The following is a 230686-nucleotide window of genomic DNA, read 5'->3' as shown; positions in this document are numbered from 1 at the left end:
TCAAAGTTTATTCGTATTCACCGCAGCTTCGTGGTAGCGCGTGATCAGATCAGGTCTATCCACAACCGCAAGGTAAAACTAACCGATGTGGAGCTTCCTGTAGGTACAAACTATACCGATTTTATCAAATACTGGCACAAATAATCAATTCATCGGCACATTAAAGGCGTTGAACGACACATTATTTTACAACCCCTTAAATAGCCTCAACTTTATATTGTTAAAATTGACACTAATCCTTAAAGTCATGAAAACAGCAGGCGATAAAAAAACCATCTTAGTACTTGATAAAAACAGCCGGATGTTATCCGTCATTGATGACATTATGTACTATGGCGATTTTAATGTGCATTTAACTTTTGACCCTAATGCTATATATGATAAAGCTAAAATGATTAATCCGGATTTGATCATTCTGGATTATTTGTTGGTAGATAACGATTGTGAACTGGTTTGCCGGGACTTTAAGGATGATAAGCAGCTATGCAATGTACCTATCATTATTGTAACCGCTTTTAAAACAAAAAAAGCACAGGCCGATTCTTATAAATGCGATGCCTTGTTTGTAAAACCGCTGGATATGGAAGTGCTTGCATCAAGGATAGAATACCTGATGGCATCCTGAAGCTGGTTTTGTAAACTCATATAAACCTGCTAAGTTTAGCTTTTATTAATTAAACAACCCTGCACTTATAAAATGAAACTCAAGAGCAACATAGCCACCAGCGAAAACGGGTTTATTTTTAACCCTGCCACCGGCGATTCATTTTCCGGTAACGGTATGGCGGCAAAACTGCTTGAGGCTATGAAAAGCGGCAAAACCGAAGATGATATCAAGCAGGATATTCTGAGCAGGTATGAAGTGAGCGAAAGCCAGCTTAACAGGGATTGGGATAATTGGATGCTGCAGCTAAAAGAAGCAAACCTGCTCGAAATTTAAGGATGATGCCAAACAAGTACGCTGATTTATGTATTGCTGTTACCGGGCTCAATGCCAATGACAATCCGGGGCCGGGGATGGCGGTCATCCGTTCTTTAAAAGAGTATTTTGGAGATGGTTTGCGCATAATTGGACTGTCGTACGAGTCGCTGGAGCCCGGGATTTACCTACGGGATCAGGTAAATAAAACTTACCAGGTCCCCTATCCCACCGAAGGTACGGCAGCCCTCGCTGAACGTTTGGCATATATCAACCGGCAGGAAAAGCTTCATCTCATTATCCCCAATTTTGATTCGGAGCTGTTCAATTTTATAAAGATAGCGCCGCAATTGCAGCAAATGGGTATTGCGACCTATCTTCCGACATACCAGCAACTGGCGTTGAGAGATAAGGTGAACCTAAAAAATTTCGGCACAAAAAATGGTTTTTACGTGCCCGCCGACCATAAGCTTTACACAACCGATGATATTAAAAAAGCGGCTGCTGAGTTCAACTTTCCTATGGTAATAAAAGGCAAGTTTTATGAGGCTTATGTTGTATACACGATGGATCAGGCATTGAAAGCCTTTCATCAATTGTATGCAGCCTGGGGCGTGCCGGTAATAGCCCAGCAATACATCAAGGGCAACGAAATCAACATCGCGGCACTTGGCGATGGTAATGGCAACAACATCAGCTTGGTGGCTATGCGCAAGCTTTATATTACCGATAAAGGGAAGGCCTGGGCGGGCGTTACCATTAAAGATGATAAGCTTACCCAACTGGCCGACAACTTTGCCCGCGTAAGCAACTGGAAAGGCGGTTACGAAATGGAGGTCATGAGCAATGCCGACGGACATTTATACATATTGGAAATTAATCCCCGATTTCCGGCATGGGTTTATTTAACTGCCGCCGCCGGCCAAAACCAGCCTGCGGCATTGGCCAAAATAGCGATGGGTGAAACCGTTGAGCCCTATGCCGATTACCAGGCCGGCAAACTGTTTGTCCGCTATTCGTGGGACCATATTGCCGACATCGCCGATTTTCAGCAGATCTCGGCGTTTGGCGAATTATAATTTATAACGATGGAAAAGCTGCCATACGAGAAACCATATATAAAAAAACTACAGGCCGGTGCCCTTAATAAATTCGGCTCCCGCACCGGTGTGCAGCCCGTTAAAAGCATCGATGGCGTTTCGGTTAAAAGCCTGATCGAAAACTACGGTTCGCCGGTGTTTGTATTGTCCGAAAAACAAATCCGCAAAAACTACCGGGCAGCATACCGCGCTTTTAGCACCCGCTACCCAAAGGTACAATTTGCATGGAGCTATAAAACCAATTACCTCAATGCTGTTTGTCAGATTTTTCACCAGGAAGGCAGTTGGGCGGAGGTTGTTTCGGGCTTTGAATACCGTAAAGCATTGGGCAATGGCGTACCGGGCAACAAGATCATTTTTAACGGACCGGGCAAATCTCTCAACGATCTGCAGTTGGCCATCGAGCATGATTCGCTGATCCATATTGATCATTTTGATGAGCTTAACCTGCTGCTTACCTTAAGTAAAAACATGGCCAATAAGCCACGTGTGGCCATCCGTATAAATATGGATACCGGCGTTTACCCACTTTGGGACCGCTTTGGTTTTAACTATGAAAATGGAGAAGCCTGGTCGGCGGTTACAAAGATCACAGGCTCGGGAAGTCTGCAATTGGTGGGCCTGCATTGCCATATCGGTACCTATATGCTCTCTGCCGATGCTTATGGTATAGCAGCTAATAAACTGGCCGAACTGGCTGTTCGCTGCCAGACCGAACTTAATCATAAAATAGAATATCTTGACCTGGGAGGCGGTTTCCCCTCAACTAATACACTAAAAGGTGCTTACCTGCCGGGGAATGATACCGTGCCGACGGTTGACGACTTTGCTGAAGTCATAACTTCGGCTTTGCTCAATTTTGGCTTTGCCAATGATGACCTGCCGCTGCTGATATTGGAAAGCGGGCGCGTTTTAATAGATGATGCCGGTTACCTGCTGGGCACTGTTATTGCCAACAAACGTTTAGCCAATGGCAAAAGCGCTGTCATAGTTGATTTTGGGGTCAATATCCTGTTTACATCTTTTTGGTATGAACACCAGGTAAGCCCTGCTAATGATTTTGCAGCACATACCGAAAACACAGTGATATACGGGCCGCTTTGCATGAACATTGATGTGATCAGGGAAAGCATTAACCTGCCCCTGCTAAATCCCGGCGACCAGGTTGTTGTGCACAAGGTTGGCGCTTACAACATGACCCAATGGATGCAATTCATCACTTTAAGGCCTGCTGTTGTGTTGATAGACGAGAAGTTGCGTACGCATCTCATCCGCAAAAACGAAACATTGGAATATACTGCCGAACCAGAGTTAGTACCCGCTCATTTAAATAACAACAAGTGAAGCAAATTCCAGCATTCATAAAAACCGTCATCAATTCCTATTCGGTTCTGTTTTTTTCTCAAAACCGGGTATTGGGGGTTATTTTGCTGCTGGTATCATTTTTCAACCCGGTATCCGGCTTTGCAGGGTTGAGTTGCGTCATTTTCTCTTTGCTGATAACAAAATCAGCAAAACAGGATAACGAAGATTACCGGGCAGGAATTTACAGCTTTAACTGTTTATTATCAGGGATAGCATTTGGTGCTTTTTTCCAGGTTAACGTCATGTTTGTGACCTGGCTGGCGGTTGCCTGTTGCCTGGTAGTGCTTGCTACCATCATTATGTCAAAGCGCATGAGTAAACCGGGTTTACCTATACTTTCACTGCCATTTATCCTGGTTTTCTGGCTTGTACTGCTGGCATCCAACAGCATCTTCAACACTGGATTATCACAAAAAAGCAGCTCCCTGCTCGAAGAAATTTACACTGGCCCGGGTAACCTGGCCGGCGCCGAAGGTTATCTTGCCACAACGTTACCAAAACTGATGAGCTTATTTTTCCGTTCATTGAGCGCAATTCTATTTCAGCATAATATCATAACCGGAATGCTTATTGCTATAGGGATACTTGTGCATTCGCGCATTGCATTCAGCCTGCTTATCATTAGCTTTTTAACGGCCTGCGGGTTTAACAACATCACAAATACCTACCCAGAGGGTATCAGCTATTACCACCTTGGTGCCAATTTAATGATGGCTTCAATGGCCATCAGCAGCTTTTTCACCATCCCATCGTTACGCTCTTACCTGCTGGCAATTCTTTGCATCCCCTTGGGTTTCATACTCATTAATGCCCTTACCACACTCATGGCCTTGCATGCGCTGCCTGTTTTTTCATTACCGTTTTGCGTGCTTAATATCAGCCTGCTTTATTTTTTAAAGTTAACCGGTCATCACCCCAAATTGCAGTTAACCATAGCACAGCATTACTCGCCCGAAAAAAATCTTTATCATATTTTAAACCTGCAAAACAGGCTGAACGATCTGAAATACATGAGGCTCAATTTGCCGTTTATGGGCTATTGGACGGTTTCGCAGGGTTATAATGGTAGCATTACCCACAAAGGCGAATGGGGCCAGGCGCTTGATTTTGTGATTACGGATGATGAACAAAAAACATTTCAGCATCCCGGTACCCTTCCTGAACATTTTTATTGTTTCAATAAGCCGGTACTGGCCTGCGGCGACGGCATTGTAGAACAGGTTGTAAACCATGTAGAAGATAACGACATAGGCGAGGAAAACCTGAAGGAAAACTGGGGGAACACCGTAGTGATACGCCACGCCGAAGGGCTTTATTCCAAACTCTCGCACCTCAAAAAAAACTCTGTAAAAGTTAAACCCGGCGATATCGTAAAACAAGGTGATCTGCTGGGTTTCTGCGGTAATTCGGGTCGGTCGCCCGAGCCGCATTTGCATTTCCAGTTGCAGGCTACGCCTTATATAGGATCTAAAACACTGCCTTATCCGCTCGCCTATTATTTTACCAAAAAAGCTGATCAAACCATCTTTGTAAGCTACAATATCCCAAATGAAAACGAATTAATAAGCAACCCCGAAATCAATACGCCACTCAAAAAAGCATTCGACCTGCAACCGGGCTTCGTATCTAAATTAGTTAACGGAAACGGCTCAACCGAAGAATGGGAAGTTTTTAAAGATGAATTAGGACAGTCATACATCTACTGCAAAACAACAGGTGCCGTTGCTTATTTTATTAACAATGGAACTATGTTTTACTTCACCAGCTTTTATGGCGATAAAACGTCGCTCCTCCACTATTTTTACCTTGCCGCATATAAAGTTATTTTTAACGATGCCGGGTATAGCCCGGCTAATGATGAGTTCCCGGTACCGCTTACCCATAACAAAACATTGCTTTGGCTGCAGGATTTTATTGCGCCTTTTTACCGGTTCATCAGCATAAAATATAAAAGCGGGATACAGTTAAAAAAAACAGGGTTAAACATTGTATCCAAACAATACCAGGAAATTGCAGGTAGAACATTGTCCCTTACAGAGGCAACCATTTTTGTAGATCATAGCAGCCTGCAAGCCCTCATTATAAATACAAACGGTCAGCATATTGAAGCACAATGGAGTACAGAAAATTAACCATACTTTTTGCCTTGCTATTTGCTGCTCTTGTAACCCGTGCACAAGATAATAAACTTGCCACGGCCGATAGTACCGCCGAACAATTGTACAATGCCGGCAACTGGAAACAACTTATCAGGTTTGTAAATCAATCGGTTGCTAAAAGTGTAGACTCTCCTACCTTGCGCTTTAAGGCCGGGTATGCTTATATGCTTACCGGTAACTATAAAGCGGCCATCTATCAGTTTAACCGGGTTTTACTTAAAGAGCCCCAAAATGTCACTGCATATTTGTATGCTTACTACTGCAACACCTATATCAACAACAATAACACCGCGTTTTACAATGCATCGCATTTAGACACAGCAACCCTGCGTGCTATCAAGTTATCACCCTTTGGTTTAACTGATGCGGTTTTAGAAAGCGGCATAAAATTGCCGAATAACCACGAACGCGACAACGGCTTTTTTGAACGCGCGGGTATCGGTTTAAGATTATCGTGGCGTTTGCAGTTGGATCAATCATTTATGTTTTTCAAACAGAATATATTCAGATCGGGCTATATTGATTACATTAACCAAACAGGCAAAACCGACCGCCAGTTTGAATATTATGCTAAAGCGAAATATTCTTTGACTAAAAACATCAATTTACTTGGCGCGTACCATTATTTACACACCAGCTACCGGAGCAATATTTACCAAAGTAACCTTGGGCTGTTAGGAATAAAATATGATACCCGCTACATTGATTTGCAGGGCGATGTTAATTTGGGCAAACTCATTAATAAAACCTTAAAACAATATGATGCCAAAGTGGATTTTTATCCACTGGGAAACTTGAATTTATACACCACAAGCAGGGCATCGGTACTGAATTTAAGCGGAGTAACGCATTTCATTTATAGCCAGTCGGTGGGATTTAAAGTGTTAAACAAAACGTGGCTGGAAACAGCCGCTACTTTTGGCAACCAGGATGATTACCTGGATGCAGACGGGCTTTATGTGTATAACGCCATCGATCCTACAAAATTTAAATGCGGTGAAAGCGTTTTTTATCAGTTAGGTAACCATGCCTTATTGAATTTAAATTACTTTTATGAAAAGAAAACAGACATTTACCGTGCTGTTAACTATAACCAAAACTCTGTTACGTTAGGTATAACATGGAAATTTTAAAGAAGACCTTTATTCCCATTTTTTTATTTGTATTTGCAGCACAATTGCAGGCACAGACAAATGTGGTGCTTCAAAAAGCTTTTCACAACAGTTATACCAATGAATTAAACAAAAACTACGTTGCTGCCATTGCCGATATTTACCCCTACTATTCGGAAAATAATTATGAGATAGCCATCAGGCTGGGTTGGCTTCATTACCTCAATAAAAACTACACTGCTTCGCAAACCTATTATCAAAAAGCAGTTAACCTGAAGCCCGGCGCTATTGAGGCTAAGTTTGGCTATATAAAGCCGCTCTCCTTTTTGCAAAACTGGGATAAAGTGCTGGAACAATATCTTGCTATCCTGAAAATAGACCCTCAAAACACACAGGCCAATTATTGGGCCGGCGTAATTTATTATAACCGTAAGCAATACGAACCCGCTATTAAGCTTTTCAGGGTAGTAGTAACGCTTTATCCTTTTGATTATGACGGCAACCATATGCTGGCCTGGTCGATGCTTATGGCTGGAAAAAAATCGGAAGCAAAACCTTTTTTTGAAAAAGCGCTGATCATCAAACCTGCTGATGCTTCCAGCACCGATGGCTTAGCCAGATGTAATTAGCCCGGTTTAAATTTTTCGTAGAGACGCATCACATGCGTCTCCGACAGCAAATTTGCGCATTAAATACCTTCATGCGCAAGACGCATGTGATGCGTCTCTACAACAAAAAACATATTCTTCATACGTCGATTTAAATCACTCATTTGTCGACACATTTCCCGACGGCCCGATTTTCCAAATTAATTTTAATTAAACCTGTCCGAAAAAAGGCAGCGCTAATTATCAATTTAAATTAATTCTATGAAAATGAAATCATTTTACGCCTCACTATTGATGGTCGGCACAATAATCGGCCTGGCATCATGTAAAAAGGAAAACGCTTCAAAATCAGCTTCGGCCGGCAGCGTTTCGTCATCAGCCGTCACATCAACCGGCGCCATCGCTATTAGCCTTGCGTCGTCCGGAACTACTACCGACAGCGTTTATATGGTTGGCTGCTATGGCAAGCATGATACCAAAGACTCCGTTGCTTTTAGCACATTACCTACAGCTATCGGCACTTACCTTACAGCTAATTACAGCGGTTATACATTCAAAAAAGCATACTCCATTACTGATAGTACTAAAACAGTTATCAACTACATTGTAGTTATCAAATATAACAGCGCTTTGGTTGGCCTCAAATTCACTGCTGCTGGTACGTTTGTAAGCATCCTTGAGCAACGCGAAGGTGTTGACCTTAAAGGACCAGGATGGCACTTAGGCGGATTCTTTGATAATCGTGACAGTAAACACCGCGATACCATTGCTATTTCGGCCCTTCCTGCTGCTGTAAGCAGCTATTTTTCAACAACCTATCCAACAGATACTTTGTTGCATGCCTCTATCGCACCTGATAACGTATACATTTTGATAAGCCAGAACGGGGTACTTTACTCAACAACGGTAACCGCGGCAGGCAAACTTGTAAAACGTATTCAGATAGAAAAACACGATTTAAAACATGCTGTAGTAGCTGAAGCTAACTTACCGGCTGCTATTACCACTTATCTTACTGCTACTTATCCGGGCTACGTATTTGATAAAGCATTTTCTGAAAGCCCCGGCGGAACCCTGCAAGGTTACGTTGTGTTGATTACATCAAACAATACCAAATACGCTTTAATTTTTAATGCGTCTGGTACATTTGTCAGAGTCCTGCCTATCCACTAAACAATCAAGATTATAGCGCTGTTGGTAAGCCATGTTTTTAATTAAACATGGCTTACTTGCTTAGTTTCAGAGCTCCAAACAGTGGATCACATATTTATTTCCTGCTGATGAGCTTAAAATTAGAGAATTTAACATATGAACGGTATGGCCCGTAGGTGCTATGGTAAAGGCCGATTTGCAGATCAGCACCGTTTAAATCAGGCCTTAATACCGGACTTCCGGGCAGATCAGTCCAATGTATGCCGTCACTACTGCTCCTGATGTAAAACACATCACCCGATTTTTGGATCTGCAGATAACGGTTATAATTCCAGCCGGTTTGGGTATTGGTTTGCATCCGGTCGCCGGTTTTAAAATTGGTGAGCATGTTGCCACAATTCCAGGCCGGAAAAATACTGTTCTGGATCAGGTTTTCGCTGCCTTCAGTACCGGGTCGTTTTGCTTTGCGTACCATCAAGCCCATATCACTGTTACCGGCCACCTTTTTGTCCTTAAGGCCACTTACGTCAGCTACTTCTACCTCGGCCACAAAATCGCCCAAAACATTACGGTATAAAAATGGCCCATAAGGCAAGTTACCGTCCCAGTTTGAACCTTTTGATTCCAGAGTTAGCACGCCGTCTCCTATAAATACCTTATCATCCGGCTTATCTCCACCTGTCAAACCATTCCATATAGTGCCGGTTGTGCCATTGATTACAAAATCTTTATTAACCGTAAACCCATCTGCAATAACATTAAATAATGCTGATGATGTGCTCACCGGCAATGCGGCAGTTTTTGAACTTACATTACCATAGTTGTCTTTAACTTTAAAAGAGTAGCTATAATTTTTATCGGCCGCAAGCCCATAACTGATATAATGCGGATCAGCCTGCCAGCCGCTTGATTTGCGGTTATCTGTCTCGTTAATAAAATCATATTGCAGGTTTGATTTTACAGAAGCATATTCGGGCGCCTCCATTTCAACCATGCCGGGTGTTACAGCCGTCGGAGCAGCTTTAAATGCAAACGAACCTGCTATAGGCGGATGATAGTTCTGTTTCCAACCCAGGCTCAATTGTTTAATTTCTGCTGATGATAAGCTATGTTTATAGACCACAAGATTAGATACCGCACCATTAAAACCATCGCCCAGTAAAAGCTTGCCGGTGAGCTTGTCTGTATTTGATGTTGTTGCAACCAGAGCACCATCTACATATAATTTAGCGACATTTCCGCTAACAGCTTTTATAACATAGTGCCATTTGCCCGTACCTAAATATTCACCGGCATTGATGAAAGGCTCTTTCAACGATTGTGCTCTCAGTATCGAACCGTTTTGCGTTGATGCACTTTGATAAACGCTTAATGCTACGCTGTAACCTTCTTCGCTATTAACAGCAACATCGTTATTAAACATAAGCGGGCTTTTGCCATTAAAACTAACAGCTATTTTTCCTTTAATATCCCTTACTTCTGCTACCCGCCCATTAGCAGATTGAAACGCCCCGCCTGCACCTCCGTTGTTTATCCATTTTTGAAGCGGACCATAGTTAAGTTTCGCGGCATCGAGGTAAAGGGAGATATCTGATTTGGCAGGGTGTAAAGCCCATTGCTTTATCACACTATCGGCCAGCGGTTGATTATAAATTTTAAGCGAGGAAATAGCACCTGAAAAATAAGCCGAACGGTTTGTTTTTGCACCGATGATAAATTTATCTGCAAGCTGTAAAAACAGCATCTTGTTTTCTGCATTATTCAGCTCGCCATCTACAAATAGTTTTTCGAACGATCCATCAAACGTAACTACAACCTGGTGCCATTTCCCGGCAGCGGGCATTGTTTTGTATTGAAAGTCGGAAACACCAAAATGCTGAACAGCGCCGGCAGTTCGGTTGCTTCCATAGCCGAAAGTAGCGCTGCGATGATCTGATTCGCCGTTTGTCCAGCTTAATACTGGGTTTTCATCTTTGATCAGATCGGCGTAAACCTCATACGATACAGTATAACTGTTGTTGCCGGCAAGCGACCGGGGTACGGCTACAGTTGATTCAAGCGATTGCGTACCGTTAAACAACAATGCCTTTTTACCAGCGATGATATCAATAACAGGAGGTTTACCATTCGCAGTAAAACTACCGCTCAAGGCACCTTTGTTAACCCATTGGGTTACCGCTTCGCCGGCCTGAAAATTATCGGCGTTTAGGTTTACCAATAAACCTTCTTTCTCGTTTGAAACTACAGCCGTTGATGTTTCTTTTTTATTGACAGGATCAACGTTGCCAGTTACTACCCTCTCGCCGTAAACTTTTACGTTCCAAATCGCTTTGTATAAACCCGGATATTCTGTGCCGGTAATTGTTAAGCGTATAAACCGGGCCTGCGCATTTCCTGAATCTACCATCGGCGAGCCATGTTGCTTATTCTCTGTTCTATCAGCAAAAGGCTTCCAGTTTTTGCCATCTACCGATGATTCTACAAGGTATTGGTAGTACCACGTTGCATATTCAAATTGCGTTAATACCTGCTGCACGGTCTTTATCGCACCTAAATCGATGGTGATCCAAGCCGTCTTGCGACTGTTATCGGCAGGTTTCCATAAGGTGCCGTTATTGTTATCAAGTGCAAATGATGGCTTATAATTTTCGTTGTAAAAAGATGAGGCTGTCACCTTTTTTTGATAAGCTTCGTCGGGAGCATTAATAGTACTTTTTCCTAATAGCCCAACTCCAAGATGGGTAGGAACAATCTTTTCAATATTGCCTTCGGCATCAAACAGGATCTTATCTGCGCAAACCTGCCGGTGATAGCCCCCGTTGGAGTGCGGGTTATTATGGCGGTGATACACCATATAAAAATCATCTCCCACCTGCACAACCGACTCGTGGCCCGGCCCGTGGATAGTTCCATCAGCATTGGTACTTAGCACCGGGTTGTTTTTGCCGAACTCAAATGGCCCCATTGGCCCGGTCTTACTGATGGCGTATTGAACCCTGTAGGTGGAGTCTTCGCATAGGCCGGATGAGTAGGTGAAATAATAGATGCCCTTGCGCTTAAACATGAAGGGCGCTTCAAAAAAATCTTTCGCAATAGTATTGGGAATCTTTGCCGTTTTGGCAAAGGTGTGCATATCCGGGTTTAACAAACCTACGCCGCAACCATGATCAGGATAGATGCCCCAGGTACCCCAAAACATATAGATCTTTCCGTCATCATCTTTAAAGGTTTGTCCATCCAGCGTAATCACCCCGGGGATAAAGTAATTGGGGATCATTGATTTGCCATCGGGCAGTAAGGGCGTCCACGGCCCGGTAGGGCTTGCTGACGATGCGCCATAAATGTCAACCGGCTGGCAGTAGTACATGTAATACTTGCCATCGTTACCATTGATAACATCCGGGGCCCAATAGTAATTGGAGGTTGGCCAGTTCATATCATGCATGGTCCAGTTCACAAAATCTTTGGATGTCCAAACCTGTGATGGGCCGTGCCCGCCGCCGTTGCCATCGGTGGTAGCATAAATGTAGTAGGTATCGCCAAACTTGCGAACGGTTGGGTCGGCAAAGTAGCCGGGAATAATGGGATTGCCATTACCCGGCTCTGTTGCCGATTGTTGCTGTGCAGAACTGTTTAAAACAGCCAGACACAAGGAAAAGAAAACTATCAACTGAAATTTTCGCATTGTGTTACCTACCCAGCAAAATTAATTATGTGCTAACTCATCGGTGTTTCTTGCAGGCGGCTCTGTATTAAGCAGGTGCTTTACAAAAAAGTCGCGTTTCTTTTTACGGCCGTAAGGGCCGCCATCGCTATGACCCATGCCCGGCACCACCAGCAGGTCGAACATTTTATTGTTTTTGATCAACGCATCCGCAAAACGGAAGGTTGACTCAGGCGGAACATTATTATCAGCTTCACCTACTATCAGCATCAAATCGCCCTGCAATTTACCGGCGTTAGTGATGTTTGATTGCTGCTCATAATGCGGCCCAACAGGGTAGCCCATCCACTGCTCGTTCCACCATTGTTTATCTATTCGATTATCATGACAGCCACAGGCAGATACCGCAGCTTTATAAAATTCAGGGTGGAACAGCAATGCCCCTGCCGAATTTTGCCCGCCTGCAGATGTGCCGTAAACGCCTATCCTGCTGATATCAACCTGCGGATATTTAGCAGCAAGCGCCTGCATCCATAAAATACGGTCGGCGAAACCGGCATCAGCGAGGTTATGCCAGCATACATCATGAAAAGCCTTTGAGCGGTTGGCCGTACCCATGCCATCCATTTGTACCACAATAAAACCCAGTTGGGCTATGCTTTGCATCTCATTCACAGCGGAAAAACTTTTAGGCACAAATGAGTCCTGCGGGCCGGCATAAATATTTTCAATTACCGGGTAGCTTTTATTGGGATCCATATTGGCCGGACGATATACCACGCCCCAGATATCGGTTTTGCCATCCCTCGCCTTGGCGACAAACACTTCAGGAAGTTTAACACCTGTGGCCAAAAGACCGGTCAAATCGGCATGTTCAAGCTCCATAACCGTTTTCAGGTCGGCTGTGTTTTTTATTACAATGCGGGGAGCTATATTAACTTCCGAATACGTATCGATGTAATATTTTCTATCGGGCGAAAAGCTTAGGCTATGGTTGCCTTTTTCGGGCGTAAGGTCAACAAGATTTTTACCATCAAAGTCAATACGGTAATAGTGCATGAAGTAAGGGTCTTCACCGGTATTTTTACCGCTTCCTTTAAACCAGATCTGCCTTTTCTTAACATCAACGCTATCAATATCGCGTATTACCCAATCGCCTTTGGTCACCAATTTTTCTTTACCACTCAATTCATCAACCAGGTAAATATGACGCCATCCATCTTTCTCGGTGATCCACACTATCTCATGCGTTTTGGAGGCGTAATAAGTAAAGATTCTTTGCTCGTAAATAAAAGTGTTTGTTTTTTCATCAATGATGTTTCGGGTTTTATCGGTGGTAACATCTACCTCAATAACCCTGAAACGCTGGTGGCCCCGATCTGCTTTTTCATAGGTAAAATAACGGCTGTCGCCATCGTGCCAATGCAATCGCGGCGCACCAAAAAAGTCGATCTTTTCAGCATCGGTTTTTATCGCGCTTTTATCAGCGATGTTAAATATATATTGCTGATACGAGGTAAATTCATCGCCCGGCTGATCATACTCATGTGATTTCAATACCGCCCGCGTGGTACCGGGTACCGAACTAAGCAAGTAATAAACTTCTTTTGTTTTCTTAGGGTCAATGCGATAACCAACAATGTGCTTACTATCCGGCGACCATGTAAGCTCGCCGTAAGGTTTATCTAAATTACCATCGGTGGTTAACTTGATCTCCGTTGAGTTTTTTAACGATTTAATGATGATGTTTCCGCCTTTTACAAAAGCAGCCCATTGTTTGTCGGGCGATACAGAATCGGCGCTAACACCTTCCCAACGGTAATGGCGTTCCTGTAGTGGTTTCTCGTTATCATAACTTTGATGTACCGTATCGATAGTTTTAATGCATTGCAATGTGCCCAAATCACACTTGAGCCAGGTACCGCCTGTTTTAAATGTTGCCTGCTTTTTATCGGCACTAAAAAACATATCTTCAATACGGAAGCCGCCATCTTTCACAGGTTTGCCTGTTGCTTTGCTTACCTCATTACTTAACTGACTGCTTTCAAAAATGGTTTTCTTTGTTCCCTTTTCAGGATCAACCAAAATATAAGCTGTTTGGTTGTTAGCAGTTTTTTTACCGTACCAGAATTCATTCCCCCCAGCCTGCCAGTTGGGCCTGACGCCGGTGATAATCGGAATCTTCTTTAAGGCTGAATCAAGCGCATCGGCCGCTTTGTAGTTTTGCAGCACTTCTGCGTGGGTGGGGTAATATGGAGTAGCTTTATGTTGAGCTTCGGCTGATTGACCTGCAGCCCCTAAAAAAATGGTTAACAGTAAATATTGGTGGTACCTTGTCATAAGTTATAGTGTTAGGTAAAGTTACTCAACACCACCCGTTTAAATTTACATAAATTAACACATCATAGCAGGCATTTAACAAATCGGCCCGCGGCTTTTGGATGCGGGCCGATTTGTTTGGTTAATCCCTTTTGCAAGTTCAAGCGCCCTTCGCTTAAATTATAAAATAACTAAGTGTTCACGGCAAAGCCGGCAAGGGAGTCGAGGGGGTTAACAGGGTTAACAGAAATTCAATTTTTAATATATAAACAACTAAGAATCAATTAATTAAACAAGATACAGGGTTACGTATGAATCCACTATTCAGTTAAAGCTAAGTGGCCGTTAGCTCAAGAAATTAAACGAACAAAGGATTTAAAAAATCATCTCTTTAGAACAATAACCCATGATTGGACGCGAGTAAAGAATTAAACGCCGTATCGACTCACCCTGACTTCGCTGCGCTCGTCACCCCTCTCTACGCAAGCGTAAAGAGGGGGTTTTACTCTTCTTTCCTTTACCCTCTTTCCGCCAAAGGCGAAGAGAGGGTTGGTCCAGCATAGCGCAGACCGGGTGAGTCAACTATGCGCCATATCACTCTTATTTATCCGCTATCCTCTCAAAGCCTCAATCTCCTGACGAGTTTTAGGCAAATATTTACCTAATAACTGGCTACCTGTATCGGTTATTAAAAAGTTATCCTCGATACGGATGCCGCCGAAATCACGATAGGTATTCAACACATCGTAATTAATAAACTCAGCGAATTTCTTTTCGGCCTGCCAACGATCTATCAATTCGGGGATGATATAGATACCCGGCTCTACGGTAAGCACATACCCGGCTTCCAGTTCGCGGCCTAACCTCAATGATTTTAGACCGAAAACAGCAGTTTCCTTTTTCAAAGTATCGGTATAGCCAACGTATTGCTCGCCTAAATCTTCCATATCGTGGGTATCCATGCCCAGCATGTGGCCTAAGCCGCATTGAAAAAACATGGCATGCGCTCCGGCTGCAACAGCCTCGGCCGGGTCACCTTTCATCAGGTTTACCGCTTTCAGGCCTTCGGCCAGTTTCTGGCAGGCTTGCAGGTGTACATCTTTGTAGCGTACGCCGGGTTTCAGCATACTAATAGCATGATCCATCGAGTTCAAAACCACATCATACAACTCCCTTTGACGGGTGCTAAACTGCTTGCCTACCGGGAAGGTACGGGTCAAATCACCGCCGTAGTGCATGGCGTTTTCGGCACCGATATCGCTCAGTACCATATCGCCCTCTTCCAGGATATTGCCGTAATAGTGCGTGTGCAGTGTTTGACCGTGTTTGGTGATGATTACCGGATAACCTAAGCGCGAATCATTGGCAATGGCCACTTCATGCGCTTTGGCTACCAGTTCGTATTCCCTGATACCCGGACGGGCATATTTCATTACTGCCAGTTCCATATCAACGCTTATGGATACGGCTTTTTCTATCTCGGCAACTTCAAGCGGAGTTTTGATCACCCTTTGAGCTATTACCGCTTTTACCAATTGCAATGAAACGCGACCGGCCACATCTTCCAGACTGGTGTTTAACCAATCGGCCAGCTTGATTTTATTTTCCGGGCGATAAGGCGGCAGGATATGAACCGGGCGACTGCCGGTAACCGCCTTATGAATATAATGCTTTACATCGGCATAAGGCCTTGTTTGCGAAACGCCAACCAGTGCAGCCATCTCACTTACAGATGGTAAGGTGCCTGTCCAGACGATATCATCGATAGTAAGGTCGTTTCCAAATATCACTTCCTCACCGGTGTCTGTATCAATAATGGCTGCCAAACCTGCTACATCAAGTCCGAAATAATATAAAAAACTGCTATCCTGCCTAAACAGGTAGGTATTGTCTTTATAGTTCATGCTGCTATCCTCGTTCCCTAACAAAACGATGATACCGTTGGCGCCCATACTCTGTTTTAAAACATTGCGGCGCTGTACGTAAACCTGCTGATCAAAACGTTGAAGTTTCATAATGCAAAATTAAACATGCCGGCTCTGTTGAGGAACCGGCATGTGCAAGTATAATTTATATTTGATTATCTGATGATGATTAACGGCTCACTATTTCTTCCATTCGCCGTCAAACAAACGCCAAATATTTGCTGGATTGGCCTGTTGCAAAGCTAAAGGCAACAAAGCATCCGGGCAGTTTTGGTAGCAAACCGGGCGTACCCAGCGTTTAGCTGCATTAACACCTACCGCTGTAAAACGACTATCGGTAGTGGCCGGAAACGGGCCGCCATGCACCATACTGGCACAAACCTCAACACCAGTCGGCACACCGTTGAACAATACCCTGCCTGCTATGGTCGGCAATAATTGCAACAGGTTGGAATGGCCCGCAAAATCCTCGTCGGTACCCATTACTGTAGTAGTGAGTTGTCCCGATACCGATTTTAAAACTTTGATTAGTTCCTGCTCGTCTTTACAGCTTACCATTAATGAGTATGGGCCAAACACCTCTTCACGTAACAGGTGGTTTTCAAGGAAAGTTTCGGCGCTTACCAGTGCGATGGTTGGCTGAGCTTCGATATCAACAGCCTCTGTGGCTGATTTAACAACGCTGCTTACGCCACTTTGCTCTAAAGCTGCATGGCTCTTTTTCTCATAAGCCGAATGGATACCAGCATGCAGCATCTTGGCTGGTTTAATAGCTTCAATACCATTACCCAAAAGTTTATAGAAATTATCAAGGCCTTCGCCTTCAATAGCAAGCATTAAGCCCGGATTGGTACAAAACTGACCAACACCTAAAGTAATAGAACCTGCATATTGCGCAGCCAGGTCGGCGGCGTTTTTGCTCAAAGTATCTGGTAAAAATATAACCGGGTTGATGCTACCCATTTCTGAAAATACGGGGATAGGCTTTTTGCGTTCTGATGAATATTGCAGCAATGCCAGTCCGCCAACAGTTGAGCCTGTAAAGCCAACGGCAGCGGTATCATCTGCCTGAACCAGTGCTTTACCGCTTTCAAACGATGTGCCATGTACATGCTGAAAAATATGCTCAGGCATATTGCTGCGCACTATCGCTTTTTTGATTGCCTGGTAAACCATTTCAGAAGTTTCGGCATGGGCAGGGTGTGCTTTTACTACTACCGAACAGCCTGCACCCAAAGCACTTGCAGTATCGCCACCTGCGGTTGAATACGCAAATGGGAAATTGCTTGCGCCAAAAACAACAACCGGTCCCAGTGGGACAAGCATTTTGCGGAGATCCGGGCGAGGTAATGGTTTCCTGTCGGGCAAAGCGGTATCGATACTGGCCTCAACCCAGCTTCCTTCGCGCAGCATCCCGGCAAACATGCGCAACTGACCAGTAGTACGTGCGCGCTCGCCGGTTAAACGTGGCAACGGAAGATTAGTTTCTTCGGATGCTTTTTGCAGCAGGGCATCGCCCAGTGCTTCTATTTCATCAGCAATAGCTTCTATAAACAGGGCCTTTTGTTCGGCACTTGTTTTTTGGTAAGCCTCAAACGCGCTTTGCGATTGCTGCATAATGATATTTATTTCTTTGGTGCTTTCTTCTTTAAAGTTGTTAGCCATGGCAGATATTTTAGTAAAAAACGAGGGCTTACGCCATTATTTTGCGCAAGCAAATATATTTAACCTTTTATGATATGTACTGAAGATTCCTAACCAGTTATAGCAGGATTTTATCTTATTTATACAACACAATCTCAAAACAGATTAAAAAACGGTCAAGCGATACAGTACTCAACGCGAGGGCAACGGTCTTGTTTACATCAATTTATAAAACCTTACCCCATGCGGCGGGATGTTGCAGGAAACAGCGACAACATTTTTAGCGAGATCTTTTTGCTGCCAGAGATCCCGCACTGTTTTGGCCTTACCCTGTTTTATACTTTTAAACTGCAGATCATACTTTGCGTATTTTTCACCAAGATTAAAGATGCCTATGGCTTTGCTGCCATCTGCCAGCTGTTTAACCCAAACCTGGATTTGCTTATCATTGATCATCCTCTCGGCCTGCTTGCCTGCTACATCCTGATCAATGGCAATTACTTCACGGTTTTTTAACAGGTTGAGAGTAAAATCATCAAGCTTATCCATATCACAACCAATAAGCAGTGGTGCCGATAAAAGGCTCCACAGACTCATATGGGTATATTGTTCATAAGGTGTCAGATTGGTTTGGTGAAGATTTTCGCCCCAACCCACCCTGCCTAAAATAAGCATATCCGGGTCGTTCCATCCTCCCGGTCCGGCATAGGCTGCATTATTGGTTTGACTGAAGCCAATGCCATACAAACTTTCCCAGGTATCGGTGATATCCTCCGTGGTACGCCACAGGTTGCCATTCATTTTTGCGCCCCATTTCCAAACATCTTTGATACCGTACTGGCAAATGCTGTAAATAATATCCCGTGGTTGCTTTGCCAATTCATCGCGCATGACCATGTATGGCTTTTGCTGTGCGAATAATGTGGTATCACCTGCCGTTTGGTCTGAGTAGCTGCACAGATCGTATTTTAAATAGTCAACGCCCCAGTTAAAGTAAGTGCTGGCATCTTGCCCTTCATGCCCTAACGAGCCGAGGTATCCGCCACAGGTCTTTATTCCCGGCGATGAATAAATGCCAAACTTTAATCCCTGCTGATGCAGGTGCACACCAAGGGCTTTCATATCCGGAAACTTTTCGTTTGCGGCTATTTCTCCATCCTGTTGCCTTGCGGGTGCCTGCCAGCCATCATCCACGTTAATAGAGTTCCAACCGTAATCGGTAAGGCCTTTATCAACCATAGCTTTAGCCGAAAGCCTTACCTTTTCATCGCTTACATTTAATCCCCAGCAATTCCAGCTGTTCCAGCCCATGGGTGGGGTAAGCGCTAATAACTTACCCGATTTAATAGTTAGCGTTCGTTCGCTTTTTCCTAAAGTATTGCTTACGGAAACTGATACATTGTAATCACCTGCTTCAGGTGCAGTTCCTGTTATAATGCCTGTTTTATTATCAAGTACTAAACCTTGAGGCAAATTCTTAACCATATATTTCAAGGGCTGTTGTCCGCTTGCAGCAATTTTATAAAGTACCGGTGAGCCGGGATGAACGCCTAAAACTGAAGCGCCATTAATCATTGGCTTTAAAGATGCTTTAGGAGTAAGCAAATACGGCGCTATTTCGGCAAAGGTTTTGGTCTTGTCGGATGCCGCTTCGGTAAACTCGTAAAACAGTTTAATGCCCTCGCGGTGCGGGAAGGTAAGCGTATAGGTTTCCTTACCCAACGGTGGCAGATTTGCGTTTACAGTTTTTTCGGCGATTGTTTTTTCAGTAACCTCATCGATTATCTTATAGTGAAACTTGCCTGTGATACTGGTTCTAAAGCTATTACCTACAGTTAATTTCCTAACAGATTGTGCATTGGGTAAAAAGCTAATGTCGGTTTGAGTGAAAACAATACCGTCAAATTTCTCCAGCATATCAATAAAAGGAGCGCCCATAAAAATCCCCCCTGAGCCTCCGCCATCGTATACCTTGATGGCTATGATATTTTCTCCATCCCATTTAATAGCTGGATCATCTGCCGCAATACAGTAATTACGCACGGCAGGCCATTTACTTATGTAACCGCCTTTATCTTCAGGGAATGCCCCGGTTTTACCTATCAGCTTACCGTTAAAATACGTTTCGTCAACGTCATTAACATGGGCGAGGAATACCCGCAAACTATCGGCCCACACCGCCTGCTTTTTCAACGATGATGGAATTACCACATGAATCCGGTACCAAGCAAAGCCGTGGTAATCGGGATAGCCCTGCTCCTGCCAAACGTCACCAACTTTGATGTTTTTCCATTGGGTATCGTTGAAAGCAGCTTCTTTCCAGGCGGCATCATTCCCGGTAGAGAACTTTGCAGTGCCCAGCTTAATAAAATTTCCGTTTTGAGCATGAACTGCTATGGCAATAGTTAAAAGCCATAGCAGCGATAAGATCTTTTTCATGAATTGATATAATGAATGTCCCCGGTCTACAAACTTTCAACCGGGAGTTCGGCGCTTTTGCGTTGTTTACTGCCACCTATCAGGTAATAAACCGGGATGCCTGTTAAAGTGATGATCAAGCCAGGATAAGTATAAGCAGGTTTGTATTTGATGAGCAACAGACAAAAGGCAATGCCCATAATGATATAAATAACCGGCAATACTGGGTAGCCGAAAGCTTTGTAAGGCCGCTCCGCATTGGGCATTTTTTTGCGGAGTATAAAAATCCCGATGATAGTAAGCACATAAAAAACCACCACCACAAAGGAGATCATATCCAGCAGATCGCCGTATTTACCGCTCAGGCTCCACAAACAGGCAAACACACATTGCAACCACAAACCAAAACCCGGTACCGAGTTTTTATTCAGCGTTCCTACTTTTTTAAAGAAGAGCCTGTCTTTAGCCATCGAATAATAAACCCTCGCTCCCGACATGATGAGTCCGTTATTACAGCCAAAGGTTGATACCATGATAAGCAGCGCAATGATCACCGTACCCGAGCTGCCAAAAATATGCTGCGAAGCAACCACGCCTACCCTATCTTTATCGGCGCTGGCAATATCATGCAGGGAAAGCACACCAGTATACATTACATTGGTTAAAATGTAAATCACCGTCACGATCAGTGTACCCAGCGCCAGGCTTAAACCGATATTCCTTTTCGGATTTTTGATCTCGCCGGCAATAAAAGTTACGTTATTCCATGAGTCGCTGCTGAATATGGAGCCAACCATGGCCGAGGCTATTGCGCCCAGGGCTGCAATGGTAGTATAAGAAGCAATGGAACCATTAGCGCTGAGGCTATGCATGCTCCAGGCATTTTTCCAGTTCTCATTCCATACCGAAGCTTTTAAAGCAAATAAGCCAAACACAATTAAACCCAGCAAGCTCAGCAGCTTAGCCATGGTGAAAATAGTTTGCACAATTTTTCCGCTGTTAACGCCGCGGGTATTGATATAGGTTAAAAATACGATCACCAGGATTGAAAGCAGTTGCGCCGGTGATATGGTAACGAAGCCCAGATCAATAGCAACAAGACTTTCACTCAATTGGGGGATGAGGTAAGCTGTAAATTTGGCAAAGGCCACGCCCACGGCCGCAATAGTAGCCGTCTGGATTACCGTGAAAAAACTCCATCCGTATAAAAAGCCCACCAAAGGACTGTAAGCTTCCTTCAGATAAACATACTGCCCCCCTGCTCTTGGGAACATGGCGCTCAGTTCACCGTAACTTAAGGCCGCAGTTAGGGTCATAAAACCGGTGATGAGCCACACAAATAGCAGCCAGCCTGCGCTGCCCACATTGCGGGTAATATCCGCGCTCACAATAAAAATACCGGAGCCAATCATACTGCCCGCCACCAGCATGGTGGCATCCATCAACCGCAACGAAGGCTTAAAAGAAGTGCTGTTCTCCATAAAAAAGTTTTTTTGAAAGCTTAAAGCTGATAGCTTTCGATGCTGTTTAATTATTTAGTCTCAAAGTCGTAAAACTTCCAGCTTGTTGTAAAGTCTTTAGTTAATGCCTGGTTGGTTAACGTGGCGCGCAACATTTCAACCGGGATCAGGTTTTCTTTAATGGCGGCATCGTGGAATTGCTTGTAGGTCATTTTACCGCTGTCAACCAGTTCTTTCCTCAATTCTGTCAACTGCAAACCACCTAACAGGTATGCCACCTGGTAAAGCGGACTATAGCCTCCCTCAAATGAGCGTCTAACTTCACCCTCGGCGTTGGCTTTTTCATGACCTACACGGTCAACCAAAAAGTCGATACATTGCTGTGGAGTCCAGTTACCTAAATGATAGTTAAGTGAAAATATGATGCGGGCGCAACGGTGCATACGCCAGAACAGCATACCTACACGTTCTTCAGGTGTTTTGGCAAACCCTTTATCGTAGAGTAAAAGTTCCCAGTACAAAGCCCAGCCTTCAACCGCGAATGGGGTACCGAAATCCTGACGATAAGCTTTGTAACGGCTGTTCATAAAATATTGCAGGTTATGACCGGGAATCAATTCGTGCTGCACCGTCCCCTTTGAAAAGTAAGGGTTGTTGCCGCGCATGCTCATCAGTCGGTCTTCATACTGCATGGTATTGGTTGGGTACGAGATGCTGATTTCCTTGCCACCGGTAAAAAATGGGTTAACCAATTGCCTTTGCGGCGACATCATTACCATGCCCCAGGTTTCCTCGGCCAGTGGCGGTATTGTGATCAGGTCGCGCTCTTTGATAAAGCTTAGCGCATCGTTATATAATTTAACAATCAGTTCGGGCTGATGACCTACCGGCACGTAGCTGTTTTTTACTTTCTCCAACGCTTTTTTCCAGTCGCTGCCAAAACCCATTTCCTGCGATGCCTTCAGCATTTCCTTATCGCACCAGGCAAACTCTTTGTTGGCAAGCTTGATAAGCTCTTCGGGCGTGTAAGGGATCATTTCGGCTTGCAGCTGATTGATCAACTCTTCCCTGCCGATGGGCACACCTTTTATACCGCTGCTATCGCTTTTCTGGCTGGTGTTCAACTTTCCTTTGCTTATAGCCAGCTCACTGTACCTGTTCAGCGCATTATCAAGGGCTTTATAAGGTTCAGGTACCCACCAGGTAAATGAAGGGTCGTATTTATTATAGAACCCAAAAAAGTCCTTTAAACGACCTTTTAAACCAACTAATGCAGCTTTGGTAACTTTTGCTACAGGCATATCTACCGACGGAAGCTTACGATATGCCGTCGTATCTGCTTTAAGTTCTTTCAGGATCTTGTTCAGGTCGCCAGCAACTTTTTCGCCATCAACAAACGTTCCGCGGCGGCGCTTTTGTTCAAGCGCGTAAATCTCATCGGCAAATGAAATGTATTTAGCAGCCTGACTATACAGGCCTTCTTCTTTCTTCAGATCTTTCAGATCAAAGTTGATGCGTTTCTTCAACAGGATATAATCAACCTTGCCGTAAATACTCAGGGCATTAAAGTCGGTTTGCTCCAGCTGTTTCAGATAATCATTGTCAACCTCAATTAATCTTTTACGTTGTTCTGGCGAGTTAATGACATCCTGTTTGTATTGTTCTTCGGCACGATCATTAACGTTATACGGCGAATAAAAGTCATGAATAGCGTTCATATCCTGCCCGTATCTGATAATGGTACCCGCTACTTCGCTGCTTTGCTCATACAAATTGCCGGCAGGAGCGGTCTGCGCTTTAACGGTTAGGGTACCAATAGTAAGGGCGTAAAGAGCCAAACCTTTTATGGTTGTTTTAGTATTAATTAGCACGATATATTTTGGTTTGAGGTAAGAAAATTAAAGTAGCTATTAGCTTGCAGCCCTGTTCAGGCTTATCAGATTGTTGTTGTATGAGTCGAGATAGCCACGTGGCGAATTACCTATTACGCATTTGAATACCCGGTTAAAGTTAGTAATACTCTTGAAACCGCACTTGTAAGCTACGGTGTTAATACTTTCAAATTTATGGGCAATCAATTTTTTGCAGGCCTCGTTGATCCTGATCTCGTTCAGGAACGAAATAAAAGTATGACCAGTATGCTTTTTGAAATATCTGCAAAACGACTCCGGCGTCATATAGGCCACCTTAGCAACGTCCTCAAGCGTAATAGGCTCACTGTAGTGCTGCATAATGTAATTATAGATATTACCAATCCTGATCCCTTCATTTTCGGTTATCCCCGGCAGGTTGCCATAGGTTGATAAAGGATCCAATTTGCTTTTGATATTGGTAAGCCCTTTAAGCAGATGAAAAAACTGGATCAACTGGTCAGGGCCGGAAGCTTTTTGCAATGCGATCATGATCTGCGATATTTTGTCAACAACAGAATGCGGTAATTTAAAACCCTGTTGATGCTGCTGCATAAATATGAGGCTCGGTTTAAGCTCAGGTAAATTAAACAGCGGTGCCAAAGCCCCTTCCGGGTTAAAAAATATTGTAAGCGCCTCTATCTGCTTGTTGGCATTGGGCGCAAAATATTCGGGGTTACTTTTAAACACATGCGGCAGGTTGGCGCCTATTAAAAACAAATCGCCTGCAGAGTAATCATGCATATTATTTCCTGCAATCAAAGTCCCCTCACCCTGCTGGATCCAGGTAAGCTGAATTTCTTTATGACGATGCAGGTATGGGTAATGATAAGGCAAACAAACCTTTTCTGCAATCACACTTTTATCGTGCGGAACCGGGATAGTAAATTGTAAAACTTTCATCTGCTACTTGATTATCACTTGTTGAATTTACAATTACTTAACTTAATTTGCCAACAATTGAAGTTAAAAGGATAAAATACGGGCAATATTTGATAATTTATGGTTGATACAGGTGCCTAAATTGACCGAAAAACCCTTCTTTATCCAACAAACATGAAGTAAATTAAATGTTATATAAACAATTAAAATCAAAATTATAGGCACCACAGCCACTATTTGGCCGAATAAAATATTTTTAATTGTACAGAATACAACTATTGTATATTTTACACTTACCATGCATTTTACGCAGAAAACCCATTTTCAACCTGTTTTTTATGATGCAGGTAATAAAACAAACTCCTGTTAACGCAAAAAAACCGTTCATCAGGGGTGAATGAGCGGTTCCGTTTTCCGGCATGCCGGAAGGGTAATCAATTGTTTAAATTAAGATCTTTCAGGAGCAAATTCTTTAATATCAATAGAGGTTGGTTTGCCCGATATAATTTCACTTGCCAACAAACCGGTTGCTGCGCCCAGACTAAGCCCCATCATACCATGACCGGTAGCCACGGTAAGGTTGCTATATTGTTTGCTCCTGCCGATGTATGGCAATCCGTCTGCAGATGAAGGCCGGAAGCCGAACCAGATATCCTTTTGTTCAGGAACAGCAGGTTTTAAACCCGGGAAGTATTTTGGCACGGATTCTACAATACCTTTTACACGGTTCATGTTGATACGATCGTTGATCTTGTCAAGCTCCATAGTACCACCATAGCGTAAACCACCATTCATTGGCGTAATGGCAACCCTTGCTTCGGCCAGCAATGCAGGGATGTGCATGGTGTCGCTATCATCTTTTACATTGAATGAATATCCTTTACCCGGCATCAGCAAGATTTTTAAACCTAACAATCTGCCAATAGCCGGCGACCATGAACCACCAGCAATAATGTATTCATCAGCGGTAAACTCTTCATTGCCTGCCAATACCCTGCTCACTTTACCGCCTTTAGTTTCAATTTTTGTAACCTCTTTATTGGTAAGCAATTTTACACCGGCAGCTTTCAGGTACCTGATCAATGCGGCCATCAGCTTATTTGGCGAAAGGTGTGCATCGCAACGGTAATGTACCGCGCCCAACACGTCAAGCTCAAGCTTTGGCTGTAGCCTTTTACAATCATCAACACTAAGCACCGCCATATCCAAACCTAATTCCCTGCCTTTTTCGGCCATGTGCGCCTCTTCTTCGCCTGCCTTTTCGGTTTTGTAAAACATCAGGATACCTTTTTCAACCAGGTCAAAATCAAAGCCTGGCTCTTTGCTCAGATCTTCATAAAGCTTTTTACTGAGCAGGGAAAGCTCCGTTAAAGGAACAGCCGATTTTTCAACGTGCGCGGCATTCGCTTTCTTTAAAAATTTTAATCCCCATGATATCAGTTCAGGGTTTAAAGATGGCTTTACGTAGAACGGACTTTTGCTGTTAAACATCCACTTAATGCCCTGCGAAACCATACCCGGCGTTGCCAGCGGGATAAAATGGCTTGGCACTATCATACCGGCGTTTCCATATGAACAGCTATCGGTCATATCGCCCTTATCCAGCACAGTAACTTCATGCCCGGCCTTTTGTAAATAATAAGCCGAACTAAGTCCTACTATCCCACCTCCTATTATCAGCACCTTTGCCATTTTTATTTTAAGCTGAAAGCTTAAGGCGGAAAGCCGAAAGCTTGTTAATATTTTTAAATCTGTTAAATGAGAACGTCATTGCGAGGAACGAAGCAACCCCAATTAGCAGGTTCGCCCTGTATTGTTTGGGGTTGCTTCGTTCCTCGCAATGACGTTTGGTGATATATTAGATCACCTGAAAACCGTGAGCATAGGGATCGTCATCATCTATTTTGATGGTGTTGTAACCGTAAACTTTAGCCCAACCCTCAACGCTTGGAATAATGGCGTCGATATCATTGATCTTAACCACATCCTCAACCCTGCCGGTAAACTTACTGCCTATGATGCTTTCATGAATAAAAGACTCACCTACTTTCAATTTACCTTTGGCAAACCACTGCGCCATACGGGCCGAAGTACCGGTTCCGCAAGGCGACCTGTCGATAGCTTTATCACCGTAAAACACGGCGTTACGTGCAGTAGCATCTTCAGATAGTGTAGCACCCGCCCAAAGGATATGTGTACAGGTATTAATTGTAGGATCCTGTGGGTGTACAAACTGGTACTTTTCGTTAATCCGTTTGCGCAACATCTGGCTCCAGGCAATCAGCTGACCTGCTGTATAATGCTCGATACCTTTAAAGTTAGGCTGAGGATCAACAATGGCGTAATAGTTACCACCATACGAAACGTCGATAGTAAGTGTACCAAGGTCAGGGCATTCAACTTCTAAATCAGTTGCAGCAAGATATGCGGCCACATTTCTGAGTTTCACCGAGGTTACCTTTTTGCCCTCCTGCTTATACTCGATCAATACAAGGCCAGCGGGCGCCTCCATGCGCACAATACCCGGAGTTTTAGGCTGGATCAACCCTTCCTCAATGGCTATGGTGATTGTGCCGATGGTTCCATGACCGCACATGGGTAAACAACCGCTGGTTTCGATAAACAAAACAGCAACATCGTTTTCCGGGTCATGTGGTGGATACAGGATACTTCCCGACATCATATCATGACCGCGGGGTTCAAACATCAGGCCGGTCCTGATCCAATCATACTCTTTTAAAAAGTGCTGACGTTTCTGGCTCATGTTGTCGCCTTTAAGCGCAGGACCACCGCCTGCAACCAGCCTTACCGGATTGCCGCAGGTATGGGCATCAACACAAAAGAAAGTTTTACTTGCCATATGTTATTATAACGCTACCTCAGTCAATTTACCCCAGCTGCCTACAGGCAATTCTGGCCTTGCAACAAGCGCGTCGTTTATGATTTTCTGAACTTTTTCGCGCTCAGCACCAATTAATGGTAAGCGTGGCGCACGTACATTTTCGGTACCTATACCGGTTGCAACCTCAGCCAGTTTAATGTACTGTACCAATTTAGGATGGATATCCAGCTCAAGTACCGGCAAAAACCAACGGTAAATAGCCAAAGCCTCGTCGTAACGTTTTGCTTTAACCAAACGGTAAATAGCCACGGTTTCTTTAGGGAAGGCATCAACCAAACCGGCAACCCAGCCATCTGCACCCATCACAAGGCTTTCCATAGCCAGCGGATCAACACCGGTAAAGATCTTGAACCTTTCACCAAAACGGTTGATCATGCGGGTAACGTTTGATATATCACGGGTTGATTCTTTTACTGCCTGGATATTATCATAAGCAGCAAGCTGTTCAAACATATCTAAAGTAACCTCAACCTTATAATCAACAGGGTTATTGTAGATCATGATTGGCAATTCGGTACTTTTCGCAATAGTAGTAAGGTAAGCCACCGTTTCGCGGGCTTCACTATTATAACGCATTGGCGGCAATAACATCAGGCCATCCGCACCTTTATCAAACGCTTTTTGTGCATATGCAACAGCAGCTTTGGTAGTTTGCTCGGCAATGTTCAGTACAACAGGTACTTTTCCTTTTACAAACTCAACAGTATGGGTAAGCAGCGCGAATTTTTCATCATCGCTTAAAACGCTTGCTTCGCCTAATGAGCCACCTAATATAAATCCGTCAACACCGGCCTCAAGCTGGGCATTCAGGTTTATATCAAAAGCTTCAAAATCAAGTTCGTCATTATCTGTAAATTTAGTAGTTACTGCAGGGAGTACGCCTTTCCAATCAAAAGTTATCATTGTATATTATTTTTCACAAAATTAAGATAGTACTTATTATCGTTTATTTAACAATTTAGCAGACACTAACCGTATTTTAACCTATAATGTTACTTACCGGCAATGCGCCTGCTAAATAACGCCTATTGCGCATCCCACCAAACCCTGTCGGTAAGCTTGGCGCTTTGCTGCGGCTGCGGGTTTGCAGTCATTTCTGTTTGCGGATATAACACCCTGCGCGGAATATCCGACAAGGCATTTTTCACCTTGGTTAATGCAGGGAAGCCTGTACGCCTCCAATCAGTATAGTTCTCCATCGACAGGAAGTTAGCAACAACCTTTTCTTCAATAATAAGCTTCATGGCGTTGGCACTCGTAAGCGTTCCCCTTGAAGTTAAATAATTATCCGCAACGGCATCAGCAATACCCAATTTTGACATATGCGATTTAACAGCCAGCATATATACCGGCTGCGCAGCAGTAGCCCCGGATATTATAAACGTAGCTTCGGCTTTTAAAAATAGCGCTTCTGAATAAGTAACAATATAGTTATTTGAGCTTGTACTTGCATAAAAAGAACCACCTAATGAATACGATTCCAAACTACCAATATCGTCCGAGCCGATTACCCTACCAGTATACAAACCCGTTTCAATTGCCGGGGCTACCATTTTTGATACGCGGGGATCTTTCCTGGCTGCAAAACCATCAACAAACGTTGAAGCTAATACCAGTGTTGAGCCCGGTAAAAAGTTTTGCTGCCACGGGTTTTCTGCCCCAGCACTACCGGCGAAAGGCATTTTCATATCATCATCATTACTTGTCATGCCGTTTTCAAGAGCGGTTAGGGCCAGTTGTGCCTGGGCGGCAGCTGTATGTCCCGGAGCTTTAGTGAGGTGCATATAATAACGCGCCTTTAATGTATAAGCCGCCTTTTTCCATTTGCTCATATCACCGGTGTAGTAAAAATCATCGCCAGCCGGCACCGTGGCGCTGCTTTTGGCAATATCGGCAACAGCGTTATCAAGCAGAGTTTGTATCTGCGTATAAACAGCTTCCTGGCTGTCATAAGTTGGGGTACGATTATCTATACCTTGAAAAGCCTTTGAATACGGCACATCGCCCCAAACATCAGTAGCTGAGCCAAGTGTATAAGCCAGCAAAATCTTTGATATGGCAGCGTAGTTGGCATTGCCATCGGCTTCCGCTTTTTTGTTTAACAGCACAAGGTTATTCATCACCTGCGTGTAAAAATTATACCAATCACTATCCATATCCTGATGGTACATGAGGTAGGTGCCAAAGTTAGGTGGCACCTGGTTTAAAGCGATCACCTGCAGGTATTGTTGTAGTACTATGGCCAGATTAGCACCACCAGCTGCATTGATATTTTGTGATATGGCAGCCTCAACTGGTGCAAGGATCTGAGCTTCTTTAACATCTATAGGCCTGTTGGGGTCCTGGTTTACATCAATGTATTTTTTACAGCCCGTAAAACTTACCAACGCGCATGTTATTAACGTGATATATTTATTTTTCATGACAATTTCTTATTAATGATTTAAATTATAGGGTAACTTTCAGGCTAAAATCAACTGATCTTGAAGTTGGGGTTGAAAATGAATAGATCCCCTGTGATCCGTTTGAAGAGCCAAACGAGCTAACTTCGGGGTCACCGCCTGTAAAGTGCGGAGCGTGGATCCAAAGATTGCGGCCGGTTACGCTAAATGTTGCCGATTTGAAAGGGCTTTTGCTTAACCATGATGGTTTTAAAGTATAGCCTAAACTAACGTTGCGTAGTTTTACATAGCTGCCATCCTGTATAACCGATTCCAAAACACCGTTTGCACGCTGATAATAAGCCTGACCGTTAACCGCTACGGTGTTTGGCTGTCCGGTAGTAGCATTTACGCCATCAACCACCCTTAAACCACGGTTTTCGGTAACTTTTGGTGTTCCGTAAAAATAGCCGTAGCCATCAACATTGTTTTGGATATCACCGCCGCGTTTGATATCAAAAAAGAAACTGAAATTAAATTGTTTATACCTGAAGTTGTTGTTGATACCGCCAAGCCAGTTAGGGTTAATATTACCTACTATACCTTGTGTATCATCGGCATACGGAAGGCCGGTATCATCAATCAATAACTTACCAGCTGCGTTACGGGCGTAGCGGGTACCGTATATTACGCCGTAAGGCTGCCCAACTACAACATTGGTGAAGGTATTGTTAATTAAAGACAGGTCTTTATCAAGATAAAGTACTTTGTTTCGGTTACGAGTAAAATTCAAGGTAAGGTCCCAGTTAAAATCACGGCTCTTAACTGGCGTAACATTTAATAATACTTCGATACCCCTATTACGCATTATAGCCGAATTTACACTTGTATAAGCATAACCTGTTGATGGCGCAAGGGCCACTGTGGGGATAATACCATCAATTGTTTTTTTGCTGTAAAATGAGGCTTCAAGGCTGATTCGATTATTAAAAAAGCCCGCTTCAAAGCCTGCTTCAAACTCGTTAATGCGTTCGTTTTTCAGATTTGGGTTACCGAGTACATCACTTTTCAAAAAGCCTGCCTGCCCTGCATAAGGGAATATAAGATTACGTATAGTTGCGCTATTATATGGTGTTAATAAACTATAAGGACCTATGCCGCCGTCATTACCAACAGTACCATATGAAACCCTTACCTTACCAAGGTTCATTACTTTAGAAAATTCCGGGCTGAAAAATTCTGAGAAGATGAAGCTACCGGCGGCAGAGCCATAAGGATAAAAGCTATGGTCTTTTGACAATACCGAGTTGCCATCATACCTTCCAGTTAATGATAATAGCAGGAAGCGCTTATACTCAATGTTTGATTGCAGGTAAAAACCAACCTTTCGTTGCAGATACGAAGCCTCTTTATAAGTAACTGTTGAGGCAGATGACATATTGTACAAGCCAGGTACGGTTAAACCTACACCATTTGCATATGTATTTTCTGTATAGTTTGAGATCAGGTTATTACCCAAAACAACGTCTACATTAAAATCACCAAATTGCTTATTGGCACTAATCAATAAATCGTTATTGTATTGGCGGTAATTGATATTCTGGTCAACGAGCCTGCCGTTAGGATTTGATACTGACTGGGTCGACTCATGGTACCTGTCCATCTCGGTATAAACATCGGCACCAAACCTTTCAGTAATAGTTAGCCATGAAAAGGGCTTATAGTCAGCAGTAAAGGTTGGCAAAAACCTGTTAACACCCGAATGGTTTTTGATGTTATCCAATACCCAATAAGGATTATTTCTGGAGAAACGATACAACCGCTGTGTCCCATCCGGGTTTAAATAAGGCTGCAAATCGTATGAAACCGGTGCTGTAAAAATTGTCCAAACCGGGCTTTCAAGGGCATATCCCTCAGGCAGCCTGTCATTTTGCGAGTTTGAATAATTTAATTGGAACGTTGTATTCAGATTTTTTAGCACCTGTGCACTATACTTTGCAAAAAATGTATTGCGCAAAAATTTGGTTGTAGGAACTGTTCCCTGCTGATTAAAATTAGAGTATGAAACCAGGTAAGTAGAATTGTCACCGCCGCCGCCAATGTTTACCGTATTGTTATAAGTATGGCCGGTTTTAAAAAACAGATCGGACTGGTTATAAACTTTAGCGGGCTGCCCGTTAATTTTCAGGGTATCCATCTCTGCTCCCCATGATGTACTTGTTTTTTGATTTACACCGTCGTAATAAATACCGTTTGTACCTTGCGAGTACTTATTTTGAATTTGCGGCAATAATGGGTTTTCAAAAGAAAAATCCGAAGAAAAAGTGATAAGTGGTTTTTTATTTATGCCACCGCTTTTAGTTGTAATGATAACCACTCCGTTTGCGCCCTTTGAACCATACAGGGCCGTTGCCGCCGCACCCTTTAAAACGTTCATGCTGGCAATAATCGACGGATCTATATCGGCAATACGGTTAGTTCCCGGCCCTGAATTAAGGTTGCCTGTTTCAGTATTATCGACAGGAACGCCATCAATCACCATTAAAGGCTCGTTAGTACCATAAATTGAAGATCCACCTCTGATCACAATCCTCGCCGAACTACCCGGCGTACCTGATGAGCTTGTAACCTGCACACCTGCAACCTTACCGGCAATAGCATTTACAAGGTTGGGCTCTTTTGACTGCGCAATGGATTCTGCCTTTACCTCCTGCGAACTGTAAGTTAAGATCCTTTTGTCACGCTTGATGCCCAAAGCGGTCACAACAACCTCATTCAGCGTTTTGTTATCCTCAGCCAGGGCTACGTTAATTTGCACCTGACCGTTTAATTTAACTTCCTGTGCGGTAAAACCAATAGCGCTTACAATAAGTGTCCCCTGCCCTGTATAGTTGAGGCTAAACACACCACTGCCATTGGTAACAGAGCCGGCGCTTGTATTTTTTATTCTAACGGAAGCGCCAACTATGGGCTCGCCCTTCTCGTCGGTTACCTTTCCTTTTAATGTTACTGTTTGCGCGTAGGTGCTGTAACAAAACACAAACACACTTAGTAAAGGCAAAATGAACCTCTTTAGTAATTGTTTAAACTTCATAAATTAAATTTTGGGGTTAAAAACTATATATTACATGCTGTATTTCAGACACGTAAAACTATCCGCGAGCCGCCCCTTGTTTTTTTATGAAATTTGCCAATACTGCCCGTATCTTAACATTACTGTTACAATAGCATTAATTTGATATTATATTTATATAAAAACCCATTAAAACGTTAATATATTGATAGTTAATTCGCAGTATCATTAATAAACTTACTGTAAATAATTCGCACGTTAAAAAAACGGATAAAATCCTGCTATCAACTGCAAAATATTATTCAAAACAACTGTGCAAAGCACACTAATTTAGTTGAAAGTTATTCTTACCGTTACACAAACATATCATGCTAATAAAAAAGTGGTTTAAATTGAACTTATGCCTCGTAGCCTGCTTAGCAGGGGCACAAACTATCCAGGCACAATCCTACGTACCCGAATTGAACGATACCCGGGTAAAGATAAAACCGGTAGTTCCGGTTAAAGCCTATTCTTTTAATTTAAAGGACGTTCAATTATTGGAGAGCCCTTTTAAAACGGCAATGGATGCTGATGTTAAATACCTGCTATCTATAGAGCCCGACAGATTACTTTCGGCTTTCCGTTCACACTCGGGCCTTAAACCTAAAGGTAAGATGTACGAAGGCTGGGAGTCATCAGGTTTGGCAGGGCATACATTAGGACATTACCTGTCGGCCATTTCCATGCACTACGCATCAACCCGCGATCCTGAATTTTTGAAACGCGCAAACTATATAGTTAAAGAACTTGACGAATGCCAGGTAGCCCGTAAAACAGGTTACGTGGGCGCAATCCCCAAAGAAGACACCATCTGGGCCGAGGTTGCCAAAGGCGAGATCCGCTCCCGTGGCTTCGATTTGAACGGTGGCTGGTCGCCATGGTATACTGTGCATAAAATTATGGCCGGTTTACTTGATGCCTATTTATATTGCAATAATGCCGAAGCCTTAAAAGTATGCAAAGGTATGGCCAACTGGACAGGGGAAACCATCAAAAACCTTGATGACGAGAAACTGCAAAAAATGCTGCTGTGTGAATATGGAGGTATGGCAGAAACATTAACTAACCTCTATGCTATTAATGGAGATAAAAAATACCTGGAGCTATCCTATAAATTCTATGATAAAAAGATTCTCGATCCGCTATCACAAAAACAGGATATACTGCCGGGCAAGCATTCTAACACCCAGATCCCTAAGATAATAGCCAGTGCACGCAGGTACGAGCTTACCGGCGATAAAAAAGACAAAGCCATTGCCGATTTCTTTTGGGAAACCATTGTTAACCACCATTCCTACGCAACAGGAGGTAACAGCAATTATGAATACCTGAGCGATGCAGACAAACTGAACGATAAGCTAACAGAAAACACTACCGAAACCTGCAATACCTACAACATGCTGAAATTAACCCGGCATTTGTTTGCGGTTGAGCCTTCGGCCATGCTGATGGATTACTACGAGAAAGCGCTGTATAACCATATCCTTGCATCGCAAAACCACACTGACGGGATGATGTGCTACTTTGTACCATTGCGTATGGGCGGCACCAAGCATTATAGTACGCCATTTGATGATTTTACCTGCTGTGTTGGTTCGGGCATGGAAAACCATGTTAAATACAACGAAAGCATTTACTTTAAAGGTGCCGATGGCAGCTTATATGTAAACCTGTTTATCCCCTCAGTACTTAACTGGGCATCAAAAGGTTTATCGGTGAAGCAGCAAAGCAGTTTCCCTAATGACGATCACATCACATTTACGGTGAACACCAAAAAGCCGCTTACCATGGCTATCCGCATCCGTAAACCAAAATGGACTGGCGCTGCTACCATCAGCATTAACGGGAAAACTCAAAATGCTGCCACTGATGACCAGGGATATATTGTGCTAAACCGCAAATGGAGCAACAACGATAAAATTGAATTTACAACACCCGAAAAGCTTTATACCGAAGCCATGCCCGACAATGCCAACAGGCGCGCGGTATTTTACGGCCCGGTATTATTGGCTGGTGTTTTAGGCAATACAGAGCCCGATCCGTTGAAAGGTGTTCCGGTTTTTGTAACCAGCGAAACTGACCCTAACCAATGGCTGCAAATGGTTGACAAGAAACAATTGAGCTTCCGTACGGTGAATATTTCAAAACCTGAAGAAGTTACACTAATCCCTTTTAATCAAACCCAAAATCAATACTATTCTGTTTACTGGGACGTATTTACACCACAGGCCTGGATTGTGCAGCAAAAAGCGTATGACGAGCAAAGGAAAAAACAACAGGAGTTAGAAGCCCGCACCATGGACATTTTACGTGTAGGCGAAATGCAGCCCGAGCGCGATCATAACTTCAGCAGTGAAAACGCCACTACAGGCGAAGATCACCAAAAGAAATGGCGGTCAACAGAGAACGGAGGCTACCTGCAATATGAAATGAAGGTTGATGCCAATGCGCAAAATACGCTGATTAACAGCTACTGGGGCATGGACAACCGCGGCAGAAAATTTGATATTTTGATTGATGGCGTTAAATTGGCTTCTGAAGATTTGAACCAATATAAAGAGAGCCGTTTTTACGATATCAGCTACACCTTGCCTATTGAACTGACAAAAGGCAAACAAAAAGTAACCGTAAAACTGCTGCCGCAAAAAGAGAACAGCGCAGGCCCGGTTTACGGCAGCCGGATGGTTAAAAACTAATTTTAAAAGTAAAAGAACTTGAATATCATGATCAATAAACAAAAAGCTGTCGTTGTGCTTGCCCTTTCATGGGCTGCACTTACAAGCCCGGTATTGGCACAGCAAAAAGATTACCCCATCCAACCTGTTGCCTTCACAAGCGTACATGTAAATGACAACTTCTGGCAGCCCAAAATGGAAGTAAATGCCACCGTTACCATTCCGTATGTACTGGCGCAATGTAAAGCCAATGGGCGTATGGATAACTTTTTACGTGCGGCAAAAAAACTGGATGGTGATAAGTTAAGTGAATTTCCATTTGATGATACCGACGTATATAAGGCCATTGAAGGTGCATCCTATTCCATGCAGAATAAAAGGAACCCGCAGCTTGATAAATCCATTGATAGCCTCATCTCCATTATCGGCGCGGCCCAGGAGCCGGATGGCTATTTATACACTTTCAGGACTGTTAACGCTAAAAAGCCTCATGAGTGGATAGGTTCCAAACGCTGGGAAAAGGAAGAAGACCTTAGCCACGAACTATATAACGCAGGCCACCTTTATGAAGCAGCTGTGGCACATTACCAGGCAACCGGTAAACGCACACTGCTCAACATTGCCATAAAAAATGCTGACCTGCTGGTTAAAACTTTTGGACCGGGCAAAATTGAGGAGTATCCGGGCCATCAGATAGTGGAGATCGGATTGTCAAAAATGTACCGTGTAACCGGCAACAAGCAATACCTCGACCTCGCCAAATTCTTTTTAGATGTGCGCGGCCCTAAGGGAGATGCTTACAACCAGGCCGATAAAAAAGTGGTTGACCAGCATGAAGCCGAAGGCCACGCGGTAAGGGCTGCTTATATGTACACCGGTATGGCCGATATAGCCGCACTAACAGGTAATACCAAATATCTGGCGGCCATTGACGATATCTGGAGTGATGTTGTAACCAAAAAATTATACATCACCGGCGGCATCGGTGCAACCGGGGCAGGTGAAGCTTTTGGCGAAGCGTATCAATTGCCTAATATGTCGGCCTATGCAGAAACCTGCGCGGCTATTGGCAACGTTTACTGGAACAACAGGATGTTCCTGCTGCACGGCGATTCGAAATATATTGACGTGCTTGAACGTACGCTTTACAATGGCCTGTTATCGGGCGTATCGTTGAGTGGTAACAGATTTTTCTATCCAAATCCGCTGGCTTCCATGTTCCAGCATCAGCGCAGCGCATGGATCAGTTGCGCCTGCTGTATCAGCAACATGACCCGCTTTTTACCTTCATTACCGGGTTATGTGTATGCCAAAAACAAAAACGACCTGTACGTTAACCTGTTTATGAGCAACTCAAGTAATATCAAACTTACTTCGGGTAACGTAAACATTGTACAACAAACCGACTACCCCTGGAAAGGCAGGGTTGACATTACCGTTAACCCCGATAAAACCGGCGAATTTACTTTAAGGGTACGCATCCCGGGCTGGGCAAAACAACAACCTGTACCAGGCGACCTGTACACCTTCATGGATAAGAAGTCTTTCCCGCTTACATTGATGATCAACGGGCAGGCAAAATCATTTGAAACTGAAAAAGGCTATGCCATATTAAAACGCACCTGGAAAAAAGGCGATAAGGTTTCACTTTTATTACCGATGGAAACCGAAAAGGTATTGGCCAATCAACAGGTTAAAGACGACCGTGGCAGATTTGCTTTTGAGCGCGGCCCAATTGTTTATTGTCTTGAAGGCCCTGATAACAAGGACAGCCTGGCACAAAACATATTGATTGATAAAAATGCCATTGCCGATGCCAACTATCATGCCGACCTGCTCAATGGCGTCGATGTAATCAGTGCCGAAGGAAAAAGCGCCAAACGCCAACTAAAAACCGACAGCATTTTACAAACCGACCAAATGGTGAAGGCTATCCCCTACTATGCCTGGGCCAATCGCGGTCCGAGCGAAATGACCGTTTGGATCCCTTATGAAACTTCGGCAGTGCGGCCAAAACCGGCACCTACCATTGCCAGCACCAGCAAAGTAAGCGCGTCGTTAAAAAACGTAAGGATGTTTGCTGCAATAAAAGACCAGTATGAACCCGCCGATTCCAAAGATACCAACTACCCATACCTGCACTGGTGGCCTGCAAAAAACACCAATGAGTTTGTGCAGTATGATTTTGATACTGAACACACCGTTAGTGAATCAAAAGTTTACTGGTATGATGACGGCCCATGGGGTGGCTGCCGCATCCCGGTATCATACAAGATCCTGTATAAAAAAGACGGGCAGTGGGTTCCTGTTAAAAATACTACATCCTACGCCATAAGTAAAGATAGCTTTAACGTAGTTACTTTTGAGCCGGTTGCTACTACAGCCTTGCGGATGGAAATTCAGTTACCGGTTGATAATTCTTCCGGGATCCACGAATGGGCGGTTAAATAACCTCCTATTATCCATAATAACAGTAAAGCCTTTCCGTTTATCCGAAAGGCTTTATTATTTTAATTACACCGCAACGGAATACTTTAAGTATGAAAAAGCCCATTTTACCTATAAACTTATATTCCCTACATTTGCGGCCTTAAAAAATAAAAAAATGATAAATTTCGAAAAAGTGAAAGAAGTAATCGCAGCAGCTGAAGCTGATGCAGCAAGCTTTTATGAAAAAGGCAACAAAGCTGCCGGTACAAGGTTGCGTAACGCTATGCAACAGTTAAAAGTATTAGCTACGGATATCCGTAAAGAAGTTACTGAAAAGAAAAACGCAGCAGCTTAATCATTGTTAAAAATGTTTTTAGATAAAGCGGGGCTGGTTTTCCATGTACCCGCTTTATTTTTTTTCGATGCCACTGCCATTTCAATCATTCGCTTGGGTTTTTCCACGCCGGCGAACTGCCTAAAGCACAACAAGGCATAGCAAGTACAACCTACTACCCGACACAAAGGTTTAAAATGTAACGAACAAGAAAGTATTTGTAACAAACTCAAAAGTATTTTCACTCCCGCTGATCTTTCTTTGTAAACCTTCTGAAAAAACATTCATAATCAAAACAACCCGATATGAAACGGAATACATTTGTACGCGCTTTGATGGGCGCTGCCACATTTTTAGCCATTCCATTTGATGGAGTTGCCAATAACCTCTTCAAAACCAGGGAAAAGAAAGGCTGTAAAACCGATGCAGGAGCAGATCGCGCTCAAAATCCAATGCACTTATTTGATGGCGATACTTTCTATACCAAAGTTTCAACCAGGGATACTGATGGTGATATGTATGTTTATGAATCAAACCGGGTTAAAAAAGGCGGGCCTAACCTGCATGTACATTATGAGCAGGACGAATGGTGGTATATTTTGGAAGGCGAATTTCAAATTAAAGTAGGCGACCAGCTATTCCATGCCAAACCGGGCGACAGCGTATTTGGCCCAAGGGGCGTTTCGCACACTTTTACTAAAATAGGCGATGGCGCACCGGCTAAAATGCTGATTACCTTTCAGCCGGCCGGTATAATGGAAGCTTGTTTCCAGGCATTGAGCGATGGTTTGATGAAAGGTAAATCCGAAGCCGAGCTTGATGCATTCAGAAAGCAACATGGCTTTGAACGTGTAGGCCCCCCGCTTGATTACTATAAAAAGTTTTAGCCGGCCCAACCATCATTTTTACCAAATAATTTATTTCTGATGTTAATTTACATACCTTTTTACTTATCATGAAGTGGCTTGCTTTTAAACAAAAACTGAGCCTGGTTTACTTACGCCTTATACCTTTAGCAGTTGTAGCTATAGGATTTGGGATAGGCCATGTGAGTTATAAAATTTATTTGCCAATCTGGGTTGTTAACGCCTGTTTAATGGTAGCAGCAACGTGGCATTTAGGTGGTTATCAACTCCGAAACAATAACCAGGAGATAAAGAAGCAGGTAATCACAGCTTTATTACTATTTGCACCCTGGCTATTATTTTCCATTTTCGCGGGGATGGGGCCCCCTCCTGCAACCTTGCAAGGCTGGGTTAATTCAGCTGCCGAGCAGCAGATCCGGTATACTATACTCATAGCAGGCGGTATTTTATTCGCGCTGGGTTCGGCATTGTTGAAAGTAAAATTACAGGCGGCAGGCGAAAATCTATATTCGGTAATGGCTTCAGCAGCGATCAATCTTGCAGTGCCGCTATTTATTATTAATATGGCATTTTGGGGATATTACTTCACAGACGCATTCAGGGTTTTCATAAAATTAGGCGGCACAAAACGTCCTGACTTGCATGGACCGATAAAAAGTTTATTTTATGTGATCAGTATAGCCGAAGTATTACTGATGTACCTTGGCACCGTATTTTTTGCCGTTTCACTTAAAGTCGCCGGGCTTTTTAATCCGGTTGCCTGCCGGTATTATATCATCTTCGGTTTAATCGGCATGGTGCTGGTTTTATTACCATCCTACTGGCCCGAGCCATTCGGCACCGCCGGTTTTCTTGTTGCTATACCCGCCATTCCTTTTATAATGCCATACCTCATTGGTATACACCTGTTAAAGCATGCTAAAGCTGATTAGCTAAATTGTAATATAAAAAAAGGGAGCTGCTACTTTTTCTCTAAAGTAACAGCCCCTTCTTTTTAATTGACTACCCCGACCCTATTTCCCTAAAACATCCAGAATAGGGTGATCAATAGCATTCAATGTATTTTCTGATGGTTTTATCAGTTCAAGTACGGTAATTTCATTGTTACCTTTTTTGAGCCATTCAACCGGCACATACAGGGTTTGCTGAGGACCGCAATTCCAATAGCGGCCTAAGTTGTGTCCGTTGAGCCAAACAATACCCTTACCCCATGTACTCATATCAAGATAGGTATCAGCCAATTTATCAACCTTGAAAACTGTTTTTTTCAATTGCGGTGTGTTGTTAGCTGCAACCTTTTTAATTGCCGGATTTGTTTTCACTTTATTGATATCATCAAAAGGCAGTGAATACATTTTCCAGTTTTTCAGCTCAGTACCGGCAAAAAGTACTTTTTCGGTAATACCCTTTTTGTTTTTAAGCAGATAAGGCCCAAAATTGATGCGGCCAAGGTTTTCAACCAAAATATCCAGTGTCACCTTACCTTTTGGTAAGCTGATCATCAAGCTGTCCTGGTACTTGCGCCTGTCAAGTATTCCTACACGTTTACCGTTTACGAAGACCACGCCATAATCACGCAAGTCTTTCAGTTTAAGCAGACCAGATTTGCCGCCGTTAATGGTTGTACGATACAACACAAAACCGTAAGCCTGGTTCAGGTCTTCAAAGGTAAGCGGAGTATTGTTGGCCTTTGCGAGCGGCAACACATCAAACAAACTGGTTGATTTGGTAAATTTAATTGCAGGCAAACCCATAGCAGGTTTAGCAGCCGGAACTTCGGGCAGGGTTACGCCTGCCGGAAGGTGTTTACTAATCACCTCTCTAAACTTCATGAACTTGTCGGTAGCGTTACCTGCCTCATCAAGCGGGGCATCATAATCATAACTACTGATTTGCGGTTCATATGGATTTTGATCATTATAGTTTGCACCGTTCATGAAGCCGCGTGTTGTACCGCCATGAAACATATACATGTTAATGGAAATACCTGCTGCCAATACCGAATCAAGCTTTGGTATAAATTTAGCCGCCGGTACAGTATGATGCGCAGTTCCCCACCAGTCGAACCAGGCTGGGTACCATTCGGCAATAAAATAAGGGCCTTTGCCATTATAATTTTCGCCGATCAATTTTTTAACTTTTGTTACATCATCAACACCGTTTATAGCAGGCAGCAAGCCCGGTAAATGACCATCCTTTATAGCTGGTTCAGGGTCGCAGGTGTAAAGTTGGCCATCAAAACCGGCGTCTATAAACATTTTGCGGTTAAGGGCCAGATAATCTTTATCGCTGCCGTACGACCCGTATTCATTCTCTATCTGTACCATCAAAATATTGCCGCCGTGGTTCACCAGCAGGGGTGACAGCTGCTTACCTACCTTGGTAAGATATTTTTTATAAGCTTCCAGGTATTTAGGCTCCTTGCTGCGCACCACTAAGCCCTGCTCTTTTTCAAGCCAGTATGGGTAGCCGCCAAACTCCCATTCGGCGCAAACGTACGGGCTTGGGCGCAGTATCACCCAAAGGCCTTCCTCCTTTGCTATTTTAACAAACTCAGCTATATCATGATTGCCTGTAAAATCATAATGCCCTTTTTGTGGCTCGTGAACATTCCAGAAAACATAGGTGCCAATAGTATTTAAACCCATTGCTTTGGCCATTTTCATACGCTGGCGCCAGGCCTCGCGCGGAACGCGGGTATAGTGCATTTCGCCTGAAATGATCTGCAGCGGTTTACCATCAAGCAGAAATGTGGTATCGCCAAGAGCAAAAGTATGCTTGGCATTTTGCGCCTGCAGCTTTGCGGATGCAAACAGGATAACAAAGAGGAACAGTAGTTTTATAAGTTTCATAAATGGAAAAAATGCAGGGTTTTAGTTTTTATTTGTATAAGGGGTTGACTATTTTACTGTTAATGTTATAGTTGATGATTTAAGATTACCGGCACTAAACTGAACCTGTACCACGCCAGGTTTACCTGTAGTTTGTACATAGGCCAATAAGCGCCCATGCAATGCTTTACGTTTGTTTGATTGGTAGCTTTCATGACTGCTGTTGCTGCCGCTTTCAAGGCCTAATAGTTTAGCCGCGCCGTTAATTGTTACTGTTATCTCATCGGTAGCAGTAAATACAGGGTTCCCGTTTTTATCGGTGATGTAAACCTCAATCTGGCTCAAGCCTTTTGTGTTATGGTTAAACAGGGTATTATCAGCTACCGTTTTAAGTTGATAAGCATCGCCGGCTGTTTTGATATTGTTAGTGCATACTTCAATACCGTTGTTGTAACCTTTAACAACCAGCTCGCTCGGCTCATAGTCAACCTGCCATGATGGAACCTGCCCTCTTGCGGCGCCGCTTATTTGTCTACCAAGAGATTTGCCGTTCAGGAACAATTCTGTTTCCTGGCAATTGGTAAAGCAATCAACTTTTACTTTACTACCGGATTGCCAATTCCAAACAGCCTCGGCAGTACGGTGGCTCCAGATCCCTCTGTCATCAGTTCCGGTAATAAGGCGTACACCTATATAAGCCATGGGCTTGTCCGACCAAAGACTTTGCCTGAAGAAATATTCCGGCTTTTTAAAACCGGCCAGGTCAATAAGTCCTGCTCCATTGCTACGCTGCGGCCATTTACCGGCCTCACCCAGGTAATCTATACCAGTCCACAGGTATTGGGCCGAAATATATTCGTTACTGTCAACAGCGTTCCAGGCTTGTTTTTGCATGCCGTTCTCACTGCCGTAAATGATTCGGTTGGGATATTTTTTATGATCTTCAGGATACCTGTATTCCTGGTAATTATAGCCCACAACATCCAATACATCAGGGTAGCCAACTTCGTTCGACATCACCACACCGGCCAGCGCGGCCGTTACCGGGCGGGTTTGATCAACGGCTTTTACAGCTTTAACTAATTGTTTGGCTATCGGTGTTAGCCCGCTTGCCGCTGGATGATCAGGCAGGTAGCCCTTACCATAGATCTGCGGGTTGCGGCCCGTGTTTAACACCTCATGGGTATATGGGTCGTTGGGGTAATCTATTTCGTTACCAATGCTCCACATAATGATAGATGGATGGTTACGCGCTCGCAGTACCATATCAGCTACATCCCGGTCTGCCCATTCTTTAAAATATTCGTGGTATCCGTTTTTGGATGGCGTACCAACATTCCAGCCTGCTACCCATTTGTTTTTTCCTACCTCCCATTCATCAAAAGCTTCGTCCATTACTAAAAAGCCCATCTTATCGCACAAATCGTATAAATAATCTGCATGAGGGTTATGGCTTAACCTGAGTGAGTTTACTCCCGCATCCTTTAATAATTTCAACCTGCGTACCCAAACCTCCTGTGGAACAGCTACACCCAGGGCACCGGCATCATCATGGATACATACGCCTTTGAGCTTGGTGCTTTTATCATTCAAAAAGAAACCTTTATCCTTGTCAAAACGGATACTGCGGATCCCTACAGATTGCGTTACCTCGTCAAATGCTTTACCATTGCGGCTAAGTGAAACCTGTAATTTATAGAGCTCGGGCTTTTCGGTATCCCATAGTTTGGGGGACGATAATTCTTTCTCAAACTCAACCTCGTGTACTCCCGGTTTTGCTTTTATTTGTTTTTGGAGGGCAATAGCCGCTTTTCCTTTCCCATCAAGCAGGTTTACTTTCACTAATACAGAAGCATCAACTTTGTCGCTGTTGGTAACACTCACCTTAATTTTTGCTGTAGCTTTAGCTGCCGAAACATCGGGCGTGGAAAAGGCCACATCCCAGGGGGCTATGTGTACCTGGTCTTTAACGATGAGGTATACATTACGATAGATACCAGAACCGGTATACCACCTCGAATCAGCAAATTCGCTATGATCTGCCCTTACAGCTATCGTATTTTTTCCAGTTAAATTTAGATACTTGGTCAGCTCATACTGAAACGAAATAAAACCGTTTGGACGTTTACCTAAATAATGTCCGTTGACCCATACCTCGCTATTTTTATATACGCCATCAAAGTAAATATAAACCTGCTTCCCCTTCCATGCATTATTACCGGCGAAGCTCTTTTTGTACCAGCCAATCCCCCCGGGCAAATAACCGGTAGCACTTGCCCATTCGTCGCTAAAAGGACCTTCAATACTCCAGTCATGCGGCAGATCGACAGTTCTCCATTGCGTTTCGGTAGCGATCCCGCTGATCCCCGTACTGATGTCGCCCTTGTGGAAAGACCATCCCGTATTAAATAAAACCGGTTTGCCAACGCCCTGGGCCTTAAGTAAGCCAGGCAGCATTAACATGCCAAGTACAAAAAGAAGCAGATGTTTTTTATTTTTCATTTTGATGACAGAGAGATAAAATGCTATTTGATGACACCTGTAAACGTGACAATAGAACGTGCCGGAACAACATTCTTATCACCGGTTATTTTACCGGCTTTAAGCTCGGCAACCTGCGATGTTAAATAGGATGATGTAAACTGAACTTTAGCATTATCCATATGAAATACTGCGCTTACATCATTAGTACCCTGGTTAACTACAACCACGGTTAAGTTTTTTCCATTTTTAAACGCCGACACCAGCAAGGGCTTTCCTTCTGCTACTGACGAAACTTCGGCCTCAACCCTTACAGCTCCGGGTTTAACAAACCTGCTGTAGTTACCCATGGCCCAAAGCATTTTACTGCCGTAAAAATTGCCGTCGGTTTTATTTTTGTCGATGTAAATGAGGCCATCCTTATAGTCATAGGCCGAAATGGCTGTCCACCATTGCCAGGCCGACGCGTTGGCCGCTGTAAGATCGGTGTGGATCACCGATGCTAAATATAGCGCGGCATCAATACCCAGATCACGCTTGTTACCGTCTATCTCACCCGCATTATCGCCTAAGATGCAATACTCCGATTGCCAGAAATCAAGACCATTAATAGTCGCAACACTATCGGCCAATGCCCTGCGAGCTTTTACTGACGATGCCATTGGCGACGTAGTGAAATAGCTGTGCGCCGCGATAGTTTTGGCTACCGAAGGCAGGTCGCCTACGTAATTGGCCGATCCCGGTTTAAAAAAATCGGTTATCTGACTGCCTTTACCCGGCTTATCACCTTTAGTAAATAAATAGTTGATACTCCCGGCCTCGCCAACCAAAATCTTTGAGCTAATCTTATTACTTACGAATTCTTTATTGATGGCCCGTATCAATCCTGCTACCTCGGCATTATTATATGGGGCACCTTCCTGACCGCCATCGCTCCAATCCCACTGGGGTTCGTTTACCGGGCTTATGTAATCAAATTTTACTTTACTTACCTGCTCAACTCCCTTTACAACTTTAGCCAGGAACACGGCATAAACATCATATTTATCGGGTGCTATATTAACTTTGCCTCCACTGGCGTACGCTTTTCCATTAATGGTAAACTGCACCGGCGGACTATTATTAAAACCTAAAAATTGTTTAACTCCGCGTTGTTTGGCGGCTTTCAGGAACCAAACCTGCCCGACCTGGTTTTGCCAGTTATAGCTGCCATCGCCGTTTAAAAACGATTCAGCACGGCGCCACTCGTCTTTAATGCCACTTTCGTTTCCCTGCTGGGCACTGCCCGCACCAATGTTAAACCTCCATAACGACAAGCCTATGCCTTTAGGCGAGCCATCGGCATAAGTATCCCGGCTAAAAAGCAGGTCGGCAATTTTATTGCGCTTATCATCAGGCCAGTTACCCACAAACTGGCAAGCCCACGCATCCGAAGCACCAAAATTGCTAATGGTTTGGTGCGTTTTTGAAAAATTGATATCAATAGTTACCTCTTTGCCCTGGCCGCTTACAAAAGGAATATTAATCCCCAAAACGGCCGCAGCCAGCAGTATTTTTTTTATAGTAGTTTTTATTATCATCGTGTTTAAATCAACAAATAAAACAGCACTGTTTAGCGCTGTTTTATTGCAATATTATTGTTGCACTATTTGCCATTGCTGGTTAGTAGCGCCGCCATAAGGCCACTGAATGATGCCTGCACCATTTGTGGTTGATGCGCCGTTAACATCAAGCGCAAGCCCGCTGTTACGGTTAAGTACTTTATAAATGCCATCGCTGGTAGCAGTAAGCTGCCATTGCTGGTTGTTGCCGCCGTTCCACGGCCATTGTATAATGCCCGCGCCATTGGCTGTTGAACTCATATTAACATCAAGCGCCTGCGTGCTGTTGCGGTTAGTTATTTTGTAATAGCCACCGCCATTGGCAGCAATAACCCATTGCTGGTTATTGCCCCCGTTTTGAGGCCATTGTATGATGCCGGCGCCGTTGGTGGTTGAGCCGCCATTAACATCAAGCGCCTGGCCGCTGTTAACATTTAAAAACCTGTAGTATGCACCGGTATAAAATGTATCGGTACCACCGGCACCTACGCCCCAGGCATATTTAATGCGACTTAACCCCGATGCATTTGTGGTTGATACAGTAAGGCCGGTGCCAGTCCCGTTTAGTTGTTGAATAGCATAGCTATCGCCCGTACGTACGCCTGGCCAGTAAACCGCGCCCATGCCGTAGGCACGTGCCTGGTTGGTTAATCCCTGCAGGTACGCAATTTCCTGGTCACCGCCAATAGCGCCGGTGTAATTTTTACCACCTGTCATCGGGATACCGAACTCGGTAAGTACCGCGCGGCTACTATAGGCACCGATATTGCCTTTTAAGCGATTTTCCCATTGCAAAGCGGTTGTCAGTGTGCCGTTGCTAAAAAAAGTATAATCATGTATCGACAATAAACAACCCGAAAAACGGCTGTCGGCACCTACCCCGGTTATATCCTGCGAATAGGACGTACCGCTGATCAAAATTCTTCCCTGCGGAACAGAAGGATAGTTACTTAACCACTGGGCACAGATGGTTGTCCAGTCGGTTAAAGTATACCCATGTGGCTCGTTAAAAATTTCAAAGTACACGTGGGCATTGCTGCCATATTTGGTAACAATGGTTTGCCACATCGACCAAAATTCGGTGGTATTATCTATCTTCCCATCTTCGGATGATTTGGCTTCCCAATAACCCAGTATCACATTCATCCCCTTGCTCAATGCTTTATCAATAACACCTGTGTAAGAGTTCCACCAGGTTTGCGATACGGTTGAATAGTTTACAGGCAGCCTAACCGTATTTGCTCCTGTATTTGTTTGGATTCCTGTTAATACGGCATCAGCTTTAGCAGAAACTGTAGCATAACTATCAGCAGATGTTAAACCGCTTAACACCAGTATCCCGTCGCTAAAGTTATCACCATCGGCAGCCCAGTTCACGCCTTTCAGCGCGCTTGCCGGTGTTGAATCTGTAGTTATTGTTTTATCTCCTGTTTTTATTTCATCCGGAGTTGATGATTTTTTTACTGATACGATATCCTTTTTACACCCGGCCGCCAAACAACACATCGCTAATAATGCAATACTTAAGTTCTTCATAATTTGTTATAGGTTAGAATTGGGAGAAAAAAGGGGGAAGAAAGAAGCTCTTCCCCCGGAATATTTTATTAGTAACCAGCGTTTTGTTGCAATTGGCCACCAGACGCCTGGATCTCGGCCCTTGGTATCGGCAACCAGTAATGTTTGGTTGCAAAAGAACGGCCATCCAAGGCTACTTTTGGTGTATAAGCAAAGCTGCCATCAGCGTTTTTGGTGATGATCACCCCACCCGCCGGTTTATTTTCGGTAACGTCAGCAATTTTCCAGCGGCGTACATCGTAAAAACGGTGTTCTTCAAATGCCAGCTCAACACGACGCTCGTAACGTACGGCATCACGCATCTGTGATTGCGACATACCTGAAGCCAAAGCCGGCATATTAACACTTGGACGAGAACGGATCAGATTAATCGCTGTACGTGCAGATAAGGTTGAACCCGAAGGGATCACATCCGGTCCGTAAGCTTCGTTAGCCGCTTCAGCAAAGTTCAACAGGATCTCAGCATAACGGAAATAGATCCATGGCTGGAAGCCCGCGTTACCCCACGGATTTTGAAGCGGATATGCATCATTCATATATTTTTTGAGGTAATAACCTGTTTTGGTAGTATTCCAGTTATCTGCTCCGTCTTTGCTATCCTTACCACCTGGAATAAAAGATTCAATAGCCCGGCCCCTGTACATCGCGCCGTTGTATAACACAGTGGCTGCAAACCTTGGGTCGCGGTGATCATAAGGGTGTGTCGGATCATAACCTGATGTTGGATCGGTAATAGCTTTACCATTATCCATTTCGTAATCATCAACCAAATTTTGCAGCGGTGTATTACCTGCCCAGCCGCCATAGCCGTTCGGCCCGTTGGCTATTTCAAGGTGCGTATGGTTTGCATTTTTAGTATATAAACGTTCAAAAATGGTTTCGTTGGTTTCGTTAACTAAAAACAGATTATTATAGCCACCAGTGTAGATACCATATTTATTCAAACTGATAACTGCCTGTGCGGCGGTAACCGCATCGGCCCAGGTACCTGCAGCATATAATGGGCTTGCAGCATATAATTTTAGTCTTGACTTTAAAGCCAGCGCCGCACCTTTTGTAGCACGGCCTAACAGCCAGCTACCATCGTTGTTTAGCGGCAACTTAGCAGCGGCATCATCAAGCTGAGCAGATACGTAATCGATACACTCTTTAATGGAGGCACGCTTGAATAGTGAAGGGTCCTGTAGGTTATCATTAAGGTTGGTTACCTTATCGCCCACTAAAACAACTCCGCCGTAATTACGGATCAGATCCTGATAACGGAAAGCCCTGATAAATTTCAGCTCGCCTTCAAGATGCATTTTGTGCCCGGCACTGAACGGCATGTTTGGCAAAAGCGCTAATGCCGAATTAACCTCGCGGATGCTGCGATAACTACGTCCCCAAAGCACACCTGCGCCACCTAAATTTTCGGGAGCAAGCTGGCCCCTTTGTATCAGCCAGGTAGCATCATCATTGTTATAGATCGATTCGTCTGTAAGTGAGCTCCACATGCTATATTCGAAGCCACGGCCGAAGCCTGGGTTTGAGCCATCGCCCTCTTTATCTTGCAATTTAGCACCGATATAACGGTTGGTAACATAAGCTTCATACACCGCGGTATCCGAAGCAATGGCCGATGATGCGATCCTATCCGTAGGGGTTACATCAAGTAAATTCTTTTTACATGCTGTGATGCCCAGCATACCGCCCATCATTAAAAATAAAAGCGGAGTTTTATATTGTAGTTTCATTATCGTCTTCTTGATTAAAATTTCACGTTAGCACCTAAGTTTATAATTCGCTGTTGCGGATAAAACTGACCGCTGCCACTGGTTCCTTCAGGATCGTAATCCTTCACTTTGGTAATGGTGAATAAGTTGAACGCACTTGCGTAAACCCTTAAACCACCTATTTTAAGTTTTGATAGGAACGGCGCATTGAAATTATAGCCTAATTGCACATTCTTTAACCGAAGGAAAGAAGCATCATTAAGCCAAAAAGTATTGTTATATAAACCACCACTGATAGCGTTCGATGCTCGGTCTGTTACACGTGGATAAGTTCCATTGGTGTTTGAGGGGCTAAACCTGTTATCGGCCCAGCTGCTGTAAAAGTTACCTACACTACCTGCTTCGGGCAATACATACTGGCTAACCTGCGCCTGGCCTGCAAATAGTACCGAAAGATCGAAGTTTTTGTATGCTGCGTTTAAACTAAAGCCATAAGTAATTTGCGGGATATTGCCGTATTTGCTACGGGTTTGGTCATCGGCATTTATTTGCTTGTCATTATTAACATCACGGTATATCAAGTCGCCAACTTTAGCGCCGGTTACGTGCGGCGTTGCATCAAGCTCGGCCTGGGTACGGAATATACCTATCGCGTTGTAAAGTAATGACGTACCTATCGGTAAACCTGTTTGGCGCTGATAAGATAAAGCACCGGGTGCCTCATCAATGAAAACAATTTTGCTTTTGGCATAAGTAATATTACCGCTTACACCCCACGTAAATTCATGGCCGGTATGGTTATAACCTAAAGTTGCCTCAAAACCATCACTGTTAAACTTACCTATATTTTCAAGTGGCACCAGAGGATCTGAGCCATAAGGGTTAACTATACCTGATGATCCGGGAATCGACGCATTCCTGGCTGTAAGTACATTACGCCTTCTTTGCTGGAAATAGATGGCCTCCACTGTAAAATTATGCAAAAAAGTGGCATTGATACCAATATCGAGCTTTTTAGAGGATTCCCATGTAATGCCGGGGTTTGCCAATTTAACAAGATTAACGTTTGGCTGAATAACGTTCGAGCCGCTACCCGGATTGCTTGCCACAAAACCATTGGGAACTAAAGTATAGTTATTAAAATACTGGAACGGGCCAACAGCGTCATTACCTAACGAACCATAAGAAGCCCTGATTTTCAGATCATCAAAAAATCCTACACTGTTTTTAAACCAATCTTCTTTAGTAATTCTCCAACCTACCGAAGCAGAAGGAAAATAGCCCCATTGTTTTGCGCCCGGAAAAATTGATGTACCATCAGCGCGTAACTGGCCTTCAAACAAATACTTTTCATCATAAGCGTATGTTAAACGGCTGATATAGCTGGCTCGATTGTAATTTGAGCTCCAGCCCGAATTAAGGTAATCGGTAGCTGCGCTTCCGCCTTGCGACAGATCAGGCAATTGCGATGACAGGTAGTTAAAACGTGTAGCATCAAAGTACTCGATGTGGTTTTTGCTTTGTTCATAACCAACAAAAGCGCTCACATCATGCAAACCAAACTTATGCGCGTAGTTTAATTTAATATTCGAGGTAAGCAAAATATCGTTCCTTTGCGACTCGAATAAAGTTGCCGCATTGTTATTGCCGCCTACTGTAACCTTATTATAAGTATTTGAACTCTGAACATAGCTATACAGAACATACGGCTTACTGAAGTTTTTATTCAAGTTATACGATTTATCAACAGAAAAGAAACCATCAACTGATAAACCTTCAATACCAGGGATAGCGTAGCTACCTTTTAAAATACCGTTAAAAACCTGTTTAGGATTGTTGGCATTACCACCAAGACTCGTTACCTGTACTGCCGGGTTATTATTTTCGATACCTGTAGTTGGCAAGCCATTTGGATAATAAGCGGCTACAATAGGTTTAGCACGGTAAACAGAACGGAACAGATCGCCCGCACCGGTTATCGGAAATTGCCTGTCTTCTTCACGGCCCGAAAGTGATAAACCTACTTTTAAGCGTTTAGTAACGTTAGCATCAATATTTGACCGGAAATTATATTGGTGATATTTGGTAGCACCATTTTTATAAATACCATCCTGGTAAAGCGTACCTAATGATACAAAGTATTTGATATCATCACTACCACCGGCAATAGAAAGGCTATGCTGGTTTTGCAAAGCCGAACCTTTAAGCGTTTGCTTTTCCCAATCGGTATTTGGATAATTTAACGGGTCAGAACCATCCCTAAACTTTTGGATCTGCTCGGCAGTATACGATTGGTTTAAGCCGCCGGCCGGGTTCGAGTCGTAATTAATCTCGTTCATGATCTGGGCATAAGTTGCCGCGTCGGCCATTTTTGGCAAGCGGGTTGGCGAACTGAAGCCCTGGTTGAAACTATAGTTGATAGTTGGTTTACCGGTTTTACCGCGTTTTGTAGTAATGAGGATAACACCGTTAGCAGCACGGTTACCATAAATTGCAGCTGAAGCGTCTTTTAGTACCGACATGCTTTCAATGTCATTAGGATCAAGCCTTTCCAAACCGCCTATCTGAGCCGGAATACCGTCAACAACAATTAATACATCGTTGCTGCCGCTGGTGGCCAAACCACGTACAGTAATACCTGAACCATCATAACCAGGTTCACCGCTGCGGTTATTAACCACTACCCCCGAAAAACGACCGGCAATACCGTTTGAAAGATTTGGCTGAGGGCTTTTTACCAGCTCAGAGCCTTTAACCTGCGAAATTGAACCCGTTAAAGTGGCTTTTTTCTGTGTACCGTAACCTACAACCACAACCTCGTTCAATGATTTAGAATCGGCCTGTAATTGAATGTTAAGAGTAGCTTGCCCGTTAAGGATAATTTCCTGCGTGTTGTAGCCAATATAGCTAAACACTAAAATGCCTGATGAAGCACTGGGCACGTTAAGGCTGAACTTACCGTTAACATCGGTAACAACCCCGGTTGATGTGCCTTTTAAGGCAACGCTTACACCTGGCAGGGTCTGGCCTTTTTCGTCGGTAACCTGGCCCGTTATTCTGGCATCAGGTAAGCGCTGTTCATTAATGGTACCCGCAAAAGCCATTACCGGCATTTGGACTGTAGCGAAACAAGCAACGGCCATGCCGGCCGCAACTACGAAAAAGCGGGGTGATCTTTTCCGATGGGGAGAATCCTTTACATGTAAATTTAGTTTCATATGGTTTTAAAAAATTGGTTTTTTAATCGGCTCAAACCTTGCAAAGCGAGGTGCATAAAAACAAGAAAGTGGATTCGGCATCGATAAACTACCGCCCCATTTTGACCTTATTATTTATACACGGTACAAAAGTTTGGTTTAAACCTTGGTTATTGGTAGGGCTAAATTGCGTTTTAAAGCAAAAATGAGTGAGGGGTAAATTCTGAATAAGACAGGGGGTATTTCATAAAAAAGCGCTTAAAAACAGCATTTTGGGCGCTTTTTAAAGAGGGGGTAAATCAATACTGGCAGGGGGACAAAAATAAGTTGTAGTATTTAGCCCCCCAACATTGCTGCGCTTGTCGTCCGCTCATCACTTTGTAAAGAAGGGCCACAAAAACAACTCTTAGCTTAGCTGTGAAACTGAAGCCGAAGGGAAGTTGGTCCGGCGAGGTATGAACCAGGTGAATCAACCAACCGATAAACACGATTAATTCTCCTTAATCACATCCCGGTTCACGTTGTAATTGTTGTGAAATGGCTTACGATATTTCTTAATGTAATCGGACGGATTTATACCGAACAGCTTGTTGAATTGTTCTCTAAAGTATTTGAGGTCATTTAAGCCCACTTTATAGGCCGTTTCGTAAACTGTGCTATCGGTTGTCAGCAAGATCTCGGCCGCCTTACGCAAGCGGATAAAACGGATAAAACTATTTGCAGATTGCCCGGAAATAGATTTGATCCGCTTGTATAAGTTAGAGTGGCTCATGCCTATTTCGGCAGCCAGTGTTTTGATGCTGAAATCCGGGTCGGTTAAGTGCTGCTCAACTATCTGCAAACATTTTTCTAAAAATTCCTTGTACTCCTGCGAAATCTTGAGATCATTTGATTTGTTAAGGGTTATTTCATTATAGAAATACTTCTGCAGGTTGTTCCTGCTTTTCAGGATCCCGTTAACACGGGCCACCAGGATCTCTTTTTCAAAAGGCTTGCTGATATAATCATCCGCCCCTCCTTCAATACCTTTAAGCTTTATTTCGGGCGAGGAACTGGCGGTAAGCAATATCACGGGGATGTGGTTCAGCACAGGATCTTCCTTAATACGGCTACATACCTCAATACCGCTTAACCCCTGCATCATTACGTCGCTTATTACAATATCGGGCACCAGGTGATAAGCAAGTTCAAGTCCATCTGTACCATTATCGGCTTCAAAAACCTCAAATTCGCCTGTAAAAATTTGTTTAAGGTACGTACGGATCTGTTGATTGTCATCAATCAGCAGCATGGTTTTGGTATCGGAGCTTAAAGCCTCAGAATTTTTGGCTGCGACGGCGTTTTCAGCCTCAACGGCGGCTAATTCACCCTTATTCTCCATTAGCTCATCCAGGAACACCGAAGTTTCGGCAACGTCTTCAAACACAAACTGCTGCCCAAAATGCTCCCTGCCTTTTAACAACGATACATGAAACACCGTGCCCTGCCCCTGCTGGCTGGTATAACCGATGCTGCCTTTATGGTTTTCAATAAACGCTTTAACCAGGTATAGCCCAATGCCAAACCCGCCTGCCATTGGCGCCGAATTTTGCAACTGGTAAAACTTGCCGAATAACTGATCGCCGGTACCCTCGGCTATTCCACAGCCGCTATCCTTTATCTCGATGGTAATTTTATCGTTAAAATCGGCTATTGTACAAGTTACTATGCCATACTCCGGTGTAAACTTCAACGCATTCGAGATGAGGTTAAACAGGGCTATTTCCATTTTTTCCCTGTCGGCATAAATCTCTATCGCATCCCTTTGACTTACAAAATCAAACTGAATATGCTTGGTACGTGCCTGGTGATTAAAACATAAAAACACCTCATGACAAAGCGATACGATATTAAGCCTTACTATTTTAAGCTTATCAGTGTCGCTTTCGGCTTTCCTGAATAGTAAAAGCTGATCAACCAAACTCAAAAGACGCCGTGCGTTGCGGTAAATGATATGCAAATTACCGGCGTCATCAGTAACCTCGCCCTTCCCGAACAACATATCCTTTACCGGGTTGATGATGAGCGTTAACGGTGTGCGGAATTCATGCGAGATATTGGTAAAAAAGGAAAGTTTACGCTCATTAAGTTCCTTATCTTTTTCGGCCGAAAGCTGGGCTACTTTAACCTCGTATTTAAGCCTGGTTTGGCGGTTTCTGTAAAGTATATAGTAATAAGTTACAACCCCTGCTGCCGCTATATAAATTAAATAAGCCCACCAGGTTTTATACCAGGGCGGCAGGATCTTAACCTGTAAGGTGGCATAATTATCAAACCACAAGCCATCCTGGTTGGATGCTTTTACCCTGAACGTATATTCCCCGGGTTCAAGGTAGCGGTAAGTTGCAAGCCGCTGATCGCCAACATAGTTCCAGGTTTTATCAAGACCATCCAGTTTATAAGCAAAGCCCCCCTTATCCGGGTAAGTATAATTCAACGAGGCGTACTGGATAGAAAACACCGACTGATCAGGCTGTAACGTGATCTGCCTTGCCTGGTTAATGGCTTCGGGCAATACGGTGCGGTCCTTGTCAAGCCCGCCAACTTCAACCTGCTTACCAAAAATCTGCAAACCTGTTATAATAACTTTTGGTTTATAATCGCTTTGATTTACTTTTTCAGGGTCAAAAAAGTTAAGCCCTTCTGTTCCCCCAAAATACATTAATCCATTAGCAGAATCAAACAAAACAGACCCTGCGTTAAACTGCCCGGCCTGTAACCCATCCGACTGATCATAATTTAAGATCTTATTATTCCGTACATCAAGGTTTGATAAGCCTTTATTGGTACTTAGCCACAATGAACCATCAGATGATTCCTTAATGGCCGATACTGTATTATTAGCCAGGCCATTAGTTTCATTAAACTTTTTAAAAACCCGGTTTTGAAGATCGTATGAAATTAATCCATCGCCCTCGGTTCCTATCCATAACCTGTGTTGTTTGTCGGGATGAAGTGAAAATATCACCTGGCCGGGTAAATTGTTTTTTTCATCAACAGGTTTAAAATACCTGCTGAATTTCTTTTGTCCGGCGTTATAAAAATCAAGTCCCCCACCATAAGTACCAACCCATAAATTACCATTACCGTCTTCGGCAATTGATCTTACATCGTATGAAGTAAGGCCGCTATTGGCTGGTGTATAGTTGGTGAAAGACTTTGTAACGGCATTAAACAGGCACAAGCCGCCGCCATTGGTGCCAATCCATAAATTTTTATGCTTGTCCTGGTAGATAACCCGTACGTCGTTACCACCCAGGCTTTTGTTATCTGCCTGGGTGTGTAGGTAGTTGACAAACGAATCCGTTTTCTTGTTATATTGCAAAAGTCCCTTTGCATAAGTACCAAACCATAAATCACCATCCTGATCGGTATAGCCGAATAAAATGGCATTGTCGGTAATGCTGCCGGGCTGCCCATCTGCTTTGTATTGCTTTATAAGGGTGCCATTGTGGCTGGTTTTGTAAATCCCCTCGCCATCAGTGCCCAGCCATAAAAAGCCGTCGCGATCCTGGCACAGGCCATAAAACCTTACCAAACTTTCGCCGCTGGCCCCATATCGCTTTTTAGCAATCTTTGAAAATTTCTCCTTAATGCTGCTCACCATGTAAATGCCATCGCCATAGGTACCTACCCAAACATTTTTATCCTTATCTATATAAAGCGTTTGAACAGAGCGCTGTGTAAGGTAATACCCGTCATCGCCGGTTACCGGCTGAAGAAAAAAGTTATTAATGTTGTAGTTGGAGCTTGTACCAATGTTAACTTTAAACAGCCCCCCATCCTGCAGACCTACAAGCAATTGCTTATCGCTATCTTCAATAACTGATATGTATCGTTTACTTTTAATACCCTGCTGACCGGTTTGCAGTAAGGTAAATTTATTTGATTGCCTGTTGTAGTAGCCGAGCCCGCTTCCGGTTGCTATCCACATGTTGTGAAAATGATCTTCAAAAATATCATTGATCCGGGTACCCGGCAGGTTGGCTATTGGAGGGCCTATGCCCGCAAGGTTGGCTATTACACCATCCTTATGACTAAAAACATTGATGCTGCCTTCCTGTGTACCCACCCATACCAGGCCCCTTGAATCTTCGTACAAACAGAGCACCCTGTTACTTGACAGCCGGGACAAATTGGCTTGGGTGTAATTAACAACTTTTACTGACTTGGTATTGAAATAAGAAAATCCCTGCCCATAAGATGTGATCCATAAATTACCATCATGGCTTTGGATGATATTACTGATATCGTTTTTGACGGCCTTGTTAGAGGTGAATTTATAATGGATAAACTTTTCTGTACGGCTATCAAATTTGCTGAGGCCGTTTCTTGACGACACCCAGATACTGCCATGAACATCGCACAAAACCTTTTGTACATAGTTACTGGCCAGCGCAGTTGAATCGCCCAGGCGCGATTTAAAAATCTTAAAAGTTGTACCGTCAAAACGATTGAGCCCATCATTGGTGGCAAACCACATAAAACCCTTATCATCCTGTGTAATGCTATTTACAATACCAAAAGAAAGACCATTTTTTAAAGAATAATTGAGGATCTTATTTTTGATGGGCGACTGCGCATGGGCCGAAGAAATGATCAAAAAAAGAACAAAACAGACAAAGGATCCCTTTTTCATTAACAAGTTGCAGGCTGTGAATTACACAAATAATTGGAAGATTAAAGCTACCTAATTAATTGTAAAGTAAACAATAATATTACAAAAATGTAAAATACCCGTTACAATAAGGGAAGATTTGCTTATTCGGGCTACATAGCAAATTATCAGTCCGGCGTTATTTACGACGACGATCACAGCCCATCAGCGATCTGTAATTGCTGATAATGATTCATTACCTCGTCGAAGCATATGGCGAGCCACCTGGTATAATCGCCCGGGTTTTCTTTCAGGTCGACTGCCAGCCGGGCCATCGTTATGTATTTAAATGAGGAGACCTCGTCATGGTCAGGGATCGGCAAAGCATCAGTGATGCCAAAAAACACATGATCGTATTCATTTTCAACCAGGTCGTCCTGGATAGCTGCACAGTAAACAAAAGAAAATACAAAGTTAAGTTCGGCGGCCATTCCCATCTCCTCCTTTAGCCTGCGATGGGCTGCTGTAAATGTGAGTTCGCCGGGCCTTGGATGGCTGCAGCAGGTGTTTGTCCATTTACCACCCGAGTGGTATTTGCCTTCGGCGCGTTGCTGTAATAGCAGCTCTCCTTTTTTATTAAAAATAAAAACTGAAAAGGCACGGTGCAGGCTCCCCTGAAGATGCGCCTCCATTTTTTCCATAGTGCCAATTTCCTGATCATCGCGATCAACCAAAATCACGGTTTCTTCTATCTTCACTCGCTATAATTTGTTGTTACCTTCCTGATGAGAAACGCTGATCTCCGGAATTTCTTGTTTTTTTGTTAATCTTAAAAACAGGGCCAAAGCCATGTCGCAAATTTCAGCTTTATTTTCAATAAAAAAACGGATTTCCTTTTGGATAAACCCGTTTTATTTTACGAAGTGACACTTGTTTAGTTTACATCAAACCAAAGCTTGGTAGTAAGCGCATCAGCTCCCTGTGCTGCCACCGCCGATTGGTAATTAGTTTTGTTGAGCGATTGCTCTGTACCTGGATAAATAAACCTTACCGGTATTTTACCATTCAGTGTACCTGCAACGGCGGGTTGCAGTTGAGGATAATCAAGCCTGCGCCATTCGGTCCAGCCTTCCAATCCCTGGCCAAACAAGGCTAGCCATTTTTGCTCGCCAATTGATTTTTTATAATTAGAGGCATCATATTGCACTGCCGGTTGCGCCAAATAGGTAGTAATATCCGCCGAAGCAATACCGTATTGCGCCAATGCAGCGGTAACGGCCTGACCGTATAGCGAGGCAGCATCTTCGGTAGTAAAACCGCGAGCGGCAGCTTCAGCCCTATCAAACAAGCTTTCGGTATAGCTTAATATTACAGCAGGGGCATGTGGTGCACGAAAATAAGTGCCTGGTTTAGAAGTTTTGGTGAAGCCGTAATTGCTGGCATCGCCCACCAACAAACCGTTTGGCAAGCCAACATAAGTTTGAGGTGTGGGGTCCTGCGTTTTGGCTGCGTATATAGATAAGCGTGGGTCATTGAGTGCAAACAGCTTATCAACTATAGTTTTACTGATACGGTAATCGTCACGGGTATCAAACAGATTGCTTACCGGATTTTGGTTAGGCGAATCTAAATAAACCAACTGCGCGGTTTCGGCATTCGAACCGATGTATGAGCCGCCTTCGGCCTGGATATCTGCAAGCACCTGTTTAGCCTTGGCTGGTTCCCTATCGGCAATGCGCAGGGCGATGCGAAGCCTTAACGAGTTGGCAAACTTTTTCCAGGAAGCAATATTATTGCTGTAGATCACATCTCCTGCTATAGCTTTGCCTGATGGATCAAGCGCGGCTTGAGCCGTTTTCAAATCATCTAACAAAGCAAAATAAACATCCTTTTGTGTATCATAAGCCGGGGTAAGATATTGATCAATATTGGTGGCCTGTTTGTAAGGAACGTTACCGTATGCCTCGGTCAACAAACTAAATGTCCATGAACGTAACACCAATGCGACACCTTTATAGTTGGCATTACCCTGAGCATCGCCAATTTTAATGATCTCATTCAGATTTACAATGCTTTTTGAATAGCCCGTACTCCAGAGTTCTTCAAAGGCGGTACTGGCATAAATATACCGGTCCGGGTCACTATACTGAATTTTAGACCAGTATTGAACAAAAAGCAAGCTGGCGTCCATGTTATTGGCTACTCCCCAATAAGTATCAGAAGTGGCTTTAGTAGCTGCTGTCAACAAGTAATCTGGCTGCGCCGTTTGCGAGCCGTTAGGGTTTTGATTGATCCTGGCAAGTTCCTTTTTGCACGATGTTACCGATAATAAAACCGCGGCGGATAATATGCTGATATATTTAAGTTTCATGATGTTTTAGAATTTAAGGTTTACATTAAAACCGATGTTACGCACGGTAGGCAAGGTAAGGTCTTCAAGGCCCTGTCCGTTGCCGGCATTAAAGGCTGTTTCCGGATCAATGTTCGGCGCGTTTTTATGGATGATCCACAGATTACGGCCAACTACCGAAAATGTAGCTCCCTGGAAGCCTATTTTATTCACCCATTTAGCAGGTAAAGAATAGCCCAGCTTTACTTCGCGAAGCTTAATGTATGAGGCATCGTAAACAAATGCTTCATCAATATTGGTAAAGCCTTTGTAGTATGATTGCGCAGGGATGATAGTGGTGTTTGGTGAACCATCAGCCTTAACGCCTTTAAATATCATCCCATCATTATATACCGTCACCCCGACAGGAGCAGCGCCGGTTACCTGCACCGCTGGATTTGTTGTTTTATTATCCGGATAGTAATAGCTTAAACCACCGTTAGCAGCACCGCGCCCCGGTAAGGTAGAAGCCAGTACGCCGGTATAGGTACCAGTACGGTTGGTGTTTGAGTAGATAGATCCACCGAAACGCGCGTCAACCAGGAAACTCAGGTTAATGCCTTTGTAGGTGAAGCTGTTATTGATGCTTCCTAACCAATTTGGAGTGAATTTGCCAAGGTAACGTTTGGTTGTGTTGAATACAGGTGTACCGTTAGCATCGATAACGATTTGCCCGGAAGCGTTACGCGTATAAGCGGTACCATAAAGTGCGCCGTAAGGCTGGCCAAGTGCCGCTGTTACCTGTACAGTTCGGTCAGACCCAATTGGCAGACTTTGCAAACGGCCTTCGGCATCAAGCGAAGCAACCATGCTGCGGTTCAACGAATAGTTAGTAGTGATATCCCAGGTAAACTCCTTTGATTTAATTGGCGTTATCCCCAATTGTATCTCAAGACCTTTATTATTAAGGCGCCCCCCATTGATGATTTTTTGACCAAAACCCGTGGCCGAACTAACCTGAACCGCAAGTATTTGATTGGTACTATTGGTATTGTATGCACTTACATCCAGATGTAACCTGTCCTGAAAAAAGCCTAATTCAAAGCCAGCCTCTGCCGATGTTGTACTTTCTGGTTTCAGTGTGTTATTGGCATCTGTAGCCGGTAAACTTTGCTGTGGATTAGCATTGAAAAGGATTGATGAGGCAAATACATTCCTTAACTGGTAAGGATCGGTAGCCTTACCCACTTTAGACCAGCCACCTCTTAATTTAGCATAGGTAAGCACATCGCTTTTAATGCCCAACGCTTCGGATAGTATTAAGCTTCCGTTTACTGAGGGATAAAAGTATGACATGTTATCAATTGGCAATGATGAAGACCAATCATTACGTGCCGTTACGTTAACGAAGGCATAATTCCTGAACCCAACCTGTGCCGATCCGAACACACTGTTAGTTTTAAGTTTAGAATAAAAGTTTGTTGAAACCAGTGGATCACGCGAATTACCCATGTTATATAGTCCCGGAATTGCAAGTTTAGGTGCTAACTGATCATTTTGTTCGAGTGTTTTTACCGAGATATTACCACCAACAAATGCATCAAGCGAAAAATCATTGTTTAGTTTTTTGGTATACTGCAACCTGCCTTCCGTATTATTTTCATTTACGCTGTAAGCATCTTCCTCATATGAGCCAAACGGTGTTCCATTAGTGCCATAAGCAACCTTGATTTTACGGCGGTCATTATAATAATCGGTACCGGTACGGAAGTTTGCCGATAGGCCATCGATGATCTTATAATTCAATTCAACGCTTCCGATCAGGTGATTTTTGTGCTGACCAACCGTGTTTTCATAAGCCAGCCAGTATGGGTTGCTATAGTAACTGTTATTCCAGTTAAAAGTGTTTCCATTGGCATCCTTGTAGTTTTTAAGCTTGTTGATATCAACCTGGCGCCCAAACCAGGTAAACTGCAGCATGGTACTGGTTGCGCGTTTTCCATAAGCGCCCGGCAGGTTATCAGCATCATCTTTAATATAATTAACAGTGGTATTTACTGTTAATTTAGGATTGAAACGGTAGCTTGAATTTAAAGCGAATGAGTTGCGCCCCTGCGATGTATTTGGGACAATGCCAGTTTGATGCAGGTTATTGTAAGATACCCGGAAATCACTCTTTTCGTTACTGCCCGCAAACGCAATACCATTATTAAGCGTCACGCCAGTCCTAAAAAAGTCTTTTACGTTATCGGGATGGGCGATAAATGGCACAGCCTGTCCATTGGAATAAAACTGCGGGATCAATGAGCCATCCAATGCAGGCCCCCAGCTTTCGTCAACACCATCGTTAACGCCACCGCCCTTACCGTCAACATAACTGAATTTACCATTTGAACCCTGGCCGTATTCATTTTGATATTTGGGTAATACCTGCACATTTGAAAAGCTGGTATTAGAGTTAATGGTAACCCCAAGCCCTTTTGCTCCTTTACCTGTTTTGGTACGAATAAGGATAACGCCTGCTGCCGCGCGTGAACCGTATAAGGCTGCAGCATTCGGGCCTTTTAACACGCTTAGCGACTCTATGTCTTCAGAATTGAGATCAGAGAGGGCATTAGCGAAATCCCTTGAACCACCAGATCCTAAAAACTGGGTATTATCAACAATAACCCCGTCAACTACAAACAAAGGCTGATTATCTTTAGTGATAGAAGTTTCACCACGGATAACGATACGTGATGAACCCATATCGCCCTGGCTGTTGGTAACCTGCACACCGGCAATTTTACCGGCCAGCGCGTTTACAAAGTTGGTTTCCTTTGCCTCAGAAATATCTTTCGATTTAAGCCCTTGTACCGCATATCCCAGCGATTTTTTATCCTTTGAGATATTGAGGGCCGTTATCACTACCTCATTCAGAGAATTTGGTGCTTCAACCAAAACCACGTTTAAGGTAGTTATTCCTTGCGTAATCGGGATCTCCTGGGTTGTAAAGCCAATGTAGCTAACCCTAAGCACATCATTAACATTGGCGTTGATGATAAACTTACCATCAACATTGGTTTGTGCGCCCGTGGTTTTACCTTTAACAGATACGCTGACACCCGGCAACGGCAACCCATCGGATTTGGCGGTTACCTCCCCGCTTATTTTAACGGATTGCCCCGCAACCGTCTGGACGAGAATAAAAGGCAATATAATTGCCAGTAATAGCTTGTAAATTTTTAACATGATAATTAATAATTGAGATTAATTTTTGATGCCTTTACCGGTACAAAAGACATGGCTATCGCCTTAGCGGGCATAATTTGCCCGGCTCATAAGCCTATCGTAACTGTAAAGAATTGATTAGGGGATGGTAATTATTAAGCTAAGACAAACTGCAGCAAGCCCGCATTTAAACACCATGCATGCTGTAAATGATTAACAGCAACAATGCATGCTTTGCATATTGAGACAGAAGGATTTGCAGATTGACTGGCTTTCCGAAACGAAAGTTTTCTTGTGTAAAAAAGTAGATTCTGTTTTCATAAAACGGGTATTAAATAAGTACTGATAGATTCTTTTTAATTGATGGACGCTGTTTTGTTGTTTACCAAAGCGTCCACAGCTTTTAACATGGACGCAAATTCCTGTTTATCGTACAAGCGGGTGAGGTAAACAATTTTCCCATCCCGATCGATAACCACATTGCGGGTAACACCGCTCTTTTTGCTGGCAAACCGGCCAAAAATCTCAGCACCAGGATCGAGTGCCAACGGATAGCTTATATTCATGACCTGGTGAAAACTTTTTACTTTGTTGAGCGGTTCATCGCGGTCAACGCCTATTAACACAAGGCCTTTATCTTTATAAGCCTGCCAGATCTCTTTTTCCAAATGCGGTATTTCTTCTCTGTATACGCTGCACCAGCTTGCGGTAAACTGCAGGATAACCACCTTACCATGCAACTTCGTTAAAGAAGTTTTTGTACCATTGGTCAATACGAGCTCAAAATCGGCAGGAGCAAGATCACCGGTTTTTATGATATAACCGCGGTCGTCAGCTGTCGGATCAATTGCCTTGGTGATCTGCGCAACAGCCGGCAATGTTGTTATGAAAAGCAAACAGGTAAAAAGTAATTGTTTAATGTTCATTGCTATACAGGTTAAACCGTAATATCATCCCGGTGATATTTTCAATATTTTAATTAGCAAGAAAAATGAAGAGGGAAAAGAAGTATACAACACCTTGCACTATACAAGGCCATAGCGTATTACATTATCTTTTCTACCCTATTTTGGGCAGACAGGAATTAGCACCTTTATAACAGTGGGCTTACAGGTTGCTAAGACATCACAGGGCCTTTCCCTCAGTCTTTCTTGATAATTAAAATATTCAAAGAACCGATTTGACGATGCAAATATATATAAATTCTACTAAAACCATAGACTTTATATAATTATTGCGATAAAATGAATTAACACTTTAAAATTCTGCAGGCTTATTTACAGAATTTGTTTACTGATTGGAGTAGCTGAAACTTTTTGAAGATAAATTCCATAACAACAAAAAGTCCCTAACGTTCGCTGCCGGGACTTTAACCTAAACTTATTTTGTAGATTATTAAACTATCTTATAATAAGGTGAAACAAGGCAATTAGGTTTTTAATTATTTAGCACTTTATTCGCCTGTTAACTGGCAGTCCCGTTAAAAAGGGCTGCAAAGCTATTTTCGGCTGTTATTTTTTCGATCAAATTTTCCAGTGACCGGTAGATGTTCATATTCAAAAATGGGCCTGCGCTAATCCTTTTAATGCCTGCATTTTGCAACGCTCTAAAATCCGGAAGGCCGGGCATACACATTACGCTAACCGGGAGGCGCGATAAGGCCGTTATTTTTTCAATATCTGCTATTTGGGTAATGCACGGAAAAAACAAACCATGCACACCCGCATCCTGGTAAAGTTTAGTACGGGTTAAAGCATCTTCCAGTGCGTTTGGTAAGCCAAGCAGAAAGGAATCGGTCCTTACATTTATAAATACCTCTACCCCTGTGGCGGTTAACAATGAAGTTATCTGTTTAAGTTTTGTGGCAAAGCCTTCGGCATCAACAATACTTCGCTGGCCATTCACCACTATCGAATCCTCTATATTGATACCTACAACACCAATATTATATAGTTTTGTGATGTTACTGCAGATAGCCTCCGGTGTTTCGCCATAACCACCTTCAAGGTCGACTGTTAGCATGGCTGATGTTGTTGCAGCTATGCGTTTAACAACAAAAAGGTAATCCTCAAAACTCATCTCTTCGCCATCTGCAAAGCCTAATGAGCTGGCAACAGCCACGCTTGATGTGCCGATTGCTTTAAAATTTAATTTATCATAAACCTGGGCGCTTTGTGCATTCCATACATTGCCAACTTGTAAAGGTTCGGTTTGATGATGCAGGGCTAAAAATTCATTGAATCTATTTTTCATGTTCTTGTTTTTATTTTATTCTCAAAATTAGGCTGGGCGCTTTTCTAAAAATTGTATAAAACGGAAGAGATTAGTGAAAGGTGAAACAAAAAATGGCCGGATAAATCCGGTCATTTTTTGTTTCAGATAGAGAAAATCAGGCTACGAGATTAGCCTCAGCTCCGAATGCATGATCGATGACAATTTTCCAGCTGCCGTCGGGTTGTTGTTTCATTAACTCTATCCCTTTTGCGGCAATCTGTGTTTTGCCATTGTCGGTGACGCTCCACTCCGACCGGCCTACCGCTACATCGCCCGATTGCAGACAGTAAACGGTTTTGATTTCCATTACTCCCGGAACCGCACAGATGCTTTTAACGGCCTGTTCAAATTGAGCCTTGCCTGATACTTCTTTTCCCGGCTCGGGAAAAATAATACCGTTGGCATCATACACATTCATAACTACATTTACATCTTTGGTGTTAAAAGCGGCTGCAAGTACCGCGTGCACCTCCTGTGGTGTTTTTGCTGATTTCATTTTGTTGTTTTTTTTATATCAGCAAAACTATGTGGCTCGAATAGCCCAAAATTGTATAAAACGGAAGAGTATTAACTGCCCGCTAACGCCTGGTTTATAGGCGACGCCTGAGCAGCAAATGAGTTAGGTGTAAAACCTGTAAAAAGCTTAAATTCCTTTATAAAATGTGCCTGGTCAAAATAACCGGCGCTGTAGGCTACATTCGTTAGCTTTTCTTCATTAGCGCTAACCAGGTTAAGGCTATGCTGAAAGCGGTTTATTTTGTAAAATAATTTTGGCGGTAAACCTGTATACTGCGAAAAAAGGGTATTAAGGTGCCGTGAGGAAATGTTATAACGGCTGGAAATAGACAGGATATTATCGTTGCTGTAATTCTTTTTAAGACTACTGACAATATCCCCGATAAATTTGATCTTCGAATGCTTTTTTTCGGTTGCCGATAAACGGCTCCGCAAATAATCTTCAATCATGGCCACCTTCGCATTCAGGTCGGCGGTCTCCAATAATTTTAAATAAAGCGTTCTTAATTTAGGTCCGAATACGTGCGTGGCATCAACAATTTCGTTGTTAAATTCTGATACATTTTCATCAAAAAAGTAAGCAGCCGAATGCGGGTAAAAACGGAAGCCGAGCATAATATTGCGCCCTACAGATTGAATGGGCAAAGGTTTAGTGATCTGGCCCCAAAGTTCAACTGGAGGAGTGGTAAAAAATGTATCACCTTTCTTTGATTTCCAATTTCCGGCACCGAGGTTAAAGATTACCTCCATGGTACCGCTCGGGAACACAATATCATCGTAGCTTCTGTCCGAATCAGATTCATACAGATAGAAGCACTTGATGTAAGGCTGCAGCCTTGGCTCCGGAAGCATCTCTTTGAAAACCATGATTACAAATATAGGATACAACGAAGTCGTCAAATTGTAAAAAACGGAACATATTTTTAGTAGCTTAAAGCGGAAGGCACAAAGCTTAAAGCTAATACGTGTTTAATTTTATATAAAACAAAAGCTGCCATGTGAACCTTCAATACGTTCACATAGCAGCTATACCATTATTTATATAAACCGAGGTTACTTTTTAACCTGTACAGGTTTTATACCTTCATGTGTAGGGGGTACCTGTTTGATCAATCCATTGCCATCAAATTCCATTTTATCAATACATACCTCACGGTTGTATCCTGCGGCATCGCCCATGGTAATGCCTTTGGGGTAGTTGAACCGGTGATAAACAATATACCATTCATCGGTACCCGGGATCTGGATCACTGAGTTATGGCCGGTACCGTAAATACCTTTTGCTGCATCTTTGGCGATAACTGTATTTTGCTCCGGAACCTCTATTGGCCCAAGTGGAGATTTAGAAGTACCATAATGCACACTATAATTAGGGCTCCGGGTATCATTTTCAGACCACATGAAGTAATAAGTTCCATTGCGGTAAAACACGTATGTACCTTCGTTATAATGCGAGTAAGGAGTAAGGATTTTGGTAGTACCCGGTTTTAATGAAATCATATCATCGTTTAACTCGGCCACTGCCATATAGCCATTGCCCCAGTACAAATAGTTTTTACCTGTTTGCGGATCGGCAAAAACATCGGCGTCAATCTGCTGTCCGCCTTTAACACCTTCAGGCAATTGTGCCACTAAAGGTTTACCCGAATCTGTAAATGGCCCAGCCGGGTCATTTGCCGTTGCCACCCCTATTTTTTGAGCGGCGGCAAAATAGTAGAAATATTTATACTCGTTGCCAATCTTTTTTTCGATGATACAAGGAGCCCAGGCATTCTTTTTTGCCCAGCTCACATCCTGCGGCAAATCAAGAATTTTACCCTCATCTTTCCAGTTCACCATATCATCTGAAGAAAAAGCCTTAAAATACTTGCCCGACCAACCATCAAAGCCGTCGCTGGTAGGATAAATATAGAATTTGCCTGTTTTTTCGGCGTACAGGATCTCCGGATCGGCATAGTATCCTGCAATAGCCGGGTTATGGGTTTCCTGGGCAGTAACCTCAAAAACCTGCGCTTTTTTACCTGCTATAGTTACAGAATATTTAACCGGGCCTTTGGTAAAATCCTGTGGTTTTGCCGGGCTGATAGTAACACCTGGAAACAAGGTAAAATGAGGATCAAATGATTTTAAATCAGTACCCGGCATTACAGGCAGGTGAGCTTTATGGTTCGCCGTATCTAAAACAATATTGATGGTTTTAATCTGCTTGTTAAGTGGCGAAAGTATGACATCTTCAGCCGTCTCCCATTTGGCAGTTAATGCCGCCGCTTCCTTTGAAGTTATAGGCATCACCGTACCATGGCGCGGATGGAAATTCATGGACACCTCGTCGTCAATCAGTTTAAAGTTTTCAAGATCGGTTGTCCTGGTAAATTGGTATTTACCTTGTGTATATAGGTCATACATCAAAATATAACCGCTGCCATCGTTTAATTTAAAAGTACCCGCCCCTTCTACCGGGTCTTTGGTTTGCTGTACGTATTTATCACGCAATACATAGCCAGAAGTTAGCTTATTCGATACGGCTATTTTTATACCTGCACCTGATCCCTCTGTTTTGAAAAACAGGTAGTATTTATTGTTTTTATAAACAATATCCCCGTCTATACAGGCACCGCCATCCGGCTTAAAGAAAAGCTGTTTAGGCTCGGTTGTAAGGCCTGTAAAATCTTTATTGGCATAAGCATAATAGATCTTGTCTGCCTCTTCGCCAAAACGCATCGACCAGTAGATCATATACTGTTTCTTCTGCGGATCATAAATGGTTTGCGGTGCCCATACCCTGTTCACACCCGCAAATTTTTCATAAAGTTTGGTGATATCAATTGTTTTCGAACTCCAGTGTACCAAGTCGGTTGATTTGAGCAATACCATAGAATAATCCGGTCCCCAGCCATATTTTTCGGTGTTCATGTCTGTGGCAACCATATAAAAAGTTTTACCGTCGGCAGCACGCATGATGTGCGGATCGCGAACACCGCCGGTAGCGCTGATATCGGCCGAATTCAAAACCGGGCGATTGTTATTCAGCGCACGGAAATGATAACCATCGTTACTCAAAGCAAAACGAATTTCTTCGCCACCTTTGCTCCCTGTGAAATAAGTAAACAGGTAGGCGCTGAATTTTTGCTGCGACTGTGCCATGACCGCCGTGTAAAAGCTGACCAAAACGCCCAGTAAAACTATTTTTTTCATGTATAATTGGTTTGTTTTTTTCGAATATTCAGGATAATTATTTGTGCTTTTCTATCTCTCTGCCGCTAATTCTGACAACCGTCAATGAATAGGCAGGTACGGTGAAAGCCCACTTCTTTTGCAATTTTATTACTGATGATTGTGGGACGATGGCTTGCGAATTATCGGCAGAATTCTTCACGTCCGGATTGCCTGTAATAACAGTGACTGTTGCCGATTTGGGTAGCTGACCAATTTTTGACAGATCTGCCTCTCCCGAAACAGGAGCATTACCGGCATTGGCAATTTTCAGGATCAGATCCCCAGTCACAGAGTCGCACACGGTTGAAACGCCTGCCGTGGTGTCAAGAGCCGCTTTTTCGCCTTTCAATTTTATTACATCCGGTAAATACTCATTACCCGAATTGGCAGCAAACTGCTGCTGAACATAATAGTTTACCGTTGGGAAAACCTTGCTACCATTAAAATATATCAAATTGGGGTTCCATGAAGTATGGCCTATCCGGGCAATAAGCGGTGCATATGACGCCATTCTAACCACGTCTCCGTTACGTTCTAAACTGGTCATGTAAACCGCTTCTGATAAGGCATTAAACAAGGTATTGCCCCAGGAAGCATATTCTCCTATATAAACTTTTGACCTGAGCCTGTTGTATGCATCATAACGCTGGGTATTTTTTAAAAACCATTGCGGCTTTTCATAATAATGCTCATCAACAATACCAACCGAAAGCTGATCGGCCAACTTCCAGCCTTTATCAAAATCTTCGCCCTTCGGACTTGGCCCAACCGTACCGATGATTTTAATTTCGGGATGGGCTTTGTGCACTGCATCATAGATCATCCTGAAACGCTCTTCAAATACGCCGGTGATCTTATCTTCATTACCTATACCAAGGTATTCCAGGTTAAAAGGTGCCGGATGACCCGCCGCGGCACGTTTTGCGCCCCAGGTAGATGTAACGGGCCCGTTGGCATATTCTACCAGATCGAGTACATCCTGTACATAAGCTTTCATTTCTTCCATCGGGATACCTTTTTGCCCGGTAGAACCTATCCTCCACGTACCGCCAGAGTTTTGACAGCTCACTCCTGCTGCAAGTACAGGAACGGGCTTTGCCCCTATATCCTCACAAAATTGAAAATATTCAAAATAACCCAAACCTGCCGTCTGGTGATAGTTCCAGATATTTCGTTGTTCAACCCTTTGCTCAACCGGGCCGATGGTATTTTTCCAGCGATAAATATTGGCAATGCCATCACCATGGGTAAGGCAGCCACCGGGAAAACGCATAAACTTTGGTTTTATATCGGCAATAACCTGCGCCAGGTCTGCCCGTAATCCATTTTTATGATTCTTAAAAGTTTCCTCCGGGAACAATGATACCATATCTATCCCGATCTTTCCTTTCGCTTTAATCAATAATACCAGTTTGGCACTATCATTATCAAAATTCACATGAATTTGTTCCGCATATTTTTTCCAGCCTTTATCAGATGTCGTAAATGAAGAAGAGCCTAATTCTTTACCCTTGCGGTCAACCAGAGCAACCTTTACGGGTAAAGACTGATCTGAAATCACATTTAAAAAAACCGAAAAATCGTAGTTTTTACCCTCTTTTACAGGGATCCCATCAAACCCTGAATTTTCGAGCCCCACTCCTTTTTGCCCTTCATCCTGAATATCAAGTAAAATGTAGTGCGGGTTATTGGGATGTACCGGGGCAGCCGTTTCTACAGAAATGGTACCATAACCAAACCCATCTGTTTGGTATTTCCAGGCGGTCATCGAATTCCAGTCGCGGTTATCGGCCGGGTTATATTCAAATGAGCGGTTCTGGATAAGTTCGGCATAAAGGCCTCCATCGGCGGCATAACTTAAATCTTCAAAAAAGATCCCGAAAAGATCAGGACTGATCTTCTTAGGTTTTGTGACATCGGCTTTTTGTTGCGCCAAAGCGCCAAACCAGCTAAATGCCGGTATTAATAACAGCGCGGCACGGCCTATTTTTTTCATCATAACAGGTTATAAGGTTAATTGAACTTTTGTACTCCTTTGGTGCTTACCTTTTTGATATTACCATCCGCATCAAAATTTAAACTATCCAAACACAGCTGCCTCAACACAAATGATTCCTTTTGCGGAAAAATGCGGTGATATAAAATATAGCGCTGTCCTTTTTCAACAAAGGTGGCATGGTGGCCTGGGCCAATCACGGTACTATCGGCAGATGTGTTCAATATAACCCTGTGCTCATCCTCAAGGAAAGGGCCCAGCGGACTGGTCCCTTTGGCGTAACCCACCTGGTAAGTAGCATCAATGGCCTTACCCTCCGAAAACATGAGGTAATAAGTTTGATTACGTTTAATCATATGCGCACCTTCAAAAAAATGAGGCGTGGTGATATCTTTTGGCATTCCATCAAACGAAACCATATCGCCCTTTAGCTTTACAGCCATACAATGCCCGTTGATCCATTTATACCCAGATCCCCAATACAAATAAGCGCTGCCGTCGGTATCAATAAAGCAATCCGGGTCGATATTATGCACCTGCGGGTAATCTGTAGATTTTACCATAGGCGTATTGTCGCTCTTTAAATTTTTCCATGGACCAAGCGGTGTATCGCTTACACCTCCCCAAACTTCACCGCCCACGGCTACATACATGTAAAATTTGCTATCCTTTCCTTTTACTACAGATGGCGCCCAAACCATTTCATTGAGCGAGGCTGGAGTGGTGCATATTTGTTTGGTTGGCCAGTTGATATGATGGCGCGTGAATTTTATAAAGTCGGCAGTTTCCAGCACGGCCAGTTCTTTATCGCCCCAGGGATCTATTGTGGTATAAATGAAATAGCGGCCTTTATCTTTCACAATAGTAGGATCGGCGAAGTATCCCCTGGTTATTGGATTTGGGATCATTTGTTTTTGCGCGCGTGAAGCTGTGCCAATCAAAACAAGTGTAAACAAGAAAAGTATGCGCCTGGTCATAATAAAGGTAAAAACAATTCAATATTAAGTGTTATTTTAACAATTAACTAATTTAATACGATTTTATCTTAATTATTTTTCTGATTTCGTCACTCGCAGACTCAAGTTAGCTTACAAATTAATAGTCAAATGGCTATAGCTAATTGAGTAACCAGCGTAAGTTGAACCCCTCTGGGGTTCGGATAAGAGGTTGAAAATTGTCTACTACAACCCTTTTCCCCTTCTGGGGGATTTTTATAAACTGATAAACGATACTAATTGAAATGTACTTAAGGACAGGTGCACCAGAGGGGGATTTTTATAATTTGACAAATGATATTAATTGAGATGTTCTTAAGGACAAGTGCACCAGAGGTGCAAAAGGTTTGTAGCATAAAAAATTATAGAAATATCCTTTGCCCCAGAGGGGCAAAACAACACGCATTGCAGATTAAACAACAATGCATCTTTAAGGGAAAATTTAAACCTACGAGAGCCGTTGAAAGAATTCAAACTACTTTGACCTTGCATGCGGGAGACGCAATTATGTGTCTCTACATTCAAACAGCTTCTTAGTTTATATTTTCAGGAAAATCTTATTTCGGTATAAAAAGTACAACAAAGCAAGCTGTACAAATACAATAGATATAGCGGCCCACACCGGTTGCCAGCTTTGAGCAAGATGACTTATTATTCCCCCGAACAAAAAATTAGCTGTATGCTGAAAATCAACCATCCCTTCAGATGCCAGGTAGATCAGGATAGAGTTTACCCCGATGAGCACAAAAGGGAATGCCCATTTTTTGTATCCGGCAACGTCAATCACGAGGTAAAATACAGACAGGAAAATCAGGCTCCATCCACCTACAAACATTACAAACGAACTTGTCCATAAACGTTTATTGATGGGGAAAGCAAGATTCCAAAGCATCCCTAACCCGATAAATAAAATACCGGCTGCTAATAAACAAACACCCTTTTTCCACATTGGCCATTTTGCAGATTCCAGCTTCAGGAACTGGCCTGTAAAAATCCCCAGCATAGCGGTACCAATAGCCGGAATGGTAGATAGTATACCCTCAGGATCATGCACTTTATCATGCAGGCGGCCGGGAAGTAATAAACGATCAATATAGGATTCAAGGCTGCCGTTCATGGTTAAAACCCCTGCACCGTAACCAGGTACAGGGATCAGTTCCATAGCCGCCCAATAGCCCAGCAGTAAAACACCAAACCATAAAATTTGTCCCCGGGTACTAAAATTCAGATAAATTACCCCGGCAAAAAACCAGGCCAAGCCGATACGCCCAAGCACACTGGCAAACCGGGTATTCTCCAAACCGTTAAACTTAAACAAACCATTAACAACCACGCCTAAAAACAACAGGATAATGGTGCGCCTGATCATGGAACGATAAATTTCACCTTTGGCTGAGGACGGTAACAGATACGGATAAGCCACCCCGTGTTTAGCAACTTTATTGCCCATAGAATAAGGCATGGAAACCCCGGCAATAAACAAAAACAATGGAAAGATCATATCATAAAAGGTGATCCCATTCCATTCGGTATGATGCAATTGCCCCGACATCCACACCAGGAGCGGCCAGCCGGTGGCTTTCGCAAGGGCGTGCACTACCCCTTCCCCACTCATGATCCAAAACATATCAAACCCACGAAGGGCGTCCAACGATAATAACCTTGCCGGCTTTACAATGGTAGTTGCAGATTTAGCTGTTGATGTATCCATTACTTAAGATCGTTACCCATGTTTGTCCTGTATTTTTCATAAAGCTGTTTGGCAACAACAGCGCTGCTTCCGGCAGGAACAACGGGATAAGTTTTGGACGAATTAACCCATTGCCATTCCCAGTTGCTTATTGATTTATTAAATAGTTTAAAGTCAGGTTCTTTACCCGTTTTTATTGATCCTTTCAACAGATCGAAAAATTTTTGCCAGCGCACTTTATAAAAGTCATTAAGCAATCCACTCCACTGCCTGCATGAATATTCATGCAGCGGGCTATCGGCATCGCCCCAAAGTGTTATCAGGTTACGGGCATTTTTTTCGTAAAGCGCTTTTTCGGCAGGGGTAGTTCCCCAGTTGCGGGCATCAGCTATCCAGGGGCCCAGCATAAAATCCTTGCGGGTGGCCAGCAGCCTGTCCATATCGCTGATCAGGGTAAGGTATTCGGTAGCATACTTATCAAAAGCCTTTTCATCTTTATCATGATAAGCCTTAATCCATTTTAGCTGGATCGGCCTGCCGTAATTAGCCAATACTTGCCGCGTAACATCAACCAGGTCGTAGTTAAAACCGCTGCTTTGTTTGCATGCAGGTATAGCTGCTATCATTTTATCCCAGGCCGGTAGCAGGTCTTTACGATTGTAGTTTAAACGTGTGCGTGTCCATATCGCGGCCGAATCAAGCGTTGGCCTGCCGGTAATGATCGATTCGGCCCCGTCACGGATATCCTTGCCATTAAAAACGGTACCCCGTAGCGTTTGCCAGGCATCAAGCGCATCCTTGCTTTTTACACCATAACGATTAAATAAGTACTCCGGCAGCCATTGATCGAGATCAACGGGTTTGTTTTGCCAGGTATGTTGCGTCATTAACTCATAAAGCACAGGGGTTTGTTCAATAGCTTCCATGGTTAAGCCAATCCCCACCATTTTCCCCGATTTAGGATCATTAAGGGCCTGCGCCGGCTGCGTAGCTACTGCCTCTATCCTGCCAAACAAACTATTGTTCCCGCCGTAGTTATGCAGCATGTTCCAGATCCAGGGTTTGCCGTAAAATGCTTCAGTCCGTTTCCATATCGGTTCATAATCGGTATTGAGGTCAAGTACGATCATATGATCATCAGGTACAGCATTCAGTAGCGCTTTGATCTGTTCGTTTTGCCAGAATTTGCGGTCGCTAAAAAATAACCAGCCCTGCATTACCCAAACAGCTTTCGGATCAGCCCCTTTCATACCGTCATAAACTCTCGCGCTTAGTTCCGAAAGAAATTTAGGATCGTTTGATGGCGGCTCATTCTCGTTAAAAGTATCGGCAGAGTATAAATGATCTGTGCAATAAACCTTGGTTTGTTCCTGTATAAATTTTTTACCGATCTCCGCAAATAGCGGGTCTTCCGAATCAAGGATATATGTATCGGCAAAGCCGTTGTTCCAGTTGGTTTGCTTTAGCTTAGCATTCGGGAAATGTTTTTTAAACGATGCCGGCACGTGACCTGTAAATGCCGGAAGTACTGGTTTTATCCCCAGTTCGCGTTCGCGCTGCAATATTTTGATCTGCAAATCCCGGTGACTGGTTATCCAGCTTGCGGGCAGCGGGCCGTCCCATTTATCTATATTGCCCATATAAAACCAGCCAAAATATGCGGGGCCGGTAAAAAAGTCCTGCATATCTTTATTGTTAAAGCCCATGCCTTTATAAACTTTATCCCATACGTATTCCTGCCCGGTTATGGCCAGCGGCATATTGATGCCGTGCAAGGCCATCCAGTCAATTTCCTTTTCCCACCGTTTCCAGTCCCACCAGCTCATACTGTAGCTATAGGTGCAATAGTTAAGGTAGTACCGGTATTGGTAAGGCGTGGTTTTATGAATCCTTTTGGCCGGCATAGGCAACTTTACAGGAAGCTTCAGATTTGTACCGTTCCAGGTGATTTGGCAATGTGCATATTCGGTGAGATAATAGTATAAGGCCGACGCCACTGCGATACCATTATTGCCCCTGAGTACAATTTTGCCTTTAGCACCTTCTACTTCAAAAACATCTTTGGCTTCATTTTCAGAAAGCGGTTGAACAACAAAATTTTGTGCATAACCGGGCACCACCCGTTTAATTAAAGCATAAGAAGCCGGCACTTGCAATTGTGCCTGAGCGCTGATCATCCCACCGCATATGCCACACAGCAGCATACAAATGAAAATCTTCGTTTTATAAACCATTTACTTTAGATGTTTTTATGATTATTGAGTTTTAGGCACATCGCCCGATAAATTTTGAAATCATTATCGCACACTTTCACGTCCCCTTAGGGTCTCTCGCAGAGGACCCTGAGGTTCAACCGCATTCTATATTTTACAAGAGCATTCAGAACGGCGAATTTGCTTGTATACATCAGGGGATGGGACGTTAATCAATGAATTTCAAAGTTATTATCGCACGCTTACATGATGTGCAGAAACTCAAGGCAATAAAAACAAAAAAAGCCATATTTCATTAAAAATAAATCAAAAAGGAAAAACAGCTTTAAAACTGATATTTCGCCCGATATTATAAATACCCAGGTGCCCGTTTGGCGATGACTGGTAATATTCAAAATACTTTAAACGGTTGAGGTTGGATTGATAGGCTTTATCAAACAAATTATCCACCTGTAAAAAAAATTCGCAAACAGGTTTGTCCGATTTATTTTTGATAGTAACGCCTGCTCCAATATTAAACAAGGCGTAGCCGGGTGTAGCCGTCTCCGTATTATCCAAAGCATAAAATCGGTTCTGCGTGGTGTAAGCATCCATTTCAGCCTTAAAGTAAATCTTCGAAAAAGCACCATACGCTTTCTGCAAACTGGCCTTAAACTCCGACCGGATATGCAGTGGCGGGATAAATGGCAGATATTTAGCTGCGCCGTTAGATTCATCAATAAGCTGTTTATTGCCGTTGATTCCCGTTACATAAGCCAGGCTGTTGTTAAAAGCCAGCCATTTAACATTTTGGGGATGCACATTTAGCGTAAACTCGGCCCCATACAAGCGGGCACTGCTTTGCTGGTATTGATAAGTGCTGTTACCCGGTACAATCACCACAGGATTGCCATTGGCATCAGTAAGTTTAGCCTGGTAAATGTAATTGTTGATATGATTATTGAATAACTCGGCGATCAAGTCAACATCTTTCAGGTAGGCGATGAAGCCCAGATCTTCCTGTAAACTAAATTCAGGGTTGAAGCTGCGGTTGCCTAAATACACGATATGTGCACCCGGGTCGAGCCCGTTTGAACCTATCTCGGTGATATTAGGGGCACGGTATCCGCGCGCGATGTTGGCTTTAAACAATAAGCGTTCGCTGATATTATAGGTTATTCCCAAACTACCCGAAACACCCTGGTAAACATGTCTAAAAGCCGGAAACTGTAAATGGGCGCTTGCGGTATCCGGTAATTTCAAATGCTGCTCAAACCCGTTTTTGGAGTTTGGCCCCACATAAAAATCGTTCCAGCGGATGTGCCTGTTATCATACCTGATGCCACCCGAGATATCAACTTTCCCAATAGTCTTTTTGGCGAACAGAAAAGCCCCGGCATCAAACAGGTTATAATCCGGGATCGGAAAATCTGTCGCAGCCTTGCTGCGGTTGGCCTGGTACATACCATTTAAGCCGAGGCTACTTTCTATACCTGCAATAGCCGGCAGGTTATATTTAAAATCGTAATTAAGAGTATTGAGCATCACATACAAACCCGGCTGATCAGGCAATGTAGGGTGGTTATATTCCCTGCGGATGCTTTTTTGTAAACCAAGCGAAGCGTTGATGCTACTACCTTCGCCCAATTTAAATTCATTATGCGAATAGATCCGGTAATGCTGAATACGCTGGTGCAGCGGAGTTATACTGTATGATCTTAACTCGCCATCACTTACAATTGGCCTGTTCCTAATATTGTCGGTACTACTTTCGGCTACTTGCTTAGTAAACTGCCTTGTAAGCGAGTCCCTGCTGCCATCGGGAATCTCCTGCCGGTTGTCGTAAACAGTTGCAGCAATTTGCGAGTACCCCCAATTTTTATCAACCCTGGCCATACCCGATAAATTGAACTCCCGGAAACCTGTGTTATACACATAACCATCAACACTATTATGATAATCATGCGCTGCTTTCGCAGTTGCCCGGAAGGCGTATCCCCAATCGTTCTTTTTGTATGACAAGCCCAGCGAGGTGCCGATCATGCCATTATTGGTATGGTAATCGGCGGTATAGTCACCTCTCAAAACATTATTTTCGCCAACCAGCAGATATGGGATCATGTTGATCACGCCTGCCAATGCATCTGAGCCATAAGTTAAACTTGCCGGCCCTTTCACTACTTCTGCGCGACCAATACCGTACTGGTCTATCTCAATACCGTGTTCATCGCCCCATTGCTGTCCTTCCTGTCGCACACCATCATACAAAGTTAAAACTCGATTGTAGCCCAATCCCCTGATAAATGGCTTGGAGATATTAGGTCCGGTAGTAACCGCGTTAACCCCCGGCACCCCTTTTACTATAGCATCAATAATGTTGTTATTTACATTCTGATCCATCTCTTTCCGGGTCATTACCGCGATAGGTATGGGATTACTTCTTAATTCTGTTTTCCGGGATACTCCAGTCACAGTTACTTCATTCAATTTAGAACTGCTTTCCTGGAGATTACCATTCAATACGGTAGCTTCCTCCGGTTTTACGCTTACATTGTAACGCCCGGTTACATACCCGACATTAGAAAACACAACCGTGTATGTACCTGCCGGAACGTTTTTCAAATGGTAATAACCCTTATCATTTGTTGTACCCCCAATAGAAGTTCCGAAAAGGGCAACGGTAGCAAAAGAAAGCGGTTCACTACCCGCGGTAAGCTTTCCCCTGAGGGAACCATGCTGGGCAAAAACCACTACCGGCATTAACAAAAGAGACAGTAAAAACAACACCTTCATTCGCTTTGGCATATTGTAAACAACATGCAAAACAAATAAAAAAAATTAGTCTTACCTAATTTTTATATCAAAGCGCATAAAATAACTTCATTTATCAGCCCGATAATAACCAAACTGTAAACAGAAGCTCTTTGCTAACTAAATAACCTGTTTATGTTGGGTTATGGCTGACTGTTGCGAAGAAAAGGCCAGCATAAAATCTTCGGCCCGCTTAACCATATTTTCTGAACCGATAAAAATAGCCGAGCGCTGGTGAAGTTCATTAACATCCAAATCAAGGATCCGCTCATAACCTGTAGACGCTAAACCACCCGCCTGCTCAATAATAAAGGCCATTGGGTTGCATTCATAAACTAGTCTTAGTTTGCCATTTGGATATTGCGCGGTAGTTGGATATAAAAAGATTCCGCCTTTAATCAGGTTGCGATGGATATCCGCAATCATTGAACCTGTGTACCTTGAAGTGTACGGACGGTTGGTAGCGATATCTTCAACCTGACAATATTTAATATATTTTTTTACGCCTAAAGGGAAATGGGTATAATACCCCTCATTAATAGAATAAATATAGCCATCCTTAGGCATTTTAATATCAGCGTGCGACAGGCAAAACTCGCCTATTGATGGATCAAGTGTAAAGCCGTTAACTCCTTTGCCAGTTGTATAAACCAGCATTGTTGATGAGCCGTAAATTACATAACCGGCCGCTACCTGCTCAGTACCTTTTTGCAATACATCTTCCAGTTTAGCTGCACCTTCGGTTGATTTACGGCGATAGATAGAAAATATGGTGCCCACACTTACATTCACATCAATATTTGATGAGCCATCAAGCGGGTCAATCGCCACAATATATTTGGCATGTTTTGAGATCTCTGATTCTATCAGGATATGTTCATCATTCTCTTCAGAAGCCACAACGCAGCATTCACCACCACTGCGCAATGCCGAAATGAATTGTTCATTGGCATAAACATCCATCTTTTTCTGACGTTCACCATGGGAGTTCACAGAATCGGTTTCGCCTATGATATCGATAAGTCCTGCTTTACTAATCTCGCGGTTAACAATTTTAGCGGCAATGCCTATATCCCGCAAAAGCCTTGACAGTTCGCCTTTGGCAAAAGGGAAATCTGCTTGTTTCTCTATAATAAATTGTCCTAACGTTTTTACTACTTTCATGGAGATATGTATTTAATTGGTTAACAGAAATATTAAAAAATACCGGAGTTTAGCCGGATGATTTATAATTAGGAGATGGCGGTTTGGCCACCGATGAATATAAGCATTAAAAGATAAACGACCTTTATAAACTTGGCCCTTTATCCTTATATTCAACTTTTTGCTAAGTTACCGGCCTTTAGTTGCCGAACTGTCATGCCCCGTCTCCTTATATTTTAGCGATTATTTACTACTCCAACTACCTGTTAAAGCAAATTACAGGCAGATCATATCATAATAACTTACCGGCAGATATCCCTTTTGATAATATCGTATAATAATTGGATAACGGTTGGATAAAAATGGGAGGCGGCATTATCCATCTTTGTTTTATATCAAAACCAATTAACCAGGGCCAGCTATTATAATATATAAGTATATGCCGCAAACTGAACATCCTTATCGCGACATCACTATCCGGTTTCCGGGCCAGGTAATTGTTGGCAAAAACTCGCTTTCAAAACTAACTGACGAGGTTTCCGGTCATGGCTATAAATCAGCTTTGATCATTACCATCAGGCCACTATCAACTAAACTTGAATCGCTTTTAGCTCAGTTTAAAGAAGCGGGCACCGCTGTTCACGTGGATACATCGATAGTAAAAGAGCCTTCGTTCAGGGATTTTGAAGATCTGCTTGCATCTGTAAAACATACTGAAGCCGATGTGATCATAGGCATTGGCGGCGGCAGTGTACTTGATGTGGCTAAACTCATAGCCGCGCAGATTGATAATGACCAAACCCTGACAGATATCACCGGAATTGGCTTACTTAAAGATCGTACTAAAAAACTCATTTGCGTGCCCACAACCGCGGGTACGGGCAGCGAGGCATCGCCCAATGCGATACTGATAGATGACGCCGATAATCAGAAAAAGGGTATTATCAGCCGCTACCTGGTTCCGGATATGGTGATCATTGATCCGGCTTTAATGATCAGTCTCCCGGCAGAGGTTACCGCAGCTACAGGTCTTGACGCGTTAACCCATTGCCTTGAAGCTTATACCAATTTACACGCGCATCCATTCATTGATATGTACGCGCTTGAGGGGATCAGGCTTATAGCCGACAATCTCGTTAAAGCAGTAAACGATGGTGCCAATGAAGATGCCCGTACGCAATTGTCTATGGGCAGTCTAATGGGTGGCTTTTGTTTGGGCCCCGTTAATACAGCCGGTGTTCATGCACTTTCCTATCCGTTGGGCAGCTTATACCATATAGCCCATGGATTGTCAAACGCTTTACTGCTCCCCTTTGTAATGGAATACAACATTCCGGCAGCACCAGAACGATACGCCGCTGTTGCCCGTGCATTGGGTTGTAACAGCAGTATCAATGATTTTGAAACCGCTCATGCCGGTGTTGAAAAGATCAGGCAACTGATTAAGGACTGCGGAATCCCCGCAAGCTTGAAAGAAATAGACATAGATAAAAACACCATACCCCAAATGGCCGCCGATGCCATGAAAATTACGCGCTTGCTTAAAAACAACCCGCGACCGATGAACATAGATGACGCTGTTAGCATTTACGAGGCCGCTTATTAAAACACTAATGAAATCAAAAAAGAAATATAATGGACTGGTAGTGCCATCAATTACGCCACTTACCAATAACTACAAACTTGACCACGAAGCGGTTGAAAAAATATTCGACAATATTTTCAACTACGGCGGTGTGCCGTTCATATTGGGTACTACAGGTGAATCAGCTTCGCTATCATACGAGCTTAAGCTTGATTTCATTAAACTTGCTGCCTCAATAAGGCAGCCCGGCCGACTGCTGTATGCCGGTATCTCATCAAACTGCCTGGCCGATTCAATTGACCTGGCCAAACGTTGCGCAGATGAAGGTATTGACGTTGCGGTAGCCCATTTACCCGCCTATTTTACCTTAACCGAATACGAAATCAAAACGTACTTTGAAACGCTGGCAAACGAAGTACCTATCCCGCTGATAGTTTACAACATCCCGGCTACAACCAATGTATCGATAAACCTGAACCTTCTCGATGAACTAAGCCACCACGAAAATATTGTTGGCACCAAAGATTCGGAACGAAACCACGAGCGTTTAAAGGATTCACTGAAGTTATGGGCGCACAGACAAGATTTCAGCCACTTTTTAGGTTGGGGCGCACAATCTGCTCATGCGCTATTTACAGGAAGTGACGGACTGGTGCCAAGTACGGGAAACCTGTTCCCTGATATTTATTACAAAATGATCGTTGCTGCCGACAACAACGACGAACCCGCTGCGCTGCAACTACAAAGACATTCCAACCTGATAGGGGATATTTACCAGGGCAAACGCCTGCTGGGCGAGTCGTTGGCGGCATTAAAATCATTAATGCAAAGCGCAGGATTGTGCCGTATATACATGATGCCGCCTTTATTGCAGGTTAGCGAAACCGAAGCCGCAGATCTGCAAAAAAAACTGCAGCGTATGCTCAATGTTGAAAATCTTAGCTTACCAATATACCAATGACAGCCGAAAAACCGATCATAGCCATAACCATGGGCGATCCGGCCAGTATTGGCCCCGAGATAGCCGTTAAAGCTTTATTAACGAAACGACTTTATGAGATCTGCCGTCCGGTAATTATAGGTGATACCGGTGTGTTTTTTGATATCGTAAAACGCCTTGGCTTAGATGCGCGCATAAGCTCCATAAAAGATATCCGCAACGCGAACTTTGAGTTTGGCAAGCCTGATGTATATGACCTGCAAAATGTAGATATGGAACAACTGCGTTTTGGTGAGATCTCGGCTATGGCAGGCAACGCCTCGTTTGAAGCCGTTAAAAAAGCTATTGACCTGGCGCTTGCCGGCGATGTTGACGCTACAGTAACCGGGCCTATCAACAAAAAATCCATCAACGAAGCCGGACATCATTTTGCCGGGCATACCGAAATTTATGCCCATTACACCGGCACAAAAAAATATGCCATGCTGCTGGTTGAACATAATATGAAAGTGATCCACGTATCAACTCATGTTTCATTAAGGCAGGCTTGCGACCTGGTTAAAAAAGACCGGATCATTGAAGTAATTGAGTTATTGCAGGATGGCCTTATTTCCCTGGGCGAGAAAAACCTGAAGATTGGTGTAGCCGGGCTTAATCCTCATGCAGGTGACTCTGGTTTATTTGGTACTGAAGATGATTTTGAAATCCTCCCTGCAGTGCAGGAAGCATTAAAGTTAGGTTATGATGCAGAAGGCCCTGTGCCTGCCGACACTTTATTTTCAAAAGCATCAACCGGGTATTATGGTGGTGTGGTAGCCATGTACCACGATCAGGGACACATCCCCTTTAAGCTTACCGGCTTTAAATGGAATGCCGAAAAGCAGCAAATGGACAGCGTGAAAGGCGTGAACATCACTATGGGACTGCCTATTATCCGCACCTCGGTTGATCATGGGACCGCTTTTGAAATTGCAGGCAAAGGCGTGGCCAGCAGCGATGCCATGATCCTGGCGATCGAGTCGGCGGTACAGTTGAGCAAAAACAAGATAAAAGTATAAACCATGATCGCTGTAATTGCAGATGATTTAACAGGAGCCGCCGAGCTGGCCGGCATTGGCCTTAACCACGGATTAAGAACCGAGGTGAGCACCACTGTTGATGAATACTGCGATGCCGACCTGCTTGTTATCGCTACCGATACACGTTCACTCGCGGTAAATGAAGCAAAGGATATTGTTCATGACCTTACCGTCCAATTACAGCAACTAAAACCCCGGTTTCTTTTCAAAAAGATAGATTCAGTTTTACGGGGGCATATTATAGAGGAATTGCAAAGCCAGCTTTCGGCATCAGGTTTAAAAAGGGCTTTGATTATACCCGGAAATCCTCACCATTCAAAGAAGCTTATAGGCGATACGTTTCACTATAACGATGCTCCTATTCATCTTAGTAATTTCGCTAACGATCCAACCTTCCCCGCCTTAAGCTCAAATATTGTTGAGTTATTAAGGGCTGATGAAAAGGTTCGATTAGTAAAAAGGGATGACAAGCTACCATCGACAGGAATTATCATAGGAGGGGCTGAAGATGAGGATGATCTTAAATATTGGATCAGCAAAACAGATGGCAATACCCTTTTAGCGGGTTCGGCCAATCTGTTTACTATACTGCTTGAATACTTAACAACTCCGCAAAGGATCGAAATCCCTGACCCGGAAACCACAGGCAGGCGGCTGTTTGTATTTGGCAGCACCTTTTACCAGGGTAAGCTGAATCTTCTTGATGGTAAACACAATAATATCCCGGTACACTATGTACCTGCGGCCACCATTTGCGCCGAAACCAGCGGCGATCATGTACATGGCCTTTTTGCCAGTCATGTAGCATCGAGCATTGTAGCTGGCAATAATGCTATCATTGCTATAAACCCCGATTTTATAAAGGATATAAAAGTAGACCCGGTATTACTCAGCCACAAAATGGCGGATATTGTAAAACAGGTTATTGATCATACCTCCCTTCACGAATTGCTCATTGAGGGCGGAGCAACCGCCTGGGCCATACTTGAGCGTTTGAACATCGAAAAGTTATATCCCTCAAAACTAATAGCTCCCGGAGTTATTCATATGCGCATAGCGGGCGATAACCAATTATGTTTAACTTTAAAACCCGGCAGCTACCCCTGGCCTGCCCCCGTTTGGGCAACCAATAATTATACCTGCATATGAAACATGAAACCCTGCACCTGGCAGATTATATCATCATAGCCCTGGCACTGGCCATTTCATTAACCATCGGTCTTAAGTTTTCGAAAGGACAAAACTCCACCAAAAAATATTTCGTATCGCGCGGCTCCATCCCGGCATGGGCAATAGGCATGTCATTAATGGCAACGCTCATCAGCAGTGTAACCTTTTTGGCCTACCCAGGCGAAGGCTTTGCCTCTAACTGGATTCTTCTTGTTCAGGGCTTAATGGTCCCGATAGTTTTATTGCTGATGGTATGGTTTATAGTTCCCCTTTACCGCGAGGTGATAGGTGTAAGTACCTATGAATATTTTGAAAAGCGCTTTGGCCTGTTCGCACGCTTTTATAGCTCTATCAGTTTCGTATTAACCCATTTTTCAAAAATGGGCACTGTATTTTTCCTGCTGGCGCTGGCACTCTCCAACATGACCAATACCAATACGTTCGCCATTATCTGGGTAATAGGCTTTGTGATCATTGTCATCACACTTATTGGGGGGATTGAAGCCGTGATCTGGGCAGATGTGGTGCAGGGTTTTCTGCTGATTGGCGGCGGTATCGCATCATTCATCATCCTCATCTGTTCGATAAAAGGTGGCTTTCCCGAACTCTGGCATATCGCCAGTGTAAACCACAAAAACAATTTCGGCCCATATTTCTGGAATTTCAAGAAGCTCACCTTTATCGTGATGGCTATCAACGGTGTTTTCTATGCCATCCAAAAATATGGTACCGATCAAACCATGGTACAGCGGTACCTTACAGCAAAAACCGATAAAGCGGCTATCAGGGCGTCGATATTGGGTGTGGCACTAACGGTACCGCTATGGGCATTATTCATGTTCATCGGCACAGCGTTATTTGCCTATTATCAACAAAACCCATTACCGGCAGGTATTAAGGCAGATGCCGTTTTCCCCTATTTTATTATGAGTAAATTGCCTACCGGCGTTGTTGGATTGATATTGGCCGCGTTAATTTCAGCAGCTATCTCCAGCCTTGGCGCCGACCTTAACTGCCTTTCTGCCATTGGCGTAGAGGATTACTACAAAAAGTTCAGGCCTGATAAATCGGATAAAGAATATTTGAAGGCCGGTCGTTGGATAGTAGTACTGGCTGGGTGTGGCGCGATGGGCATAGCCACCCTTTATCTGCTTGCGGGCGACGAAGGTGCATTAGGCATTGTGTTTACCCTGTATGCCATATTCTCAGGAGGCATTGCCGGGATCTTTTTATTGGGCTTGTTCAGCAGCCGGGCCAATCGCCAGGGGGTGAACATTGGCATTATTGCCTGTATCCTGTTTACGGGCTATGCTTTTTTGACTTCAACCAAAATTGGCCTAGGCGACGACAAACATATCCTGCTCAATTTGGGTAAATACAACTTTAATCAGCATAAATACATGCTGGGTGTGTACAGCCATTTAGTGGTGATCGTAGTTGGTTCCCTGGCCAGCTTGTTTTTCCCTAAACCTGAGTTGAATAAAAACCTCCTTTTCAGCGGATGGCTTGAGGCTAAGCGCGCCGGAAAGCTCACTAAATAATTTACAGCAATGAAAAAATTACTGGCGTTGGGCCCGGGTTTGCTCCTGTTTATATCGTTGCAGGCTCAGGTAAAACCGGCATCCATTTTTACCGATAACATGGTGTTGCAGCAACAAAGTGAAGCACCCGTTTGGGGTTGGGACAAAGCTGGTTCAACAGTTACCATCAGCACCTCATGGAACAAAAAAAGCTACAAAGCCAGAGTAAATGCCAACGGCAAATGGCTTGTTAAAGTTGCCACCCCGGTTTATGGCGGGCCGTATACCGTAACTATTAGCGATAGCAACACCATCAAATTAAACAACGTACTTATTGGCGAAGTTTGGCTTTGCACCGGGCAGTCAAACATGGAGATCCCTATGAAGGGCTACAAAAGCCAGCCCATAAGCGGCTCGGTTGACGCTATATTGAAATCATCTAATAGTAATATTCACATTTATACCATACCCCACTCATCAGTAACCGAAGTACAGGAAAACAGCAAACCGTCCGAATGGCACGTGGCCTCGCCTGAGTTTGTTGCCAATTTCAGCGCTACAGGTTATTATTTTGGCAGGTTATTAAATGAGATGCTTCACGTGCCCATCGGTCTGATCAGCGATTGTTATGCCGGATCTAACGCTGAGGCCTGGATGAATCCTGAAGGGTTAAAAGAATTTCCGGAGATCAAAGTTCCGGCCAAAACAGACACCATCAAAGCTGTATCACGCACGCCTACTACCCTGTTCAATGGCATGTTAAACCCGGTGATAGGTTACGGCATCAAAGGCTGCATCTGGTACCAGGGCGAATCCAATTACGACCGTCCCGACCAATACGAAAAACTTTTTCCAGCTATGGTAAAACGCTGGCGGGAGCTTTGGCATCAAGGTGATTTCCCTTTTTATTATGTTCAAATAGCCCCGTATGATTATGCACAGCTTCCGCCTTACAATAGCGGAGGCAAATACAATTCGGCCTATCTGCGCGATGCTCAACGAAAATCACTAAAAACCATACCCAACAGCGGTATGGCGGTATCGCTTGATGTAGGCGAGCAAGCACTCATCCACCCTCCGCGCAAAGAACCTATCGGCACACGGTTAGCCTACCTGGCCTTGGCACAAACTTATGGTATTAAAGGGTTCGACTATGCGAGCCCGTTGTATAAAGAAATGACTGTCGACGGTAACCGGGCCACCATCAGGTTTGAGCATGCCGAAAACGGGCTCACGTCATTCAACAAACCTATTCAAAACTTTGAAGTTGCCGGTAAAGACAAAATGTTTTACCCTGCACAGGCCATGATATCGGGAAGCGTAATTATTGTATCTTCAGCTTTGGTAAAAGAGCCTGTAGCTGTGCGTTACGCCTTTAAAGATTTTGTGGTGGGCGATCTCTTCGGCACCAACGGGCTCCCCGTTTCCTCATTCAGAACCGACGACTGGTAATTATGAAAAAACTCCTGCTGCTCTGCTTCCTGTACTGCAATATCGCGTTAGCTCAAAACAAAAGTATCGAACAATACAATGAAGTATGGATCAGCCAAAGCCAAAATTCAGGTCAATCGATGCCCTGCGGCGGTGGCGATATCGGGCTGAATGTATGGGTTGAAAAAGGCGAACTGCTTTTTTATATTGCCCGGAGCGGCACCTTTGACGAAAACAATGCCATGCTCAAACCCGGCCGTGTTAGGATCAAACTATCACCTAATCCTTTTGATGGCAATGATTTTAAACAGGAGCTGAAACTTCAAAATGGTTCGGTACTCATCAACGGCAAAAACGGTGATTTAAAAGCCCAAATAAAACTTTGGGTTGATGTTTTCCGCCCAGTGATCCACGTTAACATCAGCAGCAATAAAGCCATTAAAACCGAAACCACTTTTGAAAGCTGGCGTTACCGTGACCGGGAAGTTAAAAGCCTCGAAAAAAATGAAGGCTCCTGGAAGTTTGCCCCACGTAATGATGTAAAAACATTGAAGGATAACATCGACTTTAAAGGCAATGCTATCCAGTTCTATCATCATAATCTCGATTCCACCATATTTGATGTTACGGTAAAGCAGCAGGGTATGGATGCGGTTAAGGATCAAATGTACAATCCGCTTAAAAATTTAACCTTTGGCGGGCTGATGCAGGGGAAAAATCTAAAACCTGTAGGCAACACTAAAGGCCAATACCTCAACACCGATTTTGAAGGATGGAAATTGGAGAGCATTAAACCAGCCACCAATCAGGATCTTGAAATCTCTCTTTATACTCAACAAACTTCATCGGTAAACGAATGGCAGCAAGGTCTCGACAAAGTTGTTCAAGAAGCTGAAAGCAACACTAAAACCGCGTGGCAAAAAACAGCCGACTGGTGGAAACAGTATTGGGATAGAAGTTTTGTTTACATCAATACAGCTAAGCCCGACAATGATACCACAGCCTGGCAAACAGGTAAAAACTACCAGCTTTTCAGGTATATGCTGGGCTGCAATGCTTACGGGCAGGCACCCACCAAATTTAACGGCGGTCTGTTCACCTATGATCCTGTTTTTGTTAATGCACAATATGCTTTTACGCCCGATTTCCGCAACTGGGGCGGTGGCCTGATGACTGCCCAAAACCAGCGGCTGGTTTATTTCCCGATGCTCAAAAGCGGCGATATTGACATGATGAAACCGGAGTTTGATTTTTATCTCCGTTCTTTAAAAAACGCTGAATTACGCAGCAAGGTTTACTGGGGCCATAATGGCGCCTGCTTTACCGAACAGGTGGAAAATTTCGGTCTGCCCAACAGCGCCGAGTACACTTGGAAACGCCCTGCCGATTTTGACAAAGGATTAGAGTACAACGCCTGGTTGGAATATACCTGGGATACCGTTTTTGAGTTTTGCCTCATGATGATGGAAACGGAACGGTATAAAGGCGATGACATCCATCAGTATATTCCGTTTATTGAAAGCTGCCTCACTTTTTTTGATGAGCATTACCAATACCTCTCCCGCAAGCGCAGCGCTAAAGCATTGGACGGCAAGGGGCATCTTGTGCTCTATCCCGGCTCATCTGCCGAGACATTCAAAATGGCCTATAACTCCAACTCAACTATAGCTGCCCTGCAAACCATCACCAAGCGAATGCTTGCCTTGCCGGATAGCTATATAGATAAAGAAGAGCGCACCAAATTGGAAAGCCTGCTGAAACGCATCCCTCCTATTACGTTTGGCGAAATTGACGGTCATAAAACCCTCACACCGGCAAAATCATGGGAACGGGTTAACAACGAGGAAAACACCCAGTTTTACCCGGTATTCCCATGGGGGATCTTCGGCTTGGGCAAAACCGGATTGGATATAGCTTTGAACACCTGGAAACTGGACACCCTTGTAGCAAAATTCAGGAGCGGCATTGGCTGGAAACAGGATAATATTTTTGCAGCCCGTTTAGGCCTGACAAATGAGGCGGCTAAACTAACCACCTTCAAACTCAAAAACTCCGGCAGGCGTTTCCCGGCCTTCTGGGGTCCGGGTTTCGACTGGACGCCAGACCATAACTGGGGCGGCTCTGGCATGATAGGCTTGCAGGAAATGCTGATGCAGGTAGATGATAAAAAGATCCTGCTGTTCCCGGCATGGCCAAAGGATTGGGATGTACATTTTAAACTTCATGCGCCTTATAACACTACTGTTGAAGCGACATTGAAAGATGGAAAGATAGTTGACATGAAAGTTTTGCCGGAGGAGAGAAGGAAGGATATTACAGTGATGTTAGCTCAATAAACCCTTTGTTCATTTGTAACAAAAAGGGTGTCCCAATTTTTTGATTCTCAAAAAAAAATTAAAAAACTCCCGCTGGTTCTTTTTTGTAAAAAGAGACTGTTCCATTTTTTGAGAGTGAAAACGCGGGACACCTTAAAAATGAAACACACTGACAATCAAAGAGATATCAATTTACCCGAAACACCATTAAGCAACTGATTATCAGAAATTAAAACTTTAAAGAGTAAACTTCACTTATTTCAAAGACAGGTAAAAAAGCCTTTTTATTTCGTATTTTTCTAAAGGTTTTTGGGCTTTTTTGAAATTGATCATATCGGTTATAAATGATACTGACAAAATAATGTCACCAAAATTGCAGATATGAACACCGATATTTCATGCCATCCGGCTGAAGCCGGATGGTGCCGCCCGGTTACTGTCATATTGGGACAAAAAAAAACCGCCGCCGCTCGGCTCCAGCCGAGTGGCAATTATCAGGGCGGCCTCTGGCCGTCGGGACTAACCTTTGATTAATAATAACTTTTGCCCTTACGCTACGGCGGCCAGAGGCCGTGTAATAGTTGCCACCCGGCTGGAGCCGAGCGGCGGCATTTTCTCTATTGCAACCTTTCGCCTGTCGCCTTTAACCTCAAAATCACCTATCCAGCGGCATCCATGTTTCCATGTCCACATGCCCACGGTTACCCCAGGCATAATATGGGATCAACCTGATATCAATAGCGTTTTGTTTGGGTGCCGATATTTCTTTATAAAGCTGGTTACTCCAATTATTTTCATCGCGAAGATCAGCTTTACCTATTAGGCTCATGATCTCGCTGTTATCTATCCGGATCATTTCGGGTTTAAGTTGATTGTTAGCGGATATCGCTACACTGAAAACCTTTTGCCCTTTAGCCAAATCTGCCGATTCGAGGCAATAAACCACCGGGCCGCGTTTTACCGCTACCTGGTTGCGGGTTTCCTCAACCAGCGGGTTTGCTTCCATCATAGTAACCGGCATTGGCAGGTCGAGATCAATCGTCATTCCTTTGCGCCAAACAGCGTTAACTTGCGTATAAGTTCCTGGCGTAGTGTCTAATTGCGGTACCGGATGACCGAGAATTTTGATACTTGCTCCCTTACACCAACCCGGGATCCTCAAAAACACAGAAAAGGCTTTATTGCCCGGTACTTCATCAAACCGGATGCGGATCTTCCCATCCCAGGGGTAATTTGTAGTTTGAGTCATTTTTACAGGCGTACCGTCTTTCAATTTAGCGGTTATGGTGTTGCTGCCGTACAGATTAAACCACAACCCTTTATCTGATACGCTGTAGGCATAATCGCTTACCTCAGCAATGGTTCGCACCACATTGGGCGGACAACAGTTAGAAAGTTTGATATACCCCATCCTATCCTTAGACCAACGCTGCTTAAACGGCAAACTATCCGAATAAGCCAACGGATTGGTATATAAAAAGTTACGACCGTTAAGACTAATCCCCGAAAGTACGCTATTATACAATGCCAGTTCCATCACATCGGCATATTTGGCATCGCCGGTTACCTGCAGCATGCGCCAGTTCCAGAGTACATTGCCTATGTTTGCGCAGGTTTCATTGTGGGCTGTAAAGCTCGGTAATTGATAATCGCGTCCGTAAGCCTGGTGTACCTTTTGCACTTCGTTTGGATTGTAAGAAGTGCCATCTGGCGAAACACCATCATACAAGGCCCCGCAACCACCGGTAATGTACATTTTGCGGTTAACCACATCGTTCCACATCAGGTTTAAAGTATGCATGAGTGTGGTATCTCCGGTTTCGGCATAAACATCGGCAGCACCGGCAAAAAGATAATTGGCCCTCACCGCGTGCCCCATCGCCTGTGTTTGCTGCCTGAAAGGTGTCCTGTCCTGGTTGTCGTCTGTACCATCCTTCATCAAGCCACGGATGTCTATCAGGTTTTTAGCCAGTTCCAGGTATCGTGGATCGCGGGTGGTACGGTACATCTCCACTACCCCCATGTAATGCGAGGGGCAAATAGCGTTACGCGCCAGTTCGGGCGAGGCCGTTTTATAAAACTTGTAGAGATAATCAGTGGCTTTAACAGCCACTTTCAACAAAGTAGTTTTGCCTGTAACCCGGTAATGAACGCAGGCGGCGGTCATCAGGTGACCAAGGTTATACGTTTCAAAATTAAGGCGATCGTTAAAAGCTTTTTCCTTGCCGCTGTTCTTCCGTTCTTCAATAAGGGTTGGCGTGTGGATATAGCCATCCGAGCGCTGCGCTTTGGCAATAACGGCTATCGTTTTATCCATTAGCGCATCCAGCTTAGGATCGTGTGTGTTAGCATACATGCTGGCCACAGCTTCAAACAGTTTGTAAAAATCACCATCATGAAATGGCGGGCCTTCGTGCGAACCGGTGTCTAAACCGGCGGCTATTTCAAAGTTGCGGTAGGCATGACTGATCTTCGGATCGGTATAAACCCGCCACAGGTTAGGGATCATGGTATCACGGCAAACTTTGAACCTGTCGGCCCAAAAGCCGCCTGTCCACTGTACTGCGCCCATATCAAGGCTGCTTAGTTTGGCGTAACTGCTTTTGCTGGTATTTACCAGGGCTTTGTTTTGGGCTGATAGTTTTAATGTGCAGCTTAACAATAATGCTATTCCAATATATTTAAAAATCTTATTCATATCATTAAGGGATATAAGTGAGCAACTTCACGGGGCTTAACAAGCCGGCCGGCAACAATGAGCGCCCTTCCAAACGGTAAGGCGCATTTGTCCATGTAATACGTTTACTTTCGGGCAGGGTATGATCCCCCATCAGGCGGTTGGCCCAGGTGTTGGTTACCTTGATTACCAGTTTATTTTCGCCTGATTTGATGGCTTTGCTGAGATCTACCCGATACGGAAATGTCCAGGCTGTGCCGCAGTTGATACTGTTTAGATATACTTCGGCCAGATTGGATACATTGCCCAGATGGAGATAGGTTTTGGCTCCTGTTTTTGCGGTAAACTGAAATGTATGATTGTAAACCGCAGTGCCCGAATAATACTTAATACTATCATTAGCATTCTGCGACCAGTCTTCAGGTTGACTGAACGTAATCTGCTTTGCGGGGCCTCCGTATTTAGGATCAAACTGTACCTGCCAGTTTGTAAAAGTTTGTACCGTTTTAAAATGAGCAGGTTTATCATTCGCATTTTTTAAAACGGAACCTCCCTTTCTGAAAACGATAAACGCAGAACCATTTGCTGCTAAATCAAGCGTAATATTTGTACGACCGGATTTGCCCACACTACTCAACTGCTTTATTTCACCGGTTAAAGGATCCCAAAGTTCAGGCACGCGGCTTGCCGTCCTCAATGACAAATTAATTGTACGATTCAAAGATTGCTGATTGGAAATAAAATAAATATCAAGGCCGTTGTGGCTACGATGTATCCATGCAATGCCTTTTGCCGTTTGATCAACGGAGTCGCTCGCTATCAGATCACGGGAGAGACCTAATTCATCAAACGTATCTTTTTGATATGGCCCTATGAGTAACTTTCCTGAAGAGCCTTTGGATAAAACAGCTTTCATCCGCTGATCGCCCAATAAAACGGTAGCACCATCATTTACCAATTGCAGAAGCTTTTTTATCACTTCTGCCGATAACTGCCATGACTGAGGCGACATCTGGCTTACACCCGGTATTATCAGCATGGCATAACTTGCTCCGCCGGGCAAAATAATCCTGCCGTTTTTAACGGTAGCCAGGCGCAAAAGGGCATCTTTATTAAATGAATCATAGTTATATCCCCTCAGCGGGTCTATCCAGTTTTCGGGCAGCACCATATTTGCCGAGTGGCTTGCATCTTCAACCGAATTGATGATCGGTACACCTTTGTTGGCTAAGCGCTCCTTTTCCTGCTTCACACGTTCGGTGCCGAAGATACCGGGAAGGGTATTAACCAACCTATCGGGCAAAATTGCGCGGCGTGGTGTTTCTTCGCCTGTAAAAACAGCGATATCAGCAACCGGATGCCCTTGTTGCAGCATAGCCTGGCAACGACTGATATAATCAAACCAGGCCTTGCCCGGCTTCCACCAGGTTTGATCTCGCTGAAAAAATAGGCCGATACCATCCAGTGTCATACCCGGCTTACGGTCAAGCCAGGGGTTATGCACATTTACGTGAAAAACATAACGATTGATGCCAAGGGCAAAATTGCGGTCGGCAGCTGTTTTAAGCATTCCGGGGTGCTCGTCCCATAATAACCGCAACTCTGTAAAAGCCTCGGCCTGGATAATATTTTTACCGTAGATGTGCCCGCCCGAAATGGCATCCAGCATATCATTGGGCTTATCATGCGTAGGGCTCCGAAACCAAAACTCGCCCATCGGGATATCGGCATTTTGATAATGCAGCATGCCATCGCTCATCATGGTTGGGGCCACGCTTTCGGCGGTAAATGTGCAGCCTTTTTCATGCGCCAGCTTAGCCATAATACCGTAAAAATTACCTACCAGTAACTCGGCTATGGTTTGCCTTACATCAGCCAATACTTTTTCGGATTTTTCGGCGCTCTCTATCGGCACACCGGCCATTAGCGGCAGATATGGCAGCAGGTCATATCCCCTCCGCTTCTGAAATTCAGCAGCAAAAACCGGCGACCAGTTTTGGCTCCCGCACTCCCAACTATCCACATGAAAGATCTTTAAAACACGTTTCGCCAAATCCGGCCCAACCTGTTTTACAGCTTCACCAAACCAGTTATCAAATTGCAGTTTGGCAGCTTCGGGATTAAACTTATCGCACTCCAAACCGATGCCGCCACCGCCCGTAGCATTTGTATGCCCGGTTGAAGTATGCCCGATACGGATAATTGTCCATTTACCTGCGGGAGCCTGCCAGTTCAGTTTACCATCTGCTCCTAACCTATCGGTTAAATTGATGATCTTGTTTTTATCGACACAAAGGTTAGCCGGTAACTGGGCATCAGTAGTTTGTTTGCTTAAACGCCACACCTCACCTGTTTTACTTTCATACTGATGGATCTTGGGTTCACTCAACAATTCAACGCCTGATAATTTCAGCGTAGGTTTCCATTTGGCAAAATCAAGATCTTCGGCACCCGATTCTGAACCTTCTTTATCGTAAGTAAACCTGAAATATTTTGCTGTTGTTGGGGCGATGGCGTTTGTAATCTCTGCATCGCCATCCTGCCAGCCGTGGCGCGGGGGTTCCAACCTACCGAGCGAGCGAAAGTTTTTACCATCGTCACTCACTTCAAGCAGTAACCTTTGCGACTGGTAATTACTCGCCAAAGTATGAATAACAAGCGAGCGGCAGGTAAAGGGCTTTTCAAATTCAAGCTGCAGCCAGCACTGTTCGTTGCTTGTAAAGCTTTTGGGATTTCCTTTTTCAGCAAGATATTGTACGTCGGTATTAGGCAAGCTGGCAGTTACCTTCGGATGCTCGTCGTAACTGCTTATCCCTTCGCCCGGAAGCGATGGATAGGCCAATATTTCGATATCCTTATAATAGTTTTTATAGTGTTTGGGGATAGGCAAAGTATCATGGTAAACTTTGCCATCTTCAACCTCAATTTTTGACCATACCACCTTTTGCATGGAAAGCTCCGGTGTTATCCACGGCCCACCAGCCAGCGCAAAACCATCGCTGTCGTGCATGGCCAATTTTACACCTATCCTATCGGCTTCCTGCATGGTGAATTTTACCATTGCCCACCACTCCGGGCTTAACTGATTAATTGAGGGAGTGATAAACGGCGGATTAGCCGGGCCTTTAATGGGCATTAAATAAGCACCTGCTATTCCGGCCTGCTTCATGGCCTGCAAATCGGCGGTGATCCCTTCCCGATTTGCTGCGCCCTGCATCCAGTACCAAAATACCCATGGTTTTGCCGATTCGGGCGGATGCAAAAAGGCCTGCTTCAATTCATCGTTTTTAGGGGGTAGTTTACGCTGGGCCATACCCGGTAAAAACAGGCAGCAAAAACCGATTATAAGAATGCACTTCCTCATGGCTTCCTGTTAAATTTGATCTGATAAGCCGTATTACCTGCTACATCGGGTTTACCCTCGTAAGGTTTCAGGCAAAAACTGTATTGATATTTTTTCGCCGGAATACGGTATTGTTCCAAAGGCTCTGCCACTTCCGACCAGCTATCATTACCGCCCACTCCCATCTGTATCAGATCGATATTCAGCGTAATAAAACCTGCATTTCTTAGCTTATTGGTGTGCTTGGCCTTTTGAATATTTTCTTCGGTATAAGGCCAGGCGCTCATGCTCAACAGGCTATCGGCAGTGATCAGCAAGCCACCCGTTTTATGATGCAGCAACATCCAGCGTACATCGGTACGGTTGCCGTTTTCCTGGGGAACTACGTAAGGTTCCATGAATTGATTAATGCTTTGCGAATAGATCCCGACTTCTGAGCCTGAACGTCTGTCAATATAGTTTTCATAAGGCCCCCGACCGTAATAGCTGATATTACTATCGGCCTGTGCAATGCCCATTTGCATGCCAACCTTAGGCAGGTTTGGCAAACCCGGTTTAACATCAAGAGCATAAGCAACATTCAATAAACCATCGCCCCGAATAGTGTAATTCACCTGTACCGAAGCGCTATCGTTAAGCATTGAATAAAGGCTTGTAATTACAACCGCACCATCTTCAGTTTTTTGACTCGAGAGTTTTTTCAAAACAGGTGACGCTTTAAACCAGGCCGCCAGTTTCTTTTCCATCTTCCAGCCGCGATGATCATTATCGGTAACCGGTCGGGTGAAATGTGGCAATAAAGGCGCAAATATCTGCTGATTACCTTTGTACAGGTATGAGCTTAAAGCACCGTTACTTTTACTGATGCCTATCTCAAAATCTTTACCGCTGATATGATAAGCCTTGTCATCTTCCGATAGTTTTGTTTCCGGGGATTGCTTACGGTCAGTTTTTGCAACTGATGCTTTAAGCTTCGTTAATTGAAACTGATCGCTGGCTATTTCGTAACCTTTGCTTGCCCAAGGCTTATCTTCGGCAAGGGTAAAGTGAATATCGGCAAGATATTCATGGTTGGGTTTTAAAACGGGCAGATATTGTTTAATGCTGATTGTGGTATCATGCCCGGCTGCAAGGCTGATACGGGGAATTTGTTTTTTTAGGATGATATTGCCGTCTTCCCTCAACTGCAGGCTAACATTATAATCGGCCAGTGAAGCTACACTATGCCAGTTTTTGATGTGGATAGTTGCTTTATCGGCATCAACCAATTCACAAACCGCCGGCTGAAAAACATGCTTGCATTCGTAAATGGCAGGTTTCGGTCGCCCGTCGGATGCTACGATGCCTTTGATGGTGAAATTATCAAAGTAGCGTTCGCCATAGTCGCCGCCGTAGGCATAGTACGCCTTACCTATTGAATCATGTTTTAATAGTCCCTGGTCTTTAAACTCCCAGATGGCTCCGCCGATAACCCGCTTTGTCGATCGCCACTGATCCCAAAATTCTTTTAAGTTTCCGTTGGAGTTACCCATAGCGTGCGAATACTCCACGAAAAATATCGGGCGGTTATCGCCATTTTGCTGATTGGCCAGCAAGGGAGCCGTATAAATACCGGGATACATCCGGCTTACAATATCTACATAAGGCTGGTCGATAGGGTTTTGTAACCTGTGTGAATGGTCATTAGTTTTTGGATAGCGCGGATCGGTCGGGTCGATATATCCTTCGGCTTGTGGTGTACCTTGCGCAGGTTCATAATGAACCGGACGGGTGATATCAAAATCATGGATCCAACCGGCCATTGCCGCATGGTTTGGCCCCCTGCCGGCCTCATTACCCAGGCTCCAGATAACCACACTCGGATGATTTTTATCACGCATCACCATGCGGGTAGCCCTGTCGAGATAAGCGCCTGTCCACATCGGGTCGTTGCTTAATTTTGATCCCAGGCCGTGGGTTTCCAGGTTAGCTTCGTCTATCACCAGTATCCCATACTCATCGCACAGATCATACAGGTATGGGTCCATCGGGTAATGGCTGGTTCGGATACAGTTAAAATTGAACCGTTTGATGGTGCGCACATCATTCAGGATATCCTCGCGGGATAGCGCTTTTCCTTTAACGGGGTCATGATCGGGGCGGTTCACACCATACAGGTAGGTTACTTTGCCGTTAATCAGCAGCTTGCTGTCTTTTTTGCTAAACTCGATGCTCCTGATGCCTACCTTGCAGCTTTTCACTTCTAAAGTTTGGCCCGTGCTATCCACTAATGATAAAGTAAGCGTATATAGGTTGGGCTTTTCATCGCTCCATTTTTCAGGGCTTTTCAGCGTGGTTTCCAGTAAGCCGAATTTCACGTTATCCAACCTGGGGTAAATCTCGTTGATGATACTTTCAACGCTTCGCTCCAAAGGCTTTTGCAATACTTCTTTATTATTGCTGTCGAAAAGCCTTGCTTCAATCTTATAACCGGGTACGGCCTTGCCAGTTAAATTTTCAATCCGCGGGCGGATGCTGAAAATGGCATCTTTATATTGCTTGTCCAATTTGGCCTGCCATTGAAAATCAGCTACGCGCAATTTAGGTTCAGCCAAAAGCATTACTTCGCGATGGATGCCGCTCATGCGCCACTGATCCTGGTCTTCCAAAAAATAGCCATCGCTCCATCGGATCAATTGCACCGATATCACGTTCTCGCCCGCTTGCAGGTATGGGGTAATATTAAACTCCGACGGCAAAAAACTATCCTCGCCATAACCTAAAAACTTACCATTGAGCCAAACCTTAAGGCCCGAACTTACCCCGCCGAAATGCAGGGTAATGTTCATATCTTTCCAACCGGCGGGCAATGTAAACGTACGCTGATAACTGCCAACGCCGTTATAATCCTGCGGCACATGAGGCGGGTTAACCGGGCGAAACGGGTAAACCGCACTTTTATAAATGGGTTTATCATAACCCTGCATTTCAATACTTGAGGGCACGATGATCTTTTTCCAGCCGCTTACCCTGTTTTTATAAAAGTCTTTGGATGCATCGGCCGGTTTGGCCGCGTAACTAAAATCCCAGTAACCATTCAGGGACAACATCCTGCCTGATTTTTCCCTATCGCCAGCCAATGCATCTTTGATACTGCTGTATGAATATGCTGTAGCGCGTGCCGCATCCCGGTTTATGCCATCAACCAAAGGATTTTCCCAAGGTTCGGCATCATAAACCGTAGGCACGTTAGGGATGGGCGCGGGCGTTTTATCAACCAGTTGCGCGTAAAGCCCTGTTGATGAAAATGCTGTTAAAAGCAGGATAGATAAGAGCCGTTTCATCATTTTTTTGCGCTATAGTTTATGGTGTACTGTTTTTGTTTTTGGATGCTAAGTTCATAGGTTCCGTTGTCTTTTGCGATTAATTCTCCCTCCTTGCAAACAGGTTTGGATGTGCTGGCAAACCGTAGCAGGCCTGTTCCGGTATTACTGCTTACTTTAATTTGTTTGGTACTGCATGATACTTTGATATCTCCATCAGCAGTGGGCACGCTGCCTTCCATCCATTGCAGACCACCCAATTTAGGTTCGATGACATATTGCTGATAACCCGGCGCAGTTGGTTTTACGCCGAGATAATATTTACCCAACAGGTATATCGGGCTGGCGCCCCAGGCATGGCAAAGGCTTTTACCAAACGGGCGTCCGTACATGGCATAGCGGTCGGCACCCGTTTTAGCCGGATTGTACTCTTCCCAAAAAGAAGTAGCCCCGAGGTTCAGCATCCCGCCCCAGTAGTCCTTCATTTCTTTAAGCACATAACTTTGCTCGTCCATGGCGCAAAGGGCTTCCAGTTCGTAAAAGCGCATGTAGGGTGTGGTTATTTTCTGAATGTTATCATTCAGCAGCACGTATTTTTTAATTTCCTGTTGCTGGCCGGGGTTGAGGTAGTTAAAAAATATCGAAAACATGTTAGTATACCGGGTCACGTTATCGCTTTGCTTACCGTCAACCAGGCTATGTACAAAGGCATGTTTATCGGTATTCCAATACATGGAGAAGATCTTTGATTTCAGATCGGCCGACAGTTTTTGATATTGATCGTTGCCTGTTTTATCATCCATAATATTTGCACACAAAGCCATGGTCTCCAGGCTTCGGCAAAGCAATAGCTGCTCAAAGCTTACCTCGCCTTTTTTGCTGAGTTTATCGGCCCAGTCAATAAATACCCAATCGCCGGGGAGGCCTTCCATCAGGCCATTTTTATCACGGCGTTGCAGGCAGTAGTTCATCAGGCTTTGCATACGGGGGTACATTTGTTTAATGAAACTTTTGTCGCCGGTGTACTGGTAATAATCATAAATCCCCATGAACCAGTAAAAAGTATAATCCATAATGGTATTGATGTGGCTGGTTACGGGGTCTTTACCGCGGAGGGCGTACAGGGTTCGGGTTACTGTGGGCGAATCAAAATACAGGTAATAATTCATGAGGTAACTTTGATAAGCATCGCCCGACCAGATCCACCTATCCCTCTTAATGCCATCGATAAAAAACTCACGGGTATTCAGACGCAGGGTATAGGCCGACACATCCCAAATCTTATTGATCAACTCATCCGAACATTTGAAACTCCCCCGTTGCTCAACCGGCGAATACTCGTAAAGCATAGCAACATCATCGGCACTCACGTTACCATCGAGCAAAACATTGATATAACGGAATGCGCGTGAACCTTCCATAGTATAATCAGCTTTTTGCGGCTGATCAATATAAACGCTATCCAACAGTTCGCAATTAGTTAAGGATAAGGCTTCCTCTCTTGATTCACCGTAGCAGAGTTTAATATTGCCTTTGCCTTTTAGGCCGATAAGCTTGGCGTAACCAAATGTTTCCTTGCCAAAATCAACCAAAATGGAATGTTCTTTCCGCTCGGTTTTTTCCGGTTTATGCACCTCTGTGGGCAAACGGAACGCTGAGGGCAGTTTATCTGCCGAATCAAAATTCCAGTTGCCGGCATTTACATATTTTGTGGCCGAGATATCCGAGGTCTTACCCGATTCATCAATCCATTCCTTATCCTCATAAGTTACCAGCCATGAAGTATCTGACACCAGTTGCTGCCCCTTAACAAATATGGCAGGGGCAGCAGCCTGGTTATAAACTTTGAGACTAAGCCTGTGCCTGCCAGCCGGCACATGAATATTTTTAGGGTACCCCGCCAATGCCTTACCATCGAGCTTTACATTGTATTGTCCTTCAACAGCCAGTTCAACGGTTTCGGGGTTTGTAAGCGTAAAATCCTTATGAAAATCAACCAATACATAATGGCTGTCCAGTTTCCAGAATGGCGGAAAGAAAGCGCCCCGCTCGGTGCGGCGGTTTTGCATCCGGTTGCTGAGCCATACTTCATAATCGCCGGGATACCAGATCCAGGTTGCTTTCTGTGCTTTGGCCATATCGGCACAAAACATAAAGCTTAGCAGCGCGATAAATACACGAGCCTTATTGAATCTTATATGAGTAGTGATTTTATTCATTTTTAATGTCCGTTGAAAATGAGGTATAAAGCAATCATGACTATCGAGAGCAGCAGCCAGGCTATTTTTACACGCCGGGTAGGTTTTGCAGTATTTTCTGCTTCGGATTCTTCGGCCACGTAAACAGCCGGTGTTTTATCAAGCAGAGAAATCAAAACGGCAGATGCCGCCAGGAAAACAAATATGAAAAACGACAGCATCAGGTAATGCGGCCAAAAACTGTACTTATCGGGAGGTAACACCCACAGGTAAACCACACCCGTACCCAAACTAAAAGCCGAACCAGCCGAAAGAATAATATTTACCGCTTTGCGGGTAGTCCGTTTCCAATAAACGGTAAGCAAAAAAACTACAGCCAAAGGCGGGGCGATAAAACCCAGTACCGACTGGAATACATCGAACAAATTAAGTCCTTTAATACTGTCGATAGCAAGGGCCATACCTATTGCAAACAAACAACCGCCAATTACGGTGTAACGCCCTACCCTGATGAGATCTTTGTTAGTGGCGTTAGGATTGATCTTTTCGGCGTAGATATCCATCGTAAACACTGTGCTCAGCGAGTTTAAGGACGAGCCGACGGTACCTATCAAAACCGCTATCAATACCACAATAATTAACCCATTCATTCCCGGAGGGAAAAGATTAGTAACCATGGTCATATAAGCTAATGCAGGATCGCTCAGATGTGGAAACAGGATAAAACACAAAATGCCTGTGAGGATAAACAGCGGCAGCGATAATATTTTGAGCCAGCCAATGAAGTTAACGCCAAGCTGCCCCTGCTCCAGATTTTTAGCGCCCAATACCGATTGCACCATAGCCTGATCTGTACAGAAAAAAGCGACAGCCGATACCGGGTAGCCCAGCAAAATTGCATACCATGGATATTTAACATCGCTGGCCGGATGGATGAGGTTCCAGTAATTTGCAGGCGTTTGATGGAATACGGCTGATAATCCACCTGCTTTGTTTACGCCCAAAACGGTTAAAGTGAGCGATACGCCAATGAGCAGCAGCATCTGGAAAACATTTACTTTGGCGATGGCCTTCAAGCCACCTGTAAAAGCGAATAAGCCTGCAAATGAAACAAGTACAATGACCGATTGCCACATGGGAATGCCAAGGATCTGTCTTACTAAAAATCCACCGGCAAACAAACCTAACGATAGCCATGAGATCAGCATTTTGATGAGGGCATACCAGGCCAGGATATTACGGGTTGAATCTCCGTAACGGTTCCCCATAAACTCGGGCATGGTTGATACTTTTGCAGCAATATATTTTGGCGCAAATACCAATGCCAGCAACATCAGAAAAACAAAAGCATACCAGTCGAAATTAACGGCAACTATGCCCGTGCTATAACCGATACTAGCAAAAGCCAGCAGCATGGATGGCCCCACATTAGTGCCCCACATGTTAAAGCCAATGCTCGCCCAACCTAAAGATTTATTGGCGAGGAAAAGCGTTTCGTCGCTTTTGTTTTTATTACTAAAGCTGGCACGAAACCCGATTATCATCAAGATAACCAGGTACACGGCAACCACCGAGTAATCCAACAGTGTGAGGCGCGATACGATATTGCTCATGCCCAGGATCATGCGCTTAACTCGTTTACGGTTAAATTAAACTCAGTAAGAATGTCATCAACCTTTACAGGCTTACCAGTTTGCAATGATCTGTCCATAGCCTGAAGCAGGGCAATAGTGCCAATACCTTCTTTAATATCGGGATAAGCGGTATAGCCTTCGGTAATGCTATCGGCAAAGTACTCGAGGTAGTTTTGATACTCGCCGGCGTGGTGGCTTTTGCCCTCAAACCTGAAGTAGTGTTTCAGTTTATGTTCCCAGGTGATGATGCGTTCTTCGCCGGTATTATCGGTGATGGCATAACGCAGGTCCATGTAATCGCCCTGACTACAGCCTTCGGTACCACGTAAAATACAGCTCATTTCACTGTCGCGGGTAACGGGTTGCACCGGACCAGTGTAACAGCCACTAACACGTGCAATACGGCCATCCTTTGCTTTAAAAATAAAGTGCATGGTGTCCGGGTTTTTCAAACCACCTTTGGCGCCGTTAGCGCTCAGCATACCGTAGCCCATTACCTCTTCAATCTCCGGCAAATACCAGCGAATAAAATCAACCGGGTGACTTAAGCCACCGTACAGCCATTTAAAAGCTTGTTGTAATGACCATGGCTTCTCTAAAAACCAACGATGATCGGCATGGTAATAAGCCTCAACCGTGATCAAATCCCCTATCAAACCTGCCTCATAATCTTTACGCTGCTTTTTCATCGGTTCAAAAAAGCGCGAACTCTGACCTACAAATACTTTTTTGCCGCTTTGCTCAACCAATTCAAGCAGCTCGGCAGCTTTGCTCAAATCATCGATAAATGGTTTGGTACATACTACATGTTTACCATGCAGCAGAGCCTGTTTAACATGTTCGGCATGCAAGTGATCGGGTGTGTAAATGGCAATGATATCTATTTCGGCATCATCGAGCATGTCCTGGTAGCTGGTGGTGTATTGATGAAAGTTAAACTCCTCCGCGCGGTGTTTGCACATTTCAATATTCATATCGCATACCATTTTTAGTTCAAGCTTTTCACTTTTCAATACTGCCGACATGGTACTGCGCCCTTCGCCTAATCCTAATATTCCTATTTTCATTTTTATATCTTATTGCTGATGCTTTAATTAGTATGGAAAGGTTTAAATTCAATCCAAACCGCGCCCGATTTTGTACCGGGAATGCCTTCCTGGTATTTCTTCATCAGGCGGTTCCATTCATCTACTCTTGGATTATTCTCTGCGGTTTTGGGGTTTAGCTTATCAAGGCTTTCCCCTTTGGGTATGCTGATGACCAGCATTAACTGCCTGCCGTTTTTGAACACGAGCAGTTGCTGAAAATTGGCGTTACAAAAGCCCTTCGCTACCTCGGGCCAGTTTTTAAACTGCGTGGCGTGGTAGCTTAAATATTCCTGCTGAAGCTTTGGGTCACTAACCAGGTTAGCAGTCATGACTATATTTTCCCATTGTTTAGAGCTAATGGTATCCGCGCACATTTTCCGGTTAAATGAGTAGAAAGGTTTTTCGTAGTATTTGATCGAGTCTTCGGGATAAGCCTTCTTTATTTCCTTAAGTGCATCTTCGGGATTGGGAATGTGGAGATAAATGGTAACATGATTTTTCCATTTACGGATATCATCCACATCATTCAATATGCCCTTGGTCATATCGTAAATGGGATCCGGATCGAAGTTTGCCCTATCATGAGCTATAACTTCAATAACAACCGGCCGTGCAATCAAATGCGGTTTCGTTGTAGCCATCGTATCTGTTCTGCCGGCTTTGTGTTTAACCGGAAAATCACAGCCGCTTATCGATATAAAAAAAGCGCTGCAAGCGGTTACGAGCATCAAATATTTCCTCATTTGCTTCATTCTGTTTTATGATTGATGGGCCAGTTGTCCCGGTTTGTAGATTTATATTTAAGCAAGTATTTGTAAGGTGCTTCCAAACCCGCGGCGCTCTTTATGGCAGCATCAACCTGCGGACCGTTATTTTCCCAAACATTACCGGGACCGTTGGCATTTTTCAGGAATTTATCTGCCGGGCACCAGTTGTTTTTTATGGTGATGTACGACGAGCCTTCGTCTGTGTACAGGTAAAACCAATGCTGGGGGTCATGCGCATAAGGGGCTTTGTAAATGCTGTCCACATAGTTATCACTGATAACCGAACCGGGTTGTGCCGATAGTGTATAGATAGCAGCCACATCGTACATATTGCGGGCATAATGGTGGATTTTATTGGCCGTGATACTGTTATCGCCCAAGGCGTTAACAATCTTGGTCCAGCCCCAGCCCATGCTGACGCCGGTGTAGTTTACATCGCAAACCTCGTTATGCGTTATGCTGATACCCCTAACATAACCCGCGCCGATGCCGACACAGCCCCAGTCTTCGTTAGTAGTATTGGTGATTAAATTATTGGCAATGGTATCATTGGTGCAGATCTCCCGTTTATCGCTTGGGTTATAAGGCAGGTGCACTTCCTGTGCTTCATCCGAATAAACGCCATCAAGGATCGCGGTGCCGCCAATATCTTTAAACAGGCTGCCTTTAATTATATCATTATGTGTGCCGCGCTGAAAATCCAGTCCGGTTGAAGCAATATGTTCAAAACCACAGCCATCAAATACAATGTGCGACGCATAAGCCACCTCAACAGCAGCCTTTGGCCGGTCTACCCATGCCTGGTTTTCCAATCCTTTTTTATCCGGCGTACCGGGAATTTTCAGTTTGTAAGCATCCAGCATATACATGCCTGCCTGGTGCGGAACCAAACCCTCTCTTGAAGGACGAAGCCAGCTGCTGTGTTCAAAACTGATATTTTTAAAGCTGAAGTAGTTTATCGGGTTATCAATGACACCCTCTATTTTCACCAATGTTTCCAGTTGAGGAACAGTTACCGTGGCCGTTTGCAGATCTTCGCCCTTACGGGGTATATAATAGATTTTATTAGCCTTCCGGTCATGATACCACTCACCGGGTTTGTTCAAAAAACTGATAGCATTACTGAGATAAAACGCTGAGTTCCCTGTTTTTTTAGAGATCCAGGGTGCGGGCCAGGGATGCTCTGACTGGATGCGGCTTTCGGGCTGATAAAATGATAAGCGGGCACTATCTCCCATCATTTTAACCGCCTTAACCCGTAAAATAGCGATAGCCCACCACTGATGAATAAACATCTCCATACCCTTAAGGTGAGACGTATCCGCAGAGGCTGGCCACGGGATTACACAAGTTTGGGTTTTATGATTCCAGGAAAGGATGCGGTTCATAAACGGTGCTTCGGTATCCCGGGCTCGAATGGCCTTTTCATTATTCACCCATAGCTGCCTGAATTGAAAAGGTTCATCGCCAATCATTGGTGCATCAGCAACCCATACTTTACCTTTGGCTTCCGCAGGCAGACCGGGGATTGCATAATCAACTTTATGCCAACCACTTACTTTAATGCCTCCACTTAAAACAGTTTTACCTATGCCCTCGCCTTCAATAATAGTTGGGCTATCGGCAGTACCAGAATCTTCAGGGCGGATAAATAACGGTTCATCTAACGTATAAACTCCAGCCGCGACTTTGATATAAATGCCACCTTTTATTGATGGATCGTTTAGCCGTCTCAGTTCACGGGCTTTCCTGATGGCCATGGCTACAGTTGCCAGCGGCTGTTCGCGGGTGCCGGTATTTGTATCGGAGCCTTTAGGCGATACCCAGATTTCGGCCGCAAAGAGGCTACCTGTCAAACTAACATTTAACAGCATTAACAAAACAACTATGCGGCGGATATTCATTTACGTTAATTACTTAGCCTGAAATATTGATTTTACATAGGTGGTATTCGCGCTGAAATTCCACTTTACGTTACGCGGGTCTTTGGCATCGCGCGAGCGTTCAATCACCAGCCAGCCTGTCCAGCCCATTTTATCTAAAGTGGCTTTTACCCGCTCCATATTGATTTTAGGATCGTTTTGCAGCCAAACGCCATCATCGTTGGTACAATGGATCTGAATGATGTATTTTTTACCCAATATCCGAAGCTCCTTATCCAGGTCGCGGCCGTTCCTGATGGCGTTTTCAAAATTGAAATAGCTTTTAATGGCCGGCGAGCCAATATCTTTCAATAACTGCAACTCGCCTTTCGCATCCAGCGCTGTTTCAATACCTATCACCACACCGGCCTTTTCGGCTATTTTGCCAACCTCTTTCAGGCGGGAAACAATAGCCGGGCGTAATTCAGGAAATTTTATAAGGTCGCCTTTGATACCCATCGGTAAAAAGCCAACTTTAACGCCCATTTGCATCATGGTGTTGATGCAATCCGTAACTGCCTTAACCGCGGTTGGACGTTCGGCAAATGATTGGGCGAAAAAACCGGTCATGCCCATGGATGGGATTTCCAGGTTCAGCTCTTTTGCCTTGTTCAGGAATACATTTCTGATCGAATCATTCGCTAATTGGTTATCAAAAGTTTCACGATCTCCAAGGCCGCCCATATCTACTTCTACCCCATCGGCACCAATCTCCTTAGCCAATTGAAATGCACCTAACTTTTGCCGTTTAAGGATCATCAGATCAACTACAGCCACCTTATAGCGTTGTTTTGATGCAGTTTGAGCCATTGCAGGAACACTGCAGGCACATACCATTAATACAATCCAAAAACCTGATATCAATCTATTTTTCATAACCTATTTTTTTATTGCCCGCGCAAATACTTTCTCCAACTGATCAAAACCTTTTATTGCATTTGCGGGAAGTTTTTCGCCCTTGTCGCCAAATACATACATGGCAGGTTCTTTTTCGATGGTGACCCTTTGGTCATCGAAATTGCCGCTGCTGTCTTTAATTTTATTAAGATCCAAGTGAAAGTTTTTAGCTACGAAAGCATATAACGCGGTCCTTTTTGACGGACCGAAATCATGCCCCTCGTTTGGCAGGTGCACATTCTCTACCTTATCTGTAGCTCCGTAATAGCTATATATTTTCTGGAGATAAGGAAAATCATGCTCGGGCATATTAGCTGTCCAGTCCTGCCCGTCCGAGATCAGGAGTTGAGGTCTGGGTGCTGCCATGGCTGCCAGTTCTACGTTGTCGGTTCCGTTGCCGCATTGATGGATAGGCATGCCGCTTTCGCAAGGGCATCCCCCGTAAAAATAAGATGACACCGACACAGCCGGGGCGCTTAGTTTGATCCGGTCATCCAGTGCCGTCATTAAAACGGTATGGCTTCCGCCTCCCGAGCCGCCGCTAATGCCAACGCGTTCCGGGTCGGCTTCTTTAAGTGAAAGCACATAATCCAGGATCCGGATGGCGCCAAGCGCCTGGATGGTCTGTGCCAGGCTGCGGCGATGATCTTCATCCTTAAATTGCAGCAATGATTCGCCCCAGGCAAAAAGATCATAACTGTAAGCCATCGCTCCCATCCGCGCCAGCGACGCGCAACGGATCTGGCAATCGGCCCGGTAACGCTGGTGTTCCCAGTGCCCGTCCGGACATAGTATCACCGGGATCTTGCCTTTAATTTTCAAAGGCTTGTATAGCGAACCATTGATGTACAAACCCGGCAAAATTTCGATAGCGATGTTCTCAACCGTATAACCGTCAAAGATTCGTTTAGGGGTGATGATTGGTTTTGACGCAGGCTTAGCCGGCAGAGGCGATAGCTCCAAAGCTTTGTAAAGCTCCGGCTTCAGCATGGCCTTACGTTGTTCCCAGGTATCACGGTCGTGGTATTGGGCAGCTATCCTGTCAAGCTCTTTCCAGCCATCACTTACCGACCAGCGGAAGTATTCATATTCTTTAAGCTTATACCTGCCGGGAGCCTCTTTATTCACCTTCAAATCGAGCGGGGTAAGGATGTTGACAAGTGTGGTATCCACATTGGGCCGGAAGCGCCATTGGGCATAATTAACCCATTTGCCCTCAACCTGGGCGGTAGTGTATCTGATCTTTACATGATATTTGTCCTGCACTTCATCAAGCACCTCCTTCAGGGTTTTCCTGTACATAGCATCGGTAGTTTGCTGCGCATGGGCGGCAAACCACATTGCTGTGAGGCAGGTTACCAGTATGTAGATCAGTTTTTTCATTGTTTTATTTTTTTGTAGAGACGCATAATTGTGTCTCCCGTGTGCCAGTCATATTCGCTTATCCTAAAGGAGACGCATGTGATGCGTCTCTACATTTTACCGTATTATCACGTCCCATCAGGGTCTCTTGCAGAGGACCCTGATGTACACGCCATGCAAATTCACTGTTCATACGGAGCTGTCACCCTGAGCCTGTCGAAGGGTCGCGCGTAAAGGCCCTGCCCACCATGCTTCGAGAGCCTCAGCATGACACCCCGTTAATTTGCTGCCATTTCCTCCACCTTACAAATCCTTAGTCTCCCCAACCGGTACCGGCGGCGTATAACCATCCACCTTTGGCCAAATACCATCCTTTATTTCCTTCATTTCCAATTTCGACGGATCAATAACAACATGTTTTATCTTTTGCCTGCGCCAGGTGTAAACTACATGCACCATACCATCCGAAGCTTGAATCACCGATGGGTAAGAATACTGGCTGATTGGTGAATCCTCCAGGATCGACGCTGCGTACCAGGTAATACCATCTTTAGATACAGCGACATTTAATGGCGTGCGGGCACCTTTAGCCAGGTTTCCCGGGGGCAAAACATGGTTATAAACCAATAACTGGCGGCCATCTTTCAAGGTCACCACATCAGTACCGGAGTTGTTATTCGGCAGACTGGTCTTTTCCAAAGGCGACCATGTTTGTCCCCCATCTTTGGACCATGTGCTCAATATCGCCCTGTTCTGACTGCGGCAAAGTGCCTGCAGCCGGCCATCTTTATAAGTTAAAATACTCGGTTGTATAGCTTTCATATCCTTGCCATCGCTGATAGGGCCTATCATTGTCCAGTTTTTACCGAAATCTTTGGTGGCCTCAAAATGCACCTGCCATGCTTTGCCTTCGGTACTTACCGGACTTAACAGCGTGCCGTTTTTAAGCAGTACCGGTTTGTTTTTGATCGGCCCTAAAAAGCCATCGGGCAAGGCTTTTTGCTCTGACCAGCTGATGCCACCATCTTTAGATGTTTTTACAAAACCTTTCCATTTTGCAGGGCTCGGTCCTATTTTGTAGTAAAGCTGTAATTCGCCTTTGGGCACCTGGTACAACACCGGGTTCCAGCAGGCATAGCGTAAAGTATCGTTCTGGATGCCGTTGGCTACGTTGATACCTTCTGTCCATTTGCCCTTAACAAACCTGCTAACCCAGATACATACATCAGGGTTGCGTTCTTTAGTGCCGCCAAACCATGAGGCCACAAGGCCGGTTGGTGTTTCGACTATGGTTGCCGCATGGCATTCCGGGTACGGTGCTTTATCATATATAAACTCATCCTTCACAATCCCCTTGCGCCATGGATTTTGAGCAAAGGCAGTGATCATGAATAAACAGCTTACCGCACCGGCGAACAAGATTTTTTTTAACATAGTACAATTATTTTTGGTTGGCGGCTTTATCCTTTGCTGCTTTGTCAGCAGCTTTTTTCGCGATGATGGCTTTAGTATAATCACCGTATAGCTTGTGCCAGTTACGGCCGTTGCTGTTGAGGTATTGCTCGTTTTTGGTTTTGTAAATCTCAAAAATGGCCGATACCTGTTTGATATTCTTAAAATCGACAGCCTGTTCGCGGGCCTGCTTCAGGTTAGCGAGGATCGCTGCTTCTTCAACAGGTGTCAGATCCGGTACAATCGCTTTATAACCGGCCAGTGTAAAGGCTACCTTACCAATGGTGTATTTATCAAGTACGGCTTCAACCTGTTCTTCGGTAAGGTCGTTACGCAAACCAGCCATGAGGTTTTCATGTACCGATTTTGGCAGCGACGAATTAATGATAATCTGCCTGTCCATAGTGCTCAAAGCTTTGCCGGTAGCCGGATCAATACCTGCCGGTACTGACTCATACGAATGACTGTTATTCCAGTCGCGGATGGCTTTGAGGTGGGTTGCAATTACATTTTTCACCCGGGTAGCCTTTGCTGTGTCCGTAAGCGATAAGGAGGCAACCCAATCCGAGGCTTTCTTATCCACTTCAGCATCGGCTTTGGCCAGTGCTTCGGGAGATGGAGCTGCTTTGGTTGCCTGTTGTCCCTGGGCTTTCAACGTGCATGACAGCGATAATAAGACTATCAGCATGACACCCATCCTATTTAATTTTTTCATATCAAATGTTGCTTTAATATTTTACTTCAAAATCATAATCGCCCGAACCAATATTGAGCACGGCTCCACCATTCTCCATTTTTACCTGTTTAATATCTTTTATAGCGGATACGTTCTTCCCGCCCTCAGTTACTTCATTCATATTTTTTGCCGGCACATAAACCAATGCCGAACTATTTGGCGGCACAGTAACATGCCAGCTAAAACTTCCCTTAGTATGGGTATAACTGCTTTTCACAATACCATAAGCCGTTTGGTATGAGGTATTAACACTATCTAAACCATTAATAATTGCAGGCTGCATAACCACTTGTTTAAAACCGGCATTTACCGTTTTTATCCCGGCTATGTCCTGATAAAACCAGGCAATAAGATCGCCAAGTAACATGATGTGGTTGCGTGAATTCATTGCCGGATTGGCGGTATCGCCATTCCATAACTCCCAGATGGTAGTAGCACCCCTTTCGGCCATATAACCCCAGCTTGGGTAAGTGGTATTGGAAGCTATTTTCCAGGCCAGATCGGGGCGGCCAAATTCGGTAAGGCCGCACATAAGCCATTGGGTACCGATAACGCCGGTACTGATATGATCATGCGCTTCGTTGATCTTAGCCACAATATTTTTAAATACTGCCTGTTTATTGGCTGTTGGCGTGATCCCGAAATATAATGGCAGCAGGTTGGCGGTAACTGTATTGTTGCTGTATTTAGATGTGGCTTTATTAAAATACTTATCGTTAAACGCCCTGACTACATTTTGCTTCGTACTGGCAAAAAACTGTGCATCAGCAGGTTTATGCAACATTGTCGCAAACTTTTTCATCAAGCCGGACAAGTGATAGTAATAAGCTGTAGCTATCAGCTGTCCGTTAGTATTCAATGATGAATCTTTGGCGTGGATCAGCTCTAACGATTCGGGGGGTACACACCAGTCGCCATATTTATCCTTGGTGACGATGTTATTTTTCATGTACTTGACCCGCATATAGTCCATCCATTTTTTCATGGAGGCGTAATGCTTTTCAATGGGCGCTTTATCGGCAAACTGGCGGTAAAGCATATCGGCCACCAGGATATAAGTGCCGGGCCAGGTCATGTTATCGCTGTAGTAATTCCAGTAAGCCGGGGCTACATCAGGTATTGCACCATCCGGCCTTTGCGATTGCGCTATATCATCCAGCCATTTAGCATAGAAATTACCGTTGGCAAATACAAAGCTTTCGCCAAGCGAACCTACCGCCCTGTCGCCCAGCCAGGGCATGCGTTCGTTACGCTGAGGGCAATCTACAGGCATACCTTTGTAATTGCTCAGGATGCCCCAATATGCATTGTGATAGATCTTATTGACGATGGCGTTAGATGTTTCAAAATGACCGATGGTCGGCAAGGCATCGTAAATCACGTGCCCCTCAAAATCGGTTAATTCGGGTTTACCGGGATAACCGCTGATCTCTACATATCGGAATCCATGATATACAAATACCGGGTGCCAGATCTCTTCTGCTCCACCTTTAAGTATATAAACATCAGTTACTTTAGCATCGCGAAGATTTGCAACATAAAGTTCATTGTTGGGTTGCAGTGTTTCCGCATAACGAAGGGTTACTTTATCGCCCCGGTTTCCTTTTACACGCATCTGTACCCAACCCGCCATGTTTTGCCCCAGATCCAGGATCCATACATCTTTTTTAAGTTGACTGATGCTGACAGGCTTAACGGTATCCATCACCCTGATCGGTTCATTCATCTGCGCGTCAAGCTTGCCACCGGGAGCCGGCACCAGCTCGGCTTTAAGCCATTGGCTGTCATCAAAACCAGCACTGTTCCATCCCGGAAATTCTTTAGTGGCATCATATTCTTCGCCATCATACTCGTTATTGGTGCGGATGGGGCCATCGGCAGTAAAATGCCAGTTGTCATCGCTTATGATGGTTTGCTTTGTCCCGTCAGTATATTCCACCTCCAGTTGCAGCAGCATTTTAGGAAACCCAAATTCTTTGATCTTTTTAGGCTTATATTTTGGCCGCATGGTAAAATAACGGCCGTTGCCCAATACCGTTCCGATGGCATTATCGCCTCGTTTCAGATAACCCGTAACATCAAAAGTATTGTACTTAACCGATTGGGTATAGTCGGTAGGTGCTTCGGCCAAAACCTGGTCGCCGATGGCTTTCCCATTCACATACAGCTCGTAATGTCCCAAACCAACTATATAAGCAGTGGCGCGTTTGATCCCTTTATTTAAACTAAACCCGCGACGGTAATACCGGGCCGAAAGACGAGAGAACTTGGAGATGCTATCCCAGGCAAAACCACGATCGCAACCAATCCACTTAGCTTTCCAGTCAGTAGGGTTCAAAAGCCCTACGCTCCATTTAGCTGGTTGGCTCCAGGCACTTGCTCCATTGTTTGTCCAGACCCTGACTTTCCAGTAACATGCAGCACGGCTGCTCAACACTTTGCCCGCATAGTTGATCATAATAGATTCAGCCGAACTTACTTTGTGTGAATCCCACAAGTCACCCTGCCCTACTGTTAGCTTTTCGGGAGATGAGGCCACTAAAATTTGATAGGCCACCTGGTTGGTATTCCGCGTATCGCTGGTGATCTGCCAGCTAAGTCGGGGCTTACCGGTGCCGATGCCTAAGGGATTGTTCAGCATTTCACATTTCAGGTTTTGCAGGCCGATCCAGGCATCCGCATAGCAATTGCCCAGGCAGGTTAAAATAACCGCCACAGCCAAACCTATATGTGTGCCTAACCTTTTCATCAATTATTTGCCCGAAAAGTCGAAATACAGGTTCAGCGAAAGTGCGTCTTCTATATTCCTGTCGTAATTAAAATATTGGTTTTTTTGCCCGCCCGGACCCAGTTTTTCAGGCTTTTGCGATTTGGTGCCTATCGGCGTTATGCCATGCATAAACGAGATATCGCCCGATGGGAAGGCCGGAGCTGTGTTGTAAACCTTTGCCGGATTTGCAGGTGTAAACAGGCGCATAAAGACATCGCGGCTGTTGCAAACAATGGTTACCGGCTGCCCGGTGGTTTGCAATTTCATCCAGTACAGGTTGGAGTAATAGCCTTTAAATTCGGGATAAACAACTTTGCCCTGCCCTGTTATGGTATTGTTATAAGTTTTATCCCAAATACCAAGCGATGTACCTTTCATACGGTTTTTCCATACCCTGTAAGGGCCATCGCCCATGTAGGTAACACCTTTGATCTCTTTTTCGGGGAAAGAGAAATTAACGCCCATTAATGTGGCATCCTCGCCTGTGGGCCAATATTTAACATCAAGCTGTACCCAGCCCGATGGGTAGATCGTCCACCTCAACAAAGGCTCGGATTTTTTGGGCGGGAATACGGCTTCAACCACGAGGTTATCGCCTTCGTAATGATAGCTGAGCTTTTCAAAACCTGTTTGATCCTGCCCTTCAACTAACACAGGACCATTGTTAAAAGGGATATCGCCCTTGGCGTTTTTCACACTAACCAATATGCGCGAATTGCGGTTAAACGCCAGCTCGATCCCGTTACTGGTTTTCACCTTGTACAGCGAATCTGTTTCAGCAATTACAGCCTTGCTTCCGCCGGTTTTGGTAATGATGCGCTTAGTGATCTTATCATGATTGCTCACCGGGAAGCTCCAGGTAAACAGTTCATGCTTGTTTACGTCAAGGGCAGATACATAAAGCACATCGAAATTCTGCCAATCTTTAGGTAATTGTAGCTGCAGGTTTCCATACTGCCCCGGCGCAACATCTGGTGAAGCAATAGTACCTGTTTTATTTACTGAACTGGCTCCATTAAGTGTTGCCAGTTTATAGCTGAATGTGCATTGTTTAAGACTTGTATAGGAATATCTATTCTCTAAACGTAATGTTCCATTGAATGCCGGAGTTATTTCGCGGGGTTCGAGATAAACCGGGCTCCAGATTTCCTTAATGGTATAATAACTGCCTTCTTTTTCATGGTAAGGGCCAACAATACCATCGGGACCATGATCGCCATCGCTGTCCAATTCTCCGTTTTTATCGGTACGCACCACAGCTTCATCGGCAAAATCCCAGATAAAACCACCTGCCGAAATTGGTGTATGCCACATTTGTTTCCAGAAATCATCCAATCCGGCACCCGCGCCGCCATCGTACAAGCCGTGTAAAAACTCGGTCGGAAAAAATATATCATGACCGTTGATACCTGTATTGGTACCGTAGTCATAATTGATATAATGCTGGGTATTTGTTCCTCTGAAAATCCCCCATGGATGGATTAGCGGGCGTTTTTGAATATCGAGTTCATCAAACCAATGATCGAGGTTAAAATTAAACCCACCCTCATTACCATTGTCCCACAGCACGATGGACGGATGATTGATATCTTTTTCGATCATTTCCTTAGCCAATTTTGAACCAACCACATCATCATAGGCATGGTGCCATCCGGTAAGCTCGTCCAATACAAAAAGGCCCAATGAATCGCATACGTCCAGGAAATGATCATCGGGCGGATAATGCGACATCCGTACCGCATTCATGTTCATATCCTTCATCAACTGAACATCCCCGATACTTACTTTTTTATTTAACGCCCTGCCTGTGGTTGGCCAAAACGAGTGACGATTTACGCCTTTAAATTTGATTTTTGCGTTGTTTACATAAATGCCATCATGCTCCCTCAACTCAACCGTACGGAAGCCAATCCGTTGTTTTACAGCATGAACGGGCTTACCACTTTCATTCAGCGTAAACACCACATTATACAGGTTAGGAAACTCTGGCGACCATAATTTCGGCGAAGCAATATGTGTGCTGATATTGGCAACAGTGTCACCCGCATTAACTTTTATAGAGAAAGGAGCACCAAATTTTTGCCCCGCCAAGGTATACACCTGCCCTGTTACTGTGCCGCTTTTTACAGATACCAGTTTTAGTTGCGCTTTTAAATTACCATTAGCTTTAGCGTCAACGGCATAATAGCTGATGTGCGATTTAGGGGTAGCTTCTAAAAACACCGGCCTGAAAATTCCACCGAAGATCCAGAAATCACCTTTACGTTCGGCCGCGTTTACCGATGCATTGGCGGAGTGTTTGGATACTGTTACCTCTAATAAATTGGATTTACCGTAGTTAAGCAAAGCGCTTACATCATATTTGAAACGGTAAAATGATCCCTGATGAATTGCCCCGGCCGATTTACCGTTTAGCTTTACCTCTGTGTCGGTCATCGAGCCATCAAAAACAATATTGACAGCCTTGCCCTGCCATGATGCGGGCACATTAAACTCATACTTATAAAGTCCTTGCTCCTTACCTCTTAAACTATCCTTAGCAAGACCGTAGTTGCATTTTCCAAAACCCTGAAATTCCCAGTTTGATGGCACCGGGATGGTGGTCCACTTGCCTGAATTGTTGCCCGCTGTACAATAAAACTGCCAGTTTACGGTATGGTCGCTGCCTGTACCCGATAAGAATAACTTTTGTGTTTCCTGGGCATGGCTTACCGACCAGTTGATAACAAACAGTAAAGCAATCCATATTTTAAAGCAGGCAGATTTCATTAGTATATTTAGTTAGCAGTTAAAGTAAATTTCAGTGGGTTATCCGTGCGGAAAGGCGCAGCAGGCAAACCATCTTTATTATAAAAATTGGGCTGAGCCGACTCCGACCAGGCAAAGCGCGCGGCTACAGGTTTGGCAACCGATTGTGCCGATACCTCAACCGTGTTTCTTTTTATTATGGCGGTGGCCGCGACAAAATTTCCGTCGGCACCGGCAATGGTGAAATCAGTAAGTGGTTTACCATCATGGTTTACCAAGCCAGCGCCCACATGATCAAACTCAAGGATGATCTTGTCGCCATTTATTTTCATGTGTTTGTACACCGGGCCCGAAAAAACTACCCGTTGTTTGTAGGTATTGGCAAGCGCCTGTAATTCAAGCCTCCTGCCTACCTCCCATTTAAATGGCGGGTGAATATTTTTAAGGTCATCATTCAAATCGGTAGTGATGATCATCCCCGTATTTGGGATCTGCAAAGCAACGGCCTGGGCTTCGCGCAATTCAGGTTCGGTAAAGGGCGTATAGGTTACAGGGCCTTTTCCCAGGGTGTAGTAATATGGCGCTATTTGTACGTAATAAAATGGCAGCTTTTTATCGCCCCATAGCTTACGCCAGTTGTTGATGAGCGCTTCCATTTTGTAGGTATAACTGATGGTTTCGCCTAAAAAACAAGCACTTTCGCCCTGGTACCATAAAAAGCCCTTCAGCGCAAAGGGGGCAACCGGCTCAATCATTTTGGCGTAGAACTTACCGGGATCACCCTCAATTTTAATGTTGTTGGCCTTAAAATACGGAATGGCATCAAAACCCTCCTGTGATACCCAGGGTTCAATCCTGCTGCCGCTCACCGCCGATGAAATAATACCTACCGGCACTTTCAAATCATGCTGCAGGTTTTTAGCAAAGAAATACCCTGCCGCAGAAAAAGCCCTCAAAGCCGAATCTTCGGCCACACTCCATCCCGAATGGGTAGAATCGGGCTTCAACATATTTTTCTGCGTAACCAGGAAAATCCTGATCTGCGGGTTATGCGCGCGGTCAAGTTCATCAACAGGCGAGTTTGAAGTGCTGGTATCCGGCTTTTTCACTTTGCTATTTTTGCGCATTTCGTACTGCATGTTCGACTGGCCGGAGCAAAGCCATACCTCGCCTACCAGTATATTTTGCAGTTGGATAGTGTTTTTTCCTGATATGGTCAGCGTTGTTGGTATGACGGATGCCGGCATCGCGTCAAGCTTTACCATCCATTTGCCCGCAGCATCGGCTACAGTTGTTTTTGTTTGTTTATTGAACTTTACCGTTACCTTTTCGCCCGGTGAAGCTGTGCCCCAAACGGGCACCGGAGCATTACGCTGCAATACCATATTGTTGCCTAATACTTTGGGCAAAACAACCTGCGCGCCGGCAATCCCAGAACTAAGCAGGCAGATCGTCAACCAACAATATTTTATCAGGCGCAGTATCATTAGTAATTACTTGTTTTAAATGATTTGATGTAGAACACGGCTTGTTTCGCTGCTTCTCCGGCATTTGGCCGGTCGAAATCCTGATCGGTAGGCGTATCGGCATCAGGGAACCTCCTGATATCCCCGGTACGGAACACTACCCGGTTTACGATTAGCACCGGGGCAAAAAACAGGCCCGTAAGCACATCCTTGCCGTTAACATTCACGGTGTAAAAGCGGGTATCAGTATTTAGCTTTATCACAATATGATATTGCGTACCGGCTTCATACTTCATGAAATTTTTGTTCCGATACCCGGCCTTAGTCCTGAACTGGCCTGCCGAATCAAGCGTGAGCCTAATGGCGGCAGTGCCTTTTTCATCCTGAAATTCAATATCCAGCATGCCGGTATTATTTTGCCCGGCTGTGATGGTAAAATCGGTCATTAATTTTTTGGAAACAGGTACAACACGTTCTGCTTTGGCAAAATCAAATGGGTCGCTGTCTTTTAGAGTTAGGGCTCGTTCGCCATCAGGTGACTTATCTATAGCCGCAGGTGCCCATTGCGGACTGTAAGTGTTCCACTTTTCAAGCTCTTTACCCGCTGGTAGTTGGTTAAAGATCTCATTGGCGTGCGCGTCCGCTTTTTCGGTTACCGGTACAGGGATAGATGATACCCAGATGTCCTCCTTGTTCATGCTGTAGGTTACCCAAAGCTTACCATCAGGCGGGTTGCCGTTTCCCTCTTCAATGCCACGCGTATATTGCGGCCCGTATGATTTATAAGCACCGCCGTAACGCATGGTTGTGATCTCGCCGTTAACCAGCAGCAAGTTGGTATAATCCAATCCGTCTTTACTTACAGACAACGCCAGCGGCCAGCGAAACTCCGAAGGATTGTAAACAGTAGCATATTTACCGTCGGATGTGCGCTGTCCCCAGATCTTGGCGTTGGCGGTTACAAAACGCGGCGCGCGGGCGGCATTTGCTGGCCAGGTTTTGCCATTATCGGTGCTGATAGCGGTTAGCGCGTATTTCCAAAGTCCAACCACACGGCCGTCTGGCAGGTGATAAAAGTTAAACGCTTTATAATCCTTATGCAGCGGGATCAGCGGATCTTTCCTATCGGTTTCCTCAACCCATTGCATCATCATCAGCGGGTTTGCCATCAGTTCATCGCAGGCCTGCACAAAACCTTTGTCCTTACTGGTTTTATAAAAAGGATATGAGGTGTTCTTTTCGTTCCATTTTGGATTATAGTGGATAAAATAGATCGGTCCGAATTTACCATTTGGCAATACTTCACGCACTACGCGACCAATGCCCAGACCATCATTCGGATCATCATGACCATCCAGGCAAATCCCATAAAAACCAAGCACCAGTAAGCGTTTTGATTTCGACGTATAAAAACCCATACGCTGGTGCATTACCGAATACAGGTCTTTCGCCACGCCTGGGTGCCCCTCTTTGGTAGTTCCATCAGGAATTTTATACTGAGGAAAAACTACCGTTGGTTTCGACCATGCTTCACCATCTTTTGAGGTTATGAGCAGGGTTTGTCCCGGCGGTACACTTTCACCTACCTTATCGCTCAGGTATTCAACATAAAAAGTATTATTCCAGTAGGCCAGCATCGGCGCATGGTTGTAAGTAAAACCAAACCCATCGGCCAGTTCCGGATGTTCACGGTTAGCCCTGAAGATCTGTTTGCTGTGCACGCCTATTACCGGGGTTAACTGCCCGTGATGATAATCGACATTGGCAACCGTATTGCCGCTGTAATGCACGGTATCCTGTGCATTGGCTATCCCGGCCATCGATATAAAAAACAATATGCTGATGAACTTATTCATGTTTAGCTGCTTTGGTTTGCCCGGCTGCCTGTAAAAGCTGCGCAAGCTGTTTTTTGGTAACCTTAAATATGGTGCCGTGCTTGTGCCCTACCGGTATGCTCACGCTATCGGCCAGGTCGGTAAAAGTTTTAAAGTCGGTTGTACGCATTGCGCCATATCTTTTTAAACGGTACGAATCATAATAAATCAGCCAGTTATCACCGGCTTTGGTCATGCTGGGGCCTTCACTAAAAGGTTCGGTAAATCGCGGAGTATAATTGCTATAAGGCCCCAGAGGATTATTACTAAAGGCCACGAGGATATTACGGTTAGGCCGGGTATTATCCTTTATCACCAGTGCATAATCATTTTTGGCCCGCTTTACGATCTCAGCATCAATTACGCTAAAACCCGGATCAAGGAAAAGCTGTGAGGGGCTGAAAGTTTTAAAATCTTTAGTTGTGGTGTAATACAGTCGGTGATTGTTATTTTCATCCTCTTGTCCCTTCGGAAAGCGGAATGGTACGGTTGAAGCCCAAACAATGATGAAATATTTGTTATCCTCGTCATAAAACAACTCCGGTGCCCAGGCATTCACCGCGGTAGGCTCATTAGCCATCACCTCAATGTGCTCTTCGGCCGACCAGTGGATCAGATCTTTTGAACTGGCATAGCCGATGCCTTTATCGTTTTTCCAGCCGGTTGTCCATACCAGGTGATAAACCCCGTCAGGTCCCTGGGCTATGGATGGATCACGCATGATTTTCGCGTTGCCAACCTCCGGTTTAATGAAAATGTGGTCAATAGCATTCCAGTGGTAAGCATCATAGCTGTACAAAAAGCGCAGGCCTTCATTAGCAGGCTCATGAAATGAAGTAAAAAGGTACACGCTTTTACTTGCCTTGCATGAAAATATCAATGCAATGGCAAATAGTAAAGTGATATGTTTAATTCCTTTTTTCACCGTTATATCGCGTCAATAATGAGCACCCAATCGTTACCATTTGATACTTTTCCTGGGGACTTAAATTTGATTATTTTAGCTTTCGCGAAGGTTCCGATAGTCGTAGTTTGCCCGTTGCGTGGGTTAAACCATGATGCTTTCAGTTTTGTGCCTTCCAGTTTATCAGCATTGATATTGATCTCCCTGCCGGTATAGGTATAAACAAAGACATAGTTTTTACCGCGGGTAGCTATCAGCCTGTTATACTTTACACCGTTATTACCGGCGATCAACGATTGATCCGGCACACGATCAAGGTATGGGCGGGACAGCATTAACTTTTTCAGATAGACCATCTGCTTTGCTCCCGGATCATTTACCGAATTGTACCAATATCCTTTTGAGCCGTAAGCACTGCCTTTATCTGTTGGTTTGTGCATTTGCATCACATCATTATCGCCATACGTATACCCACAGGCCCCGGCAAAAACCGACCAGTAGCCATAGCGCCTTACATCGGCAGCTGTCCAGCGGGGTAGCTTGATATCATGTAATCCGTAAGGGATCTTTTCATAGGATGGCTCGGCATCAAGCGTTGGTTTTATGGGTGATAGATTGTAATCTGTTTCAACATAACGCCAGTTATCTTCGCCGTATTTTAAATCTTTTTTGGAGGTATCCTGCGCGTAAGTACGATGACCCGATTGGAAACAATTGAAATCTAACCAATTCTCGTTATGAAACCATTTTGATGATTGCGTACGGCCACGAGGGTGATAAGTTATCAGATGTTTTCCGTCCAGTTCATGTAAAGTGTTACCAATAGCATTCCAGGTTTTTAATGAATCTGAACCGGCAATGTCGCCGCCATTCATCCAGATCACATTGGGGTGATCGCGGTATCTTTTGGCCAAAAATCCGGCATAAGCTTTTGCTTTATCAGCACCAATATGGCTTTCCTTAACTACCGATCCCCAAACAGGAACCAAGGCAACATATAATCCTTTTTCGGCAGCTTTGGTGATGATCCAGTCGATATGATCCCAATAATCGTATTCGTTTCCCTTGCCAAAGGTATTGCCGGGAGTTGTTTTTGGCAATGTGATATTCTTATTGCTTAGGGCAGAATCGCCATAGGCATTGGTTTCTTTGATGCTATGCACCACCATTACCTGTATCACGTTAAAACCCTGTTTGGCACGGACATCAAGGTATTGCTCGGCCTCTTCTCTTTTCAGTTTAGAGAACAGCAGCCATCCTGTATCACCCAGCCAAAAAAATGGCTTATCACCAGCCATAAAATAGCGGTGGTTAGCGGATATGCTTAAACGAGGCATTACATCGTTGCTTTTGAATGAAAAAAGCAATAAAGCAATGGCAATTAATATGGTAGATTTTTTAAGCATAATTATAAATTTATCAAGTTCCCCTCTTGAGAGGGGGCGCGTTGGGTTGAGCGTTGGCAGGGGTGTGTTTCTTCGGCGTTCATTATCGCTTTGTTAAACACACCCCTCCGCCCCTCTCAAGAGGGGAATCGCACTGGCCCTTTCTTCTTTAATCCCTCTATTTTTTCAAGCTCCCCTCTTGAGAGGGGGCGTGTTGGGTTGAGCGTTGGCAGGGGTGTGTTTCTTCGACGTTCATTATCGCTTTGTTAAACACACCCCTCCGCCCCTCTCAAGAAGGGAATCGCACTGGCCCTCCGCTTTTCTATATTTTTTCTAATCTTTCAATTACGGCTCAACCACAAAATGGTAGCCCCGTTCCCCTGTCCTTTTATTTCTGTATTACCAGCACCTTTCACCGTTTCTTCACCGGGCAAAAGCTCGCCGGTTTTAGGGTCGATCCATTGCGCTTTGTAACTAACACCGGCCGATAAATCAAGGTGAATCCCACCGCCATTACTATAGACGATATACCCTTTTGATGAAGCTAACGCCCATTGATCTTTAGGCGAACCCGGCAGCTCGGCAGGTTTCATACCGCTCGCATCGGCTAAAAAAGCTTTATTGGTATTGGCAGGAAGGACCGGCAATGATCCGCCTGCAATAAATATCGCCCAGCCAAAATGATCATAACCATCAGCAGAATAAAGCACAGCTTTATCCGGGTATTTGGTACGGTACTCATGTACCGCACGATAAACCTGCTCAAATGATGAAGCCTTGGGTTTAAAGATGCGGGCTTGCTGGCGCGGGGCCAGGCTTTGGCCGCCAATGGGTTCATAGGCCGTTCCGTTGGCCTGGTAATACCAATAACGAATATCTATAACATTGATGACCGAAGCTGTTGCCGGATTGGACAGGATAGCATCCTGCACATCTTTTGTAGCGCTTAAAGCGATAATCTGTTTCTTTTTATGTGTGGTTTCCCATTGTTTAATGGTTTCTACCCAAAATTTCATGAAATGCAGCGGACCGGTAAACTCCGCTCCAATCTGCTGGATCACCCCGGTATTACCTGCAAAGTTGTCCATACATTTATTGATGTAGGCAATGTGAAGCTTGCGCCTTGCCGGGTCGGTTTCGTCATAAAACTGCTCAGCCATAAACTGGCGTTTGTCGCCGGCATAAGGTACAGGCTCCGGGAAACCGGTGCCATTAATATTATTTGCCGTGCGCCATGGAAAATCGGTATAGTGCGCCCCAGCCTCAATAATATTGTGCTGAAAATAATTTTGGTGAACCAATACCAAACCTTTCTCATCGGCCAAGTCAGCAAATTGTTTCAGGCGGTTCCAGTACCAGGTATTGTATTTAGTCAGGTCGTATTTGCTTAAGCCGTCGTAGGCCAGTTCTTTTCCGCTCCGGGCAAAAGGCAGTTCATAAAACGGAGCCCAAACATCGCCGTCCATCCGGCGGATACGCTCGTGATCATCGCGGCGGCGATCATACCATAAGCCATAGTTGTGTTCAAATACCACGATATTATCTTTCCGCATCCAATCGGTTACCGCGTTAAGATCATCCGTTAACCCTGTGCCGGTTTGGCCGGGTACCCAACGGGAGATGGCGGGTTTAGCTTCCTTTTCAGTATAATCGGGATGAACAGTGCCGTTCCACCACGGGGTTTCAAAATGCTTGCCTGTTAAAACGATGTTACCACGGGTGAGCCAGCCGTTGGTAACACTCATTTTGGGTGCCAATGTAGCAACAGCCGGGCGTTTATATCCTATTTCATCAATAGTTTTGGCACCTGCCGATTCAATGTTAATCGAATTTCTTTTAGGCGACTGATCAATCCAGTTACTGATGGTAAGTGCAGGTTTACGGGCCGCTGCCATCAGTTCGGCTGCCTGCTCAACTGTCGGGCTGCTTGATGGTTCGGTGGCCGGGTACAGGATATCGGCTTGTTTGCTTACATCTTTATTTAAGCGGTTAGCTAACTGCGTGTAATAAAAACTTCTTGGGCTTATGGTGCTGTTTGATGTACTCCAGTAGCCATCACCTGCAAATTGCGCCCAGGTACCAAAAGCCCAGTTTTGAGCCGTTGGCGGCTGATAGCAATCCACACGAGCTGCGGTACAATTCCAGAACAGGCTGTTGGCGGCGCTCCATCCGGCGCCTTGTCCGTCCTGTCCACGGTTCATATAGCTCAGGGGTTGACCATCTATGTTTGCGATATCAAATAAAACGCCCGAGGCCCAGCTATCAATACCTCCGCTAAAACCCAGCGAACCTACCGACATACATTGCACAAAAGCGTTTGGCCCCGGCGCGCAATACCCGGTAGCAAAATCATGAAAACCCTGTTCGGAGTATAAACGTTGAAAAAGGTTTTGCCCCCCCATAGTAAGAAACGTATTACGGCGCTGTCCCCCTATTTCTGAAACCGGAGCAAGCGATTTACAATCCTCAACCGTTACCCGGTTTCCGGTAACACCAACAAATACTGTCGAACCTGCAAAATGCTCAAAGGTTACCTGGCGTACCCAGGCATCGCTAACATTTTCCATTGTGATAGCCATCCAGCGGTGGGCTTCATCTTTTGCGTTTGAAGCATCGTAAGCTGATTGCAGTTTTAAGTTTTCGATCCCTACTTGCACAATTCTGCCGGGCCATTGGTAAGAGGCTATCAAACCACCGCAGTACGCAGTATCCAATGCTGTTGTTAAAGGCACGTCAAGGGTAACTGTGTTACCGTCTACTGATGTTACTTTTCTATCCCAGTAAATATCGCGTTCGCCGGGCTTCCAGGCCAGCGCGGTTAAGTCGCCGCCAAAATGGTCGGTTTTGATAGTATTGATCCAGGCCTGCGTGCTTGGGCGATGGATCAAAACCAGATCTCCGGTTTTAATATTCGCGCCGTTGGCAATATGTAAAGTATTGGCATTTACCGGCACATAAGCATCGGTAATTTTAATTTCTTTGGATGTTTGCCGGTCATTTTTACCGGTAACATGAATAAAGGTTTCCCTATCGGTCCCGGATGCAAATAATGTGGTGCCGTTGGCAGTCATCCCGCTTCCGCGTAAAACAACGCCGGATGCGTTAATTTTGAGGCTACCATTAACCCGGTACACCCCTTTGTTAAGCAATACCGCTCCGCGAAAGCCATCTTTATCGGCAGGTAAACCAGCTACGTAATCTAAAGCGGCCTGGATCCTCAGTGTGGCGTCACCTGCTTTTACAGGCACTACAACTTTTACAGGCACAAAAGGGATAGGCTTTTCGGAAGCCATATATCCGCAATATGAAAAATCAGGAATGCGGTCGCCGTTGGGAGCAACCACATAATTTAGCTTGCCGTTTTTATCGGCAGCAACAGGCGGTTGGGGTTTAGGGGCTTTTTTCTTATCCTGTGCAAATAAGGGGGAATGCATAAGCATCCCCCCAGTCATTAAACCAACCCAAAAATAAATCCTTATAAACCTCAATCCCCGCATTATTAGCAGTTGTTAAAAATGTAATTTATTCATTGCCGTTGGTTTTAACCAACGGTAACAGAAGCTGAAGAACCTGGCCTTTAGCCTAATTATGCAAGTGGCATTTGGGCTAAAGCCCTCTTTATTCCATTTTATTATCCGTTGGTTAAAACCAACGGCAATGGTCTACACAAATGGAACAAATGGTTTTAATATTTCTGATATATCTTTATTTTAACGAAGCCAATTTCTTTTCGCCTTTAGCGGCTACTGTATTTAAATATACTTCGATATTGGTATAACCGCCACCATTTTTTGCAGGCAGGGCCGAATCTTTACCATCTTTAGGGTTTAAGCCATGAGCCAGTTCCCAATTGTCGGGCAAGCCATCATTGTCCGAATCTTTGTAAGGCGTGCCTTTATATTCAGGATAGCCACCAACCTGCCATGGAGCAGTGATGATACCCAGTTTGTACGAGTCTTTAGGTAATTTACGCACTTTAAACTGGTAAGCAGTATCGGTGTTCATTTCTTTGTAAGTGATCTTACCTGTACGTACCTGCTCAGTAATGCGCACATCAACCGGATCGCGTTTTGGCAGTGTTGCGCCGGCATTAGCGATAACAAATTTAAAGGCATCCTTTGCCGATAGGATAGTCATCGGAGGCATCGGGAACGGAACATCCGATTTCATGTAATCCTTGTATTGGCCGGCGTCAGGCAATTCTTTGCCACCAGGGCCTTCAACCTGGATGCCACCGTTCCACGCATCTTTAGTTACTTCGGGATAACCTTCCATAATATTACCTGATGCATAAACACGACCAAACACTTTCTCCTTCAGCTTGCTCCTGCCCGATTCCGGTTTCAGGATACGGTGACCAACCGGCTCATCTTTAGGTGTAACCGGACCAGGTTTAAAGTAGTTATTGATCACGTTGTAATTGGTGGTATAATCGCCGCCGTCCATTGAACGGTGATGCCAGTTAAATACCACATTGTTTACAAAGTTGTATACGCCATTCCAGCCAACAGATGGGTTACGGCCGGTATTATCGGCCCAAAGGTTACGCATCAATGAGCTGTTTTCGCCGCCTGTTGTTGAGCCGAAAGCGTGGTTCCAGTAATCCAATGATTCTGAATAAATACAATTCTGGATAGTGATATTTACGGTACCCAGCTTCTCTTCTTTCGAGCCATCGCCGGGATCAAACATGTGACGGTACATGGAAAAGTTTTCGTCCAGGCCCCAGCTTGCAGATACGTGATCGGCAATGATGTTGCCCACCGGGTTGCCACCCAAAGCATCATCACGGCGGCCAACATTGGTTTCGCCGCGGCGGAAACGCATATAACGGATCACAACATCATGTGTATTCACCCAAAATGATTCGCCTGCAATACAAACGCCATCACCCGGAGCAGTTTGGCCTTCAATAGTAATATACGGAGCCCTCACGATAATCGGTGTTTTGATGCGGATAATGCCCGCAACATTAAATACCACTATACGTGCGCCGCCTTTTTCGCAAGCTTCACGCAAAGTGCCGGGGCCATTATCTGCCAAACTGGTAACTACATATACCTTACCACCGCGGCCGCCAAAGGTAAACTTACCACCGCCTTCGGCACCCGGAAAAGCCGGGATCTTGGCCTGCGGCAAATCGGTCGGGCGCGCGGCCCATGGTACGTATACTTTGCCACGGCGCTGATCGGCCTGGATAATGGGCAGGGCGACCGCCCATGCTGAATCTGAACGACGGGTAGCCTCTTTCATCAAAGCTTCACTCTCTGCTTTAACCTTCTCCGGCACTTCAGGGTATTGGGCAAAAGCCGGTTTAGCTAAACCCAATGCCGCTGCTACTAAAAATAAAGCTGTGTGTTTTTTCATATTTGTATTCGTAATCTTCTTTTGTTAAATGGTTAGCAGGCACCCATCGTTCAATTAATTTATTATTGAAGCGGATCAAACGGCCCACCCCAGGTGTTATTTTGCTGTAAATTGATATTATTTAACAATGCCGCCGAAGGGATCCCGAAAAAGTAATCGCCCGACTGAACCGCAATGTTATAAGAATCTATAGTTTTAGTTTTAACGGTGAAAGATGTGCTGTACAGGGCATCCAATGATGTAGCTGCTAAAGCATCTCTTGTACCGGTAAGATAATCTTTACCGCTTGCGTTGTTATTAAGGGTAACTGTAAGCCCCGTTCTCTTTTTACCGTTCAATGTGCTTTCGAGCAGTTTACGGCGGCGAAGGTCCCAATAGCGTTTACCCTCAAAGGCAAATTCAATTTTACGTTCATTCATGATAGCGTTGATCATCTGATCAGGGCTCATGCCTGCATCTAAACCGTAAAGGTTATCGGCACCTGCTTCAATACCGGCACGTTTCCTGATAGCTGTTATATTGGTATAACCGGTAGTTACGTTGCCTAACGCTGCGGCACATTCGGCCTGGTTCAATAAAACTTCGGCATAACGGATCTCCATCCAATCTGTACCAACATATGGTGTATTTGCCACACTGACGTTAGGGTCAATAGCTTTGCGCAGGTAGAAACCTGAGCCTGTTGCCGATGCCGGTTCAGTGGTTTTAACACCGGAACCATCCGCTTTATTGTAATAAAAGTAAGTCCACAGGCGATAAGAGCTATTGCCGTTTATAGGCCAGTTACAACCGTTGTAGGCAATAGTTTTGTTAAACCTTGGATCGCGGTTATCAAAAAACTTTGCATCATCATATGTATACTTTAACGAGGTACCTGGTGCTTTTCCGTCAAGCATCGGGTATGATTTTACAATATCCCATGTAGGTTGATTGGAACCGCCTTTAGTACCTAAATAGGCCGGACGAGTCGCATTATCATAGGTATTGTTATTCTGGTTTTGATCGGTTGATGATGTGTTAAAACCTGTTATCAAAATTGCTTCCGGATTGCTGCTGTTTTCGGTAAACCACATATTGTCATACGAAGGGTTTAAACCGTAGTTATTAGCGGACAATATCTGCATTGCCTTATCATTGGCATCAGCAGCTGTTTGCCAGCGGGCCGCATCATTGCTGGGGTTAAACTGAGGACTTGCATACGTTAGCAACACCCTTCCTTTAAACGCAGCCGCAGCAGCCGATGAAATACGACCGTAATCGCTGCCGCTCCATTTGGCGGGCAAATATTTTATACAGCTGTCCAGATCGCTCACAATTTGTTTAAAGCACTCCGAAGTTTTGTTACGAGGCAAAAGCGCCGCGTTTTTGGCGTCCTGCCCAATAGCATCAAGCGGTTTTAACACCAGCGGAACACCGCCGTATAACCTTACCAGGTCAAAATACCTGAAAGCCCTCCAAAAATAAGCCTGTGCTTTATACCTATTTTTGGTAGAGGCAGGCAAGGTGCTGGCGTCGAGATCCTGCAGGGTTTGGTTAATGTTACGGATCCGGCCGTAGTTATTGCTGATATTCACCGAGGTACCGATGTCACCAACAGTTTCGATGGTAACCGTGCCTTTTACGTATGCGTTATCGCTGTAAAATTCGTCGCATTTGTCGCCTCCGCTGCCAATAGCGCCGCCGGTATCGCCAAACCAGCCAGGCTGGTTTGCTGTATACAGGTAATTGATGTTTAAAATAGCCACCGTTGAGTCATTAAAAATCTGGCCGGGGGTGCTGTGTGTAAGATCTTCCTTATCAAGCACTTTTTTACAGTTTGTAAACAGGGCTGATACGATCAAAGCTGCAAATATGGTTTTAAATAATTTCATGTCTTTCAAAGTTTAGAAGCCTAAGTTTAAACCAAAAGATACTGTGCGTAAGTTGGGATATGCCCCAAATGGTGATGAAATATCACGATAATGTTCGGGGAACGGGTTTACAAAGTTGATTGGGTTTGTAGCTACCACATACGCCCTTATGCTTGACATGCCGAGCCTTTTGGTGATGGAAGCAGGCAGGGTATAGCTTAAGTTAGCACTGGAGATATTCCAGGTGAAGGGGCTAACAAACCAAAAATCACTTGTAGCACTCACATCGTCCGAGTAATAAGGGTCGGGATATTTAGCATTTGGATTAGATGGGGTCCAGTGATCAGCCCAGAATACAGGCCTGTTCTGGTTAGCCGTGGCTTGTTTAATGGCGGCGCTCTCAATTGATTGGTTGCCACCCCAGCTCATTCCCATAACCACATTTAAGCTTAATGTTTTATACGCACCGCCAAAGTTCAGACCAAGATTGTAGTGGTTTGATGATTTCTTACCTAAATAAAACTGGTCGTTGAGATCGTTTTGTTTGATAACACCGTCGCCGTTTTTGTCAACGTAATTGATCATACCAGGTGAAGGCACGTAACCAAAAATCTTAACGTTTTGCGCGCCACCAGCTGCTGCGGCCCTTTCTGCAATGATCGCGTCGGCATCGGCTTGTGTACGGATAATACCGAGTGATTTGTATCCCAGTGTTCCCTGATCGCTTGATTTACCGGTCAAATCTTGAATGGTACCCACCTGCGCTGCAGCGATATCGTATTTAATGTATTTATTATCACTCCAGGAAAAGAACGGGCTAAAATTATAGCTAAAATTAGAACCGATTTTGTCTTTCCAGCTTACAGAGATCTCGTATCCGAAAGTATTGACAATACCATAATTTTCGGCAGATGGCGCTGCGCCTATAGTTACAGGAACTGAAGTGTTCAGCGATGCAAGCATATCATAGCGGTGCTCCCAGAAATAATCGGCCGAAACTGATAAGCGGTTACCCAGGAAAGCGGCATCTAAACCGTAGTTTGTTTTCAGGTCATGGTCCCAGGTTAAATTAGCGTTCGGGATAGCGATATTTAGCAGTGCGCCGAGGCCCCTGTCGCTATTGCCGCCGAAAACAGCACCGCCTTTGTTGCCGGTACCAAACTGGTAGTTAACCGCGTATAAGAATGACGGTGTATTATCAGAACCCAACAAACCTACCGAACCTCTGAATTTCAAAAGATCAACAAAGCTTACTGATTTAAAGAAGTTTTCTTTTGAAACTACCCAGCCTGCTGAAGCCGAAGGGAAATATCCCCACTGGTGGCCCGGTGCAAAGTTGGTATTGGCATCCGCCCTCATGGCCAATTCAACCAGGTATTTATCGGCGTAGGCATAATTTATCCTACCTGCAACAGCTTTACGGCCATATTCCTTCACCAATGTGGCCTGGTTTGACGATTGATCACCGATGGTGAATGTCTGGTTATCTTTTCCGCCTACAATTACTCCGTCGGCTTCGGCAGCTACACCTTCACTATATGACTCATATTGCTCATACAAAGCCAGTGCAGTAATTTCATGCGCCCCAAAACGTTTATGGTAAGTAAGGTTGGCGTTGAACTGGTAATTATCTGCCATTGTAGGGGTAAGGCGCACCCTGTCGCCATTTTTAATAGCTTTTACGCCTACCACAGTTCCTCCCGGAATATGGTTATTGTCGCCTTCGCCCGAGTATTGGTTGTAATAAAACGTTGAGCCATATTGCTTGTTAAAGGCATTATTAAGATTACGGTTGTAGCTAACATTGGCAGTTAAGCCGCTAATACCCGGAATTTCGTAACTCAAATTGGCTAAACCATTAAATACAGTGTTATTGTTACCTGTGTAGTTGTTAGAATTTTGAACAGCAAAAAAGTTAAGGTTATCGTTATTGCTGGTTCCTAAATATACAGGATGCCCGTCGATAAAATATTTTTGCCATGGTGGTGCCTGGTTAAGCGACAGAAAGTCGTTATCGGGGCTTTCGCTGGTACTTGATAGTTTATACCAGTAAATTTTGCTTTTGGCAAGATCTTCGCTCAATGACAATGACAGTTTTAAACCTTTCGCCACTTTTGCGTCGACACTGGCCCTGAAGCCAAAGCGGTTGGTATTTACGCCTTTAAAGTTGGAGTTTTGGTTTACATAATTTGCGCCTGCGAAATAAGTAACCTTATCATTACCGCCGGTTATGCTCAACGCGTTCCTGCTGGTTACTGCCGGTTTAAATGCCTGCTCCAGGAAATTTTGATTATTATTTTTAAAGTACTCAAGCTCATCCGGCGTATAATATTTTAAGTCTTTATTGCTTAAATCGCCGTTGATATAACCTTCGGGTGTTATGGTGTGGTTATACCTGGTTTGCTCAATATCATTCAAATAAGTAGCCATCTGAAAGCCCGACATCATTTTAGGAAGCTGAATTGCATCGGCAATACCTACTGATGAACTGAAGCTTACCTTTGGCCCGCCGGCCTGGCCGCGTTTGGTTGCTACAACGATAACGCCGTTCGCGCCTAAAATACCGTATATGGCAGCGGCTGCATCTTTCAATATCGAAATGTTCTCCACCTCACTTTGATCAAGCAGGTTGAAATCTGCTTCACTACGTTGTACACCATCAATAATGTATAATGGTGTTGTACTACCGCCATTCTTTGCCAGGAAAACAGGGTTACGGATAGTGATGGTTCCGCTTTGGCCTGGCCTTGCAATACCACCGGTAACACTTACCGCAGCATTGGTTCCGCGTAATGCGGCAGCAAGATTAGTGGTTGGTATATCCTGGATAGTTTTCATATCCACCGCGGCAACAGCACCTGTTAAGTGGACCTTCTTTTGAGTACCGTAACCTACTACCACAACCTCATCGAGGGCATTTTGTGATGGTACCATTTTAAAGTCGGCATTCATTTCGCCAATCTTCAGTGTTTTTTCCTGGTAATTGTATCCAAGAAATTTAGCCCCAACCACAATGGCCTGCAGGTTAGTAGCCTTAATTGAATATTTACCATCGGCATTGGTGATAGTACCTGTAGTACTGCCCTTTACCTGGATGGCAACCCCTGGCAGGGGAGCACCTTTTTCGTCCGTAACCGTACCTGTTATATTACGGTCCTGGGCTTTTAGCGCGCTGCCTAAGCACAGCAACACCGAAAGTAAGAGGAAAAGTTTTCTCATAAACTTGATAATTTAATTTTCATGATCAGGTTAATTAATTAGTATAATTGGTTTGCCCGGCTAAAGCTTATTTCATGATACCGGGATATTTAGGTTAGTTCAAAAATTATTGTTTTGCTGCCTGCCGCTCTTTGATCCGTTTTTGCCACTCTTCACCCTCCTTTTTCATATCGTAGCCCTGTGCGGATAGGTAATTATTAATGCGGCCCTTAAACTTCCCAAACCAGGCATGTTTTTTCTCTGCCGATTCGGCATCTATAGCATTCTCCCTGGCTTCAAGCAGCCATCCTTTAATTTTGTCTTTTTGCTCCCCGGTAAGGGTAGGTATTTCATCCTGGTAAGCGGTATAAGTGATTGGATAAATGCGGTAGGTCATACCGTCTTTTATTTTATCAACCTCATCAGCGCTTAATTCCTTATTCAGCTTATTGATATATGAGGTATGTAAAACCTTAACCTGCTTAGCCACATTACTATCTACAAGGGCGATTTTGGCATTGGCACCTGCTTTATCATCGGGCATCTGGGTTTTAATATCATTTACTTTCGCTTTACGCGCATCATAAATGGTGTTCAAATCACTGTACTGGGCAACTACAATATCACGCACTTTCTTAAATTTTACCGAGTCGGTAATGCCTGCTCCTGTAACAATTTTATTTGAACGTTCGGTTATAACTTTTAGGTAGTTGTTATCCACTGGTGCCTGCGCGAAAGCCTCACTGATTGCAACTGATAATAACAATATCACTATGTATTTAAAGTGTTTCATGGTTGTTTCAATTGGTTAAATTCTTTACAGTTTTTATAAAAGCCCTTAAAAAAGTATATGGTGTCCTGCAATTTTTTTTATGCAATTAATTGTTCATATCACAATTAATTAACTGTTAAAATCTTGTCAGTTCTAAAAGCCTGATAAAAAGTATAATTAATTTTATTGGTTTATATTTCCTGGTATCCTGCAGCCTGATTTACAAGTTGCTTTAACAAATATCAATGGTTAGCCTTTGCCTTTCCTATTTGTATTTATCTATTTATTATACAATCTTATCATAACCCACTTTTCGTGTTAAGGTAATTTTTTGTCAAAAGAAAATTACATTCGTGCAAATTGGGTTTGATTAAAAATTACTACTTTTAAAATATAAACCAGCGCGACGCATACTTAATTGTCCGCTCACCTGCTAATCTTTATTGATTTTTACAAAATGAAGCCCCATTTTCTCAAGGTTGCGGTTAAACCGCAAAATTCATTCAGTATCAGGCATGATATTTTGCCCACCTTCCGGGGTATCTGGCACTACCATCCCGAGCTTGAATTACACTACGTAATAAAGGGCGAAGGGGTTAGGTTTATTGGTGATAATATCAGCAATTTTTCGCCAGGCGAAATCACATTGCTGGGAGAGGCCCTACCACACTGCTGGCGCTGCAAGGATGAATATTTTTTGCCCGAATCCGGATTGAATGTTGAGGTGATCGTGATCCATTTTTTGCCCGACTGCCTTGGTCGTTATTTGTTAAATTTACCCGAAGCGTTCATGCTGCCCAAGTTGTTTGAGAAAGCTAAAAGCGGAATGGTAATTAAGGGCGAAGCAAGAACCGAACTGGCCAAACTGATGCGGCAGGCAGCGGAAGCCACCAACCTCGACAGGATCATTATCCTGCTATCCATACTAAAAGTACTGGCTGAAAATGAAGATTTTGAACCGATAACTTTATCACACAGCGATTTTCACCAATCTAATGAGTCGGACACCATTCGCCTTAATAAAGTATGCTCCTATACGCTGGCCAACTATAAACAGGAGATCAGCCTGGAAAAAATAGCAGCCATCGGCAACCTCAGTGTCACCTCCTTTTGCCGGTATTTTAAACTGATGACCAAGAAAACGTATTTTGATTTTTTAACCGAGATCAGGATCAGTCATGCCTGCCGTTTTTTGATTGAGGACAAATTACCCACCGAGGTTTTGTGCTTTGAATGCGGTTACAACAACATCTCTAATTTTTACCGACACTTTAAACGGGTTACCGGCATGACCCCGCTTGAGTATAAACGCCGTTATATTAAAGGACAAAAGCAGGCAATTTCTGCTTAGTTTGGTTAAGTATTAAGTCGTTAGCCAAAAGTTCCAACAGGCTGTTTTAAAATGTAGAGACGCATCACATGCGTCTCACGCATGCAAATCCAGGGTTTAATGAATTACAAAACGGCTTGTCCTATGGAAGACGTATGTGATGCGTCTCTACGTAAAAACTTCACAACAGAATTAAACAGGACTTTCGACTTAAGACTAATAGATACCGATCTCACTTTGAAGTGTAGTGTAGTTAGCGTAAAGATCTTCTATTTTATTGCGGATGGCCGGCGAGAAATAACCAACATCGCGCCGGGTAGTTGTTGATATTTTGAAGCCCCGTTTGGTAAGATAATATTTAGCAATTACCGGGTAAACATTGTGCATCACATCCATATTTTCGGTTAGAAATTCCTGTACCATGGCAACCTCATGCTGGCGCGATGCATCGGCATAATGATTACACAACCAAACAATAAGCTCCGGAAAAAAATTTCCCTGAATGCATGACAACCCGGCCGAACCTGCTATAAGTGATTCAACCGCGTGAACCATATAAGCATCATACAGCCCAAACGCCGGATTAACTTTGCTTGCCTCCAATTTCTGTTTTACCACGTCAATTTTAAGGCAGGTATCTTTATGATATATTACCCTGCCTGTTGCTGCAAAATGATGAAGCTGTTCTGCCGATAATAACCTTTTGTATGGCACCGGGCATTCGTAAAAGCCTAAAGGGATATTTTCAGTATGATTGAACAGTTCAAAAACACGGTCATTAAGTACAGCATCCGGTTCATCGGCATCAGCCAGCAAACTTGTAATGGCAATCACCGCCGAAGTACCTGTATCATATACCTTTTTTATAAAATCGGCTTGTTTTTCAATTGGCCCGCCAAAGGTACCGGTGGCCACGACAGGAACAGCGCCGTCAACAGTTTCAACCACGTGTTTGATAATTGCTAACCGCTCCTCACCACTCAATTCAAACATTTCGCTCGACAGGCAATTGGCAAACACACCAGCCGCACCCGCGCGCAGGTACATTTCGGTTAAGCGGGTCAGCGCTGCATAATCAATAGCACCGTTATCTTTAAAAGGCGTTAACATTACCGGGATAAAACCCTTTTTTGATTGTTCCATTTGATGATTATTAAACTGTTAACTGCCTTGTTTTGGTTAAAAATATTCCTGTTAAAAATATAGCGAGGGTACCCGCAACAATGATCATGTTGGTATTGAGCGTACTGCGAAGAACGGCGTATTGCTCGGGAATGAGTGACGGAAAAGTAAGCCAAAGGATCACCAAAACACCTATGATACTGGCAATGATGGCCTCATGGTTACGGGTTTGCCTGCTGATAATGCCCAGCAAAAACAAACCGAGCATACCTGCTGCAAAAATCCCCGAAAGCTGCCACCATAAATCAAGAATGCTTTTTACCCCTATCATGGCTATCCCGGCGGCCATGCCTGCAAAGCCAAAGAGTACGGTACCAATGTGCAGGGCGTTCAATGTATTTTTATCATTGAGTTTCGGCTTAAAGTACCGTTTGTAAATGTCGATGGTAAAAACGGTAGCTGATGAGTTCATGCCCGAACTGATGGTGCTCATGGCAGCTGATAAAATAGCAGCTACAATAATACCAACCAATCCTGCCGGGATTTTGGTAACCATAAAATGCGGCATGATCTTATCACCGTAATCGGCAGGGGTTAATTTGTTCATAAATGCCGAAACATCGGTTGCCGAAGCCGTTGCAGGCAGGCGCTCGATAGCTACCTGGTGCTTAAGGCTTAAGATCAGATCAGGATGCTGGCTGTAGTAAGCATATAAGCATGACCCTATTACAAAAAACAGAAAAGATGCCGGCACATAAATACCAACACAAAACCAAACTGATTTGGCAGCCTGCTTAGTAGATGTAGCCGCATGATAACGCTGGATATAATTTTGATCCATCCCAAAATTATTTAGATTGATGAAGAAACCGTAGAACAGGATCACCCAAAAAGTTGGTTCGGTAAGGTTCAATGAAAAACTACCCAGACTGAATTTGTGATCAGCTTTGCCAATTTCTACGATCTTATCAAAGCCGCCGGGGATGCTGTTTACGACCAAATAAATGATCAGCAGCGCTCCTAAAGTCTTGATGATGGCCTGCACGACTTCTGTCCAGATCACAGCTTTGATCCCTCCTGATACTGTGTACAGGATAATAGAGATTCCCATTACCACCATAATGGACTTCATAGACAGACCGGTAAGCGCCTGCAGACTTAACGCTATACCAAAAAATACAGATCCCATGCGGGCTATCTGCGTAAGCAAAAAACAAATAACCGCATAAACCCTGGCCCATGGACCAAAGCGTTTTTCGAAATGTGTATAGGCTGAAATATTGCCGGTATTACGATAAAATGGTATAAAATATTTTACGGCTATCCAGGCTGCAAATGGCATCGATAAGCTAAACACAAAAGCGTTCCAGTTGCCGCCGTAGGCTTTGCCGGGTACCCCTAAAAAGGTGTTACTGCTTAAAAAAGTAGCATAAATTGATAAACCGATAGCCCAGCCCGGTATTAAACCAGATGCAACGGTGAACTGCTCGGCATTTTTATTTTTACGCGAAAAATAAAAACCCACCAGCACCATAGCTATAAGGTAAATACCTATAATGGTAAAATCTAACACGGGCAACACTTTCATGCGTTAATCGGGTAGTATAGTAAATTTAATGTTATGGTTTATAAATTGCATAACAAATGTAACGTACTGCTGTTAGCCTTTACTGTAATATTTTCGCCTGCTATTGTATGATATTATCACCAACAAATAAATATACAAACAAAAAACGCCGCCGCTTGGCTCCGGCTGAGTGGCAACTATTCTCCGGCCTCCGGCCGGTATACACCACACTTGTTTACGGCGGCCAGAGGCCGCTTGATAGCTGCCACTCAGCCGGAGCCAAGCGGCGGCTGCAATTTTTTTCACTTTTTTTTAAAGAATAAAATAATCAGACCTATTGTTATGGGGATAAGGGAAATGAAATATGTATCTAAACCGATCCTTCCAGATTCACCTTCAATTTCCGGGTCATTCAGCATTCTTAAAAAGATAAAGAAAAGAACTCCTATAATTATAAAAACTACACCTGAAACTATTTTTAAGGACTTCATATTCACTCTTTATTTTTGTAATTGTAATTTAAAAGCGATACGGTTACTTTCAATAATTAAGTGAGCCGGTTTCAGTCCACCAGCCGTAGCAGTAATGGTAATTTCCCCGGCAACAGCTTTAGATTGGATAATAGCCAATCCCAAACCATTAAACAGGCGATGCTGATCAGATACAAAAGGTTCCAGATCTGTTTGTGAACCGTTATCCACACCTTTTAGTATTCCCTGCCCGGTTACTTTAAATTTCACCAACTGATTAGCATCGGGCACCGGAACGTTGTTTTTATCCAAAACAGATACGGTAATATATGACAGGTCTTTGCCATCGGCTTTGATTTTATCCCGATCTGCCTTGAGTTGTATTTTGTAAGGTTCGCCTGCTGTGACTACCTGCGTAGTCAACACCACTTTACCATTACGGCGCGATACGGCTTTTAATACTCCCGGCTCATATTTTACACGCCACATCACATGCAGGTCATCGCCGGCTTTCTTTCTCACGCCTATCGATTTTCCATTCAGAAAAGCTTCTACCTCATCGGCATTATTATAATAGGCCCAAACATCAATCATCTGCCCAGGCTTCCAGTTCCAGTGCGGTAACAAGTGCAGAACCGGCTTATTTGTCCACTCGCTTTGGTACATGTAATAAATATCTTTCGGAAAACCGGCCAAATCAACAATGCCAAAGTACGAACTGCGGGCCGGCCATAAGTACGGGGTTGGTTCGCCGATGTAATCAAAGCCTGTCCACACAAAAAGCCCTGAAAGAAAATCATACTTTTTGATGATCTTCCAGGTTTCCTCGTGCGTTGAGCCCCAATAGGCTGAAACATTATCGTAGGCTGATACCGTCAAATCAGCATTGCCATCCTTCAAAGGTGTTTTGCCATCTTTGGGCCAGCGTCTGATACTATCCGACGGCATATCATAATGCCCCCTTGTTGCCAGGGCCGACATATTTTCGGTACCGATAAACTTTTGACCGGGGTAGTTTTTCTTAAAATCTGCATAAACCTCCTGGTGATAATTTAAGCCAATTAGGTCAAGCGCGCCCGACTGATAAATGAAATTCTTTTTAGGATCGGCATCGCTCAGTGCCGATGTAACCGGCCTGGTATTATCCAGTTGCTTTACAATTTTAACCAGCTCGCGACCAATACTTACACCTGTACTATCAAACTGTTCCCTTATTTCGTTACCAATACTCCAGGCAAAAACGGACGGATGGTTCCGGTCGCGCAAAACCTGGTCTTGCAGGTCCTTTACGTGCCACTCGTCCCAATCCTCGTGATAATCATGTTTGCTTTTTTTCTTCTTCCACATATCAAAAGCCTCGTCCATTACCAGGAAACCCATTTTATCACACAGGTCAAGCAACTCGGGTGCGGGCGGATTATGCGAGGTGCGGATAGCATTACAGCCCATATCTTTTAAGATCTGCAATTGCCGCTCAATTGCACGGGTATTAACAGCCGTGCCCAAAGCCCCCTGGTCATGGTGCAGGCATACGCCATGAATTTTCATCGGCTCACCATTCAGGCTAAATCCTTTGTCTGCATCGAAGTTGAAATAACGGATCCCGGTAGTAGTTGTGTAATCGTCGATAACCTTATCAGCCGCTAACAACTGCAGCTTTACTTTATACAGATAAGGGTGATTTATCGACCATAATTGAGGATTGTTTACCTGAATGCTTTGCTGAATTATAGTGTCCTTTACGGTGGTAGTGACAGATCCAACAATCTTGCCATTATCATCCAAAACAGAAGCTTTAAGCTTAAACTTTGAGTTAACAGAAACCGGCAAAACCGTACGAATATAAATCTCTGCTTTTTGATGATCAACCTGCGGCGTGGTTATAAATGACGACCATTGCGGCAGATGGATTTTATTGGCAGTGGTTAGCCAAACATTGCGGTAAATGCCCGAACCTGTATACCAGCGTGAGTTGGGCTGATCGCTGTTATCTACCCGAACGGCAATCACATTTTGTTGTGTACCGAATTTAAGGTAAGGCGTTAAATCATACCTGAACGAGATATAGCCGTTAGGCCGTTTGGCTAAATAATGGCCATTTATCCAAACTTCGCTGTTATGAAAAACGCCGTCGAAATCAATCAAAATAGATTTAGTTTTTGATGATGCAGGGATCAAAAAGCTTTTACGATACCAGCCAATGCCTGCTGGCAATCCGCCTTCGGCCTGCGTGGTGGGATTTTTACTGTCGAATTTACCTTCAATGCTCCAATCATGCGGCAAATCAAGCTTCCGCCAGCGGCGATCGTCATACTTTATGGCGTTTGCTGCGGCATCATCGCCCAGAAAAAACTTCCAGCCGGCGTTAAAACTCTCGGTTTTGCGCACCTTTTGGGCAGATACAAAACCAGCCGCGAAAAACACTAAACACAGTGTATATAGATAACGTAGCCTCATTATTTGGATTTGCTTTTTTTAACAGGCGGCGCAACAAAGTTGAGCTCGCTTTTACCCAGATCTTTCGACACAGCTACCGCTATACCGCGCTGATCGGCTTTGTTTACAGCGCAATAAAAATGATAAACCAAGCCTTTATGCTTCACCACACACGATTTATGGGCAAACATGTTATCATAAGGCTCGGACGATTGAATGAGCTTCTCCCCTGTCCAATCAGTCCAGTGCACCAGGTCATACGAGCAGGCAAAGCGGTTAAACACGCCCGAATCGCCGGTTTTCCAGAAAGCGCCGAAATAAAACATAACATATACATTTCCTATTTGCTGAATGTATGGGTCGCCGGTAATGCCGTCACCGTGATTCAATACCGGGTCTTTACCGAAGCGTTTCCAGTGCAGCATATCATCAGACACAGCCATGCCAATGCGCTCCGCTCCTCGCTTTTTATTAACGCTGTCGCCATTGGCGTTGTAGTACATAATGAACGGGTGACCGGTTAGCTTCTTTTTATCCCAGATCACGGTTTGTTTGTATTGCGTGTGGTTATCCCACCAGCTTACATCTTTATCAATACTTGACAATACCGGATGATCTAATCCCTGCCATTCATGTACCGTACCCGGATCTGTATCGGTAGAAGCCACACTTATGGATAGCAAACCTTTCTCATAGCCTTTGCTTTGCCCGCCAAAATACGATAACCAATATTTGCCATTATACTGCTGCAATTTGTACGAGCCGTCCCATTTATAATCCTGCAAGCCGACATAACCGGCTTTTTGGTTATTGTCCCATTTGGTAGTATCATCCGAAAATGAAAGGATGCGACCCCGTGTTTTCCAGTGCAGCAGGTCCCTACTATCGGCCAGCCAGGTTTCATAACCGCGACCGTTAAAAATAATATAGCTCATATACCAGCTGTCACCCTGGCGAAAAACCGTAGGGCAATCAGCCTTCTGGCTATTATCTTCCGGAGCTATCACCAGGCCATATTTGTAAGGCGTTTTAACCTGCTCGTAAATATCTTTCATCACCTTTTCGGGTACTTCCTGGGCATGTGCCCTAAGTAGTAACAAAGTGCAGATAAGGAGTGCAGATGATTTAAAAATGTGTCTCATTTTAGTTTTAATATTATTTGGCGATGAATGTATAGTTGCCTGAACCAGCCTTGATCTCTGCCTTCCCATCGTGATAACCTACAAATTTGATATCATGACGGGTTTTGATATTTTGCCCGTCGACCATTATAGTCGCATTATTTTTTACGGGCAGAAAGATACTCGCGGTAGTATTTGCCGGGATGTTCACCTCCAGTTGAAACTGCCCCCGCCCCTTCGCCCAACTGCTTGAAATATTGCCATAAGGCGATTTATAATTAGCCTTAGCCCAGGTTACATTACCCACAGTTTCGGGCCTGATCTCAATTTTATTAAATGCGATGGCATCATCTGCCGGACGGATCCCGGCCAGGCCGCTGTAAAACCACTCCATCAGGTGCCCCAACATAAAATGGTTGTTGGATACCGAAGGCAGTGCCGCCCACGATTCGGTTAAGGCAGTGGCACCGTGAGCCAGTTGATAACCATAGCCCGGCACATCGGCACGACTGTTCATATCATAGATCACATCCGAGCGGCCTTCATCATCCAAAACCCGTAACAGGTAGCGATAACCGATGTCCCCTGCGGTAAGGGCATTCCCTCTGCCGCGGATATCTTTTACGATATTATTCACTACAGCTGCTTTATATTGTGGCTCAACCAAACCGGCATAAACCGACATAGCGTTGGCCGCCTGACTGCCTGTGCCGTATTGTTTAGTGTCAGTATTAAAAAACGTTTTGTTATAGGCCTGTTTTACTTCATCAGCCAGTTTTTTGTATGATGCAGCATCATCGTTTTTGCCAAGCAGCGTAGCTATTTTTCCGGCTATATCAAGGTCATAATAATACAGCGAAGTTGCCGTAATTCCTGGTGGTGTTAACTGCGAAACGCCGGGAGGATTTGGACCAAGATCATACCAATCGCCCAACCCCTGATACAGCAAATGATTTTTTGATTTTTTATCGAGATAGGCCAGGTAACGCTTGATCATATCATAGTTTTGAGCAAGCACTTCCTTATCACCATACCACTGGTATACATACCACGTCAAAATCACCGCGTTGCTCCCCCACTCAGGCGAATCGCGAAAAGGCTCGTCAAACTTTACATATTCAGGCGAAATTTCGGGGATCAATCCATCTTCTGTTTGAGAGATACGCATATCGTTGATACACTTACGTGCCAGGCCAACGATATCATAATTGTAATGTAGGGAGCTGCCGACTAAATGCGCTTCTTCCAGCCAGCCCAGTTTTTCGCGGTGAGGACAATCGGTAAATACGCTTGCCATGTTGCTTTTCATGGCCCAGTCAATCAGTTTAAACGTTTTGTTAAACAGCTCATTTGAACAAGCGAAACTGCCCACGGTTTCGGCACTGTTACGGGTGTGCAACCCTTTAATATCAACGATCACGGGTCGCTTCGATATATTGGTTTCTCCTTGGGGAACAGCACCCTGTACCTGCAAATACCTAAAACCGTAATAAGTAAACAAGGGATGCCAGGTTTCAACACCATCGCCCTTCAACACATAATCATAATAATGCGGACTGCCCGAGGCTTTTTGATTGGCGCTGCCATCCTCATTTACCAGTTCAGCGGGGACAATGCGCACAGTATCCCCTTTTTTACCCAGAAGACTGATCTGTGGGATTCCTGAAAAATTTTGACCCAAATCATAGATCCATGCGCCATTAGCCAGTTGCTTTTTACTTCGAGGCTTCAACACCTGCATGATCTTCAAAGGCTCCGCCATTTGCGCGCTCAGCCCGGGTATGCCGTCAACCTTGACCACATTGCGCCATTTAGAATCATCAAAGTTGTTGGTATCCCAGCCCGGTTGTTCCAAATTGGCATTATAATCCTCACCTCCATAAATACTGCTGAAAGTAACCGGCGAGGGTGCGGTTTTCCATGAACCATCGCTCACCACATTGTCTATCTTTCCATTGTCATACTCCAATATTAAACGATAGATCATTTTAGGATAGCCAAAAGCACCGGTAAGCTTGCGGTAACGCCTATCCCGCGGGATGTAATAAAATCCATTGCCCAGCATTACGCCTATGGTATTTTTTCCGGAGATAAGCTGCTTAGTTACATCAAAAGGCACATATAGTGCCTGCTTATCATATTTTGTCCACCCGGGATCAAGGAAATGATCGTCCACTTTCTTACCGTTCAGGTTCAGCTCAAAATGGCCTAATCCGCATAAATAAAGCGTGGCTTTTTTCAGTTTGGCCTCAACATTAAAAGCCTTGCGCATTAAAGGCAAAACATCATTGGCCACTCCCAGTTTTTTTGGTCCTTTACCATGATAAAAGGGTACAATAGCCGAAGAATCGGGTAATCTGTCATAAGCAATCCAGTAGGCACCGTTCCAGTCTCTTTTTGTAAGCAAGCCCATTTGCCAGCTGGCGGTATTGCTCCATGCCGACGCTTTACCATGGTTGTCCCAAACCATTACCTTCCAGTAATAAGTTTTGGCTGCCTGCATAGGTTTACCAATGCACGAAACCTGTAGCGACGCGTTTGAAAGTACCTTGCCCGAATCCCAGATATCAGCATTGTTGCTTGCCAGTTTAGCCACGTCACCGGCAACCAAAACCCTGTAAGCGGTTTGCATGGTGTTACGGGTATCGCTTTGTATTTGCCAGCTTAGCTTTGGCTTAAGCGATTCGACACCCAACGGATTGGTTTTGTACTCGCATTGCAGGTTTAACACCTTCAGGCTTTGCGCAAAAAGGCCGAAGGGCAGTAACAAAAACAACAGGCAGATCTTTTTTTTCATGTTAATATTTTATTGCATTTCGATGCCCGAAACAACCAAACCATCAGCCTTAATACCCGTGATTACCAGCTTATAATTACCCGCGTTGATACTTGTGCCCGTATTGGTTGCAACCGTGCCCGATTTATTTTTGGCTACCGGTTTAAAACTCAGTTCCTCCTCCTTCATTACCGTACCATCAGCGGCCAGTAATTGCATTTTTGCCTTAAAAGTTTGATTGCTCTGGTTATAATATTTTATGCGCAAGGCATACAGATCGGCAACACCCGGTGTTAACGCGAATGCCACACTGCCGCCTGCCGCACTGCTAAATTTAATTACTTTTTTTCCGTTCAGGGTATCGGCTTTTAAGCCATCGCCTTTTATCTCAGCCGTCTCCGCTTTATAACTTACGGTTTTACGAAGATCAGTAGCCGGTTGCAGCGAAGTAACAGGCAACATCACCACGGTGTACATGAACCTTCCTTTATTTTCGCCTAACGTAACTACATCAGCCTTTTTAAAACGCTTCCTGTAAACGGGTAACTGATAACCTCCATCGGCATCCGTTTTTACAAACAAGCCGGTGTTTTCATAATTGGCAATCCAGGACGGTCTTTGCAAGGCGGGTATGTCCATAGCAACGTAAACATCAGCGTCAGCATTTAAAGTAAACGAACAGGTTTGAGCCTGATTTGAATTAGCTGTACTTATCCAATCTGCACCATAAAATATTGGCGGCAGATCATTAAAAGTTACCCCGGCATCGGTGTATTGTTTTTGGCCAATGTCAATCCAGTTTTTTACCACCCATTTATTATGGCCCTGTAATTGGCCGATTATTCCATTACCTGCCTGTTGTGGTTTTACTGTTTTATTTAAAGTACTGATGGCTATAGCTGATATAATTGCTTCACCGGCCGCTGCGTTCGGAAAAGATATAGTTAGCATCCCGCCCGTAACATGGGCAACGATATTTTTCTTAAGCGCTTTAGCATATCCTGCTTCTTTCCAGATATCCAGATTGCGGATCATGGTTTTGCCATTCAGAGCTACATCAAACAAACGCCAGCCTGAACAATCCATCCCGCCGCCTGTGCCATACCAGGGCTCGGTAAAATATAGATCGATACGATAATCACCATCAGGTACCGGGAAATTAAATTTAAGTTTATCTAAACCATACCGAAAAGTCTGGAACAAAGCCCCATCGGCCGTGTTGCTGATCCTGTCGAAAGTGCGTTGCTGACTGGCAAAGAACTGAGGCATTCCGGGGTAATTGTCCGTCCATGATGTGGAGCCGGGTTCTTGTTTATTATCCTGATGCCTGTCGGCCATCCAGATGTTGCCGTAGGTATCGGTGTAATCCGGTCCGCCGCAATTGAGACGGTACAAATAGTTGTAACCAGCTTCGGGTTTCAGGATAGCGGGATTCTCTTTTGGCAAATGAGGTGCTTGTGGCAGATGGTTTAACATGATCTCATTATGCGTTACCGGCTTGCCATTAACATATCCTACGGCGTACAACACATTGTATTTGATATCTGCGCTATCCCATTGAAAATGCGTGCCTATGCCCTTCCGCTTTCTTTTGCCTAAAGATTCGTGGTTAATATCATTGAAAAGCTCAACCTCGTCGCAATTGGAGTAAACAATGATACTATCTTTTTTACCCGGAGTAAGCCAACGGTTGGGCCAGGTGTGCGATACAATGTAAACCATCGGCTCGCTACCTTTAGGCGCATAATTGGCCCTGTACATGTAAAACGCATCGGTTGGCTGCCCCCAGGGTGTAAACAAACCTTTATAGTTAACAGGGCCAACCCTATCCAGTTCCCGCTGCCCTTCGCCGCCTTGTGTGCGACCAGGGTTTTCATGCGAATACAACAGCCACTGAAAATGCCCCGCAACCTGATCTTTTACAGACCCGGCCAGGCGGACTTTGGTTTCCATCAATTGGGTCATGCGGTCTTCACTTAGCTGACCGTTGGCATTGAAAGGGCCTTCGGTATGTAAACCAAGGCTTCGCCATGCACCATATTCGCCTACTAAGATTTGTTTTTTCAGGTCATCTCCATAGGTAAGCGGGTTACCGCCGTAGGTACCCGTCCAGTTTTGAGGTACGTCCCAATCGGTACCTTCGCCGCCATTACAGGTTGTTATTTTGCGTTGCGATGAGGCTGTAGGGTCAAGCTTGCGGATGAGATCGCTGCATTCCCGGGCAAAATCGGCCGGTAACTTACTTTCGTTTTGTAATCCCCATAATATTACCGACGGGCTATTGCGCCGTTCTTTCACCCAGTCAATCAGTAAAGCTTTGTAATTGGCCCTGAACTCCGGCGAATCATACCAGATATGTGCCGAATATTGCGGCCACCATAAAATGCCCAGCTTATCCCAATACTGCTGATATGCAAGATTATGAGGCTGATGAGCATCCCGAAAAGCATTAAAACCTGCAGCCTTTACCTGCATTACCCGGGCTTTGATTTCCTGCGCTTCAAAAGCCTGACTTTTGCCCATAAGGTGTTCATACTCGGCAATGCCATTGATAAAAACAGGCTTGCCATTGAGGTAGAAACGATTATCCTTATTATTTCGGCCAATGGGCCAGTTGATCCAGCGGATACCGTAAGAGGTTTGAGTTCTGTCAATCACTTTTCCATCGGCCCAAACCTCTGTTACCACATTGTATAAATAAGGTTTTTCCAACGACCATAAATGCACATTTTTAACATCGGAAAATTGTTGACTTACCGTATTAACCTCACCGGCTTTTAATATTTTTTTTGCTTTTGCTTGCGCGATAGTATTGCCAGCGGCATCAACCATGCTGTTTGTCACGGTTATCGCAGACGGCTTACCACTGTAGTTTTTAACTTCAGTTTCGAGATTAAGCGTGGCCGATTTTTCACGGACGGTGGTATCATTCCAGATATGTACACCAAAAGGTTCAATCCTGACGGCGTTAGTGACCATCAAATGCACCAGTCTGAAAATACCCATTGGCTGCGAACCTTCCGAAAAACCCGGATCATCGGAGCAGGCCCCGCAAACCCATGGCAAATCTTTGATAAACGAAGGGTGATCAGCCTTAACGCATAACAGATTTTGTTTGCCTGCTTTGATAGCATCCGTTACATCAATGGTAAATGACGTGCGCCCGCCCGCGTGATAGCCAACTTGCTTACCATTAAGCCAAACCGTAGCGTATGAGCCAACGCCCTCAAACCACAGGAAATACCGCTTATCATTTTGCTTATTTTCAAGCGGGAATATTTTACGATACCGTGCGATACCATGTCTGTTGCCATGTTTCAGGCGGCGATAGCCGCCGTATGTATCCCAGTTATGAGGAACATTTACCGTTTCCCATTTAGCATCATTAAAACCGGTTTGCTCAAAACCGGCGTTTGCCTTTGGGTTGTTATCATCGGCAATACTTTTCCAGTTGGTATTTAATGAGATATCACTACGCTGTGCAAAAAGGTAACTATGTGAAAAAAGGAGCAAAAACAGCAGTGAGGTGATCAGTTTAAAAAAAGAGAAACACTTCTCTCTGCTCATCTCAAGAGTAATAGTCAATGAATTGGCAATTCCCTCCCTTGGGAGGGGCCCGTTAGGATTGCGTGTTGGCAGGGAGAGGTTTATACGCCTTTGTAACGACAAGGCATCTCGCTGAAACCCCTCCCTACATCCTCCCAGGGGAGGGAATCGCACAGCCCTCCACACCTTAAACTCCTCTATTGTCTTTTTATAGGTTATTACTCTCTCAAAAGGAGAATCGCACTGCTCCCAAACAATTAGTTCTTTTTCTGCGATCTCTCTGTGATATTTTTGAGTTTTGCCCATCTTTATAATTGTTTCAGATCGGCGTCAAAGCGATAGCTTTTACCTTTTTGAGTTTCGACATCTATGGTCTTTCCGCCATAATTTAAGCGACAGGTTTTACCCAGTTTGGAAAGCACCTGCAGGCTTTTCAACCGACCATTTTGCCATTCAAAATCAAGTACAAAACCACCTCTTGCGCAAATACCTTTGATGCTACCTTGCGGTAATGCAGTTGGCAAAGCTGGAAGCAGTTCAATAACATCACCCTGACTTTGTAAAAGCATTTCGGCTAAACCTGCTACGCCGCCAAAATTTCCGTCAATTTGAAATGGCGGGTGTGCATCGAACAGATTATGGTAAACGCCTCCCTTCTCTTTCCCGGAAGTTACGTCCGCAGGTGATAACAGTTTGCTCAGCATCAGATAAGCATGATTACCCTCGTGCATCCGTGCCCAGATATTTACCTTCCAGGCAATGCTCCAGCCAGTGCCTTCATCGCCACGGTATTTCATAGATTGTTCGGCAGCCTTTAACAGTTCGGGAGTTTTAAGCGAGATCTCAGTGCCGGGGTAGACACCCCACATATGCGAAACATGCCGGTGGGTATCCGTCGTATCGTCCTTATCTTCCAGCCACTCCTGCAGCTGACCGTACCTGCCGATTTTATTAGGTGCTATCTGACTGTATTTGAATTTGAGTGTATCGGCGAAAGCCTTATCAATATTCAACACTTTGGCAGCTTCGATACAGTTTTTAAACAGGTCGCGAATGATCTGGTGATCCATCGTTGGCCCGGCAACCAAACCCCCATGCTCCGGCGAGTTGGATGGCGTACTAATGAGGTAGCCAGTTTTAGGATCTTTCACCAAAAAATGCACAAAGAACTCGGCTGCACCCTTCATTTCGGGATAAGCCCGTTTTTGTAGAAACTCTTTATCGCCGGTATACAAATAATGTTCCCATAACTGGTGGCAAAGCCAGGCAGCGCCGCTAACCCAAATGCCATGATTGGATGCGTTAACAGGTACAGTACCGCGCCACAGATCTGTATTGTGATGCAGCACCCAACCCGGAGCACCGTAATGCTCAACCGCGGTTTCATGCCCGGTTTTGGAAAGGTCATCAACGATGCTAAAAAACGGTTGACTGCAAGCAGATAAGTTAAGTACCTCGGCAGGCCAGTAATTCATTTCGATGTTGATATTAGTAGTGAACTTACTGCCCCATGGCGGTGTAAGCAGGTTATTCCACAAACCCTGCAAATTCGCCGGGCCACCGCCCGGCCGGGATGAGGAGATCAGCAAATACCTGCCATATTGCGTATATAAACTGATAAACGAAGGATCAGGTGATTGGCTAAACTTCAGAATCCTTTCGTCCGTTGGCAGCTCCGCGTTTTCTCCCTTGCCTAAATCAATGGAAAATGTATCGAAATACTTTTGATAATCTTTTACATGAACAGCTTTAATGACGGCATAGCTTTTATGTGATATAGCTGCGATCTGAGCCTTACAAATAGCCTCGGGATTACCCGATACATCATGATAGTTTTTAAAATTGGTTGCCGCCGTGAGGTAAAATGTGGCTTCATCAGCTCCGGTAACCGATATGTTTTTTGAATCGACTATAACCTTACCACCCGCCGCCTGTACATGTAGATAACTTACGCCACTCAAAACACCACTTTTTACTTTTAAAGACAGCGCGAGTGTATAGTCATCAATTTTACGGGTTACATAGTTTCTATGCAGACTGCTCATTAACGCCTTCAACGTAATTTTACCCGGCTTATCGGCAGTAAGGTGTACGGCCATCATCTGATCGGGCGTACTGCTGAAATACTCACGAGTGTAGGTAACACCGTTGGCTTTGTAGCTTACATGGGAGGTGGCATTAGTAAGATCAAGATCGCGTTTATAATCAGTTATATCCTGTTTTGGAAATTGCAGGTACAGATCGGCGAAGGGCTGGTAATCGGCATTGTAACGGGGATATGCCGGCGGGCTATCATCCTGGATGAAATATTTCCATTGACCGGCAAGGCTAATCCCATCACTTTCGTTTCCTTCGGGATAAACCGATAAAGTTTTAGCGTTGCTTGTAAATCCACCTTTATCGTAAAAATTAACTACCTGTACAGCGATCCTGTTTTCGCCGATATGTACCTTATCAGAAGGGATAATGTATTTCCTGTAAGCGTTACCCGATGTTGTGCCGATGTAATCTCCGTTAAGCCAGGTCCGGTCTATATCACGTATCCTGCCTAAACTAATTACGATATTTTTTCCTTTCCAACCAGAAGGAATATTAAAATACTTAATAAACCAAACTGCTCCATCCAAACCTTCAAAACCGGGTGTTATTTCCCAACCCTGTTCAATTGACAAATTGATAGTTCTAAGGTTATTATCATGAAATAACTCGTCTTGCGGTAAATGGTATGAGCTCATCATATTGAACCATTTCGCCGAGTCAGCCGCATAAGTAGCTTCATTGCTTTTCGTACCCATAAAATGCTGCTGGGCCATGGCCTCTGCTTCGGCTTGTTTGCCTTCGGAAAGGAGTTTGCGGATGGGCTCTAAATATTTTACTGCACCTTTGCGGTTATAGTCGCGCGGGCCTCCTGTCCATAGGGTTTGTTCGTTGTATTGGATATGGTCTTCGGTAACCCCACCGTAAATCATGCCTCCTATCCTGCCATTACCGATAGGCAAAGCATCCGTCCATTTTTGAGCGGGTTGTTTATACCAAAGCTTAAGGGGCTGCTGGGCAAAACCCTGTACAACCTCAAGAATGAATATTACAATAAATAAGCTCCTTCTGCTACTCATAGATCTCAATTAAAAAGCCAGCGTAAATCTTTGATATTACCTTCGTTGCTCAGGCCAGCGTCATATACAGGCACATTGGCGTCAGCATCAACAATGCCTAAAATCAAGGCCGCACCTTTACCTAAGGTAAGCGTATTTGAACCTGCTTTAAAGGTATAGGTATGAATATTTACCGGAGGCAAGCCATCAATTTGAACGGCATTGGCAATCTTAATATCTGCCTGTCCATAGTCATTGGCACTGGCATCTGTTTCCAGTTGCGGCTCGGGCAGGTATTGAGGCAATTTACTATTGAAAAAACCAACCAGTACTTTTACCGGCTTATCATTTTTAAAGCCGATTGTTGTACCATTTTTCTGCTGATCTGCTTTTGATAGTTTTACTCCTTTTAAACCGGCCAGTTCTTTTGCGACGTTTTTTATCAAAGCTGTTGTATCGGAATAAACCGCTTCGTCTGAAATTACCTGATAATTGCTACTACTATTTTCAAACTTCACAAGCGCATCTTTCAAAACCACAACCTCCTTTTGCTTTTGCTGTGTTTGAGGCGATTTCAACGAATCGATATTGCGTTTAAAGTTGTCAAGTTCCTTTTGGTAAACCGGCAAAAGCTCGGCCCAGGTTTTCATTTTGGCATCATTGCCTCCAACCGGGATTTTGCGTTGTTTGGTTTGCATGCTGTTGGCATACAGGTAAGCATTTTCAGTTAGTTTCACCAATTGCTTATAATAATCCAAACTGGTTTGCAACTCGGGTAAAGCCTTTTCCAGATCGGCAACATCATCTGAATATTTATAGCGCAACACCCATAAAGCTGCTTTTGCTTTGTAAGCATAATTATTGGCCATTGCGTTATAACAATACATATCATTTTTTAAGCGGGCAAACTCGGCTTTATCTTTACTAATTTTCGCTGATGCTTCGTCGATAGCCTCAACAGCTTTTTTCCCTTGCACTATTACACTATCGATAACTTTTACCGGTGTTTCGCCTACGTGCGGCTGGCGCTTCCATTCCCTTTCGGCATATTCACTCATCATTTCACCAACAGGGCCTTCTGAATTGTATAACAGCGAAAACAAACCGTATTTTTCAGGATTTACCAGCTGGCTCATTAGCATGCCCAAGGTCATCGTTTGGCGGTTGCCATCAGTGATGCCGAAACGGCGCAACAACTCGGGTGAGATATTGCCTGATTGTTCATAAGCTCTTAAAATTGCTTCGCCATGAACCTGATCGCAGCCATACTTATCGGCCAATTGCTTTGCCCAATAGCTTATTTCGCCGACCCTTTCCCTTTTGCTATCCCAGGCATAGCGCGACCATGCCTTGTACCAGATCCAATCCCTCTCTAATTGCAACAGGCGCTTACCATCCGTTTTATCTGCTGTATAAGGCCAATCCCAGTACGACGCCTGCGGATACAGGTGCAGGGCATTTGCTCCATAAACAGTATGCATGGCCTGCACACATTTCTGAATAAAATCGGCCGAGCCATAGCGAAAAGGCTCCAGGTTGGCAAGGATATGCACATTTTCTATCTGCACGGTACCGATATTACTCAAAGTACGATGCAGATCAGCCCAGGGACCATGTGGTTCATAAGTAGTAAGCGCCTCGCCGTTGTATTTGGCCATGGTGTACAGATTGTGATATAAAGGTTTGGCGTATTTCATCACTGTGGGCGCATCGGTATCATGCGCACGGAGCACAATCGGCGGCTCATCCGTGCGACCGAGGGCTTTTAACCCATCTTTTACACCCGGAATGATGGTTTGTGTAAACCAGTCGATATCATCCTGACCCGCACCTTCCATAGCCTCGCCCAGTGTAATCAACAATCCAACGTGAGGGTATTTTTGTACAAAAGCAGCAATAGATTTACGGGTATAATCGGCAATAATGGGTACAATGTGACGGTTCCTGTCCTGCGTTTTCAGGTTATTTTTTTCGGCGAAGGGTTTGGATACGATGATGTTATAAAAACCCTGAATAAGCCAGATGCCACGTTTATCAGCTTCCTCGGCCAAAAAACTATAGATCTCTTCGTTTTTTTTGAAAGTAGCGTCATCAACCTCAACAGCGTAAGGATATTCCTTTACCCGTACCAGCGAGGCAAAAGGGTGACCATTCCACAAATACAAAGAGTTCATACGGTTATGCGCCAACGAATCCAGATAACGGATCCACAAAGCTTTATCATAAAACCATGGGAAATTTTGCGGCGTGTATGGGTACTCATAAGTACCCCGACCGGGAAGTAGCGCAGGCTTTTGCACCCCAATACAGGTACCCCGCAAAACCATTTCGGGCTGATCATGCAGGTTGATATTTACGGGAAGCTTGTTATTTAAATTGATCCTATCCGCCAGTTCAAGACAGCCATAAAGCGCACCTGAATTATCGGCACCTGCTATCAGGAGTTTATTTTTAAGGCCGCTATCACTGATGATAAAGCCCTCTTTTCGGGGTTGACTATTTGCAGCAGCCGCGAATTTCTTAACCGGAGCATCGGTAAGCAGCCCAATAACTATTGCGCTACCGGAAGGCATTGCGCCTTTATAAGTTTGTTCAGTAACTGAATATCCCGCATGCTGTAAAGCCTGAATCAACTTTTGTACGCCATAGCTTATCCTTGCATGATGCTTAGATAAGGTAACAATGGTGACTTTTTTTGACTTTCCCTGTGCGTTTAAATTTGAATGAAAACAAGAGATTAATATAAGCAACAGCAGCAGGCAACGGTTAAACATCTTCATTTTCATTGGTATTTAGACAGGCGTACGCAGAGCCGGTTTTCAATATTTGAAGCGAATTAGCTTCTTAAACCTACTCTTTAGTTTTGAACTTAATTGGTTGTATAGTATTCAAAAATATCAGTACGCTGCTGCAATTTCATCTGATATTTTCTCTATCTACTATACGATATTATCATCATTAAAGCCAACAAGCCAATAAAAGAGAGAAAATGAGTCAGGATTTAACCCGGGAGTTTCACCAGTACATGTTTCAGTTGCGTACTCCGGGATATTGCCTTACCATCGGCATAAATGATAAAACCTTTGCCTTTGTGATATTTAGTACCGGTTTTATCCCAAACTACGCTGATAGTATGCCCGTGATAAAGCACATTATCCAGCGCAAACCATTTCCATTGGTTTTGGGGGATGAGCGGGAAAATTTCGAGTAGATTATCTTCACGAGGTTTCAGGCCAACGAGATTGCTGATAACCAAATCGCAAAAACCGGAGTGGTTGTAATAGCTGCTTCTTGGGTTATCCCCTTTAAGCCAGTAACCTGTTTTTTCATCCTGATACTCGCCCAAATAAGGCAGTCCGCGTTTGATGTGCGAAAGAGCATATTTATGCAGTTCATTATAAAAAATACCGGGTGTCATAGCGCCTTTATTTTGATAAGCCGTAAGCAGGTTAGCCAGGCCCTTTAATGTTTGCGTAGTGGCAAAAGGCCATACCGCACCGTCCCACTCGCAGCCGTGCCCGGTACCATGGGTACGGAATAAAGGGTGCCTGCGTTCGGCAGTGGTAATGCCCCATGGAGCGTTAAAACCTTTGATATCGGTTAGTTGATCCCATTGTTTGGCATAAACAGGTTTATCATCGGGCAGGTTAAAATACCAGGGGATAAAGCCCAATTCCTCGCGGGCGTTGGCAAAATGCCCGTCGGGTTTACGTACTTCAAAAAAGGATGCGCTGTCGTTCCACAAACTATCCTGCACCAGTTTTTTTAGCTCGATTGCTTTTTGTGTATACTTTGTTTTTAGCGAATCATTACCTGTTAGCGCAGCCATTTTTGACAAAGCCACGGCATTGCCATACATGTAGCTGTTAATAGTAGGCCGGATGTTTTTTATTTTGCGCCCCCCGCTGATACTTTCCTCCATCGCGTCGCGCACGTCGAACTGCCAGAACAATTTGGAAGGCAGCTGTTTTTCCTTTTCCCAAACATAATAATCAGTATTAAGCAAAGGCAAGGCTTGTTCAACAAATTTTCTATTAAGGTTTACGAGGTAATAATTGTAAACCGCGTCATCTATCCAACTGCTGAACGCATGCAAATGGGGCTTCTTTTGCTTAGGATCAACATATAGCCAAAAGTTGATATACTGATTGATGTACTGCGGATCATGCAGCCAGCGCCCCTCATAAATTTGGTGACCAAGCGCACTACTTGAACTATTATAAACGCCGGTAAAGCTAACCGGCGTTATAAATTCGGTAAAAATGAAGCCATCGGGTGTTTGTTTTAGGTGTTTCCTGAATGTCCACCAGCGATAGTAATAGATTTTTTGAATGGCCGAATCCGGACACTCAAACAAAGGCACATTTTTGGCAAGCCATTCGTAAGCATGATCGTTAGTGATGTAGTTTTTAACCGTTTCAGTGTCTGTCTTGTTAAAGCTATTGACATAGGTTTTCAGTTTATCAAAACCCAACACGTGCTTTTGCTGCGCAAAAGCACTACCTATCATGCAAAAAAACAGCCCGGTAAAAAACGTCTTTTTTATCATCACCTACACCTCTACAATAGCTTTAATAACCCCATTCGCCGGGTTTAGCCAGCTTTCAAACTGATCTTTTACTTCATCAAATTTTACCCGGTGGGTAATATAAGTTTGAGGATTGACAAGGCCGTTTTTCATCGACCGGATCACGTGTTCAAAATCCTCGCGGGTAGCATTCCGGCTGCTCATCAGCGTAGTTTCGCGTTTGTGAAATTCGGGGTGACTTACTATAATTTCATCGCGCTGTAAACCAACCAACACATACCTGCCGCCATGCGCCAGGTACAAAAACGCGCCGTTTATAGCCTTTTGATTGCCGGTAGCATCAATCACCACGGTAGGCATATCGCCATTGGTGATCTCTTTCAGGCGCTCATTCACATCTTCGTTTTTTACGTTGATGGTATAATCAACCTTCAAATTTTCTCTGCAAAAATTAAGACGCTGTTCGTTCACATCGGCAGCAATGACTTTTGCTCCGGCAATGCGGGCAAATTCCATAATACCTAAGCCGATTGGGCCTGCACCAATAACCAGTACAAATTCACCCGGCTTTACATCGGCCCGTCGTACCCCGTGAGCACCAATAGCAAGGGGCTCAACCAGGGCCAGTTCGTCAAAGCTCAAACCTTCGCCATGAACCAATAAATGTGATGGTACCTGCAGGTATTCGGCCATGCCGCCATCCGTATGTACACCACAAACCTGGATATTTACACAACAATTTGGTTTGCCCGAACGGCAAGCGATACAATGCCCGCAATTGAAATACGGAATAAAAGTAACAGCCTCACCTTTTCCAAAACCTTCGGCATCGCCAGCTTCAACCAGTTCGGCAGCAAGTTCGTGGCCTAAAATTCGTGGATAGCTAAAAAAGGGCTGAGTACCTTCAAAGGCATGCAGATCGGTGCCGCAAATGCCTATACGTTTTATTTTGAGTAGTGCATTACCCGGTTTTAATTGGGGTACATCAGCAGTGCCATAATCCAATTGACCGGGTGTTGTACAGGTTAGTATTTTCATTGGTGTTAAGTTAGTAGTACTAAGTCTGAAGTTAAATTCAACTTTTTATACTTAGAAACTATTTTAAATATATTCATTGCCGTTGGTTTTAACCAACGCTAAAAGCTAAAAGTCCTGGTTTTAGCCCAATTATACAAGCGAATTTAGGCTAAAGCCCTCTTATTGCTGCACATTATTCCGTTGGTTAAAACCAATGGCTATGATTTTATCTGTCTGTAAACTACATTCAATAAATTCAAGCCACTCTCAGAACTTATGAATTGAGACTTTTATCTTTTTACAACGAAACCCCTCTTTTCCAGGGAATAAAATCATCCTGACCGTGGCGCACAGCATGAACTTCAATTTCGCCGCTGGCTACTTTTATCACATAATCCAGGATGCGTTCGCCCGCCTGTTCAATGGTTTCGTCACCTTCTACAATAGTACCGGTATTGATATCAATAATATCGCTCATTCGGTTAAATAATGCAGTATTAGTGGCGATTTTTACAACCGGAGCTATTGGATTGCCGGTTGGCGTACCTAAACCGGTAGTAAACAATACGATATTAGCGCCCGAGCCAACCTCGGCCGTGGTCGATTCCACGTCGTTACCCGGGGTACACAACAGGTTTAGCCCCGGCTGTGTTACTTTTTCGGGATAATCCAGCACATCCGCAACCGGCGATGTGCCGCCTTTTTTGGCTGCCCCGGCAGATTTGATGGCATCAGTGATCAGGCCATCTTTAATATTACCCGGCGACGGGTTCATGTAAAAGCCAGAACCGGCCTCTTCGGCCCGTTGGCTGTAGGTACGTACCAGATCGGCAAAGCGCTCGGCTTTAGTTTTATCCAAACAACGGTCAATCAGATTTTGTTCAACCCCGCAAAGCTCAGGGAACTCGGCTAAAATAACCGAACCACCCATCGCCACTAACAAATCAGATGTGTAACCGATAGCAGGGTTTGCCGAAATACCGGAGAAGCCATCCGATCCGCCGCACTCCAAACCTATGGTCAGTTTACTTAAAGGAGCCGGTTTGCGGGTATATTGGTTAGCCTGCATCAACCCGGCAAGCGTTTGCCTGATAGCCAGCTCCATCAAATCAGCCTCTTTACCTGTTTTCTGCTGATCTAAAATGTAAAGTGGTTTGTTAAACTCCGGCGAGCGTTTATTGATCTCCTCCTGCAAGGTCTTCACTTCGGCATTCTGACAGCCAAGGCTTAACACTGTTGCACCTGCAACGTTAGGGTGCGTAATATACCCGGCCAGCAAACCGCAAAGCGCGGTTGAATCCTGTCGGGTACCCCCGCAACCGCCTGTATGCGTTAGAAATTTAATCCCATCAACATTAGGGAAAACTTTATTACCGGCGCTTTGAGCAGTATCGCTGCCTATTTCGGTGTATAAAACCTCATCTATCTCCGCCCCTGCTTTTATTTTACCGATCAACTCCTGCGCTTTGATCTCGTATGTTTTTTTGCGACCATAACCCAAAGGTTTTACCAGGGCCTCCTGCAATACTTCAATATTTCGGTTTTCGCAAAAAACCATCGGTATTACCAACCAATAGTTCGCAGTACCTACGCTGCCGTCTCCGCGGTGATAGCCGTTGAATGTTTTGCCTTCCCATTTACTGATATCAGGCCTGTGCCAATCAGTATGGCTCTGGCCTGTTAAAAAGCTATTTGCAGCATGTTTTACATTGGCAGTACTAAGCAACCCGCCTACCGGGATCAGGCTTTGAGCTTTGCCCACCAGTACGCCATACATGATGATTTCGCCACCTTCGGGAATTTCGACAACAGCGAATTTATGCTTTGCCGGGATCAACTCTTTTACTGTATAAGTTTCACCTTTGTAAGTAACCTGCTCGTTAGCCTGCAAATCGGTTAGTGCTACAAGCACATTATCGGCAGGGTGCACTTTTAATATATTCTGTTTCATCTGTCCTCCTATTTAAATAGCGCTTATTTCCAGCTTTCCCTGTTCGTTAATAAGTTTAAACTGTGCTGTCACTGCTTCTGTAAAGCCGGGTAACGTTGTCAGATCGGTATCCCAAAGGCTTTTATTTTTAAGGATAGCTGCAATCGCTGTTTCTGCATCAACGCCGTTCCATGCTTTGCTTAAATTAGGTGCCTGGTCGTCGGTTACCGCGTAATTATCCGAATGGGCCGTTCCGGTATATTTGCCATCCGCCGTCTCGGTAATCTGCATAAAGCGGATAAAAGCTGCGAAACCAAGAGCCATCATTTGAGGTGCCTTATTGTTTTGTTTGTAATAGTTCAATAATAACGGAATAACCCGCATTTTAATTTTAGTAGCGTACTGCACCGAAATGCTCAGCCACTCGTGCCTGATGTTGGGGTTGCGGAACCTGTCGAGCACCTTGTTACCAAAATCACGGGCTACGTCTTCATCAATCTGGTATGGGATAGATGGCATGATCTCCGTAAACATCAGTTGAGTGATGAATTTGGTAAAATGCGCATCATCCATGGCTTCCTTCACTGTTTTGAAGCCGGATAGATAGGCTACGGCACAACTCAAGGTATGCGTTCCATTGAGCAGCCGGAGTTTCAACTCCCTGAAGAGTTCAATATCAGGCGTGATTACAACACCCTTATCAGCCTGGGCAAAAGATAGCACTTCGGCTATTTTCTCATCGCCCTGGATAGCCCAAAGACTATAGGTTTCGGACATGATGCTGAGGTTATCGGTATAACCGCGCTCGGTTTCCATGGCGTCACTTAATTGCTGATCCGGCCTGCCGGGCACAATCCTATCCACCAGCGAGTTGCAGAAACTATTGCTGCTCTCCAGCCAGTCCATAAAGGCGGGCTCCAGTTTATTCAGGTGGGCGAGTTCCAATACTATGGCTTCCAGCTTTTTACCGTTGTCAATGATCAGCTCGGTTGGGATGATCACCAAACCGGTATCGGGCCTTCCGTTAAATGCCCTGTATCGTTCATATAAAATAGCCAGCAATTTGCCGGGGAATGATGCTGGCGGATGTTTACGTACATCTTCCTTCACCAATTGGATGCCAACCTCGGTTGTATTGGAGATCACTATTTGTAAATCTTTGCTGCGCGCTATCTCCAGGATCTCTTCCCACTCGCCTGAGGCTGAAAGCACTCGGCTGATCGCCGAACAGATCACCTGCTCATTAACTTCTTCGCCGTTTTCAATCCCCTTTGAATAAATGGTGTACAAACCATCCTGCATATCAAAATCGGTAGTTGAGCCTTTATCGGTTGATTTAACAACTGCCACCCTGCCATTGAAAATGCCGGCACGGTTAGCCTTGTCGATAAAGTAATCGGGCAGGCCACGCAACAGTACGCCGGTACCAAATTGCAGTACCTTTTCAGGCAGATCGAATACATTGGCAGGAGGTAATTCTGCCGCCGGTACAGTTGTTTTGTTGAGGTTATATCTTGATAATATCATGTTCTTTTGAATTGTAATAAGTTACTATTTTTTTGTTTGAGGAATCTGCTTCACCAGCCAGCCTACCAAATCGTTAGCTGCTTTAAAGTTGTCATAGTCGGGTGGCAGCTTTCGGCCATCTGTATATTCGTTATAAAACCAGGGGTCGCCAACGGCAAACACAGTGCCTTTACCATATTTGGCGGTAGCTACAATTACATCTTTACCATTGATTAACTGCGAAACGGCGGGACTGGTTAATTGCAAAGTACTTAGCTCCTTAATGTAAACTTTACGGGCTGTTTTAAAGATGCTGTTATCCGCAGGAATATTTATTGCCCCTTGCTCAAAGTTACGACCAACTACACGGTTAACACTATTTTGATTAAAGCTGATACCAAATTTCGCCATTAGCTTGTTCAGATGTACAAATTCGGCATTACCGGTATCGTTATTTAAAACAACCAGTATCCCGCCATTTTTAACCCAGTTACTGATGGCTTTAATATGTGGTTCTTCAATATATTTAGCATCAGGGTTTTCCTTTGGTATATCAGGATCAACAATAATATAAACCGAAGCTTTCTTCAAATTTATATCATCCGGCGCCTCACTTAAAGTTTTGGTATGTAATCCGTAATTATTAAAGATCCGTCCAAAAAGCGAAAATCCGTTATTATCCTGTTCCTCCCACTTGTAGTGGAACGGGATGCTTTTACCGGTAATATCCTTATGGTATTCGTTATTAAAATAACTATCTAAAAGTACGGTTTTGCCTTTACCGGCATTCAGATTGGCTAAACGTTCCATCTCTACACTGGCCAGCATAAATGAACCAACACCTTTGGTTTCGTTGGTGACAGTCTTTACTCCGGTATAGTATTCGTAACTGCCATCGCGATATGGTTCGCCACCTACGCCTACAGCACCTGCCGTGCCTTTCAGGTTTACCTGTCCATCGGCATCGGTTTCAATAAAGTTTTTGATGATACCATCATAAGCTTTTCGGGCAGCAGGCAAATATTTTTGAGGCAGATAGCCTTCCCTTGCACCTTTAGCCAACGCATACACAAACATGCACGAAGCCGATGCTTCCAGGTAATTACCTTTTTTATTACCCTTGTCGAGCACCTGGTACCACAAACCTGTGCCCTGGTCCTGGCAAGCTTGTATAGCCACCGCAAGGCGCTTTAAAATGGCAACGAGTGCCGCTCGTTTAGGATGATTGGCCGGAAAATACGACAGCACATCAACCAATGCCATCGCGTACCAGCCATCGGCACGGGCCCATAAACTGGCCGAAAGACCGGTTTGCGGGTTAGCCCAGCGTTCTTTTTTGCTCTGATCCCAGGCATGATACAACAAACCTGTTTTAGCATCGCGCGCATGCAGCTCCATCCAGATAAACTGATCGGCTACCTGATCAAAGTCCGCATCCTCATGGTAAACGGAAGCATATTCGGCATAAAAAGGCTCGGCCATGTATAAGCCATCGAGCCACATTTGGTTAGCGTATCTTTTTTTATGCCAGAAACCACCTTCGGGTGTTTTTGGTTGTTCGTCCAACTGTTTGCGAAGTAACGAAGCAGCTTTGTAGTATTTTTCAGTACCTAATACTTGTTGCAAAAACAACAGGCTCCGGCCGGATAAGATATTATCCAGCGTATAATCTTTAGCCTTGTAAGTACGGATGGATCCATCTGCCCCCACATACCTGTCCATCGCTTTTTGGATATAAGTAAAATATTCACTCCGGGCCGATTGCTGCCAAACGCTTTGCAGCCCCTGCAAAACAATCCCCTGGTCATACGACCAGTTGGCGCCCGTTAACGAATCTGCCCAGATATATATAGCCGTGTTAGCCATCCGCTGTGACCATGGCAGCGTTTGCGCCCTTAGCCCCAGGCCCGCGAACAGGAAAGCACATAACAATAATATTTTCTTCATTATACAGCTCATTTTATTGACATTACATCCCAGTTATCATTCCCGGCAAGAATATTATTAAATGTATATTTTTTCATTTCGGCCTCAGTTAACTGATGCGACCATGGCGCACGTTTGCTGATATTGGTGCCGCTGCTTTTATATTCGGCAAAAAAGGCGGTCTTTTCATTTTCCGGGTTACGCCAGTTATCCCAGCCCTGGGCGCAGATGTAGCTTCCCATTGTTGTATTGATAAAAACAGATCTGGCGTATGGCCGCCAGGGCCTGCCCAGATAAACCTTTGTTACAGAGGTATCAGCTGCTTCAAGCCGGCAGTTCAAAAACACAAAACCAAATCGCTGTCGCGGTGTAGTTGCGGGAGCCGTAATAAAAGAGTTTCGGAGACTTTTGATCACACAGTTTTGGAAAACCGCAGTGGCTTCGCCGAAAATAAAATCGGTTGTACCTTCCATATAACAGTCTTTATAAAACTGGCGGCTGTTTTCGGTACCGGCATAAAGCGTATCCTGGTTGCCAAGCAGCCGGCAATTGATTATGGCACACCTGTCGCCCTCAACATGTAAAGCCACGGCCTGTCCTACGGGGCCTGCGGCATTTGCTATGGTTAAATTCCTGGCGATGAAATCATTTCCCTGCACCAAAACAGTGTAGGAAGTATAGGTTGTAAACTCGGCTTTTCCGAAGGCATCCTTACTCTGCGGGTTTGCTTTGCCCGAGAAATCGCTGTTGGTTATAATGGTGTTATCTCGGCCATCGCCTATCAGTTCGATATTACATTTCCAGGAGGGGATTACCAGTTTTTCGTGGTATACTCCGGCTTTTATGTAAATGCAAACCCTTTGCTGCGACAGGTCACGAACAGCGTTTACGGCCTGCTGAATGGTTTTGAAATCGCCGCTGCCATCCTGCGCTACAGTAAAGCGCTTCGGATAAACAACAGCCTGCGCCAGCAATAGTGCCGGAGCAAAAACAATCCATATCAATAGCGCCGCTCTCTTCATTAATTTGAACCGGTTATTGCATTTTTGGTTGCTCCTGAAGCAAACTCAGCTTTGTTCTTAGCCTTGGCGGCATCTGTATTCAGTAATTTTATTTGCTGCGACTTTTTACCGCTGACCTTAAACAACAACTCTGTATTGCCATAGGTAATATGATCAAACGCAAGGTTGTTGCTATTTTGAATATTTATGAGTGGGTTGGTTTCTTTGCTTTCGAGATGGATATTTTTCAGGAAGATGTTCTGTGCTTCTATTACATCTGCTCCTTTAACAGTTTTGAAGGTGCTGTTTTCGATGTGGATGTCTTTGATCCCCATTTCGGGTAGCCCCCGGATCATAAGCGCTTTTTCAGCACCGTTGCATACTACGTTATTTACATAAAACTTGCGAAACGAAGGTGTAGCTTCGGTTACCGGCACAACAGCCTGGTCATTTATATCATCCGCTTCGCCGGGCGATTTACCTCCGTAGTACATATCAAAAAGAATAGCCTCATGAAGAATATCCTTCATGGCAATATCCTTAATAAAGATATTTTCAACTACGCCTCCCCTGCCGCGGGTGGTTTTAAAACGCAGGCCAATGTCAGTACCAATAAACGTACAGTTAGACACGAAAATATTACGCGCCCCGCCCGACATTTCACTACCTATCACAAAACCGCCATGGGCACGGTAAACCACGTTATTCCGTACAATGACATTTTCAGTGGGCTTACCGCGTTTGCGGCCTTCTTCATCCCGGCCCGATTTAATACAGATGCCATCATCGCCGGCATCAAAAGTGCTGCCTTCAATTAACACATTCCGGCATGATTCTACATCGATTCCGTCACCGTTCTGGGCATTCCAGGGATTCCTGACCCTTGCGTTCTGTATGGTAAGGTCTTCGCATAGTAAAGTATGGATATTCCATGCGGGCGAATTTTGCAGCGTAACGCCCTGCAGCAATACTTTTTTACAATTGGTAAGTACCAGCATGTTGGGCCTGAAAAAATCTTTATAGGGTTCGTTGTCCTTTATAGTTTTCCCATTGCCAACAACACCTGCCCCAGGTGCTTTAAGGCCGTTAACATAACTTTCAGAAGGGTACCATGACCTGCCATTTTCGCTCACTACGCCTCCCGATGCTACCAGTTTTTTCCATTCAGCTTCAGTAAGCCTGTCTTTGCTGATGGCCCGCCAAACATCGCCGTGACCATCAATGATCCCTTCGCCGGTAATAGCGATATTGGTAAGGTTGGTACCCGATATCGGCGATTCATTGCGCACAGCGGCATGGCCTTCATAGTTACCTTCAACCAGTTTATACTGAGTTTTATCATCGGTAAACTGCAACAGCGCCGCCCTGCTTACGTGCAGGTTTACATTACTCTTCATCACCAGCGGCCCGGTTAGCCACAAGCCTTGCGGAATAAGCACTACCCCGCCCCCTTTGGCGCTACAGGCGCTTATCGCTTTATTGATACTTGTTGTATTTAACGTAATGCCATCCGCTTTGGCTCCGTATTTTAAAATGTTGATGGTATCCTTTTTAAATTCAGGTTTATTTACCCGCGGCAAATGTTGCCAGGAATACTGCTGACCCTGTACCCGCGATGTGACGCAACCCGCCAAAAGCAAAACCGCTATCCCTATCCTTGTTTTTACTACCGACATGTTTTTATTTTAAAACAGCTATTTATCGCCCTATAATTGGTGAAGGAACATTAAATCCTAAACAAGATTAAAGGCTGACGGCAATAAAAAAAAGAATTTGCCCAACAAAAACCGCGCAAACGTTCCCAGAAACGTTTGCGTAAGTTTTAGCGGCTAAAAAAAGAGACCGGATTTCTTCAGTTAAACTCAAAGCAACTCCGGTTTATAGTGATTTTATTTGATACCGCGCAATTACGAAGCCGACCAGTGCACCATATCATAAGGATAATTTGGATGATTAGCGTAACCGCTATCATCAAGTCCCAATATCTTAGTTACCGCGCCGGCCTCCCAGCTCCAGTAGCCTTTATATGAGCCTTCTTTTTTATGATTTTCATACCATGAATCGTCTTTATGCAACCTGTACCATTTGTCGAGGTAAAGTTTCATTTCGCGCTCCGCATCGGCTTTAGGCATTTTTGTTAAATCATAAATATCCCTGTAAGCTTCGGTGATAAGCGTATCCGGCTGCGGGCCGCTCCCCGGCTTTTTGGTGTTGATGATATACCATAATAAGGCATCCGGTGTCCAGGTTGGGTAACTGGAACCACTATCCGACTGGCGGATATAATTAATAACCGGCTCGTATACCTCATCAGGTACATTCAGTAAGCTGCCTAAGGCTACCATATCAATCATATCGGCATAAAACGCGTCGGCATCCCAGCCTTCGCCATAGTATCCGGCAGCTGCTATATATTCATTATAACACAGGCTGATATCATTCCCGATAGAATAGTTTAAATAAACCAGGTCAAGATGTTCCATAGCAAGCACCCAGTTGTTTATCGGGCGAAACTTTTCCTGCTGTTTTAGGGTGACATTTTGTTCCTGGTACATTTTTATTATCGACTGCTTCTTATCAAACATTTTTTTAAAGAAAGCAACGTCTTTATATTCTGCTCTTAACTGCGTTTCGGGTGTTGCCGTGGTTCCACCTCCGCCAAATAATTTATCAAAAAAACCCATTTTTTAAGCTGTTTAAATTTATGAGAACCATCCTGCAATTGATTTACCAATGCCGCTTCCGGCCAGGCCTCCGATAACCCCGCCAACAATACCACCAACCACCGTACCAACCCCGGGGCATATAGCAGTACCTATCATTGCACCTATTTCGGCGCCGGCTATACCGCCGGCAAGGCCACCGGCAGCACCGCCTACCGCTTCTTTTGTTTTTTTGCCAAAACCGCCCTCTTCTTCATACGCCGAATAGATACTTACTGCATCAAGGGCGATACCAACAACTATAAGCCCCCGGCCGGCAACTTTGCCAGCCACACTTAAAGCCGGAGAACGTGCAATTGCCTGGCTTGCCTTAAACAGGCCGTCATTTGCGCCAGTGGCAATTCTGCTATTACGTACCGCCTGCGAAAAATTAGATTCGGACAAGGCTGTAAGAGGTTTTGAATTGAGCATGGACGACCTTACACCATTCATAAAATTGCCTGCCCTGCTGGTTTTTATTTCCAGGGCCTCACTTTGCCCGCGGGTAGCTTTAAAACCGTTGGAGTTTATAGTTTCTGACTGCATGGTTCCGTCGGGCTTAACCCTGATCACCTCGCGGTTCAGGCTGCCATCTGTATTTGCCAGTCTAACCCCTGCTTCGTCTGCCGGGTTTATCGCCCCGTTATTGTCGATGTGATTTCGCGTCCATCGCTCACTTAACTCGCGGCCGGTTGTCGTATTTTGTATTGATGCTGTATTGTATTTACCGTCTGTAATTTTATACCCATTATCTTTGGCATAAGCCCCGTCAATGCCCGAAGCCGTAGGTTTATCAATATCAATTACAGGATGCTCGCTTCTTACGTCGCGAAAACCTTCCTGCCGATGATAAACGTTGTCCTTCATCTCCCCGTAATTACCGTGCCTGCGGTAATCACTTTCGCTGTTGCTCCGTACCAGGCTTATCTTGCCGTTTTCAACATCATAAATGGTACCGCGCTGCAATATATCAAGGGTGTTGGTGTACGAACCATAGTTGAACGTTCCGGCACCGGCACCCGTAACAAGCGCCCCGGCTGTGCTCATACCGCTTGGCGCATTAAAGTCAACACTTATTTTGCCGCCTTGTTTGCACAACAGGTTCGCATCTTCAAATAATAATTTGTAGCCGTTAACCTTAACACCTTTATTGGTCTTGTCCCAGTAAATTGGGTCAAATTTGCAGCTGCCACCCGTTACCGAACACCTGCCCATAGGCAAAATATTTTCACCCGGCACCATATCGGCCTCACTGGCCAGGAACTCACCATAAATTTTTGTGTTATTATGATGCGTTACCTTTAACCGCACAGGAGCCGACCCTTTATCGCACTTAAGGCAGCTATTGTTTGGAATATATTTTTTTGACATCGGATATTACTTTTTGTTAGTACTAAACCTTCAGCCTTATACATGCAGTATACTGTTGCTCAGCTCGTGCTTATCAACGCGTTCCTTCGGAAGCTCATGCTGTTCAATCCGCCTGCATTGATGTGCCGTTACAACGGTATAAAATGAGGGCACATGTAATTGCAAAAACAAATCGGCCTCCTGCAGTATGTTGTTTTCAAATTTGTAAATCTCTTCCATCTCGGTTTGCAGGTCAACCTTCAGGTTATAGGTATTTGTAAGGTCTTTTAGCATCCTCACTAAAACAGGTCTTTCAAACCTTTCTTCGTCAACCTCGGCTTCGTTAATTATGGTTACGGTGTTGCCATGTTGTTCGGTAAAACTGTAGATGACGAGCGGCAGGTCAATTGTGCCGAAAAAACCTTTCAGTATCAGGGAAGAGCTTTCATTGGCTTGCCATTCCCTGTAAAACGGTTGAAAAAAGCACCGGTAATGGCTGTACCCCATAAATGATTGCAGAAAGCGTTTAGGATCCTGCAGCAATTTGTCTGTTTCGGACAGCATTACATCGATACCATCCTGCTGACGATATTTTTTGGCGATTTTTGACCGGAAGCCCTGCTGCCAGCAATTAGCGATACTATTAAAATTATTGATGCCGATAAATTTCCCTTCCAGATCTGTTATGATCTGTACCGGCGACTGGAACCATTCCATATCTGCTGCCCATTCATGGATCAGCGCCGAACCATCCATATTTTGATCAAGCAGGGTATATTCATAAACCCGTTGCTTATCGTCATGGCTAATGAGTTTTATTTCAATCCACCTGTCTTGCACAAACTCAAGTACTTTTGTGCCGATTATAGTACGGTTGGATGAGCTAAGCTGGTACCATGAACTTTGAGCTGTATTTACCGGTAATATATTCATGATCATGATTGGTTAATTTCAACATCGCCTGCTATAATATGCGCAAGACTGCCGCCATTGAGATGCATTTTGTCGGTCGAGCTGATCTCGGCCGATTTGCTGCTTGATGAAAGTTTGCCGGCCGCCGCATCAAAAGTGATGTCTTTGGCTGATGCAGAAAGTTTGATGCTTTCGGTTTCGCTGGTAAAGGCAATATCTTTTTTCGCATTTGTAGTAATACCTTCATCCTGCGCCGCTACCGCTATCGATTTTTTGGCTGTAACATTGATAACACCGTCACCCCCGCCTTCTTTGGCCGGCGATGATGTTATGTTAATGCTATTGCCCGCATTAATGTTAATATCTTTTGATACCAGCGTTAAGGTGTTTGGCGCATAAATGGTTACCGTACCGTCGCCATTAAGGGTTACCACGTTACCGCTGGGATCTTTAACGTTAATGCTGCCATTGCTATCGTCCAGTATCACGGTGTTGCCGCTTCGGGTAGTAAGCGCTTTGGTTTTATTGGTTTGACTGCCGCCTGTGCCTGTTTTACCACTAAACATGCTGCCAATAATAACCGGGCGGGCAATATTACCCTCCTCAAATGCTACCAGCACCTGGTCGCCAACTTCGGGGATAAAAACAAACCCGCGATTCTTGCTTACTTTATCCGAGCTGCCTGCGTCAGGAGAAACTACTCTAAGCCACTCGGTAACATCATTCGCGGTACATTGCCATTTAAATTTTACTTTAACGCGGCCATGCCCATCCGGGTCGGCGTTGTCGGTAACATCGGCCAGCTGCATATCCGGGTTGGGTTTTTCGGCTTCAGCAACCGGGATACGCTCCGTATCGGCAGTAACGCCTTCAAACGTATTTTGGTAATGGCCAACACCGTCGATCTGGTGATAAACCGCCGTAACCAGGAACTTGCCAAAATCCTGCAATTCAAAAGCACCTGTGCCCCTTACACTCATGCTTACATTAAGTATTTTGCCCAGGCCCACCGTGGGGTTGTCGCCATTGCCTACAATGGTAACCAATTCGGATATCAGCGCTTTTTGCTGGTTATTAACAAAATCATCTATTTCTTTTTTGTTATTTACCCTAACAGCCAATGGTTCATTATAAACTTTGCTGAAAACTTTGTTTGACGCGCTGATGGCATGCGAAAGATCCGGCGTACTGCCCGAAGAGCCTTGCGGCTCCGACGAAAGCAGTTCATCCTGCCTGGGGTTGTAAGCAAACTTGTTATGCTTTAAAGGCGCTATCTGCATTGCATATTGCAGGCTGTGCAGATCACGCCCGTAAATTAGAGCAACCTCCTCCAGCTTATCAGGCTTACCGAAATTTAGTTTAGCACCATCGTAATAAAACCATTCGTAATACTCGGCCGAAAGACGGTTGATAAACTCAAAATCGCTTTCACGATATTGAATGATATAATCAATAGGCGAAGTATTGGTTGGTTTGATATTGAGGTTCAGATCATTTGCAGGTGCATCCTGCGTAGCTAACTGAATAATGCTGCTCAGGCTTTTGTTAAGGTACGAGCCGAGATCGGGGCCCCGGTCAATCAGGATGGTCGGACTAAAGCCGCTCACCAGGATATCGCCATGAAACCCATGGCTTTGCGAAAGCTCTACCTTGGTAACAATACCGCTAAATTTATTTTCGCCGCTATCGGCTGTGCCAAATTGCACGGTAATGTTTTTACCAATAAAGTCCTTTGAGTTTTCGAGCGTAACAGCGTTGTACTCTTCAACCATATCATGGTTAAACCTGAGCTGAAAAGTATGGTGCTCATTAAAACGCTGGTCAAGGTTAAAGGTAGAGAAATGGGTGATCTGGGTACCTTCAATATTGATATCTACTTTTAGTTTCTTTTCCATAATTCGGCTATAAAATCCATTAACCTTTAACAGGCCATGGGCTGTAGTAACTTATAATTTTATATTGCCCGTTAACTTTGCCAAAAACAAACCCGTACGATGTTTCCCTGCCATTTTTTTGCTCATATTGTTGCTGCAACTCGTAAAGCTTACTACCTTTATCTGTAACTTTTGCAATAACTTTATAATAGTTTTCGTCGGTAGCGGCGTCAATTTCCGACAGATCGTCTTCTGTGCTTTTGGGTATAAGACGAAGCGCGTCAGCATTCAATATAGTAGGCTCATACTGTGGATATTCTGCTCCGCTAACCAGCCCTTCAGCAGGGTTAATCTTAGCAGATCGTAAATCTTCGTTCGACCATTGGGGTGTTGTTTGCAGCGGGAAGTAAAACATGCCGGCCAGTTGCTTTTTATTTCTTTGCAGGGCAGCGGCTTTAAACTGTTTCAGGCAGGCTCGGAACAACTGCTCGTCGGTAAGGGCCGATTTATGTACAGTTCGGGAGGCCGACTTAGCTATGGTTTTGACGGTATCAGCAACCGGGGCTTTAGGGTTACTACTGCAGCCCACGGCCGAACCTGCCAACCCGGTAGCAAGCAGTAATAATACCATATATTTAACGATCCTTTTCATTGGTTAATTTCTGGGAATACTAATCAGTGCCCTGTCTTCCATCCGTTTAAGGATAACTGCCGCGCCCATTTGCTGGGATACCGCCTCGGCATCAAAAACACCGTCTTTGACATATTTGCCCTTGACATACTGGTTCGAAAAACTCCAGAGGTAAGGCGTGTGAATGCCCTTTTTATTATAACCGAAACCGTTATATCCCTCCAGCTTTTGCAAAATAAACGGCAGGCTCCAATTGGTTACCTTATCATACTTCATCAGTTTAATAGCATCAACAGCGCTCTCCTCAAAAGTAAACGGAGGGCCATGACCCACCTTTGGGCGATTGGCGGGCACCTGTACCGTATAACCGGTAAGCGGATCGCCGTTGTGCAGGTGTTTTTTGAAACTGAACGAACACTCCATATAATGTACGCAGGCAATAAAATACCAGGGGATAGCTCCGCCGCCGCCAAAAAGGTTCATAAACGCGAACGGATCGTTTGGGGTAAACCTCCCGGTGTCAAAAAAATTAGCTCCCAAAAGGCCGGTTGTCATCTGCGGTTTGGTCATCATATCCAAAACACTTTCGGGTTTGGCATTAGCCGCCGTTGGGTTTAATGATAGCGGTGTAGTGTTATAACGATCAAAAAAAGGAGTGTAGACCGATGCGAAAAGATTTTTATTTCCGGCAGCCGACGGCGCATTAGTACCAAGGCGTACCAGGTTTGAAATACTTTCGTAACGGGGGCGGTTTACGGTTACCTTTTCATCGATGATCTTATCGACAGCAGCGATTTTTTCCTTTTTAATAACACAGGTATTAAAAAGCTGCACGTATTCCATGGGGGTTGGAACCGACGATTTTTTCACCTTTTTCTTTGTAGTGGGTAAGGCTGGGTTTATTATTCTCTTCTTTCTTTTCATAAGGTTTATAACTGAACCTAAACAAAAGCTGTAAAAAGAACACGGAGGAAAATATGTTACTATCTCCTCCGTATCTTTTTAAAAGACAGTACAAATCAATTGTACTGAGATATTATTTAGGCCAGTCGTTTTCGTGCTCGGCGTTGCCTATTTTCAGCTTACGCGCCGATATCACAAAGCTTAACGACATTGGGTTGTTACCGATAATCGATATCCCCTCGTTATATTGAATGATGTAACCATCCTCAAAATTAAGCTCCTTCATTTTGGCATCTTCTTCAGATTTTTTGAAGGTGATAGTGCCATGAATTGGCTTGTACTGGCTGTTCACCATCGATTCGATAACCGAAGTATCTTCGGTTGATTCAACCTCAACCTGGATGGTACCACCATATACACCTGATGACGGACGGCCTTTTGAATCAACGTCCCTGTTTAATGAATAGCTGCACTGCAGCACGTCGAATTCTTTCGATCCTAAACTAATTCTTGCTTTGAAAGCCATGATCAATAAAGTTTTAAGTAGATAAATAAATTAAGTGCCCCTTCGGCACAAACAGATAACAAAATCGGCCGGGCTTAGTTTTTACCTGGCCAGTCGTTCACGTGCTCGGCGCTTCCCAGTTTCAACTTGCGGGCCGAGATTACAAACTTCAAGCTCATGGGAGTTGCGCCTGTAATGTCGATACCTTCAGAATACTTCACGATGTAGCCATCTTCAAAAGACAACTCTTTCATCTTAGCGTCTTCCTCAGATTTTTTGATCAGCAAAGTTCCGGCAATCGGTTTGTACTGGTTGTTAACCATTGATTCGATAATGGAGGTGTCTTCAGTCGACTCGATCTCGATATCGATAGTACCGCCGTAAATACCTGAGGACGGGCGTCCTTTTGAGTCTACATCGCGGTTTAATGCATAGGAGCAAGTGAGCACATCGTAGTCCTTGCCCGAAAAATTTAATCTTGCTTTGAAAGCCATAATGATAAATTTTAAGAGGTTAATAATTTAAAGTAGATGCTTTGCGCATTACTTTAATAACTACAATGTAATTAATTTATTGTTTTGAGAAAATATTAAATATTTATTTAAATAAGTTTTAACCCAAAAGAATATAATTTTTGAATCCACTTTTTACTGTACTCATTATCGAGGTTATAGAGATGCCCGATGGTACTGGTATGCACAGGCTTGATGCCGCGCTTTTCGAGGGTTAGTTTTTTTACTGCCAGATAGGTTGGCTTCATATCAACCTGCCAGTCCTGCCAGGCAGCTTCATCCAATATAGAAACCACACGTCCTGACCGGCCATTGAAATTAATCGACGAGCCGCTGATAAAAACCTGGTCGGGCATAAAAACGCGATCAAAAAAACCTTTAATTTTTGAGTTGATCGAATCTTTATAAACCGGGCAAAATATAACCACATGCGATGCCCATTTTATCGCGTTTACAGCTTGCACCAGGTCGGGTTCGGGCTCGTTATTGCTTAGCGTGAATTGCTTGTTGGGATTAAATTTAAGATCGGCGATGGCTATCTCTTTTACTACAGCTTCGGCGGCCTGGGCCCCGTCTTTATAAGCATTGATCAATGCCGCTGTGGTTGGTGTTTTATCTATATCTGCATTAATGATCAATAGCTGCCTCATCAATGCAAACATAAACCATATTTAACAATAAATAAAGTTAGGCCTTCGGTTAAATTAACCTAAAATGCACACAGCGCTGGTTTAACGGTTGAATATCGCTTTTAAAACCCGCCTCCTAACAAGAGGCACCTACGGAGCCAATATATTGTTTTGCACATATCCGATATCGCTCCAGTAGGTGCTTCCTTATTTTAAAAGGGACTCATTACCACTTCACAACGTTGTGTACCGCGATATTACTGCTGTTTATATTCGCTGTTCCAGGTTGGGCTTGCATCCTCACCTTTTTGCCCGTCAAGCTTTACCACAAAGCTTTTAGCGGGAAAATATGGCGTGATATTAATATCAAGGTGAATGCGGTCCTTTTGCTGTTCATCGCGCTCAAACCTGATTATTTTAAAGCGTTCGATAAGCCTGTCGGGCCCCTGGATGTTATCCAAAAACTTCACAATTTGCGAGCGCAGGTCCTGCTCTGTTTTTGAAGTCCAGTTTTCAAAAGCTCGGCGGTTCAAAAAGTCGAATAATACTTTGGTGATATAATCAAATACCCTCACTACCGAATAGGTTTGCAAACCGATATTATCGCCGTTAAACAAAGTTTTGGCCGAGAATGCCATTACCTTGCCATACTCATTCACCATGGGTACCAGGCCAATGCGCTCCAGGTGCGAGATCTCGCTCTTTTTAAGGTCAAAGCGTACACCATCCACCTCGTTAACCGCTCCGTGTTTTTTACCGGCGGTAACCTGCGACATCAGCGTATAATACATTTTACCGGCCAATGCTGCCGAGCCCGGGATATACAGGTCATCCTCTTCACCCGCTTCGGCAACTTTGCCGCGGCCTACCAGCCAGTTACAGGTCATGATGGTGTTTGATTTAAAGGCATCGCCACCGGTTAAATTGGCTGATGTAAACAGGTCTATCACATCATCCGGTTGTTCAAGATCCGCAAAATCGGTCACCAGCATTACTTTATTATCATAGGCTATTTTTGACCAGCGTTCAACTACCTTGTTTGAGCCAAGGTAGCCGGGTACAACCAGGATTGAATAATTTTGACGAAGATCCAGCCTGTCATAATTTTGCTTGAGTTCATTTGCAGCATATTCAATAAAGCGTGGGTTATCAAGCTCTTTCAACTGATCGATCGTGGCATTCATTAATACCACATTCTTCAGCTTATCCTGTTCGGTGTTTTTATAAAACAAATGCACTGTACGGTAAGCCTGTTCCAGCTCGCGGGTGCTTTCCAATACATTGAGTAAATTTTTGTTCAGGTTTTCTTCAACGCTTTGCAGTTTTTCGGCGCTTTTCTGAATAGTATCGCTAACTGATTCGCCGCTTTCCAAAGCTTCTATCCATTGATTAAGCTTCAGCTTAAGTTCTTCGCGCTCCCCTTTCTTCTCATCATCAGTTAAAAAGATCTGTTTACGGGCTTTGCGTTCGGGGTTCAGGTTTTGAAGGCCATCAATAGTAGCTTCCAGCAAATCAAAACCACCAACTTTTGATAGTTTATCTAAACTGGTTGATAGAGGTGCCGCGCCGCTTCTTTCTTTTATTTTAAGAGCCTGGTCTGTTGAATTTTCATTCAGGATCTGCTCGTTTGGTGTTGCCATGATCGTGTTGTTAAATGTTTAGGATTAGCTAATTATTGGTCAAGCTCGGTTACTATATTTTTTAACGCCTCAATAAAGGCCTGTTTGGTTTCGGCGTTATCAAGGGTTGACTTCAGCGTTTTGTTGGTTTTCAGCTGCTTCATGATATTGAGGTACATCTCGCGCTGAATATTAAGTTTATGCAGGTATTTACTTTGTTGTACCAGGTTTTTGGGGGCAAAATCGCCAAGATTGTTAAAGTGCAGCGTTTCGGTAACATTTGATCCGTTTTCTCTTTCAAGCTCAACACTTACTTTTGGCTTGTAATGAGCAAAAACCTCTTCAACATTTTTAAGTCCCTCAACCTTCTCAGGTCTCAGCGGCTCATTATCAGTTAATTTTTGAATAAACAAAGTTTTATTGGGAGCTATCTCACCAAATGCTTCTGAGGAATCAACTTTTGTTTCGTTTCCCCCTATTTCGTAATTAAACATAGCTTTATTTAATAAATGATAAGTATGAAAGTGTTTATGTTATAATGCAATAACTATAAAATTGTTTTTAACAGTATGTATTTCAGTTAAATTACTTAACTAATGCTCCACAATAATTCAGTATCATCACTTTTTTTATCTATGGCGATAGTATTTCCTTTTTTCAGTTCGCCCGAAATAATATAGCGTGATATTGGCCTGCGCAATTGGTTACGGATCACCGCCGATAGCTGCCGTGCACCATATTTGGGTGTAAAACCGCTTAAAGCCAGCATATTTTTGGCTTCGGCACTTAACTGCATGTTTATGCCCATTTTTTCAAGCGCCTGTATAAGGCTTTTGAGCTGGATCTCAAAGATGCGTACTACATTTTCTTCATGTATAGGTGCAAAGGGTACAATTTCTGATAACCGCGCCAAAAACTCCGGCCTGAACTTATTGGCCATCACTTCCATCAATTGGTTTGATGTAGGCATATGCCCCCGGCTAATTTGCTCAGATACCCACTCGCTGCCAAGGTTTGAGGTAAATAGCACCAGCGCGTTTGAAAAATCGCCTTGCTTGCCCAGCCTGTCGTGCATATGCCCTTCATCCAGGATCTGTAAAAAGATATCAAATACCGATGGGTGTGCCTTTTCAATTTCATCAAACAGCACAACCGAATAAGGTTGCTGCCTTATTTTGTTTACGAGCAAGCCGCCCTCTTCATACCCCACATAGCCCGGCGGCGCGCCATACAGCAATGCGGCCGAATGCTCCTCCTTAAACTCCGACATATCAAAGCGGATCATCGCTTTTTCGTCATTAAATAAAAACTCGGCTATTGATTTGGCCAGCTCCGTTTTACCGGTGCCTGTTGGGCCAAGCAAAAAGAATGAGCCGATGGGCTGCCCTTTTTTGTTCAGTCCGCTCCGCGATTCGAGTATGGCATCAGAAACGGCTTTCAACGCCTGGTCCTGCCCAACAACCCGTTTTTTCAGGAAGCCTTCCATGCCTAAAAGCCTTTCTTTCTCTTGTGCCTGGATCTTGCCTAAGGGAATGCCTGTTTTATAGGAGATAATAGCGGCAATATCATGTTTATCTACTACCTCGGTTTTATTTTGAGCCAATTCCTCAAGCCGGCTCAAATTGCGTTCAAAGTAAGCGATGTATTCATCAGGCGTTTCAAAAGTATCAACCTGGGTTTCATCTTCCAGCTGCCCTAACAACACCGCGCTTATTTTATTGCGATACACGGTGTAAAGCCATTTGTACGCTCCGATCAAATCACCCGCATCATTCAGTGCTTTTAATTCGTTCAGTTCGGTGCGGAGTTCGGAAAGGGCAGTATCGGTGGTATCGTTCATTAAACGGATAGCAGCCATGGTACGGTCGAGCAGGTCGAAGGCAGAGTCGGGCAGGCGACGGTCTTTCATATACCGCTGCGCCAGTCTAACGCACTCTTCGGCAGTATTATCGTCTATCTTTAAGTTGTGGTGCTCCTCATATTGGGGCACCAGTTTTTTAAGCATTTTAATAGCTGTAGGCGTATCGGGCTCATTTACCTGCAGCACCTCAAACCGGCGGCTAAATGCCTGTTCGGGCTCAATCACTTTGCGGTATTCGTCGATGGTAGTGGCACCAATCACCGTTATTTCGCCGCGGGCAAGTTCCGGTTTCAGCAGGTTGCCAACACCGCCGCCTATCGGCCCTTTATTATCAAGCAGTGTATGGATCTCATCAATAAACAGAATAGCTTTTTCAAACTGCTTTATCTCGCGCAGGATGTTTTTTAACCTGTCTTCAATTTCTCCTTTGTAAGATGCCCCCGCGATCAATGAACCCAGATCAAGTTCAAAAAGCTGTACATTCTTAAGCGATGCCGGTACCTGTCCGTTTACAATGCTAAGCGCGAACCCGTCAACCAGGGCTGTTTTGCCAACGCCCGCATCGCCGGTGATCATTACATTGGGCTTGGTGCGCCGGCTCAGGATCTCCATCACCATCCGTGTTTCACGCTCCCGGCCTATGATGGGATCTACCTTACCCTGTTTGGCCAGGCTTGTGCGGTCTACACAGTATTTGAGTAATGCTGTTGTTTGTTTGGGTACATCGCTGCCGTTTGTGGCCTGCGCAGAGGGATTTACCGCATGGTTAACATCCTCATTACTCAAATAAATATCCAGCAACTCGCGTTCTTTTACCGGGAAAGATTTTAGCTGGTTAGCATCAAAACCCACATTGGGCTTTATTAACGCAATCAACACACAAACGGGCGTAATCAAATCCTGGCCTAATTTTATGCGCACATTATCGGCTTCTTCAAATACCTGCTTTACCTGGCTGTTACCTAACATTTCGTCGGGCACGGTTAACGCGGCCGAATAATCTTCAATGCGTACTTCGGCCCAATCGCTTATATAAGCCGTGTCCTTCCCGATGGATTGAAGCAGGTTCTTCAACCCCACTTCCTGGTGCATCAAGCCTTTTAAAAGGTGCGCCGGACCGAATTCCTTATGGTGATATTCTTTGGCTAATGACTGCGCTACCCGCACCGCCGTTTTCACCGACTCGCTTAAATTAACTATATTCATATGCTATTGCAGGTTAGCCTGGGTTATATAATAATAGGTTTTGCCGTTTGACGTAAAGTGTTGGTTGGTAATAGCAGCCTGTTTAATAACATCACTGCTATGGATCAAATAGTGGATATATGCCTCAAACTGCGCCTGCGGCATATCATCGTTGTGTTTAAGATCATTCACCTTTTTATTATAGAAATCTTTTTTGCCGGGTAAGGGCAAACTGGTAACCCGCAGAAAATAATCGGCCAGGGTCATGTCTTTAATATCACCGCCAGATAAGTTAAGTCCTAAATGCTTGGCAGCGATATCAACGTAGTTATCAACCAATTTTGAGCGGTAATCGGACGCGTCCCGCTGCAGGTTTTCGCCTATCATGAGCGACAGCAGATCTGTCAGCTGCTTATAATCCTGCTCGTTCAATATCAGCAGGTATTGCAGCTGCCCCTTGCTTTCATTTACCAGGTTCCTGGGTGCTTCGGCGCTGAGGTAATATTTGAAAGCGTTATGCGGCATATTGTTTCCCAAATCGGTTGATGGCTGCCCCTGCTGCTGCATAACCAGCGGCTGTACATAACGGTTTTCGCGCCCGGTAAGCCTGAATGCGCTGTCGAGCGTATGGATCTGGTTACGGATATCATAATCTGTTTCGCGCATCAGGCGTTCAACTGCCAAACTCATGGCCTGGTTTGATTTTACTACTCTCTTGGGCGGAAATACCACAGCGCCCTGGATCAGGCTCTTTTTGGGATAATCGAGGTAAAAGGAAACCGAATCAGACAGTGATGTATTGAATTGCTGCACGTTGGTAAGGCCTTCTCCATTCACCATGCGCTGTTTTTTATAATCGGCCAGCTTTACCGCAGATTGTGATACAATTTGTCTTGCCTGGATTACAAAATCATTGTAGATAGGGTTGTAATCGCTAAATACCTGGATAGCTAACAAGCGGGCGTTGGCGGCCGCTATCTGACTGGCCACCGTATTAACCCCTACCGAATTACGATCTAAAGCACCGGTGGCACCAATCAGGATGACCAGGTTGGTTTCGTCGGGATGATTGCCAAAAAGGCTTAAGCCCGTGCGGATACCGTCAAAAACAGGTTGGGAACTTATCACCGGGGCACAGTTACCTGTTACTGTTGACTGTGATTCGAGGTATTTTACCAGGTTACGATAATCGGCGTTAAGCGGGGTTGACTGGATGCCCCCGGTTTGACAGCCGGACGCGTTACGGTAAACTACAGCCCCATATCTAACCTGGTTACCCCTGGCATGCGCATCAAAAATATCTTCAAATGATTGAATAGTGCTGGTAATACCCGAAAAATAATTGCGCATAGGGCTGCCGCCATCAACCACAAACACAATGTTAACGTGGTGAACATTGCTGCGGATCTTGAGATAATCCTTATATGCTAAATGCCCGCCTTTGATATTAAGCACACTGTTATGGCTTTTATCATAAACATCGGTTGCGAAGCCGAGGCTAAGATTACCCGAAGCAGATGAGCTTACAGGCATGCTCAATAACAAGGGAGCATTATCGGCCAGTAAGGGATCAAAAGCAAAATAGCCCGTACCTCCCTTGCTATTATTGGTTTTCAGGGAACTGTTGATATACCTTGCAATAGAATCATTGATCAACGGCTGGTTTTCCCTTGCCGACCCGATATATAGCCTATCGCCCCAGCTATGAACGGCGTCGGCGGCTATCCAGCCATAAACACTGCCAGCTGCATTATCGGCAATCAACTGCGGATCGGACCCTACCAATACTTTTTTTCCGTCGTCAGATTTTTTGTATACATAAACTACATTGTGCAGGGCCACTTTGGTTTTTTTCTGGCTTTGATCGGGCCCGGCAAAAATGTAAGCGGAATCAGTTTTGTCATAATAATAATCGGGCATAGTGAGCGGACCGGCACCACTTATAATGGTGATATATTTTTCGGGATAACCATTTGTGCTGGTAAAAGCCGACTGCCAGGGCAACACCTTTGAAATGCTGATCCATCCGTAACTTTGCGAGCCTTTTTTATTGGTAAGCTTTTTACCTTGTACCATGCCGGCCTGGTACTTAATTAGTTTTATAAACCCGTTTTTTTGTTCACTTACATAAAAAGGCTCCATGAAACTTATTTTTTTCATTACCAGCGTTCCGCCCGGCGAGGTATATGTATAATTTTCGGCCCTGTCCGAAAATACGATCCATGGCAGGGAAGTACGGTCGTCGGTATTGTAAATGCTGGTACGCTCATCAGGTTTTTCAAAAGCTTTGGGTAGCGTTACCACTGTTTTGCCAAGCGATACCGGCGATTGCGCCCGGGCCGCAATTACTATACAGGTTAAAAAAACGAAGCTTAATATATTTTTCATGTTGGTTGATGCAAATAGGTTTTAAAATGGATTATCTGGGCCTCTTTTCGGGAGCGGCAGTGGTTGCATGCTGCCTTACCGAAAGCATGCTTGAACAGTTTGATTTTGGCTTTAGGGTAACCTGTGCTTCGTCAACACTGATGCCACCTCCAAAAGTTAACCGCATACAGTAGGAATAAAAATCAGTCCGTTTGCTCTCGCCATTATCTTCAAGGTTTACGGTAACTTTCTCATCTCCGCAGAAATACCTCCTAACCAGGTAATAATAATGGCGGTTAAAATCACCGCCGTTGGCTATGGCCTGCAGGTGTGCCCTGATATCATCGATTACACGGCGCTCACTTTCACCAGGGTTTACGATCTGGTTGGCAAATGTTGAATCGGGATTGGTAATACGCATGCGGTGATAGACCGGGCGCCTGCTTTTATCCGTGCTCAGTTTGATGAAATAGGTACCGGGGTTATGAAAGGTGTAGAGTGCAGTTGGTCCTTTAACATCCACCCGGCCGGTTTCCCCAAATGACCATTCAAAAATCCGGGCGTTACCCTGCGCCTCAAGTCTTACCTGTTCATTTACAATTCCCTGTGTGGGGCCGTTAATTGTAATCAGGGTATCGGCAGCTATGGTTGGGGTACTATCTTTTACGCTAACCGGGAATTGCTGCGTCAAATTGCCGTCAACTGTAAGCCGTATGATATAGTCGCCTGTTTTTTTAAAGCGGTAGCTCCCGTTTTGTTGAATTGATTTATCGCCATTGCCGAACTCCCAAAGCCAGCTTTTTGCATTAGCCGTATTATCCGAGTAAACCAGGTGCTCGTTCAGGGCTATCTCGTCCTTCAGGATACGGGCGTTGATCACTCTCTTTTCAAACAATGAACTACGCAGCAGGAAAATGATACCGGCAATAACAACTACACCAGTAAAAATGTATAAAAAGGTGTAGGTGTTCCGGTTAGTATCGACGGGCCTCCCGTCGTTGTAATCGTTTTTCATTTTGCTTAGGTTATATATGGTAGATGTATGATGATGCTTACCGGGCCATGCTCATGTTTTGCTGCAATTGCCGCTGTGCAATGTGGCAGTCATCAACCGATCCTTTTATGTTCCTGATATCGTTATAATTGCCCGTTAGTTCGCGCTTATCATAAAAAAGTGCCTGCAACAGTTTTGAAGCGTGGATAAAGCATTTATACCGCGCATCATATGGGCGGCGGTTGTAATATGACTTTATGGCACCTATTGAACCGCTGATATCATTCTCCAAAAAAACGGCCTGCACGTTGGGGTTAAACTTTACTATTTTATAATACGTTGTATCAACGGTTGGTAACGCTTCGGTAACAAGGCTTTCAAACTGCTCTTCTTCGTTTACTTTTCTAGCAAACTCGCTTTTTGATACTAACCCTTCGTTGCCATAATTATAAAATATAGCCACGCACAATATCACCGACGTCACTAAAAACATCCCCATGAAAAACAGGAATTTTTCTCTCCGTTCTTTTAAACTAAATTTTAACATATGGCTTATTAATGCGGATAGTGATGGTTTAACTGGTTAATAGCCGATTTATTTACCCGGCTGCACGACTCTAACTGTGAGCGAAGGCTTTCAATCTGGAAACGTGTGGTAAAAAGCGAATCTTTGATGCTGGCAATGGTTTCAATATCGTTGCTGAGCTTTTTATACAACTCAAAACTTTTAAGCGGGTAAGGGTTACTTTGCAGCCGCTCACGGATATGCTGATTACTCTCCTGGATATCATTAAGCAGTACCGTTTGGTTATTAAGCTCCTGCGAGTTCATTTTTGCATACTGCGAGAGTTGCTGCATGCGCAGCAGGATCAATTCAAAGCTGTTATTGATATCGGTACGGAGCGCTATCAGCTGATCTGTTTTTTTAACGCGGGCATTTAATAATTCAAGCTCACGGCCCGAGGTTGCAAAAAAGAAGTAAACGATAATGATGGCAAAACCCAGTAATGTAATAAGGTACATCATGAATTTGCGATAAGCCCGGTTTAGGTCGTTATTGTTTACAGGTTTCATCTAATATTATAGTATCGGTTCGGTTTATTTACAGCTAAAAAAGCTGCATTTATAATATTTAACTCATATTTATTAATTAACCAATAGTGTAATAATTATCAAAAAATCAATACTTTATCAACTATTTGTAACCAATAAAACATATCTACAACTATTTTCGAAAATAAATGTTTATAAAAAGTTGAAATTTAACACAGACGCAATCCAATAATATCATTTATGCTAAACCCGCTTTATTCAAAACCGCTCCGCTTTAGCCATATCAATAATGGCCAGGACCTTGATAAACAAGACCTTGGCGCGTCTATATCGCAATACATCGAACTCATTATTTTTACCCGTTTTGGCGAGCACCGCTACAACCCCGAATTTGGCTGCGAGATCTGGGATATGGATTTTGAACTCATTATGAGTGAGAATATTTGGGAAGAAAAGCTGAGGCAATCGTTGTTGCGCTCCATCAGCAAATTTGAAAACAGGATCTATGATATTGATATCGACGTGAACATTACCGAGATCAACAAATTTTACCCCTTGCGCAATGTGAGCGAAATAAAAAAGAAAGTAGATATTACTATTAAAGGCAAACTGAACAAAACCGGCGAAACATATTTGTTCAAAACTGCTTTATTCCTAAGCCCGCTATCAGCATAAACCTATGAGCGCTATATTTTATAATTCAAAAGAAGAGATCAGGAACCGCATGCTGAAGAACGCTACCGAGTTTTGGGGCGTTCAAAACGTAAATGATGTTGATCCGCTGGTAAAGCTTTTGATTGAAGCCCTGAGCACCGAGTTGTTCAACTTAAACAACGATGTTAAAAACCTGGAGCATCGCATCCTGAACAAAATATCCAGGATCCTTGCTTCCGACTATTTAACGGCTCCCCTGCCCGCCCATGCCATATTAAAAGGTAAACCCATCGAGGCCTCAGAAATATTGAACATCGGCAATCATTTTTATTTCCGGAAACAGTTGGCAGCGGAGGTTGGCAAAACCAGCCCGGACCAACTGGACATTTACTTTACACCGGCAGGTGCTAACTCTGTATTTAATGCAGAAATAAAATACAGCTTCAACGGGGGCAGGCTGCAGGAACATATTGAAAATGGGCAGAAGAATACATTGCTAAACGTCCGCACCGGTGCTTTTGGCGAACCTAACACCCTTTGGATAGGCATTGAAACAGCAGTAGCATTGAATACTTTTAAAAATGCAGGAATCTATTTCGACTGGCCTGTTTACATCAGCAATACCGATTTTTACAGCCTGCTCCAGGTAACTAAATTTTACCTGGATGGTTCACAGCTTGATACTGAACCTGGCCTCATTTACGCTGATGAACAAGCCGACGATCAGAAACCTGTTTTTTATGATCAGCATATCATTAACCTTATAACCCGCGACGTCAGGACCTATTACAACAATCATTTTATTTCGCTTACCGATGAGCGGCTAAGCAATATTACCGACTTCAAAGCAAATTATCCGGTTGAGTTGCTGTCGTTTTTTAACGAGCAGGATTTGAAAGCACTTAAGCCCTGCCTGTGGTTCAAGATCGTATTCCCGGCGGCAATCCCGGCAAATGCCATTGATGAACTGCAGTTACATTTAAACTGTTTCCCGGTAATGAGCAGGCGGCTTCACCAACAAAAATTCAGGATCAAGGAGATCAGCGATATCATCCCAATAAAACCAGGTGCTTATGATCATTTTTTATCGATCCATGAGCTGCATGACGACAATGACGTTCGGTATAACGAGATCCCGTATAGCCAGGCCGGTATTAATTATGAGGGCAGTTACTCCATCAGGAACGGTGGCGCCGAGCGTTTTGATGCACGTAACGCCCGGCAAACCATCGAATATTTGTTTGAGCTGCTTCGCGACGAAAAAGCGGCCTTTGCCGCATACGGAAGCGACTTTTTAACAACGGCCCTAAAAACACTGGAGCAAAATATTTCCGTTATCGAAAAAAAATCCAAAAGTTCAAAAGATAATCATGAACTGGTAAATTACCTGGTACTAAAACCGGCAAACAAAGCGGCCATGTTATACCTCAGTTTTTGGACAACACTTGCCGATAATGCCAACAATATCCGCAAAGGCTCAAAGCTACAACAGGCGGAAGCCATTAAACTTAAGCCGGATACTTTAAGGCTCCTTACCACGACCACGGGCGGCCGAAACAGCCTTGGAGCTTCCGAGCGGATCCAGGCCTATAAATACGGCCTCACCACTAAAGACCGCATAGTTACCCTTGCCGATCTAACAAGTTTCTGCAGATATGAGCTTGGAGCAAAAATGAAAAACATCCGCGTAAGCAAAGGGGTAAGTATCTCAGCCAATCCCAGAGAAGGTTTTATTAAAACAACCGATATTTATATAACCCCGGCCGATCATGAACTTTCGGCACCGGAATGGGCCACGCTGCTTGAGCTGCTAAAATCAAAGCTGCAAAGCCGGAGCGTAATGGATGTTAATTATAGGGTGTTTACGGAATAAGGTATACATATCGATACCGTCATCGCCCTTGTGTTCTTTTGTTATTAAGCGACTGGCCCTGCAAATCGGACCGAATCACGGGCTGCATTATTTTGTCACGCTTGCTCCCCCTGCTCTATCGCGACATCGTAAATAACTAATAAAGCGGGATAATTTTAAAATATCCCGCTTTTTGCGTTTTATAGAAAACTTACAACGCCTTCTCCTTCGGCACAAAATCATTCATTACCGCCTCGCGGATCAATGCCGGCGGCAGGATCCCTTGCGACAGGATGAAATCATGGAAATGCAAAGCGTTGAATTTGTTGCCTAATGCAGCCTCGGTATCTTTGCGCAGGGCAATCATTTTGGTAAAACCATAAAAATAGCTATTGGCCTGGCCGGGAGCGTTAATGGTATAACGCTCAACTTCCTGGCGGGCAAAGGCACGCGATTGTACTACATCGTTCATCAATACATCAAGCGCCTGTTGCTGGGTTATCTTACCAGCCTGCAATTCAGGATCAAGGAAGGCGCGCGCGGCCCTGAGCAAGCGATAATCTAACGAAACCAACTGTCCTTCTAAAGGCATGTAAGGGCGGGTAATGTATTCGGAATATAAGCCCCAGCCTTCCACATTGGTGGAGTTAAAGGCGTACAGGGCGCGTGCCTGTGATACCCCTTCTTCCACCATTTTATCAAACTGTAATTCGTGGCCCGGCCTTGCTTCATGGGCTATGATGGTCCACGAGGCGGCATCAAAAGTAAAGTCATCGTACTTGTCTGTAGCTTTTTCGCCGGGTGATGCGGGCATGTTTAATGGCAGTACAAATACGCCACGCTGGCCGGTATTATTCAGAAACGGCGGTGGCACCATGTGTGGGGCCGGGCTCTGCGCAGTCTCGGCGGCCGTAGCTAAACGGATAATAGCCGGGCGGTTTGGCAGCGTTACCAGTTGATGATCGCGAATGATGCCTTCAATATCTTTTAAATGCTGCTCGTACAGCGGAATAATAGAATCTCCGTGGATCTGCTCTTTTTTAAGTTCACGAATTACAGCCCGATAGTCACCTGAGGGCAGGCCACGTTTTTTGGCTATCTGCCCGGCAATAGGCTTCATCTCGTCCTGGATCTGATTGAACAGGGCATGTGCCATTTCAGCTACTTTCGCAGGGGGAATATCTATACCATAAGCTTCGAGGTTCATAGCATACTCTTCGGGTGGGAGCCTGAAATCTGTACGGGCTTTCACCAGTACGTTTGCTTTTACCCATTTGTCATAATCTTCCAGCTGTTTTTTCAGGGTGGCATAAGGTTGTTCCCATCCGGTCACCTTGTATTTGGTACAAAGCTCGGCGATGCCGCTTACGATACTCGCATTGCGCGACAGATCGGTTTCCATGCGTTGCTTTGACGGATAGATCATGTTTTTGCCGTCCATCTGGTGCTGCAGACGTTCCCTGTAAATGGTTGTCAATGGTTTATAACCTTTTTCCAGTCCTGCATATTTACGGATACGCATTACCGCTGCCTGGCGACGGGCTTCGGGGGTTTGATCGTCAAGCAGTGTTTCCAGTCCGCCGTAAATTGTTGAGGACGCATTCAAAAAAGGGACCTGGCGGCTCAACTCAAAGTCCTGCTGGCGAAAACCCAGTTTGAGGTGGGTTATAATGATATTGATATCCTGTTGAATAAAAGTATTTTTTTCAGTCTTAAGGGCTTCGGTAAGTTTAGCGACAACGGCCTCTTCATCCTTGCGTTCGGCCATGATGTTTTGGAGGGTTGGTATAGCTATGTCACTGTCATACTCGGCCAGGCCTTGTGATGATCCGTATTCGGGCGAGTATTTTTTATCCAGATCAATAATGATTTTGGTATACGCATTTGATTTGGCTACCCATGCTTTTGTTTCGGCTGATTGCTGCGCCCGGGCATTAATGCCGATACCAGTCAATAGCACTAACAAACCGGTGCTTTTAAGTAGATTTTTGTTCATGGTCAATTTAAATTATGAATGGCAAGTTACTTAATTTGACCGTTGATATTTTTGATTACGTTGATTTCGCTGATAATAGCACATTTTGACTTTTTCGGCATTGCTGGCGACGACATCAACAACGGCACAACGATATACGTTAAATGAAACAGCCTGTCTTTCCGTAACAGAAAGCCAGGCTGAACAGATCAACGCAATAAGCGTAATCAATCAAAAAAATCAACGGTTAAAAGCGGTACCCTAAAGTAAGGAATGCATTGTTGTTAGTTTTTTTCAAATCGGCGAAAGGACTGGTTGCACCTACTTCATAAGGGAAAATGGTTTGCTTGCCGGTTACCCTGGCGTAAGTAGCGTCAACAAAATAAGCACCAAAATGAAAGCCTATACCGCCGCTAACTGTTTTAATATCGCTGCCAAGGTCTTTCATCGGGTTACCTTGCTGGCTGTAACCGCCGCGCAGATAAACGAGGCTGTTCACGTTTACTTCGGCGCCCACATGAAGGTTCACTGTTGAACGGTAAAGTGATTTGATATCGCTGTTGTCACCATCGGCAGTATAACTGTCGTTACTGCTTAAATGAGTAGTGGTATAATCGATATATTCAACATCGCCGCTTATGAAACCATATTTGCCTATGAAAACAGACGCGCCACCTGCTAATTTTAACGGCGTACGCAGATTGTAGCTTAGCTGATATGGTTCGGATTCGTTTTCATGACTCTTGCCACCTGTGTATTGCGTGGCAAGCCCTTCGGAATATGAATCATCAATATTATAAAACGTTGGTGAGGTAAATACAAAGCCCAGGCGTAAAGCTTGTATAGGTTTATAAATAATACCCAATTTGGCGTTAAAGCCCGAGCCTTTGGTGCTTTGGTCTTGCGCAAAAGTGGATGAAAAGTCGGTAGGGTTGCCGCCATTGGTTATAATGGCGTTGCCATTTTCGGTAAACCTGGCGTGCGAATTATACCTGATATCGGTAATAGCCAGTCCCAAACCTAAGTAAAGCTTATTGCTGTAATTGGCACCGAACGAAAGGTTAAACTCCGACTGGCCGCCGGTACGGGTAATCCCCGCCAATTGCCTTACCGGAACATTCACTGTGCTTGAATATGAGTTCGGGTCTGATGCCGGGCCGAAATTATCGATCAGGACATGATCATATGCCCATCCATCAAGGCCCTTAGGGTTAACACTGCCATATTGAGATACTTCGCGCTTGGCAATACCGGCATAGTAATCAGAAATAGAACTGGTTTGGTTTGTACCGCCGTAAGCAACGTTTTCATAAAAGTTATTGGTACGGCTGTAGCCCGCGCCATAATTGATGCTTAGCCAGCCTTTGCTTTTGTCGCGCCCACGGGTAGTTAGTTGCTGATAAAATACGATGGCTGCGTTGCTCATGTTCACATCGTTACGGTTGGCGCTGCCTGCCTGCCCAAAAAAGCTGGAGCTTATTTTTGAGTTATCATACTCAGGGGTAATACTAACCTCCGAGTGTGTAAAAAAGCCTAAGCCGGCAGGATTGCCGCTAACTGAACTCAAATCGCCGCCTACAGCTGTGCCGGCGTTCCCAATAGCTTTGATACGTGAAGTTGATCCGGTTTGAAAGGTTGAAAACCTGATGGCATCCTGTGAGTATTGCGCAAAACTATCTTTAGTAATTGCTACTATAGCAATTATGCTTAGTAAATACTTGATTTTCATAAAATTCAGGTAAATAAAATATAAGATTTAGGTTTATGGTCTTGATGGTCTGCCGCCACCGCCGCCACTGCTGCTGCCGGTGCTGCGTGAACTGCCGCCGCTTGAGCTTGGTGATGGCGTATACGATGGTTGCTGCGATGTACGTTCAACCTGTGGCTGTCTGTAAACCGGCTGTGCATCACGGGTAGGCGCCGCGTCCGTACGGGCCGGGCGTGCATAGCGGGTGCCATTGTTATTATTATAACTGTTATTTCCGCTATTGCTGCTGCCGTTACTGTAAGTGTTCGTTCTGCTGCCCAATGGTCTGTTACGGCCTCCGGGAATGTAGCCTATACCGGAAGTGGCACTGCTGACAGGGCGGCGCCCGCTGCCTGCAAAAGGATTGCCATTACCACGATAAGGACGCGCTGTACCTGACGAAGCATAGCCTCCACCATAGTAACCGCCATATCCACCGTATCCATAACCGCCGCCGTAATAACCGCCGTATCCACCATATCCGTAGCCTAAGCCCCAGCCACCATAATAACCGCCGTATCCATAACCTAATCCTAAGCCAAGGCCGCCGTAGTAGCCGCCATAACCCAATCCCCAGCCGTTGTAATAACCAGCACCGCCATAATATCCTAAACCACCATAGCTCAATCCATAGTTGTAGTAAGGATAGTTATTGTACGCCGAATAAAAGTCGTCATAATAGCCGAAAGGAGAAAAGTAACTGAAACGGTTTATACGTGCCGAATAATCATCGTAGTAAAAGTAATCATCGTCGTCATCACTATACCCATCCTCTGCAACCGGGGTTTGGTTGTAAGCCGGCTGTTGTGCGTAAACAGGTTCATCGCCCGCTCGTGCATCAGAAAAATAAACGTTGTCATTACTTTGGTTTGATGCAAGCTTGGTTGTAGAGCAGGAACTCAATGCCATGGCACCGATGATAAACATTCCTATCGCGATGTTCCGTTTCATATGCAGGTTAGTAAAAAGTTCAAGGTCAAATAAGTTTTAAATTTATAAATTTGGCAGCAATATACAACAATTACACAAGTCCAAATTCTATCCAATCAATATGAGCAAAGGTGTTATTAGTAAAGACGAAGATTATTCGCAATGGTTTAACGACTTAGTAATTAAATCTGACATGGCCGAGTATTCGCCGGTTAGAGGCTGTATGATCATTAAACCGTACGGCTATTCGATATGGGAAAAGATCCAGGCGGTGCTTGACGAGATGTTTAAAGACACCGGTCACAGTAATGCTTATTTCCCGCTTTTAATACCCAAGTCATTCTTTAGTAAGGAGGCCAGCCATGTTGACGGTTTTGCCAAAGAATGTGCTGTTGTAACTCATTACCGCCTCAAAAATGATGGCGAAGGAAATATTATTGTTGACGAAGAAGCCAAGCTTGAAGAAGAGCTCATCATCCGTCCGACATCAGAGACTATTATCTGGAACACTTACAAGGGCTGGATCCAATCATACCGCGACCTGCCTATCCTGGTTAACCAGTGGGCCAACGTAATGCGCTGGGAAATGCGTACCCGTTTGTTTTTACGCACCAGCGAATTTTTATGGCAGGAAGGCCACACCGCGCATGCAACGGCTGAAGAAGCGGTAGCCGAAACCGAGCAAATGCTGAACGTATATGCCGATTTTGCCGAAAACTGGATGGCATTGCCGGTAGTAAAAGGCCGTAAAACTGCTAATGAGCGTTTTGCCGGTGCTTTGGATACCTATTGTATTGAAGCTTTGATGCAGGACGGTAAAGCCTTACAGGCTGGTACATCGCACTTTTTAGGACAGAACTTTGCCAAAGCGTTTGATGTAAAGTTCACCAACAAAGAGAATAAAATCGAACACGTTTGGGCTACTTCATGGGGCGTTTCAACCCGTTTAATTGGGGCATTGATCATGGCTCACAGCGATGACGCAGGCCTTGTATTGCCTCCGAAACTTGCACCAATTCAGGTTGTAGTTGTGCCTATCTATAAACACCAGGAAGAGCTGGATAATATCAGCGCCTATGTTAACTCGTTAAAAAAGGAACTTAAGGCTAAAGGTATTTCGGTTAAGTTTGATAACCGCGATACTCATCGCCCGGGAGCTAAATTTGCTGAATACGAACTGAAAGGTGTTCCATTACGCGTAGCCATAGGCAGCCGTGATATGCAGAACGGAACAGTTGAACTGGCCCGTCGTGATACTAAAACAAAAGAAACAACCACACAGGAAGGCCTTTCCGGTAAAATAGAAAGCCTGCTCGAGGAGATCCAAAATAACATCTACAAAAAAGCGTTTGATTTCCGTGCCGAAAATACCACCGAAGTTGATACCTGGGATGAATTTAAACGTATGCTCGATGAACAACCCGGCTTTATCAGTGCACACTGGGACGGCACATCCGAAACCGAACAAAAAATAAAAGAGGAAACTAAGGCGACAATCCGTTGCATACCTTTAGATAATAAACAGGAAGAAGGTAAATGTATTTTGACAGGTAAGCCATCGACGCAGCGGGTGTTATTTGCGAGGGCGTATTAATTTTGTAAAGTCCATAGTTTATGGCCGATAGTCCATAGCTATGAATAATTGTTTTTTTACTATGGTCCATGAACTATCGACTACGGACCGTGCTTACAGCACAACTCATGAAATTCGCAACTAAAGCAATACACGCAGGGCAGGAGCCCGATCCAACAACCGGCGCTATCATGACGCCAATATATCAAACATCAACCTACTGGCAAAAATCGCCGGGGGATAATAAGGGCTATGAGTACTCGCGTGGTACCAACCCTACCCGTAAAGCGCTGGAAGATTGTTTGGCTGCTTTGGAAAACGCAAAGTTTGGCCTGGCGTTTTCGAGCGGTATGGGCGCTACTGATGCGGTGATGAAACTGCTTGCGCCCGGCGATGAAGTTATTACCGGTAATGACCTTTACGGTGGTTCATACCGGATCTTCACCAAGATCTTTGCTAACTACGGCATCAAGTTCCACTTTTTGGATCTGTCTGATCCGGAACTTGTTCGTGCCCATGTAAATGATAAAACTAAGCTGGTTTGGATTGAAACACCTACCAACCCAACCATGCGGATTGTGGATATAGAAGCCATAGGTAAGATCACGAAAGAGAAGAATTTACTTTTTGTGGTAGATAATACATTTGCATCACCATACCTGCAAAACCCAATTGATTTGGGTGCTGATATTGTAATGCATTCGGTAACCAAATACATAGGTGGCCACAGCGATGTGGTGATGGGTGCACTGATGCTGAACGATGAGGATCTTTATAAAAAGCTCTGGTTCATCTATAACGCCTGCGGAGCCACTCCTGGACCGATGGATAGTTTCCTCGTTTTGAGAGGCATCAAAACCCTCCACCTGCGCATGAAAGCTCATTGTGAAAACGGCAGGCAGATTGCTGAGTTTTTGAAAGATCATCCGAAGGTTGAAAAGATCTACTGGCCGGGCTTTACCGATCACCCAAATCATGACATTGCCAAAAAACAGATGCGCGATTTTGGTGGCATGATCTCGATTGTATTGAAAGACGCCGATTTGCAGGAGACTTTCCGCATCGCGTCGTCATTTAAAGTATTTTCATTGGCCGAGTCATTAGGAGGAGTTGAATCATTGATCAATCACCCGGTAAGCATGACACATGGCTCCATTCCCAAAGCCGAGCGCGAAAAAGCCGGCGTAGTTGATAACCTGCTGCGTTTGAGCGTAGGGGTAGAGGATATTGAGGATCTGCTTGAGGATATTAAGCAAGCTTTAAGTTAAGTTTTATATTAAAAAATACGCGTCATTGCGAGGTACGAAGCAATCCCCGACAGGCAGAGCCGCTCTGTATAGTTTGGGATTGCTTCGTACCTCGCAATGACGTTTTTGTAAATACCCATGACGGAAAATCTCAAAGCCTTCCTCGACGCGAAAGTTGCCCAATATAACCGCCCCGAATTTATTGAGAATGATCCGGTGACTATCCCGCACATGTTTAGCCAAAAGCAAGATATCGAGATCATGGGTTTCTGGGCTGCCACACTGGCCTGGGGACAACGGGTTACCATTATCAAAAAATGCAAAGAACTTATTACGTTGATGGATGGCGCGCCTTATGATTTCATCATCAATCATGAAGAGCCTGATCTGAAAAAGCTATTAAAGTTCAAGCACCGCACTTTTAATGATGTGGATACTTTATATTTTATCGCTTTCTTCAGGCAGCATTATGAGCGCTTTGAGTCCCTCGAAGACGCGTTTATTCCCGAAGATGGCGATTACTCCCCCTTTAGGGGGTTGGGGGGCTTTCGATCATATTTCTTTTCTTTGCCCGATTTTCCGCATCGTACTAAAAAACATGTGTCATCACCATCGCAAAAATCAACCTGCAAACGGCTAAATATGTTTTTACGCTGGATGGTGCGGAAGGACGATAACGGCGTTGATTTTGGCATCTGGAACCGCATCAAACCTTCCGACCTGATCTGCCCGCTTGATTTACATGTTGACAGAGTTTCCCGCAAACTCAACCTCATCACCCGTAAACAAACCGACTGGCAAACGGCCCTTGAATTAACCGAAAGACTCCGTGAGTTCGATCCTAACGATCCGGTTAAATATGATTTTGCCTTGTTTGGTTTGGGGATTGAAGAGCGTTGGGGAGTGCAGTTTTGATCATTTATCGGTTATAAAGTGGCTGGTTTTTGCTCAACTACAACTATGGGTTTGGGTTCTTCTACCCGGCGCATACGCACTAATTTACCATCATCAAAATAGTAATACATGTTTGCAATTACCCTTTGGGCATCGGCTTCAACAGTACGCTTGTAAATAGAATGGCCTGGTGTGGCTTCGACCAGCGAGAGGTTAAACCGTTGAGAGGCTGTAAAATCTTTTTCGCTCATGCCAAGTGCATATTGCGGAACGCCCCCATTTTGTAATACGCTGCAGCTTGTAATGACGAATAACAATGAGATGATTATGAATGACCTTTTCATTTGTGTGTTGTGATTTGGTTAGTAATACTGTGTTGTACCAGTATGACTTTTCACAAATGGAAAGGTTTACTAAACATCTGATTGAAGATGCGATGTTGCAGTGTATCAGGTTTATTAAATTTTAAAGCTTAATCTTCTACGCCTCCTCCTTAAAATAAACCTTATAATAATTCATCGCCCTCCCATCGTCAAAACCTTTCTCAATCAGTTCTTTATCGCCATGAATATAAATATGGAAGTTTTTATCAAGTTTTAAAACGCTTTTGTAAACACGGGCCTGTTTTTTTACCGCATTTTCTGATATAATAAAATTATCGGCAATAGGGCTGTCAAATTCCTGCTCGTACTGGTTTTTGAAAGTTTTGAATGATTCAATGGCCTGTTCGTTGCCGATCACTTCATTCGAAAACTCCTCCATATCAAAGGTTTCCTTCTCCTTAAAATACTTCATGGAGCGGTTCAGCAGGTCTATCTTGTCAGCTTTGCTCATCTCAAATTCTTCATCGATTTTTTCGGTGATGAAGTTTTTGTAGATGCCTAACGTATTGTTGGTTTGGTTGAAACTGTCATTGCGGATCTTCAACTGCAAAAAATCATCCTTCCAGAAACGGGCAGCTTCCTGCCCGCCGTTGGTTTTATCAACAACCACTACCTTGTAGCCGTTCTCTTTTTCGATATTGAAGATGAGTACACCCTTATCCAGTTTATTAATGTTGATAGCGTCCTGCTCATAGTCAACCTGGAAACCACCCTTGTCGGGATAAACTTTAAGGTAAGTTTCCTTGTTTTCCGACTTGAAGATCCCGATGGCATCCAGTGGGTTGCCTTCAATTTGTACTTTATTAAAGTAAACCACATAAAGTTCACCGCTTTTAATATTAGGGTGATTGGTAACCTTGTACAAATGTTTCGCTATTTTCTCAGATGCTTCGTGGAATTTAGTGCTGTCATCAAATACCTGTGTGGTAAAGTGATGGAGTTCGTTCAGTTCCAGGTCGCCACTGCTGTGCATCAGGTGATAAACCTCGTTAGCCTTTTCAAAAGGTTTCAGAAAATATTGCATAAGCAGGTTGGGAATAATCTCATCCTTTAATTCCAATGGCTGTTCGGAAAGTGCATACATCTCTTCCTGCGACTGATTACCAACGTGATGTACCGAAATAGTTTCGAGCGAAGCTTCAAAAAAAGTTACCATAATTGCCTGCGAAGGTAAAGATTTTAGTTAATGGTTCATGGATCATAGTTCATGGTGTGCCCGCGTTTTTCATGTTCAAGTCATATGGAGATGGATTAGAAGGAGTAGGTGAGAAAAATCACCACGAAATAACGACCTTTGCACTTTGGTAAATTAGGCGGGCTTAGGCTATGATCTATGAACCATTAACCATCAACTAAAAAATGACAGATAATACCGATACCATAGTTGCCCTTGCCACACCAAACGGCGTGGGCGCCATTGCTGTGATTCGCCTTTCGGGCCCTGATGCCATAAACATAGCCAACAGTGTATTTAAAGGTAAAGACCTGAGCAAACAGGCATCGCATACTATCCATTTCGGCAGCATTGCCGATGGCGATTTGATTTTGGACGAGGTGCTGGTATCGTTGTTTGTTGGCCCGCGGTCATACACCCGCGAAAACGTGGTTGAGATCTCATGTCATGCTTCGGGTTATATTATTGAAAGTATCATTAAGCTGTTCATCAAAAAAGGTACACGGTCGGCCAAACCCGGCGAATTTACGCTAAGGGCATTCCTGAATGGTCAGCTCGACCTGAGCCAGGCCGAGGCTGTTGCCGATCTGATCGCCTCCAACTCTAAAGCATCGCAGCAGGTGGCCCTGCAACAACTTCGCGGAGGTTTCAGCACTCAATTACAGGCCCTGCGCGAGCAACTGGTAAACTTTGCTTCGCTCATTGAACTGGAACTCGATTTTGCTGAGGAAGATGTAGAGTTTGCCAACCGTGATCAGCTGAAACAGTTGATCCACGAGATTACCAAAATTGTTGGCCGGTTAATTAATTCATTTGAGTTGGGTAACGCCATTAAAAATGGTGTAAACACGGTAATAGCAGGCAAGCCAAATGCGGGCAAATCAACCCTGCTGAATGCTCTGCTTAATGAAGAGCGTGCCATAGTGAGCCACATCCCCGGTACCACAAGAGACACGATTGAAGAAGTGCTGAACATCCAGGGCATTAATTTCAGGCTGATTGATACTGCCGGGATCCGGGAAGCTACCGATGCCATTGAACAGATAGGCGTACAGCGCACCATGGAAAAGATCAGCCAGTCGGCCCTGTTGGTTTACGTTTTTGACGCCGCTAAAATTACTATTGAAGAACTGAATAGTGATATCGCCAGCCTGCAAAAACCCGGGGTTACCATGTTAGTGGTAGCCAATAAAGCAGATCTGCTGAATAAGTCCGACAGTCAGAAAGTCGGTAAGCCCGAAAAAAACTTTGCGGATTTATTTGCTAATCACGATTTTGATGAACAGGATCTATCCACTTCTGCTACCTCCCTCCTACAGGCTTTGGGACTTCCGGACATTATTTTTATCTCCGCCAAAGAAAAACATCATATTGACGAACTGAAACACAAGATCTACTCGTCTGCCGTAAAAGACCAGCTCAGTGGCGATGAAACGCTCGTTACCAATATCCGCCACCTCGAAGCCTTACAAAAAACTGAAGAGGCGCTTGTAAGGGTATTGGGCGGTATTGATGGCAGTATAACTTCCGATTTTTTGTCGATGGATATTAAACAGGCACTCCACTACCTCGGTGAGATCACCGGTGTTGTTACTACAGATGATTTGCTGGAGAATATATTTAGTAAGTTTTGTATCGGCAAGTAAATTACGCAAGTTGACAAATGCTTACACTTAAACATTAATTCATAAATAAGGTATTATTCCTTTTTGCTAATATTGAAGGCGTTCACCTGCACTTCTACCTTACATTAACCAACCCTGCCAATAAATTGGTCAAGATCGTCGTCCTTAGCTAATTTAAGTTTTTGTTTAAGCCTGTACCTGGCCATGCGGATACTTTTTGGCTCAACGCCAAGGCGGTTAGCTATTTCCTTGGTATCGAGCCCCATTAAAATATATGAGCAATATTTTAGGTCGAGGCGGGTAAGGCAGTTTTCGGCTTGCTGCTGCAGGGCTTTGAAAAAACCGGGGCGACTTTGACTTATGACCTGTTGCTCATCAATACTTTTATCCATCCGCAGGTTTTGGTTAATGATACGGCCCATCTGCCTGGCCATAGCCGGTGAATCGGCTTTGCGCGATTTTTCTTTTAACAACTCGAGTATAGCGTTCTTCTCTTCAATCTTCAATGAACCGGCCAGTAACTCTTTTTCCAGCCATTCAGTACGATCCTGTAACAACTCCTGTTGGGCTTTTGCATGGGCATGTTCTTTTTCGCGCAGGGAAATCTGCAGTTCGGCTTCCTGTTTCTCGAGCATTAAGCGCTGGGCTTCGGCTTGTTGTAATTGTGCCAAAAGCTTTATTTCTTCTTTCTCCTGCTCGGTAAGCTGTTTTTGCTGCTGCGATGCTTTTAGTTTGTAATGGTAAGAGCTTAACAACAGCGCGAGTAAAATAATACTTGCCGACCCGATAGCTACATAAAGCCAGTTGAGTTGCTTATTAAAATCGGCGCGTTCGCGCAGGCGGACAATCTCATTTTCTTTAAGTACAGATTGATATTCCTCTTCCAGTTGCTGAACGGTAGCCAGTTTCTGGCTGTCAAATACCTTGCTGTAGTAGTCGATATATTTTTTGTAATAATCGAGCGCTTTGGCCTTGTCGCCGCTTTTTTCGGCTACGTTTGCAAGTCCTAACATTAACCGCGACCGTGTGATAGCGACGCCCGGGGCAGAATCCTTTAATTCGGAGATGCCGGTGAGCAGGTATTGTTCTGCCTTTTTGGGCGACCCATCGCGGAGCGCATATTCGCTTAATATGCCGTAGCAATTAGCAATAATTTCCTTACCGTTGGTGCGCCTGGCAATATCAAGTGCCATGTTAACATAGCTATAAGCGCTGTCTTTATAAGCGGAAGGATAGTATTTGAAATAACTGTTTGCAATATTAAGGGCCGTTGCCGAAGCGTTACTTTGCAAAAGTATTTTTTCTGCATTATGCCGGTAGGTGGCTAACGCAATCCGGTAATATACCATTGACGAATCAAGCAGCGCACGCCTGGACCTATTCTTTTCAAATGCGGAGAAAAAACTGTGGCCCAGCGTCATGTAACCTAACAATAAATCATCCGAATATAAGCTTTGCTTAGCCGCCGAAAGGCAATCGTACGCGTATTTGCGCTGTTTAAGGGTATCGCTGCCATAAGCGTAAATACTGGCGATGTAATGGTTGATGAGCGTCTTATAGCTAAATGCGCGCCGACCGTCGGCGTATTGTATTAGTTGTTCGGCTTTCAGCAAACCTGACATGGCCTTTTCATTATTTCCTTTTACCAGTTCCAGCCAGCCTTTGCGCAGCCAGGCAAAAGAAACCAGCACGTTATTTTTTGATTTTACGGCAATCTGCACCGCGCTGTCGATAAAAAGGGAAGCCCTGTGTTGCTGGTTTTTCTGCATTAGCAAATACCCCATGGTAGCATAACAAAAAGCGGCTGCACCGGCATCGGCGTTCTCTTTTGCCATGGTTAGGGCCTTGCCTGCGTTTGCTATGGATGCATCAATGTTTTTTTCAACGGTGGCCCGGGCAAGTTCGGCCATTACAACCGGTTTTTCGTGGTTACCGGCAGTTTTTAAAACTTGCTGTAAAGAATCAGTTACGAGTGATTGGGCCTGGGCTATGGTTGTGTATGATACTAAAAAAAAGGAGGTTATTGCGGCGACTTTATTCTTCAAAGGCATATAAAAGGTATTATTTCTTGCTTTGGGTATTAAGCTGATAATTAATTATCAGCATTATAACACAGAAGTTTAAGTAATTGTTGTAGATGATTTGTAGACGCTGTCAATCAAGATTGTAGACGGCTTGTAGTCGCCCTTTTTTTTGAGTGAGGGTATATGGGCAGCTAATTTTGGGTCACATCATTTATCGTTTAACCTTAAAAAACAAAAAGTTATGACAAACAAAAGCATGTCCATTGTGGCTTACATCACTATTATTGGTTGGATCATATCTTATCTTGAATATAAAAAGCGCGTTGATAAAAGTCCTTTGGTTAATTATCACCTTGGGCAGTCGCTCGGCCTCATTATTTTATCAGTCATCCTGGGAGTTGCTCTCGCGGTATTAGCAGCTATTATACCGGCCCTTTCGGTTGTATCGCTGGTTATCAGTGCCCTTACGTTTGTATTGCTGCTGCTGGGTATTATAACCGCCAATAATGAAGCTATTAAACCCTTGCCGGTGGTGGGTAAATTGTTTGAAGGCAAATTTGATTTCTCCAAATAATTCTCATACAAAGGCAAGCAAACGGCGATGTCCGGAAAGTCATTTTTACCTTTTACCTGTCACTATATTTTAATTAACGAACCCGGACCGCCAACAAATGTCGGCTTTCCGGGTTTAAATCAATTCAACAGGCTTTATGCTGCTACAATCATCACAGGTGCCTCCGGAGGGTGCTGAAGAGCTTTTAATTATTAACCTGATTTACCAGGGCCGTTACGCCGAAGCATACCTGCTTTTAAAAACGGAAACGCCCCAGCGGCCGGCAGGTATGTTTAACCTGGCTTTATGTTTTTACTGGCTTGGCAGCTATCGTGAAACACTGGTATGCCTTGATAAGGCCCGGATGTTAATGCCGATTGATCAGGGCGGGATGAGCCTTAACAGCGATAATTTTTACAAAGCCATCAGGGAAAAGCAAAATCTTGCAGATGAATACAAACTGCCTCTTACGTCAAAATATATTGCCTTGTTTACTGAGTTGGCGAAGGATAATATCACGCGGATTAAAACAGATTGCTGGCTGCAGCTTGAAGTATATCAAAAGGTTATTGAGATTGCTACCCCCATTGCGCACAAAAATTATAAAAACATTGCCGATGCGCTGCAGATAGCTAAAGAAAGAATTTAAATATGACAAACGAATTTAACCAGATCAGGGATGCCTATCATCGTAACATGTTTAATCCGGCGCCCAATGCCATTGATGTGATGGGCATGTATAAGGATTTAACCGATATTAATATTGTAAATGAGCAGGAAGAAAACCTGTTCCACCTTGCAGCCCGTTTTACCGATCCGGAAGCCATCCGGTTTTTAGCTGGTGCGGGTTTGAAACCCGCGGCCGACAAATACGGCAACACGGCTTTGCACGCACTCACTGGCACCAGGTTTGATTTGCAGGGTACTTCACCTGAGGATAAGGCGAAGAAAATATTTGATACCGCCACTGCGCTGCTGGAACTCGGTATCAACCCTAAAAAGAAGAACGATTCGGGCAAGTTAGCCTATTTTGAGGCCGGCCAGTTATATATGTACCCTTTTATCGAGGCTATGGGCAATGCCGGCGTAAAGATGGATGCAACGGAATCGGAGGGGAAAAATCTTTTACATGTTATCTGTGATAAACTCGTCCATCGCAAAACCATACCCGGAGCCATAGATGCAGCAACAAAAACTGTAAAGATATTGATAGAAAACAGCGGCATTGATACAGAAGATAAAGACATATTTGATACAACGCCCCTTACTTACGCGCAACGCAGCGGGGTAAAGGAAATAGCTGCACTGCTATCGGGCGATGAAACCGACATAGCTACCGGAGGGATGAGCATTCATGAAGCTGTATTGAACCGTGACTTCACAGCCGTGGAAGCACTTATCAAAGCCGGTGCAGACCTGGATGATTTTTCTGATCAGTACAAACGCACACCTTTAATGCTGGCCTGCGAGTATCCCTCAGAGCCAATGGTCCGTTTACTGGCCGAAGGTGGCGGAGATGTGAATTTCAGGACAGGTAATGGTGATACCGCTGTTTTTATACTGCTTACAAAGGCCGTGAGTAATTTTGGAAGGGGCATGAGCCGCGACCTGAAAGATATTGTGAAAATGCTGCGCATATTGATCAGGCACGGACTTGATCTTGACGCAGCGGTAAATAACGATGGTGATACTGCTTTAAACATAGTATGCCAGGCCGGTTACCTGGCCGATTTAAATATTGTACTGGCAGAAGAATTGGTTGAAGCTGGCTGCGATATTAATAAACCTAACGTTTGGGGCAAAACACCGCTGATGAATTTTGCACAAAAAGGAAATGAAATTAAATACAATATTGCCGAACTGCTGCTTGACAATAATGCCGATACCACCTACGCCGATAAAACCGGTAACACCGCATTGATGTACGCTGCTGCAAATGGTGATAAAATGTCGGGCAAAAAGATAGTTTCGTTGTTGTTGGATAAAGACAGATCGACGATTGAAAATGTAAATAATGCCGGTCAAACAGCGGTTGATGTAGCAGTTCAGCATAATAACGAAGCTGTTGTTAAACTGATGCTTGCATAGCCTGTAATAAATAGATATCTATGGATAATATGTTTTTAAACGCGTGTAAAAACGCACAAAAAGGGATAGTGCAAACATTCCTGAAAAAGGGAGGGATTAATGTTGACAAACGCGATAGCCTGGGCAATACACCCTTATATTATGTATGCTTAAAAAGTGCAAGGGATATTGCCAAAATGCTTATAGATGCCGGCGCCGATGTTAACCTGGGCAATAACCTAAGCGAAACACCCCTGCATTGTGCATCGCGCAGCGGCAGTAAAGACCTGATTAAATTATTAACTGATGCCGGTGCCGATGTGAATGCCGGTAATAACCACGGGCAAACACCTCTTTTTTATGCTGTACTTGCGGGTAAAACAGAAACCTCGCTTTACCTGATCTCATTAGGCGCCGATATCGCCGTTAAAGACAATGCCGGTTACAGTTTGCTCGATCACGCTACTGCCAACGGTATGCGCGACCTGGTTGCAAAATTGTCGGCCGGTGAAACCGCGCAAAGAGATGACAACGGCAACACGCCGCTTCACCAGGCGGTTTATAATAACCATAGCGAAACGATAAGCGCCTTGCTCAAGTCGGGCATATGGGATGTAAACGGATTAAATAACGACGGCGTTAGTCCGCTGATATTTGCAGTTAATAACTCCAATATACACGTAGCCGGACTGTTGATTAAAAATGGCGCCGATGTTAACCTGCATGTACAGAATGGTAATTCGGCACTGCACTACGCGGCGGGTATGGGCAACTATCATCTTGGCAAAATGTTGCTTGAGGCAGGGGCCGAGATCAACTCGCGCAACAGCTTTAGCGAAACTCCGCTTATCCTGGCAGCACAGTGCGGATTTAATGATTTTACAGCTTTTTTAATAGAAAACAACGCTGATGTAAACGCTGTAGATAATAACGGCCGGCACGCTATGGATTTTGCCAGTGAGCGCGGTTATACCGAAATACTGGAACAACTGTTAATGGCGGGTGCCGAAAGCCGGTAATAAAACAATACTGGTTTATGAAGAGTGCCTGCCGCAATATATGGAAACGGCAGGCATTTATTTTATTGAAACCTTTTAACCATACTTAATCAAGCAATGTCCAGGTACGTTTAGTTTGAATGGTTTGTATGGCTTGCTGCTCGGCAACTACAATGTTCTCTTTGCGTTGGCCTATGTATTCTAATGTACTAAGCTTATTCCACAGGGCAACAATTACCCGCATAAATTCATCAATCGCTGTCATTGACGAGTTTATCTCATGATGATTATAAACTATTTCGATTAAACGGGCTAAAAGCTCTTCAAAGTTACCGGGTGTTACATCCTTCCATTCATAAAAATATTTAAGCAATTCTTCCCTTTCTGCTCCCGGCATGCTTTTAACGGTACTGAAAAACAGATGTGCCATTTCTGAAAAGCAGGAAACCAGTTGGATAGGCGGCTGAAGATAGATCAGGTTTCGGTATGAAAAATAGATCCTCGCGATATAATCAAGCATTTTATCGCACAGCAGCTTCACATTTTTACCGATGGTAGATACCGAATCTTTCGAGGTGATCTTGTCAATAATACGGAACGAAAGCAGCTGAAGGTTGTTGATCTGTGCCCCAAAGTTTTCATAATAGGTCATGAGGCCGGCATGGCTTATCAGCGCGGTACATGGCGGGATATAGGTTACATTGGCCTGAAAGGAGCTTCCGCTTCGTACAAATTTACCAACCTCCATAAAATGCGCCCCGATGCTGTTCAGTTGTGACGCCGGCAAAACAGTGATACTGTAATGTTTGCTGATATCAGGATAGCGGATGGGCTGTTCTTCCGGGTCGGGTGTGCCTGAGGGTACACGTTCAAAGGGGTTTACGGTAAGCAGCACATAATAGGTTTCTGATGCTTCATTGATAGTTTCCTGGCCAAAATAATGGCTAAATGTTAACGGTTGTTCGGCACGGGTAATATCAATCCTGAAACCTTCGGCAGTAATGGCGTTACACTGGTTTAAAGTTACCTGCACCTGGCCTGATGCCCGTTCGGTGATCTGGATATCCAGCGATGAGCTTTGCCCTTGTGCGGGTGGAAGCAGCCCGAAATTATTATTGTTGAGCGGCAGCGAATTGGCATCGCGTACTATATCATGAATAAAATTATCAGTATTAACAAAATGTGCGCTGGAAATTTTCATTCCATCTATCCAGTTCACAGGTTTATGTTTTAGTGGGCTGATCATGTTTTTTTGTTTTAATCAAGTTTACAGGTAAATGGCCTGATCACCGGTACGGGCGGGTTCACTTACCACTTCCGATACACGTTTGGCAAATATGGTTACCGATTCGGTTATCCGGTTTTCTGTAATATTAAGGTCCGGGTCGATAAAGTGGCGTTGCTTAAAAAACGACGGCTTAATATAAAAGATCCACTTATAGCTTTCATTATTATTAAGCTTATACTGCACCGTTGATTTTGGAAATTTAAGATTATAATCATCAATAAACTTTTGAAACCACTGGCCAAAGTTCATATTTGGCGGTGCTTTGGCCTTTACTTTAAGCGGTTCAGGATCATCGGTGCTTTTATACAGCTCGAGCTCGAGCACCATCAGCCTGTCAAAATCCAGGTGTTCCATGCTGATCTCTTCAGGCGTACGGGGATATTGCCAAACCTTGTAAATTTCGAGCGGAATACTTAAAAAGGCGATGTACCCCCACCAAAAAACCGGCGGTAATAAAAATATTAGGATACTGGTTGAGGCCCACAGGCCATATTGCATATCATTAAGCCAATTAAATGCCAGCTTGAAAAGAAACATCCCCAGCAAGCATGATATTAAAGAAGCCACGAGGAAAAACCATTTTTTATCAAGAAACTGATCTTCATGGTATTTGCCTGCAAGCCAGGTGTAAAATACACCCATACCTAAATATATCAGTTGGCAAAATAAGTACCCCCACGGCATAAACTGCATACCTAAAAAGCCCAAAAAACCCGGAACTCCCAATATAACAGCCGTTAAAAGTAAAGTGATGATAAGGCGCCTGTTGCTTAGGTATTTGTTTTTCTTGTTCACCACCGACATGATCAGCGCGGCAATGAAGAACAGGACAGGAGCTATCAGATAACTTATAAAAAACGATTTAAGGTTCATGAGTATTAAATATGTAGGCCGGGCAGCTATCTTATATAAATTTCAATTTAGTATAATCAATTACCGATAATATTGGTTATTGTTTTGGATAGCATCAATTATTTAAATCACAAATGAGAATAAAAAAGCCTAATCAAATTGATACCGACTTTAAAGCGGCAGCTATAGCGGCCGAAATTATTGAAAATGAAATGGTTAGTACCGGTGATGTAATGATACTGCCCAAAGGCCCTAAAAAGCGTGCCTATGATAAGGAGATAGCAGGCATAACCGTTGATAAAAAAAGTGAAGATAAAAAACAAGTAACCACCATTTGGGTTAACCGCGATGGCTTTTATGATATGCTGCCCGAGGGATTGTTTCACCGGCCGCCTGCTTCGAGTGTGATGATCACCGAGGAGGACATGATCAAAGATATTAAAGCCCGCCGCGAAGAAGAAAAACAAACCCGCCGCTTTTTTGCCCCATTTGAGGCCGAGCTTAACTATTTCAGAACACTGGTCGAACTTTATGAAAACCGGCTCGACAAAAAAAATGAATACGATGAGCTGATCAATATATTTTTAACGGAATGGCAGGAGTTTGAGTGTTTTACAAAAAAGCAGATGCTTATTTTAATACATGTTTTACCTGTAATACATGAGCAGCGCAATAATATAAATTTTGTAAGCAGTATCATTAATATGATGTTCAATGTACCTTTATCATTGCATTACAAAACGGTATACCCGAAGCAAAAAAACAATACCATTATAAATGGCGGAACAGCCCTTGGCGCCGGTACTTTAGGCGTAAACTTTATTGCCGGTCAGGTTATTGAGGCCGAGCGAAAATTAATCATGAACATAGGCCCGGTGAGCGCCACCCGGATGCTGGAGTTTTTGCCCGGCACATCTGCTGCAAAAGCTATTGATGTATTATTATCCTACTTTATACCTTTAGGCACCGAAGTGCAATTGAACCTTCTTGCCGATCCTGCCTCGCAAAAATTGGTTATCGGCGGAGCAGGGGCCAATGCTACGCTTGGTTATACTACTTATTTGGGGTGATGATGATACGAATCTCATTTTTACACCCCGGAGTGTGTTTGAAATGACTTTCATATATAATTACCTCTTCGCCTGCTTCAACAGCCAGTGGGCGACATCATTCACTGCCTTGTCATTCTCATACCCGGCAGGCAACCTGCCGTTCACATATTCATTATAAAGCCACGGATCGCCAACAGCTATTACTGTCCCCTTACCGTATTTGGCAGATGCTATGATCGTAGCACCATCTTTGTTTTTAAGCACAGGTACAGCAGTCCCCGTTAAACCTATCGAACAGGCATCTTTAATAAAAACCTTAGTAGCTGTTTTCAATACCGGATTGTTTTTTACATACACAGCACCATCCTCAAAATGAGCATCATCAATTACATGGTTTTGCAGATCGTTATTGAAATGCATCCCGAATTTTGCAGCAAGGTTATTGAAATGAGGCAGCTCCACATTAACGCTGTCGTTAGCCATCAGCAGCAGCACACCACCTTTTTTTACCCAGGCAGCAATTTGCTCAATATCATCTTCCTGGATATAGTTTGGGTTCGGGCTCTCCTTTTTAGTATCAGGGTCAACAATGATATAAACAGATGAACCTGTCAGGTTTTCCAATGTAGGCGCTGTGCCAAGGGTATCCAGCTTAGCGCCGCGGCGTGTAAAAGCCTCGCCAAAAATCTTGAAACCGTTGTTGTCCGTTTCATCCCACAGATAATGAAAGCGTTCCGGTTGCCCGTTTACGCCCTTGTGCACCTCGTGGTTAAAATAATAATCGAGTGTTACAGTTTGGCCGCTTGCGGCAAAGCCGGCAAGGATAAATAGCGTGATGAGCGATAATCTTAGTTTCATAGTAGGTTTATTATTTGGTTAGCCTGTGGTAGGTGTTATCACCATACATTTTAACTTTTTAATCTATTTTCCAGGTGTTCAATTTTTTTAGGTGTAAACACTTTCGCTTGTTTTCAAAAAAAAACACTGATAATCAATAAGTTAACTTTATCGACAATTACCTTTTTAGCAAAAATGAACACATGTCCATTGATAATCAACAAGTTAATATTTTACAAGATCAAAAATTGAACACCTTGTTTTTTAGAAAATTGAACACTTTGTTTGTGCCCAATTTTACAGCCATATATCTCGGCGGTCATGCTGAGTGATTTAAATCCGGGGCCTTTGAAGGTTAGATGACAAAGAGCACCTGTCATACTGAGCCCGTCGAAGACTCGTGCGCAGAGGCCTGCCCGCCATACTTCGACGGGCTCAGTATGACACCCATTTTTTTCGTTGTCATGGGTAACTTGTTTCAGCACCCCACCCGCCAAGTAACTGTCATGTATGAAGCTGACCTTAACAATGGGATCCGAAATAAATTCGGGATGACCTTAGTTATATTATTCCCCTAAACTCCTCCAAAAATCGAGAACCCGCCATCAACGCAGATCATCGAACCGGTTACAAATACCGAGGCATCGCTCAGCAACCATACCAGTGCTCCTTTAAGTTCATCGGCATGGCCAAAGCGTTTAAACGGCGTTTGTTTGATCACCAGTTCGCCTCTTTGGGTATAACCGCCTTCGGGTTTGGTGAGCAGGTAACGGTTTTGTTCTGTAAGGAAAAAACCCGGTGCCAATGCGTTCATCCTTATTGCATCACCATAACGGTTAGCCAGCTCAACCGCAAACCATTGGTTATAGCAATCAACAGCGGCCTTACCCATATTGTATCCTAACACTTTGGTTATGGCGCGTTTTGAATTCATTGACGATATATTAACAATGCTGCCTCTACCTGTTTTGGCAATGGCTTCGCCGAAAACCTGTGTAGGGATCAATGTACCCCAAAGGTTCAGCTCCATTACTTTTTTCATGCCATCGATGTTCATTTTAAAAATATCCTCGTCGGGCTGCAAAACCCCCTCGGGCATGTTGCCGCCCGCACCGTTCACCAGGCCATCTATCCTGCCAAAAGCTGCCAGCAATTTATCTTTGGCGGCTACCAGTTCGGCCTCGTTCATTACATCGGCTACCAGTGCTATGGCTTTGCCCCCGGCTGCATTTATCGCGTTTGCGCGTTCTTCTGCTACCTGGGCATTACGGCCAAGAATGCCTACCGCGCCCCCCGCCTCAACAATACCATCTATAAATGCTTTGCCTAATATGCCTGTTCCGCCGGTTACTACAATTACTTTTCCGGCTAATGAAAATTGATTCTCCACTTAAACTATATTTTTAAGGTTGATGTATAATTATTTCAGATCTGTTATAGCTATGGCGTCCATATCGGTGTAATCGAGGTTTTCGCCTGCCATACCCCAAATAAAGCTGTAATTTGCCGTACCGCTGCCCGAGTGGATGCTCCACGGCGGCGATACCACAGCATCATAATTATCCATGGTGATATGCCTTGTTTCCTGTCCTTCGCCCATGTAATGAAAAATCTTTTGGCCTGCCGGTACGTCGAAATAAAAATATGCCTCCATACGCCTGTCGTGCACGTGGGCCGGCATGGTATTCCAAACACTGCCTTCATGTAATATGGTAAGGCCCATTACCAGCTGGCAGCTCCGTACACCTTCCAGGTGGATATATTTATTGATAGTGCGTTTGTTTGCCGTTGCTACCGAACCCAACTCAACCTTAACTGCATCGGCGTGGGTAAGCAGGGTTGTTGGGTATACCGCGTGTGCCGGTGATGACAGCAGGTAAAATACAGCCGGCACTGATGGATCGGCAGTTTCAAAAGTCACGTTTTTGGTTCCTTTACCAATGTACAGGCAATCAAGCTTATTCATTTCAAAGGCTTGTCCGTCGGCTCTTACTACACCGGCACCGGCTACGTTAATGATCCCAATCTCGCGGCGCTCTAAAAAATATCCGGCGCGCAGGTTCGGGTAATTTGGCAGCTCAAGTGTTTTACTTACCGGGTTGGCCATACCTACAATCATCCTGTCGTAATGGGTGTAGGTGCAATTGATCTGATCGGGCTGAACCTGTTTATCTATCAAAAATCTTTCGCGTATGGTAGTGGTATCGTAGCTTTTAAAATCCGTTGGGTGGACGCTGTGTATTGTTTTCAAAGCAAATGTTGTTTTAGAAAATCTTTTGTTAATAAATACAATTCTACAATCTTATAAACGATTTCAAAAGCCATTTAAGCCTTATTTTCACTCCAACGTTATAGTGATAACACGATTACTAAACCATTTAAAAGCTAAACTATAACGTTAAAGTAAATATTTAACAGATCATATATCATTTTAATTAATTAAGCTTGTATTATTGGTACATAATGAGCTGCCGAACCAGGGCAACGCCAATTCAATAACCGGTAAACTAATAAACTATGAAACAATTAGCAGCCTATAAAAACATCGCGCTACTAACCGTCTTTTTACTTATTGCAGGCATTGCTAATGCCCAGCAGCAGGAGCTTACAGCTAAAAGCGCAAAAACATGGGTAAAAAGCCGCATTTGGGCTAATGGGTTAAAGCTTAAATTAAACTCATCAACCAATAACCTCGAATTTGCGAAACAATATGCCGCCAATAAAGCGGTATGGGATAAGGCTTTTGAATTTCTGCGCGAACGCAATCTTGATCAGATAGCTCCCGGCAAATATCCTATAGATGGCGATAATGTTTATGCATCCGTTACTGAAGGCCCTTCCAAAGAGTTTGAACAATCGGCCTGGGAATCGCACCAAAACTATATCGACCTGCAATATGTGATCAAAGGCAAGGAAAAGATCGGTGTCGCCCCTATTGAAAGCCTTACCGTTACTAAACCCTATGACCCGGCTAAAGACGGTGCCAACTACAGCGGCGAGGGTAAATACTACACCGCCACTCCCAACGAATTTTTCCTGTTTTTCCCCAGTGATGGCCACCGCCCTAATATCAAGGTTGATGGTTATGATAAGGTGAAGAAATTGGTTATTAAGATAAAAGTGGTGAAGTAAATTTTTTCATGTCATTGCGAGGAGGAACGACGAAGCAATCGCATGCTATACAGAGCGGCCCTGCTTCCGTGCGATTGCCGCGCTACGCTCGCAATGACATTTTTTTCACCTACACCTGCACCGTTTTCACCAGCTTTCGCACATCAAATCCCTGATTGGCAGCCTGTACTACCAACTGATTATAGATCCGTTCATCAAGTGTTGAACGGCGGCTCAGGATCCATAAGTAATTTCTATTCGGGTGCCCTACCATGGCATAGCTGTAATCATCAGCCAAAGCAATGATCCAGTATTTACCTTTAAATGGCCACTGAAATTGTACTTCCAACTTTGCGTTACTTGTTTTATCAGCAACAACAGCACTGCCCTCAGCAATTTTTATCTTATTATCTTTTATACAACGGTTTTTAACAATGATACTACCATCTTTTGCTAAACCATAGGCTGCCGAAGTAAAAGTGCAACCCGACTCAAACCATTGCGGGAAAGCGGCAATTTCAAACCAGGAACCAACATATTTTTTCAAATCGACATAAGGAACAGTTTCAAGCGGTTTGCAGCGGGTTGCCTGTAAAGCTAAAGCAGTTAAACCTAATGCTACAGAGGTTGCAATGATCTCTTTCTTCATAAACCAATAACGCCTGTTATGCCCAAAAAGTTTAAAACAAAAGCATATTAACGACAGCCAAACGCCATATCATTATTTAATTACCTTTGCGCCAAAGCATTATTTTTATAACATGCCCGGTAAAACAAAGATCAGTATTTTAGGCTGCGGCTGGTACGGCAGCGCATTGGCTAAAGCGTTAATTGCCGATGGCATGCAGGTAAAAGGCTCAACCACTTCTACCGCAAAAATGGATAACCTGGCTGCATTGGGCATCCGGCCCTATGTAGTTAACTTTTCGCCGGGTGAGGAAATATATGATGCCGATTTTTTTGATTGCGATGTTTTGTGGATAGCCATTCCGCCCAAAAGCCGCAGCGGTGAGGGTGATATTTTTTCACAGAAGGTTAAAGGCATTATCCATGCCATAAAAAGGTTTGCTATACAGCAAGTGATTTTCGTCAGTTCCACCGGGGTTTATGCCGATAACAACAGGCACGTGAATGAACAAACCGATCCACAGCCCAATACGGAAGCCGGCAGGATATTATTTGAAGCTGAGAACCTTTTCCGTGCTGAAGATAGCTTTAAAACAACCATCATCCGTTTTGCAGGATTGATTGGCCCCGGACGCGATCCCGGCAGGTTTTTCGCGGGTAAAAAGGAGATTCCTAATGGTGACGCGCCAGTAAACCTCATCCATCTTGATGATTGCATCGGCATCAGTAAGACAATATTGGCTAAGCAGGCTTTCGGCTATCTGTTTAACGGCTGCTCCCCTAAGCACCCTGCTAAGGCTGATTTTTACACACAGGCTGCTCTTGATTCAGGCTTTGAAAAACCGGAGTTTATCAGGGAGTTGAAGGAATGGAAAGTTGCGGAGAGTATAAACGTTGGACCGGTATTAGCTTATCAATACCAGGTCTTGATTTAATGACGCAGGTTTAAGCGTCTACGCTTGAACCATCTCAAAGCGTGAGCGTCCACGCTCACATCTAACAAATGGTAAGCGTGGACGCTTGAACTCAAAAGCCTTAAAACACCGGCGCTTTCGCCTTATCACCCATCACAAATACCAGCTTCCCCCCTTTCATAATATCCTTATGTGTAATATATTCTTTGGGGTAAGGTTTACCATTTAAGCTGATGTTTTGCACATATTTATTCTCTTCGGATAGCCCCTTTGCTTCTATCACAAAACTTTTGCCGCCAGGTAAAGCAATGCTAACCCTATCTAATAGCGGCGCACCAAAAACATAACGGCCATCTGCCGGATTAACGGGATAAAAACCCATAGCAGTAAAGATATACCAGGCCGACATTTGTCCGCAGTCATCATTGCCAGAGAGGCCATCGGGTTTGTTTATATAAAACTGGTCGGCAATTTGCCTTACCAGTTCCTGGGTTTTGGCAGGGTTCCCGGCAAGCGTGTACAAATAAGCCACATGATGGTTAGGTTCGTTGCCATGTGCATACTGGCCTATTAACCCGGTAACATCAAGCGTTGAGCCTTTTCCAAACACTTTTGAATCCATAGTAAACAATGAATCCAGCTTGCCCGAAAATGCTTTTTTGCCGCCCATGAGTTTAATCAAACCCGGAATATCATGCTGAACCTGCCAGGTATATTGCCAGGCATTGCCTTCGGTATAGTCACCACCAATGGCCAGTTGGCCACTATCTAAATTGGCAAAAGGCTGTATCCATTCGCCGTTTGATTTTCGGCCACGCATCAAACGCGTGCTTTTATCAAACAGGCTATTATAAAACAGAGATCGTTTGATGAAATAATTGTAGTCACTTTGTTTGTTCAGCGCCTTGGCTAATTGAGCGGCGCACCAATCGTCGTAAGCGGCCTCCAGTGTACGGGAAACAGCTTCGCGTTTTACAGTATCTGATGGCAGGTAGCCATAACGCAGATATAGGCTCCAATCGTATTTTGGATTTTTATTATGTGTGAGCGTGTTTTTAATGGCAGCAAATGCCTTTTGCCGATCAAAACCTTTAATCCCTTTCAGCGCGGCATCTACAATTACCGGTACGGCATGGTTACCGATCATGGCGTAGCTTTCCTTACCCCACAGCGTCCAGATTGGCAGCATACCTGCCACGCCGTTGTGTTGTAACATGCTCTCTACCATTTGCCCGTCTTTTTCAGGACAAATAATAGTATACAGTGGATGGGCGGCCCTGTAAGTATCCCATAATGAAAGCGTAGAATAGAAAACTTTATCAGCGGATCGGTGCACCAGGCTGTCGGCTCCGCGATATTGACCGTCGACATCCGCAATGTTGTTAGGCTGGATCAAGGCGTGGTACAGGCTGGTATAAAATGCTATTTTCTCTTTTTTGCTGCCTTCGCCTTTAAGTTTACCAAGATTATTTTCCCATGTACGGGCTGCTTCCGTTTTTACCTGTTCAAATGTTTTGTGCTGTGTTTCGGCCAGCAGGTTTTTACGCGCACCGGCAATACTTACGCCCGATACCCCAACTTTAGCTTCAATAGTTTCACCGGGTTTCAGATCGAAATCCAATATTAAGCGGCGTTTATTATCGCCATCAATAAAATGCTGTCCGGTAAACGGGCGGTTAAAAACAGCCGTGAAATATACTTTTTTATCTACCCATTGGCTGGTGAAGGCATAACCACTGATAGTTATTTTGCTATTGATAGTGATCTCCCCGTCAGAAACATGCTCAGCCAATTGCTCCGGGCTATCAACCAGTCCGCTTTGCATATCAACAAGCAAATGTGCTTTACCGGCTTTTGTAAAAGTATACCGGTGCAAACCAGTATGGGCAGAAGCAGTTAGTTGAGCCTTAATATTGTTATCGCCCAAAATCACTTCATAATAACCGGGAGATGCTTTTTCTTCCTGATGAGAAAATTTGCTTTGAAACTTTTGAGGTTGATCGCCCTGAAAGGGAAAAAACAGCACATCTCCTAAATCAACACCACCTGTACCGCTTAAATGGGTATGCGCGAAACCGGTGATCACGTTATCTTCATAACGATATCCCGAGCAGTAGTTCCAACCAAAATTCCCGGTCTCAGGACTAAGCTGAACCATACCAAAAGGCACCGTAGCGCCCGGAAAGGTATGCCCTGTTGCGGAAGTGCCAATGAAGGTGTTTACGTATTTATTATACGATTGCGCATTAACCTCAACAGCCAAAGTCAACACTAATAAAACGGCAATCAGCTTTTTCATGACCTTTTACTATTTATATTCAATTGTCTTTTTTAACACAACATCTTCGGCCGAGCGTGCTATCATCACATCAAATGTACCGGGTTCGGTTACCTGTTTCATTTGATTATTCCAGATAGCGATATCTTCGGGCTTTACCGTAAACTTTACCGTTTTGGTTTCGCCGGGTTTAAGACTGATCTTGTCAAAACCCTTGAGGGCCATTACAGGCGTAGTTACCGAATTTAACTTATTGCCCAGGTACATTTGTACCACTTCCTTACCGGCCATGCTGCCGCTGTTGGTTACATCTACCGAAACCGTTATAGTCTCATTTTTTCCGAACGAAGCTGCCGATACCTGCAGATTACTGTATTTAAATGAAGTATAGCTCAATCCATAACCAAAGGGGAACAGCGCATCCGGCGATGAAAAAACATAGTCTTGTCCCGGTTTTTCGGTTGAACCCGGATTGTGATAAAAACCTTTGTTGGATGCCACATGATTATAAAAAACCGGGATATGCCCGGTTGACTGCGGGATAGATACCGTAAGCCTGCCTGATGGGTTTACCTTGCCGAACAGGATGTTGGCAATGGCATTGCCTCCCCTTTCGCCGGGATACCAGGCCTCCACAATAGCCGGGATATTCTCTTTTTCCCAGCTGATGCTTTGCGGTCGGCCGTGTACCAGTACCAAAACTACAGGTTTACCTGTTTTATAAACAGCCTGCAACAGTTCACGTTGTACACCATCGGGATCGATGTTGGTTACATCATAGCCTTCGCCGCAGGTGAATGGGTCTTTAGGCTCGCTTTCGGGTGCATGCCCGTTCCAGCCAACACCGGAGAATACCACACTGGTGGTGCCCAATACTACTATGACGGCATCGCTGTTTTTTGCTGCTGTGATGGCTTCAGCAAAGCCGCTTTTGTCCGGGCCCGACAGGGCACAGCCTTTGGCATAGTTAATCTTAACTTTATTGCCCACCAATTGCTTAATGCCATTGAACACCGTTGTACCCGAACGGCTGTCGCGGGTTGAACTGTAATCGCCATACTGAACCTGGTTGGCATTGGGGCCGATAACCGCCAACGATTTCAGGCTGTTCATATTGAGCGGTAAAAGCCGTTTATCGTTTTTAAGCAGGATGATCGATTCCTCGGCTATCTGCTGCGACAGGGCGATATGATCAGGCGTGTGTACCCGTTTTTTTAGCGCTGATGTATCGGGCAATGCCTTTTCAAACAAACCTGCTTTAAATTTTATAGTAAGGATACGGGCAACAGCGCTATCAACCAACGCTTCTTTTACTTTTCCGCTTTTCACCAGGCCAATCAGTTTATTATATACGTCGGGGCTCGGCGCTTCCAGGTCAACCCCGGCGTTCAGGCCAATTGGAGCAGCGCCTTCGGCGTCCTTGGCAATATGATGAAAAGTGTATAAATGTTTTAAACCTTCATAGTCCGAAAAAACATAGCCTTTAAAACCCCACTCCTCCCGCAATATGGTTTGCAGCAGGAAATGGTTAGCATGTGCAGGCACGCCGTCAATTTCGTTGTAAGCCGGCATCACAGCGTAAATATTTGCATTTTGCACGGCATCTTTAAAAGGCGGCAAAAACATCGACCGTAGCTCCCTTTCCCCTACTGATGCCGGGGCTAAATTGATACCTGCCACGGGGATACTGTAGGCCGCGAAATGCTTGGCTGTACACATCACTTTGTTTTTACCAATACCGTTTATTGTTTGCGAAGGATCACCCTGCATCCCAATTACAAACGATGTACCCATCCTGCTTACGAGATATGGATCTTCGGCATAACATTCCTCATTACGGCCATAACGCGGGTCGCGGATGAGATCGAACAAAGGCGAAAGCGCCTGGTCAACTCCTGACGAGGACGCTTCATAAGCGATTACCGAACCCATTTTTTCAATCAGCGCCGGGTTCCAGGTGCTGCCCTGCGCTATAGCCTGTGGAAAGATGGTAGCGCCTGCTGCCAGTTGCCCATGCAGGCACTCGCCTATTTGTATAGGCGGGATACCAAGTCTTGTTTTTTCTTTAGCATATTTTTTTGCAGCGATTGAGCGTGATGCTACATCATTGATATTGGTAAAAGGGCTTTCGCAAACGCCATAAGCAATTGGGTTTTGCATCGAGCCTTTTAACGAGTTCATGCTCATCTGGCCCACCTTTTCTTCCAGCGTCATACGGCTTAGCAAGTCTTTCACGCGTACAGGCACAGGTGCCTTGGGGTCTTTATAAACCTGCGCGGCTGCGATGTTAATTACAAAAGCAAACGCGATCAGTAGGCATAATTTCTTTTGCATAGTATCCAGATATTTAATTTTCAAATGTAGAGACGCATCACATGCGTCTCCCACATGCAAAGCATCGTTGCTTGTCCTCCTCGCCGTTGTTGGTGTTGTCACCAACAACTTTTCATGCGGCATTTCAGAAAATAAAAATCATAGGAGTTGTTGGTGACAACACCAACAACGGCATATTTTCATCATGTTCCCTCAGGGTCTCTCGCAGAGGACCCTGAGGTTCTTTGCGTTCTAAACATTTACCAGGATATTCAGAACAGCGAACCGGCGTGGCGTAGACATCAGGGTCCTCTGCGAGAGACCCTGATGGGACGTTACATTTACCAGGATAAAGAGCATGTCATTGCGAGCGTAGCGCGGCAATCTCGTAGCCAATGCATGTCCGCTCTGTATAACTAGGAGATTGCTTCGTCGTTCCTCCTCGCAATTGTAAAGGTTATATAATTCTGTTACCGAATTATATAACCTTTACAGCAATGACATGGCTTTTTACACCAACAATTTCAACTGATCTGCATCTTCCGTACACCTATGGTGTTGTCACCAACAACGGCATAGAAACCGATTTTATCCCCTCAATGCATCAAATAAAACTTAGGATAAAGCTTTTCCCCTCCGGCTACCTTCAATTCTATCAGGGTTTGATTTTCGTTGGCTTTATCAGCCATGTAATGTCCGCTTAAAGCATAGATGCCTTTTTTCAAATGTAATAAAGCTTTTTGCGGTTCTACATAAGTATTCAGCCCGGGTTTAATTACCGGTACTTCATCCAAAAACAAAGCCGGGCTAACCTCAAAACCGGTAGTTAATTCATAATCCGCTTCCTTGTCTATTTTGATAAAACCTTTAATTTTAACCCAGTTGATAAAACCTTCGGTTGCAATTTTAACGGGTACAATCAGGCTTGTTTGGCCGGTTTCCGTTGGCTTTTCATTTTCCAGCTTATCTATATCGCGTTCCCTCGTTTTAAAAACCTCGTAAGCCATACCGGTTTTGAGGTTAGCAACTTTTTCATGTGCAGGCTTGAAATTCACCCGCCTGATGTTGGCCATTTGGCGAATGTGCTGATCATTCAATGTCCAGGTGGTGAAGGTTCTTAAACCGATACTGTCTTTTAAGGGTACATTAATGTTTACCGGGAAAGGTACAGCCGGGCTATTATTATCCGGCATTTTGCCGTTTAACGCGTACCGAACTTTAGCTCCTTTCAGCGGGTAGCTCAGCGTTAGTTTAAACCGGCTTTTATTGGTAATTACGTTGTCTACGCCGTTAATATCAGGCAGGCGGGCGTTGAAATCCCACAACTTAAACAGGCCGTACTGGTTTTTCATTTTCCAGCCGAAGCGCTCCAGGTTTTTTTCATTTTTCGGGCTCCAGGTGAGTTCGGCCACGGCGAGGGCACGGGGGTAAACCATGTATTGCAGGTGCTGTGCGTTGGGCACCTTTTCGTTCCAGATATTGCCCTGGGCACCTAAGATATACCCGGCTTCGGCATTGGTTAGTTCTTTCGACTGCGGCTCGTAGTTATAAACCATTTGCCAGGTAACCGGCGGGTTCCAGCCTATCGGTTCCAAATCTTCGTTAGCCTGCGGAGCATCAAAGTACATGTATGGCAGCGGCGTCATTACTACATGATGATGCATCCTGGCGGCAGCTATGCCCCCGGCTTCACCCTGCCAGCTCATTACTGTTGCGGATTCGGCAAGGCCACCCTCTAAAATCTCGTCCCAACCAACCAACTTCTTATTTTTCGACAGCAGGAACTTTTCTATCCGTTTAATAAAATAACTCTGCACTTCTTTTTCGCTTTTCAGGTGCTCACGTTTCATTAGGGCAACTGCTGTAGGGCTTTTAAGCCAGTCGGCCATCTCAGCCTCATCGCCGCCGATATGAATGTATTGGTTCGGGAATAGTGCTATCACTTCTGTCAGCACATCTTCCATAAATTTGAAAGTATATTCACTCGGGTCAAGCATCCGCACGCGGTGTTTAGCCCCTGTCGAATCCTGGCAGCCCAGTCGCGGGTAAGCAAAAATAGCAGCCTCGCTATGGCCCGGCATTTCAATTTCGGGCAGAATGGTCACAAATCTGTCCTGCGCATATTTAATCACATCCCTAATTTCATCCTTGGTATAAAACCCGTCGCGACCGTCATCTATCAGGTTGTCCAGCTTACGGAATTCGCCCCGTTTGGCATAGTAGCTGATCCTGGCGCCAACTTCGGTAAGGCGCGGATATTTATCAATCTGGATGCGCCAGCCTTCATCGTCGGTTAAGTGCCAATGAAACACATTCAGTTTGTAATGTGCCATTACGTCGATGTATTTTTTTACTTCGTCAACCGTAAAAAAATGGCGGCTTACATCAAGGCTTAGGCCACGCCAGCCAAAACGTGGCTGATCGGCTATGGTACAGGTAGTTACTTTTAGGGGTGCTGCTTTATCTGTCGGCAACAATTGAATTAGTGATTGTACCCCGTAAAAAACACCAGCCCCACTGCCGCTGATACTTACCGATGCAGGGTTTACATTCATGGTGTAGGCACTCTCAGCATTAGACCAAACATTGTTTAACCTGATGGCTGTTTTGGCAGGGATCTTTTCAAAAACTTTTACCGTTGTTTGCAGGCCGTAGTTTTGATTAAGGTAATCCTGCAGGTATTTGCCTATCGGTTCTGTCTCTTTATTAACCCCGATCACCGCATTGTTACTTAAAATAAAGCTGCCCTTCCCTGCTTTTAAACTCACCGGCTGCGGGATAATATTAAACTGTGCGTTTACCGTTATTGCCAATAAAAGCAGTGAGGTGAATAGTAAAATATGTTTAAAAGATAGCGTTTTCTTCATTTCGGTAGATGATGAATAAAGATTATACCTTAATGGTAATATTCCTTTTGTAGAGGATCCAAACCGGGATAAAAATGATCAGCACAGTCAGGATAGCTCCGGCCAGTGAAGCGTTTTCGGGCGAGAGATATGGCACAAATAACTGATTATAAGTGAACGACCATAAATTGGTTTTACCTACCGGGATGGCAGCTATTAAAGCCGGGATAATATCGGCCAAAACATAGGCAGCAATGGCATTACGCCCGAACGCTAAAAATGGCGGCAGCAGGGCTTTATTCCCTTTGATATCAATAAACCAGTATGACAATGCAAGAATATTAATAGCCAGCCCGGCAGTAAGCAACACGAATGAGCTTGTCCACAATTGTTTGTTGATGGGAAAGAATGGATCCCAGATCAAAGCCAGTATGATCAATACGATGCCGGCTCCCATTATTTTAAGCAGATCAGCACTGGTTGCAAGCTTGCCCATTTTGAGCCAGGTACCGGTGAATACACCTAACAAACAGGTAGCAACAGATGGGATTGTCCCAAGCAAACCTTCCGGGTCCCAGGTTTTGGATGAGCCCCAGAGGTGGTTTTCGGTAAATACCGATCTGTCAATCCAGGCGCCCAAATTGGTTGCCGGTTCAAGGTTAGGTGTACCAAAACCCGGTACAGGTACCAGCGTCATCAATAAATAATAACCAATTAAACAGCCTACAGCAATGATTACCTGTGTACGGATACCGGTTTTAACGTACAGCAAGGCAGTTATGCCAAATACAAGCCCGATGCGCTGCAACACACCGGGAAAACGCAAATGCGCGAATTGAAAATCGTTGATCAGTGGTAAACAAACGCCAAGGGCTATGATAATCAGCGTACGGCGCAGGATGGATAACAGCAATTTGTTATGATTAGCTATATCCGCTTTTTTACTTTCCATGGCATATACGATAGATACGCCTACCATAAACAGGAAGAAGGGAAACACCAGGTCTGTTGGGGTACAGCCGTTCCATTTGGAGTGTTCAAGCGGCCAGTAAATATGCCCCCAATCGCCGGGATCATTTACCAGGATCATGGCAGCTACGGTAAATCCCCTGAAAAAATCAAGCGACAAAAGTCTTGGGCGGCTTGTCTTTGTTGTGCCTGTGTTTTTAAGCGCTTCCTGCTGATTGATTACCATAGTTGCTATGTATTACAGTACTATTAGCTATTTTTTTTATGGGTTTTTAAAATGTATTTGAACTGGTAAGTACCCGAGCCCACATCCATCTGCATATCACCGCCGGCCGGTTTGATGTTAGCGATATCTTTATTGGTATTAATGTCGATATTATTTTCTGTCACCGGGCCATCAACCGCCGGTAGGGTGACTGTAGCAGTAGTATTTGGCGGCACAATTACATCAAGGGTAAAAATGCCGTTATCAATACTCCAGGCCGATTTTACCTTTCCGTAAAGTGTTTCCAGCTCGGCATTGGCATTGGTCAATTTGCCGCCGGGATGCGGGAAGATATTTATTTTATGAAAGCCAGGGCTACTCTCGTCGGTATTGATCCCTGCAATAACCCGGTACATCCAGTCGCCGATGGCGCCGTAAGCATAGTGGTTAAAGGAGTTCATCTCCGGATCTTCAAAAGTACCATTGGGTTTTATGCCATCCCAGCGCTCCCAAATGGTAGTAGCCCCGTTTTTTACGGGATAAAGCCATGATGGGTATGATTCTTTCATCAACAGGTCATAGGCAATATCGGTATGACCGAAACGACTTAACACATGACAGATATAAGGTGTGCCTAAAAAGCCTGTTGTAATGTGTTCATCATAATCTTCAATATTGTTTACCAGCCTTTTGGCGGCAGATTCGCGCAGGTTTTCCGGCAGCAGGTCGAAGTTGAGGGCCAGTACATATGATGTTTGCGTACCCGAAATCATACGTCCGTTAGGTGTAACATATTCTGCCTGGAAAGCCTTTTTGATATCAGCTAACAGCGCGGTATATTTTTTAACATCATCTTCCTTACCCAATATGGTAGCGGCATTAATAACCAGCTGAGTTGAATAAGCATAAAAAGCCTGCGCTATCAGGTTTTTATCGGTAAGGGCGGCGCCATCCTCATAGTCGGTACCGGCGTAAAACAGCCAGTCGCCAAAGTGGTTACCGGTGTCCCAAAGGCCGTTTCGGGTATGCCGGGTAATGTAGCCCACCCAGGCGGTCATGCTTGGATACTGGTTTTCCAATACCTTTTTATCGCCGTAAGCCAGGTAAATATTCCAGGGGACAATAGTTGCCACATCGCTCCATCCTGAGGCTGCTGCCGAAGCGCTATCCAGCATGTTAGGGATCACATAGGGCACCGCGCCGTTTTTATGCTGGTCGGCCGAAAGATCTTTTAGCCATTTGGTAAAAAATCCGGCCACATCCATATTGAAGGTAGCGGTGCGGGAAAAGGCCTGGGCATCGCCCGTCCAGCCCATACGCTCGTCGCGCTGGGGGCAGTCGGTAGGTACATCGATAAAATTGCCCTTTTGCCCCCATTGAATATTATGCTGCAACTGGTTGATAAGCGGATTGGAGGTAGAGAACATACCCGTTTGCACCATATCCGAGTACAAGGCAAAGGCAGCCACATTGGTAGAATCCAACTGGCCATCATATCCTTCAACCTTCATATACCTGAACCCCTGGAAGGTAAAATGAGGTTCGAATGTTTCAATACTATCGCCCTTAAAAACATATACGTTTTCCTGCTTGGCTGTACGCAGGTTTTTTGTGTAGAAGTTCCCTTTCTGATCCAAAACCTCGGCATGGAACAGCTTTACCGTATCGCCTGCTTTTGCCTTTAATTTAAACTGAACCCAGCCAACCAGGTTTTGCCCAAAATCAACCACATGCTCGCCTGCAGGAGTGGTAAACACTTTAAGCGGCTTAAACATTTCGTGCTTGCGCACCGGCGGACCAAATGTGGCCACTAAATTTTCTTTAACGGTATCAACGGTGCGTACCGAATCCCAGTTTAAATCTTTGTAAGCAATGGTCGACCAGCCTTTCTTCTCCTTGCGGGCATCATAAACTTCGCCATCAAAAAATGATGATGAACGGATCGGCCCATAAGCAACCTTCCAGGTTTTATCCGAATTAATGAGTATCCGTTTACCGTTAGTGTACACCACCTCTAACTGAAAAAGTAAACCAAGCTTGGTGCCATACACATTCTTTTTTCGATTATAGGTATAACCACGGTACCAGCCGTCGCCAAGGGTTACGCCAACAGCGTTATCGCCTTTTAACAGGTCGGCAGTTACATCATAAACCTGGTACTGCAGGCGTTTATTGTAACTCGTCCAGCCGGGGGCAAAGTAGTCGCTGCTAATCCGTTTACCATTAAATTGCGCCTCATACAAACCGTGGGCAGTAATGTATAAATGCGCCGCACGTACCTTATGATCAAGTTTAAATGTTTTTCTGAACATGGGGCATGGGCCACCGGTAGTATCCGACAGGTAATTATTTTCTATCCATTTGGCACTCCAGTCGGCGGGTTTAAGCAGGCCCATTTTCCATGAGTTAACCATGCTCCATGGGGTAACCTGCTGCCTGTTGTTCCAGACGCGTACCTGCCAGTAAACTTTCTGACGTGAAGCGAGCGCGGGGCCGCCATAGTAAACATGCAGCGATTCATTGGAATTAACTTTTCCCGAGGTCCAAAGCAGGTCTTTGCCTTTCAGTAAGGATACGGCATTACTGCCTACCCTTATTTCATAGGCAATTTGCTGAATGTTGCGATCCCGGGTTATTAGTTTCCAGCCAAGACGGGGAGCGGCATCGTCGACAGAGATGGGATTTATTTTGTATTCACAAACCAGGTTATCAACCCGGAACGGCGGAGGAACAGGCGGCACTTTTTGTGCTTGTACAATTATTGGCAGAAAAGAAAAAAACAATATAATAACGCGTGTGCATACCTTTTTACACATACCTTTTTTGGGGTTTTAATAGTTCATGCTATTAAATAAACTTTAACAGCAATATTGTTTTGATATGCACCTGAAATTTTTCATCGAGCCTGCCCACAAAATGTGCGTTCATCGCAATATACACCTATAAACGTAATATAGCCTGGTAAAAGTTTCACCCTGGCCATGTAACATTATTAATGTTCAAGGTTAGCCTCATTAACGGGATATTGGAAAAGCAAACGGATATTGCTATAGGCCGCAGAATTAATTTGCCATGAACCATTTTTATAAGCCCGTTCGCGGGTAGCATGCGCTTTCATTACCTCTGTTGCTTTACCTGTACGCAAAAGATCAAACCAGCGGTGATTTTCAAAGGCAAGTTCAACCTGGCGTTCGTGAGCTATCGCCGCGCGAAACCCATCCTGGCTGGTAACATTTAAATCGGGATTGGCATTGCCCATTGATTTAGGTTCAAGACCGGCGCGCTGCCTAACCAGGTTCAGGTATTTGAAAGCATCGCCACCTGCTGCGAAGCCCTGTTCGTTTAAACACTCCGCAAGCATCAGATAAACATCTGCATAACGATAAACCGGGAAGTTGTTGCCGGTAATGCCTGGTACCGATGCAATGCTCTGATACTTCTTTATGAAAGGCAGATCGATGCCGTACTCATCTGATGTAAAATCAGTTAATGAAGCATCCCTCCTTTTATCACCTTCTTCATAAGCATTTACAAGGTCCTGGGTAGGGATGTTCCAACCGTTTTGAGCCCCATTAGCTATGTCATGACCGGTAATATCAGTATCATAATAATCCCAGGGGATAAATGTGTCTACGAAATCGCTGCCCAAACCATTCGGGCCTTCTATATACTGGATCTCAAATATCGATTCAGAGCCGTTTTCTTTATGAATATCAAAGTTATCGGCATAATCAGCATTCAGGCTATAAACACCCGATGAAATAACAGCACGAAGCAGCGGGATGGCCAAATCAAATTTCTTTTGGGTCATGTAAACTTCGGCCAGCATAGTTTCGGCTGTGCCCTTGGTTACACGCCCTTTATCGCCGGTGGCTGTATACTTCACCGGCAACTTGGCAATGGCAGTTTGCGCGTCAGCTATTATCTGGGTGTAAATTTTAGCGACCGGACTTTTAGTGGCAACTTTAAAAGCATCAGCTACAGATTGCGCTTCTGTGAGTACCAAAGGGGCATCGCCAAACATACGCACAATATTAAAATAGTTAAACGCCCTTAAAAACGATGCCTGTCCGGCTATCGTATCTGAAACTCCAGCATCAAGTTTAGCCGCGGGCAAACGCTCAAGAATAACATTACACCGGCCAATACCTATATAGCAAGCGTTAAAGAAAGACTCTACGATGCCATTGTTATTCAACTCCCGGAATTCATCTATTTCTTCGTTACCTGTTCCGGAGCGGTCATCAGGGTCATACTCATACGATGTGTTGTCGGAACGCATTTCGGCCATGGCCCAAAATGAACCATTATATAAGCCCTGAAGCGGGGCATATGCACCATTAGTGGCCTGAATGAACTGAGATTTGGTTTTAAAAAAGTTAATACCATTTTGAGTATCGGTGGGCTGAAGACTCAGATAATCTTTTTTACAGTTGCTTAACATCGCAACACAAAGAAAAACCAAAAGGTATATGTATTTTTTCATGCTTTTCAGTTGTTAAAGTTTGAACTTATCAATTGATCCGTTAAAAGCTTTTATACTTTAAAATGTTACGTTACATCCCAATGTGTAAACAGCCGAGACCGGATAACCTGTAAAGTTTACATTGGGCGATAAAGACCGGTTGCCATCCTGCCCCTCAATCCCTACCTCGGGGCTTCCGCCTCTGTAGCCTGTAATCAGGATAGCATTTTGGGCACTAAAATAAACCCTGAAATTCTTGCTGAATTTGGTTTTGAAATTATATCCAAGGTCAATATTTTTAACCATCAGGTATGAGTTGCTTTCAACCCAATATGAAGGGTAATAATCACGTGCAAGGTTAGTGTTAGATACCGTTGTTGGCAATTTGCCCGCCCCCGGTTGCTGAGGCGACCGCCAGCGCTGTATTACCGATTGCTCAACATTAAATACCCCATCAAGGTTGGTGGTAAATTGCTTGTACATATCAAATACGTGCCCACCAACAGATCCTGCCGAAATGATATTCATGTCAAAGCCTTTATACGATAGGTGGTTGTTGAAACCGAAAGTAAACTTTGGCCACGGATTACCGATAGGCACCTGATCATGCCCGTCAATGATACCATCATTATTAACGTCCTTATACCTGATATTACCAACCTGTTCACCGTCAAAATGCGGGTATTTGTCAAGTTCGGCCTGGTTTTGGAATATTCCTTCAAAAATATAACCATAAAATTGCCCCAATGGTAACCCCACCTGCGTTATGCTGGTAGGGTTATCGTTAATTGGTGCATCATATATGTAGGGTGTAGGGCCCAAGCTGATTACTTTATTACGGTTGAACGAAATGTTCATATCGGTACTCCAGTTAAATCCCTTTCCAACGATATTTTTGGTTGTAAGGGTAAACTCCCAACCCCTGTTACGCACATTGCCCACGTTTGTTAAAGCACTGCTATAACCGGAAACTATTGGTATTTGGATATATTGAAGCATCCTTTCGGTATAACGGTTATAATACTCGGCTATTAAATAAACACGGCCTTTTAATAACGAGATGTCAACACCAAAATCAAACTGTTTAGTGGTTTCCCAGCCAAGTTCCTGGTTGCCAAGATCTGTTAGCGACTTGCCAGGCGAAAGTGCGCCGCCAAATGTGTAGTTAGTATCGTCAACCTGCGATACCCACATATAACTTGCTACGTTGTTGTTACCCGCATGGCCATAACTGCCCGAAAATTTAACCTGGTCGATAAAAGAAGTTTTAGGAAAGAATGATTCATCCGAAATACGCCATCCGCCCGAAACCGAAGGAAACGTACCCCATCTGTGCCCAGGGGCAAATCTTGATGAACCATCGCGCCTGATAGAGGCACTCAGCAGGTATTTATCTTTATAAGCGTAGTTAACCCTCCCTATTACGGATAGCAATCTCCATTCTTCATTAATAGTGTTTGCGGTTATAGTTGTTGCAGAGCTTAAGGATTGGATTGCATCATCAGGAAAATCTGTACCATATGTTAAGCGGTAACGATTGGTTTCCTGCTGAATCGAATAATCGCCTAAAACAGTCAATGTATGATTGCCCCAAGTTTTTTTATAGGTAGCTGAATTTTCATTAAGCCAGTTAAATGTGTTTGATGAGTTAAATGAACCAACAGCTTTTACTTGTTTACCATCGCGGTTAGGTGCATTAAAGCCCCCTAAAAACGACGGCCGGAAATAATCACCGTTACTATTTTGATAGTCAACACCAAAGGTCGACCGTAGTGTAAGCCCGTCAATTACTTTCCACTCCACATAAGCATTGGCCAGCGTACGGAATTGCTTATACATGTTTGTTGTATTAACCAGCGCGCTTACCGGGTTCACGTTCTGGAAAGTACCGGGTGATCCTATAACATTGGTATACGAACCATCAGGTTGTTTTACGGGGGTAAGCGGGCTTTCAAGGTAAGCCTGGCTTAATGCTGCCGACAGAAAATGCCCATCTGTTTGCTGCTGGTTACGTAAACTGTACGTGGGCGCTATACTTAAGCCAATAATAACATTTTTTGCCACATCAGCATCCATTGTGCCTTTTAAAGAATAGCGCTGAAACCCGGTATTGAGTACCGTTCCCCGTTGGTCGAAATACCCCATCGAAAACAAGGAGCGTGCTTTTTCAGTACCGTTAGAAACCGTTACGTCATAATTCTGTATCGGCGCCACCCTGGTTACTGCGTCAAACCAATCTGTTCCCTTGCCTAAAGCTGCCGGATTTTGGTACTCAACGGGAATCGGGTTATTTGTTCCGTTAACAGCATTGGCATCCTGGATAGCCTCCTTACGCCACTGTGCAAATTGCTCGGCGGTCATCATTTTTAATTTGCTTTTAGGCAATATGGTTTGGATACCTGTTGAAGTATTTACCGTAACTGATGATTCTCCTTTTTTCGCCCTCCTGGTAGTAATCAATATTACACCGTTTGAACCGCGCGAACCATAAATAGCTGTAGAAGCAGCGTCTTTCAATACGCTGATATTTTCTATATCGTCGGGGTTGATGGTACTTAAAGGGTTTTGATATTGATCAAACCCCGGAGAAATGGGGAAACCATCTATTACATATAAAGGGTCATCACCGGCACCCACTGAACCGGCGCCACGTATATTAACAGATACACCACCGCCCGGAGTGCCGGTTACCTGGTTTACGGTTACGCCCGCGAGCTGGCCAGCCAGTTTCAGATCAAGACTCGCTGTTTTGATCTCTTTGATATTGCCCATTTTTACCGAACCTACAGCGCCCGTTACATCCTTACGCTCCTGGTTGCCGTAGCCTACAACAACTACCTCCTTTAATTCCTTGTTATCTTCACTTAAAACAACGTTGATAGTTGTTCTTTTATTAACCGGTTCCTCTTTGGTTTGAAAACCGATAAATGTAAATACCAAAACTGCGTTATCTTCGGCATTTAAGGTATACTTACCGTCCACCCCGGTTATGGCACCAACATTGGTACCTTTTACTTTAACATTAACACCTGGTAAGGCTTGATTTTTATCATCTACCACAATACCGCTTATGGTTATGGGTACCTGGGCAGGGCTTACATCGGGCGTTTTCTTTTTATTTACGATGATATTTTTATCATCTATAATATAGGTTAAAGGCTCATCCTTAAAACATTGCTGCAACGCTTCCTGTAATGAAGCGTTAGTTAGTGAAAGATTAACCGGTTTGGTTTTTGAAATATCCTTATACCTGTAAAAGAAATAATAGCCGCTTTGCTTTTCAATTGCTTTAAAAGCTTTATCAAGCGCTATTCCCCTCGCATTCAGGGTTATGGATTGTGAAAAGCTCTTAGCACTTAGCTGCAGGCAGCCGAGGGTTAATAATAAGACGGTTAATCTCATCGTCAAAAACAGTTTTGAATGTGTACCAAAGGCACTAAATACTTTACCAGTAAAGTTTAAATGCATAACTTCGTGATGTTTGGGTTAAAAAAATCTGTTATTGAAAACTCAGGAAAGCTTGATCCAATTCATTATGCCGGAAGCGTTGCAGCGCTTCCGGCTTTTCTTTCATTTAGATAAGGGGAGCTTAGGTTGGAATATTTTGAGATTATATCGTCAGTGTTTCTTCATAGTTTGGGTTTAGTAGTTAAAAATCAGCTGCCGGTATTTAAGGCGCAACAATTATTTTTTTGTTCTCAATCCTAAAACGCACGTGGCTTAATTCAAGGATGTGCAATACCTGCGATAGTTTTACATCCCTGCTGATCTTACCTACAAACTCATCATCAGGTATTTTACCTTCGTATATTACTTCGGTACCATACCACCTCGAAAGCTGCTTCATAATAACTTGTATGTTTGCCCGCTCAAAGTCAAAGAAGCCATTTTTCCAGGCTACCGCTTCGTCGGTATCAACATCAATAATTTTAATGTTTTTATCATTTATAATGCCCTGCTGACCGGGCTTTAATAAATTGCTCGTATTACCTTGTGTTAATTTCACCGATCCTTCAAGAAGAGTGGTTTTAACAGCGGCCTCATCGTTGTAAGCCATGATATTGAAATGCGTGCCCAATACGGCCACGTTAATATCTTTAACCTTTACATTAAAAGGCTTCGCCTTATTTTTGGCCACCTCAAAATATCCTTCACCGGTGAGTTCAACATCACGTTCGGTACCTGTAAATGCCGTAGGGAATTTCAGTGAAGAGGCAGAGTTAAGCCAAACTTTTGAACCATCAGGAAGCACTACCCGGTACTGGCCGCCCCTGGGGGTGCTAATGGTGTTATAGGCAACCGGTCCATTTTGCTGTTGATCTTTATCCGCGGTGTAAACCACCTGCCCATCCTGCGTTTTATTAATGCTGGTGTTACCCGATTGATTGAGCAAGCCGATCTTAGCCGAATCGAGTATCAGTTTGGAGCCATTGGCAAGGGTTAAAACAGCCCTGTTATCGCCAGGCTCAACGTCATGCTTTACAATTGCTTTGTTTTGAGCAACCAGTTTTTGCTGTTCATGTTTAATACACCAATGATAAACAGCAATGCCCGACACGGCCAACAGGATAACAGCAGCGGCAACATTTCTGAAAAAATGTAACCTTATAACTTTTGGGCCCTTGTTAGCTACCGGCTCGGCTATCGCCTGCCTGATGTTGCTTAACATGCGGTCTTCCAGTTCCTGTTTTACACCAATTATTTTTTCATCCCATTCGTCGGTATCACCCTGAAAGCTTTCGAAAAAATTCAACAACTGTTCCTTGTCCGCGGCAGTTGCCTGCCCGGCCAGGTATTTATCTATCAGTTGTAAAAATTCTTCTTTTTGCACAAATGTGGTTTTGTTAGGGAGAGTAAAAAAACGGGGGTATCCCCTACGTCGAAATGAAAAAAAATTAAAAGATTTTGTAAATAGGCTTTAACAAACGAATGTTAGCCGAAAATCAATTATCTCCCCCAAAAAAAATCCGGTGAAAAGCTGTGTAAAAACAATCAAGTCTCTAATCATTCAATAGAATTTTCATTGCCGTTGGTTTTAACCAACGGAATATTAAATAGCGATAAAGAGGGCTTTAGCCTAAACCCGCCTGTATAATTGGGCTAAAGCCAGACTTTTCGAATTATTTCACTGTTGGTTAAAACCAACGGAATAAATATTTTACATTTTTAAATAGCTAAGATTTCATTTGATGCTATTTATCTAAAAAAAACATCAACGCTTCCAGGATAAAAGCAGAGCCTAACGAGCCGCGCAACTGGCGAAGCGCTTTGGTTAAATGATTTTCGACGGTTTTAGTGGATATATTTAGCTGCAGGGCTATTTCCTTATGGGTAAGGCATTCTTCGCGGCTTAGCTTGTAAACTTCCCGGCATTTTTCGGGCAGGGTATCAATTACCTGGTTTATTTGCAGTAACAGTTCTTTATGCTCAATGGTGTTGTGGGTAGCTGGAGTGTGCAGGCGTTCTATCAGATCGTCAAAAATCTCGCTTCTTACGGGCGTACCTGTGCGGATTTGCCTGTAAACCCCATAACGTACCGATGCATACAGATAGGCTTTAAGCGATATAGTGATCTCCACTTCGGCCCGGCAATCCCAAAGCTTAATAAACAGTTCCTGGATAATATCCTCGCATGCCTGCCTGTCTTTTAAGATATTATAAGCCGCTTTAAAAAGCGAAGCCCAGTACCTCCTGTAAATCATGGTAAGCGCCGCTTCATCATCAGCCTTTAATCGGCTAATGAGCTGCATATCGCTCATCACAATTTTGTCGGGCATAGTTTACTAATTAAGTTCGTCCGGGAAACAAAGGCTAAAATTACTTAAATATTAATTTAATATATTTAAAAAGTAAAAATAAGCTTATCTGCTAATTATGAACGGCTTAACCATAGTTTCAAACTATTGGTTATTAATATAAAATAACCCCAAGGTTGTCAGAAAGCGTAGACATAACTTATTTATTATACAGGTTAGTCAATGCTATCCGGCAAAAAAAAGAGAGCCGCCCCTCCGGGCAGCTCTCCACTCTTAAACACTCAACTTTGAAAACAATCAATTCTTCAGTATCTCGTTTGCCAACACAATTTCTTCATGGGAAATAGTATGCTGGCGGCCTTTATATATTTTGAGGGTTACACCCGCATTTAATTCTTTTAATATTTCAACACTGTCATTAACCCTGCTAACTGGTACATGCGGGTCGGGGTCGCCGGTGGTGACCAGTACCGGGGTATTGTTAAAATCGCCTTTATAGTTTTCCTTAACCAGCTCCTCTCCTATCAATCCGCCGGTGAAAGCGATAATCCCCCCGTACCTGCCGGCATTTCGGCCGGTATATTCAAGCGTTAAACATGCGCCCTGCGAAAAACCAAGGAAATAGATATTTTCCTGTGCTATTCCTTTTTGCCTGAGGTCCTCAACCAGTTCGTCAATCACTTCAAGGGCCGAATCAAGTGCCGGTTGATTATTTTGAACCGGAGCCATAAAGCTGTAGGGATACCAGCTATGTTGATTGGCCTGTGGCGCATAGATAGCGTACCCATCTAATTCAAGATGATCTTTAAGCGAGATTATGCTGCTTGCCGATGCTCCGCGGCCATGCAGCATAATGATGGCCTTTTTGGCCTGTTCGGCGGGAACTCCCGCCGAAACAAGCTGTTTTGTGTGCCTGTACATCTGTTTTATTAAACTAATGATGGTAATGTTTTTTCCAACTCGCCGCGCAGGTTTTCATACTGTGCAGGTAATTTTAATCCTGTGCCCAATAATTCGGCTGGTTCATCAACCGCGAAGCCTGGGTTATCGGTTGCTATCTCAAACAAAACACCACCTGGTTCGCGGAAGTATAATGAGTAGAAATAGTTTCTGTCTATTTTGTCGGTGATATGCAAGCCAAGGTTTGCTATCTTTTCACGGTATTCCATCAATACTTTTTCGTTTGGTACGCGGAATGCTACGTGGTGAACAGAACCACCCGCTACATGACCGGCAACTTCTCCCGGAACTTCCACCAAATCAACTATAGCTGCATTTTCGACAGCATCGGTAATAAACCTGTAGCGGTTAACATGCTGTTCCAGTAAGCGATAGCCTAATACACCGGTTAATATTTTGGCAGTAGCCTCAATTTTATTTGATGTAATAGTAATGCTGTGAAAACCTTTGGTAGCATTGGCTGCGGTTACCTCGGCAGTTTCCCATGGCGTGCGGTCATCGGCTTTTTTGGGAACGATAAGCTCAAATTTCAAACCATCAGGATCAAGGAAA

Annotated in this window: 146 protein-coding genes and 1 riboswitch (2 of these 147 cut by a window edge); of the genes, 35 read left to right on the top strand and 111 right to left on the bottom strand. The window is 44.3% G+C overall.

Annotation, left to right across the window (positions count from 1 at the left end; genetic code table 11):
• The 9 genes from IEX80_RS11715 to IEX80_RS11675 form a co-directional block, all read left to right on the top strand.
• Nucleotides 1–144, top strand: the 3' portion of a protein-coding gene (locus tag IEX80_RS11715) for a LytR/AlgR family response regulator transcription factor (protein WP_188833004.1). Its footprint begins 552 nt before the window's first position; the window shows 144 of its 696 coding nt (coding positions 553–696); the start codon falls outside the window, past its left edge; its stop codon occupies nt 142–144.
• A gap of 103 nt (nt 145–247) precedes the next feature.
• A complete protein-coding gene (locus tag IEX80_RS11710; RefSeq protein WP_090531434.1) occupies nt 248–625 on the top strand; it encodes a response regulator in 378 nt (125 codons plus the stop codon).
• A gap of 72 nt (nt 626–697) precedes the next feature.
• Complete coding sequence (locus IEX80_RS11705) at nt 698–940, top strand: PqqD family protein (RefSeq protein WP_090531431.1); 243 nt, start codon at nt 698–700, stop codon at nt 938–940.
• A 2-nt stretch (nt 941–942) separates the two neighbouring features.
• On the top strand, nt 943–1998 hold the full coding sequence (locus tag IEX80_RS11700) for an ATP-grasp domain-containing protein (RefSeq protein ID WP_188833003.1): 1056 nt from the start codon (nt 943–945) through the stop codon (nt 1996–1998).
• Nucleotides 1999–2007: 9 nt separating this feature from the next.
• Nucleotides 2008–3363 (top strand): type III PLP-dependent enzyme domain-containing protein, encoded by a 1356-nt coding sequence (locus IEX80_RS11695; RefSeq protein ID WP_188833002.1) that lies wholly within the window; start codon nt 2008–2010, stop codon nt 3361–3363.
• Nucleotides 3360–5516 carry an urea transporter gene (locus IEX80_RS11690; RefSeq protein WP_188833001.1) on the top strand — a complete coding sequence of 719 codons (2157 nt, stop codon included), beginning with the start codon at nt 3360–3362 and terminating at the stop codon, nt 5514–5516. Before IEX80_RS11695 ends, IEX80_RS11690 begins: the two co-directional genes overlap by 4 nt.
• Nucleotides 5498–6676: a tetratricopeptide repeat protein gene (locus IEX80_RS11685; protein ID WP_090531423.1), complete on the top strand. Its 1179-nt coding sequence runs from the start codon at nt 5498–5500 to the stop codon at nt 6674–6676. The genes IEX80_RS11690 and IEX80_RS11685 overlap by 19 nt, the downstream gene beginning before the upstream one ends.
• Nucleotides 6664–7284 carry a tetratricopeptide repeat protein gene (locus IEX80_RS11680; RefSeq protein WP_090531421.1) on the top strand — a complete coding sequence of 207 codons (621 nt, stop codon included), beginning with the start codon at nt 6664–6666 and terminating at the stop codon, nt 7282–7284. The genes IEX80_RS11685 and IEX80_RS11680 overlap by 13 nt, the downstream gene beginning before the upstream one ends.
• A gap of 246 nt (nt 7285–7530) precedes the next feature.
• Nucleotides 7531–8436, top strand: a complete 906-nt coding sequence (locus tag IEX80_RS11675; protein ID WP_175490047.1) for a PepSY-like domain-containing protein — start codon at nt 7531–7533, stop codon at nt 8434–8436.
• A gap of 94 nt (nt 8437–8530) precedes the next feature.
• Here the strand turns inward: IEX80_RS11675 and IEX80_RS11670 are convergent, their stop codons facing one another.
• The 13 genes from IEX80_RS11670 to IEX80_RS11610 all read right to left on the bottom strand — a co-directional run bounded on the left by IEX80_RS11670 (nt 8531) and on the right by IEX80_RS11610 (nt 33014).
• On the bottom strand, nt 8531–12100 hold the full coding sequence (locus IEX80_RS11670) for a family 43 glycosylhydrolase (protein WP_188833000.1): 3570 nt from the start codon (nt 12098–12100) through the stop codon (nt 8531–8533).
• 21 nt (nt 12101–12121) lie between these two features.
• The gene (locus tag IEX80_RS11665) at nt 12122–14419 is read right to left on the bottom strand and encodes a S9 family peptidase (protein ID WP_188832999.1); all 2298 of its coding nucleotides are present in this window, start codon (nt 14417–14419) and stop codon (nt 12122–12124) included.
• Nucleotides 14420–15009: 590 nt separating this feature from the next.
• Complete coding sequence (locus IEX80_RS11660; RefSeq protein WP_188832998.1) at nt 15010–16413, bottom strand: aminopeptidase P family protein; 1404 nt, start codon at nt 16411–16413, stop codon at nt 15010–15012.
• Between the two features lie 90 nt (nt 16414–16503).
• Nucleotides 16504–17988, bottom strand: coding sequence for an aldehyde dehydrogenase (NADP(+)) (locus IEX80_RS11655; RefSeq protein ID WP_188832997.1), 1485 nt, complete (start codon nt 17986–17988; stop codon nt 16504–16506).
• Nucleotides 17989–18183: 195 nt separating this feature from the next.
• Nucleotides 18184–20406, bottom strand: a complete 2223-nt coding sequence (locus IEX80_RS11650; protein WP_188832996.1) for a putative Ig domain-containing protein — start codon at nt 20404–20406, stop codon at nt 18184–18186.
• A 26-nt stretch (nt 20407–20432) separates the two neighbouring features.
• Nucleotides 20433–21866 (bottom strand): APC family permease, encoded by a 1434-nt coding sequence (locus IEX80_RS11645; protein WP_188832995.1) that lies wholly within the window; start codon nt 21864–21866, stop codon nt 20433–20435.
• A gap of 50 nt (nt 21867–21916) precedes the next feature.
• Entirely contained in the window at nt 21917–23716 is a 1800-nt protein-coding gene (locus IEX80_RS11640) for a DUF885 family protein (protein WP_229701610.1), read from the bottom strand.
• 39 nt (nt 23717–23755) lie between these two features.
• The gene (locus IEX80_RS11635; protein WP_176623065.1) at nt 23756–24658 is read right to left on the bottom strand and encodes an AraC family transcriptional regulator; all 903 of its coding nucleotides are present in this window, start codon (nt 24656–24658) and stop codon (nt 23756–23758) included.
• Between the two features lie 426 nt (nt 24659–25084).
• Entirely contained in the window at nt 25085–26329 is a 1245-nt protein-coding gene (locus IEX80_RS11630; protein ID WP_188832994.1) for an NAD(P)/FAD-dependent oxidoreductase, read from the bottom strand.
• Nucleotides 26330–26495: 166 nt separating this feature from the next.
• Nucleotides 26496–27497: a 4-hydroxyproline epimerase gene (locus IEX80_RS11625; RefSeq protein ID WP_188832993.1), complete on the bottom strand. Its 1002-nt coding sequence runs from the start codon at nt 27495–27497 to the stop codon at nt 26496–26498.
• Nucleotides 27498–27503: 6 nt separating this feature from the next.
• On the bottom strand, nt 27504–28442 hold the full coding sequence (locus IEX80_RS11620; protein ID WP_176623059.1) for a dihydrodipicolinate synthase family protein: 939 nt from the start codon (nt 28440–28442) through the stop codon (nt 27504–27506).
• A 122-nt stretch (nt 28443–28564) separates the two neighbouring features.
• A complete protein-coding gene (locus IEX80_RS11615; protein WP_188832992.1) occupies nt 28565–29962 on the bottom strand; it encodes a SusD/RagB family nutrient-binding outer membrane lipoprotein in 1398 nt (465 codons plus the stop codon).
• Nucleotides 29963–29987: 25 nt separating this feature from the next.
• Nucleotides 29988–33014, bottom strand: coding sequence for a SusC/RagA family TonB-linked outer membrane protein (locus IEX80_RS11610; RefSeq protein WP_188832991.1), 3027 nt, complete (start codon nt 33012–33014; stop codon nt 29988–29990).
• Between the two features lie 347 nt (nt 33015–33361).
• Here IEX80_RS11610 and IEX80_RS11605 point away from each other — a divergent pair, with 347 nt between their 5' ends.
• From IEX80_RS11605 to IEX80_RS11585, 5 genes are all read left to right on the top strand, one after another.
• Nucleotides 33362–35731, top strand: coding sequence for a glycoside hydrolase family 127 protein (locus tag IEX80_RS11605; RefSeq protein ID WP_188832990.1), 2370 nt, complete (start codon nt 33362–33364; stop codon nt 35729–35731).
• A gap of 27 nt (nt 35732–35758) precedes the next feature.
• Nucleotides 35759–38161, top strand: a complete 2403-nt coding sequence (locus IEX80_RS11600) for a glycoside hydrolase family 127 protein (protein ID WP_188832989.1) — start codon at nt 35759–35761, stop codon at nt 38159–38161.
• Nucleotides 38162–38315: 154 nt separating this feature from the next.
• Entirely contained in the window at nt 38316–38495 is a 180-nt protein-coding gene (locus IEX80_RS11595; RefSeq protein ID WP_090532015.1) for a BF3379 family histone-like protein, read from the top strand.
• A 284-nt stretch (nt 38496–38779) separates the two neighbouring features.
• Nucleotides 38780–39361, top strand: coding sequence for a cupin domain-containing protein (locus tag IEX80_RS11590; RefSeq protein WP_188832988.1), 582 nt, complete (start codon nt 38780–38782; stop codon nt 39359–39361).
• 68 nt (nt 39362–39429) lie between these two features.
• A complete protein-coding gene (locus tag IEX80_RS11585; protein WP_188832987.1) occupies nt 39430–40272 on the top strand; it encodes a hypothetical protein in 843 nt (280 codons plus the stop codon).
• An 81-nt stretch (nt 40273–40353) separates the two neighbouring features.
• On the opposite strand, the gene IEX80_RS11580 is transcribed toward IEX80_RS11585, so the two are convergent.
• The 21 genes from IEX80_RS11580 to fbp all read right to left on the bottom strand — a co-directional run bounded on the left by IEX80_RS11580 (nt 40354) and on the right by fbp (nt 79766).
• Nucleotides 40354–42192, bottom strand: coding sequence for a glycoside hydrolase family 35 protein (locus IEX80_RS11580; protein WP_188832986.1), 1839 nt, complete (start codon nt 42190–42192; stop codon nt 40354–40356).
• Nucleotides 42193–42240: 48 nt separating this feature from the next.
• Nucleotides 42241–44673, bottom strand: a complete 2433-nt coding sequence (locus tag IEX80_RS11575) for a glycoside hydrolase family 2 TIM barrel-domain containing protein (RefSeq protein WP_188832985.1) — start codon at nt 44671–44673, stop codon at nt 42241–42243.
• Between the two features lie 23 nt (nt 44674–44696).
• Complete coding sequence (locus IEX80_RS11570) at nt 44697–46232, bottom strand: glycoside hydrolase (protein WP_188832984.1); 1536 nt, start codon at nt 46230–46232, stop codon at nt 44697–44699.
• 54 nt (nt 46233–46286) lie between these two features.
• Nucleotides 46287–47789: an RICIN domain-containing protein gene (locus tag IEX80_RS11565; RefSeq protein ID WP_188832983.1), complete on the bottom strand. Its 1503-nt coding sequence runs from the start codon at nt 47787–47789 to the stop codon at nt 46287–46289.
• A 68-nt stretch (nt 47790–47857) separates the two neighbouring features.
• Nucleotides 47858–49561 carry a RagB/SusD family nutrient uptake outer membrane protein gene (locus tag IEX80_RS11560; RefSeq protein WP_090531381.1) on the bottom strand — a complete coding sequence of 568 codons (1704 nt, stop codon included), beginning with the start codon at nt 49559–49561 and terminating at the stop codon, nt 47858–47860.
• A 14-nt stretch (nt 49562–49575) separates the two neighbouring features.
• Nucleotides 49576–52758 (bottom strand): SusC/RagA family TonB-linked outer membrane protein, encoded by a 3183-nt coding sequence (locus tag IEX80_RS11555; protein ID WP_217633183.1) that lies wholly within the window; start codon nt 52756–52758, stop codon nt 49576–49578.
• A 469-nt stretch (nt 52759–53227) separates the two neighbouring features.
• Entirely contained in the window at nt 53228–57415 is a 4188-nt protein-coding gene (locus IEX80_RS11550) for a hybrid sensor histidine kinase/response regulator transcription factor (protein WP_188832982.1), read from the bottom strand.
• A 173-nt stretch (nt 57416–57588) separates the two neighbouring features.
• Nucleotides 57589–58131, bottom strand: a complete 543-nt coding sequence (gene idi, locus IEX80_RS11545) for an isopentenyl-diphosphate Delta-isomerase (protein ID WP_229701609.1) — start codon at nt 58129–58131, stop codon at nt 57589–57591.
• A gap of 176 nt (nt 58132–58307) precedes the next feature.
• Nucleotides 58308–59744: a SusD/RagB family nutrient-binding outer membrane lipoprotein gene (locus tag IEX80_RS11540; RefSeq protein WP_188832981.1), complete on the bottom strand. Its 1437-nt coding sequence runs from the start codon at nt 59742–59744 to the stop codon at nt 58308–58310.
• 6 nt (nt 59745–59750) lie between these two features.
• The gene (locus IEX80_RS11535) at nt 59751–62933 is read right to left on the bottom strand and encodes a SusC/RagA family TonB-linked outer membrane protein (protein WP_188832980.1); all 3183 of its coding nucleotides are present in this window, start codon (nt 62931–62933) and stop codon (nt 59751–59753) included.
• A 335-nt stretch (nt 62934–63268) separates the two neighbouring features.
• Entirely contained in the window at nt 63269–63838 is a 570-nt protein-coding gene (locus IEX80_RS11530; RefSeq protein ID WP_188832979.1) for a TlpA disulfide reductase family protein, read from the bottom strand.
• 121 nt (nt 63839–63959) lie between these two features.
• A riboswitch (SAM riboswitch) is annotated at nt 63960–64073 on the bottom strand.
• A gap of 303 nt (nt 64074–64376) precedes the next feature.
• The gene (locus tag IEX80_RS11525) at nt 64377–65165 is read right to left on the bottom strand and encodes an isocitrate lyase/PEP mutase family protein (protein WP_188832978.1); all 789 of its coding nucleotides are present in this window, start codon (nt 65163–65165) and stop codon (nt 64377–64379) included.
• A 136-nt stretch (nt 65166–65301) separates the two neighbouring features.
• Nucleotides 65302–65682, bottom strand: a complete 381-nt coding sequence (locus tag IEX80_RS11520; RefSeq protein WP_176623029.1) for a YybH family protein — start codon at nt 65680–65682, stop codon at nt 65302–65304.
• Between the two features lie 71 nt (nt 65683–65753).
• Nucleotides 65754–66569 carry a helix-turn-helix domain-containing protein gene (locus tag IEX80_RS11515; protein WP_176623027.1) on the bottom strand — a complete coding sequence of 272 codons (816 nt, stop codon included), beginning with the start codon at nt 66567–66569 and terminating at the stop codon, nt 65754–65756.
• A gap of 186 nt (nt 66570–66755) precedes the next feature.
• Entirely contained in the window at nt 66756–68897 is a 2142-nt protein-coding gene (locus IEX80_RS11510) for a glycoside hydrolase family 43 protein (RefSeq protein WP_090531579.1), read from the bottom strand.
• 37 nt (nt 68898–68934) lie between these two features.
• Nucleotides 68935–70917, bottom strand: a complete 1983-nt coding sequence (locus IEX80_RS11505; protein WP_229701608.1) for an alpha-L-arabinofuranosidase family protein — start codon at nt 70915–70917, stop codon at nt 68935–68937.
• 14 nt (nt 70918–70931) lie between these two features.
• The gene (locus IEX80_RS11500; protein ID WP_090531583.1) at nt 70932–71891 is read right to left on the bottom strand and encodes a family 43 glycosylhydrolase; all 960 of its coding nucleotides are present in this window, start codon (nt 71889–71891) and stop codon (nt 70932–70934) included.
• Nucleotides 71892–72447: 556 nt separating this feature from the next.
• On the bottom strand, nt 72448–73620 hold the full coding sequence (locus IEX80_RS11495) for an acyltransferase family protein (protein WP_090531587.1): 1173 nt from the start codon (nt 73618–73620) through the stop codon (nt 72448–72450).
• Nucleotides 73620–75833 (bottom strand): alpha-N-acetylglucosaminidase, encoded by a 2214-nt coding sequence (locus IEX80_RS11490; protein ID WP_229701607.1) that lies wholly within the window; start codon nt 75831–75833, stop codon nt 73620–73622. The genes IEX80_RS11495 and IEX80_RS11490 overlap by 1 nt, the downstream gene beginning before the upstream one ends.
• 285 nt (nt 75834–76118) lie before the next feature.
• Nucleotides 76119–78584: a TonB-dependent receptor gene (locus tag IEX80_RS11485; protein ID WP_188833235.1), complete on the bottom strand. Its 2466-nt coding sequence runs from the start codon at nt 78582–78584 to the stop codon at nt 76119–76121.
• Nucleotides 78585–78722: 138 nt separating this feature from the next.
• On the bottom strand, nt 78723–79766 hold the full coding sequence (gene fbp, locus IEX80_RS11480) for a class 1 fructose-bisphosphatase (protein ID WP_188832977.1): 1044 nt from the start codon (nt 79764–79766) through the stop codon (nt 78723–78725).
• 418 nt (nt 79767–80184) lie between these two features.
• Here fbp and IEX80_RS11475 point away from each other — a divergent pair, with 418 nt between their 5' ends.
• The 7 genes from IEX80_RS11475 to IEX80_RS11445 are packed head-to-tail and all read left to right on the top strand — an operon-like array spanning nt 80185 to nt 89806.
• Nucleotides 80185–81351 carry an iron-containing alcohol dehydrogenase gene (locus IEX80_RS11475; protein WP_188832976.1) on the top strand — a complete coding sequence of 389 codons (1167 nt, stop codon included), beginning with the start codon at nt 80185–80187 and terminating at the stop codon, nt 81349–81351.
• Nucleotides 81352–81358: 7 nt separating this feature from the next.
• The gene (locus IEX80_RS11470) at nt 81359–82291 is read left to right on the top strand and encodes a dihydrodipicolinate synthase family protein (RefSeq protein ID WP_188832975.1); all 933 of its coding nucleotides are present in this window, start codon (nt 81359–81361) and stop codon (nt 82289–82291) included.
• On the top strand, nt 82288–83328 hold the full coding sequence (gene pdxA, locus IEX80_RS11465; protein WP_229701606.1) for a 4-hydroxythreonine-4-phosphate dehydrogenase PdxA: 1041 nt from the start codon (nt 82288–82290) through the stop codon (nt 83326–83328). The genes IEX80_RS11470 and pdxA overlap by 4 nt, the downstream gene beginning before the upstream one ends.
• A 3-nt stretch (nt 83329–83331) precedes the next feature.
• Entirely contained in the window at nt 83332–84498 is a 1167-nt protein-coding gene (locus tag IEX80_RS11460) for a four-carbon acid sugar kinase family protein (protein WP_188832974.1), read from the top strand.
• On the top strand, nt 84495–86060 hold the full coding sequence (locus IEX80_RS11455; RefSeq protein WP_090531601.1) for a sodium:solute symporter family protein: 1566 nt from the start codon (nt 84495–84497) through the stop codon (nt 86058–86060). The genes IEX80_RS11460 and IEX80_RS11455 overlap by 4 nt, the downstream gene beginning before the upstream one ends.
• Nucleotides 86061–86069: 9 nt before the next feature.
• Nucleotides 86070–87491, top strand: coding sequence for a sialate O-acetylesterase (locus IEX80_RS11450; RefSeq protein ID WP_188832973.1), 1422 nt, complete (start codon nt 86070–86072; stop codon nt 87489–87491).
• 2 nt (nt 87492–87493) lie between these two features.
• The gene (locus tag IEX80_RS11445; RefSeq protein ID WP_188832972.1) at nt 87494–89806 is read left to right on the top strand and encodes a DUF5703 domain-containing protein; all 2313 of its coding nucleotides are present in this window, start codon (nt 87494–87496) and stop codon (nt 89804–89806) included.
• Nucleotides 89807–90440: 634 nt separating this feature from the next.
• On the opposite strand, the gene IEX80_RS11440 is transcribed toward IEX80_RS11445, so the two are convergent.
• The 23 genes from IEX80_RS11440 to IEX80_RS11330 form a co-directional block, all read right to left on the bottom strand.
• Nucleotides 90441–92483 (bottom strand): aceric acid hydrolase, encoded by a 2043-nt coding sequence (locus IEX80_RS11440; RefSeq protein WP_188832971.1) that lies wholly within the window; start codon nt 92481–92483, stop codon nt 90441–90443.
• 4 nt (nt 92484–92487) lie between these two features.
• The gene (locus IEX80_RS11435; protein WP_188832970.1) at nt 92488–95826 is read right to left on the bottom strand and encodes a glycosyl hydrolase; all 3339 of its coding nucleotides are present in this window, start codon (nt 95824–95826) and stop codon (nt 92488–92490) included.
• The gene (locus IEX80_RS11430; protein WP_229701605.1) at nt 95823–99131 is read right to left on the bottom strand and encodes a glycoside hydrolase family 2 TIM barrel-domain containing protein; all 3309 of its coding nucleotides are present in this window, start codon (nt 99129–99131) and stop codon (nt 95823–95825) included. Before IEX80_RS11430 ends, IEX80_RS11435 begins: the two co-directional genes overlap by 4 nt.
• Nucleotides 99128–101326, bottom strand: coding sequence for an alpha-L-rhamnosidase-related protein (locus IEX80_RS11425; RefSeq protein ID WP_188832969.1), 2199 nt, complete (start codon nt 101324–101326; stop codon nt 99128–99130). Before IEX80_RS11425 ends, IEX80_RS11430 begins: the two co-directional genes overlap by 4 nt.
• Nucleotides 101327–101328: 2 nt before the next feature.
• Nucleotides 101329–102918, bottom strand: a complete 1590-nt coding sequence (locus tag IEX80_RS11420; RefSeq protein ID WP_188832968.1) for a sodium:solute symporter family transporter — start codon at nt 102916–102918, stop codon at nt 101329–101331.
• An 8-nt stretch (nt 102919–102926) separates the two neighbouring features.
• Nucleotides 102927–104006: a Gfo/Idh/MocA family protein gene (locus tag IEX80_RS11415; RefSeq protein ID WP_176622997.1), complete on the bottom strand. Its 1080-nt coding sequence runs from the start codon at nt 104004–104006 to the stop codon at nt 102927–102929.
• Nucleotides 104007–104029: 23 nt separating this feature from the next.
• The gene (locus IEX80_RS11410) at nt 104030–104668 is read right to left on the bottom strand and encodes an L-rhamnose mutarotase (RefSeq protein ID WP_217633187.1); all 639 of its coding nucleotides are present in this window, start codon (nt 104666–104668) and stop codon (nt 104030–104032) included.
• 107 nt (nt 104669–104775) lie between these two features.
• The gene (locus IEX80_RS11405; protein WP_229701604.1) at nt 104776–106698 is read right to left on the bottom strand and encodes a hypothetical protein; all 1923 of its coding nucleotides are present in this window, start codon (nt 106696–106698) and stop codon (nt 104776–104778) included.
• Nucleotides 106699–106707: 9 nt separating this feature from the next.
• Nucleotides 106708–107592, bottom strand: a complete 885-nt coding sequence (locus tag IEX80_RS11400; RefSeq protein WP_090531617.1) for a sugar phosphate isomerase/epimerase family protein — start codon at nt 107590–107592, stop codon at nt 106708–106710.
• Between the two features lie 3 nt (nt 107593–107595).
• Complete coding sequence (locus IEX80_RS11395) at nt 107596–108996, bottom strand: alpha/beta hydrolase family protein (RefSeq protein WP_188832967.1); 1401 nt, start codon at nt 108994–108996, stop codon at nt 107596–107598.
• A gap of 282 nt (nt 108997–109278) precedes the next feature.
• Nucleotides 109279–110409, bottom strand: a complete 1131-nt coding sequence (locus IEX80_RS11390) for a sialidase family protein (RefSeq protein WP_188832966.1) — start codon at nt 110407–110409, stop codon at nt 109279–109281.
• Between the two features lie 7 nt (nt 110410–110416).
• Nucleotides 110417–111142 carry a DUF3826 domain-containing protein gene (locus tag IEX80_RS11385; protein ID WP_229701603.1) on the bottom strand — a complete coding sequence of 242 codons (726 nt, stop codon included), beginning with the start codon at nt 111140–111142 and terminating at the stop codon, nt 110417–110419.
• Between the two features lie 13 nt (nt 111143–111155).
• Nucleotides 111156–113912, bottom strand: a complete 2757-nt coding sequence (locus IEX80_RS11380) for an alpha-L-rhamnosidase (RefSeq protein WP_188832965.1) — start codon at nt 113910–113912, stop codon at nt 111156–111158.
• 3 nt (nt 113913–113915) lie between these two features.
• Nucleotides 113916–116702 (bottom strand): glycoside hydrolase family 2 protein, encoded by a 2787-nt coding sequence (locus IEX80_RS11375; RefSeq protein ID WP_188832964.1) that lies wholly within the window; start codon nt 116700–116702, stop codon nt 113916–113918.
• A gap of 8 nt (nt 116703–116710) precedes the next feature.
• Nucleotides 116711–118168, bottom strand: coding sequence for a sialate O-acetylesterase (locus IEX80_RS11370; RefSeq protein ID WP_229701602.1), 1458 nt, complete (start codon nt 118166–118168; stop codon nt 116711–116713).
• Entirely contained in the window at nt 118168–120003 is a 1836-nt protein-coding gene (locus IEX80_RS11365) for a sialidase/neuraminidase family protein (RefSeq protein ID WP_188832963.1), read from the bottom strand. Before IEX80_RS11365 ends, IEX80_RS11370 begins: the two co-directional genes overlap by 1 nt.
• Complete coding sequence (locus IEX80_RS11360; RefSeq protein ID WP_229701601.1) at nt 119996–120946, bottom strand: glycoside hydrolase family 43 protein; 951 nt, start codon at nt 120944–120946, stop codon at nt 119996–119998. Before IEX80_RS11360 ends, IEX80_RS11365 begins: the two co-directional genes overlap by 8 nt.
• Before the next feature lie 2 nt (nt 120947–120948).
• Nucleotides 120949–122331, bottom strand: a complete 1383-nt coding sequence (locus IEX80_RS11355) for a glycoside hydrolase family 140 protein (RefSeq protein ID WP_188832962.1) — start codon at nt 122329–122331, stop codon at nt 120949–120951.
• A gap of 320 nt (nt 122332–122651) precedes the next feature.
• Nucleotides 122652–125744, bottom strand: coding sequence for a DUF6298 domain-containing protein (locus IEX80_RS11350; RefSeq protein ID WP_188832961.1), 3093 nt, complete (start codon nt 125742–125744; stop codon nt 122652–122654).
• Nucleotides 125745–126015: 271 nt separating this feature from the next.
• Nucleotides 126016–127677, bottom strand: a complete 1662-nt coding sequence (locus IEX80_RS11345) for a polysaccharide lyase (protein WP_188832960.1) — start codon at nt 127675–127677, stop codon at nt 126016–126018.
• Between the two features lie 62 nt (nt 127678–127739).
• Nucleotides 127740–129548, bottom strand: a complete 1809-nt coding sequence (locus IEX80_RS11340; RefSeq protein WP_188832959.1) for a RagB/SusD family nutrient uptake outer membrane protein — start codon at nt 129546–129548, stop codon at nt 127740–127742.
• A gap of 12 nt (nt 129549–129560) precedes the next feature.
• On the bottom strand, nt 129561–132746 hold the full coding sequence (locus IEX80_RS11335; protein WP_188832958.1) for a SusC/RagA family TonB-linked outer membrane protein: 3186 nt from the start codon (nt 132744–132746) through the stop codon (nt 129561–129563).
• Nucleotides 132747–132852: 106 nt separating this feature from the next.
• Entirely contained in the window at nt 132853–133518 is a 666-nt protein-coding gene (locus IEX80_RS11330; protein ID WP_188832957.1) for a DUF3826 domain-containing protein, read from the bottom strand.
• Between the two features lie 436 nt (nt 133519–133954).
• On the opposite strand from IEX80_RS11330, the gene IEX80_RS11325 reads away from it, so the two are divergent.
• Complete coding sequence (locus IEX80_RS11325; RefSeq protein ID WP_090531643.1) at nt 133955–134848, top strand: AraC family transcriptional regulator; 894 nt, start codon at nt 133955–133957, stop codon at nt 134846–134848.
• Between the two features lie 195 nt (nt 134849–135043).
• Here IEX80_RS11325 and IEX80_RS11320 read toward each other — a convergent pair whose 3' ends face one another.
• From IEX80_RS11320 to IEX80_RS11170, 31 genes are all read right to left on the bottom strand, one after another.
• Entirely contained in the window at nt 135044–135970 is a 927-nt protein-coding gene (locus IEX80_RS11320; protein ID WP_188832956.1) for a dihydrodipicolinate synthase family protein, read from the bottom strand.
• 10 nt (nt 135971–135980) lie between these two features.
• Nucleotides 135981–137537 (bottom strand): sodium:solute symporter family protein, encoded by a 1557-nt coding sequence (locus IEX80_RS11315; RefSeq protein WP_188832955.1) that lies wholly within the window; start codon nt 137535–137537, stop codon nt 135981–135983.
• 479 nt (nt 137538–138016) lie between these two features.
• Complete coding sequence (galB, locus tag IEX80_RS11310) at nt 138017–140443, bottom strand: beta-galactosidase GalB (protein WP_188832954.1); 2427 nt, start codon at nt 140441–140443, stop codon at nt 138017–138019.
• A complete protein-coding gene (locus IEX80_RS11305) occupies nt 140443–141564 on the bottom strand; it encodes a glycoside hydrolase family protein (RefSeq protein ID WP_188832953.1) in 1122 nt (373 codons plus the stop codon). Before IEX80_RS11305 ends, galB begins: the two co-directional genes overlap by 1 nt.
• 13 nt (nt 141565–141577) lie before the next feature.
• Nucleotides 141578–144340: a family 78 glycoside hydrolase catalytic domain gene (locus IEX80_RS11300; protein WP_188832952.1), complete on the bottom strand. Its 2763-nt coding sequence runs from the start codon at nt 144338–144340 to the stop codon at nt 141578–141580.
• 9 nt (nt 144341–144349) lie between these two features.
• Nucleotides 144350–147886, bottom strand: coding sequence for a malectin domain-containing carbohydrate-binding protein (locus IEX80_RS11295; protein ID WP_188832951.1), 3537 nt, complete (start codon nt 147884–147886; stop codon nt 144350–144352).
• 287 nt (nt 147887–148173) lie between these two features.
• A complete protein-coding gene (locus IEX80_RS11290; RefSeq protein ID WP_188832950.1) occupies nt 148174–150981 on the bottom strand; it encodes a glycoside hydrolase family 95 protein in 2808 nt (935 codons plus the stop codon).
• Nucleotides 150982–150986: 5 nt separating this feature from the next.
• Nucleotides 150987–153740: an alpha-d-galacturonidase gene (locus IEX80_RS11285; protein ID WP_229701600.1), complete on the bottom strand. Its 2754-nt coding sequence runs from the start codon at nt 153738–153740 to the stop codon at nt 150987–150989.
• A 221-nt stretch (nt 153741–153961) separates the two neighbouring features.
• Nucleotides 153962–155509: an MGH1-like glycoside hydrolase domain-containing protein gene (locus tag IEX80_RS11280; protein ID WP_188832948.1), complete on the bottom strand. Its 1548-nt coding sequence runs from the start codon at nt 155507–155509 to the stop codon at nt 153962–153964.
• 3 nt (nt 155510–155512) lie between these two features.
• Nucleotides 155513–156526, bottom strand: a complete 1014-nt coding sequence (locus tag IEX80_RS11275; protein WP_188832947.1) for a zinc-binding alcohol dehydrogenase family protein — start codon at nt 156524–156526, stop codon at nt 155513–155515.
• Nucleotides 156527–156803: 277 nt separating this feature from the next.
• Complete coding sequence (locus tag IEX80_RS11270; protein ID WP_090531667.1) at nt 156804–158456, bottom strand: UxaA family hydrolase; 1653 nt, start codon at nt 158454–158456, stop codon at nt 156804–156806.
• A gap of 12 nt (nt 158457–158468) precedes the next feature.
• Nucleotides 158469–159962, bottom strand: coding sequence for a tagaturonate reductase (locus tag IEX80_RS11265; RefSeq protein WP_188832946.1), 1494 nt, complete (start codon nt 159960–159962; stop codon nt 158469–158471).
• A 24-nt stretch (nt 159963–159986) separates the two neighbouring features.
• Nucleotides 159987–161888 carry a glycoside hydrolase family 88/105 protein gene (locus tag IEX80_RS11260; RefSeq protein WP_188832945.1) on the bottom strand — a complete coding sequence of 634 codons (1902 nt, stop codon included), beginning with the start codon at nt 161886–161888 and terminating at the stop codon, nt 159987–159989.
• Nucleotides 161889–161896: 8 nt separating this feature from the next.
• Nucleotides 161897–162889, bottom strand: coding sequence for a pectinesterase family protein (locus IEX80_RS11255; RefSeq protein ID WP_188832944.1), 993 nt, complete (start codon nt 162887–162889; stop codon nt 161897–161899).
• A complete protein-coding gene (locus IEX80_RS11250) occupies nt 162889–164544 on the bottom strand; it encodes a glycoside hydrolase family 28 protein (protein ID WP_188832943.1) in 1656 nt (551 codons plus the stop codon). Before IEX80_RS11250 ends, IEX80_RS11255 begins: the two co-directional genes overlap by 1 nt.
• Nucleotides 164545–164775: 231 nt before the next feature.
• The gene (locus tag IEX80_RS11245) at nt 164776–165552 is read right to left on the bottom strand and encodes a PoNe immunity protein domain-containing protein (RefSeq protein ID WP_188832942.1); all 777 of its coding nucleotides are present in this window, start codon (nt 165550–165552) and stop codon (nt 164776–164778) included.
• Between the two features lie 18 nt (nt 165553–165570).
• Complete coding sequence (locus tag IEX80_RS11240; RefSeq protein ID WP_090531678.1) at nt 165571–166941, bottom strand: PAAR-like protein; 1371 nt, start codon at nt 166939–166941, stop codon at nt 165571–165573.
• Nucleotides 166942–166977: 36 nt separating this feature from the next.
• On the bottom strand, nt 166978–167853 hold the full coding sequence (locus IEX80_RS11235; protein WP_139160016.1) for a hypothetical protein: 876 nt from the start codon (nt 167851–167853) through the stop codon (nt 166978–166980).
• A gap of 2 nt (nt 167854–167855) precedes the next feature.
• On the bottom strand, nt 167856–169727 hold the full coding sequence (locus IEX80_RS11230) for a type VI secretion system Vgr family protein (RefSeq protein WP_188832941.1): 1872 nt from the start codon (nt 169725–169727) through the stop codon (nt 167856–167858).
• Between the two features lie 19 nt (nt 169728–169746).
• Complete coding sequence (locus tag IEX80_RS11225) at nt 169747–170358, bottom strand: hypothetical protein (protein ID WP_188832940.1); 612 nt, start codon at nt 170356–170358, stop codon at nt 169747–169749.
• Nucleotides 170359–170361: 3 nt separating this feature from the next.
• Nucleotides 170362–171261, bottom strand: coding sequence for a hypothetical protein (locus IEX80_RS11220; protein WP_176622930.1), 900 nt, complete (start codon nt 171259–171261; stop codon nt 170362–170364).
• 112 nt (nt 171262–171373) lie between these two features.
• Nucleotides 171374–171766 (bottom strand): type VI secretion system tube protein TssD, encoded by a 393-nt coding sequence (gene tssD / locus IEX80_RS11215; RefSeq protein ID WP_090531686.1) that lies wholly within the window; start codon nt 171764–171766, stop codon nt 171374–171376.
• A 74-nt stretch (nt 171767–171840) separates the two neighbouring features.
• Nucleotides 171841–172239, bottom strand: a complete 399-nt coding sequence (tssD, locus tag IEX80_RS11210; RefSeq protein WP_090531688.1) for a type VI secretion system tube protein TssD — start codon at nt 172237–172239, stop codon at nt 171841–171843.
• A gap of 107 nt (nt 172240–172346) precedes the next feature.
• Nucleotides 172347–172919, bottom strand: coding sequence for an NAD(P)H-dependent oxidoreductase (locus IEX80_RS11205; protein WP_188832939.1), 573 nt, complete (start codon nt 172917–172919; stop codon nt 172347–172349).
• A 224-nt stretch (nt 172920–173143) separates the two neighbouring features.
• Nucleotides 173144–174526: a DUF5458 family protein gene (locus IEX80_RS11200; protein WP_176622928.1), complete on the bottom strand. Its 1383-nt coding sequence runs from the start codon at nt 174524–174526 to the stop codon at nt 173144–173146.
• Between the two features lie 32 nt (nt 174527–174558).
• Nucleotides 174559–174999 carry a type VI secretion system contractile sheath small subunit gene (locus tag IEX80_RS11195; protein WP_188832938.1) on the bottom strand — a complete coding sequence of 147 codons (441 nt, stop codon included), beginning with the start codon at nt 174997–174999 and terminating at the stop codon, nt 174559–174561.
• A 95-nt stretch (nt 175000–175094) separates the two neighbouring features.
• Complete coding sequence (locus IEX80_RS11190; protein WP_188832937.1) at nt 175095–177572, bottom strand: ATP-dependent Clp protease ATP-binding subunit; 2478 nt, start codon at nt 177570–177572, stop codon at nt 175095–175097.
• 3 nt (nt 177573–177575) lie between these two features.
• Nucleotides 177576–179939 carry a type VI secretion system protein TssR domain-containing protein gene (tssR, locus tag IEX80_RS11185; protein ID WP_188832936.1) on the bottom strand — a complete coding sequence of 788 codons (2364 nt, stop codon included), beginning with the start codon at nt 179937–179939 and terminating at the stop codon, nt 177576–177578.
• Nucleotides 179940–179970: 31 nt separating this feature from the next.
• Nucleotides 179971–180933, bottom strand: coding sequence for a PKD domain-containing protein (locus tag IEX80_RS11180; RefSeq protein WP_090531699.1), 963 nt, complete (start codon nt 180931–180933; stop codon nt 179971–179973).
• A gap of 37 nt (nt 180934–180970) precedes the next feature.
• A complete protein-coding gene (locus tag IEX80_RS11175) occupies nt 180971–181459 on the bottom strand; it encodes a type VI secretion system transmembrane protein TssO (protein WP_188832935.1) in 489 nt (162 codons plus the stop codon).
• Between the two features lie 8 nt (nt 181460–181467).
• Nucleotides 181468–181986, bottom strand: a complete 519-nt coding sequence (locus tag IEX80_RS11170) for a type VI secretion system TssO (RefSeq protein ID WP_188832934.1) — start codon at nt 181984–181986, stop codon at nt 181468–181470.
• 219 nt (nt 181987–182205) lie between these two features.
• On the opposite strand from IEX80_RS11170, the gene IEX80_RS11165 reads away from it, so the two are divergent.
• Together IEX80_RS11165 and IEX80_RS11160 are read left to right on the top strand one after the other, a co-directional pair.
• The gene (locus tag IEX80_RS11165) at nt 182206–182640 is read left to right on the top strand and encodes a GPW/gp25 family protein (RefSeq protein WP_188832933.1); all 435 of its coding nucleotides are present in this window, start codon (nt 182206–182208) and stop codon (nt 182638–182640) included.
• Nucleotides 182641–182644: 4 nt separating this feature from the next.
• Nucleotides 182645–184492, top strand: coding sequence for a type VI secretion system baseplate subunit TssF (locus IEX80_RS11160; RefSeq protein WP_090531705.1), 1848 nt, complete (start codon nt 182645–182647; stop codon nt 184490–184492).
• Nucleotides 184493–184682: 190 nt separating this feature from the next.
• Here IEX80_RS11160 and IEX80_RS11155 read toward each other — a convergent pair whose 3' ends face one another.
• From IEX80_RS11155 to IEX80_RS11145, 3 genes are all read right to left on the bottom strand, one after another.
• Nucleotides 184683–186467: a DUF885 domain-containing protein gene (locus tag IEX80_RS11155; protein WP_188832932.1), complete on the bottom strand. Its 1785-nt coding sequence runs from the start codon at nt 186465–186467 to the stop codon at nt 184683–184685.
• A 226-nt stretch (nt 186468–186693) separates the two neighbouring features.
• Entirely contained in the window at nt 186694–188175 is a 1482-nt protein-coding gene (locus IEX80_RS11150) for an OmpP1/FadL family transporter (RefSeq protein WP_188832931.1), read from the bottom strand.
• Nucleotides 188176–188208: 33 nt separating this feature from the next.
• The gene (locus tag IEX80_RS11145; RefSeq protein WP_175490052.1) at nt 188209–189144 is read right to left on the bottom strand and encodes a hypothetical protein; all 936 of its coding nucleotides are present in this window, start codon (nt 189142–189144) and stop codon (nt 188209–188211) included.
• A 100-nt stretch (nt 189145–189244) separates the two neighbouring features.
• Here IEX80_RS11145 and proS point away from each other — a divergent pair, with 100 nt between their 5' ends.
• The 3 genes from proS (at nt 189245) to IEX80_RS11130 (ending at nt 192858) form a co-directional block, all read left to right on the top strand.
• A complete protein-coding gene (proS, locus tag IEX80_RS11140) occupies nt 189245–190717 on the top strand; it encodes a proline--tRNA ligase (protein WP_091172399.1) in 1473 nt (490 codons plus the stop codon).
• 107 nt (nt 190718–190824) lie between these two features.
• Nucleotides 190825–191964, top strand: coding sequence for a cystathionine gamma-synthase (locus tag IEX80_RS11135; protein WP_188833228.1), 1140 nt, complete (start codon nt 190825–190827; stop codon nt 191962–191964).
• A 117-nt stretch (nt 191965–192081) separates the two neighbouring features.
• Entirely contained in the window at nt 192082–192858 is a 777-nt protein-coding gene (locus IEX80_RS11130; RefSeq protein WP_188832930.1) for a TIGR02757 family protein, read from the top strand.
• An 11-nt stretch (nt 192859–192869) separates the two neighbouring features.
• Here the strand turns inward: IEX80_RS11130 and IEX80_RS11125 are convergent, their stop codons facing one another.
• A complete protein-coding gene (locus tag IEX80_RS11125) occupies nt 192870–193181 on the bottom strand; it encodes a hypothetical protein (protein WP_176622904.1) in 312 nt (103 codons plus the stop codon).
• Nucleotides 193182–193317: 136 nt separating this feature from the next.
• The gene (locus IEX80_RS11120; RefSeq protein WP_188832929.1) at nt 193318–194376 is read right to left on the bottom strand and encodes a nucleoid-associated protein; all 1059 of its coding nucleotides are present in this window, start codon (nt 194374–194376) and stop codon (nt 193318–193320) included.
• A 203-nt stretch (nt 194377–194579) separates the two neighbouring features.
• Here IEX80_RS11120 and mnmE point away from each other — a divergent pair, with 203 nt between their 5' ends.
• A complete protein-coding gene (gene mnmE / locus IEX80_RS11115) occupies nt 194580–196040 on the top strand; it encodes a tRNA uridine-5-carboxymethylaminomethyl(34) synthesis GTPase MnmE (RefSeq protein ID WP_188832928.1) in 1461 nt (486 codons plus the stop codon).
• A 104-nt stretch (nt 196041–196144) separates the two neighbouring features.
• On the opposite strand, the gene IEX80_RS11110 is transcribed toward mnmE, so the two are convergent.
• Complete coding sequence (locus IEX80_RS11110) at nt 196145–198064, bottom strand: LuxR C-terminal-related transcriptional regulator (RefSeq protein ID WP_188832927.1); 1920 nt, start codon at nt 198062–198064, stop codon at nt 196145–196147.
• Between the two features lie 220 nt (nt 198065–198284).
• Between IEX80_RS11110 and IEX80_RS11105 the strand changes: the two genes are divergently transcribed.
• The 4 genes from IEX80_RS11105 to IEX80_RS11090 all read left to right on the top strand — a co-directional run bounded on the left by IEX80_RS11105 (nt 198285) and on the right by IEX80_RS11090 (nt 201682).
• Complete coding sequence (locus tag IEX80_RS11105) at nt 198285–198617, top strand: magnetosome magnetite crystal formation protein family (protein ID WP_188832926.1); 333 nt, start codon at nt 198285–198287, stop codon at nt 198615–198617.
• 136 nt (nt 198618–198753) lie between these two features.
• Nucleotides 198754–199245, top strand: a complete 492-nt coding sequence (locus tag IEX80_RS11100) for a hypothetical protein (protein WP_188832925.1) — start codon at nt 198754–198756, stop codon at nt 199243–199245.
• 2 nt (nt 199246–199247) lie between these two features.
• A complete protein-coding gene (locus IEX80_RS11095) occupies nt 199248–200684 on the top strand; it encodes an ankyrin repeat domain-containing protein (protein ID WP_188832924.1) in 1437 nt (478 codons plus the stop codon).
• A 20-nt stretch (nt 200685–200704) separates the two neighbouring features.
• Nucleotides 200705–201682 carry an ankyrin repeat domain-containing protein gene (locus IEX80_RS11090; RefSeq protein WP_188832923.1) on the top strand — a complete coding sequence of 326 codons (978 nt, stop codon included), beginning with the start codon at nt 200705–200707 and terminating at the stop codon, nt 201680–201682.
• An 85-nt stretch (nt 201683–201767) separates the two neighbouring features.
• Here IEX80_RS11090 and IEX80_RS11085 read toward each other — a convergent pair whose 3' ends face one another.
• Nucleotides 201768–202907: a hypothetical protein gene (locus tag IEX80_RS11085; RefSeq protein ID WP_090531783.1), complete on the bottom strand. Its 1140-nt coding sequence runs from the start codon at nt 202905–202907 to the stop codon at nt 201768–201770.
• A gap of 21 nt (nt 202908–202928) precedes the next feature.
• Complete coding sequence (locus tag IEX80_RS11080) at nt 202929–203822, bottom strand: TssN family type VI secretion system protein (RefSeq protein WP_188832922.1); 894 nt, start codon at nt 203820–203822, stop codon at nt 202929–202931.
• 113 nt (nt 203823–203935) lie between these two features.
• Between IEX80_RS11080 and IEX80_RS11075 the strand changes: the two genes are divergently transcribed.
• Nucleotides 203936–204871: a type VI secretion system baseplate subunit TssG gene (locus IEX80_RS11075; protein ID WP_188832921.1), complete on the top strand. Its 936-nt coding sequence runs from the start codon at nt 203936–203938 to the stop codon at nt 204869–204871.
• 60 nt (nt 204872–204931) lie between these two features.
• Here the strand turns inward: IEX80_RS11075 and IEX80_RS11070 are convergent, their stop codons facing one another.
• The 3 genes from IEX80_RS11070 to kduI form a co-directional block, all read right to left on the bottom strand.
• Entirely contained in the window at nt 204932–205711 is a 780-nt protein-coding gene (locus IEX80_RS11070) for a DUF4350 domain-containing protein (RefSeq protein WP_188832920.1), read from the bottom strand.
• Between the two features lie 553 nt (nt 205712–206264).
• Entirely contained in the window at nt 206265–207080 is an 816-nt protein-coding gene (locus tag IEX80_RS11065; RefSeq protein WP_188832919.1) for an SDR family oxidoreductase, read from the bottom strand.
• Between the two features lie 30 nt (nt 207081–207110).
• A complete protein-coding gene (gene kduI, locus IEX80_RS11060; protein WP_188832918.1) occupies nt 207111–207941 on the bottom strand; it encodes a 5-dehydro-4-deoxy-D-glucuronate isomerase in 831 nt (276 codons plus the stop codon).
• A gap of 266 nt (nt 207942–208207) precedes the next feature.
• Here kduI and IEX80_RS11055 point away from each other — a divergent pair, with 266 nt between their 5' ends.
• Nucleotides 208208–208822, top strand: coding sequence for a NanQ anomerase/TabA/YiaL family protein (locus IEX80_RS11055; protein ID WP_188832917.1), 615 nt, complete (start codon nt 208208–208210; stop codon nt 208820–208822).
• Nucleotides 208823–208931: 109 nt separating this feature from the next.
• Here IEX80_RS11055 and IEX80_RS11050 read toward each other — a convergent pair whose 3' ends face one another.
• Complete coding sequence (locus tag IEX80_RS11050; RefSeq protein WP_090531797.1) at nt 208932–209450, bottom strand: lipocalin family protein; 519 nt, start codon at nt 209448–209450, stop codon at nt 208932–208934.
• A 112-nt stretch (nt 209451–209562) separates the two neighbouring features.
• Here IEX80_RS11050 and IEX80_RS11045 point away from each other — a divergent pair, with 112 nt between their 5' ends.
• Complete coding sequence (locus IEX80_RS11045; RefSeq protein ID WP_090531799.1) at nt 209563–210363, top strand: SDR family oxidoreductase; 801 nt, start codon at nt 209563–209565, stop codon at nt 210361–210363.
• Nucleotides 210364–210463: 100 nt separating this feature from the next.
• Here IEX80_RS11045 and IEX80_RS11040 read toward each other — a convergent pair whose 3' ends face one another.
• The 11 genes from IEX80_RS11040 to IEX80_RS10990 form a co-directional block, all read right to left on the bottom strand.
• A complete protein-coding gene (locus tag IEX80_RS11040; RefSeq protein ID WP_188832916.1) occupies nt 210464–212641 on the bottom strand; it encodes a GH92 family glycosyl hydrolase in 2178 nt (725 codons plus the stop codon).
• Nucleotides 212642–212650: 9 nt separating this feature from the next.
• On the bottom strand, nt 212651–214954 hold the full coding sequence (locus tag IEX80_RS11035; RefSeq protein ID WP_188832915.1) for a glycoside hydrolase family 3 N-terminal domain-containing protein: 2304 nt from the start codon (nt 214952–214954) through the stop codon (nt 212651–212653).
• Nucleotides 214955–215529: 575 nt separating this feature from the next.
• Nucleotides 215530–217800: a beta-N-acetylhexosaminidase gene (locus tag IEX80_RS11030; protein ID WP_188832914.1), complete on the bottom strand. Its 2271-nt coding sequence runs from the start codon at nt 217798–217800 to the stop codon at nt 215530–215532.
• Between the two features lie 22 nt (nt 217801–217822).
• The gene (locus tag IEX80_RS11025; RefSeq protein WP_188832913.1) at nt 217823–218974 is read right to left on the bottom strand and encodes an acyltransferase family protein; all 1152 of its coding nucleotides are present in this window, start codon (nt 218972–218974) and stop codon (nt 217823–217825) included.
• 23 nt (nt 218975–218997) lie between these two features.
• A complete protein-coding gene (locus tag IEX80_RS11020) occupies nt 218998–221769 on the bottom strand; it encodes a family 78 glycoside hydrolase catalytic domain (RefSeq protein ID WP_188832912.1) in 2772 nt (923 codons plus the stop codon).
• Nucleotides 221770–221945: 176 nt separating this feature from the next.
• Nucleotides 221946–223439 carry a RagB/SusD family nutrient uptake outer membrane protein gene (locus tag IEX80_RS11015; RefSeq protein ID WP_188832911.1) on the bottom strand — a complete coding sequence of 498 codons (1494 nt, stop codon included), beginning with the start codon at nt 223437–223439 and terminating at the stop codon, nt 221946–221948.
• Between the two features lie 57 nt (nt 223440–223496).
• A complete protein-coding gene (locus IEX80_RS11010) occupies nt 223497–226820 on the bottom strand; it encodes a TonB-dependent receptor (RefSeq protein WP_188832910.1) in 3324 nt (1107 codons plus the stop codon).
• Between the two features lie 268 nt (nt 226821–227088).
• Nucleotides 227089–228249 (bottom strand): FecR family protein, encoded by a 1161-nt coding sequence (locus IEX80_RS11005; RefSeq protein ID WP_188832909.1) that lies wholly within the window; start codon nt 228247–228249, stop codon nt 227089–227091.
• A 361-nt stretch (nt 228250–228610) separates the two neighbouring features.
• On the bottom strand, nt 228611–229195 hold the full coding sequence (locus IEX80_RS11000; RefSeq protein ID WP_188832908.1) for an RNA polymerase sigma-70 factor: 585 nt from the start codon (nt 229193–229195) through the stop codon (nt 228611–228613).
• A gap of 276 nt (nt 229196–229471) precedes the next feature.
• Nucleotides 229472–230095, bottom strand: a complete 624-nt coding sequence (locus tag IEX80_RS10995; RefSeq protein WP_188832907.1) for an alpha/beta hydrolase — start codon at nt 230093–230095, stop codon at nt 229472–229474.
• Between the two features lie 8 nt (nt 230096–230103).
• Nucleotides 230104–230686 carry the 3' portion of a ring-cleaving dioxygenase gene (locus tag IEX80_RS10990; RefSeq protein WP_188832906.1) on the bottom strand. It continues 353 nt past the right edge of the window, so the window shows 583 of its 936 coding nt (coding positions 354–936); its start codon lies off the right edge, out of view; the stop codon is at nt 230104–230106.

The organism is Mucilaginibacter rubeus (genome assembly GCF_014643835.1).
GTDB lineage: Bacteria > Bacteroidota > Bacteroidia > Sphingobacteriales > Sphingobacteriaceae > Mucilaginibacter > Mucilaginibacter rubeus.
The sequence above is the reverse complement of the archived record's forward strand: the minus strand, read 5'-3'. Positions and strand labels throughout refer to the sequence as shown.

Coding starts and splice junctions, on each gene's coding strand:
- IEX80_RS11710 (WP_090531434.1), top strand. CDS start 248: ATGAAAACAGCAGGCGATAAAAAAACCATCTTAGTACTTGATAAAAAC.
- IEX80_RS11705 (WP_090531431.1), top strand. CDS start 698: ATGAAACTCAAGAGCAACATAGCCACCAGCGAAAACGGGTTTATTTTT.
- IEX80_RS11700 (WP_188833003.1), top strand. CDS start 943: ATGATGCCAAACAAGTACGCTGATTTATGTATTGCTGTTACCGGGCTC.
- IEX80_RS11695 (WP_188833002.1), top strand. CDS start 2,008: ATGGAAAAGCTGCCATACGAGAAACCATATATAAAAAAACTACAGGCC.
- IEX80_RS11685 (WP_090531423.1), top strand. CDS start 5,498: ATGGAGTACAGAAAATTAACCATACTTTTTGCCTTGCTATTTGCTGCT.
- IEX80_RS11680 (WP_090531421.1), top strand. CDS start 6,664: ATGGAAATTTTAAAGAAGACCTTTATTCCCATTTTTTTATTTGTATTT.
- IEX80_RS11675 (WP_175490047.1), top strand. CDS start 7,531: ATGAAATCATTTTACGCCTCACTATTGATGGTCGGCACAATAATCGGC.
- IEX80_RS11670 (WP_188833000.1), bottom strand. CDS start 12,100: ATGCGAAAATTTCAGTTGATAGTTTTCTTTTCCTTGTGTCTGGCTGTT.
- IEX80_RS11665 (WP_188832999.1), bottom strand. CDS start 14,419: ATGACAAGGTACCACCAATATTTACTGTTAACCATTTTTTTAGGGGCT.
- IEX80_RS11660 (WP_188832998.1), bottom strand. CDS start 16,413: ATGAAACTTCAACGTTTTGATCAGCAGGTTTACGTACAGCGCCGCAAT.
- IEX80_RS11655 (WP_188832997.1), bottom strand. CDS start 17,988: ATGGCTAACAACTTTAAAGAAGAAAGCACCAAAGAAATAAATATCATT.
- IEX80_RS11650 (WP_188832996.1), bottom strand. CDS start 20,406: ATGAAAAAGATCTTATCGCTGCTATGGCTTTTAACTATTGCCATAGCA.
- IEX80_RS11645 (WP_188832995.1), bottom strand. CDS start 21,866: ATGGAGAACAGCACTTCTTTTAAGCCTTCGTTGCGGTTGATGGATGCC.
- IEX80_RS11635 (WP_176623065.1), bottom strand. CDS start 24,658: ATGAAAGTTTTACAATTTACTATCCCGGTTCCGCACGATAAAAGTGTG.
- IEX80_RS11630 (WP_188832994.1), bottom strand. CDS start 26,329: ATGGCAAAGGTGCTGATAATAGGAGGTGGGATAGTAGGACTTAGTTCG.
- IEX80_RS11625 (WP_188832993.1), bottom strand. CDS start 27,497: ATGGCAAGTAAAACTTTCTTTTGTGTTGATGCCCATACCTGCGGCAAT.
- IEX80_RS11620 (WP_176623059.1), bottom strand. CDS start 28,442: ATGATAACTTTTGATTGGAAAGGCGTACTCCCTGCAGTAACTACTAAA.
- IEX80_RS11615 (WP_188832992.1), bottom strand. CDS start 29,962: ATGAAAAATAAATATATCACGTTAATAACATGCGCGTTGGTAAGTTTT.
- IEX80_RS11610 (WP_188832991.1), bottom strand. CDS start 33,014: ATGAAGTTTAAACAATTACTAAAGAGGTTCATTTTGCCTTTACTAAGT.
- IEX80_RS11605 (WP_188832990.1), top strand. CDS start 33,362: ATGCTAATAAAAAAGTGGTTTAAATTGAACTTATGCCTCGTAGCCTGC.
- IEX80_RS11600 (WP_188832989.1), top strand. CDS start 35,759: ATGATCAATAAACAAAAAGCTGTCGTTGTGCTTGCCCTTTCATGGGCT.
- IEX80_RS11595 (WP_090532015.1), top strand. CDS start 38,316: ATGATAAATTTCGAAAAAGTGAAAGAAGTAATCGCAGCAGCTGAAGCT.
- IEX80_RS11590 (WP_188832988.1), top strand. CDS start 38,780: ATGAAACGGAATACATTTGTACGCGCTTTGATGGGCGCTGCCACATTT.
- IEX80_RS11585 (WP_188832987.1), top strand. CDS start 39,430: ATGAAGTGGCTTGCTTTTAAACAAAAACTGAGCCTGGTTTACTTACGC.
- IEX80_RS11580 (WP_188832986.1), bottom strand. CDS start 42,192: ATGAAACTTATAAAACTACTGTTCCTCTTTGTTATCCTGTTTGCATCC.
- IEX80_RS11575 (WP_188832985.1), bottom strand. CDS start 44,673: ATGAAAAATAAAAAACATCTGCTTCTTTTTGTACTTGGCATGTTAATG.
- IEX80_RS11570 (WP_188832984.1), bottom strand. CDS start 46,232: ATGATAATAAAAACTACTATAAAAAAAATACTGCTGGCTGCGGCCGTT.
- IEX80_RS11565 (WP_188832983.1), bottom strand. CDS start 47,789: ATGAAGAACTTAAGTATTGCATTATTAGCGATGTGTTGTTTGGCGGCC.
- IEX80_RS11560 (WP_090531381.1), bottom strand. CDS start 49,561: ATGAAACTACAATATAAAACTCCGCTTTTATTTTTAATGATGGGCGGT.
- IEX80_RS11555 (WP_217633183.1), bottom strand. CDS start 52,758: ATGAAACTAAATTTACATGTAAAGGATTCTCCCCATCGGAAAAGATCA.
- IEX80_RS11550 (WP_188832982.1), bottom strand. CDS start 57,415: ATGAAAAAGGGATCCTTTGTCTGTTTTGTTCTTTTTTTGATCATTTCT.
- IEX80_RS11540 (WP_188832981.1), bottom strand. CDS start 59,744: ATGAAACTTAAATATATCAGCATATTATCCGCCGCGGTTTTATTATCG.
- IEX80_RS11535 (WP_188832980.1), bottom strand. CDS start 62,933: ATGTTAAAAATTTACAAGCTATTACTGGCAATTATATTGCCTTTTATT.
- IEX80_RS11530 (WP_188832979.1), bottom strand. CDS start 63,838: ATGAACATTAAACAATTACTTTTTACCTGTTTGCTTTTCATAACAACA.
- IEX80_RS11525 (WP_188832978.1), bottom strand. CDS start 65,165: ATGAAAAATAGATTCAATGAATTTTTAGCCCTGCATCATCAAACCGAA.
- IEX80_RS11520 (WP_176623029.1), bottom strand. CDS start 65,682: ATGAAATCAGCAAAAACACCACAGGAGGTGCACGCGGTACTTGCAGCC.
- IEX80_RS11515 (WP_176623027.1), bottom strand. CDS start 66,569: ATGGTTTTCAAAGAGATGCTTCCGGAGCCAAGGCTGCAGCCTTACATC.
- IEX80_RS11510 (WP_090531579.1), bottom strand. CDS start 68,897: ATGAAAAAAATAGTTTTACTGGGCGTTTTGGTCAGCTTTTACACGGCG.
- IEX80_RS11505 (WP_229701608.1), bottom strand. CDS start 70,917: ATGATGAAAAAAATAGGCCGTGCCGCGCTGTTATTAATACCGGCATTT.
- IEX80_RS11500 (WP_090531583.1), bottom strand. CDS start 71,891: ATGACCAGGCGCATACTTTTCTTGTTTACACTTGTTTTGATTGGCACA.
- IEX80_RS11495 (WP_090531587.1), bottom strand. CDS start 73,620: ATGGATACATCAACAGCTAAATCTGCAACTACCATTGTAAAGCCGGCA.
- IEX80_RS11490 (WP_229701607.1), bottom strand. CDS start 75,833: ATGGTTTATAAAACGAAGATTTTCATTTGTATGCTGCTGTGTGGCATA.
- IEX80_RS11485 (WP_188833235.1), bottom strand. CDS start 78,584: ATGAAGGTGTTGTTTTTACTGTCTCTTTTGTTAATGCCGGTAGTGGTT.
- fbp (WP_188832977.1), bottom strand. CDS start 79,766: ATGAAAGTAGTAAAAACGTTAGGACAATTTATTATAGAGAAACAAGCA.
- IEX80_RS11475 (WP_188832976.1), top strand. CDS start 80,185: ATGCCGCAAACTGAACATCCTTATCGCGACATCACTATCCGGTTTCCG.
- IEX80_RS11470 (WP_188832975.1), top strand. CDS start 81,359: ATGAAATCAAAAAAGAAATATAATGGACTGGTAGTGCCATCAATTACG.
- pdxA (WP_229701606.1), top strand. CDS start 82,288: ATGACAGCCGAAAAACCGATCATAGCCATAACCATGGGCGATCCGGCC.
- IEX80_RS11460 (WP_188832974.1), top strand. CDS start 83,332: ATGATCGCTGTAATTGCAGATGATTTAACAGGAGCCGCCGAGCTGGCC.
- IEX80_RS11455 (WP_090531601.1), top strand. CDS start 84,495: ATGAAACATGAAACCCTGCACCTGGCAGATTATATCATCATAGCCCTG.
- IEX80_RS11450 (WP_188832973.1), top strand. CDS start 86,070: ATGAAAAAATTACTGGCGTTGGGCCCGGGTTTGCTCCTGTTTATATCG.
- IEX80_RS11445 (WP_188832972.1), top strand. CDS start 87,494: ATGAAAAAACTCCTGCTGCTCTGCTTCCTGTACTGCAATATCGCGTTA.
- IEX80_RS11440 (WP_188832971.1), bottom strand. CDS start 92,483: ATGAATAAGATTTTTAAATATATTGGAATAGCATTATTGTTAAGCTGC.
- IEX80_RS11435 (WP_188832970.1), bottom strand. CDS start 95,826: ATGAGGAAGTGCATTCTTATAATCGGTTTTTGCTGCCTGTTTTTACCG.
- IEX80_RS11430 (WP_229701605.1), bottom strand. CDS start 99,131: ATGATGAAACGGCTCTTATCTATCCTGCTTTTAACAGCATTTTCATCA.
- IEX80_RS11425 (WP_188832969.1), bottom strand. CDS start 101,326: ATGAATAAAATCACTACTCATATAAGATTCAATAAGGCTCGTGTATTT.
- IEX80_RS11420 (WP_188832968.1), bottom strand. CDS start 102,918: ATGAGCAATATCGTATCGCGCCTCACACTGTTGGATTACTCGGTGGTT.
- IEX80_RS11415 (WP_176622997.1), bottom strand. CDS start 104,006: ATGAAAATAGGAATATTAGGATTAGGCGAAGGGCGCAGTACCATGTCG.
- IEX80_RS11410 (WP_217633187.1), bottom strand. CDS start 104,668: ATGGCTACAACGAAACCGCATTTGATTGCACGGCCGGTTGTTATTGAA.
- IEX80_RS11405 (WP_229701604.1), bottom strand. CDS start 106,698: ATGAATATCCGCCGCATAGTTGTTTTGTTAATGCTGTTAAATGTTAGT.
- IEX80_RS11400 (WP_090531617.1), bottom strand. CDS start 107,592: ATGAAAAATAGATTGATATCAGGTTTTTGGATTGTATTAATGGTATGT.
- IEX80_RS11395 (WP_188832967.1), bottom strand. CDS start 108,996: ATGAAAAAACTGATCTACATACTGGTAACCTGCCTCACAGCAATGTGG.
- IEX80_RS11390 (WP_188832966.1), bottom strand. CDS start 110,409: ATGTTAAAAAAAATCTTGTTCGCCGGTGCGGTAAGCTGTTTATTCATG.
- IEX80_RS11385 (WP_229701603.1), bottom strand. CDS start 111,142: ATGAAAAAATTAAATAGGATGGGTGTCATGCTGATAGTCTTATTATCG.
- IEX80_RS11380 (WP_188832965.1), bottom strand. CDS start 113,912: ATGAAAAGGTTAGGCACACATATAGGTTTGGCTGTGGCGGTTATTTTA.
- IEX80_RS11375 (WP_188832964.1), bottom strand. CDS start 116,702: ATGAAATCTGCCTGCTTTAAAATATGGATTGCTTTACTGTTTGTTATC.
- IEX80_RS11370 (WP_229701602.1), bottom strand. CDS start 118,168: ATGATACTGCGCCTGATAAAATATTGTTGGTTGACGATCTGCCTGCTT.
- IEX80_RS11365 (WP_188832963.1), bottom strand. CDS start 120,003: ATGAATAAGTTCATCAGCATATTGTTTTTTATATCGATGGCCGGGATA.
- IEX80_RS11355 (WP_188832962.1), bottom strand. CDS start 122,331: ATGCTTAAAAAATCTACCATATTAATTGCCATTGCTTTATTGCTTTTT.
- IEX80_RS11350 (WP_188832961.1), bottom strand. CDS start 125,744: ATGCATTCCCCCTTATTTGCACAGGATAAGAAAAAAGCCCCTAAACCC.
- IEX80_RS11345 (WP_188832960.1), bottom strand. CDS start 127,677: ATGAAAAAACACACAGCTTTATTTTTAGTAGCAGCGGCATTGGGTTTA.
- IEX80_RS11340 (WP_188832959.1), bottom strand. CDS start 129,548: ATGAAATTATTTAAAACCATATTTGCAGCTTTGATCGTATCAGCCCTG.
- IEX80_RS11335 (WP_188832958.1), bottom strand. CDS start 132,746: ATGAGAAAACTTTTCCTCTTACTTTCGGTGTTGCTGTGCTTAGGCAGC.
- IEX80_RS11330 (WP_188832957.1), bottom strand. CDS start 133,518: ATGAAACACTTTAAATACATAGTGATATTGTTATTATCAGTTGCAATC.
- IEX80_RS11325 (WP_090531643.1), top strand. CDS start 133,955: ATGAAGCCCCATTTTCTCAAGGTTGCGGTTAAACCGCAAAATTCATTC.
- IEX80_RS11320 (WP_188832956.1), bottom strand. CDS start 135,970: ATGGAACAATCAAAAAAGGGTTTTATCCCGGTAATGTTAACGCCTTTT.
- IEX80_RS11315 (WP_188832955.1), bottom strand. CDS start 137,537: ATGAAAGTGTTGCCCGTGTTAGATTTTACCATTATAGGTATTTACCTT.
- galB (WP_188832954.1), bottom strand. CDS start 140,443: ATGAGGCTACGTTATCTATATACACTGTGTTTAGTGTTTTTCGCGGCT.
- IEX80_RS11305 (WP_188832953.1), bottom strand. CDS start 141,564: ATGAGACACATTTTTAAATCATCTGCACTCCTTATCTGCACTTTGTTA.
- IEX80_RS11300 (WP_188832952.1), bottom strand. CDS start 144,340: ATGAAAAAAAAGATCTGCCTGTTGTTTTTGTTACTGCCCTTCGGCCTT.
- IEX80_RS11295 (WP_188832951.1), bottom strand. CDS start 147,886: ATGAGCAGAGAGAAGTGTTTCTCTTTTTTTAAACTGATCACCTCACTG.
- IEX80_RS11290 (WP_188832950.1), bottom strand. CDS start 150,981: ATGAGTAGCAGAAGGAGCTTATTTATTGTAATATTCATTCTTGAGGTT.
- IEX80_RS11285 (WP_229701600.1), bottom strand. CDS start 153,740: ATGAAGATGTTTAACCGTTGCCTGCTGCTGTTGCTTATATTAATCTCT.
- IEX80_RS11280 (WP_188832948.1), bottom strand. CDS start 155,509: ATGATAAAAAAGACGTTTTTTACCGGGCTGTTTTTTTGCATGATAGGT.
- IEX80_RS11275 (WP_188832947.1), bottom strand. CDS start 156,526: ATGAAAATACTAACCTGTACAACACCCGGTCAATTGGATTATGGCACT.
- IEX80_RS11270 (WP_090531667.1), bottom strand. CDS start 158,456: ATGAAACAGAATATATTAAAAGTGCACCCTGCCGATAATGTGCTTGTA.
- IEX80_RS11265 (WP_188832946.1), bottom strand. CDS start 159,962: ATGATATTATCAAGATATAACCTCAACAAAACAACTGTACCGGCGGCA.
- IEX80_RS11260 (WP_188832945.1), bottom strand. CDS start 161,888: ATGAAGAAAATATTATTGTTATGTGCTTTCCTGTTCGCGGGCCTGGGG.
- IEX80_RS11255 (WP_188832944.1), bottom strand. CDS start 162,889: ATGAAGAGAGCGGCGCTATTGATATGGATTGTTTTTGCTCCGGCACTA.
- IEX80_RS11250 (WP_188832943.1), bottom strand. CDS start 164,544: ATGTCGGTAGTAAAAACAAGGATAGGGATAGCGGTTTTGCTTTTGGCG.
- IEX80_RS11245 (WP_188832942.1), bottom strand. CDS start 165,552: ATGGGTTTTTTTGATAAATTATTTGGCGGAGGTGGAACCACGGCAACA.
- IEX80_RS11240 (WP_090531678.1), bottom strand. CDS start 166,941: ATGTCAAAAAAATATATTCCAAACAATAGCTGCCTTAAGTGCGATAAA.
- IEX80_RS11235 (WP_139160016.1), bottom strand. CDS start 167,853: ATGAATATATTACCGGTAAATACAGCTCAAAGTTCATGGTACCAGCTT.
- IEX80_RS11230 (WP_188832941.1), bottom strand. CDS start 169,727: ATGGAAAAGAAACTAAAAGTAGATATCAATATTGAAGGTACCCAGATC.
- IEX80_RS11225 (WP_188832940.1), bottom strand. CDS start 170,358: ATGAAAAGGATCGTTAAATATATGGTATTATTACTGCTTGCTACCGGG.
- IEX80_RS11220 (WP_176622930.1), bottom strand. CDS start 171,261: ATGAAAAGAAAGAAGAGAATAATAAACCCAGCCTTACCCACTACAAAG.
- tssD (WP_090531686.1), bottom strand. CDS start 171,766: ATGGCTTTCAAAGCAAGAATTAGTTTAGGATCGAAAGAATTCGACGTG.
- tssD (WP_090531688.1), bottom strand. CDS start 172,239: ATGGCTTTCAAAGCAAGATTAAATTTTTCGGGCAAGGACTACGATGTG.
- IEX80_RS11205 (WP_188832939.1), bottom strand. CDS start 172,919: ATGTTTGCATTGATGAGGCAGCTATTGATCATTAATGCAGATATAGAT.
- IEX80_RS11200 (WP_176622928.1), bottom strand. CDS start 174,526: ATGGCAACACCAAACGAGCAGATCCTGAATGAAAATTCAACAGACCAG.
- IEX80_RS11195 (WP_188832938.1), bottom strand. CDS start 174,999: ATGTTTAATTACGAAATAGGGGGAAACGAAACAAAAGTTGATTCCTCA.
- IEX80_RS11190 (WP_188832937.1), bottom strand. CDS start 177,572: ATGAATATAGTTAATTTAAGCGAGTCGGTGAAAACGGCGGTGCGGGTA.
- tssR (WP_188832936.1), bottom strand. CDS start 179,939: ATGAAAAATATATTAAGCTTCGTTTTTTTAACCTGTATAGTAATTGCG.
- IEX80_RS11180 (WP_090531699.1), bottom strand. CDS start 180,933: ATGAAAAACGATTACAACGACGGGAGGCCCGTCGATACTAACCGGAAC.
- IEX80_RS11175 (WP_188832935.1), bottom strand. CDS start 181,459: ATGTTAAAATTTAGTTTAAAAGAACGGAGAGAAAAATTCCTGTTTTTC.
- IEX80_RS11170 (WP_188832934.1), bottom strand. CDS start 181,986: ATGAAACCTGTAAACAATAACGACCTAAACCGGGCTTATCGCAAATTC.
- IEX80_RS11165 (WP_188832933.1), top strand. CDS start 182,206: ATGCTAAACCCGCTTTATTCAAAACCGCTCCGCTTTAGCCATATCAAT.
- IEX80_RS11160 (WP_090531705.1), top strand. CDS start 182,645: ATGAGCGCTATATTTTATAATTCAAAAGAAGAGATCAGGAACCGCATG.
- IEX80_RS11155 (WP_188832932.1), bottom strand. CDS start 186,467: ATGAACAAAAATCTACTTAAAAGCACCGGTTTGTTAGTGCTATTGACT.
- IEX80_RS11150 (WP_188832931.1), bottom strand. CDS start 188,175: ATGAAAATCAAGTATTTACTAAGCATAATTGCTATAGTAGCAATTACT.
- IEX80_RS11145 (WP_175490052.1), bottom strand. CDS start 189,144: ATGAAACGGAACATCGCGATAGGAATGTTTATCATCGGTGCCATGGCA.
- proS (WP_091172399.1), top strand. CDS start 189,245: ATGAGCAAAGGTGTTATTAGTAAAGACGAAGATTATTCGCAATGGTTT.
- IEX80_RS11135 (WP_188833228.1), top strand. CDS start 190,825: ATGAAATTCGCAACTAAAGCAATACACGCAGGGCAGGAGCCCGATCCA.
- IEX80_RS11130 (WP_188832930.1), top strand. CDS start 192,082: ATGACGGAAAATCTCAAAGCCTTCCTCGACGCGAAAGTTGCCCAATAT.
- IEX80_RS11125 (WP_176622904.1), bottom strand. CDS start 193,181: ATGAAAAGGTCATTCATAATCATCTCATTGTTATTCGTCATTACAAGC.
- IEX80_RS11120 (WP_188832929.1), bottom strand. CDS start 194,376: ATGGTAACTTTTTTTGAAGCTTCGCTCGAAACTATTTCGGTACATCAC.
- mnmE (WP_188832928.1), top strand. CDS start 194,580: ATGACAGATAATACCGATACCATAGTTGCCCTTGCCACACCAAACGGC.
- IEX80_RS11105 (WP_188832926.1), top strand. CDS start 198,285: ATGACAAACAAAAGCATGTCCATTGTGGCTTACATCACTATTATTGGT.
- IEX80_RS11100 (WP_188832925.1), top strand. CDS start 198,754: ATGCTGCTACAATCATCACAGGTGCCTCCGGAGGGTGCTGAAGAGCTT.
- IEX80_RS11095 (WP_188832924.1), top strand. CDS start 199,248: ATGACAAACGAATTTAACCAGATCAGGGATGCCTATCATCGTAACATG.
- IEX80_RS11090 (WP_188832923.1), top strand. CDS start 200,705: ATGGATAATATGTTTTTAAACGCGTGTAAAAACGCACAAAAAGGGATA.
- IEX80_RS11085 (WP_090531783.1), bottom strand. CDS start 202,907: ATGATCAGCCCACTAAAACATAAACCTGTGAACTGGATAGATGGAATG.
- IEX80_RS11080 (WP_188832922.1), bottom strand. CDS start 203,822: ATGAACCTTAAATCGTTTTTTATAAGTTATCTGATAGCTCCTGTCCTG.
- IEX80_RS11075 (WP_188832921.1), top strand. CDS start 203,936: ATGAGAATAAAAAAGCCTAATCAAATTGATACCGACTTTAAAGCGGCA.
- IEX80_RS11070 (WP_188832920.1), bottom strand. CDS start 205,711: ATGAAACTAAGATTATCGCTCATCACGCTATTTATCCTTGCCGGCTTT.
- IEX80_RS11055 (WP_188832917.1), top strand. CDS start 208,208: ATGAAACAATTAGCAGCCTATAAAAACATCGCGCTACTAACCGTCTTT.
- IEX80_RS11050 (WP_090531797.1), bottom strand. CDS start 209,450: ATGAAGAAAGAGATCATTGCAACCTCTGTAGCATTAGGTTTAACTGCT.
- IEX80_RS11045 (WP_090531799.1), top strand. CDS start 209,563: ATGCCCGGTAAAACAAAGATCAGTATTTTAGGCTGCGGCTGGTACGGC.
- IEX80_RS11040 (WP_188832916.1), bottom strand. CDS start 212,641: ATGAAAAAGCTGATTGCCGTTTTATTAGTGTTGACTTTGGCTGTTGAG.
- IEX80_RS11035 (WP_188832915.1), bottom strand. CDS start 214,954: ATGCAAAAGAAATTATGCCTACTGATCGCGTTTGCTTTTGTAATTAAC.
- IEX80_RS11030 (WP_188832914.1), bottom strand. CDS start 217,800: ATGAAGAAAACGCTATCTTTTAAACATATTTTACTATTCACCTCACTG.
- IEX80_RS11025 (WP_188832913.1), bottom strand. CDS start 218,974: ATGGTAATCAATCAGCAGGAAGCGCTTAAAAACACAGGCACAACAAAG.
- IEX80_RS11020 (WP_188832912.1), bottom strand. CDS start 221,769: ATGTGTAAAAAGGTATGCACACGCGTTATTATATTGTTTTTTTCTTTT.
- IEX80_RS11015 (WP_188832911.1), bottom strand. CDS start 223,439: ATGAAAAAATACATATACCTTTTGGTTTTTCTTTGTGTTGCGATGTTA.
- IEX80_RS11010 (WP_188832910.1), bottom strand. CDS start 226,820: ATGAGATTAACCGTCTTATTATTAACCCTCGGCTGCCTGCAGCTAAGT.
- IEX80_RS11000 (WP_188832908.1), bottom strand. CDS start 229,195: ATGCCCGACAAAATTGTGATGAGCGATATGCAGCTCATTAGCCGATTA.
- IEX80_RS10995 (WP_188832907.1), bottom strand. CDS start 230,095: ATGTACAGGCACACAAAACAGCTTGTTTCGGCGGGAGTTCCCGCCGAA.